Source organism: Curtobacterium sp. Curtsp57 (genome assembly GCF_047324335.1).
Taxonomy (GTDB): domain Bacteria; phylum Actinomycetota; class Actinomycetes; order Actinomycetales; family Microbacteriaceae; genus Curtobacterium.
The window spans coordinates 403150-629660 of the sequence record NZ_CP168511.1 but is presented as its reverse complement, the minus strand read 5'-3'; the positions used below and the strand labels follow the sequence as shown (position 1 = coordinate 629660).

221 protein-coding genes, 5 tRNA genes and 1 pseudogene (2 of these 227 only partly in view) are annotated in these 226511 nt (G+C 70.7%); 139 read left to right on the top strand and 88 right to left on the bottom strand.

Annotated elements, in window-relative coordinates:
* The 3 genes in view from ACEN9V_RS02920 to ACEN9V_RS02910 are tightly spaced (each overlapping or abutting the next) and all read left to right on the top strand, a layout consistent with a single transcriptional unit that may run on beyond the window.
* On the top strand, positions 1-1107 hold the 3' portion of the coding sequence (locus ACEN9V_RS02920) for a glycosyltransferase family 2 protein (RefSeq protein WP_413602065.1). It extends 528 nt beyond the left edge of the window; 1107 of the gene's 1635 nt are visible here — the last part of the coding sequence; its start codon lies beyond the left edge, outside the window; the stop codon is at positions 1105-1107.
* Complete coding sequence (locus ACEN9V_RS02915) at positions 1100-2620, top strand: glycosyl hydrolase (RefSeq protein ID WP_413602064.1); 1521 nt, start codon at positions 1100-1102, stop codon at positions 2618-2620. The genes ACEN9V_RS02920 and ACEN9V_RS02915 overlap by 8 nt, the downstream gene beginning before the upstream one ends.
* Positions 2617-4044, top strand: a complete 1428-nt coding sequence (locus tag ACEN9V_RS02910; RefSeq protein WP_413602063.1) for a UDP-glucose dehydrogenase family protein — start codon at positions 2617-2619, stop codon at positions 4042-4044. Before ACEN9V_RS02915 ends, ACEN9V_RS02910 begins: the two co-directional genes overlap by 4 nt.
* 323 nt (positions 4045-4367) lie before the next feature.
* Here the strand turns inward: ACEN9V_RS02910 and glnA are convergent, their stop codons facing one another.
* Positions 4368-5792: a type I glutamate--ammonia ligase gene (gene glnA, locus ACEN9V_RS02905; RefSeq protein WP_413602062.1), complete on the bottom strand. Its 1425-nt coding sequence runs from the start codon at positions 5790-5792 to the stop codon at positions 4368-4370.
* Between the two features lie 141 nt (positions 5793-5933).
* On the opposite strand from glnA, the gene ACEN9V_RS02900 reads away from it, so the two are divergent.
* A complete protein-coding gene (locus tag ACEN9V_RS02900) occupies positions 5934-6371 on the top strand; it encodes an RDD family protein (RefSeq protein ID WP_413602061.1) in 438 nt (145 codons plus the stop codon).
* Between the two features lie 386 nt (positions 6372-6757).
* On the opposite strand, the gene ACEN9V_RS02895 is transcribed toward ACEN9V_RS02900, so the two are convergent.
* Complete coding sequence (locus tag ACEN9V_RS02895; RefSeq protein ID WP_281264379.1) at positions 6758-7471, bottom strand: DUF4191 domain-containing protein; 714 nt, start codon at positions 7469-7471, stop codon at positions 6758-6760.
* Between the two features lie 127 nt (positions 7472-7598).
* Between ACEN9V_RS02895 and ACEN9V_RS02890 the strand changes: the two genes are divergently transcribed.
* Positions 7599-8381 carry a hypothetical protein gene (locus ACEN9V_RS02890; RefSeq protein WP_413602060.1) on the top strand — a complete coding sequence of 261 codons (783 nt, stop codon included), beginning with the start codon at positions 7599-7601 and terminating at the stop codon, positions 8379-8381.
* Between the two features lie 92 nt (positions 8382-8473).
* Here the strand turns inward: ACEN9V_RS02890 and sucB are convergent, their stop codons facing one another.
* The 3 genes from sucB to ACEN9V_RS02875 form a co-directional block, all read right to left on the bottom strand.
* Positions 8474-9976 (bottom strand): 2-oxoglutarate dehydrogenase, E2 component, dihydrolipoamide succinyltransferase, encoded by a 1503-nt coding sequence (gene sucB, locus ACEN9V_RS02885; protein WP_413602059.1) that lies wholly within the window; start codon positions 9974-9976, stop codon positions 8474-8476.
* A 64-nt stretch (positions 9977-10040) separates the two neighbouring features.
* Positions 10041-11414 carry a dihydrolipoyl dehydrogenase gene (lpdA, locus tag ACEN9V_RS02880; RefSeq protein ID WP_281264381.1) on the bottom strand — a complete coding sequence of 458 codons (1374 nt, stop codon included), beginning with the start codon at positions 11412-11414 and terminating at the stop codon, positions 10041-10043.
* Between the two features lie 173 nt (positions 11415-11587).
* Entirely contained in the window at positions 11588-13066 is a 1479-nt protein-coding gene (locus ACEN9V_RS02875; protein ID WP_413602058.1) for a leucyl aminopeptidase, read from the bottom strand.
* A gap of 75 nt (positions 13067-13141) precedes the next feature.
* Here ACEN9V_RS02875 and ACEN9V_RS02870 point away from each other — a divergent pair, with 75 nt between their 5' ends.
* From ACEN9V_RS02870 to ACEN9V_RS02845, 6 genes are all read left to right on the top strand, one after another.
* Positions 13142-14074 (top strand): proteasome assembly chaperone family protein, encoded by a 933-nt coding sequence (locus tag ACEN9V_RS02870; RefSeq protein ID WP_281264383.1) that lies wholly within the window; start codon positions 13142-13144, stop codon positions 14072-14074.
* 146 nt (positions 14075-14220) lie between these two features.
* Positions 14221-15540, top strand: a complete 1320-nt coding sequence (locus tag ACEN9V_RS02865; RefSeq protein ID WP_281264384.1) for an MFS transporter — start codon at positions 14221-14223, stop codon at positions 15538-15540.
* 210 nt (positions 15541-15750) lie between these two features.
* Positions 15751-17025, top strand: coding sequence for an RNA polymerase sigma factor (locus ACEN9V_RS02860; RefSeq protein ID WP_413602057.1), 1275 nt, complete (start codon positions 15751-15753; stop codon positions 17023-17025).
* Positions 17026-17033: 8 nt separating this feature from the next.
* Positions 17034-18293, top strand: coding sequence for a MurT ligase domain-containing protein (locus tag ACEN9V_RS02855; RefSeq protein WP_413602056.1), 1260 nt, complete (start codon positions 17034-17036; stop codon positions 18291-18293).
* Positions 18290-19063 (top strand): type 1 glutamine amidotransferase, encoded by a 774-nt coding sequence (locus ACEN9V_RS02850; RefSeq protein WP_413602055.1) that lies wholly within the window; start codon positions 18290-18292, stop codon positions 19061-19063. Before ACEN9V_RS02855 ends, ACEN9V_RS02850 begins: the two co-directional genes overlap by 4 nt.
* Positions 19064-19203: 140 nt before the next feature.
* A complete protein-coding gene (locus ACEN9V_RS02845; RefSeq protein WP_413602054.1) occupies positions 19204-19653 on the top strand; it encodes a hypothetical protein in 450 nt (149 codons plus the stop codon).
* Positions 19654-19734: 81 nt separating this feature from the next.
* Here ACEN9V_RS02845 and ACEN9V_RS02840 read toward each other — a convergent pair whose 3' ends face one another.
* Complete coding sequence (locus ACEN9V_RS02840; protein ID WP_281264389.1) at positions 19735-19959, bottom strand: hypothetical protein; 225 nt, start codon at positions 19957-19959, stop codon at positions 19735-19737.
* 169 nt (positions 19960-20128) lie between these two features.
* Here ACEN9V_RS02840 and ACEN9V_RS02835 point away from each other — a divergent pair, with 169 nt between their 5' ends.
* On the top strand, positions 20129-22255 hold the full coding sequence (locus ACEN9V_RS02835; protein ID WP_413602053.1) for a DNA gyrase/topoisomerase IV subunit B: 2127 nt from the start codon (positions 20129-20131) through the stop codon (positions 22253-22255).
* Positions 22256-22418: 163 nt separating this feature from the next.
* Here ACEN9V_RS02835 and ACEN9V_RS02830 read toward each other — a convergent pair whose 3' ends face one another.
* On the bottom strand, positions 22419-24905 hold the full coding sequence (locus ACEN9V_RS02830; RefSeq protein WP_413602052.1) for a DNA gyrase/topoisomerase IV subunit A: 2487 nt from the start codon (positions 24903-24905) through the stop codon (positions 22419-22421).
* 25 nt (positions 24906-24930) lie between these two features.
* Between ACEN9V_RS02830 and ACEN9V_RS02825 the strand changes: the two genes are divergently transcribed.
* On the top strand, positions 24931-26082 hold the full coding sequence (locus tag ACEN9V_RS02825; RefSeq protein WP_413602051.1) for an alkaline phosphatase family protein: 1152 nt from the start codon (positions 24931-24933) through the stop codon (positions 26080-26082).
* A 17-nt stretch (positions 26083-26099) separates the two neighbouring features.
* Here the strand turns inward: ACEN9V_RS02825 and sepH are convergent, their stop codons facing one another.
* Entirely contained in the window at positions 26100-27119 is a 1020-nt protein-coding gene (gene sepH / locus ACEN9V_RS02820) for a septation protein SepH (RefSeq protein WP_413602050.1), read from the bottom strand.
* 275 nt (positions 27120-27394) lie between these two features.
* Here sepH and ACEN9V_RS02815 point away from each other — a divergent pair, with 275 nt between their 5' ends.
* A complete protein-coding gene (locus ACEN9V_RS02815; RefSeq protein ID WP_031263038.1) occupies positions 27395-27694 on the top strand; it encodes a DUF4193 domain-containing protein in 300 nt (99 codons plus the stop codon).
* 298 nt (positions 27695-27992) lie between these two features.
* Here ACEN9V_RS02815 and ACEN9V_RS02810 read toward each other — a convergent pair whose 3' ends face one another.
* A complete protein-coding gene (locus ACEN9V_RS02810) occupies positions 27993-28424 on the bottom strand; it encodes a DUF3093 domain-containing protein (RefSeq protein ID WP_413602049.1) in 432 nt (143 codons plus the stop codon).
* Between the two features lie 65 nt (positions 28425-28489).
* Here ACEN9V_RS02810 and dut point away from each other — a divergent pair, with 65 nt between their 5' ends.
* The 5 genes from dut (at position 28490) to dxs (ending at position 35454) form a co-directional block, all read left to right on the top strand.
* On the top strand, positions 28490-28954 hold the full coding sequence (dut, locus tag ACEN9V_RS02805; RefSeq protein WP_413602048.1) for a dUTP diphosphatase: 465 nt from the start codon (positions 28490-28492) through the stop codon (positions 28952-28954).
* Positions 28951-29673, top strand: a complete 723-nt coding sequence (locus ACEN9V_RS02800; RefSeq protein ID WP_413602047.1) for a DUF3710 domain-containing protein — start codon at positions 28951-28953, stop codon at positions 29671-29673. Before dut ends, ACEN9V_RS02800 begins: the two co-directional genes overlap by 4 nt.
* A gap of 12 nt (positions 29674-29685) precedes the next feature.
* The gene (locus tag ACEN9V_RS02795) at positions 29686-30447 is read left to right on the top strand and encodes a DUF3159 domain-containing protein (RefSeq protein ID WP_413602046.1); all 762 of its coding nucleotides are present in this window, start codon (positions 29686-29688) and stop codon (positions 30445-30447) included.
* A gap of 128 nt (positions 30448-30575) precedes the next feature.
* The gene (acnA, locus tag ACEN9V_RS02790) at positions 30576-33392 is read left to right on the top strand and encodes an aconitate hydratase AcnA (protein ID WP_413602045.1); all 2817 of its coding nucleotides are present in this window, start codon (positions 30576-30578) and stop codon (positions 33390-33392) included.
* Between the two features lie 133 nt (positions 33393-33525).
* Positions 33526-35454 carry a 1-deoxy-D-xylulose-5-phosphate synthase gene (gene dxs, locus ACEN9V_RS02785; RefSeq protein WP_413602044.1) on the top strand — a complete coding sequence of 643 codons (1929 nt, stop codon included), beginning with the start codon at positions 33526-33528 and terminating at the stop codon, positions 35452-35454.
* 146 nt (positions 35455-35600) lie between these two features.
* Here dxs and ACEN9V_RS02780 read toward each other — a convergent pair whose 3' ends face one another.
* From ACEN9V_RS02780 to ACEN9V_RS02765, 4 genes are all read right to left on the bottom strand, one after another.
* Positions 35601-37745 carry a 3-hydroxyacyl-CoA dehydrogenase NAD-binding domain-containing protein gene (locus ACEN9V_RS02780; RefSeq protein ID WP_413602043.1) on the bottom strand — a complete coding sequence of 715 codons (2145 nt, stop codon included), beginning with the start codon at positions 37743-37745 and terminating at the stop codon, positions 35601-35603.
* Positions 37742-38977 (bottom strand): thiolase family protein, encoded by a 1236-nt coding sequence (locus ACEN9V_RS02775; RefSeq protein ID WP_402728604.1) that lies wholly within the window; start codon positions 38975-38977, stop codon positions 37742-37744. Before ACEN9V_RS02775 ends, ACEN9V_RS02780 begins: the two co-directional genes overlap by 4 nt.
* Positions 38978-39085: 108 nt before the next feature.
* The gene (locus ACEN9V_RS02770; protein ID WP_413602042.1) at positions 39086-40333 is read right to left on the bottom strand and encodes an HRDC domain-containing protein; all 1248 of its coding nucleotides are present in this window, start codon (positions 40331-40333) and stop codon (positions 39086-39088) included.
* Positions 40330-40926: a DUF3000 domain-containing protein gene (locus ACEN9V_RS02765; protein WP_402728606.1), complete on the bottom strand. Its 597-nt coding sequence runs from the start codon at positions 40924-40926 to the stop codon at positions 40330-40332. The genes ACEN9V_RS02770 and ACEN9V_RS02765 overlap by 4 nt, the downstream gene beginning before the upstream one ends.
* Before the next feature lie 23 nt (positions 40927-40949).
* On the opposite strand from ACEN9V_RS02765, the gene ACEN9V_RS02760 reads away from it, so the two are divergent.
* Positions 40950-42173, top strand: coding sequence for an alpha/beta fold hydrolase (locus ACEN9V_RS02760; RefSeq protein WP_413602041.1), 1224 nt, complete (start codon positions 40950-40952; stop codon positions 42171-42173).
* A 68-nt stretch (positions 42174-42241) separates the two neighbouring features.
* Here the strand turns inward: ACEN9V_RS02760 and ACEN9V_RS02755 are convergent, their stop codons facing one another.
* Together ACEN9V_RS02755 and ACEN9V_RS02750 are read right to left on the bottom strand one after the other, a co-directional pair.
* Positions 42242-42709: a SufE family protein gene (locus ACEN9V_RS02755; protein WP_413602040.1), complete on the bottom strand. Its 468-nt coding sequence runs from the start codon at positions 42707-42709 to the stop codon at positions 42242-42244.
* Complete coding sequence (locus tag ACEN9V_RS02750) at positions 42706-43611, bottom strand: sulfurtransferase (RefSeq protein WP_413602039.1); 906 nt, start codon at positions 43609-43611, stop codon at positions 42706-42708. Before ACEN9V_RS02750 ends, ACEN9V_RS02755 begins: the two co-directional genes overlap by 4 nt.
* Before the next feature lie 130 nt (positions 43612-43741).
* On the opposite strand from ACEN9V_RS02750, the gene zapE reads away from it, so the two are divergent.
* The 3 genes from zapE to ACEN9V_RS02735 all read left to right on the top strand — a co-directional run bounded on the left by zapE (position 43742) and on the right by ACEN9V_RS02735 (position 47298).
* Positions 43742-44749 (top strand): cell division protein ZapE, encoded by a 1008-nt coding sequence (gene zapE / locus ACEN9V_RS02745; RefSeq protein WP_413602038.1) that lies wholly within the window; start codon positions 43742-43744, stop codon positions 44747-44749.
* A 306-nt stretch (positions 44750-45055) separates the two neighbouring features.
* Positions 45056-46330: an ammonium transporter gene (locus ACEN9V_RS02740; protein ID WP_402728611.1), complete on the top strand. Its 1275-nt coding sequence runs from the start codon at positions 45056-45058 to the stop codon at positions 46328-46330.
* Positions 46331-46647: 317 nt separating this feature from the next.
* Positions 46648-47298 carry a tyrosine-protein phosphatase gene (locus ACEN9V_RS02735; protein WP_413602037.1) on the top strand — a complete coding sequence of 217 codons (651 nt, stop codon included), beginning with the start codon at positions 46648-46650 and terminating at the stop codon, positions 47296-47298.
* Between the two features lie 68 nt (positions 47299-47366).
* Here the strand turns inward: ACEN9V_RS02735 and ACEN9V_RS02730 are convergent, their stop codons facing one another.
* Positions 47367-48338 (bottom strand): aldo/keto reductase, encoded by a 972-nt coding sequence (locus tag ACEN9V_RS02730; RefSeq protein ID WP_413602036.1) that lies wholly within the window; start codon positions 48336-48338, stop codon positions 47367-47369.
* A 133-nt stretch (positions 48339-48471) separates the two neighbouring features.
* On the opposite strand from ACEN9V_RS02730, the gene ACEN9V_RS02725 reads away from it, so the two are divergent.
* A complete protein-coding gene (locus ACEN9V_RS02725) occupies positions 48472-49443 on the top strand; it encodes a beta-ketoacyl-ACP synthase III (RefSeq protein WP_413602035.1) in 972 nt (323 codons plus the stop codon).
* A 76-nt stretch (positions 49444-49519) separates the two neighbouring features.
* Here the strand turns inward: ACEN9V_RS02725 and ACEN9V_RS02720 are convergent, their stop codons facing one another.
* A complete protein-coding gene (locus ACEN9V_RS02720; RefSeq protein ID WP_413602034.1) occupies positions 49520-50401 on the bottom strand; it encodes a hypothetical protein in 882 nt (293 codons plus the stop codon).
* Between the two features lie 39 nt (positions 50402-50440).
* Here ACEN9V_RS02720 and ACEN9V_RS02715 point away from each other — a divergent pair, with 39 nt between their 5' ends.
* Positions 50441-51184 (top strand): hypothetical protein, encoded by a 744-nt coding sequence (locus ACEN9V_RS02715; protein WP_413602033.1) that lies wholly within the window; start codon positions 50441-50443, stop codon positions 51182-51184.
* Here the strand turns inward: ACEN9V_RS02715 and ACEN9V_RS02710 are convergent.
* Positions 51151-52593, bottom strand: coding sequence for a helix-turn-helix domain-containing protein (locus tag ACEN9V_RS02710; RefSeq protein ID WP_413602032.1), 1443 nt, complete (start codon positions 52591-52593; stop codon positions 51151-51153). The genes ACEN9V_RS02715 and ACEN9V_RS02710 overlap by 34 nt on opposite strands.
* A 156-nt stretch (positions 52594-52749) precedes the next feature.
* Between ACEN9V_RS02710 and ppsA the strand changes: the two genes are divergently transcribed.
* The gene (ppsA, locus tag ACEN9V_RS02705; protein ID WP_413602031.1) at positions 52750-55173 is read left to right on the top strand and encodes a phosphoenolpyruvate synthase; all 2424 of its coding nucleotides are present in this window, start codon (positions 52750-52752) and stop codon (positions 55171-55173) included.
* Here the strand turns inward: ppsA and ACEN9V_RS02700 are convergent.
* The 5 genes from ACEN9V_RS02700 to ACEN9V_RS02680 all read right to left on the bottom strand — a co-directional run bounded on the left by ACEN9V_RS02700 (position 55145) and on the right by ACEN9V_RS02680 (position 59601).
* Complete coding sequence (locus ACEN9V_RS02700) at positions 55145-56074, bottom strand: hypothetical protein (RefSeq protein ID WP_413602030.1); 930 nt, start codon at positions 56072-56074, stop codon at positions 55145-55147. The two genes, ppsA and ACEN9V_RS02700, sit on opposite strands and share 29 nt — an antisense overlap.
* A gap of 304 nt (positions 56075-56378) precedes the next feature.
* Complete coding sequence (gene fliW / locus ACEN9V_RS02695; RefSeq protein ID WP_402728620.1) at positions 56379-56771, bottom strand: flagellar assembly protein FliW; 393 nt, start codon at positions 56769-56771, stop codon at positions 56379-56381.
* Positions 56768-57649: a flagellar hook-associated protein FlgL gene (gene flgL, locus ACEN9V_RS02690; RefSeq protein ID WP_413602029.1), complete on the bottom strand. Its 882-nt coding sequence runs from the start codon at positions 57647-57649 to the stop codon at positions 56768-56770. Before flgL ends, fliW begins: the two co-directional genes overlap by 4 nt.
* Positions 57650-57651: 2 nt before the next feature.
* Positions 57652-59073: a flagellar hook-associated protein FlgK gene (flgK, locus tag ACEN9V_RS02685; RefSeq protein WP_413602028.1), complete on the bottom strand. Its 1422-nt coding sequence runs from the start codon at positions 59071-59073 to the stop codon at positions 57652-57654.
* Between the two features lie 3 nt (positions 59074-59076).
* Positions 59077-59601, bottom strand: a complete 525-nt coding sequence (locus ACEN9V_RS02680; RefSeq protein ID WP_413602027.1) for a flagellar protein FlgN — start codon at positions 59599-59601, stop codon at positions 59077-59079.
* Between the two features lie 425 nt (positions 59602-60026).
* On the opposite strand from ACEN9V_RS02680, the gene ACEN9V_RS02675 reads away from it, so the two are divergent.
* From ACEN9V_RS02675 to ACEN9V_RS02595, 17 genes are all read left to right on the top strand, one after another.
* Complete coding sequence (locus tag ACEN9V_RS02675) at positions 60027-60845, top strand: sigma-70 family RNA polymerase sigma factor (RefSeq protein ID WP_413602026.1); 819 nt, start codon at positions 60027-60029, stop codon at positions 60843-60845.
* Between the two features lie 125 nt (positions 60846-60970).
* On the top strand, positions 60971-61858 hold the full coding sequence (locus tag ACEN9V_RS02670) for a flagellin (protein WP_413602025.1): 888 nt from the start codon (positions 60971-60973) through the stop codon (positions 61856-61858).
* A gap of 95 nt (positions 61859-61953) precedes the next feature.
* A complete protein-coding gene (fliD, locus tag ACEN9V_RS02665) occupies positions 61954-63354 on the top strand; it encodes a flagellar filament capping protein FliD (RefSeq protein ID WP_413602024.1) in 1401 nt (466 codons plus the stop codon).
* A gap of 13 nt (positions 63355-63367) precedes the next feature.
* Positions 63368-63802 (top strand): flagellar export chaperone FliS, encoded by a 435-nt coding sequence (gene fliS, locus ACEN9V_RS02660; RefSeq protein ID WP_413602023.1) that lies wholly within the window; start codon positions 63368-63370, stop codon positions 63800-63802.
* Positions 63792-64106 (top strand): hypothetical protein, encoded by a 315-nt coding sequence (locus ACEN9V_RS02655; protein ID WP_413602022.1) that lies wholly within the window; start codon positions 63792-63794, stop codon positions 64104-64106. The genes fliS and ACEN9V_RS02655 overlap by 11 nt, the downstream gene beginning before the upstream one ends.
* Before the next feature lie 151 nt (positions 64107-64257).
* Positions 64258-64602: a flagellar basal body protein gene (locus ACEN9V_RS02650; RefSeq protein WP_402728628.1), complete on the top strand. Its 345-nt coding sequence runs from the start codon at positions 64258-64260 to the stop codon at positions 64600-64602.
* A complete protein-coding gene (locus tag ACEN9V_RS02645) occupies positions 64599-64994 on the top strand; it encodes a flagellar basal body rod protein FlgC (RefSeq protein WP_194625857.1) in 396 nt (131 codons plus the stop codon). The genes ACEN9V_RS02650 and ACEN9V_RS02645 overlap by 4 nt, the downstream gene beginning before the upstream one ends.
* The gene (gene fliE / locus ACEN9V_RS02640) at positions 64994-65323 is read left to right on the top strand and encodes a flagellar hook-basal body complex protein FliE (protein ID WP_413602021.1); all 330 of its coding nucleotides are present in this window, start codon (positions 64994-64996) and stop codon (positions 65321-65323) included. The genes ACEN9V_RS02645 and fliE overlap by 1 nt, the downstream gene beginning before the upstream one ends.
* Positions 65323-66993 (top strand): flagellar basal-body MS-ring/collar protein FliF, encoded by a 1671-nt coding sequence (fliF, locus tag ACEN9V_RS02635; RefSeq protein ID WP_413602020.1) that lies wholly within the window; start codon positions 65323-65325, stop codon positions 66991-66993. Before fliE ends, fliF begins: the two co-directional genes overlap by 1 nt.
* Entirely contained in the window at positions 66990-68024 is a 1035-nt protein-coding gene (gene fliG / locus ACEN9V_RS02630; protein WP_402728630.1) for a flagellar motor switch protein FliG, read from the top strand. The genes fliF and fliG overlap by 4 nt, the downstream gene beginning before the upstream one ends.
* Positions 68017-68634: a hypothetical protein gene (locus ACEN9V_RS02625; RefSeq protein WP_413602019.1), complete on the top strand. Its 618-nt coding sequence runs from the start codon at positions 68017-68019 to the stop codon at positions 68632-68634. Before fliG ends, ACEN9V_RS02625 begins: the two co-directional genes overlap by 8 nt.
* Complete coding sequence (locus tag ACEN9V_RS02620; protein ID WP_413602018.1) at positions 68631-69959, top strand: FliI/YscN family ATPase; 1329 nt, start codon at positions 68631-68633, stop codon at positions 69957-69959. The genes ACEN9V_RS02625 and ACEN9V_RS02620 overlap by 4 nt, the downstream gene beginning before the upstream one ends.
* Positions 69959-70399 carry a flagellar export protein FliJ gene (locus ACEN9V_RS02615; RefSeq protein WP_402728633.1) on the top strand — a complete coding sequence of 147 codons (441 nt, stop codon included), beginning with the start codon at positions 69959-69961 and terminating at the stop codon, positions 70397-70399. Before ACEN9V_RS02620 ends, ACEN9V_RS02615 begins: the two co-directional genes overlap by 1 nt.
* The gene (locus ACEN9V_RS02610) at positions 70396-71103 is read left to right on the top strand and encodes a C40 family peptidase (RefSeq protein ID WP_402728634.1); all 708 of its coding nucleotides are present in this window, start codon (positions 70396-70398) and stop codon (positions 71101-71103) included. The genes ACEN9V_RS02615 and ACEN9V_RS02610 overlap by 4 nt, the downstream gene beginning before the upstream one ends.
* The gene (locus tag ACEN9V_RS02605) at positions 71100-72557 is read left to right on the top strand and encodes a flagellar hook-length control protein FliK (protein WP_413602017.1); all 1458 of its coding nucleotides are present in this window, start codon (positions 71100-71102) and stop codon (positions 72555-72557) included. The genes ACEN9V_RS02610 and ACEN9V_RS02605 overlap by 4 nt, the downstream gene beginning before the upstream one ends.
* Positions 72558-72581: 24 nt before the next feature.
* A complete protein-coding gene (locus tag ACEN9V_RS02600) occupies positions 72582-73013 on the top strand; it encodes a flagellar hook assembly protein FlgD (protein WP_281264435.1) in 432 nt (143 codons plus the stop codon).
* Between the two features lie 48 nt (positions 73014-73061).
* Positions 73062-74237, top strand: coding sequence for a flagellar hook protein FlgE (locus ACEN9V_RS02595; protein WP_413602016.1), 1176 nt, complete (start codon positions 73062-73064; stop codon positions 74235-74237).
* 207 nt (positions 74238-74444) lie between these two features.
* Here the strand turns inward: ACEN9V_RS02595 and ACEN9V_RS02590 are convergent, their stop codons facing one another.
* Positions 74445-74900, bottom strand: a complete 456-nt coding sequence (locus ACEN9V_RS02590) for a hypothetical protein (RefSeq protein WP_413602015.1) — start codon at positions 74898-74900, stop codon at positions 74445-74447.
* A gap of 123 nt (positions 74901-75023) precedes the next feature.
* On the opposite strand from ACEN9V_RS02590, the gene ACEN9V_RS02585 reads away from it, so the two are divergent.
* The 3 genes from ACEN9V_RS02585 to ACEN9V_RS02575 all read left to right on the top strand — a co-directional run bounded on the left by ACEN9V_RS02585 (position 75024) and on the right by ACEN9V_RS02575 (position 77661).
* Entirely contained in the window at positions 75024-75662 is a 639-nt protein-coding gene (locus ACEN9V_RS02585) for a hypothetical protein (RefSeq protein WP_413602014.1), read from the top strand.
* A gap of 277 nt (positions 75663-75939) precedes the next feature.
* A complete protein-coding gene (locus ACEN9V_RS02580; RefSeq protein WP_413602013.1) occupies positions 75940-76902 on the top strand; it encodes a family 16 glycosylhydrolase in 963 nt (320 codons plus the stop codon).
* Between the two features lie 117 nt (positions 76903-77019).
* Positions 77020-77661 carry a hypothetical protein gene (locus tag ACEN9V_RS02575; RefSeq protein WP_413602012.1) on the top strand — a complete coding sequence of 214 codons (642 nt, stop codon included), beginning with the start codon at positions 77020-77022 and terminating at the stop codon, positions 77659-77661.
* On the opposite strand, the gene ACEN9V_RS02570 is transcribed toward ACEN9V_RS02575, so the two are convergent.
* Entirely contained in the window at positions 77662-78228 is a 567-nt protein-coding gene (locus ACEN9V_RS02570) for a GrpB family protein (protein ID WP_413602011.1), read from the bottom strand. It lies immediately after the preceding gene.
* Positions 78225-78914: a DUF402 domain-containing protein gene (locus ACEN9V_RS02565; RefSeq protein WP_413602010.1), complete on the bottom strand. Its 690-nt coding sequence runs from the start codon at positions 78912-78914 to the stop codon at positions 78225-78227. The genes ACEN9V_RS02570 and ACEN9V_RS02565 overlap by 4 nt, the downstream gene beginning before the upstream one ends.
* A 26-nt stretch (positions 78915-78940) precedes the next feature.
* On the opposite strand from ACEN9V_RS02565, the gene ACEN9V_RS02560 reads away from it, so the two are divergent.
* The 5 genes from ACEN9V_RS02560 (at position 78941) to ACEN9V_RS02540 (ending at position 83851) form a co-directional block, all read left to right on the top strand.
* Positions 78941-79468, top strand: a complete 528-nt coding sequence (locus tag ACEN9V_RS02560) for a hypothetical protein (protein ID WP_413602009.1) — start codon at positions 78941-78943, stop codon at positions 79466-79468.
* Between the two features lie 55 nt (positions 79469-79523).
* A complete protein-coding gene (locus ACEN9V_RS02555) occupies positions 79524-80135 on the top strand; it encodes a TetR/AcrR family transcriptional regulator (protein WP_413602008.1) in 612 nt (203 codons plus the stop codon).
* 33 nt (positions 80136-80168) lie between these two features.
* Positions 80169-81965 carry a sulfatase gene (locus tag ACEN9V_RS02550; RefSeq protein WP_413602007.1) on the top strand — a complete coding sequence of 599 codons (1797 nt, stop codon included), beginning with the start codon at positions 80169-80171 and terminating at the stop codon, positions 81963-81965.
* Positions 81966-82041: 76 nt separating this feature from the next.
* Positions 82042-83397: an MFS transporter gene (locus tag ACEN9V_RS02545; RefSeq protein WP_413602006.1), complete on the top strand. Its 1356-nt coding sequence runs from the start codon at positions 82042-82044 to the stop codon at positions 83395-83397.
* Between the two features lie 73 nt (positions 83398-83470).
* Positions 83471-83851 carry a DUF402 domain-containing protein gene (locus ACEN9V_RS02540; RefSeq protein ID WP_413602005.1) on the top strand — a complete coding sequence of 127 codons (381 nt, stop codon included), beginning with the start codon at positions 83471-83473 and terminating at the stop codon, positions 83849-83851.
* On the opposite strand, the gene ACEN9V_RS02535 is transcribed toward ACEN9V_RS02540, so the two are convergent.
* On the bottom strand, positions 83843-84256 hold the full coding sequence (locus tag ACEN9V_RS02535) for an NUDIX hydrolase (protein ID WP_413602004.1): 414 nt from the start codon (positions 84254-84256) through the stop codon (positions 83843-83845). The genes ACEN9V_RS02540 and ACEN9V_RS02535 overlap by 9 nt on opposite strands.
* A 45-nt stretch (positions 84257-84301) precedes the next feature.
* Between ACEN9V_RS02535 and ACEN9V_RS02530 the strand changes: the two genes are divergently transcribed.
* On the top strand, positions 84302-84997 hold the full coding sequence (locus tag ACEN9V_RS02530) for an alpha/beta fold hydrolase (RefSeq protein ID WP_413602003.1): 696 nt from the start codon (positions 84302-84304) through the stop codon (positions 84995-84997).
* Between the two features lie 9 nt (positions 84998-85006).
* Positions 85007-85516 (top strand): tetratricopeptide repeat protein, encoded by a 510-nt coding sequence (locus ACEN9V_RS02525; RefSeq protein ID WP_413602002.1) that lies wholly within the window; start codon positions 85007-85009, stop codon positions 85514-85516.
* Between the two features lie 92 nt (positions 85517-85608).
* Here the strand turns inward: ACEN9V_RS02525 and ACEN9V_RS02520 are convergent, their stop codons facing one another.
* The gene (locus ACEN9V_RS02520; RefSeq protein ID WP_413602001.1) at positions 85609-86085 is read right to left on the bottom strand and encodes a MarR family winged helix-turn-helix transcriptional regulator; all 477 of its coding nucleotides are present in this window, start codon (positions 86083-86085) and stop codon (positions 85609-85611) included.
* A gap of 45 nt (positions 86086-86130) precedes the next feature.
* Here ACEN9V_RS02520 and ACEN9V_RS02515 point away from each other — a divergent pair, with 45 nt between their 5' ends.
* The 3 genes from ACEN9V_RS02515 (at position 86131) to ACEN9V_RS02505 (ending at position 89286) form a co-directional block, all read left to right on the top strand.
* Complete coding sequence (locus ACEN9V_RS02515; RefSeq protein WP_413602000.1) at positions 86131-86952, top strand: SDR family NAD(P)-dependent oxidoreductase; 822 nt, start codon at positions 86131-86133, stop codon at positions 86950-86952.
* A gap of 15 nt (positions 86953-86967) precedes the next feature.
* Positions 86968-87630, top strand: a complete 663-nt coding sequence (locus ACEN9V_RS02510; RefSeq protein WP_413601999.1) for a dihydrofolate reductase family protein — start codon at positions 86968-86970, stop codon at positions 87628-87630.
* A gap of 66 nt (positions 87631-87696) precedes the next feature.
* Entirely contained in the window at positions 87697-89286 is a 1590-nt protein-coding gene (locus ACEN9V_RS02505) for a Na+/H+ antiporter (RefSeq protein ID WP_413601998.1), read from the top strand.
* A 7-nt stretch (positions 89287-89293) separates the two neighbouring features.
* On the opposite strand, the gene ACEN9V_RS02500 is transcribed toward ACEN9V_RS02505, so the two are convergent.
* The gene (locus ACEN9V_RS02500) at positions 89294-90493 is read right to left on the bottom strand and encodes an MFS transporter (RefSeq protein ID WP_413601997.1); all 1200 of its coding nucleotides are present in this window, start codon (positions 90491-90493) and stop codon (positions 89294-89296) included.
* Positions 90490-91605, bottom strand: coding sequence for a DUF475 domain-containing protein (locus ACEN9V_RS02495; protein ID WP_413601996.1), 1116 nt, complete (start codon positions 91603-91605; stop codon positions 90490-90492). The genes ACEN9V_RS02500 and ACEN9V_RS02495 overlap by 4 nt, the downstream gene beginning before the upstream one ends.
* Positions 91606-91840: 235 nt before the next feature.
* Here ACEN9V_RS02495 and ACEN9V_RS02490 point away from each other — a divergent pair, with 235 nt between their 5' ends.
* The 13 genes from ACEN9V_RS02490 (at position 91841) to csrA (ending at position 102481) form a co-directional block, all read left to right on the top strand.
* Positions 91841-92140, top strand: a complete 300-nt coding sequence (locus ACEN9V_RS02490; RefSeq protein WP_413601995.1) for a flagellar FlbD family protein — start codon at positions 91841-91843, stop codon at positions 92138-92140.
* A gap of 1 nt (position 92141) precedes the next feature.
* The gene (locus ACEN9V_RS02485) at positions 92142-92969 is read left to right on the top strand and encodes a motility protein A (protein ID WP_413601994.1); all 828 of its coding nucleotides are present in this window, start codon (positions 92142-92144) and stop codon (positions 92967-92969) included.
* A 2-nt stretch (positions 92970-92971) separates the two neighbouring features.
* The gene (locus ACEN9V_RS02480; RefSeq protein WP_413601993.1) at positions 92972-93913 is read left to right on the top strand and encodes a flagellar motor protein MotB; all 942 of its coding nucleotides are present in this window, start codon (positions 92972-92974) and stop codon (positions 93911-93913) included.
* A 68-nt stretch (positions 93914-93981) separates the two neighbouring features.
* Positions 93982-94860, top strand: coding sequence for a flagellar motor switch protein FliM (locus tag ACEN9V_RS02475; RefSeq protein ID WP_413601992.1), 879 nt, complete (start codon positions 93982-93984; stop codon positions 94858-94860).
* The gene (gene fliN / locus ACEN9V_RS02470; RefSeq protein WP_281264469.1) at positions 94857-95567 is read left to right on the top strand and encodes a flagellar motor switch protein FliN; all 711 of its coding nucleotides are present in this window, start codon (positions 94857-94859) and stop codon (positions 95565-95567) included. The genes ACEN9V_RS02475 and fliN overlap by 4 nt, the downstream gene beginning before the upstream one ends.
* Positions 95568-95573: 6 nt before the next feature.
* Positions 95574-96140 (top strand): FliO/MopB family protein, encoded by a 567-nt coding sequence (locus ACEN9V_RS02465; RefSeq protein WP_413601991.1) that lies wholly within the window; start codon positions 95574-95576, stop codon positions 96138-96140.
* A 110-nt stretch (positions 96141-96250) separates the two neighbouring features.
* Entirely contained in the window at positions 96251-97027 is a 777-nt protein-coding gene (gene fliP, locus ACEN9V_RS02460; RefSeq protein WP_413603029.1) for a flagellar type III secretion system pore protein FliP, read from the top strand.
* The gene (gene fliQ, locus ACEN9V_RS02455) at positions 97027-97302 is read left to right on the top strand and encodes a flagellar biosynthesis protein FliQ (protein WP_402728668.1); all 276 of its coding nucleotides are present in this window, start codon (positions 97027-97029) and stop codon (positions 97300-97302) included. Before fliP ends, fliQ begins: the two co-directional genes overlap by 1 nt.
* Positions 97302-98063 (top strand): flagellar biosynthetic protein FliR, encoded by a 762-nt coding sequence (locus ACEN9V_RS02450; protein ID WP_413601990.1) that lies wholly within the window; start codon positions 97302-97304, stop codon positions 98061-98063. The genes fliQ and ACEN9V_RS02450 overlap by 1 nt, the downstream gene beginning before the upstream one ends.
* 2 nt (positions 98064-98065) lie before the next feature.
* Positions 98066-99256 (top strand): flagellar biosynthesis protein FlhB, encoded by a 1191-nt coding sequence (locus tag ACEN9V_RS02445; RefSeq protein ID WP_413601989.1) that lies wholly within the window; start codon positions 98066-98068, stop codon positions 99254-99256.
* Complete coding sequence (locus ACEN9V_RS02440) at positions 99253-101307, top strand: flagellar biosynthesis protein FlhA (RefSeq protein ID WP_413601988.1); 2055 nt, start codon at positions 99253-99255, stop codon at positions 101305-101307. The genes ACEN9V_RS02445 and ACEN9V_RS02440 overlap by 4 nt, the downstream gene beginning before the upstream one ends.
* Positions 101282-102187: a hypothetical protein gene (locus ACEN9V_RS02435; protein ID WP_413601987.1), complete on the top strand. Its 906-nt coding sequence runs from the start codon at positions 101282-101284 to the stop codon at positions 102185-102187. Before ACEN9V_RS02440 ends, ACEN9V_RS02435 begins: the two co-directional genes overlap by 26 nt.
* Before the next feature lie 33 nt (positions 102188-102220).
* Complete coding sequence (gene csrA / locus ACEN9V_RS02430) at positions 102221-102481, top strand: carbon storage regulator CsrA (protein WP_402728673.1); 261 nt, start codon at positions 102221-102223, stop codon at positions 102479-102481.
* Between the two features lie 54 nt (positions 102482-102535).
* On the opposite strand, the gene ACEN9V_RS02425 is transcribed toward csrA, so the two are convergent.
* From ACEN9V_RS02425 to ACEN9V_RS02415, 3 genes are all read right to left on the bottom strand, one after another.
* A complete protein-coding gene (locus tag ACEN9V_RS02425) occupies positions 102536-103129 on the bottom strand; it encodes a hypothetical protein (RefSeq protein ID WP_413601986.1) in 594 nt (197 codons plus the stop codon).
* Complete coding sequence (locus ACEN9V_RS02420; protein WP_413601985.1) at positions 103126-103725, bottom strand: DNA-binding protein; 600 nt, start codon at positions 103723-103725, stop codon at positions 103126-103128. Before ACEN9V_RS02420 ends, ACEN9V_RS02425 begins: the two co-directional genes overlap by 4 nt.
* 61 nt (positions 103726-103786) lie before the next feature.
* The gene (locus tag ACEN9V_RS02415; protein WP_413601984.1) at positions 103787-105895 is read right to left on the bottom strand and encodes an acyl-CoA dehydrogenase; all 2109 of its coding nucleotides are present in this window, start codon (positions 105893-105895) and stop codon (positions 103787-103789) included.
* A 222-nt stretch (positions 105896-106117) separates the two neighbouring features.
* On the opposite strand from ACEN9V_RS02415, the gene ACEN9V_RS02410 reads away from it, so the two are divergent.
* A complete protein-coding gene (locus ACEN9V_RS02410) occupies positions 106118-107587 on the top strand; it encodes a peptide MFS transporter (protein WP_413601983.1) in 1470 nt (489 codons plus the stop codon).
* A 162-nt stretch (positions 107588-107749) separates the two neighbouring features.
* Here ACEN9V_RS02410 and ACEN9V_RS02405 read toward each other — a convergent pair whose 3' ends face one another.
* The 5 genes from ACEN9V_RS02405 to ACEN9V_RS02385 form a co-directional block, all read right to left on the bottom strand.
* Entirely contained in the window at positions 107750-108067 is a 318-nt protein-coding gene (locus tag ACEN9V_RS02405; RefSeq protein WP_413601982.1) for a hypothetical protein, read from the bottom strand.
* 203 nt (positions 108068-108270) lie between these two features.
* Complete coding sequence (locus tag ACEN9V_RS02400; RefSeq protein ID WP_413601981.1) at positions 108271-111648, bottom strand: ATP-binding protein; 3378 nt, start codon at positions 111646-111648, stop codon at positions 108271-108273.
* Positions 111645-112400: a DUF4194 domain-containing protein gene (locus ACEN9V_RS02395; RefSeq protein WP_413601980.1), complete on the bottom strand. Its 756-nt coding sequence runs from the start codon at positions 112398-112400 to the stop codon at positions 111645-111647. The genes ACEN9V_RS02400 and ACEN9V_RS02395 overlap by 4 nt, the downstream gene beginning before the upstream one ends.
* Positions 112397-113911: a DUF3375 family protein gene (locus tag ACEN9V_RS02390; RefSeq protein ID WP_413601979.1), complete on the bottom strand. Its 1515-nt coding sequence runs from the start codon at positions 113909-113911 to the stop codon at positions 112397-112399. Before ACEN9V_RS02390 ends, ACEN9V_RS02395 begins: the two co-directional genes overlap by 4 nt.
* 106 nt (positions 113912-114017) lie before the next feature.
* A tRNA-Val gene (locus ACEN9V_RS02385) sits at positions 114018-114090 on the bottom strand.
* A gap of 211 nt (positions 114091-114301) precedes the next feature.
* Here ACEN9V_RS02385 and ACEN9V_RS02380 point away from each other — a divergent pair.
* The 3 genes from ACEN9V_RS02380 (at position 114302) to ACEN9V_RS02370 (ending at position 114620) form a co-directional block, all read left to right on the top strand.
* Positions 114302-114373 (top strand) — tRNA-Gly (locus ACEN9V_RS02380).
* A gap of 82 nt (positions 114374-114455) precedes the next feature.
* Positions 114456-114529, top strand: a tRNA-Cys gene (locus tag ACEN9V_RS02375).
* A 16-nt stretch (positions 114530-114545) separates the two neighbouring features.
* Positions 114546-114620 (top strand) — tRNA-Val (locus ACEN9V_RS02370).
* 41 nt (positions 114621-114661) lie between these two features.
* Here ACEN9V_RS02370 and ACEN9V_RS02365 read toward each other — a convergent pair.
* Together ACEN9V_RS02365 and ACEN9V_RS02360 are read right to left on the bottom strand one after the other, a co-directional pair.
* The gene (locus tag ACEN9V_RS02365) at positions 114662-115075 is read right to left on the bottom strand and encodes a hypothetical protein (RefSeq protein ID WP_413601978.1); all 414 of its coding nucleotides are present in this window, start codon (positions 115073-115075) and stop codon (positions 114662-114664) included.
* Between the two features lie 113 nt (positions 115076-115188).
* The gene (locus ACEN9V_RS02360) at positions 115189-115647 is read right to left on the bottom strand and encodes an anthrone oxygenase family protein (protein ID WP_413601977.1); all 459 of its coding nucleotides are present in this window, start codon (positions 115645-115647) and stop codon (positions 115189-115191) included.
* Positions 115648-115807: 160 nt separating this feature from the next.
* Between ACEN9V_RS02360 and ACEN9V_RS02355 the strand changes: the two genes are divergently transcribed.
* The 7 genes from ACEN9V_RS02355 (at position 115808) to ACEN9V_RS02325 (ending at position 122621) form a co-directional block, all read left to right on the top strand.
* Positions 115808-116377, top strand: a complete 570-nt coding sequence (locus ACEN9V_RS02355; RefSeq protein ID WP_413601976.1) for a helix-turn-helix domain-containing protein — start codon at positions 115808-115810, stop codon at positions 116375-116377.
* Positions 116374-117627: an MFS transporter gene (locus tag ACEN9V_RS02350; RefSeq protein WP_413601975.1), complete on the top strand. Its 1254-nt coding sequence runs from the start codon at positions 116374-116376 to the stop codon at positions 117625-117627. The genes ACEN9V_RS02355 and ACEN9V_RS02350 overlap by 4 nt, the downstream gene beginning before the upstream one ends.
* A gap of 164 nt (positions 117628-117791) precedes the next feature.
* Positions 117792-118472 carry a response regulator transcription factor gene (locus ACEN9V_RS02345; RefSeq protein ID WP_281264489.1) on the top strand — a complete coding sequence of 227 codons (681 nt, stop codon included), beginning with the start codon at positions 117792-117794 and terminating at the stop codon, positions 118470-118472.
* Positions 118472-119869 (top strand): ATP-binding protein, encoded by a 1398-nt coding sequence (locus ACEN9V_RS02340; RefSeq protein ID WP_413601974.1) that lies wholly within the window; start codon positions 118472-118474, stop codon positions 119867-119869. The genes ACEN9V_RS02345 and ACEN9V_RS02340 overlap by 1 nt, the downstream gene beginning before the upstream one ends.
* 105 nt (positions 119870-119974) lie before the next feature.
* On the top strand, positions 119975-121411 hold the full coding sequence (locus tag ACEN9V_RS02335) for a ferric reductase-like transmembrane domain-containing protein (RefSeq protein WP_413601973.1): 1437 nt from the start codon (positions 119975-119977) through the stop codon (positions 121409-121411).
* On the top strand, positions 121408-121878 hold the full coding sequence (locus ACEN9V_RS02330; RefSeq protein ID WP_413601972.1) for an FMN-binding protein: 471 nt from the start codon (positions 121408-121410) through the stop codon (positions 121876-121878). The genes ACEN9V_RS02335 and ACEN9V_RS02330 overlap by 4 nt, the downstream gene beginning before the upstream one ends.
* Positions 121875-122621, top strand: a complete 747-nt coding sequence (locus ACEN9V_RS02325) for an FAD:protein FMN transferase (protein WP_413601971.1) — start codon at positions 121875-121877, stop codon at positions 122619-122621. The genes ACEN9V_RS02330 and ACEN9V_RS02325 overlap by 4 nt, the downstream gene beginning before the upstream one ends.
* A gap of 61 nt (positions 122622-122682) precedes the next feature.
* Here the strand turns inward: ACEN9V_RS02325 and ACEN9V_RS02320 are convergent, their stop codons facing one another.
* The gene (locus ACEN9V_RS02320; RefSeq protein ID WP_413601970.1) at positions 122683-123249 is read right to left on the bottom strand and encodes a hypothetical protein; all 567 of its coding nucleotides are present in this window, start codon (positions 123247-123249) and stop codon (positions 122683-122685) included.
* Between the two features lie 152 nt (positions 123250-123401).
* On the opposite strand from ACEN9V_RS02320, the gene ACEN9V_RS02315 reads away from it, so the two are divergent.
* From ACEN9V_RS02315 to ACEN9V_RS02300, 4 genes are read left to right on the top strand one after another with little or no spacing between them, the layout of a single operon-like run.
* Positions 123402-124079, top strand: a complete 678-nt coding sequence (locus tag ACEN9V_RS02315) for a response regulator (RefSeq protein WP_281264495.1) — start codon at positions 123402-123404, stop codon at positions 124077-124079.
* Positions 124076-125611, top strand: coding sequence for a sensor histidine kinase (locus ACEN9V_RS02310; protein ID WP_413601969.1), 1536 nt, complete (start codon positions 124076-124078; stop codon positions 125609-125611). The genes ACEN9V_RS02315 and ACEN9V_RS02310 overlap by 4 nt, the downstream gene beginning before the upstream one ends.
* 51 nt (positions 125612-125662) lie before the next feature.
* Positions 125663-126349, top strand: a complete 687-nt coding sequence (locus tag ACEN9V_RS02305; protein WP_413601968.1) for a hypothetical protein — start codon at positions 125663-125665, stop codon at positions 126347-126349.
* Complete coding sequence (locus tag ACEN9V_RS02300) at positions 126346-127143, top strand: hypothetical protein (RefSeq protein WP_413601967.1); 798 nt, start codon at positions 126346-126348, stop codon at positions 127141-127143. Before ACEN9V_RS02305 ends, ACEN9V_RS02300 begins: the two co-directional genes overlap by 4 nt.
* Positions 127144-127173: 30 nt before the next feature.
* Here ACEN9V_RS02300 and ACEN9V_RS02295 read toward each other — a convergent pair whose 3' ends face one another.
* Both ACEN9V_RS02295 and ACEN9V_RS02290 read right to left on the bottom strand, forming a co-directional pair.
* Entirely contained in the window at positions 127174-127389 is a 216-nt protein-coding gene (locus tag ACEN9V_RS02295; protein WP_402728693.1) for a hypothetical protein, read from the bottom strand.
* Positions 127390-127425: 36 nt separating this feature from the next.
* Positions 127426-128778, bottom strand: coding sequence for a hypothetical protein (locus ACEN9V_RS02290; protein ID WP_413601966.1), 1353 nt, complete (start codon positions 128776-128778; stop codon positions 127426-127428).
* A gap of 120 nt (positions 128779-128898) precedes the next feature.
* On the opposite strand from ACEN9V_RS02290, the gene ACEN9V_RS02285 reads away from it, so the two are divergent.
* Positions 128899-128970, top strand: a tRNA-Gly gene (locus tag ACEN9V_RS02285).
* Positions 128971-129114: 144 nt separating this feature from the next.
* On the opposite strand, the gene ACEN9V_RS02280 is transcribed toward ACEN9V_RS02285, so the two are convergent.
* The 3 genes from ACEN9V_RS02280 to ACEN9V_RS02270 are packed head-to-tail and all read right to left on the bottom strand — an operon-like array spanning position 129115 to position 130732.
* Positions 129115-129363 (bottom strand): DUF6510 family protein, encoded by a 249-nt coding sequence (locus tag ACEN9V_RS02280; RefSeq protein WP_413601965.1) that lies wholly within the window; start codon positions 129361-129363, stop codon positions 129115-129117.
* The gene (locus ACEN9V_RS02275; RefSeq protein WP_413601964.1) at positions 129360-130145 is read right to left on the bottom strand and encodes an FAD-binding oxidoreductase; all 786 of its coding nucleotides are present in this window, start codon (positions 130143-130145) and stop codon (positions 129360-129362) included. The genes ACEN9V_RS02280 and ACEN9V_RS02275 overlap by 4 nt, the downstream gene beginning before the upstream one ends.
* Positions 130142-130732, bottom strand: a complete 591-nt coding sequence (locus tag ACEN9V_RS02270; protein ID WP_413601963.1) for a molybdopterin-dependent oxidoreductase — start codon at positions 130730-130732, stop codon at positions 130142-130144. Before ACEN9V_RS02270 ends, ACEN9V_RS02275 begins: the two co-directional genes overlap by 4 nt.
* A gap of 215 nt (positions 130733-130947) precedes the next feature.
* On the opposite strand from ACEN9V_RS02270, the gene ACEN9V_RS02265 reads away from it, so the two are divergent.
* The 9 genes from ACEN9V_RS02265 (at position 130948) to phoA (ending at position 141829) form a co-directional block, all read left to right on the top strand.
* The gene (locus tag ACEN9V_RS02265; RefSeq protein ID WP_413601962.1) at positions 130948-132561 is read left to right on the top strand and encodes an ABC transporter substrate-binding protein; all 1614 of its coding nucleotides are present in this window, start codon (positions 130948-130950) and stop codon (positions 132559-132561) included.
* Positions 132558-133589 carry an ABC transporter permease gene (locus ACEN9V_RS02260; RefSeq protein WP_413601961.1) on the top strand — a complete coding sequence of 344 codons (1032 nt, stop codon included), beginning with the start codon at positions 132558-132560 and terminating at the stop codon, positions 133587-133589. Before ACEN9V_RS02265 ends, ACEN9V_RS02260 begins: the two co-directional genes overlap by 4 nt.
* On the top strand, positions 133586-134467 hold the full coding sequence (locus ACEN9V_RS02255; protein WP_413601960.1) for an ABC transporter permease: 882 nt from the start codon (positions 133586-133588) through the stop codon (positions 134465-134467). Before ACEN9V_RS02260 ends, ACEN9V_RS02255 begins: the two co-directional genes overlap by 4 nt.
* Positions 134464-136215: a dipeptide ABC transporter ATP-binding protein gene (locus ACEN9V_RS02250; protein WP_413601959.1), complete on the top strand. Its 1752-nt coding sequence runs from the start codon at positions 134464-134466 to the stop codon at positions 136213-136215. Before ACEN9V_RS02255 ends, ACEN9V_RS02250 begins: the two co-directional genes overlap by 4 nt.
* Entirely contained in the window at positions 136212-138260 is a 2049-nt protein-coding gene (locus tag ACEN9V_RS02245; RefSeq protein ID WP_413601958.1) for a CocE/NonD family hydrolase, read from the top strand. The genes ACEN9V_RS02250 and ACEN9V_RS02245 overlap by 4 nt, the downstream gene beginning before the upstream one ends.
* Positions 138257-138913, top strand: a complete 657-nt coding sequence (locus tag ACEN9V_RS02240) for a TetR/AcrR family transcriptional regulator (RefSeq protein ID WP_413601957.1) — start codon at positions 138257-138259, stop codon at positions 138911-138913. The genes ACEN9V_RS02245 and ACEN9V_RS02240 overlap by 4 nt, the downstream gene beginning before the upstream one ends.
* A 22-nt stretch (positions 138914-138935) precedes the next feature.
* The gene (locus ACEN9V_RS02235) at positions 138936-139358 is read left to right on the top strand and encodes an SIP domain-containing protein (protein WP_413601956.1); all 423 of its coding nucleotides are present in this window, start codon (positions 138936-138938) and stop codon (positions 139356-139358) included.
* A gap of 110 nt (positions 139359-139468) precedes the next feature.
* On the top strand, positions 139469-139966 hold the full coding sequence (locus tag ACEN9V_RS02230; protein ID WP_281264520.1) for a Dps family protein: 498 nt from the start codon (positions 139469-139471) through the stop codon (positions 139964-139966).
* Between the two features lie 171 nt (positions 139967-140137).
* The gene (gene phoA / locus ACEN9V_RS02225) at positions 140138-141829 is read left to right on the top strand and encodes an alkaline phosphatase (protein ID WP_413601955.1); all 1692 of its coding nucleotides are present in this window, start codon (positions 140138-140140) and stop codon (positions 141827-141829) included.
* Here phoA and rfaE2 read toward each other — a convergent pair whose 3' ends face one another.
* Both rfaE2 and ACEN9V_RS02215 read right to left on the bottom strand, forming a co-directional pair.
* On the bottom strand, positions 141830-143362 hold the full coding sequence (rfaE2, locus tag ACEN9V_RS02220) for a D-glycero-beta-D-manno-heptose 1-phosphate adenylyltransferase (RefSeq protein WP_413601954.1): 1533 nt from the start codon (positions 143360-143362) through the stop codon (positions 141830-141832). It abuts the gene before it with no gap.
* Complete coding sequence (locus tag ACEN9V_RS02215) at positions 143359-144834, bottom strand: aldehyde dehydrogenase family protein (protein ID WP_413601953.1); 1476 nt, start codon at positions 144832-144834, stop codon at positions 143359-143361. The genes rfaE2 and ACEN9V_RS02215 overlap by 4 nt, the downstream gene beginning before the upstream one ends.
* 200 nt (positions 144835-145034) lie before the next feature.
* Between ACEN9V_RS02215 and ACEN9V_RS02210 the strand changes: the two genes are divergently transcribed.
* Positions 145035-146135 carry a glycosyltransferase family 9 protein gene (locus ACEN9V_RS02210; RefSeq protein ID WP_413601952.1) on the top strand — a complete coding sequence of 367 codons (1101 nt, stop codon included), beginning with the start codon at positions 145035-145037 and terminating at the stop codon, positions 146133-146135.
* 66 nt (positions 146136-146201) lie between these two features.
* Here ACEN9V_RS02210 and ACEN9V_RS02205 read toward each other — a convergent pair whose 3' ends face one another.
* From ACEN9V_RS02205 to ACEN9V_RS02175, 7 genes are all read right to left on the bottom strand, one after another.
* A complete protein-coding gene (locus ACEN9V_RS02205) occupies positions 146202-146906 on the bottom strand; it encodes an SDR family oxidoreductase (RefSeq protein ID WP_413601951.1) in 705 nt (234 codons plus the stop codon).
* Positions 146907-146931: 25 nt separating this feature from the next.
* Positions 146932-148347, bottom strand: a complete 1416-nt coding sequence (locus ACEN9V_RS02200; RefSeq protein ID WP_413601950.1) for a PfkB family carbohydrate kinase — start codon at positions 148345-148347, stop codon at positions 146932-146934.
* The gene (locus ACEN9V_RS02195; protein ID WP_413601949.1) at positions 148344-148967 is read right to left on the bottom strand and encodes an SIS domain-containing protein; all 624 of its coding nucleotides are present in this window, start codon (positions 148965-148967) and stop codon (positions 148344-148346) included. The genes ACEN9V_RS02200 and ACEN9V_RS02195 overlap by 4 nt, the downstream gene beginning before the upstream one ends.
* Positions 148964-150256 carry a glycosyltransferase gene (locus ACEN9V_RS02190; RefSeq protein ID WP_413601948.1) on the bottom strand — a complete coding sequence of 431 codons (1293 nt, stop codon included), beginning with the start codon at positions 150254-150256 and terminating at the stop codon, positions 148964-148966. Before ACEN9V_RS02190 ends, ACEN9V_RS02195 begins: the two co-directional genes overlap by 4 nt.
* Positions 150253-151251: a glycosyltransferase gene (locus tag ACEN9V_RS02185; RefSeq protein WP_413601947.1), complete on the bottom strand. Its 999-nt coding sequence runs from the start codon at positions 151249-151251 to the stop codon at positions 150253-150255. Before ACEN9V_RS02185 ends, ACEN9V_RS02190 begins: the two co-directional genes overlap by 4 nt.
* A gap of 154 nt (positions 151252-151405) precedes the next feature.
* Positions 151406-152482: a glycosyltransferase family 9 protein gene (locus ACEN9V_RS02180; RefSeq protein ID WP_413601946.1), complete on the bottom strand. Its 1077-nt coding sequence runs from the start codon at positions 152480-152482 to the stop codon at positions 151406-151408.
* Positions 152479-153030: an HAD-IIIA family hydrolase gene (locus tag ACEN9V_RS02175; protein WP_413601945.1), complete on the bottom strand. Its 552-nt coding sequence runs from the start codon at positions 153028-153030 to the stop codon at positions 152479-152481. The genes ACEN9V_RS02180 and ACEN9V_RS02175 overlap by 4 nt, the downstream gene beginning before the upstream one ends.
* 99 nt (positions 153031-153129) lie before the next feature.
* Between ACEN9V_RS02175 and ACEN9V_RS02170 the strand changes: the two genes are divergently transcribed.
* The 3 genes from ACEN9V_RS02170 to ACEN9V_RS02160 all read left to right on the top strand — a co-directional run bounded on the left by ACEN9V_RS02170 (position 153130) and on the right by ACEN9V_RS02160 (position 155626).
* Positions 153130-154110, top strand: a complete 981-nt coding sequence (locus ACEN9V_RS02170; RefSeq protein WP_413601944.1) for a glycosyltransferase family 9 protein — start codon at positions 153130-153132, stop codon at positions 154108-154110.
* Between the two features lie 47 nt (positions 154111-154157).
* Positions 154158-154514 (top strand): PRC-barrel domain-containing protein, encoded by a 357-nt coding sequence (locus tag ACEN9V_RS02165; RefSeq protein ID WP_413601943.1) that lies wholly within the window; start codon positions 154158-154160, stop codon positions 154512-154514.
* A 110-nt stretch (positions 154515-154624) separates the two neighbouring features.
* Positions 154625-155626 carry an SGNH/GDSL hydrolase family protein gene (locus ACEN9V_RS02160; RefSeq protein ID WP_413601942.1) on the top strand — a complete coding sequence of 334 codons (1002 nt, stop codon included), beginning with the start codon at positions 154625-154627 and terminating at the stop codon, positions 155624-155626.
* A 4-nt stretch (positions 155627-155630) separates the two neighbouring features.
* Here the strand turns inward: ACEN9V_RS02160 and ACEN9V_RS02155 are convergent, their stop codons facing one another.
* Both ACEN9V_RS02155 and ACEN9V_RS02150 read right to left on the bottom strand, forming a co-directional pair.
* The gene (locus ACEN9V_RS02155) at positions 155631-156491 is read right to left on the bottom strand and encodes a universal stress protein (RefSeq protein ID WP_413601941.1); all 861 of its coding nucleotides are present in this window, start codon (positions 156489-156491) and stop codon (positions 155631-155633) included.
* A 61-nt stretch (positions 156492-156552) separates the two neighbouring features.
* Complete coding sequence (locus ACEN9V_RS02150) at positions 156553-157419, bottom strand: alpha/beta fold hydrolase (protein WP_413601940.1); 867 nt, start codon at positions 157417-157419, stop codon at positions 156553-156555.
* A 22-nt stretch (positions 157420-157441) separates the two neighbouring features.
* Between ACEN9V_RS02150 and ACEN9V_RS02145 the strand changes: the two genes are divergently transcribed.
* A complete protein-coding gene (locus ACEN9V_RS02145) occupies positions 157442-157906 on the top strand; it encodes an NUDIX domain-containing protein (protein ID WP_413601939.1) in 465 nt (154 codons plus the stop codon).
* 104 nt (positions 157907-158010) lie between these two features.
* Positions 158011-160044: a carboxypeptidase regulatory-like domain-containing protein gene (locus tag ACEN9V_RS02140; RefSeq protein ID WP_413601938.1), complete on the top strand. Its 2034-nt coding sequence runs from the start codon at positions 158011-158013 to the stop codon at positions 160042-160044.
* A gap of 151 nt (positions 160045-160195) precedes the next feature.
* Here ACEN9V_RS02140 and ACEN9V_RS02135 read toward each other — a convergent pair whose 3' ends face one another.
* On the bottom strand, positions 160196-161560 hold the full coding sequence (locus ACEN9V_RS02135; protein WP_413601937.1) for an MFS transporter: 1365 nt from the start codon (positions 161558-161560) through the stop codon (positions 160196-160198).
* Positions 161561-161787: 227 nt separating this feature from the next.
* Complete coding sequence (locus ACEN9V_RS02130; protein ID WP_413601936.1) at positions 161788-162657, bottom strand: hypothetical protein; 870 nt, start codon at positions 162655-162657, stop codon at positions 161788-161790.
* 93 nt (positions 162658-162750) lie between these two features.
* Here ACEN9V_RS02130 and ACEN9V_RS02125 point away from each other — a divergent pair, with 93 nt between their 5' ends.
* From ACEN9V_RS02125 to ACEN9V_RS02040, 18 genes and pseudogenes are all read left to right on the top strand, one after another.
* Positions 162751-162945, top strand: coding sequence for a hypothetical protein (locus tag ACEN9V_RS02125; protein WP_413601935.1), 195 nt, complete (start codon positions 162751-162753; stop codon positions 162943-162945).
* Between the two features lie 85 nt (positions 162946-163030).
* Positions 163031-163516 carry a Cys-tRNA(Pro) deacylase gene (gene ybaK / locus ACEN9V_RS02120; RefSeq protein ID WP_413601934.1) on the top strand — a complete coding sequence of 162 codons (486 nt, stop codon included), beginning with the start codon at positions 163031-163033 and terminating at the stop codon, positions 163514-163516.
* A 107-nt stretch (positions 163517-163623) separates the two neighbouring features.
* Complete coding sequence (locus tag ACEN9V_RS02115; protein ID WP_413601933.1) at positions 163624-166227, top strand: ATP-dependent Clp protease ATP-binding subunit; 2604 nt, start codon at positions 163624-163626, stop codon at positions 166225-166227.
* A gap of 602 nt (positions 166228-166829) precedes the next feature.
* Complete coding sequence (locus tag ACEN9V_RS02110; RefSeq protein ID WP_413601932.1) at positions 166830-167063, top strand: hypothetical protein; 234 nt, start codon at positions 166830-166832, stop codon at positions 167061-167063.
* A gap of 60 nt (positions 167064-167123) precedes the next feature.
* Positions 167124-167666 carry an adenine phosphoribosyltransferase gene (locus tag ACEN9V_RS02105; RefSeq protein ID WP_281264548.1) on the top strand — a complete coding sequence of 181 codons (543 nt, stop codon included), beginning with the start codon at positions 167124-167126 and terminating at the stop codon, positions 167664-167666.
* 154 nt (positions 167667-167820) lie between these two features.
* A complete protein-coding gene (gene thrS / locus ACEN9V_RS02100; RefSeq protein WP_413603028.1) occupies positions 167821-169743 on the top strand; it encodes a threonine--tRNA ligase in 1923 nt (640 codons plus the stop codon).
* Entirely contained in the window at positions 169743-170315 is a 573-nt protein-coding gene (locus ACEN9V_RS02095; RefSeq protein ID WP_413601931.1) for an HIT family protein, read from the top strand. Before thrS ends, ACEN9V_RS02095 begins: the two co-directional genes overlap by 1 nt.
* A gap of 13 nt (positions 170316-170328) precedes the next feature.
* On the top strand, positions 170329-171255 hold the full coding sequence (pdxS, locus tag ACEN9V_RS02090; RefSeq protein ID WP_413601930.1) for a pyridoxal 5'-phosphate synthase lyase subunit PdxS: 927 nt from the start codon (positions 170329-170331) through the stop codon (positions 171253-171255).
* Positions 171245-171856 (top strand): pyridoxal 5'-phosphate synthase glutaminase subunit PdxT, encoded by a 612-nt coding sequence (gene pdxT / locus ACEN9V_RS02085; protein WP_413601929.1) that lies wholly within the window; start codon positions 171245-171247, stop codon positions 171854-171856. Before pdxS ends, pdxT begins: the two co-directional genes overlap by 11 nt.
* 114 nt (positions 171857-171970) lie before the next feature.
* Positions 171971-172741, top strand: coding sequence for a YebC/PmpR family DNA-binding transcriptional regulator (locus ACEN9V_RS02080; protein ID WP_402728728.1), 771 nt, complete (start codon positions 171971-171973; stop codon positions 172739-172741).
* A gap of 20 nt (positions 172742-172761) precedes the next feature.
* Positions 172762-173376: pseudogene (ruvC, locus tag ACEN9V_RS02075) on the top strand (crossover junction endodeoxyribonuclease RuvC); the annotation flags it as partial.
* 113 nt (positions 173377-173489) lie between these two features.
* On the top strand, positions 173490-174113 hold the full coding sequence (gene ruvA, locus ACEN9V_RS02070) for a Holliday junction branch migration protein RuvA (RefSeq protein WP_413601928.1): 624 nt from the start codon (positions 173490-173492) through the stop codon (positions 174111-174113).
* Positions 174110-175147: a Holliday junction branch migration DNA helicase RuvB gene (gene ruvB, locus ACEN9V_RS02065; protein ID WP_413601927.1), complete on the top strand. Its 1038-nt coding sequence runs from the start codon at positions 174110-174112 to the stop codon at positions 175145-175147. Before ruvA ends, ruvB begins: the two co-directional genes overlap by 4 nt.
* Before the next feature lie 82 nt (positions 175148-175229).
* The gene (locus ACEN9V_RS02060; protein ID WP_281264555.1) at positions 175230-175616 is read left to right on the top strand and encodes a preprotein translocase subunit YajC; all 387 of its coding nucleotides are present in this window, start codon (positions 175230-175232) and stop codon (positions 175614-175616) included.
* Between the two features lie 96 nt (positions 175617-175712).
* The gene (gene secD, locus ACEN9V_RS02055; RefSeq protein ID WP_413601926.1) at positions 175713-177467 is read left to right on the top strand and encodes a protein translocase subunit SecD; all 1755 of its coding nucleotides are present in this window, start codon (positions 175713-175715) and stop codon (positions 177465-177467) included.
* Positions 177467-178465, top strand: a complete 999-nt coding sequence (gene secF / locus ACEN9V_RS02050; protein WP_413601925.1) for a protein translocase subunit SecF — start codon at positions 177467-177469, stop codon at positions 178463-178465. The genes secD and secF overlap by 1 nt, the downstream gene beginning before the upstream one ends.
* A gap of 5 nt (positions 178466-178470) precedes the next feature.
* Positions 178471-178809, top strand: a complete 339-nt coding sequence (locus ACEN9V_RS02045) for a rhodanese-like domain-containing protein (RefSeq protein ID WP_413601924.1) — start codon at positions 178471-178473, stop codon at positions 178807-178809.
* Positions 178810-178869: 60 nt separating this feature from the next.
* Positions 178870-181203, top strand: a complete 2334-nt coding sequence (locus ACEN9V_RS02040; RefSeq protein ID WP_413601923.1) for a RelA/SpoT family protein — start codon at positions 178870-178872, stop codon at positions 181201-181203.
* Between the two features lie 10 nt (positions 181204-181213).
* On the opposite strand, the gene ACEN9V_RS02035 is transcribed toward ACEN9V_RS02040, so the two are convergent.
* The 3 genes from ACEN9V_RS02035 to deoC form a co-directional block, all read right to left on the bottom strand.
* A complete protein-coding gene (locus ACEN9V_RS02035) occupies positions 181214-181753 on the bottom strand; it encodes a hypothetical protein (RefSeq protein ID WP_281264560.1) in 540 nt (179 codons plus the stop codon).
* An 84-nt stretch (positions 181754-181837) separates the two neighbouring features.
* Positions 181838-182800: an ROK family protein gene (locus ACEN9V_RS02030; protein WP_413601922.1), complete on the bottom strand. Its 963-nt coding sequence runs from the start codon at positions 182798-182800 to the stop codon at positions 181838-181840.
* A 110-nt stretch (positions 182801-182910) separates the two neighbouring features.
* Positions 182911-183642: a deoxyribose-phosphate aldolase gene (gene deoC, locus ACEN9V_RS02025; protein WP_413601921.1), complete on the bottom strand. Its 732-nt coding sequence runs from the start codon at positions 183640-183642 to the stop codon at positions 182911-182913.
* 42 nt (positions 183643-183684) lie between these two features.
* Between deoC and ACEN9V_RS02020 the strand changes: the two genes are divergently transcribed.
* The 4 genes from ACEN9V_RS02020 to ACEN9V_RS02005 are packed head-to-tail and all read left to right on the top strand — an operon-like array spanning position 183685 to position 187839.
* Positions 183685-185217 carry an SDR family oxidoreductase gene (locus ACEN9V_RS02020; protein WP_413601920.1) on the top strand — a complete coding sequence of 511 codons (1533 nt, stop codon included), beginning with the start codon at positions 183685-183687 and terminating at the stop codon, positions 185215-185217.
* Complete coding sequence (locus tag ACEN9V_RS02015) at positions 185214-185801, top strand: GDSL-type esterase/lipase family protein (protein ID WP_413601919.1); 588 nt, start codon at positions 185214-185216, stop codon at positions 185799-185801. The genes ACEN9V_RS02020 and ACEN9V_RS02015 overlap by 4 nt, the downstream gene beginning before the upstream one ends.
* The gene (locus tag ACEN9V_RS02010; protein ID WP_413601918.1) at positions 185801-186235 is read left to right on the top strand and encodes a DUF6804 family protein; all 435 of its coding nucleotides are present in this window, start codon (positions 185801-185803) and stop codon (positions 186233-186235) included. The genes ACEN9V_RS02015 and ACEN9V_RS02010 overlap by 1 nt, the downstream gene beginning before the upstream one ends.
* Before the next feature lie 50 nt (positions 186236-186285).
* On the top strand, positions 186286-187839 hold the full coding sequence (locus ACEN9V_RS02005) for a stealth conserved region 3 domain-containing protein (protein WP_413601917.1): 1554 nt from the start codon (positions 186286-186288) through the stop codon (positions 187837-187839).
* A 320-nt stretch (positions 187840-188159) separates the two neighbouring features.
* Here ACEN9V_RS02005 and ACEN9V_RS02000 read toward each other — a convergent pair whose 3' ends face one another.
* The 7 genes from ACEN9V_RS02000 to ACEN9V_RS01970 form a co-directional block, all read right to left on the bottom strand.
* Entirely contained in the window at positions 188160-189119 is a 960-nt protein-coding gene (locus ACEN9V_RS02000; RefSeq protein ID WP_413601916.1) for a phosphodiesterase, read from the bottom strand.
* Positions 189120-189253: 134 nt separating this feature from the next.
* Positions 189254-189988: a hypothetical protein gene (locus ACEN9V_RS01995; protein ID WP_413601915.1), complete on the bottom strand. Its 735-nt coding sequence runs from the start codon at positions 189986-189988 to the stop codon at positions 189254-189256.
* A gap of 23 nt (positions 189989-190011) precedes the next feature.
* Positions 190012-190455, bottom strand: coding sequence for a hypothetical protein (locus ACEN9V_RS01990; protein ID WP_413601914.1), 444 nt, complete (start codon positions 190453-190455; stop codon positions 190012-190014).
* Positions 190456-190631: 176 nt separating this feature from the next.
* On the bottom strand, positions 190632-192323 hold the full coding sequence (locus tag ACEN9V_RS01985) for a cytochrome b (RefSeq protein WP_281264570.1): 1692 nt from the start codon (positions 192321-192323) through the stop codon (positions 190632-190634).
* Positions 192323-193390, bottom strand: a complete 1068-nt coding sequence (locus tag ACEN9V_RS01980) for a Rieske 2Fe-2S domain-containing protein (RefSeq protein ID WP_402728741.1) — start codon at positions 193388-193390, stop codon at positions 192323-192325. Before ACEN9V_RS01980 ends, ACEN9V_RS01985 begins: the two co-directional genes overlap by 1 nt.
* A 33-nt stretch (positions 193391-193423) precedes the next feature.
* Positions 193424-194233, bottom strand: a complete 810-nt coding sequence (locus ACEN9V_RS01975) for a c-type cytochrome (protein ID WP_402728742.1) — start codon at positions 194231-194233, stop codon at positions 193424-193426.
* 21 nt (positions 194234-194254) lie between these two features.
* Positions 194255-194893 carry a heme-copper oxidase subunit III gene (locus ACEN9V_RS01970; protein ID WP_402728743.1) on the bottom strand — a complete coding sequence of 213 codons (639 nt, stop codon included), beginning with the start codon at positions 194891-194893 and terminating at the stop codon, positions 194255-194257.
* A gap of 71 nt (positions 194894-194964) precedes the next feature.
* On the opposite strand from ACEN9V_RS01970, the gene trpD reads away from it, so the two are divergent.
* Entirely contained in the window at positions 194965-196020 is a 1056-nt protein-coding gene (trpD, locus tag ACEN9V_RS01965; RefSeq protein WP_402728744.1) for an anthranilate phosphoribosyltransferase, read from the top strand.
* Positions 196021-196109: 89 nt separating this feature from the next.
* Here the strand turns inward: trpD and glpK are convergent, their stop codons facing one another.
* Both glpK and ACEN9V_RS01955 read right to left on the bottom strand, forming a co-directional pair.
* Positions 196110-197621: a glycerol kinase GlpK gene (glpK, locus tag ACEN9V_RS01960; protein ID WP_281264575.1), complete on the bottom strand. Its 1512-nt coding sequence runs from the start codon at positions 197619-197621 to the stop codon at positions 196110-196112.
* 30 nt (positions 197622-197651) lie between these two features.
* Positions 197652-198374: an MIP/aquaporin family protein gene (locus ACEN9V_RS01955; RefSeq protein WP_281264576.1), complete on the bottom strand. Its 723-nt coding sequence runs from the start codon at positions 198372-198374 to the stop codon at positions 197652-197654.
* Between the two features lie 307 nt (positions 198375-198681).
* Between ACEN9V_RS01955 and dhaK the strand changes: the two genes are divergently transcribed.
* The 3 genes from dhaK to dhaM are packed head-to-tail and all read left to right on the top strand — an operon-like array spanning position 198682 to position 201123.
* On the top strand, positions 198682-199683 hold the full coding sequence (dhaK, locus tag ACEN9V_RS01950; protein WP_413601913.1) for a dihydroxyacetone kinase subunit DhaK: 1002 nt from the start codon (positions 198682-198684) through the stop codon (positions 199681-199683).
* Between the two features lie 31 nt (positions 199684-199714).
* Entirely contained in the window at positions 199715-200341 is a 627-nt protein-coding gene (gene dhaL / locus ACEN9V_RS01945) for a dihydroxyacetone kinase subunit DhaL (protein WP_402728746.1), read from the top strand.
* Positions 200338-201123 (top strand): dihydroxyacetone kinase phosphoryl donor subunit DhaM, encoded by a 786-nt coding sequence (gene dhaM, locus ACEN9V_RS01940; protein WP_413601912.1) that lies wholly within the window; start codon positions 200338-200340, stop codon positions 201121-201123. Before dhaL ends, dhaM begins: the two co-directional genes overlap by 4 nt.
* Positions 201124-201129: 6 nt before the next feature.
* Here the strand turns inward: dhaM and ACEN9V_RS01935 are convergent, their stop codons facing one another.
* Positions 201130-201693 carry a TetR/AcrR family transcriptional regulator C-terminal domain-containing protein gene (locus ACEN9V_RS01935; protein ID WP_413601911.1) on the bottom strand — a complete coding sequence of 188 codons (564 nt, stop codon included), beginning with the start codon at positions 201691-201693 and terminating at the stop codon, positions 201130-201132.
* A 30-nt stretch (positions 201694-201723) separates the two neighbouring features.
* On the opposite strand from ACEN9V_RS01935, the gene ACEN9V_RS01930 reads away from it, so the two are divergent.
* Entirely contained in the window at positions 201724-202968 is a 1245-nt protein-coding gene (locus ACEN9V_RS01930; protein ID WP_413601910.1) for a beta-ketoacyl-[acyl-carrier-protein] synthase family protein, read from the top strand.
* Between the two features lie 15 nt (positions 202969-202983).
* On the opposite strand, the gene ACEN9V_RS01925 is transcribed toward ACEN9V_RS01930, so the two are convergent.
* On the bottom strand, positions 202984-203817 hold the full coding sequence (locus ACEN9V_RS01925; RefSeq protein WP_413601909.1) for a helix-turn-helix domain-containing protein: 834 nt from the start codon (positions 203815-203817) through the stop codon (positions 202984-202986).
* Between the two features lie 101 nt (positions 203818-203918).
* Between ACEN9V_RS01925 and ACEN9V_RS01920 the strand changes: the two genes are divergently transcribed.
* Positions 203919-204599: an SDR family NAD(P)-dependent oxidoreductase gene (locus ACEN9V_RS01920; protein ID WP_413601908.1), complete on the top strand. Its 681-nt coding sequence runs from the start codon at positions 203919-203921 to the stop codon at positions 204597-204599.
* An 18-nt stretch (positions 204600-204617) separates the two neighbouring features.
* Here the strand turns inward: ACEN9V_RS01920 and ACEN9V_RS01915 are convergent, their stop codons facing one another.
* The 3 genes from ACEN9V_RS01915 to ACEN9V_RS01905 form a co-directional block, all read right to left on the bottom strand.
* Positions 204618-205205 (bottom strand): copper resistance protein CopC, encoded by a 588-nt coding sequence (locus tag ACEN9V_RS01915; protein WP_413601907.1) that lies wholly within the window; start codon positions 205203-205205, stop codon positions 204618-204620.
* Positions 205206-205231: 26 nt separating this feature from the next.
* Complete coding sequence (locus tag ACEN9V_RS01910; protein ID WP_413601906.1) at positions 205232-205672, bottom strand: GNAT family N-acetyltransferase; 441 nt, start codon at positions 205670-205672, stop codon at positions 205232-205234.
* Positions 205673-205835: 163 nt separating this feature from the next.
* A complete protein-coding gene (locus ACEN9V_RS01905) occupies positions 205836-207290 on the bottom strand; it encodes an MFS transporter (RefSeq protein WP_413601905.1) in 1455 nt (484 codons plus the stop codon).
* Between the two features lie 52 nt (positions 207291-207342).
* Here ACEN9V_RS01905 and ACEN9V_RS01900 point away from each other — a divergent pair, with 52 nt between their 5' ends.
* Together ACEN9V_RS01900 and ACEN9V_RS01895 are read left to right on the top strand one after the other, a co-directional pair.
* The gene (locus ACEN9V_RS01900) at positions 207343-207954 is read left to right on the top strand and encodes a TetR/AcrR family transcriptional regulator (RefSeq protein ID WP_413601904.1); all 612 of its coding nucleotides are present in this window, start codon (positions 207343-207345) and stop codon (positions 207952-207954) included.
* 60 nt (positions 207955-208014) lie between these two features.
* A complete protein-coding gene (locus tag ACEN9V_RS01895) occupies positions 208015-210123 on the top strand; it encodes a transglycosylase domain-containing protein (RefSeq protein ID WP_413601903.1) in 2109 nt (702 codons plus the stop codon).
* Positions 210124-210155: 32 nt separating this feature from the next.
* Here ACEN9V_RS01895 and ACEN9V_RS01890 read toward each other — a convergent pair whose 3' ends face one another.
* Positions 210156-210728, bottom strand: a complete 573-nt coding sequence (locus ACEN9V_RS01890) for a dihydrofolate reductase family protein (RefSeq protein ID WP_413601902.1) — start codon at positions 210726-210728, stop codon at positions 210156-210158.
* A 51-nt stretch (positions 210729-210779) separates the two neighbouring features.
* Between ACEN9V_RS01890 and ACEN9V_RS01885 the strand changes: the two genes are divergently transcribed.
* Positions 210780-211811, top strand: a complete 1032-nt coding sequence (locus ACEN9V_RS01885; protein WP_413601901.1) for an alcohol dehydrogenase catalytic domain-containing protein — start codon at positions 210780-210782, stop codon at positions 211809-211811.
* A gap of 143 nt (positions 211812-211954) precedes the next feature.
* Here ACEN9V_RS01885 and ACEN9V_RS01880 read toward each other — a convergent pair whose 3' ends face one another.
* The gene (locus ACEN9V_RS01880) at positions 211955-212101 is read right to left on the bottom strand and encodes a hypothetical protein (RefSeq protein WP_413601900.1); all 147 of its coding nucleotides are present in this window, start codon (positions 212099-212101) and stop codon (positions 211955-211957) included.
* A gap of 416 nt (positions 212102-212517) precedes the next feature.
* Here ACEN9V_RS01880 and ACEN9V_RS01875 point away from each other — a divergent pair, with 416 nt between their 5' ends.
* Entirely contained in the window at positions 212518-212670 is a 153-nt protein-coding gene (locus ACEN9V_RS01875) for a hypothetical protein (RefSeq protein ID WP_413601899.1), read from the top strand.
* Positions 212671-212751: 81 nt separating this feature from the next.
* Here ACEN9V_RS01875 and ACEN9V_RS01870 read toward each other — a convergent pair whose 3' ends face one another.
* The 3 genes from ACEN9V_RS01870 to ACEN9V_RS01860 all read right to left on the bottom strand — a co-directional run bounded on the left by ACEN9V_RS01870 (position 212752) and on the right by ACEN9V_RS01860 (position 214513).
* On the bottom strand, positions 212752-213507 hold the full coding sequence (locus ACEN9V_RS01870; protein WP_413601898.1) for a DUF5677 domain-containing protein: 756 nt from the start codon (positions 213505-213507) through the stop codon (positions 212752-212754).
* Between the two features lie 3 nt (positions 213508-213510).
* Positions 213511-214113, bottom strand: coding sequence for a hypothetical protein (locus ACEN9V_RS01865; protein WP_413601897.1), 603 nt, complete (start codon positions 214111-214113; stop codon positions 213511-213513).
* A 274-nt stretch (positions 214114-214387) separates the two neighbouring features.
* Positions 214388-214513 carry a hypothetical protein gene (locus ACEN9V_RS01860; protein ID WP_413601896.1) on the bottom strand — a complete coding sequence of 42 codons (126 nt, stop codon included), beginning with the start codon at positions 214511-214513 and terminating at the stop codon, positions 214388-214390.
* A 273-nt stretch (positions 214514-214786) separates the two neighbouring features.
* Between ACEN9V_RS01860 and ACEN9V_RS01855 the strand changes: the two genes are divergently transcribed.
* The 4 genes from ACEN9V_RS01855 to ACEN9V_RS01840 all read left to right on the top strand — a co-directional run bounded on the left by ACEN9V_RS01855 (position 214787) and on the right by ACEN9V_RS01840 (position 217973).
* Positions 214787-216481, top strand: a complete 1695-nt coding sequence (locus tag ACEN9V_RS01855; RefSeq protein ID WP_413601895.1) for an ATP-dependent nuclease — start codon at positions 214787-214789, stop codon at positions 216479-216481.
* 126 nt (positions 216482-216607) lie between these two features.
* On the top strand, positions 216608-216754 hold the full coding sequence (locus tag ACEN9V_RS01850; protein WP_413601894.1) for a hypothetical protein: 147 nt from the start codon (positions 216608-216610) through the stop codon (positions 216752-216754).
* Between the two features lie 434 nt (positions 216755-217188).
* Positions 217189-217458: a hypothetical protein gene (locus ACEN9V_RS01845; protein ID WP_413601893.1), complete on the top strand. Its 270-nt coding sequence runs from the start codon at positions 217189-217191 to the stop codon at positions 217456-217458.
* Entirely contained in the window at positions 217455-217973 is a 519-nt protein-coding gene (locus ACEN9V_RS01840; RefSeq protein ID WP_413601892.1) for a hypothetical protein, read from the top strand. The genes ACEN9V_RS01845 and ACEN9V_RS01840 overlap by 4 nt, the downstream gene beginning before the upstream one ends.
* Here the strand turns inward: ACEN9V_RS01840 and ACEN9V_RS01835 are convergent.
* The 3 genes from ACEN9V_RS01835 to ACEN9V_RS01825 all read right to left on the bottom strand — a co-directional run bounded on the left by ACEN9V_RS01835 (position 217970) and on the right by ACEN9V_RS01825 (position 221500).
* Positions 217970-218317 (bottom strand): hypothetical protein, encoded by a 348-nt coding sequence (locus ACEN9V_RS01835; protein WP_413601891.1) that lies wholly within the window; start codon positions 218315-218317, stop codon positions 217970-217972. The genes ACEN9V_RS01840 and ACEN9V_RS01835 overlap by 4 nt on opposite strands.
* A gap of 433 nt (positions 218318-218750) precedes the next feature.
* Positions 218751-218912: a hypothetical protein gene (locus tag ACEN9V_RS01830; RefSeq protein WP_281264593.1), complete on the bottom strand. Its 162-nt coding sequence runs from the start codon at positions 218910-218912 to the stop codon at positions 218751-218753.
* Between the two features lie 221 nt (positions 218913-219133).
* Positions 219134-221500, bottom strand: a complete 2367-nt coding sequence (locus ACEN9V_RS01825) for an ATP-binding cassette domain-containing protein (RefSeq protein WP_413601890.1) — start codon at positions 221498-221500, stop codon at positions 219134-219136.
* 72 nt (positions 221501-221572) lie between these two features.
* On the opposite strand from ACEN9V_RS01825, the gene ACEN9V_RS01820 reads away from it, so the two are divergent.
* Positions 221573-221965, top strand: a complete 393-nt coding sequence (locus ACEN9V_RS01820; RefSeq protein ID WP_413601889.1) for a VOC family protein — start codon at positions 221573-221575, stop codon at positions 221963-221965.
* Here the strand turns inward: ACEN9V_RS01820 and ACEN9V_RS01815 are convergent.
* Both ACEN9V_RS01815 and ACEN9V_RS01810 read right to left on the bottom strand, forming a co-directional pair.
* On the bottom strand, positions 221949-222407 hold the full coding sequence (locus ACEN9V_RS01815) for an NUDIX hydrolase (RefSeq protein ID WP_413601888.1): 459 nt from the start codon (positions 222405-222407) through the stop codon (positions 221949-221951). The genes ACEN9V_RS01820 and ACEN9V_RS01815 overlap by 17 nt on opposite strands.
* 23 nt (positions 222408-222430) lie before the next feature.
* Positions 222431-223192: an SDR family oxidoreductase gene (locus ACEN9V_RS01810; RefSeq protein ID WP_413601887.1), complete on the bottom strand. Its 762-nt coding sequence runs from the start codon at positions 223190-223192 to the stop codon at positions 222431-222433.
* 150 nt (positions 223193-223342) lie between these two features.
* Here ACEN9V_RS01810 and ACEN9V_RS01805 point away from each other — a divergent pair, with 150 nt between their 5' ends.
* Complete coding sequence (locus tag ACEN9V_RS01805; RefSeq protein WP_402728764.1) at positions 223343-223816, top strand: NfeD family protein; 474 nt, start codon at positions 223343-223345, stop codon at positions 223814-223816.
* Positions 223813-224973: an SPFH domain-containing protein gene (locus ACEN9V_RS01800; RefSeq protein WP_413601886.1), complete on the top strand. Its 1161-nt coding sequence runs from the start codon at positions 223813-223815 to the stop codon at positions 224971-224973. The genes ACEN9V_RS01805 and ACEN9V_RS01800 overlap by 4 nt, the downstream gene beginning before the upstream one ends.
* Positions 224974-225032: 59 nt before the next feature.
* On the opposite strand, the gene ACEN9V_RS01795 is transcribed toward ACEN9V_RS01800, so the two are convergent.
* Together ACEN9V_RS01795 and lnt are read right to left on the bottom strand one after the other, a co-directional pair.
* Complete coding sequence (locus ACEN9V_RS01795; RefSeq protein WP_281264600.1) at positions 225033-225383, bottom strand: RNA polymerase-binding protein RbpA; 351 nt, start codon at positions 225381-225383, stop codon at positions 225033-225035.
* Between the two features lie 113 nt (positions 225384-225496).
* Positions 225497-226511: the 3' portion of an apolipoprotein N-acyltransferase gene (gene lnt, locus ACEN9V_RS01790; RefSeq protein WP_413601885.1), read on the bottom strand. It continues 530 nt past the right edge of the window; only the last 1015 of its 1545 coding nucleotides appear in the window; its start codon lies off the right edge, out of view — the gene reads right to left on this strand; its stop codon occupies positions 225497-225499.

Genomic DNA, 226511 nt, shown 5'->3' with positions numbered 1-226511 from the left:
TGGGCGGACTGGCTCGAGAACTCGCGTGCGCTCTACTCGATGCCCGCACAGAGCGTCCTCGGACAGATCGGCTGCCTGCCCGGCCGCACGATCGCGTTCCGCCGGAACATCCTGATGCGCGTCATGGACCGGTTCATGCACGAGAAGTTCATGGGCGTCTTCCTCGAGGTCTCGGACGACCGCACGCTGACGAACCTCACCCTCAAGGAGGGCTACCGGACCGTCTACCAGTACACGTCGCTCGTGTACACGGACGCTCCGCTGCAGGTGAAGAAGCTCTTCAAGCAGCAGCTCCGCTGGGCCCGTGGCTCGCAGTACAACACGCTGCGCATGATGCCGTGGATGCTCGGTCACGCACCCGTGCTGGCGCTGTTCTTCATCACCGACATCATCCTGCCGTTCATGCTCTTCGGCGTGATCGCCGGCTGGATCTACCGCGCGCTCACCGGTCAGGGAGAGAACCTCTACCAGGGGATCCTGCACCAGTACGGGTTCTCGACTGGCTTCATCTACGTCGCGGCACTCATGGTCGTGTCCAGCGTCCTGAGCATGGCGATCCGGCAGATGCGGCACCTCGCCGAGAAGCCGAGCGACTTCTTCCGGCTGCCGATGTTCATCATCGTGTCGACGTTCTTCCTCATGCCGATCCGCCTCATCGGCTTCTTCCGGCTCGCCCACGCCAGCGGCTGGGGGACCCGTGCCGGGGCCTACGCCGGTGGTCCGATGGAGACCGAACCGGCACAGCCGCAGGCCGTCGCCACCCAGACGCCGGTCAGCCCGATCGACCGTGCTGCCGGGTACACGACGGCGGACGCCGGGGCGCATGCCGCGCTGACCGACGACCAGCTGGCGGCGGACCGGGCCTTCGACGACCTCTTCGGGCCGAACGCCCGTGGGCTCGACGGCCTCGACGTCACCACCAACTCGACCTCGACGGTCCTGGCGACCCGGCGCTCGGCGGCAGCCGCGGCAGCGCCGGCGGCAGCGCCTGCGGCTCCGGCCGCAGCGGCGAAGCCCACCAAGGTCCGTCGGTACAACCCCTACGCGGCGATCCCGTACTGCATCGGGATCGCGATCTTCGCCCTGGAGGCTCTCACCATTGTCTGACCTCTTCCGTTCCACCAGTTCGTGGTGGGCACCATCGAGCAAGCACGCCAAGCGCACGGCCGTGGGGACGACCGCGATCGTGGTGGCGCTCGGCCTCATCACGTGGTCGGTGTGGATCTCGCCGTCCAGCCCGGTCTCGACGGCGGTGCACCACGCCCTCGGCGTCAAGACCTCCCAGGAGAAGGCCGTCGACGCCGAGGCGCTGCAGGCCAAGCTGACCGCGGCCCAGAAGCAGATCTGGAAGCTCGAGGGGCAGCTCAAGTCCTCGACCGCCCAGTCCGGCTCCCGCGGTGACCAGGTCGCGCAGCTCAAGGCCCAGATCGCCTCGCTGCAGTCCGAGCTCGGGTCCGCGAAGGCACAGGCGGCAGCCGGGTCGAAGTCCGGTTCCGGGTCGACCGGGTCCGGCTCGTCCGGTTCCGGCTCCTCGGGCTCCTCCGGGTCCGGCACGCACAACGCCTCGACCGGCCACGGCGTCACGAACCCGAACACCGGTCCCTCGAAGGACCCGAACCCGACGACCCCGGTCGCGGTCCCGTCCAAGGCGGACATCCTGAACCAGCCCACGCGCTGGTACGGCCTCTACACCGCGCAGTCGCCCTTTAACTGGTCCGAGTACGACCAGGTGTCCCAGCAGGTCGGCAAGGCCACGAACATGGTCGGGTTCTTCCAGGGCTTCGACCAGGACTTCAACGCCAACGCCGTCCAGCGTTCGTGGGCCAACGGTCGCCTGCCGATGATGACGTGGGAGTCCGCCCCCGCGCAGACCGGGAACGACGAGAAGTACGTCGCCGGCTACACCAACCAGGACATCATCTCGGGCAAGTTCGACGCCTACCTGACCAAGTACGCCCAGGCGCTCAAGGCGAACGGGCAGCCGATGGTCATCCGTCTCGACCACGAGATGAACGGCTCTTGGTACAACTGGTCCGAGGGCGATGCCCAGCAGAACGCCGCCGGTTCCTACGTGAAGATGTGGCAGCACGTGCACGACGTGTTCCAGGCCAACGGCGCGAACGACTACGTGGTGTGGAACTGGGCGCCGAGCCGCATCGACAAGCTCGGCAACGCCAAGTACCAGACGCTCGACTACATGAAGAACTACTACCCGGGCGCTGACTACGTCGACTGGGTGGGCATGTCCGGCTACTACCGCTCAGCCTCGGAGACCCCGTCCTTCGCGAACACCTTCGGTGCGACCATCGGGCAGCTCCGTCAGGTGGCACCCGGGAAGAAGATCCTCCTCAGTGAGATCGGCGCCACCGAGACCGGCACGACCGTGTCCAACGGGCAGAAGTCGAAGTGGATCACATCCCTGTTCGACGCGCTGGCCGATCCCGCGAACGACGACATCATCGGGTTCTCGTACTTCAGCGAGACCGCCACGACCGTCGTCGACGGTGTCCGCTCGACCAATGACTGGCGACTCAACTCGCGCTCCGACAGCCTCCAGGCATTCGTGGACGGCATCAAGCGCACCGACATCAACTTCGACCTGCAGGAGGTCACCAAGTGAGTGCTCCGAAGAAGTCCCCGTCCACCGCCGACGTCCGTCCGGCACCCGTGATCAGCGTGATCGGCACCGGCTACCTCGGCGCCACCCACGCGGCCGCCATGGCCGAGATGGGCTTCGAGACCATCGGCGTGGACGTCGACCCCGCCAAGCTCGCGGCGCTGTCCGCCGGCGAGGTCCCGTTCTACGAGCCCGGGCTGCCCGAGCTCATCACGAAGCACGTCGCGAGCGGCAAGCTCCGGTTCACGGCGGACATCGCCGAGGCAGTGGCAGCCGCCGACGTCCACTTCGTGTGCGTCGGCACCCCGCAGAAGGCCGGCTCGCACGCCGCGAACCTCGCCTACGTCGAGAGCGCCACGCGTGGCGTCGCGGAGAACCTCACCCACCCCGGCCTGATCGTCGGCAAGTCGACCGTCCCCGTCGGCACCGCCGCGCGGCTCCGTGGCATCGTCCGCGAGTTCACGCCGAGCGGGATCACCGCCGAACTCATCTGGAACCCCGAGTTCCTCCGCGAGGGCAAGGCCGTCGAGGACACGCTCCACCCGGACCGCCTGGTCTGGGGCGGCGCGTCCGCTGCGGCCGACGCCGTCATCCGCGAGGTCTACGCCGCACCGATCAGCGAGGGCACCCCGGTCATCACGACGGACCTCGCCACCGCCGAGCTCGTCAAGGTCAGCGCGAACGCGTTCCTGGCCACGAAGATCTCGTTCATCAACGCGATCTCCGAGATGTGCGCCATCACCGGTGCCGACGTCACGACGCTCGCGGACGCCCTCGGGCACGACGCGCGCATCGGTCGCAAGTTCCTGAACGCCGGGCTCGGCTTCGGGGGCGGCTGCCTGCCGAAGGACATCCGTGCGCTCATGTACCGCGCGAACGAGATCGGTGCCGGGCAGGTCGTCGGCCTCATGCAGCAGGTCGACGAGATCAACATGGGCCAGCGGCAGCGGGTCATCGACATGGCGATCGACTCCGCCGGCGGCTCGGTCCTGAACCGTCGCATCGCGGTCATCGGTGCGGCGTTCAAGCCCCTCACCGACGACGTGCGGGACTCGCCGGCGCTCAACGTCGCCGCCGCGCTGCACCTCCGTGGCGCCCAGGTCACGCTGTGGGACCCCGAGGCGATGGACACGGCCAAGCGGTCGTTCCCGACGCTCAGCTACACCGCCTCGATGCCCGAGGCCCTCGAGGGTGCTGACATCGTGCTCGTGCTCACCGAGTGGGACGACATCATCGGTGCAGACCCCGCGGTGCTCGGCGAGCTCGTCGGACGCAAGGTCGTCATCGATGCGCGCAACTGCCTCCCGGTCGAGAACTGGGTCAAGGCGGGCTGGACCGTCCGTTCCCTGGGACGGCCCACTCCGATCGCGGGTGCACCCGTGAGCGTCGCCGCGGGGACGAACGACACGTTGGCCACGAGCCGCTAGTCGCCGCAGCAGACGGGGTCCGTGCCGGGGCGGCACGGGCCCCGTTTCGCGCGTAGGAGGTCGAAGCGCGCGTAGGAGGCCAGAACTCCGGGCCACCTACGCGCGTTTCCGCTTTCCAGTGCGGCCGCCATGGGTGGAAACGCGACAGCCTGGAGGCCCGGTGCCGGTCCGGCGGGCCGGCACCGGGCCTCCAGGCTGGATGCGTCCACGGCGCCTGCGAGGCTCGGACACCACGCGGAAGGGCCCCGCACCTGACGGTGCGGGGCCCTTGTGCGGCAGGTCAGACGCACGTGCGCACAGCGCGAGTGCCTGACGAGCAGAACTCAGACGCCGAAGTACAGCTCGTACTCGAACGGGTGCGGACGCTGCGCGAGCGGGAGGATCTCGTTCTCGCGCTTGTAGTCGATCCAGGTCTGGATGAGGTCCTCGGTGAAGACGTTGCCCTTCGTGAGGAACTCGTGGTCGGCCTCGAGTGCGTCGAGCGCCTCGTCGAGCGAGCCGGGGACCTGGGGGATGCCCTTGGCCTCCTCCGGGGGGAGCTCGTAGAGGTCCTTGTCGACCGGCTCGTGCGGCTCGATGCGGTTCTGGATGCCGTCGAGGCCCGCCATGAGCTGCGCCGCGAAGGCGAGGTACGGGTTGCCGGAGGCGTCGGGCGCGCGGAACTCGATGCGCTTGGCCTTCGGGTTGGTGCCCGTGATCGGGATGCGGATCGCCGCCGAGCGGTTGCCGGCCGAGTAGACCAGGTTGACCGGCGCCTCGAAGCCCTTCACCAGACGGTGGTAGGAGTTGATCGACGGGTTCGTGAAGGCGAGCAGCGCCGAGGCGTGCTTCAGGATGCCGCCGATGTACCAGCGCGCCACGTCGGAGAGACCGCCGTAGCCGTTCTCGTCGTAGAACAGCGGCTTGCCGTCGTTCCAGAGCGACTGGTGGGTGTGCATGCCGGACCCGTTGTCACCGAAGAGCGGCTTCGGCATGAACGTGGCGACCTTGCCCCACTGGTCGGCCGTGTTCTTGACGATGTACTTGAACTTCAGGATGTCGTCCGCGGCGTGGACCATCGTGTCGAACTTGTAGTTGATCTCCTGCTGGCCGCCGGTGCCCACCTCGTGGTGCGAGCGCTCGAGCTCGAAGCCCGCCTCGATCAGCTTGAGGGTGATGTCGTCGCGGAGGTCAGCGGTCTTGTCGACCGGGGACACCGGGAAGTAGCCGCCCTTGTACGGGGTCTTGTTGGCGAGGTTGCCGCCCTCTTCCTCGCGGCCGGTGTTCCAGGCGCCCTCTTCGGAGTCGACCGAGTAGAAGGACTTGTTCTGGGTGACCGAGTAGCGGACGTCGTCGAAGATGTAGAACTCGGCCTCGGGGGCGAAGAACGCGGTGTCCGCGATGCCCGTCGACGCGAGGTACTTCTCCGCCTTCTTGGCGACCTGGCGCGGGTCGCGGCCGTAGATCTCGCCGTTCCGCGGGTTGTAGATGTCGAAGATCATGATCAGCGTGCGCTCGGCGCGGAACTGGTCGATGTACGCCGTCGTCACATCAGGGATGAGCTGCATGTCGGACTCGTGGATCGACGCGAAGCCGCGGATCGAGGAGCCGTCGAAGAGCTGACCGACCGAGAAGAAGTCCTCGTCGACCGTGGAAGCCGGGATGTTGAAGTGCTGCTGCACGCCGGGCAGGTCGGTGAATCGGATGTCGAGGAACTTGACGTCCGTGTCCTTGATGAAGGCCAGGACCTCGGAGGAATCGCTGAACATGTGTGTCGATCTCCTGGGGGTTTGGGTGATGTGGAGGTGCAGCGGGTGCACTCTCCGACGAGGCTATTGACACGGGGTTTCCCGGACGTGACTGCGTTGTTTCCGGCGTGTTACGCGCCTGCTGTCGCCTACCCTTGGAGCATGGCCCGTTCCACTCCGTCCTCGTCAGCCGCCGCAGCACACGGTGCGGGCGACTGGCCGGGCAAGGTCCTGGGCCTGCCGGAATCCGGGCCCCGCTCGATGGGCGGGTTCGGTCGGCGGCTCGGTGGGCTCGCGATCGACTGGGCGCTCGCATCGGTCATCTCGCTCGCGATCGGGACGTACGGCGCGGCGGGCAACTTCGTGACGCTCGGGATCTTCGCGGTGCTGCAGGTCCTGTTCATCGCGCTGCTGTCCGGCTCGTTCGGGCACGTGTGCGTCGGGCTCCGGGTCGTCCCGATCCGTGGGGGCTACGTCGGGGCCTGGCGCCCGGTGGTCCGCACGGTGCTGCTGTGCGTCGTGATCCCGGTCCTCATCCACGCGAAGGACGGTCGACCCCTGCACGACGCCGCGGCCGGCACGGTGCTCGTCCGGCGCTGACTCGCGCAGACCGGAGCGCCGCGGTGCGCCGTGCCGCGCCGCGTCGCGCTGCGTTGCGCTGCGCCGCGCTGCGGTCTGCCCCGTCGCGTCCTGCCGTGGTCGAAGGGTCACGACATGCCGCCGGTTCGACGTCGATCGGTCACAAGCCGTCGGCCCGGGTACGCGCGACCAACCACTCGCGACCGATCGACGAACGTGAGCGGGGTGTTCTGACCGATCGCCGGGTGCCGGAGCGGGTGCCGGTGCGCGTGTGGCACCGCGCCGAGGACGGATGGTGGGCGACACCGCGCTGACGAAGAGCGGTCCGTGATCGCGCTGCACGCCTCCACACGCAGAACGCCCCCGGCCGCAGCGGCCGGGGGCGTTCGTGGTGCGCGGGGTGCGACTCAGCGCGGGCGACCGGCGCGGACCCGAGTCGGGTCGATGCCCTTCGGGATCGCGGACGCCGGGTTCTGCGTGAGCGAGTCGAGACGGTTCGCGACCGCGAGGACCTCGTTGCGGTTGAGCGACTTCTTGAACTTGTTCATCGCGCGGGGGAGCTTGTGCAGGGTCACGGCGTCCTTGCCGTCGCCGACGTGGACGACGTGGATCGGGACGTTCGGCACGATGCGCTGGACCTTGCGACGCTCTTCGTCGACCTGGCGCGTCAGGTTGCCGAGCTGGCCCTCGGTGATGAGCACGACGCCAGGGGTACCGACGGCACGGTAGACGGCGGCCTGCGAACGGCCGTGGACCGCGACGGGCATCTCGCTGGAGCGCCACTGGCGACGGAGGGAGTTCGAGAGCACGGCGCCGACAGCACCCGGCTGCCCGTCGATCTGCGAGTACGCGGCGCGTTCCGCCAGACGCCCGAGGACGATGAGGAACAGCAGCACGCCGAGGAGCACCCCGGCGACGATCCACAGGACGACCGCGAGCCAGTTCTGCCCAGGCAACAGGAGTGCGAGCAGCACACCGAGCACGACGGGCACGACGAACGCCGCTGCGAACCACCAGATCGACGTCGGGTCTGCCCGACGCGTCATCTGGAAGACCTGGAACATCTGCTTGAGACGCCCCGGCTCCTTCGCCTTCGTGTCCGTCGAACTGCTGCGTGCCATGCTCCCAGGATACGGCCTGACGGGCTTCCCGTGGACCGCCCGTGATCAGGCTGTGGGCGAACGGGGTTCTCCACAGACGCCCGGACCCGGCCTGGAGGACCGTCCCGCCTCCGCGACGCTGGTCACCATGGACGCGATCACGCTGGAACACTGGTGGACCGGACCCGACTCCGGTCCCTTCGCGACGTGGGTCGCCGACCGCTCCGCGGCCGACCCGGTCCACTGTGTCCGCGTCACCGAGGTCGGTCGTGGTGCGGACGGGCGGCTCGTCGTGCGCACCGGGCCCGTCCGCGGGGCTCCGCTGCCCGATGCGCTGGATCGGATCGGGCAGCCGACCGTGGGTGTCGCGGTGACGCTCACGGTGCCGTTGCTCGACCTCGTCGTGGACGCCGTCGCCGGGGCCATCGTGCTCGGGGTCGCGCGCGCGGACGACGTCCTCGTGGACGACGCCGGTGCCACCGTGCTCGTCGACCATCCGCCGGACGCCGTGGACCTGATCGGCAGTGGGATCGTCCGATCCTCGGAGACCGCGGGCGCGACCGCGCTCCTGCACGCGGCGCGGACGGTCTGGGAGCGGGTCGACCCGCGCGCACCGTGTCGTGTGGTCCTCGACGCCGCGATGGCGGAGGCGATCGGCGGGGGTGTCGCAGAAGCCCGGGAGCTGTTGCGCGTCGTCAGGAGCACGGCGGCGCCCCGACCGGTGCGATGGGACCCGCCCCGTGACGACTTCGACTTCGTCGAGCCCACCCCGCCGCCGGGTGACGACGTGGTCGCGCGTCTCCGCGGGTGGATCGTCGACGGCGTCCCGGTACCAGGCGGCGGGAAGCTCCCGGTGCGGCGGGTGGTCGTCGGACTCGTGGTCGCGACCGGTCTCGCCGTGGCAGGTGTGTTCGCGGTCTCGAACCCGTGAGCGGACAGCGCGCGAGGCGACCGCACACGAACGCCGACGGCCCCGGCTCCCACGAGGGGAGACGGGGCCGTCGTTCGGGCCGGAGCCGCGGGTCAGTACCCGAGGTTCGGACCGAAGTTGCCCTCTTCGAGACGGTTCTTCACCGCGACGAGGTACCGCGAGGCGTCCGCACCGTCGATGATCCGGTGGTCGTACGACAGCGCCAGGTACACGAACGAACGGATCGCGATGGCCTCTTGCCCGTCGACCTTCACGACCGCCGGGCGCTTCGTGACGATGCCGGTGCCGAGGATGGCCGACTGCGGGAGGAACACGACCGGGGTGTCGAACAGCGCGCCGCGCGAACCGGTGTTGGTCAGCGTGAACGTGCCGCCGGCGAGCTCGTCGGGCTTGAGCTGGTTGTTCCGCGTGCGCTCGGCGAGGTCCGCGATCGACTGCGAGAACTGCGCCAGGTTCAGCGACGCAGCGTCCTTGATCACGGGGGTGAGCAGACCGCGCTCGGTGTCGACCGCGATCGACACGTTCTCGGTCTCCGGGTAGACGATCTCCTCGCCCTCCACCGTGGAGTTGATCTTCGGGTGCGCCTTCAGCGCCTCGGACGCCGCCAGGGCGAAGAACGGCATGAAGGAGAGCTTCGAACCCGTCTTCTCGAGGAACTGCGCCTTGTTGGCGTCCCGGAACTGGGCCACCTTCGTGACGTCCACCTCGACGACGCTGGTGAGCTGCGCGGTCGAGGTCATCGACTGCACGGCGCGCTCGGCAACGACCTTGCGGAGGCGGGTCATCTTCTCGCGGGTGCCACGCAGCGGCGAGACCTCTGCGACGAACGGGCCGGACGCGGCAGCGGGTGTTCCCGAGCCACCGGCTGCCGGAGCGGCCGAGACGGCGGCGAGCACGTCCTCCTTGCGGATGCGACCGCCGACACCGGTGCCGGTGACGGTGGACAGGTCGACGCCCTGCTCGTTCGCGAGCTTGCGGACGAGCGGCGTGACGTAGCCGGAGGCGGCACCCGTCTGCGTCGGGTTGGGGACCGCAGCGGAGGCGGTGGGCGCGCTGGCGACCGCGGCGGCCGGAGCCGGGACGGCTGCAGGCGGGGCCGGAGCTGCCGCGGGCGGCGGGACCGGAGCGGCCTGGGGGACCGGGGCTGCTGCGGGCGGCGCTGCCGGGGCCGCCGGAGCGGCGGGCTGCGTCTGACCGGCGGGGGCCGGCTCGGGCTCGGTCGGCTGCGGAGCGGGCGTCTCGGACTCCTGCTCGGTGCTCGGGGCGGCCTCGGGCTCGGCCTCCTCGGCGGCTTCCTCGTTCGACTCGGACGAGCCCGCGTCGGACGAGCCGGCGTCGGACGAACCGGCGTCGGACGAGCCGTCGCCGATCTTCACCAGCGCGGTGCCGACCTCGACGGTCTCGTCTTCCTGGACGAGGATCTCCTCGACGACGCCGGCGATCGGCGACGGGATCTCGGTGTCGACCTTGTCGGTCGAGACCTCGAGCAGCGGCTCGTCGACCTCGACCCGGTCACCGACGTTCTTCAGCCATCGGGTCACCGTGCCCTCGGTGACGCTCTCGCCGAGCGCCGGGAGGTTGACGGATTCGCTCATCGGTGGGACTCCTCTTCGCAGGGGTGGTTCGTGGTGGTTGGTGTCGTTGTCACGGTGCGCGCGCTCACAGTGCGTGGAGCGGCTTGCCCGCGAGGTGCAGGAACGCCTCGCCGAGCGCTTCGTTCTGCGTCGGGTGCGCGTGGATGAGCGGGGCGACGTCCTCGGGGTGCGCCTCCCAGTTCACGGCGAGCTGTGCCTCACCGATGAGCTCGCCGACTCGGGCGCCGATCATGCTGACGCCGACGACGGGACCGTCGACGACGCGGACGACCTTGATCGAGCCGGAGGTGCCGATGATGTGGCTCTTGCCGTTGCCCGCGAGGTTGTACTCGTACGAGTCCACCTTGTCGGCGCCGTACTCGGCCTCGGCCTTGGCCTGCGAGAGTCCGACGGACGCGACCTCGGGGTCGGAGTACGTGATCTTCGGGATGTTCTTGTCCTCGATGATGACCGGGTTCAGGCCGGCGATCTCCTCGGCGACGAAGATGCCCTGCTGGAACCCGCGATGGGCGAGCTGCAGGCCGGGGACGATGTCACCCACGGCGTAGACGTTCGGCAGGTTGGTCGCGAGGCGCTCGTTCGTGGTGACGAAGCCACGGTCCATCGTGACGCCGACCTCGTCGAAGCCGACGTTCTGCGTGACGGGGCCACGGCCGACGGCGACCAGAAGCACGTCACCGTCGAAGGTCTTGCCGTCCTCGAGAGTGACGACGACACCGTTCTCGTGCTGCTCGACACCCTGGAAGCGGACACCGAGCGAGAACTCGATGCCGCGCTTGCGGAAGGCCCGCTCGAGCTGCTTCGACATCGACTCGTCCTCGGCCGGGATGAGGTGGGGGAGCGCCTCGACGATGGTGACCTCGGCGCCGAAGGACTTCCAGACGCTCGCGAACTCGACGCCGATCACGCCGCCGCCGAGGATGACGACCTTGTTCGGAACGTAGTCCATGCGGAGCGCGGTCTCGGAGGTGATCACGCGGCCGCCGATCTCGAGCCCGGGGAGGGACTTCGAGTAGGAGCCGGTCGCGAGGACGACGTTCTTGCCCGTGATGGTCTGGTCGCCGACCTGCACGGTGTTCTGCGAGGTGAGCTTGCCCCAGCCCTCGACCACGGTGATGCCGCGGGCCTTGATGAGGCCCTGCAGACCCTTGTACTTCGAGTTGATGACGCCCTGCTGGTACTCGATGACCTTCGGGACCTCGACACCGGCGAACTCGGCGATGACGCCGTACTTCTCGGCCTCACGGGTGCCGTCGGCGATCTCGGCCGCGTGCAGGAGGGCCTTCGTCGGGATGCAGCCGCGGTGCAGGCACGTCCCTCCGAGCTTGTCCCCCTCGATGAGCGCGACGCTCATGCCGAGCTCGGCCGACCGCAGCGCTGCGGCGTACCCGCCGCTGCCGCCACCGAGGACCACGACGTCGTAAGTCTGTTCCGTCACCTGGTGCAACTCCCTCGTGCGTGTGAGCCCGGGCCCGGTTCTGGTGGGTTCGAGCCCGTGCATGGACACCGCGGCGGCGGTGCCCGACGGTCGGACCGCATGGTTCCGGTCCCGTCCCGTCCGTTCCGACGGGGGACGCGCAGAACACGCCCGCCCCGCCGGAACCAAACCTACTACTTGGACTGGAGCTCTTCTGCGAGTGCGATGAGTGTCCGGACCATGACGCCGGTGGCGCCCTTGCCGAGCCACCCGTAGCCGCCGCCCTTGTTCTCGGACGGGCCGGCGATGTCGAGGTGCGCCCACGGCACGTCGCCCTCGACGAACCGCTCGAGGAACTTGCCGGCGAGGAGCATGCCGCCCGCCGGGTTGCCGACCGTGGCGTTCACCATGTCGGCGACCTCGCTGGCGAGTCGCGCGTCGAGTTCCTCGGGGAGCGGCATCGGCCAGATCGGCTCCGCGACGGACGCCGCGACCGCCTGCAGCTGCGCGACGAGCGCGTCGGTGCCCATCAGGCCGGTGGTCCGGTCGCCGAGTGCGACGACCTGCGCGCCGGTGAGCGTGGCGATGTCGACGACGGCGTCCGGCTGCTCGAGCGTGGCGGCGACGAGACCGTCACCGAGGACGAGGCGGCCCTCGGCGTCGGTGTTGGTCACCTCGACCGTCTTGCCGTTCTTGAGCGTGAGCACGTCACCGGGGCGGGTGGCCGAACCGGACGGCATGTTCTCGGCGAGGCAGAGCCAGGCCGTCACCTTGACGTCGAGGCCCAGGCGCGCGGCCGCGACGGTGGTGGCGAGCACGGTGGCGGCACCGGTCATGTCGGTCTTCATGCCGAGCATCGAGGCTGCGGGCTTCAGGGAGAGGCCGCCGGAGTCGAACGTGATGCCCTTGCCGACGAGCGCGAGGTGCTTCGACGCGGTCGACGGCGCGTACCGGACGACGACGAGTCGCGGCGGACGGACGGACCCCGCGCCGACGCCGAGGATGCCGCCGAAGCCCTGCTCGGCCAGCGCGGTCTCGTCGAGGACCTCGACGGTGAGCGGCAGGTCCTCGGCGAACGACGCAGCGACGTCTGCCACCTCGGACGGGCCGAGATCGCCTGCCGTGGTGTTGACGAGGTCGCGGACCAGCGCGGCCGCGTCGGCGACGATCGCCGGACGGACGGCGGCATCGGCCGGTGCCGACGTGGCCAGCACGGTGATCGACTGGTCGCCACGCTGCGGTCCGGTCGTCCCCGTACCTTTGTGCCGGGTGAAGGAGTACGCGCCGAGCGCAGCGCCCTCCAACGCGGCGGCGACGAGCTCGTCGGTGTCGGTCGGCAGCGCGAGCACGATCGACGACGCATGGGGGAGCTGGCGGACGGCGCTGCCCGCTGCGGCGCGGACGGCCGCGGCGTCGGTGCCGGAACCGAGACCGACGAGCGCGATGCTCGACGCCTCGACACCGGTCGCGGGGATGCGGACGAGCTGGTCCTTGGAACCCGTCGCGCCGATCGCGGCGAGGTCGAGCCCGTCGAGTGCGGCGACCGCACCCGTGGTGGGCGACACGACGGTCGCCGGAGCGCCGTCGGTGCCCGGACGGACGCCGACGACGAGCACGTCGGCGGCGATCGAGGAGGGGGATGAACTGTCGGTGGAGAGCGTCGGTCGGACCATGCTCCAACCCTATCCACGCGGTGTTCGCTGTCGGCGTGGGTTGCACGGCAGGTGTGGACGAACCGCCCGCCTAGCATGGGGACGGTGAACCACCCCGAGGACCTCTACACGTTCGACGAGTCCGCCCCGACGGTGCCAGCAGGCCTGCACCTCGTCGCCGGGCTCACCGGGTTCGCGGACGCCGGTTCGGCCGTCGCCCAGGTGACGACGTCGATCCTCGAGCGGCTGGACACCCGCCTGGTCGCGGAGTTCGACCCAGACGTCCTGCTCGACTGGCGCGCGCGTCGGCCGGTCATCACCTTCGAACACGACCACATCAGCGACGTGGAACCGCCGCGCCTCGCCCTGCACCTCGTGCGTGACGAGCTCGGCCAGCCCTTCCTCTTCCTCTCCGGGTACGAGCCGGACTTCCAGTGGAACCGGTTCGTGCGCGCGGTCACCGAACTCGCCGCCGAGCTCCGGGTCGTCGACACCACGTGGGTGCAGTCGATCCCGATGCCGGTGCCGCACACCCGGCCGATCAGCCTGACGGTGTCCGGCACGCGGGCGGACCTCATCGAGTCGATGAGCGTCTGGAAGCCGCAGACGCAGGCGCCGGCGAACGTGCTGCACCTCGTCGAGCACCGGCTGACCGAGCTCGACCAGCAGGTCACCGGCCTCGTCCTCCTCGTCCCGCACTACCTGTCCGACACCGAGTTCCCGGACGCGGCCGTCGCGGCGCTGTCCGGCATCTCCGCGTCGACGGGGCTGATCTTCCCGACGGACGCCCTCCGCGAGGAAGGGCGCGAGTTCATCGCGCGGGTGGACGAGCAGGTGGCGGGCAACGCGGAGTTGCAGCGCCTGGTCAGTGCGCTCGAGGAGCGTCACGACACCTACATGGAGGGCAACTCCGTCTCGTCGCCGCTGACCAACGTCGACGGCGAGGTGCCGACGGCGGACTCGATCGCGGCAGAGCTCGAACGCTTCCTGGCGGACCGTCGCGTCGACGGCGACGCGAGCGAGGACTGAGACCGGACCACCTGCGGTCCGCGACGGACGTCGCGATCGCGCACCGGTCCTCCCGTCCGGCCTGGAGGCCGTGCACCCGTCGGGCGCGCATCGCGCGTTCTCCACAGCCCGTCCTGGCGGCGGGGCCGCGCCGATAGCCTGGTCGGGTGAACTCCCGCCGTGCCTTCGTCGTCTGGGGCGTCGCGGTGCTCGCGTACGTCCTGGCGGTCGTCCAGCGGTCCTCGCTGGGTGTGTCCGGCGTCGACGCGCAGGACCGCTTCGCGGTCTCCGCCGCGGTCCTCTCCACGCTCGCGGTCGTCCAGATCGCCGTCTACGCGGGGCTGCAGATCCCCGTCGGGATCGCGCTCGACCGCATCGGCCCGCGCCGACTCGTCCTGCTCGGGGCGCTGCTCCTCGTCGTGGGGCAGGCGATCGTGGCGGTCTCACCGACGATCGGGCCGGCGATCGTCGGCAGGGTGTTCGTCGGTGCGGGGGACGCGATGACCTTCATCTCGGTGATCCGACTGCTCCCGATGTGGTTCAGCGGGCGCATCCTGCCGCAGATCTCGCAGTGGACGGGCAACCTCGGGCAGGTCGGGCAGATCGCCTCCGCGTTCCCGTTCGCCCTGCTCCTGCACACCGCCGGGTGGTCGATCGCGTTCGGTGTCGCCGCGGCCGCCAGCGCCGTCGGGCTGGTCCTGGCGTTCGTCTTCGTCCGGAACGGACCCGTGCCGGTGCGCACCGACACGATCCCGCTGCCGCACTCGTGGGGCGGCGCGTTCCGGACGTTCGGGCACGCGCTCCGTCGACCGGGTACGCAGCTCGGCTTCTGGTCGCACTACGTCACGCAGTCCTCCGGCACCGTCTTCAGCCTGCTCTGGGGCGTCCCGATGCTCCGGGGACTCGGCTACTCCGCGACGGAGGCCGCTGCGTTCCTGACCGTCATCGTCGTCGTGGGGTTCGTCGTCGGTCCGATCCTCGGCGTGCTGTGTGCCCGGTTCCCGTTCCGCAGGTCGAACCTGGTGCTCGGCGTGGTCGTCGTGCTCGGTGTGGTGTGGACCGCGGTGCTGCTCTGGCCTGACCACCCGCCGACGTGGCTGCTCGTCCTGCTCGTCGTGGCGATGGGCATCGGTGGGCCAGGGTCCCTGATCGGCTTCGACTTCGCGCGGTCGTTCAACCCGATGGGCTCACTGGGTTCGGCGAACGGCGTCGTGAACGTCGGTGGCTTCCTGGCGGCCTTCGTGATGATGTTCCTGATCGGCACCCTGCTCGACGCCGTCTCGCGGGTGACGGGCGACACGGTCTTCGCGTGGTCGAACTTCCGGATCGCCCTCACCGTGCAGTACGTCGTGGTCGGGATCGGCGTGGGGATGCTGTTGCACGCCCGTCGACGGACCCGCGCGGTGATGCACGCCGAGGACGGAATACGGGTGGCCCCGCTGTGGGTTGCACTGGTTGCACGCCTGCGGAAGCGGACCGTGCAATAATGAACCCGGACCCGTTCGGGTCCCCCGTGTACAGGTGCTCTTCCGGAGCGCCGGATTCGCTGGGGGACTTGACATGGGTCCTAGTGCTGCCCGGAGAGGCAGTGCCGCCAGGAACGACTGAGCCGGCGACGCGGGGGACTGCGGCGCAAGCCCTGAGCGGCGAGGGGCGCCACGACCCCAGGAACGTGGCACGAGGAGAGAGGTGATCGCATGGCTGCCCGGAGCACGACGATCGATCCCACGAAGGACAACGCCGACACGGTGGACCAGGCTGCGGCCGAGGACACCGACGGAACCGCCGCGCCCAAGAAGGCCGCGGCGAAGAGGGCCCCCGCCAAGAAGGCGCCCGCGAAGAAGGCGGCGGCCAAGAAGCCGGCGACCAAGAAGGCCGCTGACGACGACGTCGAGGACGAGGAGACCGTCGAACCGGTCGACGTGGACGAGACCGAGGACGACGCCGAGGAGAAGCCGGCGACCGCCGCGGCCGAAGCCGCCAATGCGGTCGCAGCCGGGGCGCTCGTCATCTCGCAGTCCGACGACGACGAAGCGCCGGTCTACTCGACCACGATCACGGGTGCGACCGCCGACCCGGTCAAGGACTACCTGAAGCAGATCGGCAAGGTCGCGCTCCTCAACGCGGAGCAGGAGGTCGAGCTCGCGATGCGCATCGAGGCCGGCCTGTTCGCCGAGGACAAGCTGCAGCACTCGACGGGCCTGTCGAAGCCGGAAGAGCGTGAGCTCCGCTGGGTCGCTCGTGACGGTCAGCGCGCGAAGTCGCACCTGCTCGGTGCGAACCTGCGCCTCGTCGTGTCCCTCGCCAAGCGCTACACCGGTCGTGGCATGCAGTTCCTCGACCTGATCCAGGAAGGCAACCTCGGCCTCATCCGTGCGGTCGAGAAGTTCGACTACACCAAGGGCTTCAAGTTCTCGACCTACGCGACGTGGTGGATCCGCCAGGCGATCACCCGCGCCATGGCCGACCAGGCCCGCACCATCCGCATCCCGGTGCACATGGTCGAGGTCATCAACAAGCTCGCGCGCGTCCAGCGGCAGATGCTGCAGGACCTGGGTCGCGAACCCACTCCGGAAGAACTCGCCCGCGAGCTCGACATGACCCCGGAGAAGGTCGTCGAGGTCCAGAAGTACGGCCGCGAGCCGATCTCGCTGCACACCCCGCTGGGTGAAGACGGCGACTCGGAGTTCGGTGACCTCATCGAGGACACCGAGGCGGTCGTCCCGGCCGACGCGGTGGGCTTCACGATGCTGCAGAAGCAGCTCGAGAGCCTCCTCGACTCCCTGTCGGAGCGCGAAGCCGGTGTCATCCGGATGCGCTTCGGTCTCGGTGACGGCCAGCCGAAGACGCTCGACCAGATCGGTGACACGTTCGGCGTGACGCGCGAGCGCATCCGCCAGATCGAGTCCAAGACGATGGCGAAGCTCCGCCACCCGTCGCGGTCGCAGTCGCTGCGCGACTACCTCGAGTAGGCCGTCCGGTGCGTTTCTTCATCCCGATCCTCATCGGGCGGATCCTCCGTGCCCTCGCTCGTGCGCGGGGCGGGGGATCCGCGTACCCCGGGTTCATCGTCCTGAAGCTCGTCCCGGACTTCCTGCAGCACGTCACGAAGCAGTTCCCGAACGGGGTCGTCTTCGTGCTCGGGTCGAACGGCAAGTCCACGACGACGCACATGATCTCCGAGATCGTGCGCGCCCACGGCCTTCGCGTCTTCACGAACCCCTCCGGCGCGAACCTGCCGCAGGGGATCGCGTCGGCGCTGCTGTCCGAGGTGTCGCTGACCGGCCGGCTCAAGGCGGACATCGGCATCCTCGAGGTCGACGAGGCCTTCGCCGTCGAGCTCGCCGGGATCCTGTCGCCGTCGACCGTCACGATGCTCAACGTCCAGGTCGACCAGCTGTACCGGTTCTTCGAGACCGAGCGCGTCGCGACGATGATGCTCGACACCGCGGCGCTGTCCTCCGCGAACGTCATCACGAACCACGACGACCAGTTCCTCGACGCCTACGCGGGCGTCGACGGGCAGCGTGTGCTCCGCTTCGGCGCGAGCGCCGAGGTCGTCGCGGCTGCGCCGAACGGCCTGCAGAACGCCGACGACTTCGCGTCCGCCGACCGTGCGGCGACCTCGGCCGACGCCGAGGTGGTCGAGAACCGCGGCGACGCGGCGACCATCGCGTTCGAGGGGGCGACGATCCCGGTCCGGCTCCCGGCACGCGGCCTGCACTACGCGGTCGACGCCGCTGCCGCCACCGCGACGGCCAGCGCCGCGCTCGGGACGCAGTTCCGCGCGGACGCCGTCACGAAGGCCTTCACGACGATGAAGCCGGCGTACGGCCGCGGCGAACGACTCCCCATCGCAGGCGAGTCGGCCGAGTTCACCATGTTCAAGAACGCGGCCAGTCTCCAGTTGAACCTCGACGCGCTGCCGGACCACCCCGAGCAGGTGCTCATGGCGATCGACGAGGGCACGCCGGACATCTCCTGGATCTACGACATCGACTTCTCGAAGCTCGACCACGTGGACGTCGTCTCCGGTGACAAGGCGTGGCAGATCGCCATCGCGCTCGAGCACGCCGGTGTCCGCATCGGCACCGTCGAGCCCGACGTCGAAGCGGCGATCGCGCTCATGCAGGGCCTCGGTGCGACGACCAGCGGCACGAAGAACTTCATCGTCAACTACGAGATCATGATGATCGCCCGGAAGGCCCTCGGCCACCCGGACATGGAGAAGACCGCATGACGGCCGATCGCCTGACCATCCTGCACGTCTACCCGCGCCAGATGGGGGTGTCGGGGGACCGCGGCAACGTCGTGGCACTGACCCGCCGTGCGGACGCCGCTGACGTCCCCACCGAGGTCCTCGAGTACGCGCCCGGTGACGCCCTGCCGACCGCGGCCGACGTCGTGGTGATCGGCAACGGCCCGCTCAGTGCGATGCGCTCCCTCGGCGACGACGTGGCGCGCATCGGTGCCCCGCTCCGCGAGTTCGCGGCTGCTGGTGTGCCGGTCGTGGCCGTCGGTGGCGGGTTCGACCTGGCGACGAACGAGATCGTCCCGACCGACGGCTCGCCGCTCGCGGGCTTCGGCGTGTTCGACGCCCGGGCGGTCCGTGGTGCCGAGCGTCGGGTCAACTACTTCGTGCTCGAGACGCGCTACCCGCTCCTGCCCGGTGCCGCGAAACGGCTCGCCGGGTTCGAGGACCACGCCACCCGGATCGAGATCGGCGCCGGTGTCACTCCGTTCGCCGACGTCGTCTCCGGCGGTGGCAACCAGGCGGGTTCCGCGGTGGAGGGCGCGAGCGCCGGAGCATCGTTCGGGACGCACACGCAGGGACCGCTCCTGCCGCTCAACCCGGACCTGACGGATGCCGTCCTCGCTGCGGCGACCGCACGTGTCGGGCGGGAGTACGCCCCCGACCCGGAGCGCACCGCGACGATCGACCGCTACGCGCGCGAAGCGCGCGCGACCGTCGACCGCTACGTCGACAAGGCGTTCAAGCGCATCGCGTGACGATGGTGCGTCATCGGAGGTGACGACGGAAGGCCGGGCCGATCGGGCTCGGCCTTCCGTCGTTCTCGATGGCAACGGTTGGCAACCCATCTGCTGATCCACAGGATGTGACATGTTGGAAGCTGAACAGGGAGGTTTCCATGCACCACACCAAGCACGCCCTCGTCCTGGTCGGCGCACTCGTCGTGACCCTGACCACCGCGGGGGCAGTCATCCAGCCAGCGCCCGCCGAAGCCGCGACGACCCGGATCGCCGACCCCTGCGGATCGGTCCCGACGACCACGACCGAGTTCGACGGCGTCCCGGGCACGATCTTCTACAAGCGCCTGCAGTGTCTCGGCAGCATGGCGGGCTACTCAGGAGAGATCGATGGCAAGATGCGGTCCGACGCCTGGTTCTTCGTCGCGAAGCGCCTGGCGGTCGGCGGCTACTACCAATCGGGCTCGTTCTACGGATCCGAGCATCCCCTGACCATCGCTGCGCTCCAGCGGTGGGCGGCTGCGCACGGCCAGTACAGCGGTCCGGTCGACGGCACCTGGGGCCCGAACAGCTACCGCGGCGTTGCCTGGGCGCTGAACCGCGAGTTCTGACGCGGCCATGCGACGAACGGGAGGCCCGGTACCAACTGGTACCGGGCCTCCCGTTCGCTGTGCGGTCGCGTCGGCCGCGACCTACTTCGACTCGTAGAGTCGGCTGCTCTCGTCGTGCCACTCGATCGCGGTCGCGGCGAGCTTGTCCTTGAACTCGGCGCCGTGGTGGGCGCAGAAGAACAGTTCACCGCTGGCCATGGTGGCTCGGATGTAGGCCTGCGCCCCGCAGCTGTCGCAGCGGTCGGCAGCCGTGAGCTGGTGGCTGCTGAGTTCGTCGATGGAGGGGTCCTGCACGGTCTGGGTCATTGCTGTGCTCCTCACGGATCGCAGGTGGTGCCTTGATGGTCCACCCATTTCAACACGTGCTGCCTGGATACGTCGCATTGCGGACCCCCCATTTCGCTCAGCGCGGATCGACTGTCCCCAGTCCGAGTGTCCGGACGGCGTTGTCCGGGGTGCTCGGTAGGCTCAGGAGGTGAGCTCCGACTACTCCGCACGCCATCTCTCCGTCCTCGAAGGGCTCGAGGCAGTACGGAAGCGTCCCGGCATGTACATCGGGTCGACCGACTCCCGCGGGCTGATGCACTGCCTGTGGGAGATCATCGACAACTCCGTCGACGAAGCCCTCGCCGGGCACGGTGACGAGATCGGTGTCCGGCTGTTCCCGGACGGATCCGTGCAGGTTTCGGACACCGCTCGTGGCATCCCGGTCGACGTCGAACCGAAGACGGGCCTGACGGGTGTCGAGGTCGTCTTCACCAAGCTGCACGCCGGCGGCAAGTTCGGTTCGGGGTCGTACGCGGCCTCCGGCGGGCTGCACGGCGTCGGTGCCTCGGTGGTGAACGCGCTGTCGGAGCGCCTCGACGTCGAGGTCGACCGCGACGGCAAGACCTACGCGATGTCGTTCCACCGTGGTGAGCCCGGGGTGTTCGACGACGCCGCCGGGATCGGGCCGGACGCGCCGTTCACCCCGTTCACCTCCGGCAGTGAGCTGAAGGTCGTCGGCAAGGTCAAGAAGAACGTGACCGGGTCGCGCATCCGCTACTGGGCCGACCGCCAGATCTTCACCAAGGACGCCGCGTTCAGCATGTCCGACCTGGTAAACCGGGCGCGCCAGACGGCGTTCCTGGTCCCCGGGCTCGGGCTGACGATCACCGACGAACGCCCAGCCGCGATCGAGGCCGCAGCGGCGCGCGCGTCGGCCACCGGTGTCGAGGTAACGGCCGGTCCCGTGGTCGAGCGCTTCCGGTACGAGGGCGGCATCAGCGAGTTCGTCGAGCACCTCGCGCCGGACTCCGCGATCACCGACGTCTGGCGCGTGCAGGGCACCGGCACCTTCACCGAGACCGTCCCGATGCTCGACGACAAGGGCCACATGGTCTCCACGGACGTCGAACGCTCGTGCGAGGTCGACCTCGCACTCCGCTGGGGCGGCGGCTACGAGACGGTGTTCCGCAGCTTCGTCAACATCATCGCAACCCCGAAGGGCGGCACCCACCAGGCCGGCTTCGAGAGCGGCGTGATGAAGGCCGTCCGGGCCCAGGTCGAGGCGAACGCCCGCAAGCTCAAGGTCGGCCAGGACAAGCTCGACAAGGACGACGTGCTCGCCGGCATGACCGCGGTGCTCACCGTCCGGCTGCCGGAACCGCAGTTCGAAGGACAGACGAAGGAGGTCCTCGGTACCCCGGCGGTCCGCAAGATCGTCGACCAAGTGGTGTCGAAGCGCATGACGGAGATCCTCACGTCGACACAGCGCACCGAGAAGGCCCAGGCGGCGACGCTGCTCGAGAAGGTCGTCTCGGAGATGAAGTCCCGCATCTCCGCTCGCGCCCACAAGGAGACCCAGCGCCGGAAGAACGCGCTCGAGAACTCGTCGCTGCCGACGAAGCTCGCCGACTGCCGCTCGAACGACGTCGCCGGTACCGAGCTCTTCATCGTGGAGGGCGACTCCGCGCTCGGTACCGCCAAGCTCGCGCGCAACAGCGAGTACCAGGCGCTGCTGCCGATCCGCGGCAAGATCCTCAACGTCCAGAAGGCGTCCGTCTCCGACATGCTCTCGAACGCCGAGTGCGCGTCGATCATCCAGGTGATCGGCGCCGGCTCCGGCCGGACGTTCGAGCTCGACCAGGCCCGGTACGGCAAGGTCATCATCATGTCCGACGCCGATGTCGACGGCGCGCACATCCGCACGCTGCTGCTCACGCTCTTCTTCCGCTACATGCGACCGATGATCGAGCAGGGGCGCGTCTTCGCCGCCGTCCCGCCGCTGCACCGGGTCGTCGTGGTGAACCGCGGCAAGCCGAACGACACGTTGTACACCTACTCCGAGCAGGAGCTCCAGTCGGTACTGAAGAAGCTCGAGAAGTCGGGCAAGAAGTACCAGGAGCCGATCCAGCGCTACAAGGGGCTGGGCGAGATGGACGCGGACCAGCTGGCGGAGACGACCATGGACCGTGCGCACCGGACGCTCCGACGGGTGAACGTGTCCGATGCCGAGGGTGCTGCGAAGGTGTTCGAGCTGCTGATGGGCAACGACGTCGCCCCGCGCAAGGAGTTCATCCTGGCGGGCGAGGGCCTCGACCACGACCGCATCGACGCGTAGCGGCCCGGGGCTGTCCAGCGCGCGCCGCGAAAGCGACAGTGCCCCGCGTTCTTTCGGCGACACCCTGTCGGTCCCGCGGCACAATCCGCGCAGCCTGACGGGACAGCGTCGCCTTGCCGGCACCAACCGGCCCGCGGCGCCGGGCGCGCGCCGCCCCGGGCGCCTACGCCTCGCCGCGCGTGCCGTCGAGCGTCGCCGCGCTACCGCCGATGGAGCCGATGACGGCCTCGAGCGGGCTCCCGGACCCGTCCCGCTTCGACAGCCAGTCCGGCAGGGTCCGCGCAGCGCCGTCCGACCCCACGGCGTGCGGGGGAGCGATGCCCGCCCACGCGACGCTGAGCCCGTCCTCGCCCTTCAGGAACGCATGTGCCCGGACGCCCTGGGTCGCGCGGCCCTTGGACGGGAACTCCGACAGCGACGACACCTTGGCGCGCCCGGTGTCGGTGCCGGGCAGCGCCGACGACGACGTGGACACCGTGGCGACGACGGCGTCCTCGGACGGGGCGACGGCGCCGAACCAGATGACCCGGGCGTCGGCGGCGAGGGAGACCCCCGCGACACCGCCCGCCGGGAGACCCTGCGCACGGACGACGGACGCACCGAAGCGCAGCAGCTGGGCGTTCGAGGTGATGAAGACCAGGTCGTCGGACTCCGGCGACTGGGCGGCACCGACCACGGCGTCCCCTGGTTTCAGGCCGATGGCGACGAACTCGGGCTTGTCCGGCCAGGCTCCCGGGACGACACGCTTCACGACGCCCTGCGCGGTCCCGATCGCGAGCGAGTGCTCGGTGGCGCCGGAGAGGTCGACGATCGCGACCACGGCCTCGGACCGGGGGATGCCGAGGTAGTCGTTCACCCGGACACCCGCGTCGAGTCGTACCGCTGCCGGGGGGACGGCCGGGACGTCGACGGGGGAGAACCGCACGATGCGTCCGGTCGAGGTCAGTGCGCCGACCTGTCCGCGCACCGTGCTGACCACGGTGGCGAGGACGGCGTCGTGCTTGGACCGCTTCGGGACCCGCACGATGCCGAGCTCCGACGTCGGGATGTCGACCCGGATGAGCCGGCCGGTCGTGGACAGCAGCACGCGGCACGGGGAGTCCGCGACCTGCAGGTCCTCGGGGTTCACCACCGCCTTCTTGCCACCGCGGACCGGAGCGTCCGCTTCGGTCAGGAGCGTCCGCCGCGGCGTCGCGAACTTGTCCGACACCTCGGTGAGCTCGAGCGCGACCTGGGCGCGGAGTCGTTCGTCGGATGCCAACAGTTCCTCGAGCGCTGCGATCTCGCTGAGGAGCTGGTCGCGCTCGCCCTCGAGCTCGAGGCGCGAGAACTTCGTCAGGCGGCGGAGGCGGAGCTCGAGGATGTACTCGGCCTGCACCTCGGACAGGTCGAAGACGTCCTGCAGGCGGGAGCGCGCGGCTTCGGAGTCGTCCGAGGACCGGATGACCTCGATGACCTCGTCGATGTCGAGGATCGCGACGAGGAGGCCCTCGACGAGGTGCAGTCGCTCCCGTCGCCGCGCGAGTCGGTACTCCGAGCGCCGCGTGACGACCGCCAGCCGGTGCTGCACGTACACATCGAGGAGCTCGCGCAGCCCGAGCGTGCGCGGCGACCCGCCGACGAGCGCGACGTTGTTGATGCCGAAACCCTCTTCGAGCGGGGTGTGCTTGTACAGCTGCTCGAGCACGGCGGCGGCGTTGAACCCGGACTTGATGCCGATGACGAGCCGGAGCCCGTGGTTGCGGTCGGTGAGGTCGTTGACGTCGGAGATGCCGACGAGCTTCTTCGACTGGACGCCGTCCTTGATCTTCTCGATCACGCGTTCCGGGCCGACGAGGTACGGCAGCTCGGTGACGACGAGGCCGGTCTTCCGCGGGGTGAGGTTCTCGACGGCGACCTTGGCGCGCGTCCGGAACGTCCCGCGCCCCGTGGCGTAGGCATCGCGCACGCCGGTGAGCCCCACGATCGTGCCGCCGGAGGGGAGATCCGGGCCCGGCACGAACTCCATCAGCTCTTCGAGCGTGGCCTGCGGGTTCATGAGCAGGTGCTTGGCGGCCTCGACCACCTCGCCCAGGTTGTGCGGCGCCATGTTGGTGGCCATGCCGACCGCGATGCCCGATGCGCCGTTCACGAGCAGGTTCGGGAACGCGGCCGGGAGCACGCCCGGCTGCATGATCTGGTTGTCGTAGTTCGGGACGAAGTCGACGACGTCTTCCCCGAGGCCCTCGGTCATCGCCATCGACGGCTCCGCCAGGCGCGCCTCGGTGTACCGGGCAGCGGCCGGGCCGTCGTCGAGCGACCCGAAGTTGCCGTGCCCGTCCACCAGCGGCACACGCATCGTGAACGGCTGCGCCATCCGCACCAGGGCGTCGTAGATCGCGCCGTCGCCGTGCGGGTGCAGCTTGCCCATCACCTCGCCGGTGACGCGGGCGCTCTTCACGTGGCCGCGGTCCGGCCGGAGGCCCATCTCGGCCATCTGGTACAGGATCCGGCGCTGCACCGGCTTCAGTCCGTCGCGGGCGTCCGGGAGCGCGCGCGAGTAGATGACGGAGTACGCGTACTCGAGGAAGGAGCCCTGCATCTCCTCGGAGACGTCGACGTCCTCGATGCGCTCACCGTCGGGCAGACCGACTGCGTCCGTGCGTGCCATGGGACCTTTCTGGGAGGATCGGGGGGTGCCCCAAAGCCTACCGACGGCCCCCGACGACACCGCGAACCTCGCCGACGTGCTCCCGAGTTGCCTGGTGGCGCTCGGTGCGGTCGACGACGCATGGGTGCGTGAGAACGGACTGGAGGCCCGGATCACCCTCCGTCCCGCCCGTTCCGCGGTCGTCGTCCTGGTGGACGGCCTGGGGGCCGGTGCGCTCGGCGCGCGTGCCGGGCACGCCCGGTTCCTGGCGGCCTCCCGGAAGCGCCTGCGGAGCGGGTTCCCCACGACGACCGCAGCCGCGCTGTCGACCCTGACGACCGGTCGGTCTCCCGGCACGCACGGCGTCGTCGGGTACAGCGGGTGGAACCCGGACACCGAGGTGGTCATGAACATGCTCGGCGGATGGGACGACGAGGTCCCGGCCGGCTGGCTCCGTTCGGCGACCCTCTTCACCGCGGCGTCCGAGGTCGGCGTGGACCCCGTCGTGGTCGGCCCAGCCCGCTACCGGTCGTCCGGGATGACGGCGAACGTGCTCGGCGGCGCGCGCTACGTCCCCGCCGACACGATCGCCCAGCGCGTCGACGCCGCGATCGCGGAGACCCTCGTCGGCAGGTCGCTCGTGTACCTCTACGTCCCGGAGCTCGACTCCATCGCCCACAAGCACGGGTGGCAGTCCGATCGATGGACCGCGTCGCTCGAGGCACTCGACGGGCAACTCGCACGACTGGGCGCACGCGTCGCGGCAGACGTCGGCATCGTCGTCACCGCGGACCACGGCATCCTCGACGTGCCGGAGGACTCGAACATCGCGATCGACCCCGACCTGCTCGTGGACGTCATCGGCGTCGCAGGGGACCCCCGCTGCCGGCAGCTCACCGTGGTGCCCGGCACCGACGTGTCGGCCCTCGTCGAGGCCTGGCGCACGAAGTACGGCAAGCGGGCGTACGTGGCCAGCAAGGACGAGGCGATCGCGGCGAACTGGTTCGGCGCCGTCGCCGACGAGGTCCGTCCGCGGATCGGCGACGTGGTCGTCGTCGCGCGCGGCTCGTGGGCGTTCAACGACGACCGCGAGCTCGACCCGCGGAAGGACCCGAAGCGGATGATCGGCCAGCACGGCGCGCTCACCGATGACGAGGTCGGCGTACCCCTGCGCCTCGCAGGGGCCTTCGCCGGATAGTCCGCTGGGGGAGGGGGCTAGTCCTCTTCCGGGCGGGTGCCGAACACGATCTCGTCCCAGCTGGGCATCGATCGGCGGTTGCGCTTCTTGCGCTCCTGCCGTCCCTCCGACTCCGGTGCCGATGACGGACGCTGGTCCGACTGCGGTGCGGTGTCCGACTGGTCCTCGAAGCCCTGCAGCGGGATGTCGACGACGCTGATCGACCCGCGCGACTCGTCCTGCTGCTGGTCGGCGAGCGACACCGACTCGCGCTCTCCGCGGCGACGGCGGAGCGCCTCGAGCAGGTCGGCGGTCTCGTTACCAGGTGCGCGTTCCTCGATCTGAGCCGCACCGATGCGGGGGAGGGGCGCCCGGAGCGGGGCACGCTCGGCGACCTCCGGGTTCGTGACGTCCTCGTCCGGCTCGTCGACACGGAACGCACCGGAGTCGAACCGGGTGCCGTCGGTGTCCTGCTGGTCGAACTCGACGGCGCGGAGCCGCGGTGCGAGCCCCTCGTCCTCGGTGTGCGACAGCCGATGCGCGTCGCCGTTGTCCGGCGTCAGCACGGAGGTCTTCGGGTCGAAGTGCCACTGGGCGTCGTGCTCGACCTCGGCGGCGGTGTAGCGGACCTGCACCTGCCAGCCGTTCTCCGCGTGCTTCCAGCTCGACCACGCGACCCCGGCGGCGTCGCCCGACTCGAGCCTGGCGGAGATCGCCTCGCCGAAGGTGTCCGGGGTCGTGTCGTCGACGGGCGTGACCGGGACGCGGTGCGCGGCGTCGAGGATGAACGCGCGCTCCGCGAGGACGGGGCCCTCGAAGCGGCGGACGTACTCGACGTCGACGTCGAGCGCCGCGGCGACCTCTGCTGCGTCGGCACCACCGCGGATGCGGGCCTGGACGTCCTTCGGGGACACGCGCTTCTGCGGCGTGCCGTCCGGGTTCGCCTGCCGGACCTGTCCCGCCAACGACGAGGTGACGGGCAACCGGAACTCGCTGCCGCCGTCGGTCGCGAGCAGGAGTGCCCCGGATTCCACCCCGATGACTCTCACGTCTTGCATGGTTCCGCCTTCCCAGCGTCGCGTACGGTCGTGCCTCGTACCCGGGAAGTATGCAGCGCGTCGGACCGGATTCCGGGGAGGCGCGCGCCGCGCGCCGTCATCGGATCGCGGATGTCGCCGAGCGTTTCGTGGCCAACGGGAATGGATCGGGCCAACGCCTGGTTGCACGGGCACGACGAGCCACCCGACGTTCAGTTTGCATCAGGGCGGCGCGTGTTGGATACTGTCGCCGCCGATCTCCGGCGACGACCTCTCGATACGAGAAATGGATGGGCATGGCCACCGATTACGACGCCCCCCGGAAGACCGACGACAACTCCGACTCGGAGTCGATCGAGGCCCTCAAGGAGCGCGTGCCCGACAAGATGTCGGGGGTCGTCGATGATGATTCCGACAACCCGGGCAGCTTCGAGCTGGCCGGTCAGGACCTCAGCGACGTCGACCTCGACGTCGTCGTGCTCCCCCCGCAGGTCGACGAGTTCACGTGCGTGGAGTGCTTCCTCGTGAAGCACCGTTCGCAGCTCGACCACGAGTCGAAGCTCGGCCCGGTCTGTGCGGAGTGCGCGGCGCTCTAGGCACACGCAGATGAGGACGGCCCGCATCCCCGATGGGATGCGGGCCGTTCGACGTTCGTGGGGCGGCCTCGCCCCGCGAGAGCGCAGATGCGGCGATGCCCGGCGGGGCCAGAGCGGCACTTCAGCGCACTCGATCGCGCGACAGGCCGCCGGACGTGCGGGCAGTCGGACGGGAGGCCCGTGGTGGCCTGGCACCGTGCCTCCAGTCCGGTGGCGGCGGCAGGACGAGTGCGCAGATATGGTGACGCGAGGTGGGAACGGAGGCCCGTTTCTGCGCACTCGATCTGGCGGGCGCGCCTCAGGACCGCAGTGCGGCGGCGACCTTCTGCGGGTTCCGCACGCTGACGAGCCAGTACGGCGTGGGGTCGGCGTCGTCCAGGACCTCGACCTTGACGACGCCCTTCACGTAGCCGCGGAAGAGCGTCCAGGCGCGCGCGTCGAGCTTCGGGCCGCGCTGCGTCGTCGCCTCGGCACCGGTGTAGCCGGCGACCTCGCCGACGAGCGGGCGGGGCAGGTGGGCGCGTCCTGCACGGAACTCGGTCTCCGTCACCTCGATCACGGGTGCGAGGACCCACAGGAGCACCAGGACGGCGACCTCCATGCACGCGGCGACGATGATGCCCGTCGCGATGTTGATCGGCAGGAAGACGAGCAGGTCCGCCGGGATGACGAGCGCCGTCGCCAGGTACAGGGTCGGTGGCGCCCAGAGGCGCTCGCGGTACAGGGTCACGACCCCATTCGATCACGACTCGGGGCAGGTCACGGAACGGTCACGGTCTGCACTACCCTCGACACGTGACCGAACCAGTCGACGTGCTCTGGACCGGGGAGAACACTCCCGGCCACGCCCACCCCGGTGATGCCGGTGCCGACCTCGTCTCGACCGAGGCGTTCGTGCTCGCGCCGGGCGAGCGACGCCTCGTGCCGACGGGGCTCTCGATCGCACTGCCCGAGGGGTACGCGGCGTTCGTCGTCCCGCGCAGTGGTCTCGCGGCGAAGCACGGCATCACGATCGTGAACTCACCGGGGACCGTCGACTCGGGCTACCGCGGCGAGATCAAGGTCTCACTGCTCAACACCGACGTCGCCGAGCCCTACGAGGTGCACGTCGGCGACCGCATCGCCCAGATGATCGTGATGCCCGTGCCGCGCGTGACGTTCTCGCGAGTGGACGAGCTCCCGGACAGCGTCCGTGGCCAGGGCGGCTTCGGCTCGTCGGGCTACGGTGTCACGAACCAGCAGGAAGGAACGCGAGCATGAGGATCGGCCGACGCAAGCGCGACGAGGTCGAGGTGGCCGCAGAGGTCGCCGCCGACGTCGAGGTCGCTGAGACGACACCCGAGGTCGAGCTCGCCGACGAGGCGGACTCGGGACTCGACGAGGTCGTGGAGTTCGCCCCGACGGGCAAGTCCGCTCCCGACGACCGCGAGGAAGCGGGTCCGCTCGACGAGACCGAGGCGAACCCGGTCCGGCCGTACGTGGACCTCGGCGGCGTGAAGATCCTGCCGCGCGAGGGCCTGCACCTCCGGCTCGAGGTCGAGGAGGGCTCGCAGCGCGTCGTCGCCGTCGGGCTCGACTACGACGAGTCCACGCTCCAGGTCCAGCCGTTCGCCGCGCCGCGGTCGACCGGTCTCTGGCACGAGATCCGCGCGCAGATCGCCGAGCAGATCGAGCGCCAGGGCGGCTCCGTGACCGAGGTCGACGGGCCGTTCGGCCCCGAGCTGCGCGCATCGGTGCCCGTCGTGGTGGACGGTGACGGCGGTGCCGCCGGCGCTCGTCCTGCGCGGTTCATCGGCGTCGACGGCCCCCGCTGGTTCCTCCGCGGCGTGATCGCGGGCAAGGCCGCCGAGCAGCCGGACGACGCCGAGGAGATCGAGGACCTGTTCCGCAGCGTCGTGGTGGTCCGCGGCACCACGCCGATGCCGCCGCGCGACCTGATCCCGCTGCACATGCCGAAGTCGACGCAGTCGGCCATCTGATCCGGAGCACCGTTGCCCGAGCAGCACGACGACCGTGACGACCGCTTCGCTGACGAGCGCGAGCAACCCCTGTCGCTGAACGCCCAGCTCCGCGACGCCGTCCGGAACGCCGGCATCGCGAAGGTGGCTCCCGGTGAGGCACCGTCCGGCAGGGCACTGATCGGCGCCGTCGGCGGTGCCAGGGGGCTCGCGGAATCGGTGCTGCCCGGGTTCGCGTTCCTCGTCGTGTACGCGATCACGAAGGAACTCGTCCCGAGCGTCGTGATCCCGGTGGTCGTCGGGCTCGTGTTCGTCGTCCTCCGACTGCTGCAGCGGCAGTCCCTCGCGATGTCGTTCGCCGGCATCCTCGGCGTCGCCGTCTCCGCCGGGCTCGCGCTCATCACGGGCAAGGCCGAGAGCAACTTCATCCCCGGCATCATCATCAACCTGGTCTGCCTGCTGGTGCTCCTCGTGACGCTGGCGATCCGGCGTCCGCTCATCGGGCTGATCGTCGGGCTGCTCGCCCAGGGCGAGGACGGCGGTCCGATGGACTGGCGTGCCGACCCCGCCAAGCGCCGGGTGCTCACCGTCGCCACGTGGATGTGGGTGGGGCTCTTCGCGCTCCGACTGGTCGTCGAGATCCCGCTGTACCTCGCCGCGCAGGTGGAACTCCTCGCGGCGATCAAGCTCATCACCGGTGTCCCGCTCTACGCCGCACTGCTCTGGGTGACCTGGCTGCTCGTCCGGACGGTCTTCCGGCACGACCAGCACGACGACGACGCGGCCACGGTGTAGAGTTATCTCGACATCGAGATAGTTTCCCCCGGGGCACCGCAGCGTCGGGGGTTTAGGTTTGCCTTGCTGGTGGGACGGTCCACGGCCCGCGAGGATGAGGGCAAACCGATCAGTAGGGAGGCGGCACGGTGGCTGCAGTCAATAGCTTCGGCTCGAAGGACACACTGTCGGTTGGGGGTGTCGACTACGCGATCCACCGGATCGACTCGGTCCCCGGTCACGAGAAGCTCCCGTACAGCCTGAAGGTGCTGCTCGAGAACCTCCTCCGCACCGAGGACGGCAAGAACGTCACGGCGGACCAGATCCGCTCGCTCGGCAACTGGCGCCCGGAGGCCGACCCGGACACCGAGATCCAGTTCTCGCCGGCGCGCGTCGTCATGCAGGACTTCACGGGCGTGCCGTGCATCGTCGACCTCGCCACCATGCGCGAGGCGATGGCCACGATCGGCGGCGACCCGAACAAGATCAACCCGCTGTCGCCGGCCGAGATGGTCATCGACCACTCCGTCATCGCCGACCTCTTCGGCCGCGAGGACGCACTCCAGCGCAACACCGACCTCGAGTACGAGCGGAACGGCGAGCGCTACCAGTTCCTCCGCTGGGGCCAGACCGCGTTCGAGGACTTCAAGGTCGTCCCGCCGGGAACCGGCATCGTCCACCAGGTCAACATCGAGTACCTGGCGAAGGTCACCTACACGCGTGACTTCGACGGCGAGACCTACGCCTACCCCGACACGCTCGTCGGTACCGACTCGCACACCACGATGGTCAACGGCCTGGGTGTGCTCGGCTGGGGCGTCGGCGGGATCGAGGCGGAAGCAGCGATGCTCGGCCAGCCCGTGTCGATGCTCATCCCGAAGGTCGTCGGCTTCAAGCTCTCGGGTGAGATCCCCGCGGGCGTGACCGCGACCGACGTGGTGCTGACCATCACGCAGGAGCTCCGCAAGCACGGTGTCGTCGGCAAGTTCGTCGAGTTCTACGGCGAGGGCGTCAGCGCCGTGCCGCTCGCGAACCGCGCCACGATCGGCAACATGTCGCCGGAGTTCGGCTCGACGGCGGCGATCTTCCCGGTCGACGACGTCACGCTCGACTACCTCCGTCTGACCGGCCGCGACGAGGCGCAGATCGCCCTCGTCGAGGCGTACTCCAAGGCGCAGGGCCTCTGGCACGACGCCTCCGTCGAGCCGAACTACTCCGAGTACATGGAGCTCGACCTCTCGACCGTCGTCCCCTCGATCTCCGGCCCGAAGCGCCCGCAGGACCGCATCGAGCTGTCGAAGGCGAAGGACCAGTTCGAGGTCGACCTCGCCACCTACACCGACCCGGCCGTGCAGACCGACCTGGACGACGCCGTCGAGGAGACCTTCCCGGCGTCCGACCCGATCGCCGCCGGATCGACGACGGAGGACACGACGACGCACGAGCACGTCTACGTCTCGAGCGCCCCGTCCACGGCGTCCCAGCCGACCAAGGTCGCGATGGACGGCGCCGACCCGTTCACGATCGACCACGGCGCCGTCGCGATCGCCGCGATCACCTCGTGCACGAACACGTCGAACCCGTCGGTCATGATGGCCGCCGGCATCCTCGCCCGGAACGCCGCGAACAAGGGCCTCACCGCGAAGCCGTGGGTCAAGACCACCCTCGCGCCCGGGTCGAAGGTCGTCACGGACTACTACGAGAAGGCCGGTCTCACGACCTACCTCGAGCAGCTCGGCTTCTACACGGTCGGCTACGGCTGCACCACCTGCATCGGCAACTCGGGCCCGCTGCCCGAGGAGATCTCGCAGGCCGTGCAGGACAACGACCTCGCCGTGACCGCGGTGCTCTCGGGCAACCGCAACTTCGAGGGCCGGATCAACCCCGACGTCAAGATGAACTACCTGGCGTCCCCGCCGCTGGTCATCGCGTACGCCCTCGCCGGGTCGATGCACTTCGACTTCGACAAGGACGCCCTCGGGCAGGACCAGGACGGCAACGACGTCTACCTGGCGGACATCTGGCCCGACACGGCCGAGGTCCAGCAGGTCATCGACGCCTCGATCGACACCGAGATGTTCACCCACGAGTACGGCTCCGTGTTCGAGGGCGACGACCGCTGGAAGAACCTGCCGACCCCGACGGGCGACACGTTCGAGTGGGACACCGAGTCGACCTACGTCCGGAAGCCCCCGTACTTCGAGGGCATGACGATGACGCCGGACGCCGTCTCCGACATCTCCGGCGCCCGCGTCCTCGCGAAGCTCGGCGACTCGGTCACGACCGACCACATCTCGCCAGCCGGTTCGATCAAGGCCGACAGCCCGGCCGGCAAGTACCTCGCCGAGCACGGTGTGGACCGCAAGGACTTCAACTCCTACGGCTCGCGCCGCGGCAACCACGAGGTCATGATCCGCGGCACGTTCGCGAACATCCGCCTGCGCAACCAGCTCCTCGACGGCGTGGAGGGTGGCTACACCCGTGACTTCACCACGCCCGACGGCGAGCAGTCGTTCATCTACGACGCGTCGCAGCACTACCAGGAGCAGGGCATCCCGCTCGTCGTGTTCGGCGGCAAGGAGTACGGCTCCGGCTCGTCGCGCGACTGGGCGGCGAAGGGCACGAACCTGCTCGGCGTCAAGGCCGTCATCACCGAGAGCTTCGAGCGCATCCACCGCTCGAACCTCATCGGCATGGGCGTCGTGCCACTGCAGTTCCCGGTCGGCGAGTCGATCGAGTCCCTCGGGCTCGACGGCACCGAGGTCGTCTCGATCTCGGGCCTCACGGAGCTGAACGAGGGCCGCACGCCGAAGACGGTCCACGTCACCGCGACGCCGAGCGAGCACTCGCCCGCCGGCAAGGAGACCGTGGAGTTCGACGCGGTCGTCCGCATCGACACCCCCGGTGAAGCCGACTACTACCGCAACGGTGGCATCCTGCAGTACGTGCTCCGCTCGCTCGTCTGAGCGAGGTGACCACAGGTCGCTGACGCGACCACACGACGGACTGGAGGCTCGGTGCGCGACCCGCACCGAGCCTCCAGTCCGTCTGCTGGTTGCGCGAATAGCATGGGGCCTTCGCCGCACGAAAGGAGCGCCCGTGAGTCTGCTCGCCAGCATCACGTCGCCGCGCGACCTGAAGCGTCTCTCCGACGCACAGATGACGGAACTGTCCGCCGAGATCCGGCGGTTCCTCGTCGCCGAGGTCGCGAAGACCGGTGGGCACCTCGGGCCGAACCTCGGCGTCGTCGAGCTGACGCTCGCGATGCACCGGGTCTTCGACTCGCCGAACGACCCGTTCGTGTTCGACACCGGCCACCAGTCGTACGTGCACAAGATCGTCACCGGGCGGCAGGACTTCTCGCACCTCCGGGAGCGCGGCGGCATCGCCGGCTACCCGCAGCGGAGCGAGTCGGAGCACGACATCGTGGAGTCCTCGCACGCGTCGTCGTCGCTCTCCTGGGCCGACGGGATCTCCCGGGCCTTCCGGCAGACCGGGCAGCACGACCGGACCGTCGTCGCCGTGGTCGGTGACGGTGCGCTCACCGGCGGGATGACGTGGGAGGCGCTCAACAACATCTCGGACGACAACGACCGCCGCCTGGTGATCGTGGTCAACGACAACGGCCGGTCGTACGCCCCGACGATCGGGGGCATGGCGCGCTACCTGAACTCCGTGCGAACCCGTCGCGAGTACCGCGCCCTGTACGAGAAGACCCAGGCGGCTGCGGCCCGCTTCGGTGCTCCGGGGCGTGCGGTGTACCGCGGGATGCGCGGCGGTCTGCACGGCTTCCTGTCGCGGCTGACGAACAACGAGGCCCTCTACTCGAACCTCGACATCAAGTACATCGGCCCGGTCAACGGACACGACCAGCAGGCCATGGAGAGCGCACTCCGGCAGGCCAAGGAGTACGGCGCCCCGGTCATCGTGCACGCGATCACCGAGAAGGGCCACGGCTTCGAGCCGGCGCTCCGTGACCAGGCGGACCAGTTCCACGCCGTCGGGCACATCGACCCGGAGACGGGGGAGTCGCTCGACACCGCATCGGGTCCGTCGTGGACCTCGGTGTTCGCGTCGTCGCTCGCCGACCTCGGCGACGAGGACCCGCGCATCGTGGCGATCACTGCGGCCATGCTCCGGCCGACCGGGTTGCACCTGTTCCAGCAGCGGCACCCCTCGCGGGTGATCGACGTCGGGATCGCCGAGCAGCACGCCGTCACCAGCGCCGCGGGGCTCGCGTACGGCGGACTGCACCCCGTGGTCGCGCTCTACGCCACGTTCCTCAACCGCGCGTTCGACCAGGTCCTGATGGACGTCGCGCTACACCGCGCCGGAGTGACGTTCGTGCTCGACCGCGCCGGAGTCACCGGTCCGGACGGGCCGTCGCACCACGGGATGTGGGACCTCGCACTGCTGCAGGTCGTCCCGGGGATCCGGATCGCGGCACCGCGTGACGCGGCGACCCTCCGCGAGGAGCTCCGCGAGGCGGTGGCGATCGACGACGCGCCGACGGTGCTCCGCTGGTCGAAGGGGCAGGTCGGGCCGGACATCCCCGCGGTGTCACGGCTGTCGGACGGCGTCGACGTGCTGCACGCCGCTGCTGCGTCGGAGGACGTGCTGATCGTGGCCGTCGGGTCGATGGTGCCCGTCGCGCTCGAAGCCGCCGCGTTGCTCGAGGCGCAGGGCATCGGCGTCACCGTGGTCGATCCCCGGTGGGTCGTGCCGATCCCGGCGTCCCTCATCGACCTCGCGCGCGACCACCGGCTCGTCATCACGATCGAGGACGGCGTCCGAGTCGGCGGTGTCGGGACGCGGCTGCGGCAGGACCTCCGCGCGGCTGGTGTCGACACCGGGGTGAACGAGCTCGGGCTGCCGGACGAGTTCATCGACCACGCCACCCGCACGCAGATCCTCAACGACGCCGGGCTCACGGCGCAGGCGATCGCCCGCGACGTCATCGACCAGGTCGTCGGGACGAAGCTGCCCCAGGCGAAGCCGGCGCGGTCGCGGGAGTCCGCCGAGCGCTGACGGCTCCGGGCGCCCGTCAGCCGGCCGCCTGGCCGCCGCACAACCAAAAGCACGTCGCACCACGGAATCGCGTGGTGCGACGTGCTTTTGGTTGTGCGAACCGCGCGGCCCGCGGGCGGCGCAGGCCGCGGGCGGCGCGGGCGGGGTCAGCGGGAGGCCGGGCCCACGATCAGCGGGTCGTGGAACGTGCCGCCGAAGACGCGCTCGGACGCACCGGAGCGGTCGAGGGACGGGCTGATCCCACCGGCCTGGAACGGGTACCCAGCGCCGAGGATCAGCCCGAGGTCGATCTCCTCGACGTGCTCGACCACACCGTCGGACAGCATGCGGTGCAGCTCGTCGGCGAGGGCGTCCTCGAAGCGCTGCTGCATCGTGCCTGCGTCCACGGCGTTCGCGTCCTTCTTCGCGGGTGCGACGAGCTTCACGGCAGCGGGGTCGTAGCCCGTCGCGTTGCCCTTCTTGTCCCGCGTCAGGATGTGTCCGAACTCGGCGATCCGCTTCAGTCCGTCGCCGGGGTAGAAGCGCTCCGGCCACGCAGCGTGGTGCGAGTCGAGCACGTGCGCACCGACCGGCAGGCCGACGAGCTCGAGCAGCTCGAACGGGGACATCGGCAGCCCGAGCGGTGCAGCACCCTCGGCGACGACCTCGAACGGCGTGCCCTCCTCGACGCCGCGCATGGCCTCGCCGAGGACGCGGGCGAGGACTCGGTTCACGACGAAGCCCGGTTGGTCGGCCGTGACGATCGCCGTCTTCTTGAGCGTCTTCGCGACGGCCAGCGCCGTGGCGACGGCCTCGTCCGAGGTCTGCGACGCGCGGACGACCTCGACCAGGGGCATCACGGCCACCGGGTTGAAGAAGTGGAACCCGACCAGGCGCTCCGGGTGTTCGAGCACGCTCGCCATGGACCCGACGGACAACGACGACGTGTTCGTGGCGAGGATCGCATCGGGGGCGATCACCTTCTCGATGGCGGCGAGCACGTCCTGCTTGACGGACATCTCCTCGAACACGGCCTCGATCACCCAGTCGGCGTCCGCGAACGCGTCGTACGACACCGAACCGCTGACGAGCGCGCTGATCCGGTTGGCGTCGTCCTGCGAGACCCGGCCCTTCGCCAGCAGCTCGTCGACGGAGGAGCGGATACGTGCGACGCCGGCGTCCACGCGCTCCTGCGAGACGTCGGTGATGACCACGGGGACGCCGAGACGGCGGGCGAAGAGCAGCGCGAACTGCGACGCCATGAGCCCGGCGCCGAGGACGCCGACCTTCGTGATCTTCTTCGGTTCGACGTCGGTCGGTGCGCCGACGGGCTTCTTCGCTCGCTTCTGCACGAGGTCGAACGCGTACATCGACGCCGCGAACTGGTCGCCCGAGATGAGGTCGGCGAGGGCGTCGTCCTCGCCGGCGAACCGCTCGTCGAGCGAGCCGGACTTCGCCGCAGCGACCAGGTCGAGCGCGCGGAACGGCGACTTCGGCACCGTGCCGATCTTCGACGCCACCTGGGAGCGGGCGACCTTGACGACCGTGCCCCACGCGGCCTTCTCGAGCACGCCGGGCTCGTTCTTCCTGACGACCTTCGTGGTGCCGGACACGACGCCGTCGATCCACGCCACGGCGGACGGCAGGAACGTCACCGACGGGATGAGCGCGTCGCCGATGCCGAGCTCCACCGCGGCGGGGCCGTCCATCAGCCGGTTGTTCTTCAACGGGTTCTCGACGATGACGCGGAGCGCCTTCTCCGGACCGATCAGGCGGGGGAGCAGCGTCGCGCCGCCCCAGCCGGGGATGATGCCGAGGAACACCTCGGGCAGGCCGATGCCCTGCGCCGCCGAGGAGAACGCGCGGTAGGTGCAGTGCAGTCCGATCTCGAGACCGCCGCCGAGCGCGATGCCGTTGATCAGGGCGAAGGACGGGACGCCGAGGTCGCCGAACTTCCGGAGCGTGGCGTGCCCGAGCGCCGCGAGGTCGTGGGCGACGTCCCGCGACGGCACGGACGCCGCCTGGGAGAGGTCCGCCCCTGCGGCGAAGCAGTACTCCTTGCCCGTGACGGCGACGGCCTGCACGGTGCCGGCGGCCGCCTCGGTCTTGAGCGTGTCGAGCACACCGGAGAGCTCGTGGAGGGTGCGCGGCCCGAGCGTCGACGGACGCTTGTAGTCCTTGCCGTTGTCGAGCGTGATGAGCCCGAGCGTGCCGCCGGACGGCAGCGCGACGTGCTTCAGGTACGAGTGCGTGACGACCTCGTCCTCGGAGAGGGCGAGCAGTCGGTCGTTGTCGACGAGGGTCATGGTCATGCCGCCTTCCGTGCCGCTGACTTGCTGAAGTGCGGGTTCTCCCAGATCACGGTTCCGCCCTGGCCGAGCCCGATGCACATCGTCGTGATGCCGTACTTGACGTCGGGACGCTCGGCGAACTGCGCCGCGAGCTGGGTCATCAGGCGGACGCCGCTCGATGCGAGCGGGTGCCCGACGGCGATCGCGCCGCCCCAGGCGTTCACGTTCGTGGCGTCCTGCGCGATGCCGTAGTTGTCGAGGAAGGCGAGCACCTGCACGGCGAACGCCTCGTTGATCTCGAACAGGCCGATGTCGTCGATCGACAGCCCGGCCTTGGCGAGTGCCTTGTCCGTCGCGGGGACAGGACCCACGCCCATCACCTCGGGGTCGACGCCCGCGAAGGCGAACGACACCATGCGCATCTTCGGCTCCAGCCCGAACTGCTTCGCGCCGGCGTCGGAGGCCAGGAGGCTCATCGTCGCGCCGTCGTTGAGACCCGCGGCGTTCCCTGCGGTGACCCGGCCGTGCGGTCGGAACGGGGTCTTCAGCGCCGCGAGTGCCTCGAGCGTCGTCCCCGGGCGGGGCGGCTCGTCGCTGGAGACGATGTCCCAGCCCTCGCCGGTGTTCACCTCGACGGGCACCAGGTCGGGCTGCAGCTTGCCGGCGGCCCACGCGGCGGCGTACCGCTGCTGGGACTGCACGGCGTAGGCGTCGGTGCGGTCCTTCGTGATCGCCGGGAACCGGTCGTGCAGTCGCTCGGCGGTCTTGCCCATCACCAGTGCGTCGGCGTTCACCATGCGCTCGGCGATGAACCGCGGGTTCGGGTCGGAGTTGAAGCCCATCGGGTGGCGTCCCATGTGCTCGACACCTCCGGCGATGGCGATGTCGGCCGCGCCGAACGCGATCGCGCCGGCGAGGGTCGTGACGCTCGTCATCGCGCCGGCGCACATGCGGTCGATGGCGTAGCCGGGCACGGACTTCGGCAGGCCGGCGAGCATGCCGACGGTGCGTCCGAGGGTGAGGCCCTGGTCGCCCTGCTGCGTCGTCGCAGCGACCGCCACGTCGTCGACGGCCGCGTGGTCGAGTGACGCGTTCCGATCGAGCAAACCCCGCATCGCGTGCACCGCGAGGTCGTCGGCGCGGGTCCGCCAGAACACCCCCTTCTCCCCGGCACGTCCGAACGGTGTCCGCACGCCGTCAACGAAGACGACGTCTGATGCCTTTGGCAAAGCTGGCCTCCAGAAGATCAACATCGATCGAGCCGGACGATCGGGTCGTCCCGCCCTGGTCGGGGCGCACCCCGACGACGCAACCGACGCTATGCCCCACGGCTGGGGAGACGCACCTCGGTTGGTCGGTTCCTACGACGAGGCAGGATCCTCGGTGGACGACTCCTGTCCGGCTGCGACAAAGGCGTCGGCGATCCGCGACGCGGACTCCTCGACCTGCCAGGGCCGTGCGTCGAGCGCGACGAGCGCCGCCGCGACCGCCTCGGCAGTGGCCGGTGTGGGCGGCTCCCACGCGATGGAGCGGAGGGTGTCCGGCGTGAGCAGGTTCTCGAGCGGCAGGTCGAGTTCCTCGGCGCGGGCGGTCATCGCGGCGCGGGCCGCCTTGTACCGGCGGTCGGCCTCCGGGTTGCGATCGGCCCACGCACGCGGCGGCGGGAGGGTCGGTTCCCCCTTGCCCCGGAGTCGCGGGAGGTCGTCGGTCGTCCGCCCGGCGTCGACCGCGGCCCACCAGCGGTCGAGCTCGGAGCGGCTGGCGCGGCCGGTGAACGCCTTCAGCGCGGCGAGGTCCTTGCGGGTCTCCGGAGCGGCCGCGGCAGCGGCGACGATCGCGGAGTCCGGGATCGTGCGACCCGGCGAGACGTCGGTCTCCTGCGCGAAGGCGTCACGGGCTTCCCACAGCGAGCGGGCGATCGCCAGGGCGCGCTGTCCACGGAGGGCGTGCATGCCGGACAGGCGGCGCCACGGCTCGGCACGCGGGGGCTTCGGCGCCCGGTGCAGGACCGCGTCGAATTCTTGCCGGGCGATCTCGGTCTTGCCGGACTCCTCGAGCTTCGCGGCGAGGGCGTCGCGGAGGTCGGGGAGCAGTTCGACGTCGAGCGCGGCGTAGACGAGCCAGGACTGCGGGAGCGGTCGGGTGGACCAGTCGGCCGCGGAGTGGGCCTTCGCGAGCGTGATGCCGAGGAGCTGCTCCACCACGGCGCCGAGGCCGACGCGGGGGAACCCGGCGATGCGGGCGCCGAGCTCGGTGTCGAAGATGCGCGACGGGTCGAGTCCGACCTCGCGGAGGCACGGCAGGTCCTGCGACGCGGCGTGGAAGAGCCACTCCTCGTCGACGATCGCGTCCTGCAGTTCCGGGAAGGAGCCGATCGCGATGGGGTCGAAGAGGAACGCGCCGGCGCCCCGGCGGAAGACCTGGATCAGGTAGGCGCGCTGCGAGTACTTGTAGCCGCTGGCGCGCTCGGCGTCGACGGCGACCGGGCCGTGACCGGACGCGATCGCGGCGACCGCGTCGAGGTAGTCCGCACGCGACTCGATGACCTTGACCGCGTCGTGTCCCTCCTCGAACGAGGGGACGACGGGGTTCGGTACGGGGTCAGTCACTTCGCGAGCCTCCTGGGGCCGAGCAGCGTCACGCCGTCGGACGACGGGGGCAGTCCTGCGAGCATGGCGACGATCTCCTCCCACGCCTCGACGTGCGCGACGAGGTCGGTGCCGTCGACGTCCGTGACGTGCGGGGTCCACGATGCCCGGAGCTCCAGCTGTGCGCCGTCGCCCTGGGCCGCGAGCTCGCCGTAGCCGCGGGAGATGATCTTGGTAGCGGTGCCCGAAGCGTGGTCGTACGCCGCGCCGTGCGCCTCGAGTGCGTCGACGAGCCAGCTCCAGGTGACGTCGGCGACGAACTCGTCGACGCCGATCTCCGGTTCGAGCGGGGCCTGCGCGAACGTCACGATGCGGAACGGCCCGTGCCAGCCCTCCGGTTCTGCGGGGTCGTACAGCGCGATGAACCGCCCGGTGCCGAGGTCGGAGTCGACCCCGTGTGCTGCCCCGGAGACGTCCGCCGCGAGGGCGATCGAGAACGGGGCCATGCGGCTGGGGGACGGGATCTCGGTGACCGTCGTCTCGGTGCGGGTCCCGCCCGATGACACGAACGCGCGGAGCTGCGCGAAGGCCTCGGGCTCTCGGGTTTCGGACACGAATGCAGACTAGGCTCCGGACCATGTCCCGTTCCGCGCGACCCGCCGATGAGCCGGTCCAGGACACCGCCAGGTCGGCCGGACTCCTCGCCCTCGGAGCCGGCATCGCGGCCGCCGCCGTCGGGACCGCGGTGGTCGGTGGCTTCGTCGCCGCGATCGCCCGGATGGTCGTCACCCCCGACCGCAAGCGCACCGAACGGGTGCCCATCGTGGCCGTCGACCCGGTCCGGAAGACCGTGACGCTGGAGCGGACGCCCGACACCGAGCTGCAGGGGCGCTACAGCCTCTGGTTCGGCGGCGGCACCGGGCACATGCGCGTCGGCGACGTCCTCGGGACCACCCCGACCACGGTCACCCGCAGCATCATCGCCGTCGACGCCGGCGACCCCACCAGTGCCCGTCGTGGCCGCTGGGGTGGCTGGTTCTACCTCACCCCAGGCGAGCTCGACGTCCCGGTGGAGGACATCGACGTCCCGACGCCGAACGGTCCGGCGCCTGCGTGGGTCGTCCGTGCCGACGACCCTGCCGCGCCGTGGGCGGTCCTCGTGCACGGTCGCGGCGTCACCCGCGCCGAGACCATCCGTGCCGTCCCGGTGTTCCGCGCCGCCGGCTACTCGGTCCTCCTCGCCTCGTGGCGGAACGACGGCGTCGCCCCGAAGAGCGTCGACGGTCGCTACGGTCTCGGGTCCACCGAGTGGGAGGACATCGACGCCGCGCTCCGCTGGGTCGACGGCCAGGGCGCGACGAGCGTCGTGCTGATGGGCTGGTCGATGGGTGGCGCGGTCGTCCTGCAGACACTGCTGCGGTCGTCGTTCGCGCGGCTCGTCGACGGCGTCGTGCTGGAGTCGGCCGTGGTCGACTGGCACGCGGTCCTCAAGTCGCAGAGCCAGGCGATGCGGCTGCCGCGCGTGGTCCGGAAGGTCGCCCAGCGCGTGCTGCGGACGCCGGTCCTGCACCGGCTCGCCGGCCTGCGGCACCCGGTCGACCTCCGGGAGCTCGACATGGTCGCGCGGGCGGACGAGCTCACCGTCCCGATCCTGCTGCTGCACAGCGACGACGACGGCTTCGTCCCGTCGTCCGCCTCGCACGCCCTCGCGCAGGCGCGGCCGGACCTGGTCCGGCTCGAGGTCGCGCACGTCGCGCGGCACACCAAGCTCTGGAACCACGACGCCGACTGGTTCGACGCCCGCATCCTCGCGTGGCTCACCGAGGTGGTCCGGCCGCAGAACGCGACCACCGCCCGGTAGTCGGCCCGAGACGGACGGGAGGCCCGGTGCCAGCTGGCACCGGGCCTCCCGTCCGCGCTCGCTCGCGTTCAGCGCACCGCCACCAGCGCGCGCACCTGGCGCTGCACCCGGCCGAGCATGCCGACCATGCCGCGGATCCGCAGCGGGCTGACCGCCTCGGACAGGCCCAGCGTCAGCGGGTAGTCGGACGGCACCGCGAGCACCTGCTGGGCCGTCAGGCCGGACAGGCCCTGCGCGAGGATCGAGGCGAACCCGCGGGTCGTCGGCGCCTCGCGCGGTGCGGTCGCGTGCATGCGGACGATGTCAGGTGCGTCGCCGTCCTCACCCACGGTGACCGTGATGAAGACGGGGGACTGGCACTCCTCGACGCGCTCGAGCTCGTCCTCGTGTCCTCGGAGTCGCTCGGGCAGCGCCGGGAGCTCGTTCGAGAACTCGAGGAGCAGCTGCAGCCGGTCGGCCTGGGACAGTTCGAGGAAGTCGTCGCGGATCTCGGCGAGGGCGCGGGGGAGTGTGGGTTCCGGGAGTTCGGTGCTCATCGGTTCGGAAGGGTACCCGGCTCCGCGCCCTGGACGATGGGCACGCGCACCGCGCTGCCCCACTCCGTCCAGGAGCCGTCGTAGTTGCGGACGTTCTCGTGCCCGAGCAGGTACCGCAGCACGAACCAGGTGTGGCTCGACCGCTCGCCGATGCGGCAGTAGGCGATCACCTCGTCGTCGGCGCCGATGCCGGCGCCGTCGCGGTACACGGCGTCGAGGTCGTCACGGCGCTTGAACGTGCCGTCCGGAGCCGCGGCGGTCGCCCACGGGATGTTCACCGCGGTCGGGATGTGCCCGCCGCGCAGGGCGCCCTCCTCCGGGTAGTCGGGTGCGGTCGTCCGCTCGCCGCTGTACTCCGGTGCGCTGCGGACGTCGACGAGCGGCTTGCCGAGGTGGTCGAGGACGTCCTCCTTGAAGGCGCGGACCACGGTGTCGTCGCGCTCGACGACCGGGTACTCGACCGGTGCGACCTCGGTGCGGTCGGTCGTGAGTGCACGGTCCTCGGCGATCCACTTCGCGCGGCCGCCGTCGAGGAGCCGGACGTCCTCGTGGCCGAACAGCTCGAAGACCCAGAGGGCGTACGCGGCCCACCAGTTGTTCTTGTCGCCGTAGACCACGACGGTGGTGTCGCGGCCGATGCCCTTGCCGCCGACGAGCCTGGCGAACGCCTCGCCGTCGATGTAGTCGCGCTGCACCGGGTCGTTGAGGTCGGTGTGCCAGTCGATCTTCACCGCGCCGGGGATGTGCCCCGTCTCGTAGAGCAGCACGTCCTCGTCGGACTCGACGACCACGAGGTCCTGCGTACCGGCGTCGAGCTGTTCCTGCAGCCATGCCGTCGACACGAGTCGTTCGGGGTGGGCGTAGGCGCGGAACTCGGCGGACGGGTCGACCGGTGCGGTCATCGTGGTTACCTCCTGGGTGCGGTGGCGCCGGACTAGGATCGGTGCTCGGCGTCGGGAGCAACGGTACGCGGACGTACCTCGTCCCCGATGCAACGTGACACCGCACGACACGCTTCCCGGAAGGCACTGCATGCCCCAGCACCTGGTCGACCGCGACCCATCGGTCTCCCCACAGCAGATGGCCGCGGCGCTGGTGCCCCCACCCCAGTTCACGGACGCGTCGTTCGCGTCGTACCGCCCCGACCCGGACTACCCGTCGCAGGCAGCGGTCCGCGACGCGGTCGAGTCGTTCGTCGCGACCCGACCGGAGCCGGCGAAGCGTGGGCTGTTCGGACGCCGACGCGCTGCGGCGACGGACACCGCGCCGAAGTCGGGCGTGTACCTCGACGGCGGGTTCGGTGTCGGCAAGACCCACCTGCTCGCCGCCGCCTACCACGCGGAACCCGGCCGGAAGACGTTCGGCACGTTCATCGAGTACACCGCGCTGGTCGGTGCGCTCGGGTTCCAGGGCACGGTCGACCTGCTCCGCGGGACCTCGCTGGTGTGCATCGACGAGTTCGAGCTCGACGACCCTGGTGACACCATGGTCATGACGCGGCTCATCAAGGAGCTGACGGAGTCCGGCACGCGGTTCGCCGCCACGTCGAACACGCCACCGGGGGCCCTCGGCGAGGGGCGCTTCGCCGCACAGGACTTCCTCCGCGAGATCCAGGCGATGTCGGACCGCTTCGAGACGATGCGGATCGACGGCCTCGACTACCGCAGACGCGCGGTCGACGAGTCCGCCGCGGTCGTGTCCGACGTGTCGTCGTCGTTGCCGTCGTCCGGCGAGGTCACGCTCGACGACTTCCGCGCCGTCGTGGCGCACCTGGCGTCCGTGCACCCGTCGAAGTACGTCGCGCTCGTGGACGGGCTCGACGCGGTCGGCCTCACCGACGTCGCGGCGTTCACCGACCAGACCGACGCGCTCCGCTGGGTCGCGCTCGTCGACCGGCTGTACGACGCCCAGGTGCGGATCGTCGCGTCGGGGACGCCGCTCGACGCCGTGTACCCCTCGTCGATGCTCGACGGCGGGTACCGCAAGAAGTACCTGCGTGCCGCGAGCCGCGTGGTGGCCCTGACCCGCGCCGTGGACTGAGCCACCCGCTCACCAGAACGACCGCAACGGGGCCGCGCCGGGCCTCCAGGGCGGGTTGCGCGACGCCTGTCGGGCACCGTCCGGACGGACTGCGCGAACTCCTGGCCCCCGTCCAGGGGGTCGAGAGGCCCCGGTAACACGACGTTTACAAAGCAACCCGTCGCGTTACACCCGCGAAACACATCGTGCTCCCTCGCGAAACGTCACCTCGCCAGACTCTGTCCTACCCGAGGCGGACACGTCGGTGCCCCGATGCACAGCAAGCACCGCCGACGTGGTGACCGCACTGCAATCGAGAGGTGAGACATGCTTGATCAAGGCAACACGACCTTCGTGTTGGTGATGGCAGCGCTGGTGTTGTTCATGACACCCGGCCTGGCGTTCTTCTACGGCGGACTGGTGAAGGCCAAGTCCGTCATCAGCATGATGATGATGTCCTTCGGGGCGATCGCACTGGTGAGCGTCCTCTGGGTCGTCTACGGCTACGCGATCGCCTTCGCCAACCACGGTGACGGTACCGCGGTCTCCGGCGTGGTCGGCTTCTTCAGCATCGACTGGAACCAGATCGGCCTCGGGCAGGCGTTCGAGGAGGCCAAGGCCTCGACGATCCACGCCGCGTACCCCTCGATGGCGTTCGTCGGCTTCCAGGCCACGTTCGCGATCATCACCGTCGCCCTCATCTCCGGCGCGATCGCCGACCGTGCCAAGTTCGGCGCGTGGATGGTCTTCGCCGGCGTCTGGGTCACGGTCGTCTACTTCCCCGTCGCCTCGTGGGTCTTCAACCTCACCTCCGGTTGGGCCGCCACGTGGGGCGTCATCGACTTCGCCGGTGGGACCGCGGTGCACATCAACGCCGGTGCGGCGGGTCTCGCGCTGGCGATCGTCCTCGGCAAGCGTGTCGGGTTCGCCAAGGGCGCGCACAAGCCGCACAACCCGCCCTTCGTCCTCCTCGGTGCCGCGATCCTCTGGTTCGGCTGGTTCGGCTTCAACGCCGGGTCCGAGGGCGCTGCTGACGGCATCGCCGCGATCGCCTGGGTGAACACCCTCGCCGCCCCGGCCGCCGCCATCCTCGGTTGGCTCCTCGTCGAGAAGCTCAAGGACGGCAAGGCCACGTCGATCGGTGCCGCATCGGGCGCCGTCACCGGTCTCGTCGCGATCACCCCGGCATGTGCAGCGCTGACCCCCGGCTGGGGCATCCTGCTCGGCTTCATCGCCGGCATCATCTGCTGCTTTGCGATCGACTGGAAGTACCGTCTCGGCTTCGACGACTCGCTCGACGTCGTCGGTGTGCACCTGGTCGGCGGCATCGTCGGCACGCTGTACCTCGGCTTCTTCGCCAACGACACCGGCCTCATCTACTCGGGCTCGTTCGCGCAGCTCGGCAAGCAGGCCGCTGCCGCCGGAGCGGTCGGTGCGTACTCGTTCGTCCTGGCCTTCATCATCGGTTGGATCATCGAGAAGACGATGGGCTTCCGCGTGAAGACCGAGGACGAGGTCGCCGGCATCGACACGGCCGTCCACGGCGAAGAGGGCTACGTCCTCTACGAGGAGCGCGACGAGACCCCGGTCTCCGTGCGCTAGCTCGACCCTCTCGAACGACGGCCCCGCGTCCGCGCGGGGGCCGTCGTCGTGCGTGGGGGTGCGGGTGGGGTGGGGTGCGGGTGCGGGTGTGCATGGGGGTGCGTGCGGGTGTTTGTCGACTCGGAACGACTTCGTCGCTGTCGTACGACAGCGGCGTTGTCGTCCGTTCACACCCGCGGATGACGGCGTGTGCAAGGAGCGACACGGTCGTCGTCGTACGACAGCGACTTCGTCGTTCCGAGTCGGTCGGCGCGCGGTGCGGGCGGGCGGCGCGCGGTGCGGGCGGGCGCCAGCGCGTGCTGTGGGAGGGTGGCAGCATGACGACGACGTCGATGCTGACCAACCTCCGCGAGGTCGGGGGATCTGGGTTCCAGGACGGCCGCGCGCGCCGGGTGTACCGCGCGAACACCGAGCCGGACCTCCCCGCGAGTGTGTACCCGACCGGGGTCGCCGTGGTGGACCTGCGACGGGACGACGAGATCGCGCGGGTCCCGCATCCCCTCGCGAGCGATCCTGGCTATCGCGGCGTGCCGCTCTTCGACCCGTCCACCGTCGAGTCAGGGGCGGACGCCGTGCAGCTCGAGGAGCAGTACGTCGACTGGCTGACCCGGCACAGCACGGGGATCGCAGACGCACTCCGGGCGATCGCCGACGCCGACGGAGACGTGCTGGTCTGCTGTTCAGCGGGGAAGGACCGCACCGGAGTCATCAGCGCCCTGCTGGCCCGGCTGTGGGGAGCGTCCGTGGACCGCGTCGGCGAGGACTACGCAGCGAGCGCGGACGGCCTCGCGGAGCGGTTCGCCGCCGAACGCGCGGTGAGCACCGACCCCGAGGCGACTGCCGTAGCGCAGCGCTGTGTTCCGGAGGTCATGACGACGGTCATCGGGCACCTGGAGCGGCGCTGGGGCAGCGTCGAGGACTACCTGCGGTGGATCGGGCTGACGGACGACGAGATCCGCGCGCTCTGAACGCGACCACATGACGGGAGGTTCGGTGCGCGTCCGACGTGCACCGAGCCTCCCGTCCGTGGTTCAGCTCACCAGGCGTAGTCCTCCGGCGAGGTCTTGTGCCCCGGGAAGATCTCGTCGAGGCGCGTCAGCGCCGACTCGTCGAGACGGATGTCGACGGCGTTGACGGCCGACTCCCACTGCTCCATCGTGCGCGGTCCCGTGATCGGCGCCGTGATGCCCGGCTGGTGCAGCAGCCACGCGAGTGCGAGCTCGCCGGGGGTGTGGCCGAGGTCCTTCGCGAGCGCTTCGTACGCCGTCAGCTGGTCGCGGTGCCCCTCGACGTACTCGGCGCTCCGGCCACTCAGCCGCCGGGAGCCCTGCTCGGTCTTCTCGATGATGCCGCCGAGGAGACCGCCCTGCAGCGGCGACCACGGAATCACGCCGAGGCCGTAGTGGCGGGCGGCCGGCAGGACCTCGCGCTCGACGTCGCGGACGACGAGGTTGTAGATCGACTGCTCGCTGACGAGTCCGAGGAAGTTGCGGTGCTTCGCGGCCTCCTGCGCCTGCGCGATGTGCCACCCGGCGAAGTTCGACGAGCCGACGTAGAGCACCTTGCCCTGCGCGACCGCGATCTCCATCGCCTGCCAGATCTCGTCCCAGGGGGTGTCACGGTCGACGTGGTGCATCTGGTAGAGGTCGATGTGGTCGGTCTGCAGACGTCGAAGCGACGCGTCGAGGGCCTGGCGGATGTTGTACGCCGACAGCTTCCCGCCGTTCGGCCAGTCGATCATGTCGCCGTAGACCTTGGTGGCGAGGACGGTCTTCTCGCGTCGGCCGCCGCCCTTCGCGAACCAGCGGCCGATGATCTCCTCGGTGGCACCCTTGCCCACCGAGCCGCCGTAGCCGTTGGCCGTGTCGAAGAAGTTGACGCCGAGCTCGTGCGCCCGGTCCATGATGGCGTGCGAGTCGTCCTCGCTGGTCTCCGGTCCGAAGTTCATCGTGCCGAGCACTGCTCGCGACACCGACAACCCTGTCCGTCCGAGGTGTGTGTAGTCCATGGATCGTGTCTACGCCGCCACGGCCGGACCGTGAGAGGCCCTGCGAGTACCGGTCACGGACCCCGTCCCGAGTTCTCCACGTGTATTCCGGCGGGGGAATGCGGGGGTCGCGGGGAGGGGTAACGTGCGGGAGATGATCACCCCTGCACCGCTGCGCGGCAGCCGGATCCTCGGGTTCGGCCACCACCAGCCCTCGCGCGTCCTCACCAACGACGAACTCTCGACGATGGTCGATACGAACGACGAGTGGATCGTGACCCGGACCGGGATCCGCACGCGACACATCGCCGGGCCCGACGACACCGTCACGTCGATGGCGACCGAGGCCGGTCGTGCCGCCCTCGCCGACGCCGGGGTCGAGCCCACCGACGTCGACCTCGTCGTCGTCGCGTCGACCACCCACCGCGACCGTGCGCCGTACACGGCCGGTCGGGTCGCCGCGGCGCTGGGGATGTCGAACGGCCCAGCGCCGATCGACATCAACACCGCGTGCAGTGGCTTCGAGTACGCGATGGCCCTCGCCGACCAGGCGATCCGCACCGGCTCGGCCGACACCGTGCTCGTGATCGGGTCGGAGCTGCTGTCCGGGATCGTCGACTGGACCGACCGGTCGACCTGCGTGCTCGTCGGCGACGGAGCCGGTGCGGCGGTCGTCGGTGTCTCCGACACGCCGTCGATCGGGCCCGTGTCCTGGGGAAGCGTGCCGCACCTGGAGCAGGCGGTGCTCGTGTCCGGGACGCCGGAGCGCTTCTCGCAGGAGGGCCGCTCCATCTACCGCTGGGCCATCACCGAGGCCGAGGGGCACGCCCGCCGTGTCGTCGAGCAGGCTGGGCTGACGATGGACGACATTCAGGTGTTCGCGTTCCACCAGGCGAACCTGCGCATCATCGAGCCGCTCGTCGCAGCACTCGGTGGCGAATCGAAGTTCGTGGTCCGGGACGTCGTCGAGTCGGGGAACACTTCGGCCGCGAGCGTGCCGCTCGGGCTGTCGAAGGCCTGGGCGCGTGGGGACCTCCCCGAGGGCGTCCCGGCGCTGCTGTTCGGCTTCGGCGGCGGGTTCGCCCACGCTGGGCAGGTCGTGATGACGCCGGTCCGCGCCCGCTGACCGGGACTGTGCAGACGGCGGACGGGAGGCTCGTGGCGGGATCGCCACGAGCCTCCCGTCCGCCGTCCGGTCGCGTTCAGAGCGCGGTGTCGGTCCGCTTGCTCTCCTGCGGCGCGTCCGAGCTCCCGCCACGGCGGCGCCACGGCAGCTGACGCTGCTTCGGCTCCTGCTGCTGCAGGACGATCGGGAAGTGCGCCGGCGGCAGACCGAAGCCGGTCCGCGAGGCCTGGATGACCCGACGGCCGAGCGCGTGGTTGCCGAGCCCACCGACGGCAGCGCCGATGCCGAACGGCAGCGCCCGACCGAGCATCGACGTGCCCTGTCGTGCGGCGAACCGCTTGATGAACATGTCCCGGACCTGGCCGCCGATCCCGCTCACGACCTGCTTGGGCATCGACGAGGTGACCATCTCGCCCCAGAACGCCGTGCGTGCCTGGCCACCGGCGGCCTGTCCGGCGAGCTGCTTGATGAGCTGCGTGCCCGGCGTGCCGAGGATCATCGCCATCACCAGGGTGCGTGAGCGCTCGGGGTCGTCGAGGGCGATGCCGTGCACCTCGGTGACCGACTGTGCGAAGAGTGCCGTCGTCTCCAGGAAGCCCATCGTCTCCACGCCGGTCAAGCCGAAGCTCGCGGCGACGCCGATGCCCGGGATCACCGCGCTCGCACCGACGGCGGCGCCACCGGAGGTCACAGCGGTGAGGTAGTGCCGCTCGAGGATCTGGATGACCTCTGCGGGAGAGGCGTCGGGGTGGCGGCGTCGGACACCGTTGACATGGGCGACGACGACGGGGCGCTGCACGTCGAGGAGGCGGTCGAGCCAGCGCTCCCAGCCCTTCGCGGTGGTCGGGAGTTTCGCGCTCGTCGTCGTGGAGACCTCCGCGCTCGCCGTCCGGTCGACCGGGGCCTGGGGGAGCGGGACGATCGCCTGGTCCGACTGGTGGTTCTGCTTCGGGGCCATGGCAGCCACGCTACGCCGGGCATGTGGGAGGCTCGCTGGGTGGACCACCCCGTGCATGCCTCGTCTCCGGAACACGCGCTCGACGAGGTCCGTCGTGCCGCAGGGTTCCTCACCGTGCAGGAGACCGCTGCGCTCGCGCCCCGCGTCATGGTCCTCGATCCCGGGTCGGTGCTCGTCGGCCGCGGCGTGGTGCTCGCCGACGACGTCGTGCTGTACCCCGGCGTGGTGCTCGAGACCCGCGGGTCCGGGTGTGTCGAGGTCGGGGCAGGAGCCCGGCTCGGACCCGGCGCGGTCGGTGTCGTCGCGGACGGCGGCGCGGTGCGCATCGGTGCGCGTGCGCAGATCGGGCCGGGTGCCGTGACGATCACCGCTTCGGACGGTGCCGACGTGGTGGTGGGGGCCGGGGGCCGCGTCCTCGGCGGTGCGCAGGTGGAGGGACCGGCACGGATCGGTGACGGCGCGCAGGTGCTCGGTTCGGTGGCGGTGCGGGACGTCGTGCTCGACGGGGGCGGGACGCACGCGGAGCCCGATCCGGATCGTCGGGGTGCCGTGGTGAAGGGTGCTGGCCGGGTGCACGGTGCGCGACTGGCGGTCGGCGAGGTCGTGGCGGTCGGGGCGGGGCCGTGGGTGGTGGAGCGGCAGCGGGCGTACCACCCGGGTGCGGCTGGCGACGCGGGTGCGGGTGCGGCTGCTGACGCGGGTGCGGCTGCTGACGCGGGCGCCGCTGCGGCTGGTGACGTCGCCGTGTCTCAAGATGCGGCGTGCCGGTCGAGGAACGCGTAGACCTCCCCGTCGTCGACCCCGGGGAAGCGGCCGGACGGTAGCGGCGCGAGGATCTGCGCGTGCAGCCGCGCGCTCGGCCACGCCGAGCCGGCCCATCGGTCCTCGAGCGCTCGTGACGGCCGCCGGCAGCACTGCTCGTCCGGGCAGCGCGAGGTCTCCCGATGCGTCGTCTCCCGCCCGCGGAACCACTTCGCGTCGTCGAACGGCACGCCGAACGTGATCGAGAACCCACCCTCCGGTGTCGATCCGGTCTGCGTCGAGCACCAGAACGTGCCGGTCGGGGTGTCCGTGTACTGGTGGAACTCGGTCGTCCGGTTCGCCCGGTCGCCCGCGCGACGTGCACCCCAGCGACGACAGACGACCTGGCCCTCGACCGCACCGGTGACGTCGACGGGCAGAGGGAGTCCGTCGTTCTCGTACGCCTTGTAGACCGCGCCGTCGTCACCGACGCGGAGGAAGTGCACGCGCATGTCGAAGTGCCGCGTCATGAGGTTCGTCATCCGCAGCGCCGCGGCTTCGTGCGTGACACCGAACGCGTCGCGGAAGTCCTCCACCGCCAGGTCCTTCGCGCGCTTCGCCTGCCCGAGGAACGCCACCGCCTGCGCTTCGGGCATCAGACAGCACGCCGCGAAGTAGTTGATCTCGAGCCGCTGTTGCAGGAAATCGGCGTACGAGTGCGGCGGCCGGTGCCCGAGGATCCGGTGCGCCATCGCCTGCAGCGCCATCGAGCGGAGGCCGTGTCCGCCGGGGATCGACGACGGCGGTAGGTAGATGCGGCCGTTCGCGATGTCCGTGACGCTCCTGGCCGATCGGGGGAGGTCGTCCACGAAGAACAGGTCGAACCCCATGGTCTCTGCCATCCGGCTCACCTCCCGGTGGGTCAGGGCACCGGACGAGTGGCCGACGGAGCGCACGCACTCCTCGGCGATGGCCTCGATCTCCGCGATGTGGTTGTCGCGTTCACGCATCCGGGCACGCTGCTCGGTGTTTCCGCGCCGTGCTGCCTCCGGTGTCGCGATGGCTTCGGACGCGCGCCGTTCGAGCTCGCGATGGAGGCCGACCAGCGCCCGCAAGGCGTCGTCGCCGAGGCTCCGCCCGGGTCGGACGGTCGGGAGGCCGGTGGTCGCGTACACGGGAGCGGCCTGCGCCCGACGGAGTTCCAGTTCCAGCGCAGCACGGTCGTTCGGCGGTTCGTCACGGAGCAGGTCGGTCACGCCGACGCCGAGGGCATCCGCGAACGCCTGGAGCTCGGACACACGGGGTTCGCGCCGTGCGTTCTCGATGAGGGAGAGGCGGCTCGCACTCATGCCGAGCACGGCGCCGAGTGCATCGAGCGTCAGACCCGCCGTCGTCCGGTAGTGGCGGATCCGGGCGCCGAGGAGGCCGGCGCGGTCCAGGTCGTCGTCCATGCGCACACGGTACGCGTGGCTCCACGTTCCGGCAAGAAGCGCCGATCTTGACGGCGTTATCGAGTCTCGCGGGTGCTGTCCGGCCTCGAGACTGCTTCCACAGCGCGGTCTTGACGACCGGGCGGTGCAACGACGACCTGACGAAAGGCGCCACCGATGACCATCACCGAAGCACCCCGAACCAACACCACGACCGTGGACGTCGTGTCGTTCGACGCAGTCGGTCTCGAGGACCTGGCGGCGGTCGGCGGCAAGAACGCGTCGCTCGGCGAGCTCATCCGCTCGCTCTCCTCCGCCGGCATCCGCGTCCCCGACGGCTTCGCGACGACAGCCGCTGCGTTCCGCCGCCACCTGGCGACGTCCGGGCTCGAGCACTGGATCGCACGGCAGCTGGAGGGCCTGGACGTCGAGGACACCCGAGCGCTCGCGCGTGTCGGTCGGGCCGTCCGGGAACGGATCGCGACGACCGATCTCGGCATCGCGTTCGAGCTGTCCGTCCGCGCGGCCTTCGAACGCCTGACTCGAGGCATGCCGGACGGTGTCAGCTTCGCGGTGCGGTCGAGCGCCACCGCCGAGGACCTGCCCGACTCCTCGTTCGCCGGGCAGCAGGAGACGTTCCTCAACGTCCGCGGGGTCGAGTCGGTGCTCGAAGCGATCCGGCAGGTGTTCGCGTCGCTCTACACCGATCGGGCCATCGCCTACCGCGTGCACCGCGGGTTCGTGCACGACGAGGTCGCGATCTCCGTCGGTGTCCAGCGCATGGTGCGGTCCGACCTGGCCGCATCCGGGGTGATGTTCACGCTCGACACCGAGACCGGCTTCGACCGGGCCGTCTTCGTCACGAGCGCGTTCGGACTCGGTGAGGGCGTGGTCCAGGGTGCGGTCAACCCGGACGAGTTCACGGTGTCGAAGACGGCGCTCGCGGCCGGCCGGCCGGCCGTGCTCTCCCGGCTCGTCGGAGCGAAGGCGACACGGATGGTCTTCACCGAGGACACCGCCGTCGGACGGACCACCGCGTTCGTCGACACCGACCCGCTCGACCGTCGACGGTTCTCGCTCACCGACGCCGAGGTCACCGAACTCGCGCGGACGGCCGTGGCGATCGAGCGGCACTACGGTCGCCCGATGGACATCGAGTGGGGCAAGGACGGACTCGACGGACAGCTCTACGTGCTGCAGGCCCGGCCGGAGACGGTGGCGTCGCGATCCCTCGCCGGTGTCGTCGAGCGGCACCGCCTCGCCGCGGCGCCGACGGGGGCACCGTTGCTGGAGGGCCGGGCGATCGGCGCGCGGATCGGTGCCGGTCCGGTGCGAGTGCTCGCATCCCCGCACGAGATGCACGACTTCGAGGAGGGCGAGGTACTGGTCGCCGACATGACCGATCCGGATTGGGAGCCGGTGATGAAGCGAGCATCCGCGATCGTGACGAACCGCGGGGGGCGCACCTGCCACGCCGCCATCATCGCCCGTGAGCTCGGCATCCCCGCCGTCGTCGGCACTGGCTCCGCGACGTCCGTGCTCACGGACGGGGACGCCGTCACGGTGTCCTGCGCGGAGGGGGAGACCGGGCGCGTGTTCCCCGGGTTGCTCGACGTCGTCACCGAGCGGGTCGAGGTCGATGCCCTGCCGGACCTCGGCGTCGACCTGATGCTCAACGTGGGGTCGCCGGAGCAGGCGTTCGGGTTCCAGGCGCTGCCGAACGCGGGCGTCGGGCTCGCGCGGATGGAGTTCGTCGTCAACCGGCAGATCGGTGTGCACCCGAAGGCGCTCCTGCACCTGGCCGATCAGCCGACCGAGTTGCGCGAGCAGATCGAGGACCGCATCGCGGCGTACGGGGCGCCGCGGGACTACTTCGTCCGCCGACTCGCCGAGGGCATCAGCACGCTCGCGGCGGCGTTCGACCCGAAGCCGGTGATCGTGCGGCTGTCGGACTTCAAGTCGAACGAGTACGCGCACCTGCTCGGTGGCGCGGCGTACGAGCCGGACGAGGAGAACCCGATGATCGGGTTCCGCGGCGCCGCCCGGTACCTGTCGGACGACTTCGCCGAAGCGTTCGCGCTGGAGTGCGAGGCGATCCGGACGGTGCGGGACGTGATGTGGTTCACGAACGTGCGGGTGATGATCCCGTTCGTCCGGACGGTCGAGGAGGCGTCCGGCGTCGTCGAGCGCATGGCGTCGAACGGACTGGTCCGTGGACGCAACGGGCTGCAGGTCGTGATGATGTGCGAGATCCCCTCGAACGCACTCGACGCAGACCGGTTCCTGGACCACGTCGACGGCTTCTCGATCGGCTCGAACGACCTGACACAGCTGACCCTCGGCGTCGACCGGGACTCCGGCATCGTCGCGGAGTCGTTCGACGAGCGGAACCCGGCCGTGCTGCGCCTGATCGACATGGCGATCGATGCCTGCCGTGCTCGCGGCGCCTACGTCGGCATCTGCGGGCAGGGGCCGAGCGACCACCCTGACCTCGCCGAGCACCTCATGGCGCGCGGCATCAGCTCGATGTCGCTCAACCCCGACAGCGTCGTCGAGACGTGGCAGCGTCTGGCTACCGGAGTGGAACGCCAGCACGGATGAGCACGGCACGGATCACCTCCGGGTCCATGAGATCGGCCCAGCTGAACCGGATGACCGTTCGAACCTCGGGGAAGGAGCGCACGAAGTCTTCTCGACGCTTCTCGTCCCAGTGCGCTTCGGCGGCGGCAGCCCCGTCCCCGTACTTGGCACGCCCGTCCACCTCGACGACGACGCCCTGCGCCGGGAACCAGAAGTCGACGACGGCGCGCCGAACACCTGGTCGTGCGAAGACGTGCTGCTGGACCGGTTCCGGTGTCCCGAGCTGCCGGAACCGGACCCGTGCGATGGATTCCGCGGGGGAGTCCGACAGTGACGACGCCATCTCGATGGCCACACGCGCACGGTGCACGGCGTTCGGCGGAGCCGCCGCGAGTTCGTCGAGGAGCATCTCCGGGAACACCTGACGAGCAGCCAGTGCCGCGTCGAGCATGGGAACCGACACGAATGCAGGTTCGGTCGCAGCGACGTCGACGAGCGTCCGGACGAGCGCCGTCACGTGCGCGCCGCAGAACTCCGTCGGCATCGTCGGTGGGCTGCCGGCGTACCGGGGAACCGGGCCGGTCCGATCGGCTTCGACGTGCACGCTGGTCAACCGTGTCGCGTCGGCGTGGGTCCGTCGCGGATCCGTGACCTGCACCTTTGCCGGAGGTGGGGAGACGAAGGGCAGATCGTGGACCGCCGCCGCGGACGCGTGCGAGATCGCCCGCGGTGGGCGGATCATCGAGGCGGTGGCGCGGAGGAGCAGCAGGTGCCGCGCTTCCGGTCTGAGGGCGTCGAGGGCGTCGGGTTCGACGAGGACCCCCGGGCGCACCGCGACGAGTTCGCCGCGGCGAGCACGACGCTGGAGCGCGCGGCGTTCGGCGCTGTCGTGGTCTGCGGTGCGGATCAGTGGTGTCTGCATGACGTGATCGTGCATGCGGAAACGATCCCGCTCGTGACCTGCCCACGGGGCGGAGGCGAGTCGATCTGTGGACGACGAGCCGAGCCTCCAGGCTGTGGAGGGTTCGTGCGTGCGCAACCTGCGACAGAGTCGATGTCGTACGACATCGACTCTGTCGCAACCACGCGTGTGCAACGGTTGCGCACGCCGCCCAGCGACAGGATCGCTGTCGTACGACAGCGATCCTGTCGTTCCGAGTCGGCCCCCGGGGGGGGGAGCGGGGTGCGGGGAGCGGGGAGCCGGGAGCCGGGACCAGCCCAGCCCCCTACCGCCGAGCGAGCTCCGCGCGCAACGGCAGGTCCTGGTCCTCGAGGATGAACTGTGCGCCGACCGACGTCCGCGCGTTCACCACGACCGGCGCGAGCAGGTTCACCGTCGTGCCGGCGTCACCCGGGGTCGCCACGACGAGGAGCATCGCGTCCGACGGCGCGGTCAGCCCGATCGTCGCCGCCTGCTCGTCGGACAGCGCCGGCGCGTAGTCGGGCAGGTGCACCGCAGCGTCGAGCAGGAACATCTTCGGCGCGGACACCCCGGACGCCGTGGTCCCCGCCCCGACGAGCGTGAAGAGCCCGTCGGCACCCGAGACCGGCGTCAGTGTGAACGCGACGAGGGGCTCGAGACCGAACGGTGCGACGGCGAAGGTGAGGTCGATGTTCATCGGAGGTAGTCCATCAGGGTCGGCTGCAGGACCTTCGCGGTGACGGCGAGGGCTGCCTGGTAGTTGGTCTGCTGCACCTGCAGGTCGAGGACGGCCTTGGCGAGGTCCTTGTCCTCGATCGACGAGCGGCGTCCCTCGAGCGTCGTCGACGACGACTTCAGGGAGTCCTGCGCGGCGATCGCGGCCGCGTGCCGGACACCGACGTCCGCCTGCACGCCCCGCACGGTCTGGAGGTGCGCGTCCACGTCGTTGATGCGGGGGTTCACGTTCACGCCGTTCTGCAGGTCCCCGACGATCGAGTCGATCATCGAGAACACGGAGGTCGACCCGGAGCCGAACACGGCGGCCCCTGAGGTGTCGACCCGCACCGTGGTCCCGTCGCCGATGCGCCGGTCGACGGTCGCGGTGGACGGCGCCCACCCGGTGGCGGGGTCGTACGCCGTCGACGAGGTCGAGGACCCGGCGAAGACGGACCGGGCACCGTACGTGGCGTTCGCGCTCGCAGCGAGGTCGCCCTTGAGCGCCTGGAACTGGGTGACGAACGCGTCACGGTCGGTGTCGCTCATGGTGCCGGAGTTCGCCGCCTGCACGGCGAGGTCCCGCACCTTCGAGAGGACCGAGTAGACGTCGCCGAGCGCGCTGTCGGTGTTCGCCAGCCACCCGACCGCGTCGTTCGCGTTCCTGGTGTACTGCGCGTTCGCGGCCTGCTCCTTGCGGACCTGCATCGACGATGCGGTACCGACCGGGTCGTCCGACGGCTTCCCGATGTTCTTCAACGTCGTGGCCTGCTCGGTGAGCTGTGCGAGCTTGGCGGCACCGGCCTGCAGCCGGCCCGTGGCCGCTGCCATGGACATCTGGGTGGTCACACGGGTGATCACGGTCATCCCCTCCCGACGAGGCCGACGCGGTTGATGAGGGTGTCGAGCATCTCGTCGACGGCCGTCAGGACACGTGCCGCGCCCTGGTAGGCGTGCTGGTAGCTGAGCAGGTTGACGTTCTCCTCGTCGAGGTCGACGCCGGCGCCCGACTGCTGCTGGGTGCGCGCGTTGGTGAGGGCGAGGCCGGTGAGCGTCGCCTCCGACGTCGCCGAACGGGAGGCCGTGCCCACGCCCGCCACGAACGTCGCCCACGCCTTGTCGGGTGCGTCCACGGCCTTCCCCAGCTCGCCGAGGGCATCGGCCACGGAGCCGTCGTACTCGCCGGCCGCGTTCCGCGTCGCGATGCCGCCGGCGTCGGTGGGGACGACGGTGAGGCCCTGCGCGGCCGGGACGCCGGCGGTGAGTGCGAAGAAGGCGGCACCGGTGGTCCCGTTCGCCGTGGTGCCGGTGGCGTGCACGGCGTTGACCTGTGCGGCGATCGTCGTCGCGATCGTGTCGTACGCGGCGGACGCCTGCGCGAGCGCACCGCCGGTGCCGTTCGCGTTCGCCGGTGCCAGCAGCGACACGTTGCCGGCGATCGATCCGCCGTCGAGGGCGACGGCCGAACCGGAACCCGAGGTCCAGGTGAGGGTGACCGGCGCGCCGTCCGCGAGTCGGGTCCCGCCGCCGAGCGCGACCGAGCGGGCATCCGAGCCCTGCACCAGCGGGTTGCCGCCGATGAGCACGTCGACGGTGCCGTCGGCGTTCGCGCGGGTCGTGCCCCCGGCGAGGGAGGCGATCTGCTCGGTGAGCTGGTCACGCTGGTCGATGAGCTCGTTCGCGTTGCCGCCACCGGCGAGTGCGGTGCGGATGCGGCCGTTGAGGTCGGCGACCTGTTTCGCCGCGTCGTTGAGCTGCGACACCTGTCCGGCGACGGTGCTGCGGACGCTGGTCCACTGTGCGTCGACGGCCTTCGACCCGGCGGCCAGGGTGGACGCGACGGTCTTCGCGGCACCGAGCAGCGCGGTGGCGGCACCCGGGTCGTCGGTGTGCGTGGACACATCGCCCCACGCGGACCAGAAGTCGTCGAGCTTCGCGGAGAGCCCGTCGTCGCCCGGCTCGTTCAGCCCGGTCTCGAGCTGGTCGAGTCCGGCTGCCCTGGCCGTGGCGTACGCGGAGGACCCGGCAGCGGCGCGGACGCCGGCGTCGAGCGTGAGGGAGCCGAGTCGTGCGATGCCGTCGACGGAGACGCCCTGTCCGGCGAGGGCCGCCGTCCCGCGCATGAAGCCGGTCTGCGCCGCGGGGATCGACGTCTGCGTGACGCGCTGGCGGGTGTACCCGGCGGTGCCCGCGTTCGCGATGTTCTGCCCGGTGACGTCGATGCCGGCACGCGCTGCGGCGAGGCCGGAGTAAGCGGTGGCGAGCGAGCCGAATGTGCTGACCATCGTCTACAGGGTCCCGTCGAACAGTCGGGCCTCGCCCGTCGCGTGGCCCGAGGTCCCGGTGGCGTCGTACGTCGCGGTGTCGCCGACCGTGCCGGCGAGGGTCTCCTCGGTGGCCTGTGCAGCGGTCCGGAGGAAGCGGTCGTTCTCGTCCCGCAGGGCCCCGATCTGCGTGGTCAGCTCGACCATCGCGTGGAGGTGCGACGCGAGGATCTCGCCCCACGGGCCACCAGGCGCCGCGGCGACGACCTCGCGCAGGGGAGCGTCGGGGTCCACGCCCCACTCCTCGGCGACGGCGGCGCTCTCGGCGCTCCGTTCGAGTCCGGTGGCGCGGAGACGTTCGAGCACCTGCTCGACCTCGCGGCTGGCGTGCGACACCCAGCGGGAGCGCCCGGCGGCGAGCAGCAGCTGCTCCTCCTCGAGCTTGAAGGTGAGCAGTTCGAGCAGTTCTCGTTCGCGCCAGAGCACGGCGGACAGGTCGTTCACGCTCATCATCTCCTCCCGGTGTCGGTCCGACTGCGTGTCGGTCATCCTGCGGTGTCGGTCATCCTGCGGTGTCGGTCATCCTGCGGACAGCGGGGACTATCGGCAGCCCGGGGTGCCCCGTAAGCGCGACCCCGGCGGTGGCGGGGCACGAGTCGGCACGGTTTCCTCCCGGTGCCTCCACTCCGGGGGACAGCAACGACCGTTCCCGCACTCGGGTCCCCCCAAATGCCGACCGGGAAACAGCCCGTGTCCCCCCGCTTTGGGGACGTGTGAGGGGGTGTTCAGCGGTTTGCCAGCCGATACATTCAGAACGCACCCCCGGGGGACAAACCGGAACGCGTCGCAGGGACGCGGGTGCACCGCCCGGAGGGACCCGGGCGGGTCTTCGGCGTACCGACCGGCCTCCACGCGGCCGGTGATCGCCGCGCCCACGGACGGGTCACACCAGTCGAGACGACCAGGGGATCAGCATGGACCGCACCGAACGCAACGCGATGATCGTCGAGCACCTCCCGCTCGTCGGCTACATCGTGTCCGACGTCCGTGCACGTGCCACCCACCTCGACCGCGACGACCTCGCCGCCGTCGGTTCGCTCGCGCTCGTCGCGGCCGCCGACGCCTTCGACCCCACCCTCGGCGTGCCGTTCGGTGCGTACGCCCGCACCCGCATCACCGGCGCGATCGCCGACGACATGCGCTCGGCGGACTGGGCGAGCCGCGGGACCAGGAAGCGCATCCGCGAGGCCCTCGCGACGCAGGAGGCGCTGTCCTCCCGACTCGGTCGCACGGTGTCCGTGCAGGAGATCGCCGACGCGATGGGTGTCGACCGCCAGACCGCCGCCGACGCGATGAGCGACGCCGGCCGGGTCGTGACGCCGATCGACGAGACCGTGCACGACACCGTCGCCGCCGACCTGCCGCTCCCCGGCGAGGACCTCGTCGAGGCCGAGCGGCGCCGCTACCTCCGTGCTGCCGTCGAGGCGCTGCCCGAGCGGATGCGCTTCGTCGTCGAGGCCGTCTACTTCGGGGACCGTTCGGTCACCGACGTCGCCGCCGAGCTCGGCATCACCCACTCCGCCGTGTCCCAGCAGCGCTCCGAGGCGATGCGGCTGCTCCGCGACGGTCTGGCCACGCACTACGGCGACGGTGGCGAGACCCCGGAGCCCGTGTCCCGCACCACCGCGGCACGTCGCAGCGCGTACCTGGCGAAGGTCGCCGCGAACGCCGCGGTCGGTGTCGCCCGTGCGGTGCAGGACGCCGCGACCGGCCAGCACGTGGTCGCCAGTTGAGCCGTGGGAACCGCTCGGAGAAATCCCGACGGTTTCCCTAACGCCTCCGGCCGCCCGGCCGAGAGGACACCATGTCAGCCCACGGACGGGCTGACGAAGACCCAGATTTCACGGAGGAAACCACCATGGGTATGTCCATCAACACCAACCTCTCGGCACTCAACACGTACCGGAACCTCAACTCGACGCAGAACGACCTGTCGAAGTCCCTCGAGAAGCTCTCGACGGGTCTCCGCATCAACCGTGCTGCCGACGACGCGGCCGGTCTGTCGATCTCCGAGGGACTGAAGTCCCAGGTCGGTGGCCTCACGGTCGCCGCCCGCAACGCGCAGGACGGCATCTCCGTCGTGCAGACCGCTGAAGGTGGCCTCACCGAGACCCACTCGATCCTCCAGCGCATGCGCGACCTGGCCGTCCAGGCCGGCAACGACTCGAACAACGCCGACTCGCGCAAGGCGATCACCACCGAGGTCGGGCAGCTCCAGCAGGAACTGCAGCGCATCTCGGACTCGACCAACTTCAACGGCATCAAGCTGCTCGACGGCAAGGCCGGTAGCGCCGCCGACGGCAAGCTGCAGTTCCAGGTCGGGGCGAACGGTGACACCGCCAGCCAGATCACGGTCGACCTCGCCGGGGCCGACGTCAGCTCGATCGCGGGCAAGCTCACCACGGACACGTACAAGGCGGACGGCACCGTCGACGTGGCCGGGGCGATCAAGTTCGACACGGCGACCGACGCGCAGGCGGCGATCACCACGATCGACGAGCAGATCAAGGCCGTCTCGTCGGCTCGTTCGAACATCGGTGCGATCCAGAACCGCTTCGACCACGCCATCAACGTGACGAACGTGGCCAAGGAGAACCTGACCGCGGCCGGGTCGCGCATCACCGACGTCGACATGGCGGAGGAGATGGTCAAGTACACGCGCGACAACATCCTCAGCCAGGCCGGCACGTCGATGCTCGCGCAGGCGAACCAGAGCACGCAGGGCGTCCTCTCGCTGCTCCGCTAGGGGCGACGGCGCCGCTCACCGGGGACGGTTCGGACCTCCCGGCGAGCGGCGCCTCCCGCACCACCAGTTCACCCGACTGAGGACCAGGAGCCAAGATGTCCACCTCGTCCGTGTCCAGCGGCAACTTCGCCATCGACGGACTCGTGTCCGGGCTCGACACGACGAGCCTCATCAACTCGCTCATGTCGATCGAGTCGGTGCCGCAGACGCTCCTCAAGACCAAGGTCACGACGACCAACTCGTTCATCTCGTCACTGCAGACGATCAACGGGCTCGTCCAGACCCTCGCGACGAAGGCGGCCGACGCTGCGAAGGCCACCTCGCTCGACGTCTTCGGGGTCACCAGCTCGAACGCCGGGGTCACGGCGACGACCGGTGCGAACGCCACGGCCGGGTCGCTGAGCTTCACCGTGGCCTCCACCGCGTCCGCGCAGGTGGGCGTCACGGCGGCGATGCGGACGTGGTCCACGGACGCGCAACCGATCACGATCACCAAGGCCGACGGCACGACGACGACCGTCACCCCGGCATCCGGCTCGATGGACGACGTCGCTTCCGCCATCACGAAGTCGGGAGCGGGCATCACCGCGACGAAGGTGTCCGCCGGCACCGACGCCGACGGCACGAAGCTCTACCGGCTGCAGCTCACGTCCACCGCGACCGGCGCGGCAGGCGCGTTCACGATCCACCGCGGCACGGCCGCCGACGTCGCCGCGGGAACGGCGACCGACGTGCTCACCGAGACCGGCGCCGCTGTCGTCAAGCAGGCATCCGACGCGAGCGTGACGCTCTGGGCGGGGACGGCCGCGGCGCAGACGGTGACGAGTGCGACGAACACCTTCGCGGACATCGTCCCGGGGTTGAACGTGACGGTGTCCCAGGTCACGAGCGACCCGGTCACCGTCTCGATCGCACAGGACACCACCAAGGCACAGGCGGTGGCGTCCGGTCTGGTCGACGCGATGAACGCCATCAGCTCCTACTACGCGTCGAACACCACGCTGACGAGCACGACGAGCGCCACGGCCGGTACCACGACGACGACGGCCGGGGTGCTCCTCGGTGACTCGACGACCCGCGACGCCGTGCAGCGGCTCACGAGCACGATGTCCGCCCCGGTCAACGGGAAGTCCCCATCGTCGATCGGCATCTCGATCACGAAGGACGGCGACTTCACCTTCGACGCCGACGTGTTCCAGAAGGCCCTCGCGACGGACCCGCAGGGGACGCAGGCGATCCTCTCCGGGGTCGCGACGAACGTCGGAGCTGCCGCGACGTCGGCGTCCGACAAGTACACCGGCTCGCTCACCACCGCGATCACCGGCCAACAGGCCGTGGTCAAGGACCTCAACGACCAGATCGACCGTTGGACGGACCGCCTCGCATCGCGCAAGTCGGCGCTGCAGACGCAGTACGCGGCGCTCGAGACCAGCCTCAGCAAGCTCCAGTCGCAGTCGAGCTGGCTCTCCAGCCAGCTGTCCTCGACGTCGAGCTGAACGGGAAGACACCATGTACGACAAGAACACGCTCCGCCGCCGCGCGCAGTACACCAGCGAGGCCGTCCTCTCCGCGACGCCGGCACAGCTCGTCACGATGCTCTACGACCGGCTGCTGCTCGACCTGCACCGTGCAGAGGCCGCGCAGACCACGAACGACTGGGACGCCGCGCGCGAGCAGCTCCTGCACGCCCAGGCGATCGTCGGCGAGTTGTCCGCGACGCTCCGCATCGACGCGTGGGACGGCGGCGAGGGTCTCCTGGCGATCTACAACTACGCGTCCACCTCGCTGATCACGGCGAACGTGCACCGGGACGTCCAGGCGACCCGCGACTGCATCCGGATCCTCGAGCCCCTGCGACAGTCCTGGCACGACGCGGCCGCCGCGATGCCGGCGACGCCAGCACCGGCCCAGCACACGGTCGGCGGAGCGCTCGGTGTCGCCTGAGCAGACCCCGCCAGACGAGCAGACCGGGTCAGACGAGCAGCGGGCCGCTTGGGAGGCCGTGCTCACGTCCCTGGAACAGGCGGCGGCCGCCGACGACCCGGCCCCGTGGCACGAGCCGACCGGGCTGGGCCGGATCCCGCGGGACCTGGTGGGGCGGGCCTCCCGGCTGCTCGCCGCGCAGCGGGACCGCATGCAGGTGCTGGAGCAGGACCGGCGCAGCACGCTCGAGCACCTCGGGGCGCTCCGCGCCGTCGACGCGACGCGCGAGCCGCAGCGCTCGGTGTACCTCGACGCCTCCGCCTGAGCCCCCCGTTCGGGGCAACCGCTAACACCCAGGGACCCGCGCTCCGATAGCGCCCGACGAGCACGGATCGCTCGACCACCCGGCCACGGATCGGCCACCACCGCACGGTGTCGTCGCACAGGACGACGGCACCTTGACGAGGGGACCCTCCGTGTTCGATTCCGTGACGTCGGCGGCGCTGCAGAGCGCGCTCGACGGGCTCTCGATGCGCCAGCGCGTGATCGCGAACAACATCGCGAACATCAACACCACGAACTACCACGCCGAGAAGGTGCAGTTCGAGGACGCCCTCGCCAAGTCCGTCGTCGAGGGCAACGGCAGCACGACGCCGACCATCGCGCGGAGCCTCGAGCCCACGAACACGAACGGCAACAACGTCAACCTCGACGAGGAGACGCTCTCCAACATCGACACGGTGCTCCGGTACCAGTTCGCCACGCAGGCGATGAACTCCGAGCTCACCAGCGTCCGTGCGGCGATGCGGACGAACTCGTGACGACCTTCGACGCGATCGGGATCGCGAGCACCGGCCTCACCGTGCACCGGAAGTGGCTCGACGCCATCTCCGACAACATCGCCAACGTCAACACGGTCAAGTCGATGGACGACACCGCGTTCCAGGCCCGGTACGTCGAGGTGCAGGAGGGCAACGGCGTCTCCGGCGCCTACGTCAAGGGCGCTGCGTTCGGCAGCGCCGCCGGCCGCGTGACCTACGACCCGGACAACCCGCTCGCGAACGCCGAAGGGTACGTCCGCATGCCGGACATCGACCTCGGCACGCAGATGGCGGACCTCATCATGGCCCAGCGCGGCTACCAGGCGAACGCCGCAGTGGTCGACCGCGCGAAGACCGCCTACGAGGCGGCACTGCAGATCGGGAAGAACTGATGCCCATCGACGCCGTGAACGGTGTGACCACGAACGCCCTCTCCGGGGTGTTCGGCACGAACCAGGCCACCACGCCCGCGAACACCGCCGAGCCCACCACGGGCACCGACGGGTCCTTCGCCGCGAGTCTCGGCAACGCCGTCGACGGACTCCAGGAGCTGCAGAGCACGTCGAAGACGCTCGCGCTCAAGGCCGTCACCGGCAACCTCGACGACATCCACGACGCCACCATCGCGTCCACCCGTGCGCAGGTCACGCTCGAGCTCGTCGCCGCCGTGCGCAACAAGGGCGTCGACGCGTTCAACGAGATCATGAGGATGCAGGCCTGATGCCCGCCGCACTGCAGAACGTCTTCGGTCGCCTCGGCGCCTACGTCAAGGGCTTCTCCGCCGCCCAGCGCACCATCGCGATCCTCGGCGTCGCGGCGCTCGTCCTCGGCGGCATCGCGCTCGCGTCCTGGCTCGGCAAGCCGTCGTACGCGCCGCTCTTCACCGGGCTGGCCGCTGCTGACGCGAGCTCGGTCACGGACCAGCTCACCACCGACGGCGTGCCGTTCCAGCTCACCGACGGCGGGGCGACCATCCTCGTGCCGCAGTCCGCGGTGTACACCGAGCGGCTCAAGGCGGCGTCGAACGGCCTGCCGTCGTCGAACGAAGGCGGCTACTCGCTGCTCGACAAGATGGGCGTGACGAGCTCCGAGTTCCAGCAGGACGTCACCTACAAGCGCGCGATCGAGGGCGAACTCGCGAAGACGATCTCGGCGATGGACGGCGTGCAGACCGCCACCGTGCAGCTCGCGATCCCGGAGAAGTCCGTGTTCGTGTCCGAGGAGAAGGACCCGACGGCGTCGGTGTTCATCGCCACGAAGAACGGCGTCCAGCTCACCACCGACCAGGTGCAGTCGATCGTGCACCTGACGAGCGCCGCGGTCGAGGGCATGCAGCCCACCGACGTGTCCGTCGTCGACGCGAAGGGCCAGACCCTGTCGGCCGTCGGCACCGGCGCGACCGGATCGGGTGCCGACCAGGCAGCGGACTACGACGCGTCGACGTCGAAGAAGATCCAGGACCTGCTCGACACGACCCTCGGAGCCGGCAACGCCAGCGTCGTCGTGTCCGCGACGATGAACCAGAACACCGGGACGCGCACGTCGGAGTCCTACACGACGCCGACGTCAGGACCGGTCGCGCTCAACGAGTCGTCCACGAAGGAGCAGTACGGGTCCGGCGCCGGAGCCTCCAGCGGCGCGACGGGCGTCCTCGGCCCGGACAACATCGCCGTCCCGAACGGCACCGCGACGAGCGGCACCGGTGACGGCGGGTACACGAACGAGTCTGCGACGAAGAACAACGCCGTCGACCACACCACCGAGACGACGCAGATCCCGTCGGGCGGCGTGCAGCGCCAGACCGTGTCGGTCGCGCTGAACAGCAAGGCGACGTCCGTGCAGAACGCGAACCTGCAGAGCATCAACGACCTCGTGTCCGCCGCTGCTGGAGCCGACACCGCCCGCGGGGACCAGGTGAAGGTCGCGATGATGGACTTCGACACGAGCACCGCCGACGAGGCCGCGAAGGCGCTCAAGGCACAGCAGGAGGCCGACCAGCAGGAGGCGATGTGGTCGGCGATCCGCACCGCCGGCATTGTCATCGGCATCGCTCTGGCCCTCATCGCGCTGATCATCGTGCTGGTCAAGCGCGGTCGGCGGCAGGAGCGCGAGAGCGTCGACGTCGGCGAGCTCGACGCCTTCGGGAGCGCGTTCGAACTGCCGCTGGCGGTCGACGCAGCCGAGCAGCGCGCCGGGCTCTCGTCCGCCGGCGACGCCCCGACCGTCGCGCTGCCGACGCTGCCGCACGACGACGCCCCGACCGAGGTCCTCACGACCGACGAGATCACCGCCGAGCGCCGCCGTCAGGACATCTCCGCCCTCGCCGAGCGCGACCCGAAGCGCACGGCCGAGCTCCTCCGCGGGCTCCTCGACGACCGGACCACGGTGTGAACGCCGCCGCCCCAGCGTCCGGCGACCGCGCGTTGACCGGTGCGCAGAAGGTCGCGCTCATCCTCATGCAGATGGAGACCGAGCGTGCCGCCGAGGTGATGAAGCAGTTCTCCGAGCTCGAGGCCGAGGAGATCTCCGCCGAGATCGTCCGGATGCGCCGGGTCGAGGACACCGTCGTCGACAAGACGCTGACCGAGTTCCACCGGATGACGCTGACCGGGCGCACGCAGCGTCGAGGCGGCAAGGAGACCGCGCTCGGGCTCCTCGAGGCGTCCTTCGGTGCCGAGCGCGCCGCGGGCGTCATGGACCGCCTGGCCTCGAACCTCGCCGGGCAGTCCTTCGACTTCCTCGACGACGCCGAACCAGGGCAGATCATCACCCTCCTCGAGGGCGAGCTCCCGCAGACCATCGCCCTCGTGCTGGCACACCTCAAGCCCGCCCAGGCGAGCGCCGTGCTCGCCGGGGTCGACGAACGTGCCCGCACGGACGTCGCGCAGGCGTTCGCCACGATGGGCTCGGCGACCCCCGAGGCGGTCGGCATCGTCGCGGGCGTCCTCCGGCAGCGCGCCGGCGCCGTCGTGTCGCCGCGCGAGAGCATCGAGGTCGTCGGGGGCATCCAGCCGCTCGTGGACATCATCAACCGATCGGACGTCGCGACCGAGAAGGCCGTGCTCGACGGGCTCGAGGCGCGCGACCCCGAGCTCGCCGAGGACATCCGTTCGCGGATGCTCACCTTCGAGGACATCGTCAAGCTCGAGGCGCGGGACATCCAGCAGGTGCTCCGCGGCATCGACTCGAAGATCCTCGCCACCGCGATGAAGGGCGCTGCCGGACCGGTCGTCGAGACCATCCGCGCCAACGTCTCCGAGCGCAACCGCGAACTGCTCGACGACGAACTGCAGGCGATGGGCCCCGTCCGCGTCTCGCAGGTCGAGGAGGCGCGTGCCGAGGTGGTCCGCTCCGTCCGCGAACTCGAGGCGCAGGGCGTCATCACCGTCCACCGCGCGGAGGAGGACGAGCTCGTTGAGTGACACCACCTTCGAACGGGTCGCGTTCCCCGTCGTCGCCGATGCCGGGCTCCGCGACCGCGTCGCCAGCGCCGAGGTCCGCGGGCACGCCGCCGGGTACGCAGCAGGGCTCAGGGCCGCGCAGGCCGAGACGGACGCACTGCGCGCCGAGCTCGCGGCAGCGCACGACCACCGCGCCGCGCAGCTCGAGGCCGAGGCGGCCAGGCGGGTCGCCGTGCTCGGCGCGATGACCGACGCGCTCGTCGCGCGCACGGTGCCGGTGCTGGAGTCGGCGGAGCGATCCGTCGTGGAAGCCGCCGTCGAACTGGCCGACGCCGCCGTCGGGTACGCGATCCGGTCCTCCCGTCCGGTCCTGGAGGCCCGGGTCGACTCCGGTGCGGAGGCGACGGTCCGCCGTGCGCTCGCGTCCGTCGACCACACGGTCGCGATCGACGTGCGGCTCAGCCCGGCCGACGCCGCGGCGGTCGCCGGACTGGACCTGCCGGTCCCGGTGCGCGCGGACGCGACCCTCGCCGACGGCGACGCGGTCGTCGACCTGCCGGACGGCATCCTCGATGCCCGCATCGGTGTCGCACTCGCCCGCGCCAAGGACGCGCTGGGGGTGACCGCGTGACCGCGACGCTCCTCCGTCCGCGCGGCCTCGACGCCGCCGTCGCCCTCGCCGCACCGCAGCGCGTCGGCGTCGTCACGAGCGCCGTCGGCCTCGGGCTGACGATCGCCGGACTCGAGGCGCGCATCGGCGAGGTCGTCCTCGTCGGGCACGACGACGGACCGCAGACCGCCGTCGAGGTCGTCGCCACCGACGCGACGGGCGTCCGCTGCATGCCGCTCGGGCGACTCACCGGGATCACCGCGGGGACGCCGGCTCGGCCCACCGGGCGACCGGTGCTCGTGCCGACCGGACACGGCCTGTTCGGACGCGTGCTCGACGGCCTCGGCCGCCCGATCGACGACCGTGGCCCGCTCGACGCCGCCGACTGGGTGGAACTCGACCACGCGACGCCGAACGCGATGGCGCGCACGCGCATCGACACGCCGATGCAGCTCGGGGTCCGGGTGCTCGACACCCTGACGACCGTCGGGCGCGGGCAGCGCATGGGCCTGTTCGCGGGGTCCGGCGTGGGCAAGTCGTCGCTGCTGTCGATGATCGCCAGGGGGAGTGACGCGGCCGTCAACGTCATCGCACTGGTCGGGGAGCGCGGCCGCGAGGTCCGGGAGTTCCTGGAGGACGACCTCGGTGCCGAGGGCCTCGCACGCTCGATCGTCGTCGTGTCCACCTCGGACGAACCAGCACTCATGCGTCTGCGTGCCGCGTTCGTCGCCACCCGCATCGCGGAGTCGTTCCGCGACGCCGGGCAGGACGTCGTGCTGATGATGGACTCGCTCACCCGTGTCGCGATGGCGCAGCGCGAGATCGGGCTCTCGGTGGGGGAGCCGCCAGCCACCAGGGGCTACCCGCCGTCGACGTTCTCGGTCCTCGCCGGCCTGCTCGAACGCGCCGGCACCGACCGCGCCGGGAGCATCACCGGGCTCTACACGGTGCTCGTCGACGGTGACGACCACAACGAGCCGATCGCCGACTCCGCGCGGAGCATCCTCGACGGGCACGTCGTCCTCGACCGCAAGCTCGCCGTGACGGGGCACTTCCCGTCCGTGGACGCCCTCGGGTCGATCTCCCGCGTGGCGTCGAAGGTCACCACCGACCACCAGCGCGCCGCTGCGACGGGCCTGCGGAAGGTGATGGCCGCACGGAAGGCCGCGCAGGACCTGCTCGACGTCGGGGCGTACCAGCGTGGGACGAACCCGCTCGTGGACGCGGCCGTCGACCACCAGGACGCGATCGACGCGTTCCTCCGCCAGGGCATGGACGAGCGTGCGACCGCGGACTCGTCGTGGGATCGCCTCGGAGCACTCGTCCAGCAGCTCGGGGGTGTCTGATGGCGCGCCGCTTCCCGCTCGCCGGGCTCCTCCGACTCCGGCACGCGGAACAGGACCAGGCCGCAGCGGTCCTCGCCGCCGCGAACGAACGCGTCCGTGACGCCGCCGACGCCCGGATCGCCGCGCGCCGGAACCTGAGCGACCAAGAGGCCGCGATGCCGATCGAGGACGCCGCGACCCTCAGCGCGGTCGCCGCAGCCCGTGCCGCGACCCGCGGGATGCTCGAGGAGCTCGACGCCGTGGTGCAGCACCGTCGCGCCGACGCCGATGCCGCGCAGGGGTCGTACAACGCCGCCCGTCGCGCGGCGCTCGGGCTCGAGAAGCTCGAGACGCAGCACGACTCCCGTGTCGCGGCGGAGGACCTGCGCACCGAACAGACCACCCTCGACGAGATCGCGGCACGGAGCCCGCGCGACCTCGGGAACGGAGACGGCCGATGAGCCTCGACACCGTGCTGAGCCGGATCTCCGAGATCCGTTCCCAGATCGACACGCTGCAGAGCGGGACCGCCACGTCGACGGCCGCGACGTCGACGTCCTCGGCCGACTCGGCGGCGTCGTCGACCGCCTTCGCATCGGCACTCGCCGAGGCCTCGGGCACCGCCGCACCGACGACCGCCCCGGCCACGTCGGTCGACGCGGGCAAGGGGACCGTCGCCACCGGCAGCGGTGCGACCGGGGACGACGTGGTCGCCGACGCGAAGAAGTACCTCGGCGTGCCGTACGTGTTCGGTGGGACGACGACCTCGGGCATGGACTGCTCAGGACTCGTGCAGACCGTCTTCAAGGACCTCGGCGTCACGATGCCGCGCGTCGTGCCCGACCAGGCGAAGATGGGCGTCGCGGTGCCGTCGCTCGCGCAGGCACAGCCGGGCGACCTGATCATCCCGAAGGGCGAGGGCCACGTCGTCATCTACGTCGGCGACGGCAAGGTGCTGCACGCGCCCCGCCCCGGCAAGGACGTCCGCATCGTCGACAACTGGTACAAGGACTCGGACATCGCGACCATCCGGCGCATCGTGCCGTCGGCCCAGGACGCCGCCGCGACGAAGGCCGCCTCCGCCGCCGGGGCCGGTTCGTCCGGGACCGACCTGCAGACCGCTGCCCTGATGTCCCTACTGCAGTCCGGGAGCGCCGCCGCATGACCATGACGATGCCCACCGCCCAGGGCGCCCCCACCGCCGCGGCTCCCGCCCGTGCCGGCTCGTCCGCGAAGGACGCCCCCGCAGCGGGCACCGGGTTCGCCGCCGCGCTGACCGCCGCGGACGCCGCAGCGCCTGCCGCCGGGCGTGGTCCGGCAAGGGGCCAGGACGGACGTCTGACGGCGAGCACGACCACTGCCGAGTCCGGTGCTGCCGCCGACGTCACCACGACGGCGCCCACGGCGGGCCAGCCGGTGCCGTCGCAGGCCGTGCCGGCGCAGCCCGTGCCGGCGCAGCCCGTGCCCGGGCAACCCGCACCCGCGGATGCCGGCGCCCTCGCCGCACTCCTCGGTCTCCCGGTCGCCGCGCCCGCCGCTTCCGCGGCTTCCGCCGCGGTGTCGTCGGCCGACGCCGCCCCGACTCTCGCGGCCGCCGCCCCGAGCCTCGCGGTGGGCGACGGCTCTCGGGCTCCGGAGCGCGAGAACGGTCGCGTGGCCCGAGACTCGGCCGCGGCGCTGGCGGGTGCGGCGCGGCCGGCGTCCGGGCGCGCCGCGCAGCCGAGTCTCGTGGAGGGCGACACTCCTCTGGCCGCGCAGGCCGAGAACGGTCGCGCAGCCCGAGTCTCGCCCGGCGGTGCGGGTGCGGTCGTCGGCGCGGGTGCGGCCGGCACGGCGCCGAGCAGCCCGGCGCCGGTTGCCGCTGGCGGACTCCCGGCCACTCCGGCCACCGGCGCGCCGAGTCTCGAGCTGAGCGACACTCCTCGGGCCGCGCAGGCCGAGAACGGTCGCGCAGCCCGAGTCTCGCCCACGGTCACCGCACCGACCGCACCGACCGCACCCGCCGTACCGAGTCCCGCGGCCGCGGCGACGACCGCGCCGCAGCACGAGGCGGACGCGATCGTCCGCACCCAGGGCGAGCCGAGCCTCCAGGCCGGCCCCACCGGACGGACGCCGGAGGCGACCTTCGCGCTCCCGGCCCCGACGACCACCGCGCCGACGACCGCAGCAGCGACCGCCGCGCCCGCTGCCCAGCCGGCACCCCTCGCACAGCAGCTCGCGCGGCCCGTGTTCACGCTCGCGCAGGCCGGCCACGGTGACCACGTGGTGACCGTGCAGGTCGTGCCGGACACGCTCGGCCCGGTCACCGTCCGCGCGCACGTCACGGCGCAGGGGATGCACGTCGAGCTGTTCGCCGCATCCGATGCCGGGCGCGACGCCGTGCGGCAGGTGCTGCCCGACCTCCGGCGCGACGCTGCCACCACCGGCGTGGCGACGACGCTCGACCTGTCGTCGCAGAACCACCCGGACCGCCAGGCGGGCGAATCCGCCGGTCGCGACGGGCGGCCGGCCGCCGGTCCGCCGGTCGGCGACGACCTGGAGGCCCGACCCGCCTCCGCCAGGACCCTCCGGTCCGTCCCCTCCACCGTCCGCACCGCGGGACTCGACGTCCTCGCCTGAGCCGCTCCACGACAAGGAAGAACCATGCCGATCGACTCGATCACCGGCAGCGTGGACCAAGCCACGCAGGCCGCAGCCCTCGCCGCGAACGCCGCCTCGAAGAAGTCACAGACGATGGACTCCGAGGTGTTCATGAAGCTGCTCGTCACGCAGCTGCAGAACCAGGACCCGTCCTCGCCGATGGACACGAACCAGATGATCAGCCAGCAGACGCAGCTCGCGATGATGGAGCAGATCACCAACCAGACCACGACGGGGAACGAGAACTTCTCGTTGCAGATGCGCATCGCCGCGGCGAACCTCGTCGGCAAGCAGGTCACCTACACGGACGCGTCCTCCGGTGCATCCGTCACCGGGACCGCGAGCGCCGTGTCGTACGCGAACAGCGTGCCGACCGTGACCGTGAACGGGAAGGAGGTCGATCTCGACGTGATCTCCGGTATCAAGACCGCCTGACCCGCTCCCTCCTCTTCTCCCTCCGTCTCGTTCTGAAAGGAACACACCATGCTCCGCTCGCTCTACTCCGGTATCTCCGGACTCCGCTCCCACCAGGAGATGCTCGACGTCACGGGCAACAACATCGCCAACGTCAACACCGTCGGGTTCAAGGCCTCGTCAACGGTCTTCCAGGACACCCTGTCGCAGATGACCCAGGGCGCCGGCGGGCCGCAGACCGGCATCGGCGGCACCAACCCGGCGCAGATCGGACTCGGCGTGCAGGTCGCCGGCGTCTCCACCAACTTCGCCCAGGGGTCGGCGCAGGCCACCGGCAAGGCAACAGACCTGATGATCTCGGGCGACGGCTTCTTCGTCACGCGGCTCGGCAACGACACGATCTACAGCCGTGCGGGCGCGTTCGACTTCGACGCGAACGGCCGACTCGTCAGCGCGGACGGCAAGATCGTCCAGGGGTACTCCGCGACGAACGGCGTGGTCAACGACGGTGGGCAGCTCACCGACATCGTCCTGCCGCTCGACGCCGCCGCACCGGCGACCGCGACCTCCTCGGCCACCGTCACCGGCAACCTGCCGTCCGACACCGCCGTGGGTGAGACACTCAACCGCGACGCCACCGTGTTCGACCAGAACGGCAGCAAGCACACGCTCTCCCTGGCGTACACACGGACCACGACCGGGTGGAGCGTCGCGGCGTCGAACGGGCAGGGAACATCGGCGACCGGCGCGATCACCTTCGCCGCAGACGGTTCCGTCGCGTCCGGTGGCACGCTCGCGGTCGGCGGCATCACCGTCGACATGACCCAGCTCTCCGGCTTCGCGGCGCTCAACACCGCGTCGATCTCGTCGCAGAACGGGCACGAGGCCGGGTCGCTGCAGGGCTACTCGATCTCGAAGGACGGCACCGTCGTCGGCACGTTCTCGAACGGGTCCTCGCTCGCCATCGGCCGCATCGCGCTCGCGACGTTCGCGAACCCGGCTGGCCTCGAGAAGACCGGTGCGTCCGGCTACCGCGCGACGGCGAACTCGGGCCAGGCCACGGTCGGCGCGCCCGGCTCCGCCGGTGTGGGGTCGCTGGCGTCCGGCACGCTCGAGATGTCCAACGTCGACCTGTCGCAGGAGTTCACGAACCTCATCGTGGCGCAGCGCGGGTTCCAGGCGAACGCGCGCATCATCACCACCTCGGACGAGGTCCTGCAGGAGCTGACGAACCTGAAGCGCTGAGCCGTTCGGCGGCGCCGGTCCGTCGGGCGCCGGTCCGTCGGGCGCCGACGTTCGACCAACCGGGAGCAGTCCGCACCACGATTCGCCGTGGTGCGGACTGCTTCCGGTTGTGCGGTGGGACGAAGATCCCGCGCACGTTGTGTCGGCGCCGGTCCGGTGTCACGCTCGACGGCACCACCCCGACGTGAGCAGGCCGCGCGGTGCGTCTCAGCCCTGGCCCTGGTCCCAGAGCCGCCAGCCGCCCGAGGTGTGCACCCAGCACCAGTTCCACTGCAGTTCGCCGGGCTCGGCTCCGGTCATCCAACGCTGGTCGATCGTCGATGCCACGCACTCCTGGCTGCGGCCACCGACCTCGGCGGAGACGTGTTCCGGCGCGCGGAGGTCGCGGAAGGACCGGAGATCGGGCCAGCCGTCCGAGAGCGCGTCCGGCGCCGCGCCGCACCACGAGAACGTGTTCGAGGTCGTCAGCAGGCTGGTGAGCGCGCAGTCGTGCCGTTCCGCCGCCCGCAGGTACGCCCGGGTCACCGTCTCGACGGAGGCATCAGCGGCCGGGGCCTCCTGCTGCGCGACGATGCGGTCGTGGACGTGCTGGATCGCGAAACCCCCTCCTGTGAGCGCACAGGCACCCAGGATCGAGAGCGCGACGACGGTCCGGATGCGCATCTCGCCAGGGTGGCCGTACGGCGTGGACGACGCAAGGTCCACGACCGGGGGACGCGCGACGGCCACCGTGCCCCCCACTGGGGCGCGCGACCCGGACTCGGCTGCGGGATGATGACGACTGCCATGGACACCACGACGACTCCTCCGCGTCACCGTGACGGCTCGGTGCCGCCTGCCGGAGGGGCGCAACGCCCGACGCCGTGGCTCAGGGCGGCGCGGTGGGCCGGACGGTTGCTGCTCGTCGTCACCGTCCTGGCGGTCGTCCTCACCCGGGCGACGCGCGCGGAGTGGACCGCGCAGGGCTTCGAGGCCGACGGGTTCCCGGTGAGCTGGGTGCCGAACACGACGCTCCTGCTCGTGCTCGTCGTCGGGATCGCCTGGCAGTGGGTCTGCGGACTGGCCGCTTCTCCTGACGCATGCTGGCGGGACGGGGACACACTCGTCGCGCCGACGGTGTTCAGCGACCGGCGGATCCTGGTGCCCGGCGCCCTCGTGCTCCCGTTCCGCCTGCTCGATCAGACGGGCGTCGTCCACGGTGGGCTGGTGATCGATCGGCGTCTACATGTCGTCGCGCTCGTTCCTGCGCTGTGGTCAGGAGGTCGTGGACGTCTCGACCGTCTGACCGGCCGTCGTGCTGACGGGACGTTCCTCCGTGCCGTGGGCGAGTACGCGCTCGGGTTCGTCTGGCTGTTGTCTGTGGTCGTGGTCGTCCTCGGGCTGATGGCCCTCGTCGACGTGCTCACCGGGGCGATGGGGCGCTGACCGTCGACCGAGCACCTCTCGGGGTACACGAGTGGCCGCTCCGCGCTCCGAGCGGGGAATTCGGGGGACGATCTCGCGGTGACCCCCAAACGGGGCACAGGATGATGCAGGATGTTCGCGGACACGTCACCGATTCCCCTCGGGACGTGCGTCCGCCCCTGACGACTCCCCAACCCGAAGCCCTCGAGGAGCACGACATCCACACCCGAAGCACGTGCACGCCCATGCGCGGCACGACCCCCACGTCCAGTACGCCCACCATCGATGGGCACCAGCGGTGAAGCGCGGGCGCATCGTCCTCGCGGCGGCCACCGCCTCCGTCCTGTTGGTCGGGATCCCGACCGCTGCCTCCGCACACGCGTGGGGCTGGGGCGGCCGGTGGCACCACGCACCGCCCGTCGTGTCGCCCGCCCCGTCGGACGAGCCGACGAGCACACCGAGCGACGAGCCGTCGGACGATCCGACGAGCACACCGAGCGACGATCAGACGAGCACACCGAGCGACGAGCCGTCGGACGATCCGACGGACACCGCGACGGCCGAGCCGACCGACGCTCCGAGTCCTGACCCCGCAGGCGCCCCCGAGCAGGCCGCGCCGGAGCCCGTCGCGGACGACGCAGCCGTCGCACCCGACTCGTCGTTCGTCGAGGACTTCAGCACGTCCGCGGTCACCGGCCTCGTCCAGTCCCTGTACCCGCAGTCGTGGCAGCCCTACCCCGACGGCACGTCCGGCATCTACGAGCCGAGCAAGACGGTCTCCGTCCACGACGGCGTGATGGACGTCCAGCTCGGCGGTGCGGGCGCTGCCGGCACCTTCGGGTCCGAGGACGGCGCATGGGACCACATCGGCGGCTCGTTCTCCGTCCGGGCCAAGGCCACGGGCGGCGACGGCAACGGTGCGGCGTTCATGCTCTGGCCGAGCTCGAACGTCTGGTCCGACGGCGAGATCGACTTCCCCGAGGGCAACTTCGAGTCGAGCCCGTCCGCGTTCCAGCACTCGATGACCCCTGGGCAGGAGAACGAGCGCGTCCAGATCGGCAGCGGCGTCTCGTGGCGTGACTGGCACACGTACACGATCGACTGGGTCCCCGGCGAGTCGGTCACGTACAGCGTCGACGGCCAGGTCCTCCAGACCCTGACCGAGGACGTGCCGACGACCGCGCACCGCTTCATGTTCCAGACCGGCAACTGGGGCGACGATGGCAACCTCCTCATCGACTGGGTCTCCACGACCGAGTGATGCAGTCCCGGACACGGGCCGGACGGGAGGCTCGGTGCCAGCTGGCACCGAGCCTCCCGTCCGTCGTCTGGTCGCCGTTGCGGTGGTGGGGGCTCCGTGGTTCGCTGGACCGGACAGATGGGGGACTCAGTGATCTCGACGACGCCGGACCCGGGGAACCCGTGGCCGCGCGACATGCTCCTCACGATCGAGAACGGCGCGCAGACGCTGCTCGATCTGCTCTGGGTCCGAGAGGCGTGGGCGCTCGACCCGGACGGTGAGGATCTCCCGCCGGTGCTCGTCGACACGCCGGATCGGGAGACTGGCGGATCCGGAGCCGATCGCGCGAGGTGGTCGGTGGCGTGGCCCGCGCTGTGGGGCGCATGCCTCGCCCATGCCGGTTCGCAGCCTGATCCGCGAGCGATCGAACGGTTGCACGATCCGTCGATCCCGCAGTCCGAGCGTGGTGCGCTGCTGGAACTGGTGTCAGGGCCGTCGTGGCGGGACGAGTTCGGTGATGCCGCGTTCACCGGGCGGTACGACGAGTGGACATCCGCACGGTTCAACGAGATCACTTCGCCGGAGGTCTTGCGACGGTCACCGGAACGCGAGCGTCTCGAGCAGCTCGTCCCAGCGTGGCGAGCGGGGTTGACGACGATCGTCGAGATCCCGTGCCGGGGGACGTTCACCCGACGGGTGGGACCACACGGTCTCCTCGTGACCGCCGAGACCAGGAGCGATCCTGACGGCTACGCGGCAGCGCTCAGCTCGTTCGCGTGATCACCGGCCGCGGGCTGCCCGGGCTCGCGCCTTGATCGCGGTGATCACCTCGGTCTTGGCATCGGCGTAGTCGTTCATGTCGTCCCACTGCCGGTCGAGCAGCGCGCGCTTCGTCTCGGCGTAGAGCTCCCGGTCTCCAGCGTCGTCGCGCAGGTGGTCGCGCAGGAGTCGGTACTCGTCGACCGCGGGCGCACCGTGCTCGTAGACGTGCACATGGGCATCCCGAGCCGGCGTGCGCACGAGCCGATGCCCGGGTTCACGGACGCGGAGCTCGTAGCCGGCGGCCAGGAGCTGGTCGAGGTAGTCCTCCTCGGCGGTGATGTCCTCGACCGTGACCAGCACGTCGATGATGGGCTTCGCCGCGAGGCCTGGCACCGCAGTGGAACCGATGTGTTCGATCCCCGTCTCCGGCCCGGGCAGGACCTGTCGGATGCGCCGCTCGTGCTCGCGGTAGCGGTCGGCCCAAGCGGGGTCTGCGTCGTGGAGGGAGACCTCGATCGCCTCCGGCCCGCCGACGATCTCGACGGTCGTCACGTCCGGTCGGCGTCGAGCTCGTCGGGCGGTCACGCCACCCGCTCCCAACCCGTCGGGAGGGCGACCGGGGTGCTGTCCCTCGGCAACCAGGCCTCCCACTCGGCGTCGAACGGCCACGACCGTATGGACGCTGCATCGCGGGCAGCCTCGCCCGCCGCCCGGATGCTCGTGGCGCGCTCCGCGGACCAGAACCCCGACGACTCCAGGAACGCGAGTTCGTCGACGTCCTTGAACGAGACCTGCCAGCCGTCGGTCGCCTGCCGCGCGACGACGTCCAGCGTCCAGTCCTGCGTGTCGAACCCGACGTCCGACCGGACCCACGGCGTCTCGAGGTTCACGTACCAGTCCGGCTCCCACTGCACGCCGTCGTGCCAGCGCCACACGGACCACGGCACGTCTCGCTGGTGCACCCGGACCACGGTGGATCCGAACCACGTCGCTTCCCGGTACGAACCGTTCCAGTCGTCGGGCAGCACGAGTCGTCCGTTCGGGCCGCTGCCGACCCCTGCGCGGTTGCGGACCTCGGAGTCGGGTGTCGTGGCGACGACTGAGAACTCGTCCGAGTCCACGACGACGGTTCCGGCGACGGTGAACCCGACGGCGCGGCCGTGGTGCCCGTACCCGTTGATGCTCCTGAGGGCGACCGGTGTCCCTGGTTCGAATCGACCCGCGTCGTCGCGGGGTGCTCGTGCGGTGTCCATCGCGTTCGAGCATGCCATGTCGACAGGCTCGGTACCCTGACGCGATGACGACGACGTCCGAGGTCCTGGTGCTGTCGGGAGCGGCCGGCGCCGGAAAGTCCACAGCGTGCGTGGCCATCGCCGGACGGGTCCCCGGTGCGTGCGCCATCGACGGCGACACGCTCTCGTCGGCTCGGCGCGCGTGGGACTACGACGAGTACTGGGCCTTCACGATGCGCGTCTGCGCTGATGTGCTCCGGAACGGGCTCGTCCCCGTCATCTGCGGGATCGGGATGCCGGGGCAGGTCTTCCCCGCCGCCGACGCCGCCGGGCTCCGCGTGGACATGCTCGCGCTCGTGTGCCACCCGGACACGATCCGCCACCGTGTCGCCGAGCGCGGGTACGGCGGCGCGTGGCAGCACCCCGAGAAGCACGTCGCCGTCGATCGCGAGCTCCGCGACGCCGCGGCACGGGCGCCGCACCGGTTCGCGACCTTCGACACGTCGCTTCACGGCATCGACGAGACGGCGGACGCGACGGTCGAGTGGGTGTCCGCCGCTGTCGTTCGCCGCGCCGCGGCCGCAGTCCGCTGATCCGGGAGCCCCGGCCCACGAGAGCGGGCCGGTACCGACTGGCTAGGGTGGTCGGGTGAACGCTCAGGGCCGACCGACTCGACCACGAGGCGACGAACGCCGCCGTCAGATCCTCGACGTCGCGCTGCGGTTGTTCGCCGAGCGGGGCTTCACCGACGTGAGCGTCGCCGACGTCGCGGGAGAGGTCGGCATCACGACGGCCGGGCTCCTGCACCACTTCGGGACGAAGAACGCCCTGCTCATCGCGGTGCTGCAGGAACGCGAGACCCGCAACGGACAGGTGGACGAGTCCCTGCGGGCCGAGGGCAAGGACTGGCTCGAGACGTTCGTCGGGCGGCTCGAACAGAACGAGGACCACCCGGCGCTCGTGCAGCTGTTCGCGCTGCTGTCCGCGGAGAGCATCACGCGCGACCACCCAGGTCACGACTGGTTCGTCGAGCGCTACCGCGTGCTGGCCGAGACGTCGTCGCACGAGATGGACCGGCTCCTCGACCCGGCGAAGCTGCCGCAGGGGGTGACAGCGACGACCGTCAGTCAGTGGCTCGTCGGACTGGCGGACGGACTCCGGCTGCAGCAACTCCTCAACCCCGGCTCGGTCGACCGGATTGAGTCGGTGCGCGCCTTCGTCGGCATGCTCGAGCAGTACCGGCGGGACGACCCCGCTTGACTTACTAAGTACTTAGTAGGTTAGAGTCACGGCATGCGAGCCGTGATGGTGCTGTTCGACAGCCTGAACCGCAAGTTCCTCCCGCCCTACGGGGCTGACTGGGTGCACGCCCCCAACTTCGAGCGTCTGGCACGCCAGACGGTGCGGTTCGACAACTGCTACGCGGGCAGCATGCCGTGCATGCCCGCCCGGCGCGAGCTGCACACCGGCCGCCCGAACTTCCTGCACCGGTCTTGGGGGCCGCTGGAGCCGTTCGACGACTCCGTGCCCGCGATGCTCTCTGACGCCGGTGTGTACACGCACCTCGTCACGGACCACCCGCACTACTGGGAGGACGGGGGAGCGACGTACCACAACCGCTTCGACACGTTCGAGTTCTTCCGCGGGCAGGAGGGGGACGCGTGGAAGGGGCACGTCGCCGAACCCGAGGTCCCGGCGAGCACCCGACGCGTCCGTCACGCGCTCTGGCGGCAGGACCTGGTGAACCGGCAGTACCTGCAGGACGAGGCCGACCATCCCCAGACACTCACCGTCGACGCCGGCCTGGAGTTCATGGCGACGAACCGTGACGAGGACTCGTGGATGGTGCAGATCGAGTGCTTCGACCCGCACGAGCCGTACTTCTCGTACCGCGAGTACCGCCGTCACTACGGCTCGCTCGACGAACCCGGCTCCGCGACGGTCGACTGGCCCGACTACAAGCGCGCGGACGAGACACCCGAGGTGATCGAGCGGACCCGGGAGGAGTACGCGGCGCTGTTGTCGATGTGCGACGCGTCCCTCGGCCGGGTGCTCGACCGCTTCGACGAGGAAGGTCTCTGGGAGGACACCTTGCTCATGGTGTGCACCGACCACGGCTTCCTGCTCGGTGAGCACGGCTGGTGGGGCAAGAACATCCAGCCCTGGTACGACGAGAACATCCACACGCCGTTGTTCCTCTGGGACCCGGTGTCCCGCGCCGCCGGGACCGCCACTGATGCCCTCGTCCAGACGATCGACCTCGGCCCGACGCTGCTCGACCTCTTCGGCGTCGACCGGACCGAGCGCATGCAGGGCCGCTCCATCCTGCCGATCGTCCGCGCGAGCGCAGACCGCGCGGATGCCGACCGAGTCGATTCAGTCCGCACCACCGCGATGTTCGGCTCGTTCGGCGGCCACGTGAACATCACCGACGGCCGGTACGTCTACATGCGTGCCGCCGCCGCCGAGAACGCTCCGCTCCACGAACACACCCTCATGCCGACCCACATGAACTCGCGCTTCACCCCGGCCGAGCTGCGCGACGCCGAACTCGTCCCGCCGTTCGACTTCACCCGGGGTGTGCCGGTCCTCCGTGTCCCCGGCTCGGCGTTCGGCGACCCGTCGTCCTTCGGGACCGTCCTGTTCGACCTCGCGACCGACCCGGAGCAGGAGCACCCCGTCATCGACGACGCGCTCGAGCTCCGCATGGTCGGGTTGCTGCTCGACGCCATGCGCGCCAACGACGCCCCGCCGTCGCAGTACGAACGCCTCGGCCTGCCGCAGGCGGGCCCTGCCGACGGTTCGCACCTGCTCGCCCGCGCCCAGCTCGACCGGTACCGTGCCGCACTCGAGCCGATCCCGGCGGCTGGCGAGTTCCCGACGGACCGGCCGAGTGTGCGCACCCCGATCACGAGCCTCCTGTCCGTCCCGCAGGCACGTGCCGTCCTGGAGGACGCGCTCGGCCCGGTCGTCGGCCAGCTCGCCGCACAGACCGGCTCGTCGACCCTGCTCGACCTCGCCCCGTTCACCCCGGTGCTCCGCGCCGCCGCGATCCGGCGCATCGACGCGCGCCTCGCGGCGATCTCCTGACCGGCAGCCGAACCACCCCGGGCCCCGGCCCGACACCACCCGACCCCAGCACCAGGTATCTCGACGAGGAGTTCCGATGGCACAGCAGGCACCACACGCCGCCACCCCGACCGACGCACCAGCGACACCGTCGTCCGTCATCGTCCCGAGGCGGTGGCGACGACTCGCTGCCGTCGTCGCCCCGCTCTGGGCCGACAACAACGAGGGCAGCATCCTCAGCACCCTCGCGCCGGTCATCATCGCGGCGATCTCGCTGCCGCTCGCCGCCGTCGGCGTCCTGACCTCGATCGCGAAGTTCATCAGCATCCTCTTCGGCCCGTTCTGGGCGTTCGTTGCCCGGAAGACGAACCGGAAGGCGACCTTCGTCATCACGACCGCCATCACCGGTGTGCTCACGGCGCTGACCGGCCTGGCGCAGAACTACGCGCACATCATCCTGTTCTACGGCCTGTCCGCGGTGTTCATCGCGGCCGCGCTGCCGATCGTGAGTGAGATCACGACCGACCTCTTCGACGAGAAGAGCCGCGGCCGTGCCTCCGGCTACACCTGGGGAGCGATCTCGCTGCTCGGCTCGATCGCCGGTCCGCTCATCGGCCAGCTCGCGAACGTGCACGACGGCTGGCGCTACGGCTTCTTCATCTGGGGCGGCCTGACCATCGTCGCTTCGCTCGTGCTCCTGTTCTGCTTCACGGACCCCGGCCTCGGCGCGAGCGAGCCGACGACGGCGATGATGACCGTCGAGCAGCGCGCCGAGAACGAGCGCATCTCGTGGGCGAAGGTGCGACGGATGTTCGGGATCCCGACGTTCACGCTCATGCTCGTCCAGCGCCTCATCTCCGGGCACCTGCTGATCGGGTCGTTCGGCATCCTCTTCCTCGTGCAGACGTACGGCTTCAGCACGGCCGTCGCGGCGGTCGTCACCCTGCCGTTCGGTCTCGGCTACCTCGTCGGGACGTTCGGCGGCGGCATCGTGACGGACGCCCTCCAACGGCGGTTCCCGCGTGCGGGCCGGATCGCCGTGCTGCAGTTCGCGCAGCTCGGGTTCGCGGTCGCCTCGCTGATCGCGACGCAGTTCGACTGGGGCACCATCTGGGTGTTCGCCGGCCTGTGGTCGGTGATGGGGTTCATGCAGGGCTTGAACCCCGGTGTGAACCGGCCGATCGTCGCGTCCGTCGTGCCGCCGGAGCTCCGCGGTGCCGCGTTCGCGCTCATGCTCTCCGTGTTCGAGGGGCTGGCCTACGCGCTCTTCAACCTCTCGGCGGGGTTCCTGGCCGAGGCGATCGGCCTGAAGGCGGTCATGTTCTGGATCCCCGGCGTCTTGATGCTGGTCAACGCGGCGTTCGTGACGCTGCTCTACCGGACCTACCCGCGGGACGTGGACCGGCTCGACGCGCTCCTGCAGGCGCGCACCGGTTCGGTGGCGACCCACTAGCGGACCGGAGGCTCGGTGCCAGCCGACACCGAGCCTCCCGTCCGGCTCCTGGGCCGGCGGGAGCGTGCTCCGGGTGATCCCGTGGGGCGAGCACTGGCAGGTGCTCCACTTCTGGGACGAACACGGGGTGTTCTCGGGGTGGTACGTGAACCTCGAGTCCGAGAAGCAGCGCGACCACCTCGGTGTGACGTCGGTGGACTGGCACCTCGACCTGCTCGTCTCGCCGGAGTACGCGGTGAGCTGGAAGGACGAGGACGAAGCGGAGGCCGCCGTGCGGACCGAGTACCTCCGGGAGCGGGACCTCGAGGCCGCACGGGAGACCGGACAGGCGATCGCTCGGGACCCCGAGGGCTTCGTCGACGCGATCGGGCACTGGGGGGACTTCCGGCCCGCGCCCGGACTCGATCGCCCGCTCGCGCTGCCGGACGGGTGGGACGCCCCGGCGTCAGGCTGAGCGGAGGAGGTCGAGCACACCCTCGGGGTAGACCTGGTCGCTCGTGTCGAGGGGCACCCACTGCACGGGACTGCCCTCGTCGAGCACGACGAGTGAGGCGTCGAGCGGCACGGAGTCGAGACCGGGCGAGCCGACCGCGAAGACGTGCACGAACTCGTGCCCCGGGTGCCCCTCGAACGCGAAGATGTTCTCCAGCACACCGAGCGGCTCGACCGTGTCCAGGTCGACGTCGAGCTCTTCGCGGAACTCCCGGCGGAGTGCCTCCTCCGCGGTCTCCCCGAACTCGATCCCGCCCCCGACCGGCCGGTGGAACCGGAGGTCTCGGACGCGGTCGTGGTTCTCGGACAGCAGCACGTGGCCGTCACGAACCGGGAGTCCGACGGCGATGTTCCGGATGGACGACATCGTCCCACCCTGTCAGCGCATCCGCGGTCTCGCTAGGGTCGTGCCATGGCGAAGACCGGCGCGTTCGTGTTCCTGCACGCCTCGAACCGCACGGTCGACCGGGCGTGGCCGGTCGCGTCCGGGCTGCCGGACGAGCGGTTCGCGCGGATGCCCGGCTACGACTCCGAGTCGGCCGCGGCCGTACCGTTCGACCAGGACGCATGGGAGTCACGGCTGCTCCGGGCCTGCCCCGACGACGCCGTGGTCGTCGCGCACTCGTTCGGTGGGCCGGTCGCGATGCGCGCGGCCGCCCGGCGTCCCGATCTGGTGCGGGCGCTCGTGCTGTTCGAACCGGCGGCGTACGCACTCGCACGGGGGACCCCCGCGGTGGAGGACCACGTCCGACGGGTGCAGCCCGTGCTCGACCGTGCCGGATCGCTCGACGCTGCGAGCTTCGCGGTGGCCTTCGGGAACGCGGTGTCGGGCCGGTCCGACGCGTCTGCGCCGACCACGCCCGAGGGCCTGCTCGCGGCCGAACGGCAGCGCATGCTGCCCGGCCCGTGGACGCTCGACACCCCGGACCGCACGGGAGTCCCGACGCTCGTCGTCACCGGTGGGTGGAACGACGAGTACGAGACGATCGCCGCGCACGTCGACGGGGCGGTGCACCGGGTCCTCGCCGGCCACGGACACCGCCCGCAGGATCACCAGGACGCGACGCGGGTCGTGCTCGACTTCGTGCGATCGGTTTCGCCTCGGTAGCCTGGCGCGATGCCGATCATCCCCGATGCCGTGCCCGCCGACGTCGAGTGGGAGACCCTGGTCGACGCGCTCTGGGCCGACGAAGCCGTCGATCCCGAGTCCCGCCTCGCCCTGATGCGCGAGCTCGCCGGCTCCGCACCGCACCCCGCGCTCGGCGCGTTCGAGCTCGGCGGCGCCTACGACTCCTCCGGGCACGAGGCCGAGGCGGCCGAGCACTACGCCGCCGCGGCCGACGCCGGCCTGTCGGAGGTCGATCCACTCCGTGCGGCGCGGATGACCGTCCAGTACGCGTCGACGCTCCGCAACCTCGGTCGACTCGACGAGGCCATCGCGATGCTGCGGGACGCTCCCGAGCACGAATCGACCGGCACCGCACCGCGCGTGTTCCTGGCGCTCGCGCTGCACAGCGCCGGCCGCCACGACGAGGCCCTCCGCGTCGTGATCGAGGCCATCGAGCCGACGCTCCCGCGCTACAACCGTTCCGTCCGCGCGTACGCGGCGGCCCTGACGGACCACTAGTCGACGGACCACTAGTCGACGGACCACTAGTCGACGGACGGGAGGCTCGGTGCGGGCCGGTGGGGAGCCTCCAGTCCGTCATCGCGACCGGTTCAGGGCCGTTGGTCACCCTGTTCTGGTGGGGTCCAGACGGGCTCCGGGCCGACGGCCGCCGCGATGCGGCGGCTGATCACACCGAGCTGCCGGACCTGCGCGCTGGTGAGGGCGCCGAAGACGACCTCGTCGACGAGCGCGCGGTGGCCGGGAGTGGCCTGCGCGACGGCGGCGTGCCCGTCGTCCGTGAGCACGGCCAAGGTGAACCGGCCGTCGCCCGGGTCGGGTCGCCGGCGCACCCAGCCCTTGCCCTCGAGCCGGGTGACGGCGCGGGACAGCCGTGACAGCGTGCTGCTGGCGTACCCGGCGAGGATGCTCATCCGGAGGGTCCGGTCGGGGGCGGTGTCGAGGGCGTACAGCACGCCGTACTCGAAGTGCGTGAGCCCGCTGTCCCGTTGCAGCTGCGCGTCGAGCGCGCTGGGGAGGCGTTCGAGGACGGTGGCGAACGCCGCCCACGCGGCCTGGTCATGGTCCATGGCTCGATACTACTTGCTCAGGCAAGTCAACCTCGCTACGGTGACTTGCCTGAGCAAGTCATCGACGGGAGTGACATGGACATGCAGCTGCACGGCAGGACGGCCTTCGTGAGCGGATCGACGGGCGGGATCGGGTTCGCCGTGGCGTCCGCGTTGAGCGCCGAGGGCGTCCGGGTCATCGTGAACGGCCGGTCTGCGACGCGCGTCGATGCGGCGGTCGACCGTCTGCGTGCCGCGTGGCCGGACTCGTCGCCCCGCGGGATCGTCGCGGACTTCGGGGACCCGGCGTCGGTGCAGCGACTGCTCGCGGAACTCGACGAGGTCGACGTGCTCGTGAACAACGTCGGCCTGTTCGGGCTCACGGCGTTCCCGGACATCGACGACGACGAGTGGCAGCGGTACTTCGACGTGAACGTGATGAGCGGCGTGCGGCTGTCCCGGCACCTGCTCCCCGGCATGCTCGCGCGGGGCCGGGGTCGCATCGTGTTCATCAGCAGCGAGTCCGGTGTCGCCGTGCCGGCCGACATGGTCCACTACGGCACCACGAAGGCAGCGATGATCGCGCTCGCGAACGGCTTGGCGAAGACCACGCGGGGGACCGGGGTGACCGTGAACACCGTGCTCGGCGGCCCGACCTACTCGGACGGCGTCGCGAGCGCGGTCGAGGGGATCGCTTCGTCACAAGGGGCCGCGGTCGACGAGGTGAAGGCCGCCGTCATCGCGCAGAACCGCACCACGCTGCTCGAGCGGTTCATCGAGCCGTCCGAGATCGCCGACATGGTCACCTACCTGGCGAGCCCGCGGTCGTCGGCGACGAACGGCGCAGCACTCCGGGTCGACGGTGGGGTGCTCACCACGACCCTCTAGTCGTATGGTTGCCGCGTGTCGATCGTCAGGGTGCACAACTTCGCAATCTCGCTGGACGGCTACGGCGCGGGCGCCGACCAGTCGCTCGAGCAGCCGTTCGGCCACGCCGACGGACGGCTCATGCAGTGGTTCTTCGGGACGCAGACGTTCCGCGCGATGCAGGGGGCGTCGGGCGGGAGCACCGACCTCGACGATCGGTTCGCGCGCACGTGGGGCGATGGCATCGGTGTCGAGATCATGGGCCGGAACAAGTTCGGGCCTGTCCGCGGGCCCTGGCCGGACGAGTCGTGGACGGGCTGGTGGGGCGAGGACCCGCCGTTCCACACCCCGGTCTTCGTGCTGACGCACCACCCCCGGGAGCCGCTGTCGATGGCGGGCGGGACGACGTTCCACTTCATCGACGCGAGCCCGGCCGAGGCACTCGCACAGGCACGCGCTGCGGCGCCAGGGCTGGACGTGCGGATCGGGGGCGGCGTCGAGACGGTCCGAGCGTTCCTCGCAGCGGACCTCATCGACCGCATGCACGTCGTGCTCGTCCCGATCGTGCTCGGACGGGGCGAGCGCCTCTGGGACGGTCTCGAGGGACTCGAGGACGGGTTCACGATCGAGGCGACCCCGTCGCCGTCCGGTGTCGTCCACCTGACCTTCGAGCGCCGGGAGATCACCCCCGCCGGGTGAGGGCCCGCCGGCGGACAGCCTTGCTGCGAGCCGCGCACAGGCACCGCCTGCCATGCTCTGAGGCCCATGGAACTCATCGCACCCGAACTCGTCGTCGTGCTCGCCACGGCGATCGCGGTCGCCACCGCCGTCTCCGGGCGCATCCGGATCGCACCGCCCGTGCTGCTGCTCGTCTTCGGCGCCGGGATCGCCTTCATCCCGGTGTTCGGCCGCCTGGAGCTCCCGGCGGACGCGGTGCTGCTCCTGTTCCTGCCCGCGCTCCTGTACTGGGAGAGCCTGACCATCTCGCTGCGGGAGATCCGCGCGAACCTGCGGGGCATCGTCCTGATGGGCACGCTCCTCGTCGTGGTCACCGCGGGCGGGGTGGCGACGCTCCTGCACCTGCTCGGCATGGCATGGGGCCCCGCATGGGTGCTCGGTGCCGCGGTGGCTCCGACGGACGCGACGGCCGTCGGCGCGCTGACCCGGTCCCTCCCACGCCGGAACACGACGGTGCTCCGCGCGGAGAGCCTGGTGAACGACGGGACGACGCTCGTCGTCTACGGGATCGCGGTGGCGGTGACGGCGGGCGAGCAGACCCTGACGGCGTGGAACGTCAGCTGGATGCTGCTGCTGTCCTACGTCGGCGGTATCGCCGCCGGTCTCGTGGTGTCCTGGCTCGGCATGCAGGTCCTCCGGCGAGTGCACGCCGTCGTGCTGGAGAACCTGCTCACGCTGCTCGTCCCGTTCGTGGCGTTCCTGGCCGCTGAAGCGATCGGTGCGTCCGGCGTCCTCGCCGTCGTCGTGGCCGGGCTCGTCGTCAGTCAGGTCGCGCCGAAGCTCGACCGTGCCGAGACCCGCCAGCAGGTGCGGTCGTTCTGGTCGTTCGCGACGTTCCTGCTCAACGGCGCGCTGTTCGTGCTCGTCGGCATCGAGGCGACCATCGCGGTCCGCGCGCTCGGCGTCCGGGAACTGTGGCTCGGCCTCGGCCTGATCGGACTGGTCTCGGTGACGGTCGTGGTGCTCCGCTTCGCCTTCCTCAACGCGTCGTGGGGCGCCGTCAAGCTCGTCACGCTCCGCACCGGCGGCACGCCACGAGAGGGACATCGCGACCGGGTGGTCAGCGGATTCACCGGGTTCCGTGGGGCGGTGTCGCTGGCGATGGCCGTCGCGGTGCCCCGCATGGTCGAGAGCGGTGCGGCGTTCCCGGACCGCGACCTCATCGTGTTCGTCACGGCAGGCGTCGTCGTGGTCACGATCGTCGGGCAGTCGCTCGTCCTCCCCGCCGTCGTCAGGTGGGCGGACTTCGGCGGTCGCGACGAGGTGGCCGACGAGCGTCGGGACGCCGAGCGGACCGCGATCGAGGAGGCGCTCGACGCCCTGCCGCGCCTGGCCAAGCGGCTCGGCGCCGACGACGAGGTGGTCGAGCGCATCCGCGGCGACTACGAGGGGCACCTGGCGCTCGTCCGGGCGGAGCAGAGCGACGAGTCCGACCACCCGTTGCTCGCGAAGCGCGGCGACGCGGTCGAGCTCGAACTCGAGCTCGTCCGGCACAAGTCGGCGACCGTGCTCAGGATGCGCGACGACGGCGACATCGACGACCTGGTGCTGCGGCAGGTCCGGGCGGAGTACGACGCCGAGGAGACCCGGCTGCTCCGCCAGGGCGAGCGCGACTGACCCGCGGCTACCCGGCCGAGCGCGCCACGGTCCGCTGCACCCCGGCTGCCGGCGCGATGACGACCGCGATGACGAGCAGCGCAGCCGGCACGAGCATGGTGAGTTGCAGCCCGAGGTGCTCCCCGAGGAAGCCGAGCGCCGGCGGCCCGACGAGGAACGCGATGTAGCCGGCTGCGGCGACGACGGACACGCGGCGGTCGCCGTCGGTGGGGTGGTCACCCGCCGCGGAGACCGCGAGCGGGAAACCGAGCGCGATGCCGAGGCCCCAGACCACCGCCGCGATGGCGGTGAGGAGCGGGTTCGGCGCCAGGACGACACCGAGCACCCCGATCGCACCGACGGTCGCGCACACCCGGATGACGGTGCCGCGTCCGAAGCGGGTGACGAGCGGCGTCCCGGCGGACCGACCGATGAACATCGCGAGCGCGAAACCGGTGAACACGAGGGAGCCGAGGACCTCCGGAGCGTCGTGCTCGTTCGTCATGAGGAGCGGCAGCCAGTCGCTCGCGGAACCCTCGGCGAACGCCATCGCGAGTGTGATCACCGCGATGAGGAGTAGCTGCACGGTGACGACGCCACGGCGACGAACGGGTCGGGTGTCGTCAGCGGCGGGGACCTCGGCCCGGGGTAGCGGCCGGAGGTTCGCCGCGGCGAAGACCGCGAGCGCGGCCATCACGGCCGTGGCGATGGTCAGGTGCACGACGACGGGGGTCTGCGCGGCGGTCATCGCGATCCCGACGACTCCGCCCGCGACGGTGCCGAGACTGAAGCACGCGTGCAGCATCGGCACGACCGGGCGGCCGGTCGCACGCTCCTGCGCAGCGGCCTCGACGTTCAGGCCGATCTCGGCGACGCCGGCGCCGAAGCCGATGAGGAACAGTCCGCCCCAGACCCCGACGGCGAACTGCGCCGGTGCCAGGACCCCGACGAGCAGCATGCCGAGCACCGGCAGCGCTGCGCCGACGAGCACGAGCGGGCGGGTCCCGAGGACGCGGACGAGCGCTCCAGCGCCGAGGATGCCGATCATCGACCCGATCGACAGACCGAACAGGACGATGCCCATCGCCTCGATCGACGCGCCGAGGTCGGACCGGACGGCCGGGGTGCGCGTGACCCACGACGCGATGCCGAACCCCGTCATGGTGGACACCGCGAAGAGCGCCAGCCGGTGGAGTCGGGTGGGTGTCGGCGCCGTCGCTGTGCTCACGCGCCAACTCTCGCACGGCGGACCCACGCCCGCCACGGCAGTGACGTCGCGAGCGCCAGTCCGATGACCACCGAGCCGAACCAGCCGACGACGGTGCCGGGGATCGGCACGAGCAGGCTCGTCCACAGCAGCACCGACAGCACGCCGAGCACGTACGCGGCCCCGGCCTTCAGGTACCGGAGCCGCTGCAGCCCGGCCGCCTGGTCCAGGTGCGAGGTCAGGCGTGCGAGGAACACCGCCCCGACCGCGATCGCCGCACCCGCGACGGCTGCCTGTTCGAGCGCACCGATCCCGTCGGACCCGAGCGGTCCCGATCCGGACAGCGAGTACGCCCCGTCCAGGATCTCGAACAGCATGAACACCACGAGTCCGCGCTCGAACACGACGGTCGACGCGTAGGCGTGGATCCGCCAGGCGTCCCGCCCGGTCCCGATCGAGGACGTGTCCGTGGTCCCGACGGGGGAGCGGAGCGCCCACTTCGCCACGGCCTTCGACCCGAAGTAGCCGACGGTGCCGGCGATGCCACCGAGGGCCACCGGCACCACCGAGGCCGGCTCCCACGAGGAGGCGGACCCGACGAGCACGGACGTCAGCACCACACCGGTCCCAGCGGTGACCAGCGACCAGACGCGCGGCCGTGCGACGGCGGCGAGCCGGGCCTCCAGTCCGCCCAGCCAGGACCTGCGGGACGCGCGGTCCGTGTTGAACAGGTACTCGGCGAAGACGAGCCAGATGAACGACGCTCCGAAGGCGGCGAGTGCGGGACGCACGTCCTGCAGGTGCGCTGCGAAGGCGCCCGGTGCGAACACGGCCTCGGACACGGCCGACGCCGGGTCCGAGGCGTCGCCGACGGCGACGGCTGCGGGCGGCAGCAGCAGCCGCATCGCGAGGACGCCGGCGACGATCCCGAGCGACAGGAAGAGCCGTCTCGCGGGGGAGTGCAGCCGGCCGGCGATGCCGGCCATCGGGACGGACGAGTCGGCCGCCATCGCGATCTCGAGCAGGGCGAGTGCGATGAACGCGAGTGCCGCGGCCGGGCCGAGCGTGAACCAGGCGAGTGCGGCGACGGCGGTCGTGGTGAGCAGGGGGACGGTCAGCAGGGATCTGGCCATCACCCCATGGAGCGCTCCGAACCTGCGCTGGTCGTGCACTCGGCCTGGGCAGGGCCTGGAGGCTCGGCGTGCGTTCCCGAGATCGGGTGACGGCCGGTCCCCACTTGCGCGGACGCCCGCGCTCCTAACGCGCGCCGCCGTGCGGCCGATAGACACCGCTGACCACCCACGGAAGGGCGGTCGCACACCCTGCCCCACGGACGGCGGCGGGGACGAGACACACCAAGGACGGGTCATGATCGTCGTCACACGACTCAACGGCAGCGGGTTCGCTGTCAACCCCGATCTCGTGGAGCGCATCCAGGAGACGCCGGACACGACGCTCATCATGGTCGACGGCGCGAAGTACATCGTGCGCGAGTCCATGGCAGAGGTGATCGACCGGATCGCCGCGTACCGCGCCCGCATCGTCACGATGGCGTACGGCACCGAGCCGCGCGGTGCCTCCGAACTGCGCGGTGCCTCCGAACCGCGCGGTGCCACGGGCCCGCAGCCGGTCCTCGCGCCGGTCGCACCGCTGCACGGGGAGCGCTGACGTGGACATCGCAACGATCGTCGGGATCCTGCTCGCCTTCGGAGCACTGTTCGGCATGGTCGAGATGGAGCACGTCGAGCTCGCCGGCCTGTTCCTCCCCGCACCGATGCTGCTCGTGTTCGGCGCCACCATCGGCTGCGGCATCGCGAGCACCACGCTGAAGGACGCCATCGCGTCGTTCAAGTCGGTGCCGAAGGCGTTCACCGGCAAGGTCACCCCGCCGGCGTCGGTCATCGACGACGTCGTGAGCCTCGCCGAGGTCGCCCGCGCCAACGGCCTGCTCGCGCTCGAGCAGGAGGCCGACAAGCACGCCGACCCGTTCATGAAGAAGGCGCTGCAGAACATCGCGGACGGCACCGACGGCGACGAGCTCCGGATCCTGCTCGAGGACGAGATCGAGTCGAACGCCGCGCCGGTCCGCAGTGCGAGCTCGTTCTTCATGGGCCTCGGCGGCTTCGCCCCGACCGTCGGCATCATCGGCACCGTGGTGTCGCTGACCCACGTGCTCGCGAACCTCGGCAAGCCGGACGAGCTCGGCCCGCTGATCGCGAGCGCCTTCGTCGCGACGCTGTGGGGCCTCCTCACCGCGAACTTCCTCTGGCTGCCGATCGGCGGGAAGCTCCGCAAGCTCGCGCAGCTCGAGTCCGACCGTCAGACGCTCCTGATGGAGGGACTCCTCGCGGTGCAGGCCGGCAGCCAGCCGCGGCTGCTCGGCGAACGCCTCAAGGCGATGGTCCCGCCGGCTGCCAGGGGCGACGCCGCCGCGGCGAAGGGCAAGGGCAAGTCCGGCAAGGGCGAGTCCGTCGACGACCAGCAGCTGGCGGCCTGACGATGAGCGCGAACCCCCGTGGACGCGGTCGTGGACGGTCGAAGAGGGGCGGTCACGACGAGGCCGAGCACCCCGACGAGCGCTGGATGGCGTCCTACATGGACATGATCACCGTCCTGATGTGCATGTTCCTCGTGCTCTTCGCGATGTCGACGGTCGACCAGCAGAAGTACATCGCGCTGAAGACCTCGCTCGCCACCGGGTTCGGCGAGGTCAAGACGGACAAGATCGACACCGCGAGCGGCACCGTCGTGAAGAAGAACGAGGTCACCGACGGCAAGGGGTACTCGGTCGACAACGCGAAGGCCGACCACTCCACTGCGGCGTCCGGCAGCAAGGACACCAACACGGACCCGGCGTCGAGTGCCGTCCCGGCCGTCCCGGCGAGCGCGACCAAGCAGGACGTCGCCGCCGCGAAGCAGGAGCTCGACGACCTGCAGGCGATCGAGGCGGCGATCAAGGCCAACCTCGACAAGGCCGGGCAGACCACCAACGTGCAGTTCACCGTCGACGCCCGCGGGCTCACGGTGCGGCTGGTGGGCAGTGAGACGTACTTCGGCACGAACAGCGCCGACCTGTCCGACCAGGCGAAGGCGATCATGGACGCGATCGCCCCGGTCCTGAAGACGGCGGACCACGACGTCAGCGTCGAGGGCCACGCCGACCAGCGGAACTCGACCGCCCCGTACGCGACGAACTGGGAGCTCAGCGCCGCCCGCGCCACCGGGGTCCTCCGCGACCTGGTCGAACGCGGTGGGATGCCGGCCGACCGCATCCAGAGCGTCGGCTTCGGGTCGAGCCGGCCGCTCGCCAAGGGGAGCACCGACCAAGACCTCGCGCTGAACCGACGCGTCGACATCGTGGTGCTGTCGAACGCCGACCAGGACGTCAGCGCACTCATGCCGGCGCTGGCGAAGGCGCAGGACGGGGCGCGATCCGGCTGACACCCTCCGGCCCCCAGAAGTGGGCACAGCACTGACGGGTGGGACGGGTCCACCCGATAGACCCACCCGTGACCGAGACCCTGCCAGCGCCCGAGGTGTACGACTTCGCGCGCCCGTCGACGCTCGCCCGCGAGCACGCACGGGTCCTCGAGCTCGCCTTCGAGACCTTCGCCAGGCAGTGGGGCACCCAGTTGACCGCCAAGGTCCGCGTGGTCAGCCAGGTCACGTGCGAGCAGGTCCAGATGATGACGTACGACGAGTACGCCGCGTCCCTGCCGGCGCTGACGGGCATGGCGCTGCTGCCGATCGCCGACACGACCCCGAAGGGCGTGCTGCAGGTCCCGCTCGACGCCGCCCTGACGTGGGTGTCGCACGCGCTCGGCGCCTCGAAGCCGTTGCCCACGCCCGACCGCACCTTCACACCGATCGAGCAGGCCCTCGTCCGGAAGATCATCGAGGACGCCCTCGACGACCTCCGCTACTCGTTCGGCGGGCTCCTCACGCACGACGTCGCCGTCGGCGGCTTCCAGTACAACTCGCAGTTCGCCCAGGCCGCGCAGAAGGGCGACCTGATGATCGTGGCGTCCTTCGAGATCCGCGTCGGCGACCGCATCGCTCCCGGCACCCTCGCCCTGCCGGCCGAGGCCGTGCTCCCGCAGCTCGGCGAGGCCGCGACCACCGTGTCGTCCGCCGACGCCCGTGTGCTCCTCGACGCCCAGCTCGCGAGCGTCCCCGTCGGCGTCTCGCTGCGCTTCGCTCCGGCCGCCGTCCTGCCGTCACAGGTCCTGCGCCTCGCCGTCGGCGACCTGCTGCCGCTGCCGCACCCGCAGCACCGTCCCCTCACCATCGCGGTCGACGGCGAGCCCGTCGGCACCGCCGCCGTCGGCGCGAACGGCTCGCGCCTCGCCGGCATCGTCGTCACCACCACATCGGAGCTCCCCGCATGACCGCCACCACCACCCTCCACACCGGTGCCGCCGAGGCACTCGTCGCGCAGCTCCCGACGGCGGCGCCCCTCCGCGCGCTGGCCATGCCGGGAGGCTCGACCGCCGCCGTCCTGGAGGCTGCGGTCGACGGTGTGGTCGCGTCCTTCGTCGGCGGGCTGTCCGCAGACCTCGCGGTGGTCCTCACCGACCTGGACCAGATCGCCGCTGCCGGCGGCACCGACCACGGCCTCGTGGCGGTCACCGACGTGCTCCGTCCGTCGCTCGAGGCCGCGGTGTCGGCGCTCGGTGTCGGTGTCCTCGGCGAGGCCCGTCGTGAGTCCGCCGCGTCGCTGTTCGCCGACCCGGACACGGTGGTGTTCGAGCTCACCGCCGGCGGGCTCCCCGGCGGCTGGTTCGGCATCCGCATCCGCGAGAACGGCACCGTCGGCGCCGCGCCGGTGCAGCACGTGTCGATCCCCGCCGGGAACCTCGGCCGGATCAACAACGTCGAGATGACGCTGACCGTCGAGATCGGTCGCACCCGGATGTCCGTCCGCGACGTGCTCGGCATGGAGCCGGGCGCCGTCGTCGAGCTCGACCGTTCCGCCGGTGCCCCCGCCGATGTCCTGCTGAACGGTCGGCTCATCGCGCACGGCGAGGTCGTCGTCGTCGACCAGGACTACGCCGTGCGCATCACGAAGATCCTCGACGTCGCCGAAAGCCTCTGACCCGACGTGGACACGCTCGTCATCACCCTCCGCGTCGCGCTCTCGCTCGGCGTCGTGCTCGCCCTGATGTGGGTGCTGCACCGCCGCGTGTCGAAGGGCCAGTTCGGCGCGGGGAAGAAGCCGCGCGGACGTCGTTCCGCCGCGGTGGAGGTCGTCGCCCGACAGGGCATCGGCGGCAAGGCGAGCGTCGTCGTCGTGGACGTCGAGGGGGAGCGCCTCGTGCTCGGCGTGACCGAGCACGGCGTCAGCCTGCTCACGAGCGGTGCGGCACCCGCACCGGATCTGACGATCGTGACCGGTCCGGTCGCGCTGCCGAGCGTGCCGCGCGCCGCTCGGACCGAGCCTGTGGAGCCGGCGGTGGGGGCTGACGCGTTCCGTGCGGAACTGGCCAGGCACGACCAGGCCGCCGCGAGCCTCCCGTCCGAAGCGGCGGAGCCGCCGCCCATGCGCCCGCGCAACCGTCGCGCCCAGCGCACGGTCGTTCCCACGTCCGCGCAGCTGCAGGGCTCGATCCTGTCCGCGGACACCTGGCGGCAGGCCGCCGCCGCCCTCCGTTCCCGGCGGGCCGGGTGACGGCCGCGCGCACCGTGGGCCCCGCTCGCCGGTTCCGGGCCGACGCGCCAGCGGCGGACCGGCCGAGCCGAGTGGGACGACTCGTCCTGCTGGTCCTGCTCGGGTTGGCGATGGTCGCCGGGTTCCTCATGCTCACCGCGACCGGCGCGCACGCGACCGGGGTCGTCCAGCCCACCGCTCCGGCCACGCCGTCCGCGCCGGCGTCGCCGTCCAGCGGCGGATTCTCCGTCAGCGTGAACGGGCCGGACGGGCAGCCGTCCTCTGCCGTCGTGACGCTCATCGGGATCACGCTGCTGAGCGTCGCCCCGGCGCTGATGCTGATGATGACGTCGTTCACGAAGATCTTCGTCGTCCTCGCGATGACCAGGAACGCGCTCGCGCTGCAGTCGATCCCGCCGAACCAGGTGCTCGCGGGCCTGGCGCTGTTCCTGTCGCTGTTCGTGATGGCGCCGGTGATCGGGCACATCAACGACGACGCGCTCCAGCCCTACCTGGCGGGGCACATCGACTTCCAGCAGGCCGTCGACATCGGCACGAAGCCGCTCCGGACGTTCATGCTGCACCAGACGCGCGAGGAGGACGTCGCGCTCATCACCCGCGCTGCCGGCCAGGACAACCCGAAGACGATGGCCGACGTGCCGATGACCACGGTGATCCCGGCGTTCATCATCTCCGAGCTCCGCAGCGCGTTCATCATCGGGTTCGTCATCTTCATCCCGTTCCTCGTCATCGACCTCGTCGTCTCCGCAGCGCTGATGTCGATGGGCATGATGATGCTCCCGCCGGTGATGATCTCGCTGCCGTTCAAGATCCTGCTCTTCGTGCTGGTCGACGGGTGGGGGCTCATCATCAAGTCGCTCATCGAGAGCTACCAGGTGGTGCACTAGTGGACCAGCAAGCCGTCATCGACCTCGTCCTGCAGGCCCTCATGGTCGCGGGCAAGCTCGCCGCACCCGTCCTCGTGACGTCGCTCGTCGTGGGCTTCGCGATCTCGCTGTTCCAGTCGGTCACCCAGATCCAGGAGGTCACGCTCTCGTTCGTCCCGAAGGCCCTGGCCGTCGCCGTCGCGCTCGTCGTCTGCGGCAACTGGATGATCTCGGAGATGGTCGCGTTCACGCACTTCGCGTTCGACCAGATCCCGAAGCTCCTCGGGGTGGGCTGATGGAACTCGCCATCGACTTCGACTCGCTCGAGGGCACCATGCTCGCGGGCGTCCGGATGATCGCGTTCTTCGTGATCGCGCCGCCGTTCTCGTACAAGGCGTTCCCCGCGACGGTCAAGGTGATCCTCGCGCTCGGCCTCGCCGTCGGCGTCGCGCCACGGGTCACCGCCGGGTACGAGTCGCTCGACACCGGGGCGTTCGTCATCGCCCTCGTGACGCAGCTCGTCGTCGGCCTGGTGCTCGGCTTCCTGGTGTACCTCGTGTTCGCGGCCGTGCAGTCCGCCGGCGCACTCATCGACCTGTTCGGCGGGTTCACGCTCGCGCAGGCGTACGACCCGCAGTCGCAGGTGAACGGCGCGCAGTTCACCCGGCTGTTCCAGATGGCCGCGCTCGCGCTGCTCTTCGCATCGGGCGGGTACCAGCTCATCGTCGCCGGACTCGTCCGGTCGTTCGACGCGGTGCCGCTCGTGGACGGATCCTTCGCGCTCGGCGGGGTGGCGTCCGTGCTCGTCAGCGCGCTGTCGCAGATGTTCCTCGCGACGCTGCAGATCGCCGGGCCGCTCGTGGTCGTCCTGTTCCTCGCCGACGTCGGCCTCGGGCTCCTGACCCGTGTGGCACCGGCGCTCAACGCCTTCCAGATGGGCTTCCCGATCAAGATCGGCCTGACGGTGATCTTCGCCGGTGCGCTCTTCATGGCGCTGCCGTCGATCGTCTCGTCGCTGACCGGTGACGCCGTGCAGGCGATCACGGGGAGGGGGTGAGCATGTCCGACTCCGGTGAGAAGTCCGAGAAGGCCACCGCCAAGCGGATGAAGGAGGTCCACAAGAAGGGCCAGCTCGGCCGTTCCCAGGACCTCGGCGCGTGGATCGGCATCGCCGTCGCCGCGCTCATGGTGCCGGCGACCATCGGCAAGGCGGCCGCAGCGGGGCAGGCGCAGCTGGACGCCGTGCGCGTCGTCATCGCCGACCCGACGATCGGCACGATGCGCGGGGTGTTCGACGAGGCGATGGGCTCGCTCGGGGCGACGCTCGGCCCGATGCTCCTGGTGGTGCTCGTCGGCGTCACAGCGGCCGCCGTCGCACAGGGCGGCGTGCACTTCCGTTCCCTGGCCCCGACGCCGGAGCACTTCGATCCCGTGCAGGGCATCAAGCGGGTGTTCGGGACCCAGGCGCTCTGGAACGGTGTGAAGGCCCTCGTGAAGACCGCGGTCGTCGGCCTCGTGCTCTGGTTCGCCGTCCAGGGGCTCGTTCCCGTGCTCATGACGAGCGGCTCGCTGCCCCTGTCCGCCGTGCTCTCCGCCGCCGGCGAGGGTGCGGGGACCCTCTTGCGCGCCGCCATCGCCGCCGGGCTGGTGCTCGCGGCGCTCGACGTGTTCGTCGTGATCCGCCGGAACCGCAAGCGCACCATGATGACCAAGCGCGAGGTCAAGGACGAGAACAAGACCGCAGAGGGCGACCCGCTCGTCAAGGGCCAGCGGCGCTCCCGGCAGCTCGCGATGAGCCGGAACCGGATGATCCAGTCCATCGGCACCGCGGACGTGGTGATGACGAACCCGACGCACTACGCCGTCGCGCTCAGGTACGAGCCTGGCAAGTCCGCGCCGCGCGTCGTCGCGAAGGGCGCGGGTCCCGTCGCGTCGCTCATCCGCGACCGAGCGCTGGAGGCGCGGGTGCCGATCGTCCGCGACGTCCCGCTGACCCGTGCCCTGCACGCGGCGTGCGAGCTCGGGCAGGAGGTCCCCGTCGACCTCTACACGCCGGTCGCCCGGGTGCTCTCCTTCGTGATGGCGCTCAAGGCCAAGGGCGCCGCGGCCGGGACGCACGCACCACCGCGGCCGACCACGCCGGACGAGGTCGCCACCGTCCTCGACCCGGCGACCCTGACCGGGGACCTCCGCCCCCGCAAGCTCCGCACGCCACGCACGAATCCGTCTCCCGAAGAGGTGCCAGCATGAACCGCAAGGACCTGCCGAAGCTCGCCGTCCCGGTCTTCATCGTCGGCATCATCCTGCTGCTGATCCTGCCGGTGCCGTCCTTCCTGCTGGACTTCCTGATCATCTGCAACATCCTGCTGGCGCTGGTGATCCTGCTCACGACGCTGTTCGTGAAGAAGCCGCTCGACTTCTCGGTGTTCCCGTCGCTGCTCCTCGTCGCCACGCTGTTCCGGCTCGGGCTCAACGTCGCGTCGACCAGGCTCGTGCTCGGCGAGGGGTTCGCCGGCGACGTGATCCAGGCGTTCGGTCACGTGGCGGTCTCCGGCTCGATCATCATCGGCGCGGTGATCTTCCTGATCCTCGTCGTCATCCAGTTCGTCGTCGTGACGAAGGGTGCAGAGCGCGTCGCCGAGGTCGGGGCACGCTTCACCCTCGACGCGATGCCCGGCAAGCAGATGGCGATCGACGCCGACCTGAACGCCGGCCTCATCACCGACGTGCAGGCGAAGGAGCGCCGCGCCGCGGTCTCCGCCGAGGCCGACTTCTACGGCGCGATGGACGGTGCGTCGAAGTTCGTCAAGGGCGACGCGATCGCCGGCATCCTCATCATCATCATCAACCTGATCGGCGGCATCGCGATCGGGATGCTGCAGAACGGCCTCTCGATCACGGACGCGCTGTCGAAGTACGGCATCCTGACGATCGGCGACGGGCTCGTCACGCAGATCCCCGCGCTCCTGATGGCCGTCTCGACCGGCATGATCGTGACCCGATCCGGTGCGGAGTCCGAGATGGGCTCATCGGCTGCGACGCAGCTCGGACAGTCCAGGAACGCGCTCATGATCGCCGGTGTGGCAGCGATCGCGATGGGGTTCATCCCCGGCATGCCGATCCTGCCGTTCCTGCTCGTCGGCGCGACGCTCCTCTTCACGGGCTGGCGCATCGGGCGGAACGCCGCCCGCGCCGAACAGCAGGCGGAGCAGCAGCAGGCACTCGAAGCCGCTGCACCCACCGGCGACTCCCCGGAGGACCTCGTCGAGCAGATGCGCGTGCACGCCCTCGAGATCCTGCTGGCGCCCGACCTCGTCGACATGGTGTCCGGCGCGTCGGACGACCTGCTCGGCCGGGTCCGGGCACTCCGCCGGAAGATCGCGATGGACATGGGCGTCGTGGTGCCGCCGGTCCGCACCCGGGACAGCATCGACCTGCCGCCGTCGACCTACGCGATCCGGATCGCCGGCGTCGAGGCCGGTCGTGGCACGGCTCCGGCACGCAGCGTCCTGGCGCTCGGCGACCAGCTCGACGGGCTCCCGGGAGACGCCACCGTCGAGCCGGTGTTCGGGCTCGCCGGCAAATGGGTCCCCGCCGAGCTCCGGCACGCCGCGGAGATGACCGGCGCCACCGTGATCGACCGTGTCTCCGTCCTCGTCACCCACCTGCAGGCGGTCATCGGCGACAACGCCGCGCGCCTGCTCACCCGCGAGGACGTCAAGGTCCTCACGGAGGGCGTCAAGCAGGTCAACCCCGCCGCGGTCGAGGAACTCGTGCCGGGCATGCTCTCGATGGCCGAGCTCCAGCGCGTCCTGCAGGGGCTGCTCGTCGAGCGCGTCCCGATCAACGACCTCGGCCGGATCTGCGAGGCGCTGACCCTCCGCGCGAAGGTCTCGACCGACCCGGAGGGGCTCGTCGAGGCCGCACGCGCAGCGCTCGGCCCGGCGCTGCCCGCGCGCCACCTCGAGGAGGGCGTGCTCCGCGTCATCATGATCGACCCCCTGCTCGAGCAGTCGATGCTCGAGGGGCTCCGGCCGTCCGAGCAGGGGACCCAGATCGTCCTCGACGCGCACCGCATCGAGCAGGTCCTGGGCTCCGTGCGCGACGCCGTCCGGAACGTCGAGGAGCAGGGCCTCTCCGCCGTGCTCGTCTGCGCACCGCAGCTCCGTCCGGCCGTGCACCGGATGGTGTCCGCGCAGTCGAACGGCCTGCCCGTGCTCTCCTACCAGGAGGCCACGGCAGCGGGATCCACCATCGAGACCGTTGGAGTGGTCCGTGCCGCCGACCCGATTGCAGCGTAGCGCCGCGACGCTCGACGACGTCCGCGACGCCGTCCGTGCCGAGTTCGGCCCCGCAGCCAGGATCGTCTCGGCCGAGAAGGTCACGAGCGGCGGGATCGGCGGGCTGTTCCGCCGTGCGCACGTCGAGGCGACCGTCGAGGTGCTCGACACCACCGACGTGCCGACGGCGCGGGTCGCGATCGCCGACGGTCCTGCGGTGCGCGTCGGGATCGCCGCCCTGCTGGCCGACGCCGACGAGGCCGAAGCCCGCATCGCCGCCGCCGACGGGACGTCGTCGACGCGTGCCGACGCGTTCGCGTCGGTACTCGACGGCTTCGTCGCCGACGGGATCGCACCCGGCCCCGCGGCGGGCGCAGGTCGTCCCGAGGGTGGCGATCCGAGCCTCCCGTCCGGTGCTGCGGTGATGCCGGGAGGCCCGTCCACCGTCAGCGACGTCGACGCGGCCGCGTCGCGACGCGTGCTGGCCGCGGGGCGGCCGTCGGTGCCGGCCGTGCTGTCGGCCGACGGTGACCTCGTCGTGCTCGTCGGCCGCGCCGGGGACGTCGACGCCGCCGCCGGGCTGTTCGCGGCGCGGCACGACCTGCGTGCGACCGATGCCAGCGATCGCCGGGGCGGGATCCTCGCCAGGGCCGACGGCGTCCGCGCGGGGTACGCGCTGCTCGGTGTCGCGACGTGGGACGACCGCCGCACGCTCGACGGTCTCGTGCCCGACCAGGTGTGGATCGTCGTGGATGCCGGGCGGAAGACCGAGGACAGCCGCGCCATGGTGTCGGCGGTGGCGTCCGTGGTGACCGTGGCCGGTGTGCTGTCGATCGGGGCGTCCGAGACCGCGACGCCGGACTCCGTGCACGAACTCGGCCTGCCGGTCCGCGTGCTCTGACGGATTGCTTCCGGCGGTCGCTAGGCTGTCCGGGTGCTGGTACTCACGCGGAAGGTCGGCGAGCGGATCCTCATCGGGGACGACATCGTCATCACGGTGCTCGACTCCCGCGGCGACGGCGTGCGCATCGGGATCGATGCGCCCCGCGGTGTCAAGATCCAGCGTGAAGAGGTCGTCCGTGCCGTGGCCGAGGCCAACGTCGAGGCGACGCGGACCGCGTCCGACGATGCCGAGGCGCGACTGCGCGAGGCACTCGGCGGCGGAGCCGGTCCGTCGTCTCCGTCCTCGGACTGAGGGCCACCTCGGACTGAGGGCCACCTCGGACTGAGGGCCACCTCGGGCTGAAGGTCAGCGGAGCAGGACCGCTGCCGCTGCCGCGCCGGCCCAGAGCATGCTCGTCAGGGTGCCGACGATGAAGCGCTCACGCGCCTCGGCACTGTCGAGCTCGGAGAACCTGCCGAGCCCCTTGATCGCGATCACCGCCGCGATGAGCTCCAGGTGACCGATCGCGGCCGCGCCGATCACGGCGAAGCGCTCGAGGTCCCCGATGGCGGCACCACCGCGGAGGACCTCCTTCGTCGTCGGCGTCGCTCCCGTCGCGGTGGCACCGCGCGCGGCGGGACCGCTCGACGCGACCACGAGGATGCCGCCGTGCGTCCCAGCGGGGATCGTGGTCCGCGTCGAGAGCCGGAGCGCGGCGTTCGTGACGGCGCTGCCCGCGACGATGCCGAGGAGCGCGACGCTCAGCGCCGCGAGGGTGCCGAGCACGGTGGACGGCGGCTCCGGCCGGACGTCGAACGCCGTGAGGACGAGTGCGCCGAGCACGATGACCGCGGCGGGTACCGCGCGGACCACGGGGCCGAGCCGGGGGAGCACGGAGAACACGGCGGCCGCGAGGGTGACGACCACGAAGCCGACCCAGGCTGCTTCCACGCCGATCATGCCCGCTCGTCCGCGTCCGCGAGCAGCCGGACCAGGGCCGCGTGCAGGACGTCCTCGTCGCGCAGGTCTGCGGCGGCGAACCGCTTCGCGACCGCCTGGGGAGTGATGCCGAGCTCCTCGGCGGCATCGGGACGCGAGACCCCCTTCGCGAGCAGGTCGGCCAGCTGCCAGCCCTCCGGGGATCGTCGGGCACGGAGCCGCACGGTCTGTCGGAGGATCGGCTCCACGTCGTTCCCCCGCAACCGCCGATCAGGGTCGATCTCGACCGCGAGGTGCTCGGGGTTGCGCTTCGCCCGCTCCACGGCGTCGCGGGCGCGGATGAACGCGGAACCAGAGGCGGCGCGGGTGGAGGCGGGCAATGGCTCGTCCACGTCGCCGATGCCGATCCCGATGCTCCACCCGCCGGTTCGGGTCAGGCGCAGCAGTGCGTCGAGGGTGGTCTCCGGCGAGCTCGTCAGCAGCTGGAACTCGTCACCTGCGGTGCGTTCGGGTGCGAGCACGACGTCGTCGAGCGCGCCGAGGAGTTCGCGCATGGTCCCCTCGACGCGGTCGTCGCCGTTCCGACTGTCGACCTGATCGACGGTGAGTGCGTACATGGCCACCTCCGCGATCAACCATACAAGGTTGATAATGACGAAATCAACCCGCTGAGGTTGATCACGGACGCGGCTTCTTCTCCTGCTCCGGCAGCCGTCCCGCGGCGCGCTCTGCGGCGAACCACGCACGGGCCTCGTCCTGGCGCCGCTGCTCCGCGCCGAGGGCGATCGGCGCCCGGACGTGCTCCGGCTCGTAGCCGAACGACTCGATGAGCTGGGGGACCAGCGGACGGATCCGGGCGATGAGCCGGTCGATGGACGCCGACACCGCACGGGCACGCTGTGCGGACAGCCGTCCGTGCAGCAGGTACCACTCGAGGTGCTGTACGAGCAGCCCGAGCGCGAACAGGTCGCGGAGCCAGACCAGCGCGCGGCGGGTGTCGCCGACCGGCACCTCCTCGATGGCGTCGGTGAACGCCTCCCACTGCATGAGTTCCGCGTGCGCCTTGGACGCCTCGATGAGCTCGTGCTGCGACCGGTTGAGGAGCAGGGCCTGCCGTGCGCGGTCCTTGCCCGCGGTGTTCAGGCGCATACCGATCTCGGCGACCATCGTGTCCACGCGACCGCTGAGCAGGTCGCGCTGCGTCGCGGGGTCACGGAGATCGGCCACGCTCGCGGCGAGCGACCCGCGGTCCTTCGCGGTCTGCCCGAGGCGACGGATGCCGCTCGCGTCGGCGAGTTTCGTGCCGACCTGGGCGGCGACGAACTTCGCGGTCGAGGCGGCGTCGCGGGGCGCCTGCTTGCGGAACTCGGTGAGGAGCCGCTTGCCGACGAGCTGGAGGAGCACGGTGTTGTCGCCCTCGAACGTCACGTAGACGTCGAGGTCGGCGCGGAGGCTCGTGAGCCGGTTCTCGGCGAGGAAGCCGGCACCGCCGCACGCCTCGCGGCACTCCTGCAGGGTGTCGAGCGCGTACCAGGTCGACATCGACTTGAACGCGGCCGCCTCGGTCTCCAGGTCCTCGCGGCGCTCCGGGGTGTCCAGTCGGCCGCTGAAGACGTCGTCGAACGTCCGCAGGAGCTTCTCGTGCGCGAACGACTGCGCGAACACCGTCGCGAGTCGCGGGATGAGTCGGCGCTGGTGGCGTCCGTAGTCGAGCAGGACGCCCTCCTCACCGCCGCCGGTGGGGAACTGCCGGCGCTGCATCGCGTAGGTCAGGGCGATCTGCAGGCCGATCTTCTGCGCCACCACCGCTGCGCCGTCGAGCGAGACACGGCCCTGCACCAGGGTGCCGAGCATCGTGAAGAACCGACGACCGGGGGACTCGATCGGCGACGAGTACGTGCCGTCCTCGGCGACGTCGCCGTAGCGGTTCAGCAGGTTCGTGCGGGGGATCCGGACGTGGTCGAAGTGCAGTCGGCCGTTGTCGATGCCGTTCAGACCGCCCTTGACGCCGTCGTCCTCGCCGCCGACACCGGGCAGGAACTCGCCGTCGTCGTCGCGGAGCGGCACGTAGAAGGCGTGCACGCCGTGGTCGACGCCCTGGGTGACGAGCTTCGCGAACACGACGGCGGCCTTGCCGTGCAGCGCGGCGTTGCCTATGTAGTCCTTCCACGCACCGCGGAACGGCGTGTGCACGACGAACTCCTGCGTGTCCGCGTCGTACGTCGCCGTCGTCGCGATGTTCTGCACGTCGGAGCCGTGGCCGGTCTCCGTCATGGCGAAGCACCCGGGCACGTCGAACCCGATGATGCCGGGGAGGAACTCGCGGTGGTTCCGCTCGGTGCCGAGGTGGTGGACCGCGGAGCCGAACAACCCCCACTGCACGCCGGCCTTGATCTGGAGCGACGGGTCCGCGGTCGTCAGCTCCTCGAAGGCCGCGAGGTTGCCGCCGTGGTTGTCCTGGCCGCCGAGCTCCGGCGGGTAGGGGCGCTGGATGGCGCCGTTCTCCTGCAGGATGCGGAGCTGGTCGAAGGCGCGGGCACGGTGTTCGGCGATCGTGAGCCCCTCGACCTTGTGCAGGGCGGGGTCGCGGACCAGACGGCGCGAGATGCGGCGGTCCTCGGCCCAGCGCCCGAGCAGGTGCTCCGCGAGCAGGTCGACGTCGATGCGCACGTCCGTGTCGGTCCCGGTCTTCGGGGTACCGGCTGCCGGGTCTCCGGCGGCGTCGGCCTTCGGGGTCCCTGCGCTGCCGGTGCTGCCGGTGTTCGTGACGGGTGCGGTGTCGACCATCGTGCGCTCTCCTGAACTGCTCTGTCCTCGTGCTGCCGGTGTTGCCGTTCCAACCTAGGCACCCACGCCGAGTGCCGCACGAGAGCCGTGCGCGGCCGACAACGCGGCGCGCGTGACGGAGCGGAGGGGTGGTGGGAACCCTCCAATCGCATCGCTCCCGCGTGCTCTGAGGACCACTCGACGATTGGGCGCGCCCCCCGGATGCGGGGCAGACTGGCCGCCATGTCAGGCACCTCCGCCCCCGGGCACGACACGCAGCAGCGCGAACGGACGTTCTTCGGTCAGCCCTTCGAACTGTCCACACCGTTCGCGGTCGAACTCTGGGAGCGGTTCTCGTTCTACGGGATGCAGGGCATCGTCCTCATCTACATGTACTACACCGTCTCGCGGGGCGGCCTGGGCATCGACGAGCACGTCGCGGCCGGGATCATGGGGGCCTACGGCGGCGCCGTGTACCTCTTCACCATCATCGGGGCGTGGATCGCCGACCGCTTGATCGGAGCGGACCGGACGCTGTTCGCCAGCGCGATCGTCGTGATGTGCGGACACATCGCCCTGGCCGTGCTGCCAGGCGTCACCGGCGTGGGCGTCGGTCTGGTGCTCATCGCGCTCGGGTCCGGCGGACTCAAGGCCACGGCGACCACCATCGTCGGCGGGCTGTACTCGAAGGAGGACCCGCGTCGCGACGCCGGGTTCTCGCTGTACTACCTCGGCGTCAACATCGGCGCGTTCTTCGGTCCGATCCTCACCGGCCTGCTGCAGTCGTCGCTCGGGTTCCACTTCGGATTCGGTCTGGCCGCCGTCGGCATGGCAGCCGGCCTGATCCAGTACGGCATCCGCCGCGGCAAGCTGCCCGACAGCGTCCGGCACGTCACGAACCCACTCGAGAAGCGCCGCTACCCGATGGTCGGGGTGCTCGTGCTCGTCGGCCTCGCGATCGTCGTCGTGGCCGTCCTGACGGGGCTGCTCAACGTCGACAACCTGCCGCTCGTCGTGGTCGGGATCGTCATCGCCGCCACGATCGTCTACTTCGTCGTGATCCTGTCGAGCGGGCTGACGAAGGACGAGCGCTCCCGCGTGTTCGCCTTCATCCCGCTGTTCATCGGCAGCGCCGTGTTCTGGTCGCTCTACCAGCAGCAGTTCACCGTCGTGACGATCTACTCCGACCAGCGCCTCGACCGGAGCATCTTCGGGTGGGAGATGCCGGTGTCGTGGGTGCAGTCGATCAACCCGATCATGATCATCGTCCTGTCCGGCGTCTTCGCGGCGATGTGGACCAAGCTCGGCGACCGCCAGCCGTCCACCCCGACGAAGTTCGCGCTCGGCACCGGGATCATGGGCATCGCGTTCCTCCTCTTCCTGCCCTTCGTCGGTACCGGGCGGAACGGCACGCCCGTGCTCGTGCTCGTCGGCATCCTGCTCGTCTTCACGATCGCCGAGCTCCTGCTGTCGCCGATCGGGCAGTCCGTCGCGACGAAGCTCGCACCCCCGAAGTTCCAGACGCAGATGGTCGCGCTGTTCTTCCTGTCCGTGTCCCTCGGCACGGCCGTCACCGGTGTGCTGTCGAAGTACTACAGCCCGAAGCACGAGGCGCCGTACTTCGCGATCCTCGGCCTCGTCGCCGTCGTGGTCGGTGTGCTGCTCCTCGTGTCCGCCCGCCCGGTGCTCCGCCTGATGCGCGGGATCCGATAGCCTGGACGTGGCCACAGCGACGCGCTGGACAACGGCCCCCTGAACGAGGAGAGATCACATGCTGGAGCTCGTCGGAGCAGTCGTCATCGGCATCGGCGTCGTCGGTGGTGTGTTCACGTGCATGGCCATCAGCGCCATGATGAAGAGCGGTTCCGAGGAGTACTAGGCCTCCACCGGCACCAGCTGACGACTCAGGACGGTCGCGCGCTCGAAGGGGCCGCGGCCGTCCTTCGTGTACACGGGCTCGTCGAACGCGACGGTCCACGACAGGGGCTCGCCGACACCGGGGTACCCGACGATCTGGTTGCCGCCCGGCGCGACGATGAGCCCGATCGGTTCCGGGCTGCCGTCCGCCTCGACCCACTGCTCGCCGCCCTCGGTGGTGTACACCACGCGGACGAGTGCCCCGATCCCGAGCCCGGCCCCGCGGGCGCCGTCGGAGTCGCCGTCGCTCGGTCGCCGCTTCCGGTTCCACATCACGCGGTCACCGTACCGCGCCACCCCCGGACGGCACCTGCAGGAGTGCGCTGCCCGTATCCGCCGGAGTGGCCACAACACCCCGCGCGCTGTACGCCGAGTGGTCACGAAGTGTTGCCCGCGACGCTTCGTTCCGACGGGATGCGACCGCTCGGCAGCGGTGAGCGGGGTGTCGTGACCGGTCGACGCAGCTGGGCGCGAGGGACTCAGGACGCAGACGGGACGCGCACGATCTCGGTGATGGACGAGTGGCCGGTCTCCGGGTGCTTGCGCATCGACAGCAGCCGCTCCATCGAGGGCTCGAGCGCCGTGACCTTGTCGAGCGGGGCACTGACCACGAGCTGGAACCCGAGCCGGAGCCACGCCGTCACGGCACGACCGGCGAACTCCGAGTCGGCCTTGATGAACGCCTCGTCGAGGAACACCGGCGCGAACCGGGGTCGGGGACGGGTCTCGTCGCCGAGCTGGTACCGGAGCGCAGCCCCCACGATGAACGCGACGAGCTCCTGCGTCTCGCCACCGGACTTGTCGCCCAGCGACGAGTACACGCCGAGGTCGTTGCCGTCGGTGTCGTACCGCACGGCCGTGATCTCCATGTGCCGACGGACGTCGAGCACGGCATCGCGCTGGGTCGTCCGTCCTCGCGGCGCATCCGCGTCGACCCGGATGACCGCCATGAAGCGCCGGAGCCGCCGGAAGCGGGTCTCGAGCACGTCGTCGGTGAGCTCCGCGTCGACCGAGGCCGACAGTGCACGGAGCTCGCGACGGAACTGCGAGACGTCCTCGCGCGTGACCCGGCGGATGACGATCTTCAGGCGGTCCCGGTTCGCACCGAACGGCAGGTCGCGGAGGATCTCGTTGACCGGCTCCAACCGCTCCTCGATCTCGACGACCGCACGGTCGAACGCCCCGGCGAGCGGGACCAGGTCCTCGCCACTCCACTGCGACAGGCGGCGACGCCACTCGCTGCGCCGTGCGTGCAGCCCCGTCGCCACGATCTGGTCGAGGATCGCGCGGTAGTCGGGGTACGACGCGACGCCGGTGCCGAGGTTCGGGTCGTGCCACGCGTCCTGGTAGCGCTGGAAGGTCAGCGTCATGGCGTTGGACGCCGACGCCGCCCCGTCGAGAGCCTGCGAGAGTCGTTCCTCGAGTCGTCGGCGCAGTCGCTTCGTCGCGTCGTCGAACCCGTCGACGGTGTCCGGTGCGCCGACCTCCTCGAACGTCTCCTCGAGGAGGTGTGCCTGTTCCTCGTCCGGCACCGCGGTCGGCGTGGACTCGAACCGCTCGAGGATCTCGGCGGCGGCGTCCTGCCCGTCGACGAGCACCGCGTGGCGCTCCTCGAGCCGTGTGACCGTGAGCCGCGCGGCCGATCGACGGTCGGAGGCCTCGTCGAGGGCCGCACGCAGCTTCGCGACCGACGCCCGGAGCGTCCGCAGCCCGTCGTCGGCGGCGAGCACGGCCTCCCGTTCCTCGCCCAGGCGCGTCAGCGACGCGTCGACGCCGGCGACGTCGATGCTCTCCCACGTCGTGTCGACCCGGTGCTGGTGGGCGGCGCGGAGGGCCTCGAGTGCCGCGATGTCCTGCGCGACGTCGGTCCGGCGGGCCTCGAGTGTGGTGAGGTCCTCGGCGATGGAGGCGAGTTCGGTCTCGACGGCGACGACGCGGGCCTCGTTCGTGAAGCCGATGACGTTCGCCTGGCGGCGGTCGCCGTGCGCGCCACGTCGGCCGTCGCGGAGCTGCCCTGATTCGGTCACACGGCGGCCGCCATCACCCAGCTCGGCGGCGGAGGAAACGCAGCGGGCGTCGATCCGGTCGGACTCGATGCGCGAGCGGACCCACGTGCTGAAGGGGGAGTCCTTGATCGCGAGCTTGCCGGACACCATGGACCGGTCGCCGTCGAGGTCCAGGTGCGGACCGGACGGGACGCCCTCGAACTGCACCCGCACCCCGATGCGCAGCGAGTCGATCGCGGCACTGAAGGAGTCGAGCTGGTCCTGGTCGACGAGCAGCGTGCGGGCGACGGGCGCGAGCACCGACTCGATCGCCGTGCGCCATCGTTCCTCACCGGGGAGGACGTCGAGCAGCTCGGCGACGAACGGCAGGGACGACGGGTCGATGCCGGCGGCGTTCGCCATCGCCACCCGTGCCTCGTGCATCGGCAGCGGCATCGCACCCTGCCGGTGTTCGAGCGACTGGCGCTCCTGACGCAGCGACCGCTCACGGTCGAGGAGGGGGTACTCCTCCCGCGTCAGGGCGTCCCGACGCTCGTCGAGCGCGGCGCGGGTGGCACCGAACGTGCCGAGGAACTCGTGCGAGTCCCGCTGGGCCGTGCCGAAGGCGGTCTCGGTCGTCGGCACCTCCCCGAGCAGCGCCGTCCGCGACTCGAAGGCCTCGCGCGCGCGGAGCACGACCTCGCGCTCACGCGTGCCGCGGTCGATGCGGTCCTCGAGCTGGGCGAGCGCGTTGCCCCCGGAGTCCCGGAGTCGAGCCTCGGCCTCCCGCAGCTCGATCTCGACCGCGGCGTGGCGAGCGGAAGCTGCCTCGACCTCGGCTCGTGCGACGGTCCGGGCGCGCGAGTTGCGCGAGACCTCGTCGTCGAGCAGCGCACGCTTCCTGGTGGCCGTCCAGTGCGCGAACGGTGACACCTCGGACCCGGTGGCGATGCCGTCGAGGGTCTCGGCGGCGGCGCGGGACCGTTCGATCTCCAGGTGCAGCTCGGTGATGGGGGAGAGGATCGCGACCTTGCGCTCCTCGGTGTCCATCGCCTCGTACGCCTCGTCGAGCGCGGCGAAGTGGGCGAGCGCCCGGTCGGCGGCCTCGTACGTGCCGGGGGTCTCGAGCACGAGCGACTTGTACAGCGAGTCGACCGTCGGCATGTGCTGCCCGGCCTGGATGCGGGCGAGCAGGCGCATCGCCCGGTTCCCGCCGCCGGAGTCGCCGATCCCGAGCCGCGTCTGCAGCGTGTACGCGAGCTCCTGGTAGGTGTCGCGGATGACGAGCCCCGGCACGCGTCCGGTGAGCTCGAGGTGGCTGAACCGGGACGGCACGAAGTCCTCGAGCCGGCGCAGGTCGAAGTCGTCGTCCACGGTCGCCATGGTCATCTGGATGTCGCCGACACCACGGGCACGCTTCGGCACGATGTACGCGCGCAGCACCGTGAACTGTCGCTCGTCGTCGTTCCGGAACGTGACGGCGACCGCACCCCACGTCGCCGTCTCGTCACCGCGGAGGTTCACGTCGCGGAGCGCCCCGGACTCCGGGTCGCGCCGGGAGTCGACCTTGCCGCGCAGGTACGTCAGCAGGTTGCGCTGGTCCGCACTCCGCGCCCGCCCGGTGGTCGCGTCGTTCGAGGCGCCGTTGAACGGCACGTCGGACGGCATCATCACGGCGAGGTACGCGTCCATGAGGGTCGACTTGCCGGTTCCGGATGCGCCGGAGATGAGCGTCGCCGCACCGGAGAGCTCGACCCGGCGGTGGCCGTGGAAGCCGCCCCAGTTGACGACCTGCATGGACTCGGCGCGCCACTGCGCGACGGTGTCGAAGAGCGCCGGCATGCCGGCGGTGTCCATCCGGAAGTCGGTCACGACTCGTCCTCGTCTTCCGTTTCGTCGGTGTCGGTCTGGAGGCTCGGCTCGGCTTCGTCAGGCTCGGAGCCCCCGCCGGTGGTCACGTTGGCCAGCCACTGATCGAGTTCCAGGAGCCGCTCCAGCGGGAGCAGGACCTCGACGACGCTCGCGATGCGGAAGCGGTCGGGGTCGCTCGTCTTGAGGAGCACCCGCGCGGTCACGAGTCGGTCGATGGCCTTCGCGACCCGGCCCTCGTCGCGCGTCTTGTCGGTCGCGGTGGCGGGCCGGAACCCGGCGACGTGCCCGAGGATCTCCGACCGGTCGACGACGACCTGGTCCGGCCCCGGTCGGGCGTCGGCGCGGAGTCGCATGCGGAGGTAGACGAGGACGATCGTCTCCTCGCGCGTGTACGGGACGTCCCGGAGGAGCGTCGGGAACGCGCGGCGCTGGCTCTCGGACCGGGCCTGACGCTTCCACGCGACCTCGCGGTCCCGGTCGACGTGCAGTTCGAGGAACAGGTCGTTCAGCCGGGACCGGAGCTGGTACTCGGCGTCGAGGACCGCGCGCCACTCGTCCGCGTGCGTGCGCGCGCTGATGTACGAGTGCCGGAGCAGCGCGACGAAGGCGCGACGCTGGAGCTCGTCGAGCCGGCCCTCGTCGCCTTCGAAGAGGGCGAAGCTGGACTCGTCACGCTCGTCGTCCTGCTCCACGGGAGTGGGGTCGTCGTACTCGTCCGTCTCGTCGACGGGAGCTGACGTCGTGTCGGTCACCGAGCCTCCAGGGTGTCGTCGTCGTCTGCGAACGGATCCCGCGGGGTCAACGCGGCCGTCGGCATGGTGAAGGCGACCGCCGTGCCGTCCGGGCGCACGGTCTCGTGCGCGACGGCTGCGGCCGCGGCCTCGAAGTCGTCCCGACCGGTCAGCAGGTGCGCCAGACCGAACAGCTCGACGGGACGCCGCTGCTCAGGGGGGAGCTCGTGGAACGCGCCGTCGCTGGTGGCCGCGGTGCTGAACCGCAGTGCCGCGCGGAGTTCGGTCAGGAGCGGGCCGCCGTGACGTCGGAGGGAGTCGACGTCGATCTCGTCGAAGACGTCGTCGTCCGGCTCCTCGATGGGCGGCGGGACGGCCTCGGTGTCCGGGTCGTAGAAGCGCTCGCGCAGGGTGCCGATCTCGGCGACCGGCGGCAGGAGCTCGAGCGGGAGGGTGCCGCGGGTGCTGCCGTCGCCCATCAGCGTCGCGAGCCGGCGGTTCACGCTCCGCAGCACCGCGTCGAGCTCGCGGTCACGGACGACGTCGTGCGCGACGATCTGGTCGCGGAGCGTCCCGGTGAGCAGGCGACGCTGGGCGAGGACGTCCTCGATGCCCTGCCGCAGGATGCTCACGGTGTTGCGGAAGGCCCGGCGCTCCGCGGCGTTGAGGGACTCGGCGAACGGGTGCTCGAGGATCGTCGCGATGTCGTCGCGGAGGCGCAGGAGCAGTGCGTCGTCGCGGAGGAGCTCGAAGGCGCCCTCGAACGCCCGGCCCTCCGGCGTGGCCTCCATGAGCGTGTCCGTGCGTGCGAGGTAGTCGTCGAGGATCTCGCCGATCGGACGGACCTCGTTCCGGAAGTCCTCGACGATCTCGCGGTGCATCGACGCGACGGCTTCCTCGACGCGCTTGAAGTCGCTCGGGAGCTGGCGGATGAGGTCGGTGATGTTCGTGTAGCCGTCGCGCATCCGGTCGTCGTCGACGGTGGTCGGGGCGTCACCCGTCGCCAGCCGGTCGCGCTCTGCCTGGAGTTCGGCGATCTGTGCGTCGATGCGGCGGATCTGCACGTCGGGGTCCGGCTCCGCCCTGGCGGCCCACCGGTGCACCGCGTCGACGATCATCGCCAGGCGGCTCTCGCTGATCAGGGCCCGGTCGGCGGACAGGGCGTCGACGAGGCTCAGTGCTTCGAGGGCGTGGCTCGTGAGGGAGTACTGCTCGTCACCGTCGGGGGAGTTCGACCGCACGAGCCACTGCGCCGCGACCCATTCACGGCAGAGCGCTCGGCCGTTCGGGCGCTTGTCGTCGTCCTGCGGGTTCTCGCTCGCCGGGACCCTGGCGCCGGTCGCCTGCAGCCGTGCGACGTGCTCCTCGACCTGCAGGTGCATCCGGTCGGCGGGGACGTACTGCACGTCGCGGTCGAACACCGTGCGGAACACCGCGAGCACGACGGCGCTCGTCGGGCGGGACATGAGGCGCAGCGTCGGGCGGTCGAGCACCGCGCGCACGCGTGCGTACTCGAGGTCGACGTCGGTCATGCTGCCCTTGCTCTGGTGATCGGTCGTGTCCGGTTGGGGGACGAAAAGAGCCCGACGCGGTTGCGTCGGGCTCTCTTGGTTGTTCTTCAGGCCCTGAATGGGCACGTGGGCGATACCAGACTCGAACTGATGACCTCTTCGGTGTGAACGAAGCGCGCTACCAACTGCGCCAATCGCCCCTGCACTTGCGTGCGGATCGATAGTAGCGGATGTCGGGCGGTGTGCCGAACACGGCGGTGCCCCCGCGCGCGTCGGGGTGCTTCGTGCCGCGCTGGATGCGCCTCGATCCGCATGAACTCGGGGGACACGCCCGGTGAACACCCAGGATTTTGGAGAAACGCGTCGGAGTCGGATACAGTTTACGAGTCGCCGCGAGAGCGGGTCAGACATGCGGATGTGGCGCAGTGGTAGCGCATCACCTTGCCAAGGTGAGGGTCGCGAGTTCGAATCTCGTCATCCGCTCGAGTACTGGTTCCCTCGGGATCCGGTTTCTCACCAGAGGGTATCCCACCGTTCGGGTACTCACGGAGACGTGAACCTCGATGGTGGGGTGGCCGAGAGGCTAGGCAGCGGCCTGCAAAGCCGTCCACGCGGGTTCGAATCCCGTCCCCACCTCCAGAATTCAACTCTCTCTGGGCGATTGGCGCAGCGGTAGCGCGCTTCCCTGACACGGAAGAGGTCACTGGTTCGATCCCAGTATCGCCCACCATCTGAAACCCCCGGCCTCGGCCGGGGGTTTCGTCGTTCCTGCTACCGGGTCGGCGACGTCGCCGCGTACGGATCCGTGGCCACGTTTCCGTACACGTCGGTTCGCCGGCGTCGGTCCCGCACCACGCAGATGCCGCGTGCCACGGCGAGGGCGATCATGACCGTGGCGATGCCCGCGAAGAGCCAGCGCCACGAAGCGTCGTCCTCGATGAGCAGCCGCACCGCGAACAAGGCGAGCGGCGCGACGACGAGCAGGCGGCGCCACTCGGGCCACGTCGGCCGCCACAGCACCGTCATGCCCTTCTTCCACCGGCCGACCAGTACGTACGTCAGCAGCAGGACGAACGGCAGCAGCCCGAGCCAGTGCACGAGCGCGTCGGCGGCGTCCTCGTAGAACGGGTGCACGATCTCACGGGCGACTCCACCAGCCGCAGCGGCGGTGAGCACCACCCACATGCGGGCCTCCCACCGGCGAGGATGCCACCACGGTGTGCGCCACCAGGCCACCCGGGTCACGACCGCGCGCCGGCGATCGTCCGCGCGACGGGGAAGGCGGCGGTTCGCGGGCATCACGTGCTCGAGGCCTGGACGACGGCGATGGCGGACGCCACGAACGCGATCACCGCGGCGCTCGACCGCAGGACGTCGATGCGCTCCCAGCGGGTCACGATCCGTTTCCAGTCCGCCGGGGGATCGGCAGGGTCCCAGTCGTTCACGCCGATGTTGATCGGGACGGTCCCGAGGAACGACGCCAGGACGAACACCGTCAGGGCGGCGACCGCGGCGATCCGCCACACGAGCCCGTCGCCTGTTCCACCGACGACGAGGACGGCGATGGATGCCAGGACCGCAGGGATCATCAGGATCGGCACGACGACCTTGAGGGACTTGACCAGTGCGATGCGCGTGCGGACGTGCGCGTCGTCGGGCAGGGCGGCCATCGCCGGCTGGACACCCCACCGGACGATCAGCTCCTCGCCGGCGAGCAACCCGACGAGGACCAGCTGGGCCACGAGGAGGGCGTTCACGTGCGGTCCTCGGCATGATCGGCGCCGACGGTGGGGATGGTGTCCACGATGTTCCCTTCGTCCAGGAACGATCATCGCCCACGCTGCACCTGAAAGACATTTGCAGATCGCGACAACCGGACGTACGATCTGAAAATCCACTTCAGATCGAGGAGTCCCCGTGCAGGAGAACCGTCCCAATCTCGCCGATCCCGGCGTCCTCGACGCACTGTCGCACCCGGTACGGCTCGACGTCCTGGGGTACCTGGCGGCGTCGGGCCCCGCGACGGCGTCACAATGCGCCCGGGCGGTGGGCGACACGCCGTCGAACTGCAGTTACCACCTCAGGGTGCTCGCGTCCCACGGACTGGTCGAACCGGACCCGTCGGGCGACGGTCGGTCCAGGCCGTGGCGGACGAGCATCACCGGCTTCACCACCGACGACGTCGATCCGGCGGACGTGGCGGGACTGGACCGGATGTTGGCGGCGTCGGTCGAGCTCGACCACCACCTCCTGCGCGAGTACCTCCGCGGTCGGGACGCGGTCCCGGGGGCTTGGCGGGCAGCGGACGTCCACGCCAGCTACGGGCTCGCGCTGACACCGACCGAACTCGCCGAGGTCGTCGCGCGGCTCGATGCCGTCGTCCGGCCGTACATCCAGGCCACGCGGGCGAACACCCCCGGTGACGCCGAACACGTCCACCTCTCACTCAGCGCGTTCCCGCGACTCGGGTTCGGCCCCGACCGATGACGAGCACGCCGCCGACCACGCGCCGTGGCCTCGCAGGCTCGGCGATGGCGGTACCGGCGTTCCGACGGCTCTGGCTCGCGGGGCTCGTGTCGGACACCGGCGACTGGCTGATGTTCATCGCGTTGCCGCTCGTCGTCCTCCGGCTCACCGGATCGGCCGTCGGGACGTCGTTCGCGTTCCTCCTCGAACTCGCCCCGCCCGTGCTGCTCGCCCCGGTCGTCGCGCGGGTCACCGACCGGCTGCCACACCGGCGCGTGATGGTCGTCGCGATGCTCGGTCAGGCCCTCACCCTCCTGCCGCTGCTCCTCGTGCACGACCGGTCGGAGCTGCCGCTCGTCTACGCCGTCATCGTCGCGCAGGCGTCGTTCGGCGCGTTCTTCCTGCCGGCCAAGAACGCGCTCCTCCCGACGCTCGTCGGGCTCGATCGGGCGAACTCGGCGAATGCCCTCGTCGGGCTGAACAACGACCTCGGCCGGATCATCGGTGGCCCGCTCGGCGGCGTGCTGCTCGCGGTCGGGTCCATCGGCACGGTGGCGCTCGTCGACGTGGCCTCGTACGTCGTCGCCGCTGCCCTCGTCCTCAGCGTGCCGCACGGGCGACGCGTCGATCCGGCTCCGCCTGCTTCCCCCATCCCGATCGGACCGAACACCGGCGGCGTCCTCCGTGCCCTCGGCGACCGTGCAACGCGGCACCTGGTCCTGGTGAGCACGGTCGCGTCGATCGCGCAGGGGCTCTTCCTCGTCCTGTTCGTCTTCTTCGTGACCGACGTCATCCGTGGCGACGCGGCAGACGTCGGCCTGCTGCGCGGAGTACAGGCGATCGGGGCGATCGGCGCCGGCCTCGCACTGGGGGTCCTCGGCGCGAGGATCGACGCGCTCCGGCTCGCCCTCATCGGTGCGAGCACGTTCACGGTGATCACCGTCCTCGTGTGGAACGCGTCGTTCGTCACCCACGCCGTGCCGGTCTACGCCGTGCTCTTCGCGACGATCGGTGTGCCGGCGGTGTTCATGGGCGCCGGACTCACGAGTCTGCTGCAGCGGGCGGTCGACGGCGCAGTCCGTGGGACGGCGTTCGCTGCGCTCGGGCTCGGGCAAGCGGTCGGTCAGGCGATCGGGATCACCGTCGCCGGTCTCCTCCAGGAACCGCTCGGCACCCTGCCGCTGCTGGAGGTCCAAGCCGCCGCCTACGCGATCACCGCGGTGCTGGCGTTCGTCCTGCTCCCACGGCGGTTCCGCACCCCTCCCGGCTGACGACCAGCATCGCGGTGGCCGACCGGCGCGGCCATCCGCCGGACGGGAGGCTCGGTGCCGGCCCGCACCGTGGCTCCCGTCGGGCGGATGCGGGCCTACGATCGCTGGTATGCGTGTGGCGATCACCGGAGGGACGGGCGTCGAGCGGGACGCTCGGGTGTGACGTGGCGAACATCCTGGTGGTCGAGGACGACCCGGAGATGCGGTCGCTCGTCGAGCGAGGGCTGACCGGCGAGGGGCACACGGTCACCGTCGTGGGCGACGGGATCGCCGCGCTCGTCGCCGCGCGCGCACAGTCGTTCGACGCGGCAGCGATCGACGTGATGCTGCCCGAGATGACCGGGTTCGAGGTCTGCCGACGACTCCGAGAGCTCGGGGAGGACTTCCCGGTGGTGCTCGTCACCGCACGTGACGCCGTGGACGACCGGGTCTTCGGGCTCGACTCCGGTGCCGACGACTACCTGACGAAGCCCTTCGCGATCGCCGAACTCAACGCCCGTATCCGCGCCCACCTCCGGCGGCGCGCTGCCGGGACCGCGACGATCGTGGAGGCGGGGACGGTCCGGCTGGACACCGTCGCGGTCCGGGCGTCGGTCCGCGGCCGCGACATGCCCCTGAGCGTCAAGGAGTTCTCGCTGCTCCGGTTCCTCGTCCAGGGGTCGCCGTCGCCGCGGACGCGAGCGGACGTGCTGCGGGAGGTGTGGGGGAGCGCCGAGCACTTCGACCCCACGATCGTCGACCAGTACGTCAGCTACGTGCGCAAGAAGCTGCACGCAGCAGGGGCCGACGTCGCGATCCGCACGGTCCGCGGCGTCGGGTACGCGCTCGAGGTCGTCGCGTCCTGATGAACGTCTTCCGTCGACTGTCCATCCGCGCCCGTATCACGCTCGGGAGCCTCGTCGTCGGGGCCGTCGTACTGTGCGGCGTCGCCGTGGTGCTGCACGTGCAGATCGAGCGCGCGTCGCTGGCGTCGGACGCGTCGCTCGCGTCCGGCGACGCCGCCCCGTTCGTGTCGGACCTCCTCCACAACCCGGACGAGCCACCGGACCGGCCCGCCGAGGGTGTCCTCGTCGGCATCCGTTCCGCATCGGGACGGTGGGTGGTCGACTCGCTCCCCGCTGACGTGCGGTCCGTGCTGCCCACGGACGTCCCCGAAGGCGGAGTGACGCTCCGCACGGAAGCCGGGCACCGGGTGATGACCGTGGTGGGCACCCCGGTGGTGAACGACGACGGGGCCTTCGTGGTCTGGGCGGCGCACGACGGTCGCGCCGGCGAGGAGACGGTCGCGCGCGTCGACCGGTCGCTCGCGGTCGGTACGGTCCTCGCGCTGCTCGCGTTCGGCGCGGCCGCGTGGCTCCTGTCGACCCTCGCACTCCGACCCGTCGGGCGGATGCGCCGCACCGCCGAGGACCTCAGCGCCGGCAGGACGAGCGGGCACCTGCCGGTCGGGACGTCCGACGACGAACTCGCGGCGCTCGCGCGGACGCTGAACGCCTTCATCGACCGGCAGCGGGAGAACGCCGAGCGGGAGCGTCGGATGGTCTCGGACGCGAGCCACGAACTCCGGACCCCGCTGGCCGCGCTCACCGCCCGGCTGGAGTTGGCGCACCGGTCGGCAGGCGACGCGGACGCGCTCGCCCGGGAGCTGCAGGCCGCTGAGGACGACGCCGCGCGGCTGGTGGCCCTCGCGAACACGATGCTCGAGCTGAGCCGGCTCGACGAGGCGGAGCCGGCGCCGCCGACCGCCGCCGCCGACCTCGTCACCGAGCTCATGGGCTCGATCGACCGGGCGCGGGCGGCACACGGCGCGGGAGACCGCGACATCGACTTCTCGGTCGCCGTCGACGCTCCGGACGAGCGGTACGGGGTCGAACCGGCAGCGTTCGCGCGGGTCGTCGACAACCTCGTCGCCAACGCCGTCGCCGCGGGGGACGCCCGCGGCGTGGTCCGGGTGCAGCTCGAACAGGATGCGACGCGCCGGCTCGTGCTGCGCGTGGTGGACGACGGCCACGGGATCCCGGAGGGCTTCCTGCCGAAGGCCTTCGAGCGGTTCGCCCGAGCCGACAGTTCACGTCGGACGGCGCCGAGCGGGAACGGTACCGGGAGCGGTCTCGGGCTCGCGCTCGTCCGTGGGATCGCCGAACGGGCCGGCGGGACCGCGTCGCTCCGGAACGGCGAGGAGCGCGGCGCGGTCGCGACGGTCGTGCTGCCCCGCACCGACGCTGCCCCACGGCGAGCCTGATCACTCGAAGTCTCGAACGAAGTCCACGTCCCGTTCCGGGTTCCTCCCAAGGGCCGGTGTCGATGCTGAGCGTCACCCGATCACATGCTGGAGAGGAACGAGCCGATGATCGACACCGCTCGGCCCACGGCCCACCCGCTCGCAGCGGCCCCGGCCACCGAACCCCTCGCCGTCGCCGCGCGTCGTCGCGACCGGTCCCGACGTCGTCGCAGTGCGACGACCGACCTGCTCGGGATCCTCGCCTGGATCTCCGCCGCGGTCGCCGTCGCGTTGTGGCTCGCGTCACCCGGATCGCACTCGGTCGTCGGCATCGGTGGGTGGCTCACCGATGCCGGCATCGTCGCCGGCCTGATCGCGACCGACCTCGTCCTCGTGATGCTGGTGCTCGCCGCCCGGGTGCCGCTCATCGACCGCACCTTCGGGCAGGACACGGCGATCGCGGTCCACCGATCGCTCGGCAAGCCGGTGCTGTACCTGCTGCTGGCGCACGGAGCGCTCCTGACACTCGGTTACGGCGCGTCGGCGGGCACCGGGCCGATCGTCGAGACGATCGCGCTCTTCTCGACGCCGGACATGCCGCTGGCGTACCTCGGGCTCGGCCTGTTCGTCGCCGTCGTGGTGTCCTCGCTCGTCGCCGTGCGTCGGCGCCTGCCGTACGAGGCCTGGCACGTCATCCACCTGCTCAGCTACGCGGCGGTGCTCGTCGCGCTGCCGCACATGCTGAGCGCGGGCAGCGTGCTCGCGGCAGGGACGTGGCAGCGGGCGTACTGGATCGCGCTGTACGTCCTCGCGCTCGGCCTCATCGCCGTGTACCGGTTCGCGGTGCCGTTCGTCGTGACCGTCCGGCACCGGATCCGCGTCGTCGGCGTGGAACCCATCGCCCCCGGTGTCGTGTCGATCCACCTCGCCGGGCGCGACCTCGACCGACTCGGCGCGCGCGGCGGACAGTACGGCGTCTGGCGGTTCTGGACGGCGACGACCTGGTGGCACGCCCACCCGGTGTCGTTCTCGGCGGTGCCCGGACGTGACCGGGCCCGCATCACCGTCCGGGACCTCGGCGCGGGGTCGTCGCGACTGGGTCGGATCCGGCCGGGGGCGTTCGTCTCGCTCGAGGGTCCGTACGGCCTCTTCACGAGCCGCGCCCGGACGGCACCGTACCTGGCGCTCGTGGCCTCGGGGATCGGGATCACGCCCGTCCGCGCGTTGCTGGAGGACACCGACCTCCGACCGGGCGAAGCGACGGTGCTCCTGCGTGGGAGCGATGCGCAGCAGCAGTACCTCTGGCGGGAGACCGCCGACCTGGCGGCGACCACGGGCAGCCGGCTCTTCGCGATGGTCGGACACCGTGCTCGGTCCCGAGCGACCTGGATGCCCGAGGAGGACCTCCGTCGCGGCGTCACCCTGCTGTCGGTCTTCCCGCGGCTGCTCGAGTCGGACCTGTACGTCTGCGGGCCCCGCGCCTGGTCGGACCTCGTCGTCCGCGAGGCCCGGCTCGCAGGGGTCCCCGAACACCAGATCCACCAGGAACGGTTCGAGTCATGAGGGCGCGCGCCGTCGTCGGGGGGATCGTGTCGTCGATCGCGGTCCTCGTCATCGGCTGGCAGCTCGGCGGCGAGCCTGCCGTCACCGCGCCGTCGCAGAGCACGACGTCCGGCAGCTCCGCGTCGGGGAGCGGATCATCGGGGAGCGGGTCGTCCGGCAGCACGGCGTCGGGCACCGGCGGGGTGTCCGTCTCGGGCACGTTCACCGGTGATGCCACCCAGACCCGGTACGGCCCCGTGCAGGTCCGGATCACCGTCGCGGGTGGCAAGATCACCGACGTCACCGCCCTGCAGCTCACCGACCACGACGGCCGATCCGTGCAGATCAGCCAGCAAGCGGCACCGATCCTCCGGCAGGAGGCCCTCGCCGCACAGTCCGCGTCGATCCAGGCCGTGAGTGGCGCGACCTTCACCAGCGAGGGGTACACGACTTCGCTGCAGTCCGCGATCGACAAGGCGGGACTGTGAACGACGTCCTGACCTTCGAGACGATGGGGACCGTCGTCAGTCTCCGCGGAGCGACCGCGGCGGCTGCGTCCGAGGTCCGCGCCGTGTTCGCGGGCTACGACCACCGGTACAGCCTCTACGACCCGTCATCGGTCCTCAGTCGGGTGGCCGACGGCACGATCCGGCTCCCCGACACACCGGAGCAGGTCCGCGACGTGTACGCACTTGCTCTGGACTGGCGGGAGCGGACCGGCGGCGCGTTCACCCCGCACCGCCCCGACGGCGTGGTCGACCTCTCCGGCGTCGTGAAGGCACTCGCCATCCGCGACGCGGGAGCGGTGCTGGACGAGGCGGGTGCCGACTGGATGATCAGCGCCGGCGGCGACGTGCTCGTCCGTGGGATGCACCGCGGTGTCGAGCCGTGGAGCGTCGGGGTGGTCGACCCGGCGCACCGCGACACGGTCGTCGGCGTCGTCCGTCTCGACGCGCCCCGCCGTGCGGTCGCGACCTCCGGGACCGCCGAACGCGGCGAGCACATCTGGCGAAGCACGACTCCGACGTTCGTGCAGGCGACCGTGGTCGCGGACGACGTCGTCACCGCCGACGTGCTCGCCACCGCGATCGTCGCCGGCGACGAGGAGGACCTCGGTCGGTTCACGAGCGACGTCGACGTCGACGTCCTGGCCTTCGGGGCGGACGGGAGGGTGTGGGCGACGCCCGGTGCGTCCTCCTGGGTCACCACCGGAGCGGCACCGGTGCCCTGATCGGCCCGCGGAGCCGACGGCAGCCCCGTCGGACCGTCGTCCGGCGGGGGCTGCCGACCGGTCAGGAACCGCTGGTCGGCGATGTGCTCGGCGCATCCGTGGACTGCTTCGGGGCGTCCTTCGGCGGCTTCGGGGCATCGGTCGGGTTCGGAGCGGCAGCGGCCCCGTCCGGTGCGGGCCCGTCCTTCGGCGGGGTGGGTGCTGCAGCTGCCGGTCCTCCGCCGGCACCCGGAGCGCAGGTACCGCCCGGTCCGCTCGCAGCACCCGGTCCCGCCGCGTCGGGTCCTGCTGCACCCGGCGTCGGTGCGCCGGTCGGCGCGCCCGTCGGAGCGCCCGACGGCTTGCCCGAGGGCGCGCCGGACGGGGCTGCCACCGGCGTGCTCCCGCCGTCGCCACCGGCCGCCACCGCCGCGGTCACACCGACGCCGCCGATCAGCACGGCGACGATCGCCGCGCCGATCCCGATCCGCCGCCCGAGACGACGGGGTCGGTCGGTGGCGGACGCCGGAGCCGGGGCCTCGGCGGCGGCGAACTGCTCGGTCGGCTGCGCGCCCTGGCCGAAGCCGCCGCGCGGGTACTCCCGTGTCGGTTCGTCGTGCTGGTTCTCGTTCTCGTTCTCGTTCGCCATGGTGTCTCCACTTCGTCGTCCGGCGGTGCCGGGTCGGCTGTGCTGCCGACGTGGACCACGGTCGAAGTCGAATCTGAAGCATGACTGAAGCACAGGTGCTCCCCAGGTCGTTCCAGGCTTCGTGATCGAATCGCGGACGTACGGTGTCCGCCGTGCCCAGTCCAGCCCGCGTCCTGCTCATCGACGACGACGAGACCATCCGTGTCTCCGTCGCACGCTCCCTGCGCGACGAGGGCCTCGTCGTGCTCGACGCCCCCGACGGCTCCGGGCTCCACCGGGACCTCGCGGCGTTCGTCCCGGACCTCGTGGTCCTGGACTGGATGCTCCCCGGTGCGAGCGGGATCCAGCTCGCCGGGAGCGTTCGCACCTCGTCTGACGCGGCCATCGTGATGCTGACCGCCCGGGACGACGTCGAGGACCGGCTCAGGGGGTTCGCCGAGGGCGCTGACGACTACGTCGTGAAGCCGTTCGCGATCGCGGAACTCGTCGCCAGGGTCACCGCGGTCCTCCGCCGCCGTGGTCGGGTGCCGGCCGTGATCGAGGTCGGCGACCTGGTCCTCGACCCCGACGCCGCGGTCGCGCGTCGCGCCGGTGTCGTGCTCGAGCTCACCGCGACCGAGTTCCGACTGCTCGCCTTCCTCGCCGAGAGCCGCGGCCGGACCCTGTCGAAGGGGCAGATCCTGACGCAGGTGTGGGGGTACGACAGCGTCGACCCGAACCTCGTCGAGGTCCACCTCAGCGCGCTCCGGCGGAAGATGGAAGTGCACGGCCCACGACTCGTCCACACGGTGCGCGGTCTCGGGTACCGATTGAGTGCGGTGGCGGCGTGAACGGCGAGGCGCCCAGCGCGTCGGTCCTCCGCACCGGTTCGCTCCGGATGCGGACCGTCGTCGCGGTCCTGGTCCTGCTGGCGGTCCTCCTCGGCGCGCTCGGTGTCGTCGTGCAGGCAACCCTCGGCGACCGGCTCCGCGCCCAGGTCGAGGACCGGTTGCGCGACCGTGCTTCGGCGGCGGCCGCCCTCGTCGGGACGGTCGACGCGGCTGACCTCGCCGACCGGCTGTCGATGCAGGGCCTCTCGGTGACGATCACGGCCGCCGACGGCGGTTCCGTGGAGGCCGGTCCCAGCCCGGACCAGCTGCGGCACGGTCCACCGGACCCCGGGACCCTCCCCGCGCCGGCGGCCGCTCCCGCGCGGGACGCCACGGCGGACCCCTCAACGACCGGGACCGATGCGGCGTCGCACGTGACGATCAGGTCTTCGCGGCTCACCGAGGGCGACCGGATCGTCACGCTCGTGTCGACCCTGAGCGACGGCTCGCGGATCCGGCTCACCGCCGGAACCGGCCCCGTCGACGAGGTCCTCGGCGAACTCCGATGGGTGATGCTCGCCGCGTCCGTCGGGTTCATGCTCGTGGCGGCGGTCGGCCTGGTCATCGTGGTGCGGCGGACGATGCGCCCGCTCGACGTGATGACGAACGCCGCACGCTCGATCGCGCACGGTGACCGCGGGCGGCGCCTCCGTCCGGCCCGCCAGGGAACCGAGATCGGTCGCGTCGCGGTGGCCTTCGACGAGATGCTCGACGCCGTCGAGGGTGCGGAACGACAGGCCGTCTCGGCGGAGGCCCGGATGCGGTCCTTCTTGTCGGACGCCGCACATGAGCTGCGGACGCCGGTGGCCGGGATCACCGCTGCCGCCGACACCCTGGTGCGTGCACGCCCCGACGTGGTGGAGCGTGAAGAGCTCGCCGTGCACGTGGTCCGGCAGGCCGGTCGGGCGGCGCGGCTCGTGGACGACCTGTTGCTGATGGCGCGGGTGGACGGCGGCCTCGCGCTCGAGCCAGCGTCCGTGGACCTCGGCGCCATCGCGAGGAGTGAGGCCGACCGTGCACGGCTCCGCTCGCCGGGCCTCACCGTCCAGGTCTCCGAGACGGATGGCGCAGTCGTCGTGTCCGCGGACGGCGACCGGATCGGCCAGGTCCTCGCCAACCTCCTCGAGAACGCCGCCAGGGCGACCGACGGCGCCGGGCACGTCGTGGTCGAGATCGACCGGCTGGGCGACGTGGGCCGTGTGCGCGTCGCCGACGACGGGCCCGGGATCCCGGCGGTCGACCGTGCGCGTGTGTTCGACCGGCTCGTCCGGCTCGACGCTGCTCGGGCGGCGAGCGGCGGGGGAGCGGGGCTCGGCCTGCCGATCGCACGGGGCATCGCTCGGGCGCACGGCGGCGAGCTCGTCTGCCCGCCGGGAGTCGGCACCGTGTTCGTGCTCACGATCCCGGCAACGACCGACCAGCACACACCGACCAGGCATGGTGGTCTGCAGCCGATCGGCTTGCCGACCGGAGGATGCGGGATCGTGACCTGAGCAATCGTCCAGACTGCCCGTCGAGCGGCGTGCACTCGCTACGGTGTCCGGGTGGGGAACAGCAACGGAACGGGTCGGCGTCGTGGCGGGCTGATCGGCATCGTCGTCGTGGCGGCGTACCTCGTGCTGCGGTTCGGCGTGCTGGCGTGGCGCGAGCACGAGGCTGGCATGTCGACGGGAGCCGTGATCGGGACGCTGTTCCTCTACGCCGCTGCGATCTTCGCGATCATCGAGATCGTCCTGGCGGTGCAGAACGCGTCGACCCGACGACGGGAGGCTGCACTCGCCCTCGCCCATCCCGGTGCGCACCTCGCTCCGGCGCTCTTCACGAAGGACCTCGCGACCGACGTCCGCCGCACCGCCGCGATGCTCGGCGCCGAGCCCGGTCCGGACGTCCCTCGACGTGGACACGCGACGGTCGTCGCCGACCACAACGGCATCGGCATCTACGTGGGCGGCACCACGCCGCGGCTCGTCCTCGGTATTCCGCGCAACCAGGTGCGCGCGGTCTCGACCGGCGAGACGAAGGCCGCCGGCCGGTACACCTTCGGCACCGTCGACGCCCTCCGGGTCATCGTGGACAACGGGCAGTGGACGAGCATCGACGTGCCGCTCTACCGCACCGTGATCGGCTTCGCGAAGCACCTGCACGGTGGGGCGCTCGAGGCCCAGGTGCGCTCGGTCGCGGTGGCCGCCGGGGTGCGACAGGAGACGCCGTTGCCCGGGACGACGCGGTGAACCGCCGAACGGGTGTCGCGGCACTCGGTCTCGCCGCCGTGCTCACGGTGACGGGCTGCGCGACCGCGGGCTCGGCGCACCACGCCGCGACGGACGAACGACCGGCCACGGCGAGTCCGACCGCGTCCGCGACCCCGACGGCTGTTGCGGACCCGGCCGGCCCGGCACCGGCAGCGGGGACCGTCGTCCTCGACACCGACCTGGCCACCGCGGACGGTCGCGCGTCGATCCACCTGCAGGTGGTCGCCACCGGCAACGACGACTACGTCGTGCAGACCTCGGCGTACCGGTCGACCCTCGGCCAGCCGCTCGCGATCTTCTTCCGCCAGTTCGACGAGCGGGTCGGTGACACAATCTCCGACGGGGTCAGCTTCGGCTACGACGCCTGGGGAGCGCCGGGGGAGACGGCGCAGGTCCCCGATCAGCAGTTCCGACTGCAGGAAGCGGGCGACGACCCGAGCTTCCTCAGGACCGCGGTGCTGGTCGACCGGCCGGAGACCTCCCCGTGGACGGTGCTCGGCGTCGCGCGGCTGGACTGGCACGTGCCGGACCGGCACCCGGGTCTCACGGTGCACGACTCCGGTCAGCTGGCCGGCGCGACGGGCACCGTCGAGAGCATCGACGGCGTGCCGAGGTGGTACCACGTCGCCGACGGCGACACCCTCGACGCGATCGAACACCGCTTCGGCGTGACCGTCGCCGACCTCCGGTACCTCAGTGCACGGCAGGCGCTCGGTCTGGCGTACGAGTTGCGAGCCGGCGAGACCCTCAACCTCGACCGGACGAGACGCTGACCTCAGGCGTCAGGCGTCAGGCGTCAGGCGTCAGGCCGGCCGGTAGACGCTGATCGCCGGCGCGTCACCGGCGTCGTGTGTCTCGTCCGTCGCCGCCCACATGCGCCCGTCGTGCTCGATGGTCGGCGGCAGGTCGCCGCGCACCAGGATCCGGACCGCCGGAGCGTCCCCGTCGACCAGGTCGACGCCGTGGGAGTCGGGTTCGGCAGGCGTGCCGTCGGTGGTGTCCTTCACGAAGTCGCTCATGCGCCCAGCCAACACCTCGTCGCCGAATGCTCGTGATCATGATCCGTCGTGGACGATGGCTTTCTGCGCGAGCCAGCGGACGAGTTGAATGTCGTGCCCGAGGAGCCCTTCATCCGGACTGTTCGGGAGAAGGAGACCGATCGCGCTCGGTGTGTCGTGTTGTTTCTTGTGCACGATGCGATTCCGCAGTTTGTAGACGTGCTGAGCGACAGATTCCCAGAGCCGCTCTTCCGATTCGTCTGCCACGATGCTGGGTACTGCTTCTAGGTGTTCCGTCGTGAGTGATGCGTGCCGAGCTTCGTCGCTCGTGATGAAACGACGGAGTTCCGGCGCAGACACACATGTCTGGAGTACCGATCGGAGCTGCACGTGCTCCTTCGTCGATGCCACGAACGAGGACGCGGCGTCCGCAAGGAGGTTGTGGACGGCCTCGGAGTCGGATCGGTCGAACGTCGGATCACGAAGCGTGGACTTCGCCCGCTCGATGGCGAGGCGTTGCGAGAACGAGCCGAAGAAGTGCTCGAGGACCTGGTAGTACGCGACGTACTGGGCCAGGGGGAGTCGGGAGTTCGACGCCGCGTACCAGTACAGCGACTTGGCGTCTGGTCGGTACCGCGCGGAGGGGTATCGCATCTGGAGGTCGTCCGGAGTCGGCGCGGCGGTCACCGCCTGGGTGGGAACGGCCGCCAGCTGCAGTCCCCAACCCGTCCGCATGTCCAGTTCGAAGAGGAAGTCGGATGCGACCCCGCGGAGGAGCGCCGCAGGTGCTTCGTGCACCGCCGCCACGGTCACCTTGAGGGTTGCCAGCGGTTCGTCCAGCTCGACGTCGAAGAACGACGTGAAGGCACGCGAGGGCGCGGACAACTCGATGGTCGCCTCAGGCCCCTGGAACCGGATCATCTGGCCCTCGGGGAACAACAGGCGAAGGTCGCCCTCGCCGTCTTGGAACTGGTAGAAGAGGCTCCGCTCTTCTTCGGCCTTCACTGGGTCAGTTGATGTGTCGGGGGAAGCCCAGATCGGATGTGGCCGGCGGGTCGACATGCGAATGCCCGGGGTGACGGAGGCCTCGACGGTCTGCGTGGCATCGTGCCATATGGCTTCGAACCCATCGACGAAGCGGATCCGCTCGAACTCGATGGCGGCGAATGCGGACCATCGGTCCCACGGCACGTGCAGCTCACGAGACCCGTTGCCCTGCGGGATGTCGATCTTCCAGACGTCGGAGTAGTACTCGTCCTCGAGTCGTCCGGCTTGTTCCGGGTCCGGTTCGATCACCCACGCTCCGTCTTGCAGGCGCCTGATGAGCTCGGCGTGGACGTTCGTGTCCAGCGGCGAGTTCGGCGGATACCTGAAGCGCAGCTGCGGTCGGGTGCGTCGTCGTTCAGCCATGGCCCCATCGTGGCGGAGCGGGTCGGACGCCGAGGACGGACACGCCCGGGTCCTGTCGGGAATCGGGGGGACCCATCGAAGACGGGTATGCTGGCCCTGTTCGACCGTCTGGTCGTGCTTGCGGATGTGGCGCAGTGGTAGCGCATCACCTTGCCAAGGTGAGGGTCGCGAGTTCGAATCTCGTCATCCGCTCGGGAACCGCCGGCTCCACCCGGCCCCCCACGAACCCCGACCTCGGTCGGGGTTCTCTGGTTTCCGGGCCGTCCGGGCCGTCCGGGCCGTCCGGGTCTACCGCGGACGCAGCAGGCGCAGGGCTCCCGCACGGACGAAGACGCCTCAGACCTCGGCGGCCCTGACCCCCGGCATGCCGACCCGGCGACGATCCCCGACGAGCACGACCGTCACGAGCACCCTGCCACATGCTCGACAGCGTGCGACGGACCCCATCGGACTCCGGTGCACGCGGGCCTCGCCGAGGGGACCCGACGAACCACATCCCGCGCAACGGAGCCGCGCCGCCGTCGGGTCGTCCCCGAGGACGTCGGCCAGGTCACCGGCGAGGACGTTGCCGTCGACGACGCTCACGACGTGCCTCCGAACCGCTCGGCGCGGAGGTCCGCGGTGTCGTGCCCGAGCTCGCCGAGCCACCCGAGGACCTGTTCCACGAACGACGTCGAGCCGCACACGTACGTCAGCGCGCCCGCGTCGGGCGGGAACACCGCCTCGGCGAGCGCCGCACGGGTCAGCCGTCCCGCCGGTTCCGCCGCGCCCTCCGGCGCCCGTCGGCTGTACACGACGGTCACCTCGAGCGGGGCGGACGCAGTGCGTGCCGCGTCGATCTCTGGTCGGAAGAAGACGTCGTCCGGTGTCCGCACGGCCGCGAGCAGCCGGAACGGGGCCTGGTCGCCCGCCGCGGCGTGTGCCGAGACCATCGCGACGAGGGGCACGATGCCGGATCCACCCGCGATGAGCTGCACGGGGCGGGGATCGCCCGGCGTCGGGCGCCAGACGAACCACCCGCCGAGGGGACCGTGCACCTCGAGGGCGTCGCCGACCTCGATCGCGTCGACGAGGAACGGGGAGACCTCCCCGTCGTCGACCCGGTCGACGGCGAGGGTCACGCGGGTGCCGGGGCCCTGCGACGCGATGGAGTACGAGCGGGTGGCCTGGTACCCGTCCTCGGCGGTGAGCCGGAGGTCCAGGTGTTGACCGGCGTCGTTGCCCGGCCAGGTCGGGACGTCGAGGACGATCCGGCGCGATGACGGCGTCTCCATGGTGGCGGACGCGACCGTGGCCTGGTGCCAGGCCGGCCGCCGACGGGTCGCGAGTGGCGTGACGGTGGCGACCCCTGCCTCCAGTCCGCTCACCAGTACCGTTCTTCCTTCCACGGGTCGCCGTGCAGGTGGTAGCCCGCGTTCTCCCAGAAGCCGGGCTCGTCGTCGGCCTGCATGACGATCCCGCGCACCCACTTCGCGCTCTTCCAGAAGTACAGGTGCGGGACGAGCAGCCGCGCCGGCCCGCCGTGCTCGGCCTCGAGTGGCGCGCCGTCCGCCTCGAAGGCGATCCAGGCCTGTCCGTCGAGGAGCTCGTCGAGCGGCACGTTGGTCGTGTAGCCGCCGACGCTGTGCACCATGCAGAAGTCCAGGGACGTCTCGACCTGCTCGAACAACCGGTCCAGCGGGACGCCGCGCCACGGCATCGCGAGCTTGGACCAGTGCGTGACGCAGTGGATGTCGACGGTGACGTCCTCGACCCCGAGCGCGTGCACCTCGTCCCACGTCCACTCGTGCAGCGCGGTCTCGGTCCGGATCGAGAAGGTCCAGTCCGTGGGGGAGACCTCTGGGGTGTCCCCGGCGGACAGGACGGGCCAGTCGCGCACCAGGGTCTGACCGGGTGGCAACCGATCGTCTTCGTCACGTCGTCGTCCGCCGAATCCGCGTGTGAAGGTCGCCATCGGTGCTCCTCGTCTCGAGACGATCCTGGCCCTGATCCGGCGGCGCTGTGTAACGGGTTCGTAAACGTTCGGCTGCTCCCCTGACCCGGCTGCATCCGCGGCGCTGCGCGGAAACCCTGGTCGCAGAGGCGGCGGTCGGCGGCATCACGCGGTTGGCGGGGCCGCGGATTCCCTCTATCGTTCACCGGAACGATTACCGGGAGGGGTCACCCCGAATGCCACCCATCGTCCAACCCGAAGACGGCCGCACCCCAGCGGACCGTCGCCCGAGCCGCCGCGCGCTCCTCACCGGCGCCGCCGGTCTCGCCGGCCTCGGTCTGCTCACCCTGACCGGATGCAGCTCCGGTGCGAGCGCCGGAACGGTCAGCATCCCCGAGCAGGCCGCGACCGGCACCGCCCGGCGCGGCGGCCGTCTCCGCATCGCCCGCCCCGCCGCATCCGCCGCCGAGACCCTCGACTCCGCGAGCTCCCTCTCCGCGTACGAGTACCTCGGCGCGCTCTACAACCGGCTCGTGAAGCTCGACGAGTCGGGGGAGACCGTGCCCGACCTCGCGCGGGAGTGGTCCGCGAACGCCGACGGCACCGTGTGGACGTTCCACCTCCGCCAGGGTGTCCGGTTCCACGACGGGTCCCGGTTCGGCGCGGACGACGCGATCGCCAGCATCCGGCACATCCTCGACGAGAAGACCGGGTCCCCGCAGGCCGGCGTGCTCGGCGAGGTGATGGACGCGAACTCGATGCGCGCGGTCGACCGGTACACGCTGCGCTTCGAGCTGACGAAGCCGAACGCCGAGTTCCCGTCGCTCCTGACCGCCTACCAGTGCTACATCGTCCCGGCCTCGGCCGTTGGCACGATCGGCAGCACCGGGATCGGGACCGGGCCCTTCAAGCTGTCCTCGTTCACGCCGGCCGGAGCCGGCAGCGTCGAGGCGTTCGACGACCACTTCGCGGGTCGTCCGGCACTCGACGGGATCGACTTCTTCTCGATCCAGGACACCCCGGCCCGGGTGAACGCACTGCTCGCCGGACAGATCGACCTCATCTCGCAGACGAACCTCGACTTCGCCACCGCCCGGGTGGTCGCGGCATCGGACCGGGCGACGGTCGCGCGCTCCGTGAACGCGCAGTGGTACACGATCCCGATGCTCGCGACGAGCGACGAGTTCCGTGACCCAACGGTGCGCCAGGCGATGAAGCTCGCCTACGACCCGAAGCGGATCGTCGAGACGGCGCTGCAGGGCACGGGTTCGCCCGGCTGGGACAACCCGGTCCCGCCACAGCTCGCCGCGTTCCTCGACGAACCGCGCGAGTACGACCCCGACAAGGCCAGGAGCCTGCTGCAGCGGGCCGACCGGGAGGGACTGCGCGCGTCGATCTACACGTCCAGCTACGAGTCGGTCTTCACGCCCCTCGCGGTCGCGTACCGGGACCAGGTCAAGGACGCCGGCGTCGACCTGACGGTCCGGAACGCCTCGTCGGACTCCTACTACACACAGATCTGGATGCAGAAGCCGCTGATGGTGAGCTACTGGTTCACCGGCCGGCCGATCGACCAGCTGCTCAACCAGATCTTCCGATCGGGCTCGTCCTACAACGAGAGTGCGTGGTCGAACGGGTCGTTCGACAAGCTCCTCGACGAGGCGCGTGCCGAGATGGACGACGCCAAGCGGAAGACCCTGTACCAGGACGCCCAGCGACTCGTCGTGGCCGACGGTGCCGACATGACCCCGATGTTCGGCGACCGCCTGGTGGGGTTGTCCCGCGACGTCGTGAACTACTCGGAGTTCGGCTTCGAGTTCGACTACCTCCGGATCGGACTGCGCCGATGAACGTCCTCCTCCCCGTGCTCCGCCGGGTCGGCATCGCCGTCCTCACGGTGGTCCTCGCCTCGCTGTTCGTGTTCCTCGCCGTGCAGGCGCTCCCGGGTGACGTCGCGCAGCAGCTGCTCGGGCAGAACGCCACGCCCGACGCGGTCAAGCAGCTCCGCGAGTCGCTCGGTCTCGACCAGAACGTGTGGCTCCGCTACGGGCAGTGGCTCGTCGGCGCCGCGCACGGCGACTTCGGCACCTCGCTCGTCAGCGGGGAGCCCGTCGCGCCGACCCTGTTCACGGCGTTCCGGAACAGCATGCTCATCGCGGTCCCGGCGATGCTCGTCGGGGTCACGCTGTCCCTGACGCTCGGGGTCGTCGCCGGCGTGCGCCGCGGCCGCCCGACCGACCGGGTCATCTCGATCGTCAGCCTCGTGGTGATGAGCGTGCCGGAGTTCATGGTCGCGACCGTGCTCGTGCTGCTCTTCGCGATCGGCATCCCGCTCTTCCCGGCCGTCGTCCTGCGCGGCAGCGACGCCACCGTGGCCGAGCTGCTGCCGACGATCTGGCTCCCGATCATCGTGCTCACCCTCGCGATGGCCGCGTACATCGTCCGCACCGCGCGGTCCTCGACGATCGACGTGATGGCGTCCGAGTTCGTCACGACCGCCGAGCTCAAGGGCCTGACGACGCGCCGGGTGGTGTGGAAACACGCGGTCCCGAGCGCGCTGCTGCCGACGCTCAACGTCGTCGCGCTGAACGTGGCGTGGCTCCTCGGCGGCGTGGTCGTCGTGGAGAACGTCTTCAACTACCCGGGCATGGGCAAGCTCATGCTCGAGTCGGTGTTCAACCGGGACCTGCCCACGATCGAGGCGATCGCGCTCCTCAGTGCCCTCATCTACGTCGTCTGCAACCTCGCAGCCGACCTGGTCGCGCTCGCACTCGACCCGAAGCTCCGCACCCGGCAGCGGCGGACGCGGATCCGGCCGACGACCGGGCGCCGCTCGTCCACCGGCGCCGAGCGCACCGAACGGAAGGCCACCGCATGACCGCCATCGCCCCGCGCTCGCGCAGCGTGATCGGTGCCGCCGTCGCGCCGCTCCGCAGCTCCACGGCACTCGCCATCGGCCTCGGGCTGATCGCTCTGCACCTCGTCCTCGCGGTGCTGGCACCCGTCATCGGCGTGCACGACCCCGTCGCGACCGACTCGACGAACGTGCTCGCCGGACCGGAGTGGACGCACTGGCTCGGCACCGACCAGTACGGCCGCGACATCCTGTCCCGCACGCTGAACGGTGGCAGGTACGCCCTGCTGGTCACGTTCCTCGCGACGACGATCGCGGTCGCCGTCGGCACGTTCCTCGGCGCCGTCACCGCGTACGCGGACAACTGGTTCGACGAGGTCGTCATGCGGGTCGTGGACGCGCTGCTCAGCGTGCCGTCGATCCTGGCGCTCCTCGTCGTGGTCACGGTCTTCGACGCCGGTCTCTGGGTGATCGTGCTCGCCGTGACGATCGTCTACGCCCCAGCCGTCACCCGCGTGGTCCGCGGGGCCGCGCGCACCGTGATCACGCAGGACTACGTCACGGCGGCCCGCGCCCGCGGCGAGAAGCCCCTGTCGATCGTGTTCCGCGAGATCCTGCCGAACGTCCTCGACGTGGTGCTCGTCGAGTACGCGATGCGGGCGTCGTGGATCGTGCTCCTCGTGGCGTCGCTGTCCTTCCTCGGGTTCGGAGCGAACCCACCGACACCGGACTGGGGGCTCATGGTGCAGGAGAACCGCACCGCTCTGACCGTCGTGCCGCTCGGCACGCTGGCGCCGATCGTGGCACTGGCGACGCTCGTGATCGGCCTCAACCTCGCTGCGGACGGACTGAGCAAGTCGCTCGGGGTCGACCGTGCCACGCAGGGAGCGACGAGCGCATGACCGTCATCGACACGACCACCACGCAGGCCGTCCGCGTCGACGACCTCGCCATCTCCTACGCCGCCGGTCGTACCTGGGTCCCGGTCGTCCGGGGCGTCTCGTTCACGATCGACGCCGGCCGGACGCTCGGTCTCGTGGGGGAGTCCGGCAGCGGCAAGTCCACCGTCGCCAGGACGCTCCTCGCCCACCTCCGCACCGGATCGACCATCGTCGGCGGGACGGTCACGGTCGCCGAGCAGGACGTCTTCGCCCTGTCGCCCGCCGAGACCAGGGCGCTCCGCGGCGGCACCGCGTCCGTCGTCGCGCAGAACGCGGGCCAGGCGCTGACCCCGTCGATGCGGATCGGGGAGCAGATCCGCGAGGCCCTCCGTGCCCACGGCGAGCAGGACGGCCCGGACCGGGTCGCCGAACTGGTCCGGCTCGTGCGGCTGCCCGACCCGGACACCATCGTCCGTCGGTACCCGCACCAGCTCTCGGGCGGCCAGCAGCAGCGCGTCGCCATCGCCATGGCCGTCGCGGCCAGGCCGCGCGTGCTCGTCCTCGACGAGCCGACCACCGCGCTCGACGTGGTCACGCAGGCGGCGGTCCTCGACCTCGTCGCCGACCTCGGCCGGGAGCTCGGGATGGCCGTCCTCCTCGTCAGCCACGACCTCGGGGTGGTGTCGGCCATGGCCGACGAGATCGCCGTGATGCGGCACGGCGAGATCGTCGAGCACCGCGCGACCGCCGACCTCTTCGCCGACCCGCAGCACGAGTACACGCGTGCCCTGTTGGCCGCGGTACCGAACGGGACACGGTCTGGAGGCGCGGGTCCAGACGGTCTGGAGGCGACCGTCCCGGGGACGGTCGGCTCCACTGCCACGCCCACCGTGCCTCCCGTCCGTCCCGTCGTGACCGCACAGGACCTGGTGGTCAGGTACGGGCGCGGCCTGTCGGCCGCGGTCGACGGCGTCTCCTTCGAGATCGCGGCGCACGAGACCCTCGCCGTCGTCGGCGAGTCCGGGAGCGGCAAGTCGACCCTCGCAACCGCACTGGCCGGGCTGGTGCCCGCCGAGTCCGGCAGCTTCGACTACACCGACGACACGGTGACGGGTGACCTCCGCGAGCCCGTCGCCGCCCGGTCCGCCGCGCTCCGCCGCGCCGTGCAGCTGGTGTTCCAGAACGCCGACACCTCGCTCAACCCGCGTCGGACCGTCGGTGCCGCGATCGCCAGACCGCTCCGGCTCTTCACCGGCTCGTCCTCACGCCAGCGCGTCGCCGAGCTCCTCACGCAGGTCGGCCTCGGACCGGAGTTCGCGAACCGCCTGCCGGCACAGCTGTCCGGCGGCCAGCGGCAGCGCGTGGGCATCGCACGGGCCCTCGCCGCCGGGCCGCGACTCGTGATCGCCGACGAGATCACCACCGCGCTCGACGTGCAGGTCCAGGCCGGCATCCTGTCGCTGCTGGCCGACCTGCAGCGCGAGAACGGCCTGAGCTGCCTGTTCATCAGCCACGACCTCGCCGTCGTGCGGGGTGTCGCCGACCGCGTCGCGGTGATGACCGGCGGCCGCATCGTCGAGATCGGCCCGACCGAGCGGGTGTTCACCGGCCCGAACCACCCCTACACGAGCACGCTGCTCGCGGCCACGCTCGAGCCGGGCGTGACGACGCTGCCCGAGGTCGACGACGGTGTGCAGCGCTGGCGGCACGTCGACGGCTGGACCGACCACGGGGACGGACACCGGATCAGGAACTGGGAGGACGCATGACGGACGGGCTGACGGCGATCGGGGTGCCGACCGGACTACCGGAGGGGGTCACCGTCCGCGACGAGTGGATCCCGATGCCGGACGGCGTGCGGCTGCACACCAGGATCTGGGCCCCAGCGGACGCGTCCGCCGATGCCCGTGTGCCGGTGTTGCTGGAGTACCTGCCCTACCGGCTCGACGACTGGACGGCGCCGCGGGACTCCGAGCGGCACCCCTGGTACGCGGCGCACGGGTACGCCTCGGTGCGCGTCGACATCCGCGGGACCGGGTCGTCGGACGGGTTCTTCGACGACGAGTACAGCGAGCAGGAGCTGCGCGACGGCGAAGCCGTGATCGCGTGGCTCGCCGCGCAGGAGTGGTCGACCGGTGCGGTCGGGATGTTCGGCATCTCGTGGGGCGGGTTCAACGCCCTGCAGCTCGCGGCCAGGGCACCGGCGGCGCTCAAGGCCATCGTCACCGTGTGCTCGACGGACGACCGCTACGACAACGACGTGCACTACGTCGGCGGCGCGGTGCTCGGGATCGACATGGCGGCGTGGGGCGCGACGATGTTCGCGTTCAACTCCCGTCCGCCGCGCCCCGAGGTCGTCGGGTCGTCGTGGGTCGCGCGCTGGAAGGAGCGGCTCGACGCGAACCGGCCGATGACGCCGGTGTGGCTGTCGCACCAGGCCCGTGACGACTACTGGCGGCACGGCAGCGCGGCGGAGGACTACGGGAAGATCGGCGCAGCGGTCCTCGCCGTCGGCGGCTGGGCGGACCCGTACCGGGACGCCGTCCTGCGCCTGGTCGAGCACGTCGACGCCCCGGTCAAGGGGATCGTCGGGCCGTGGTCGCACCAGTACCCGGACCGCGGGCTCGCGCCGGGACCGTCGATCGGGTTCCTGCAGGAGACGCTGCGCTGGTGGGACCGGTGGCTCAAGGGCGTCGACACCGGGGTCGAGGCCGATCCGGCACTGCGCGCGTGGATCAACGACCCGGAACCGCCCGCGACGTACCACGCGTCGCGCACCGGGCGGTGGGTCGGGGCGACGTCGTGGCCATCGACCGCGACCGAGGCCGTGTCGCACACGCTCGACACCCTGCGCGGCGGACGGGACGGCGACGTCGTGGTCTCCTCCCCGCAGGAGACCGGCACGGACGCCGGACGGTTCTTCCCGTTCGGCAACGCGACCGACCTGCCGCCGGACCAGCGCGCCGAGGACGGTCGCTCGGCGTGCTTCGACCTGCTCGTCGACGAGTCGTTCGATCTGCTCGGCAACGTCCTCGTCGACCTCGCCGTCACGAGCGACCTGCCCAGGGCCACGGTCACCGTGCGGCTGTGCGACGTGGCCCCTGATGGCAGCTCGACGCTCGTCACCCGTGGTGTGCTGAACGCCGCCCGCCGGCACGGCATGGACCGGACCGATCCGCTCGAGCCGGGTGCGCCCACCGTGCTGCCCGTCCGACTGGTGTCCACCGGGCACCGCTTCGTCGCCGGACACCGACTCCGGGTCGCCGTGTCGACGTCGTACTGGCCGTGGGTGTGGCCGCACGGGACGGTCGCGACCCTCGTGCTCGATCCGTCGGAGAGCTCGGTGACCCTCCCGGTGTGGACCCGGTCGGACGACGACGACATCCGCTTCGAGGAGCCCGAGCGGTCGACCCCGCTCGCGATCACCCGGGTGGAACCGAGCGACCCGCTCCCGCAGCGCACCGTCACCCACGACGTGGAGACCCGGACGTGGACGCTCGACGTCGACCCCGGGTACGGCGGCGGCCGGGTCTACCCGGACGGACTGGTGTTCAGCGAGGACGCGCGCGAGACCTACCGGATCCGTTCGGACGACCCGACCTCGGCCACCGCGGACTCGCGCTGGGCCATCGGTCTGACGCACACCGACTGGGCCGCGCGCCTGGAGACGACGTCGCACGTGGCGGCGGACGCCGAGTCGTTCCACCTCGTCAACACCGTCCGCGCGTGGGCACGGGACGGAGCAGCCGGGACCGAGGAGCAGCTCGTCGCCGAACACACGTTCCGTGACGAGGTGCCGAGGACGTCTGCGTGAGCGCCGAGCAGCAGGCACCAGACCCGGCGCAGCCGAAGCCACGGGCGCGCCAGCGACCCGAGGTCCGCCGCGCGATGATCGTCCTCGCCGCGCGCAGCGTCATCGTCCGCAACGGTCTCGGCGCGACCGGGCTCCGTGACATCGCGGCGGAGGCAGGTGTCTCCGTCGGGACCGTGACCTACCACTTCGGGAGCGTTGCGGAGATCCTGAACGAGGTCGTCGTGCTCGAGACCGAGCGCTTCTACGGGGCGATCGTCGCCGCCGTCGACGCGGAACCCGATCCGGCGACGGCGCTGCGGATGCTCGTCGAGCCGTTGTTCGACGACAGCGAGGAGGTCCGGCAGCACTGGCGGATCTGGTCCGACTACTGGACCGCGGTCGCACGTCGTCCAGAGGTGGCCGAGGAGTACGCGGAACGCATCCGTGTCTGGGAGGCCTGCTTGGTCCGCGTGATCCGCCGCGGGGTCGACACGGGGACGTTCGACGTGTCCTCGGACGGCATCGACCCCTCGGTCGTCGCGCTCAAGCTCGCCGCCTACAGCGACGGCGTGGCGACGCAGATCGCCCAGAACGCCCCCGGGCTGACCAACGCGGTGGCACTGACCTGGATGTGGGAGTTCCTCGCACAGCACCTCGGGGTTGTACTGAGGTAAGGCTTCCCTTACCGTTGTGTCCATGGCCAGGACCCGTCGACAGCCCAGCGAGCGCATCCTCATCGCGGGGAGCTCCGACGACCTCGTCGAGATCCACCGCCTGTTGCTCGACCTCCCCGAGAACGCGTACGGCCAGGTCTTCGTCGAGGTCGCCCTCGACGAGCAGGTCCGCATCCTCCCGGCGCCCCCGCGCGTGACCGTCACCTGGCTGGTCCGGAGCGCCCGTACGTCCGCTGTCGCCCCGCTCGTCTTCGCCGACCACGGGGAGGCCCTCGCAGCGGCCGTCATCGGCTGGGCGGCCGAGTGGTGCGTCGCCGACTGTGAGCCGCGGACGACGGTCTGGATCGGCTGCGCGGACAGCCCGTGGGTCGAGCAGGCCCGCGCGGCGGTGCAGCTCGAACTGACCGACGCCGGCCAGCAGGTCCAGGTGGAGTACGGCGGGTGAGGTCAGCCTGTGCTTCCTTGCGCCGTTCAAGAAAGCGGAGCATGGTTGTTCCATCGGCGCGACCGGAGCACGAGCTCCGTCCGTGCCCACGAGGTAGGAGGAAGCAGCACATGACCACGAGCACGACCACCCCGAACACCACGTCCCCGTTCTCGACGACGCCGGAGCTCGCAGCCGGTGTCGCACAGTTCCTCGCGCCGGTCGTCATCGACCTCGAGGCGCTCGTCGTCAACGGCAAGCAGGCGCACTGGCACGTGCGCGGCCGGAACTTCGTCGGTGTCCACGAGCTCCTCGACGACATCGTCGCCCACGCGCAGGAGTACGCCGACCTCGCCGCGGAGCGCATCGTCGCCCTCGGCCTGCCGGTCGACTCGCGCATCGCGACCGTCGCCGCGAACACCACGATCCCGGCGCTGTCCGAGGGCTTCCAGAACTCCGATGTCACCATCACCGAGGTGATCGCCGACATCGACGCGGCGCTCGCGCAGGTCCGTCGCGCGGTCGAGGGACTCGACGAGGTCGACCTGAACAGCCAGGACGTCGTCATCGAGATCGAGCGCGGACTGACCAAGGACCGCTGGTTCCTGCAGGCGCACCTCGCGGCCTGAGACCAGCGATCTCCTGGACAGGAGGCTCGGTGCCAGCTGGCACCGGGCCTCCTGTCATGCGTGTGGCCCCGTCCCGTTCACGCACCGGACCCCGCCGGTTCACCCGCCTGTACCCCCGTACAGCCATCCTCGGATGGCACCCGTTCGGGGCACATGACGAGGGGAACCGACATGGAACAGCACACACCGAAGCGCCGTCGGCGCGCGGCACTCGCGATCGGCGCCGTCGTCGTCGCCGGCGCGATCGCGCTTCCCGGCACCGCCGAAGCCGTCAACCAACTGGCACTCAACCAGCACGGCGGCGCGCAACGGGCAGCAGGCGACCAGACGCAGGCCGTCCGGCAGGCGATCAAGAACGCGAACGCGAAGAACGTCATCCTGCTCATCGGCGACGGGATGGGTGACTCCGAGATCACGGTCGCGCGCAACTACGAGTACGGCGCCGCCGGTCGTCTGCCCGGGCTCGACGCGCTCCCGCTGACGGGGTCGTACACGACGTACTCGCTCGTGAAGGACGGCGCGGACAAGGGCAAGCCCGACTACGTGACCGACTCGGCGGCATCCGGGAGCGCCTGGGCGACCGGCACCAAGACCTACGACGGCGCGATCTCGGTCGACATCGACGGCGCACCGCAGCAGACCCTCCTGGAGCTGGCGAAGGCGAACGGCCTGCGGACCGGCAACGTGTCGACGGCGGAGATCCAGGACGCCACCCCTGGCGTGCAGGTCGCCCACGTCGGCGCGCGGAGCTGCTACGGACCGGACACCGCGTCGTGCGGGTCGGACGCGCTGCAGAACGGCGGGCTCGGATCGATCAGCGAGCAGCTGCTGAACGCCCGCCCCGACGTCACGCTCGGCGGTGGCTCGGCGAGCTTCACCCAGACCGCCAAGGCCGGGCAGTACGCGGGGAAGACGCTCTTCGACCAGGCAGGTGCGCGCGGCTACCAGGTCGTCGACGACGCCGCGGGGCTCGCCGCTGTGCGCAAGGCCGACCAGAAGCAGCCGGTGCTCGGCCTCTTCACGCCGGGCAACTTCCCGACCCGGTACGCGCCGACCACGGCCACGGTGGGCGGAGCCGACCAGGCAGCGGTGCGCTGCACGCCGAACCCGGCTCGCCTCGACACCGGCCTCTCGCTGCAGTCACTGACGAACAAGTCGATCGGGCTGCTGAACCGCGGCGCGTCGAACGGCAAGGGCTTCTTCCTGCAGGTCGAGGGCGCGAGCATCGACAAGCAGGACCACGCCGCCGACGCGTGCGGCCAGATCGGCGAGACGATCGACTTCGACGAGGCGGTGCAGGCCGCGCTCGCGTTCGCCCAGAAGGACGGCAACACCCTCGTCATCGCGACGGCGGACCACGCGCACTCGAGCCAGATCGTCGACAACACCCCGCCGGCCTCGCTGTCCACCGCGCTCGTCACGGCCGACGGCACGACGATGAAGGTCTCCTACGGCACGGCGGGCGCCGGTGCGTCGCAGCAGCACACCGGCACGCAGGTCCGGATCGCGGCCTTCGGTCCCGGTGCAGCGAACGTCGTCGGACTCACCGACCAGACGGACACGTTCTTCACGATCTCCGACGGGCTCCGGTTGAACGGCGACCTGGCGGCGCTGAGCCGCGGTGCGCGGATCGACCTCTCCTTCGGTGCGCCACGACCGAACCAGCGGGTCGTGCTGACGGGCAGCCGGTTCGCCGGTGACCGCCAGGTGCGGGTCACCGTCGGGTCGACCGACCTCGGCACGCTCGACGTCATCGACGGCACGGCCTCGGTCCGGTGGAAGGCGACGACGGGCTCGTCGACGATCACCTTCACGGGTGTCCAGTCGGGGAAGCAGGCGTCCAAGCAGGTCCGCGTCCGCTGATCAGCGCTCGTTCGTGTCCGGCCTGGCCGATCCCGTCTCCGCGGGACCGGCCAGGCCGCTCGTCTCGCGGATCCGACGCACCACGGCGCTCGTCGAGTGTTCGGGGACGTAGTCGACCATGACCACCTCGCCGCCGTAGGCCCGGACGACCTCGGTCTCGCGCAGCATCTCGGGGGAGTAGTCGCCGCCCTTCACGTACACGTCGGGACGCACCCGCTCGAGCAGCGGGATCGGGGTGTCCGTCGCGAAGACCGTGACGAGGTCCACGCACGCCAGCGCCGCGAGGACGCCCGCCCGGTCCTCGGCGGTGTTGATCGGCCGCTCGGGTCCCTTCAGCCGACGGACCGAGTCGTCGTCGTTCAGCGCGACGACGAGCAGGTCGCCGAGTTCCTTGGCCTGCCGCAGGTACGTCGTGTGCCCGCGGTGCACGACGTCGAAGCAGCCGTTCGTGAACACCACCCGGCGCCCCTGCTCGTGCGCCGCCTGGACCGCCGCCGCGAGGTCGTCGTGGTCGACGACGGTCTCGGCCGGTGCCTCGACGGACGCCAGGAGCGCCGCGGTGTCGCACGTGGACGTGCCGGCCTCGCGCACCACGACGTCGGCGGCGGCCTGTGCGAAGGTGACGGCGACCCGGGGCGTCGAGCCGACGGCGAGGGCCACGGACGCAGCGGCGCAGAACGTGTCGCCCGCGCCCGATGCCTGCTGCTCGGAGGCCGGGGTCGCACGCGTGCGGTGACCACGGTCGTCTCCGTCCACGCGCCCCTCCTCGACCAGGACGGTCCCGTCGCGGTCGAGCGTCACCACGGCGGCCCTGGCGCCGGTCGCCCGGAGGACCTCGTCGTGCCGTGCGAGCACCGCCTCGGCACGGTCGGGTCCGTGGCCGAGGTCCACGCCGAGGAGTGCCGTCGCCTCGCCCGCGTTCGGGGTGACGAGGTCGGGACGCAGTCCCTTCCAGGCGCCGAGCTCGTGGGCGTCCACGACGACGACGTCCGGCCGGTCACGGTCGAGGACCGGCAGCACCGTCTCCGGCGTCACGCCGAGCCCGTAGTCGCAGACCACCGCGGCGTCCGCGCCACGGAGCGCACGGCTCACCGCAGCGGCGAGCTGGTCGCTCTGCCCGGCGGTGGGCGTCCCGGTGAGTTCGTCGACGCGCACGAGCACGCGGTCGCCGCCGACGATGCGGGACTTGGTGGTGGTCGTCGCGCCGGGGATCGCGACGAGGAACGAGGTGTCGACACCGGCGGTCGCGAGCCGGTCGCGGAGGACCGTGCCGGCTTCGTCGTCCCCGACGAGACCGACCATCCGGACCTGCGCGCCGAGGGCCCGGGCGTTCACGGCGGCGTTCGCGGCACCGCCCGGGACCGCGATCGTCTCGGTGACGCGGACGACGGGTGCCGGCGCCTCTCGCGAGACCCGCTCGGCCTCGCCGATCGTCCACCGGTCGAGGATCGGGTCGCCGATCACGACGACGAGCGGCTCGCGGTCGTCGATCCGTGCGATGACGTCGCGGACGAGGCGGACGTCGGCGGTCATCGGTCGAACCCCTCGGCGTCGGCCGTGCTGGTGTCCGCAAGTGCGTCACCGGGGGTCGCGGTCGCGGTCGGGTCCGCCGCGGCGCGTGCCGGCGCCGCCTCGACGTGCACCACGGTCGTGGTGGTCATCTCGTCGAGCAGGTGCGGGCCGTACCCGAAGCCGGAACCGGAGGCACCACGGGGTTCGGCGCTGCCGCCGGGCGCACCACCGAACACGGCGTTCACCTTCACGGTGCCGACGGGCAAGGTGGCCGCCGCACGGAGCGCTGCAGCGGTGTCGTTCGTCAGGACCGTCGCCGCGAGGCCGTAGCGGTCGGAGGCGGCGAGACGGAGTCCCTCGTCGAACGAGTCGACGACGCGGACCGGTGCGATCGGGCCGAAGGTCTCCTCGGTGAGCGCGAGTGCGTCATCTGGCACGTCGGTCAGCACCGTCGCGGGGTACGCGGTCCCGACGCCGTCCGGCAGGACGCCGCCGGTCCGGATTCGGGCACCGCGGGCGACCGCGTCGTCGACGTGTCCCTGCACGAGGGCCCGGAGGCGCTCGTCGACGAGGGGGCCGTACTCCGCGGCGGGTGCCGCGGTGCGGACGTCCGCTTCGGTGACCAGGGCCTCGACGAAGGCGTCGGCCACAGCACGGTGCACGTAGATGCGCTCGACGCTCGTGCAGATCTGGCCGGTGTTCGCGAACGCGCCGAGCGCGGCCTGCGACGCGGCCCAGTCCGGGTCGACGTCGGCGTCGACGACGAGCGCGTCGTTGCCGCCGTTCTCGCGGATCACGTGGGCCCGCGTGGTCGCTGCCACCTCGGTCAACCGGTCGCCGGTCGCCGTGGACCCGACGTGGGCGTACACGGCGATGCCGTCCTGGGCGAGGAGGGCCTCTCCGGTGCCGGCGTCGCCGTCGACACCCACCAGGACACCCTCCGGCAGGACCTCGGCGACGAGCTCGTTGAGTCGTCGGATGGTCGCGGGGCATCGCTCGCTGCCCTTGTGCACGACGGTGTTGCCGGTGACGACGGCTGCGCCCAGGATGCCGAGCGCCACGGCGACGGGGTCGTTCCAGGGGGTCAGCGCGAGCACCACACCGCGGGGGTGCGGCACGGTCCAATCCGCCGCTCCGTGCTGGCCGCGGAGCGCCTCGCCACGGTGCAGCGGGCCGAGCTCGGCGTACTGCAGCAGCGTCCCGATGCCGGCCTCGACGCCGCCGAGCGCGTCCCCTGGCACCTTGCCGGTCTCGCGCGTGTTCAACTCGGCGAGTTCGGCGGCGTGCTCACGGAGGTGCTCGGCGGCGGTGCGCAGCAGGGCGCCACGGTCGGCCGGAGCGGTCATGGCCCACCCGGGGAAGGCCGTCCGGGCGCGCTCCACCGCGTCCCGGACGACCTCCGCGGTCGCGACCGGCACGGCGGACGCGACCGACCCGGTCACCGGGTCGAGCACGACGATCCGGTCGGTCGTGGTGGGGGCTTCGAGCGTCATGCGGGTCCTTCCGGGGACGGCGGTCACGGGCGAGGTCCGACGCTCCCCCTCCTTCGCTGAGCGCGGTCACGGGAACGCGGTCTGCGGCTGACCGACGGGCGGGACGGCGCGGTCTGCGGCTCGTCGCCCGGGCCACGAGCACGCTCTCGGGCGACGGTCGGTAGACAGGGAGGCTGACGACGAAAGAGGAGACGGCGAGCGTGGTGCGCATCGGCGAAGGTGGCGAACGGTTCGAGGGGGTCCGCGAGGTCGCGGTGCTCCGGGGAGGCGGGCTCGGCGACCTGATGTTCGCGATGCCGGCGATCGAGGCCCTCGCCGCCGCGTACCCGGACGCGCGGGTGACCCTGCTCGGCACTCCGGCGGCCGAGGCACTGCTCTCGGGACGGACCCGTGCCGTCCACGCGTTCGAGGAACTCCCGGTGTCGCCGGGCGTCCGTGACTCCGGCGAGGGTGCACCGTCGGTCGAGGACTTCGAGTCGCGGCTCGCCGGCCGGTTCGACCTCGCGGTCCAGCTGCACGGCGGTGGGCGGAACTCGAACCCGTTCCTGCTGCGACTCGGGGCGCGGCACACCGTCGGCACCGCCACCGAGGACGCCGAGGTCCTCGAACGCTGGGTCCGGTACGTCTACTACCAGCACGAGGTGCTCCGAGCACTCGAGGTCGTCGGTCTCGCGGGCGCCGACCCGGTCACGCTCGACCCCCGGGTCGTGGTCGCCGACGTCGAGCGCGCCGCGGTCCGGGAGCGGCTCGGCGTGGAGCGGACCCTGATCGCGATGCACCCCGGCGCCACCGACCCCCGGCGCCGGTGGAGTCCGGAACGGTTCGCGACGGTCGCCGTCGCACGGCTCGCCGAGGGGGACGACGTCGTGCTGGTCGGCGACGAGTCGGACCGCCCGGCCGCCGACGCCATCGCCCGGGCCGTCCGAGCGGCGGTCGGAGCGGAGGAGGCGGCCCGCCTGCACGACATGGTCGGCGTGCTGCCGCTGCGCGAACTGCCCGCGGTCCTCGGAGCGGCGGACGTCATGGTCGGCGACGACTCCGGGCCCCGGCACCTGGCCGTCGCCGTGGGCACGCGGACGGTGGGCGTGTTCTGGTTCGGCAACGTCGTCAACGCCGGGCCGCTCGACCGCGGCCGACACCGCGTCCACATGTCCTTCGTGACGCGCTGCCCGGTCTGCGGCGTCGACGTCACGCAGGTCGGCTGGACGGCGGAGCGCTGCGAACACGACCCGTCCTACGTCGACGAGGTCGACCCGGCGCTCGTCCTGGCGGACGTCGACGACCTGCTCCGCACCCGCTGACGGACCGGAGGCTCGGTGCCGGACCGGCACCGAGCCTCCCGTCGGTTCTGTGTGTACGTCAGCGCCTCACGGCCAGCTCGGCTCCGTGGCCGGCATGATCGACAGCTCGCGGATCTCGCATCCCGCCGGCTGCGCGAGCGCGAACAGGATCGCGTTGGCGACGTAGGACGGCTCGATGAGCTGCGCGTCGGGGCCCGGCTTGTACTGCTCGGTGCGGTCCGCGAAGAAGTTCGTCCGCATGCCGGCGGGGATGACGTTCGTGACGCCGACCGTGCCGGCGGTCTCGGCTGCGAGCGCCTGGGAGAACCCGCGGACGCCGAACTTGGACGCCGAGTAGGCGGTGCCGTCGCCGACCCCGCGCAGGGCGAGGGACGAGGAGATCGTCACCACCCGGCCGTGGTTCTCCTCGAGCGTCGGGAGCGCCGCACGGACCACGGCCGCGGTGCCGAGCAGGTTCACGCCGACGATCCGCTCCCAGTCCGTGGCGGACAGCCCGCCGATCGGCGCGGGCTTGTCGATGCCCGCGGCGGTGACGACCGCGTCGAGCCCGCCGTGCCGTTCCGCCGCGTCACGGACGGCCCGCTCGGTCGCGGCGGTGTCCGTCACGTCCACGGCGACCGCGTCGATGCCGTCGGCGACACCGTCGACCCGGAGGTCGAGGACGATCGGGGTGCCGCCGGCCTCGGTGACGGCGTCGACGACGGCCGCTCCGAGTCCGCTGGCACCGCCGGTCACGAGGACGCGGCCGATGGGGGTGGTGGGGACGGGCATGTGGTTCCTTTCGTGGTGGGTGTCGTCAGCCGACGTGCGCGAGCGCCGCGGCGAGACGGGTGGTGGATCGTCCGGGGTGGAACGGGACGGTGACGACCCGCCCGCCCCACTCCGCGAGCGTCCGGGACTCCGGGAGTTCGTCGGCGGTGTAGTCGCCGCCCTTCGCCCAGACGTCGGGGCGGAAGCGACGGAGCGCCTCGTCCGGAGTGGTCTCGTCGAACACGACGACGGCGTCGACGCAGTCGAGCGCGAGCAGCAGTTCGACGCGGTCGTCCTGCGTCATGATCGGCCGCTCCGGTCCCTTGAGCTGTCGGACGGAGTCGTCCGAGTTCAGGCAGACGACCAGGCAGTCGCCGAGCGCCCGGGCTGCCGAGAGCGTCCTGGCGTGGCCGGCGTGCAGCAGGTCGAAGCAGCCCCCGGTCGCGACGACGGTGCCGCCGGCGCTCCGCGTGCGGTGCACCACCCGCATGGCGTCGCGGTCCGTACCAGGGACCTCCACGGGAGCGGGATCGGCGTCGGCGAGCAGCGAGGCGACACCGCCTGCGGCGAGGTACGCGGAGGCGTCCGCGACACCGGCGGCGACCGCGTCGGCCACGTCGGCGCCGCTCGCGAGCGCGACGGCGACACCCGCGGCGAGCCGGTCGCCGGCGCCGCACGGGTCGCCGGCCGTCACCGAGGGCGCTGGGAGGAACCGGCTGTCGAGGCCGCGTCCGGTCCGGCGACCGACGAGCGCACCGCGGTCGCCCATCGTGACGGCGACGGCACCGATCTGCCAGGTCTCGAGCAGCGCGTCGGCGGCGTCCGTGGCGAACGTGACACCGTCGCCGGTCAGGTCGGTGAACCGTCGGGCCTCCGCGGCGTTCGGCGTGGCGACCGCGATCCCGGGGACCGGAGCGGCGCCCTTCGGGTGCGGGTCCCACACCACTGGCACGGTCTCGGCTGCACGGGCGATCGCGTCGCGGAGCACGGGCGCGGCGGCGACACCGCGCCCGTAGTCGGCGACGACGACCGCGTCCACATCGCCGAGCACCGCGGTCATGGCGTCGGTGACGTCGGGGATCGGCGGGGTGTCGCAGCCCTCGTCGATGCGGACGAGGGCGTGGTCGCCGACCCGCACCCGGGTCTTGACGGGAGTGGGGGCGCCGGACGGACCGGCGACGACCCGGACGCCGGGGAGGAGGTCCTGGATCTCGGTCGCGTGGCCGTCGTCCGCGAGCACGGTGACGAGCGTGACGTCGTGGCCGTCCTTCGCGAGCATCGTCGCGACCAGGCCGGCGCCCCCGGCCCGCCGCTCGTCGGTGCGGACGTCCACGACGGGCACGGGTGCGTCCGGACTCAGTCGCTCGCTGGAGCCGGACACGTCGACGTCGAGCAGCGTGTCCCCGACGACCGCGATCCGGAGCGGAGCCGGGCTCGGCGGGATCGGTCGGGCCGCGCTCATCGTCGTGCTCCTCGGCGGAGGACCGGTTCCATCGCCGTGCAGAGGGCGTGCACGAGGACGAGCTGGGCCTCCTGCACGTGGGCGGACGGACCCTCGATGCAGATCGCGTCGTCGACGGCGTCGGCGAGGGGGTTCGGCCGCGGGCCGGTCATCGCGAGCGACCGGGCACCGACCGCTCGGGCGGCGGCCGCTGCCGTGAGGAGGTTCGGGCTCTTCCCGCTGGTGCTGAGGAGGACGACGACGTCCCCGGCGCGGGCGTGCGCGCGGACCTGCCTGGCGAACACCTCGTCGTAGCCGTAGTCGTTCCCGATCGCGGTGACGGCCGAGGTCTCCGCGTGCAGGGAGATCGCCGAGTACGCGGGACGATCGCCGTCGAACCGACCGGTGAGCTCCGAGGTCAGGTGCTGCGCCTCGGCCGCGGACCCGCCGTTGCCGGCGGCGAGGAGCCGTCGGCCGGCCACCAGTCGGGCGGCGACGTCGTCGGCCCATGCCGCGATGTGGTCGCGGTGGTCGACGAGCGACGCGATCACGGGCACGGACGCCGCGACGTGGTCGAGCACCGCCCGGGCGCTGTCGCTCATCCGTTCGGTGGTGCCGAGGGCGTGCTGGTCGACGGTCATCGTGCTGTCCTCTCCGTGGCGCGGACGGCTGCGGTGCCGCGCGCGGTGGTCCTCGGTGCGCGGAGTTCGCGCCCGATCAGTCGCTCGTAGACGCGTTCGGTGTCGGCCGCGACCTTCGTCCAGGCGTACCGGGTCTCGACCCGCTCACGTCCGGCACTGCCGTACGCCGCGGCACGGTCCGGGTCGTCGAGGAGCGCTGCGACAGCTGCCGCGACCGCGTCCTCGTCGCGTGGCGGCACATGCAGCCCGGTCGAGTCCTCGACGACGGTGTCGATGAGTCCACCGACGCGGGACGCCACGACGGGCCGTCCGCAGGCCATCGCCTCGAGCGGCACGATGCCGAACGGTTCGTACCAGGGCGCGCAGACGACGACGTCCGCGCTCCGGTACACCGACGGCATGTCGTCCTGCCCCAGCTGCCCGCGGAAGGAGACGTGGTCGCGGACGCCCAGCTGGCGAGCGAGCGTGTCGAGCCGCTGGTACTCGGGGTCGTCCGGCAGGTCGGCGCCCGCGGTGCCGGCTCCGCCGACCACGACGAGTTCGACGTCGCGCCCGTCGGCGACGAGCTGCGCCAGTGCCGCGATCGTCGTCCCGACGCCCTTGCGTCGGACCAGGCGGGAGGCGGTCAGCACCCGGAACGCGCGGCCGCGCTGCTCGACCGGACCGGTCGGGCGGAAGCGCTCGACGTCGACGCCGCACGGGACGACCGAGATCGCGCGGAGCGGCACACCGAGCGCCTTCAGCTCGAACGCCTCGTCCGAGCAGGTCGCGACGACCTGGTCGACCCCGCGCCCGACGGACGGTTCGATCCACTCGCGTTCCACCGGACTCGTGTCCGCCGACCCCTGGTGCCGACGCTTGACGACCCCGAGTGCGTGGAAGGTCTGCACGATCGGGACGCGCACGCCGCCCGTGCGGGCCTGGACCTGCGTCACCGCCTCGAGCGCTGCGTGTCCGGACATCCAGAAGTGCCCGTGGACGATGTCCGGTCGGTCGACGAACCACTCGGCGGCGAGCACCTGGGCGAACGTCGCCATGTACGGGAAGAGGTCGTCCTTCGGCACCGCTCGCGCCGGGCCCGCGTCGACGTGCACGACCTCGACGCCGGTGCGCAGCGGCACACGGGTCGGCAGTTCGGGGTCGTCGCGACGCGTGTAGACCGTCACCTCGTGGCCACGGTCGGCGAGCGCGCCGGACAGCGCGGCGACGTGGACGTTCTGTCCGCCCGCGTCGACGCCGCCGAGGACGGCGAGCGGACTGGCGTGTTCCGAGACCATCGCGATCTTCATCGAGTGCTCCCTTCGAGAGCCGGACGGGTGGTGCGGTTCGCACGGTGGTGTCGGGTGACCGTGTCGTCGAGGAGTTCGTCCCAGTCCCGGAGGAACCGGGCGAGGGAGTGGCGCGCGAGCGCGGCTTCACGGGCGACGGCGCCACGACGGCGCGCCTCGTCCGGGTCGTCGAGGAGCAGCCGGGAGGCTCGGGTCAGCTCCGCCACGTCGGTCGAGATCGCGCCGGCCTCGGCGGGCACCGTGCGCGGAGCGTCGGTCGTCGCGAGGACGAGGACCGGCATGGCCATGTGCATCGCCTCGATGAGCGAGAGGCCGAGCGAGGTCCAGCGGTTCGGGTGCAGGTAGGCCCGGCGCTCGGCCAGGGCAGCGTGCATCGGGTCGGGCTTGACGTCGCCGAGCCCCACCAGGCGGTCGCCGTGCCCGAGCTCCACGAGGTGTTCGGTCCCCATGCCGAAGACGTCCACGGGTGCGACCTCGGCGAAACGGGGGAGCAGGTCCGTGCCGACGACCCGGTTCCGGCGGACGGGCTCGTTGATGACCGCGCCGAACCGTTCGAGGCGTCCGGAGTAGAGCAGGCCCGGGTCGACGACGCCGTGCTCGACGACGGTGGTGCGGGTGGAACCGCAGTCCCACATGAGTGCGTTCCAGTGGGTGACGTGCGCGATCGTCAGGTCGTCACGGTCGCGGAAGGGGTGCACCGAGCCCGGTACGTCGACCCTCGGCGCGTTGTGCTCGACGAAGACCGTCGGCACCTGGCGTCCTCCGAGCATCTCGGTCACGACCCCGGCTTCCTCGGTGCGCTGCAGGACGACGAGGTCGACGTCGGCGGCGGCGAGGTCCTCCGGCGCGATCTCGACGACGTTCGGCCAGTCACGTCCTCCGGTGCCGAGGCCCCAGCCGTCGCGCGCCGGCGTCGTCGGGACGAGGTACTCGTGCGAGCCGCGGACGAAGGCGTCCATCCAGCCACCGTGGACGTGCCAGACGAGGATGCGCATGCTGTCCCTTCGGGAGGTCGGCCGCCGTGGACGGCGGGGAGGAGCGGAGAGGAGGAGCAGTGCCGGACGCTACGCAGCGGCTTCTGGAGCGCTTCGCAGACAGCGTCGCTTCATCCACGGAGCGCACCCGCGGTGCCCGGGGCGGGTCGTGGCGTCAGGTGCGCGGTGCCGTGAGGCGCTCGTGCGCGGCGAGCACGTCGTCGACGGACACGGAGGTGAGGCAGGGGTGCCCCGGGACCGGGCAGTCGCGTGCGCGGGTCAGTCGACAGGCAGCGGACTGGTCGCCCAGCAGCTCGACGTGCTCGGCGGACGGGGCCCACTTGGCGGCGGGGACGACGGGGGAGAACAGGCTGACGATGCGCGCTCCGACGGCGGCGGCCAGGTGCGCCGGGCCGGTGTTCCCCACGACGACGACCTCGGCCCCGGCGAGCACCGCGGCGAGTCCCGCCGGCGTCGTCCGTCCGCCGAGGTCGAGCACCGGTGCCGCACCGGCCACCGCGCCGGCGGCGACCGCGGCGGTGAGCGCCCGCTCGCCGGGGGAGCCGGTCACGACCACCGGGACGCCGCGTTCCGCGTACGCCGTGACGAGCGCACGGTGCTGCGCCGCCGGCCAGGAACGCGCCTCGACGCTGGCTCCGGGATGGACCACCACATAGCGACCCAGCGCGGCCACGTCGTCCGGTGGGGCGCCGGGCGGGAGCACCCCGAGCCTCCCGTCGTCCTCCGGCGGCAGCAGGAACCCGGCGGCGGCGGCGATGCGCAGCGCGCGTTCCGGTTCGGGGATGTCCTCCGGCAGATCCTCCCCGGGCCGGAGACGCACGTCGAGGAGCGAACCGGGGTGGTCGACGGACGCCCCGGAGACCCGGCCGACGCCGGCCAGCCGGAGGAGCACGGCAAGGGGGAGCGGCGATTGGTGGAAGGACGTGAGGACGACCGCTTCGTCGATGCCCTCCTCCTCGACCATCGCGCGGAAGGCCACGAGCGCGGTGTCGTCGAGCGCGCCCGGCGTCTCGGTGACCCACGGCGCTGCCCAGACCCGCACGCGGTCGATCCCGGGCAGGAGCTCGGCGGCCGGGGCCCCATGCGGGCCGCACAGCATCGTGACGTGGGACGCCCCCGCCGCGATCGCGCGCACCGCCGGACCGGCCACGAGGACGTCGCCGAACGAATCGAGCCGTGCGACGAGGACCCGGGGACCCGACCGTCCCTCGTGCGGATCCGTGCTGCTCACGCGTGGGCCGCGGGAACGTGGGCGAGCACCAGTCCGACCGCCTCGTCGAGCGACGCGGCGACGGTCGGCGCGGCGTCGACCTCCGCGGTCCGCGTGCGCGGCGTCGGGACGAGGATCGACTGCGCTCCGGCAGCGGCCGCGGCGCCGACGTCCGCGCCGATGTCACCGATGACGACGAGGTCGGTCGCGGCGATCCCGAGCCGTTCCGAGGCCTGGTCGACGAGTCCGGGACGGGGCTTCCGGCAGACGCACGCGTCCTCCGGACCGTGCGGGCAGACGCACCAGACGTCGAAGGGGCCGACGAGTTCGTCGACCCGGGCGTTCGTCGCGTCGACCTGCGCACGGGTGGCCCCGCCGCGGGCGATCACCGACTGGTTCGTGACGACGCCGACCGCGAGACCCGCCGCTCTCGCCCGTTCGACCGCCCGGCGAGCACCGGGCACGGGGACCACGCGGTGCGGGTCGGCGTTGTACGGCACGTCGATGACGAGGGTGTCGTCCCGATCGAAGAGGAGACCGCGTACGACGCGGTCTGCGGAGAGGGCCATACCCGAGTTGTACCCACCGGTCCCCGGACGGGCGGGCAGGAAGGCCGCTGAGCGCGATCGTGGTGACCGGTGTCGCCTCGCCGGTCTAGCGTCTCCGAGGTGACCGCGCTCGACTCCCTGCCCCCGTCCGACGGCCGACCGGAACTCGTCGTGCTCCGCGCGATCAAGCTCGGCGACCTCCTCGTCGCCGTCCCGGCCCTCCACGCTCTGCGACGCGCGTTCCCCGACCACCGCATCAGCCTCGCGACGACGGCGTGGCTGGCGCCGCTCGTCGAGCTGATCCCGTCCGTCGACGTGCACCTCGCGCAGCAGGGGTTCGACCACCCGATCGGGGTGCCCCCCGGCGTGACCGACGTGGCCGTCAACCTCCACGGCGCCGGTCCGGAGTCCGAGGACCTCGTCGCCGCGCTCGGCGCGCGCCGGGTCATCCACCACGGCGCCGGCGGACCGACGTGGGACACCGGCACCGTCAACGAACGCGAGCGGTGGACCGCACTCCTCCGCGCGTACGACGTCGACGCGGACGCCGACGACGTCGCGATCGACCGCCCGGACGATCCCCCCGTCGTCGACGGGGCGGCCGTGGTGCACGTCGGTGCGTTCCACGGGGCCCGGCACTGGCCGGTCGACCGCTTCGCCGAGGTGGTGCGCGGACTGCGCGAGCGCGGACACGACGTCGTCCTGACGGGAGGCCCGGCTGACGTCGAGCGCGCCACCGCGGTCGCGGAGGGGGCCGGCCTGCCGCCGGGGGCGGTGCTGGCCGGCGTCCTCGACCTCCGTGCGTTCGCCGCGGTGGTCGCCGCGGCACGCGTCGTCGTCACGGTGGACACCGGGGCTGCCCACCTCGCATCGGCGTACGGCATCCCCTCGGTCGTGCTCTTCGGACCGGCACCGCCCGAGAGCTGGGGGCCGCCGGCATCCGGACCGCACGTCGTGCTGACGGACGCGTCGGTCCGTCGCGGCGAGGTGTTCTCCGAGGAACCCGATCCGGCGATCCTCGCCGTGCACGCGGCCGACGTGCTCGCAGCGGTCGACGGGCTCGGCGTCCAGGGCCGGACGGACGCAGCTGCCGACCGGTAGCGTCGAGGAGCGGTGCCGGAGCGACCGGCGACCGCGGAGGGAGCACCGTGTTCGAAGCGGCCAACATCCGGGACTGGATCGGCCTGCCGGTCGTCGACGAGGGCGACGACCGCGTCGGGACGCTCGAGAGCATCTACTACGACACCGCGACCTCGGAACCCGCGTTCGGCGCCGTGCAGACCGGTATCGTCGGCTTCCAGAAGCTCGTCTTCGTCCCGCTCACCGGTGCGACCGTCACCCCGAAGCACCTGCACGTGACGTTCGCGAAGAAGCTCATCAAGGACGCCCCGTCGATCCCCACCGACGGCGAGCTCGACGCGGCGACCGAGCCGGAGCTGTACTCGCACTACGGACTCGAACACCGCACGGGCAGCAACGGCGAACGGCGACTCGGCCGACGCTGAGGACGCCCGGCTAGCCTGGTTCCCTCTGTCCGACCCCGCGCACACCCGAGGGACCCGCCCTGCTCCGTTCCGTCCGTTCGACGCTGGTCGCCGCACTGGCGGTGTCCGTCGTGCTCGCAGCCGGATCGATCGCCGCGCCCTCCGCGTCGGCGGCGCCGCTCTGGCCCGTGCCGCAGCCGTACCGTTCGTCGGCCGAGCCGCCGGAGCGCCTCGCGAACCTGCCGGTCGGCAGCGAGTACGTGGCGCTGGGCGACTCGTACTCGGCGGGCTACGGGCTCGGCGACCCGACCGGGCTGCCGACGACCGCGTGCGGGCAGTCCGCCCAGGACTACCCGCACCGGATCGCCGCCCGGTTCGGCCTCGCGCTGCACGACGTCACGTGCGGCGGTGCCACCAGCGCGGACATCCTCGGCGGGCACCAGTTCCGGGGTGTGCCGCCGCAGATCGAGGCGCTGTCGTCGGACACGCGGCTCGTGACCCTGACCATCGGCGGGAACGACGCCGATCTCTTCGGCACCGCGGCGTCGTGCCTGGCGCTCTCGGCGAAGGGCCCGGTCTTCTCCGGCCGTGACGCCCCGTCCTGCCGGAGCACCCTGGTCCGCGACGGCGTGGACCAGCTCGGCACGAAGATCCAGGCCCGGGTGTCCCTGGGCATCGCGAACACCCTCGCGGCGATCAGGAACGCGGCGCCGAACGCCGAGATCGTGTTCCTCGGGTACCCGGCGATCTTCCCCGACGCCGATCACACCCCGGCGAAGGGGTGCTTCCGGTCGGCGCTCGACATCGGGACGCTCACCGGGTCCTTCCCGACGAACTCGTACCCGTTCACGAACACCGACGTCCGCTACCTGCACGGCGTCCAAGAGGAACTGAACGACGTCGCCAGGTCGGCTGCCGCCGCGGCGGGCGTCCGCTTCGTCGACGTGTTCGCGTCGACGCAGGCGCGCTCGGCCTGCGCCACGAAGCGGCCGTACGTCTCCGGGGTCACGCTCGACTCCACCAACGGGCTCCGGCGGATCGACCTGGAGCCGGGCGCACTGCACCCGAACACGGCGGGCGTCGCGTACCTGGCGCGTCGAGCGGAGGCTGCGATCCGCGACCTGCTCGGCTGAGCGGTCAGCCGATCGCCTCGGCCGCCGCGGCGGTCACCGCTGCGGCCTCGTGCGCCGACGGCGGAACGACGCACACCGGCGACACCGTCCCGTGCAGCACGTCGCGCAGCACCGACCCCGACAGCACCCGGACGTGCCCCCGCCCGAGCACGACCAGTGACGCGTGCCTGGTGTGCGCGGCGATCGCCCGACCCGGCCGACCCTCGACCAGGAGCGACCGCAGCCGGACGTCCGGGTACCGCCCCGCGATCTCCGTCGACGCCCGCGCGAGCAACGCCTTGTTCTGCAGCCGCCAGCGGTCGGGGTCCTCGGCGAAGTCGGTCAGGCCGGTCCTGGTGAGCACGGGCATCTCCCACGCCCGGAGCAGGGTCAGCCGACGGTTCGTGCGGCGGGCCTCGTCGACGGCGATCGCGACGGCGCGTTCGTCGAGCGGATCCTCCACCGCGAGGACGACGTCCCCGTCGATCGGGTGCGGCCCGTCCGGCACGACGACGGTCGGCACCGCCGCGCGTCCGGCGACGCGAGCGGCCTCGCCCCCGACCGTGGACCCGCGCCGGCTCCGGAACGTGCCGATCACGAGCAGGTCCGTCGTGTCCGACTCGGTGAGGAGCGCGGCGGCAGCCGGTCCGGCGTGCCGGACGACCTCGACGTCGACGCCGGGCAACGCGCTCCTGGTCTCGTCCGCGACGTGCTCCGCGACCCGTTTGCCGTCCGGACCGACGCGGCCCTCGAGTGCCGGATCGACACCGACGACCCGGACGTGCCGGATCCCGGTCCCTGCTCGCGCCGCGATCCACCTGACGGCCTCGTCGTGCGGATGTGCCGCATCCGCCGCGAGGGTGACGCTCGTCCACTGCTCGTCCATCCCGATCGACCTCCTCATCGGGGCCAGCGCGGGGCGTCGGTCGGCGCTCCTGGCGCTGAAGCTACTCCCGGCCGGCGCGGAGCAACCAGTCCATCGCCTGAGGGAGTGCCGTGAGGACGGACACGTGCCCGAGGCCCGACCGTTCGTGCAGGGTCGCGTCCGGCAGGCCGGCCGCGAGCATCCGTCCGTGCGCGACCGGGATGACCCGGTCGTCGACGCCCTGTTCCACGAGCGCCGGCACCCGCACGTCGGCGAGGGCGAAGCCCCAGTCCGTCACGAACGCCACGTCGTCGTCGGCACCGCCCTGGAGGCTCGTGGGACCCGCCGCCTGTGCGTCCTGACCCAGCGCGGCCCACTCTCCGTCCAGGGCCGCCCAGTCCGCGTCGGTGAACTGCGCGGGGTCGAACCCGGCCGTCTCCGCCCAGGCGAGCCGAGCCTCCCGTCCGGCCTGCGCGCTGCGCAGACCGCCGTCGTCCGCCATGCCGTCCCACCAGGCCGCGTCGTCGAAGAAGGGGGCTGGTGCGGCGAACGTCGCGACGGCGGTGACGCGGTCCGTGAGCAGCGCGGCTGCGGCGAGGGCGTGCGGGCCGCCACCGGAACCGCCGACGACCGCGACGCGGTCGATGCCGAGCGTGTCGAGCACCTGCGCGAGATCCCGGGCGCCGTCGGCGACCGTCCGGCCCGGCAGCGGGTCGGCGCCGCCGAAGCCGGGGCGGGTGACGGCGACCAGCCGGATGCCGCGGTCCGATGCCGCGCGGCGGACCGGTTCGAGGTGCGCGCCGGTGTGCGGCGTCTCGTGGTGCCAGACGACCGTCGGTGCGTCCGGCAGTGCATCGGTGCCGTCCGCGGTGTCGTCGACCAGGACGGTCCGGTCGTCGTCGAGTCGCACGGGACGCAGGTCGTCTCCTGGACGGGTGCTTCGCTGCATGGCGCGAGCGTAGCCTCACACCGTGGTGCGGAGTGCGGGACTGCTGCTGTACCGGACGGATGCGTCCGGGGTGCTCGAGGTGTTCATCGCGCACATGGGCGGCCCGTTCTGGCGTCGTCGCGAGCGTGCGTGGTCGATCCCGAAAGGCGAGTACGGCGACGACGAGTCGCCGCGCGATGCCGCGCTGCGGGAGTTCGCGGAGGAGATCGGGGTGGGGGCACCGACGGCGGACCTCGTCGACCTCGGCGAGTTCCGACAGGCGTCCGGGAAGCGTGTGACGGTGTTCGCCGGGCACGCCCCGTCGTTCTCCGTGGACGCGGTGCACTCGAACACGGTGCGACTCGAGCTCCCGCGCGGATCGGGTCGCTTCGTCGAGGTGCCCGAGGTCGACGACGCCCGCTGGGTTCCGATCGAGGCCGCTCGCTCCATGCTCGTCGCGGGGCAGGTCGCGGCGCTCTCGGCGCTCGGGGACGTGGTGCGGGAGTGACGGGTGCGGCGTCACGACCGGATCTCGATCTGGCCCGAACGGGGGGTTGCTGGATAGCCTGAGCGGGCATCGAGGTCGGTCGGTGCGCGAACAGGGGAGTACGCATGCGCCGTTGGCGGATGGTGGCAGCCGGGTTGACCGGGATCGTCCTCGCGACGGGGTTGGCCCTCGGGGGTGCGACGAGCGCGTCGGCTACGCCGGCGCAGCACTGGGGGGACTTCACGGTCAGCGGGACCGGCAAGGACTACCACGGCACCATGACGATGCCGGGGTTCCCGGAGACCACGTTCAAGTCGAACGCGTCCCAGGCGACCGTCGTCAGCGGCGCGTCCACGTGGCAGTCCGCCGCGACCGGGCCCGGTCAGCTGTACGGCTCGAGCAAGGGGCACACCTACATCAACCAGCGGCCGAACGCGAACAACGCGGGCAGCCCGTCCGTGACGACCTACACCTTCGACGGGAGCACCCCGGTCGGCAGCTGGTCCTTCGTCCTGGGTGACATCGACGCCGACCAGGCGACGATCTCCGCCACCGTCGCGGGCGGTGGGACCGTCACGCCGGCGGAGCTCGGGTACCAGGGCTCGTACAACTCGTGCTCGGTGTCCTCGCCGGGCGGGTGGTCCTGCACGCCGGACCCCGATGGCTCGACCGGGCAGGACAAGCCGACCTGGAACGAGACGACGGGAACGCTCACGGGCAACGCCGCGGCGAACGACACCGCCGGCGCGACCGCCTGGTTCACCCCGACGGTCCCGCTCCTCAGCCTGACGGTCAGCTATCAGTGGCGCAGCGGCTTCCCCGTGTACCAGACGTGGTTCGCGTCGCGGACGGCGGCGCTGAACGGCGTCGCCACCCTCGACACGACTCCGATCCCGGGCGCGACCGTCACCGTGACGGCTCCCAGGGGGACGATCTACACCACCACGACGGGCACCGACGGCTCCTACTCGTTCCCGGACCTGCCGCAGATCGGCGGGTACACGGTCGAGGTCACGCCCCCGAGCGGCGCCGAACCGCTCGATCAGAGCAGCACCGTGAGTCTCGTCGGGACCGACGGCAGGGCAGATCGTGCGTTCACGGCTCCGGACGGCACCGCATCCGTGATCGGGACCGTCACCGGCGAGGACGGTACGACCCCCGCGGCGAACGTGCCGGTCGTCATCATCGACCCGGCGGACGGCTCCACGCTCGTGACCACGGAGACCAACAGCGAGGGCGTCTACACGGGCTCCGGTCTGCCCCCAGAGACCGACCTGGCGGTGTCGGTGGGCGGTGCCGACCCGGCGCCGATCAGGACCGGGGAAGCCGGCGCGCCGCCGGAGCCGCTGGACCCCATCGCCGCTCCGCCGACTGCCGTCTCGACGATCTCCGGCACTGTCACGCTCGACACGATCGCGGTTCCCGCGGGAGTCGTCGTCGACCTGCTCGACGCCGACGGCAACGTGCTGGCGTCCACGACGACCGGTGCAGGTGGCGGGTACGAGTTCACGACCGTCCCCGGCGCCTACACGGTGCGCTCCGCGCTCCCGGCCGAGGGCGCCGAGGGAGCCTCGACCCTGGCGGTGGACACGACCGGCGGCCTGGACGTCGCGAACGCGGACTTCGCCTTCACCACACCGGAACCGGCCGCGCCGCAGGTCGTCGAGCAGCCGGGCACCGTCACCGACACGAACGGCGACCCCGTCGCAGGTGTCCAGGTCGTGGCGACGCCCGCCGAACCGGACGCGGGGGAGCCGGTGAGCACGACGACTGGTCGAGACGGCTCGTTCGTGCTGCCGGGGCTCAACCCCACCTCGGAGTACGAGGTCGTCGTCGGCACCGGGGAGGATCCTGGTCAGCGGAAGACGATCACCACCCCTGAGACGGGGTCGGGCGATCCGATCGCGTTCGTCGTCCCGGCAGCGGTGACGCCGACGCCGACCCCCACCCCGACGACTCCGCCGGTGTCCGGTGGTGGCAGCGGCACGACGCCGGTGTCCTCGACGGGTGGCTCGTCGTCCACCGGTGCCCTCGCCTACACGGGAGCCGACCTCACCCCGGGGCTGATCGCGGCCGGCGTGCTCGTGCTCCTCGGTGCCGGGCTGCTCACCTTCCGAGCCGCTCGCAACCGACGTCGCGCGGAGCACCTGCAGGACTGACCCGGCGCCGCTCGCGGTCGCCGCCGATGGTGCGGCACTCCGCACAACCGCAAGCGATCCGCGCCACGACTTCTCGTGGCGCGGATCGCTTTTGGTTGTGTGAGAGCGAACCGCACCACGCCGGTCTACCCGCCCGCCGCGGCCCGCCGCGTCAGCGCGAGCGCTGCGTCCGCGTCGTCCCGGTGATCGTCGCGACGGATCCCGTCATGGTCTGGATCGCCCGGCTGATGGTCGGCATCGACGTGGTGACGACCCCGAGCGACGACGTGATCGCCTCGATCGACGAGGTCGACAGGTGCTCCTGGTGCGTCGTCCGCAGCGGGAAGCCCCGACGGGCAGCGACGACGACCCCGAGCGACCCGAGCAGCACGACGGCTCCGGCGAACGGCATCGTCTGCATGCCCGTGAGCCCGAGCACCTGCCCGCCGATGGCCGCACCGGCGGCGATGCCGATGTTCGATGCCCCGTTGACGAGCGCCCCCGCGATGTCGGGGGAGACGCCCCCTGTGCGGATCGCAGCCGCCATGAACAGCGTCCCCGTCGTGCCGTTCGCAGCCATCCAGACGCCGGCGACGATCATCGTGCCGATGAGCGAACCGTGCACGAACGGCAGTGCGACGAAGGCGGCTGCCATCGTGGCCACCGCGGCGATGAGCGTCTGCCGGGGTGCCTTGTCGACGAACATGCCGGCGAGCCAGAGCCCGATCACCCCGGTGCCGCCGAGGACCAGCAGCGCCCCGCTCACGAGGCCCGAGGCGAGCCCGGCGTCGATCGCGTACGGCCCGATGTACGTGTAGACGATGTAGTGCCCCGCGAAGAGCAGCAGGTCGGCCACGACGACGGCGAGCAGCCCGCTGCGCGCCCATGCCTTCGGCGACCCGATGTGCGGCGAGGACGTGCCGCGGACACCGGGCAGGAACGCCAGTGCCACGACGGCCAGGATCGCCGCGCAGACCGCGACGGCACCGACCGCCGGGCGCCACCCGATCGACTCGCCGACCCCGGTTGCCAAGGGCACGCCGATGACGAAGCCCAGCGAGCTGCCGGAGTAGACGAACGCGATGGCACGGCCGGCGAGCCGCGGTGGCACGATGCGCGTGGCGTACGCCGACGCGACCGAGAAGAACAGCGCGTGCGCGATGCCACCGACGACGCGGCCGGCACAGACGATCGCGAACGACGGCGCGAGCGCGATCATCAGGTTGGACACGGTGTACCCGACGAGCGTCGACACGAGCACGGTCTTCCTCGGCATCCGTGCGGTGAGCGACGTCAGGGGAAGCGCGAGCAGTGCCACCGCGGTGGCGTAGACGGTGATGACGATGCCCATGGTGGACTCGGTGACACCGAGGTCCGTGCTCATGGTGCCGAGCAGCCCGACGGGCATCAGCTCGGTCGTGATCGCGAAGAAGGTCGCGAGGCCGAGGACGGCGATGCCGACGACGGCCTTCGAGGTCAGGACGGACGTCGAGACCGTGGACGTGGTCGTGCTGATGGACGCTGTGCTGGTGGACACGGTGCTGACCTCCTCAAGGCGTGGCGGAGCGCGCGACGGGGATGTCACGTCGGCGACACCACGACCGGGTCGGTCGGGCAGTGCGCGCTCGCGGGTTGGTGTGTGGTTGATCACTCCACGGCGAGTGCGGTCCATCCAGTGTTGCACGATGTCCCGAGCCTGGCGAGAGGCACCGCCGTGAATCTTCTAGGAGCGCTCCAACGCAGCAGCGGTGCGGACATTCCCGATCAGTACTCGTTCGTCACGAGCCCCTGGACGCCGCCACCCGAGAGGTTGACCGTGAGCGTCCCGCTGAGCGACGACGCCGAGAGCGACACCGACCCGTGCAGCGCGTCCTCCCTCGGGTAGCACGCGGTCGTGGCCTGCAGCCGGTCCGCCGTCGCCACCAGGCAGATCGTGGACCGGTCGGAGCCGACGCCCGCCCAGACGTTCCACGGTGTCGCCGAGTCGTCGCCGCTCAGCGACCGGTTCGTGAACACGAGTCGGGTCGTGTGCAGGCTCACCGGCACCTCGAACGAGCCCGGCAGCTGGTCCGCGTACGTCTGCGGCGCATCGAGGAGCTGCTCGAGGGTCACCGTTCCAGCGGTCGGGGTCACCGACGGCGACGCGGGTGTGTCCGGACGTGCGGTCCCGACGACGAGTCCGGTGCCGAACGCGACGACGACGGCCGCGGCGACGCCGCCGGCGATCCACGGTCGCGCACGCCGCTCGCCGAGCACCCGCCGCACGCGCGCCCAGACCGACGATGGTTGCGTCACGGACTCGTCGTCCGCACCGGACCGGCGGTCCGGCTCGGTCGATCGGTCGACCTCGGCCTGGAGGCCCGGCTCACCCTGGCCGGTCGACCGCTCGTCCGGCACGGGGTCGGGTCGCAGCGCCGTGGCCGGCTCGGGTACCGGCGCTGCGGCAGGTCCGTGGACGGTCTCCGCTGCCGTGGGCTCGCGGCGGACGGTGCTCGAGCGTCGCTGCGCCCGTCGATCGAGGTCCGCGAGCGCGATGCGCGCCTTCGCGGCCTCCGCCTCGGTCGACCCCGCACCCCACGCCACGCGTTCCAGGCGCGCTCGGGCGTCCGTGGTGTCGTCGCCGTCGTCGGCCATGCGTGCTCCCGGATTCCGGCCGCTGCTCTCCCGCTCATCGTGGCACTCCGCCGCGCGCCGTGCTCGCCCAGTTCGGGGGAGTAGGCCTGGCGCATGACCTCACCCCGCGAACCCGACCCCGAGATCGTCGAACCCGTCAGCCACGACACGCAGTCCGGCGAGGCCGACTACGTCGCCACGAACCCCGGTGGCAGCGGCACCGAGCGGCACGTCCCGCTCCCAGAGGAGGAGCAGGGCCGCGGTACCGAGTACGACCCGGTCGACCAGGGCCCGCAGCACGAGGGCTGATCGGGACCTCCCGGCGCGACCACCGGTTCGGCGCAACCCCGCGTGCCTCGGATGGCATGCACCATCGCCGGGGGAGGATCACGGCATGAGCGTTGGATCCCCGAGCACCCCTGCGACGCTCGCGCTGGAGCGGGCAGGCGTCCCGTTCACCCCGCACGTGTACGAGCACCACGAGACCGCGACGAACTTCGGCGAAGAGGCGGCGGCCGCGCTCGGCCTCCGCGAGGAACAGGTCTTCAAGACGCTGATCGTCTCCGTCGACGGGACCCTGGCGGTCGCGATCGTCCCGGTCGCGAACCGTCTCGACCTCAAGGCCATCGCGGCGGCGGTCGGGGGCAAGAAGGCCACGCTCGCCGACCCCGCCCTCGCCGAGAAGCGCACCGGCTACGTCGTCGGCGGGATCAGCCCCGTCGGCCAGCGCTCCCGGATCCGTACCGTGCTCGACGAGTCGGCGACCGAGTACGCGACGATCTTCGTGTCCGGCGGCCGTCGGGGCTTCGACATCGAGATCGCCCCGAGCGACCTGCTCGCGGTCACCGAAGCCACGACCGCTGCGATCGCCCGCACCTGATCCTGGACCTGAGTCGGTTCGCCGCAAGTTTCTCGCACGACCGGGAATGACCCGGCGCCTCCTGCGTTGCATTGAGTCAAAGGCACTCAAGTTCCCAGGAGGTCCCGTTGCCAGAGACGTTCGGCCCGACCGGCGGCAGTGACTCGTTCGACGAGTTCCTCGCCCGCCTGCTCGCGGCGCAGACCGACGGTGACACCCAGCGCTACCGTTCGCTGGGGCGCCCCGTCGACATCACGCGACTGCTCAGCCGTCGCACCCACGAGCTGCTCCAGCACACCGCCGAGTTCGCGGTGGCGCAGGGGCAGCGCGAGATCGACGCACTGCACATCCTGCACGTGCTCGTCCGCACCCAGCCCTTCGACGCCGTGATCCGCTCCGGTGGCGTCGACCCCGAGCGCCTGGCCGAGGAGATCGAGCAGCGACTCCCCGCCCCGTCCGACGTCCGCGTCGACGGGCGCCCGGCGCTGACCCCGTCCGCGCAGCGCATCCTCGTGGAGGCGACGCAGGCCGCGCGCGGGTTCGGCAGCACCTACACCGACCCCGAGCACGTCTTCTTCGCGCTCGTGATGGACCAGGAGACCGTCACCGGCCAGCTCCTCGCGAGCGCCGGCGTGACGCCCCAGGTCATGCAGTCCTACGCACAACAGGCCGCAGAGGCGGCTCGAGAGGGGCGTCCCATGCCGGGAACGACCGAGGCGGACCAGCAGGAGCAGTCGGGCACCCCGACGCTCGACCAGTTCGGCACCGACCTGACCGAGCGCGCTCGTGACGGCCGCATCGACCCCGTGGTCGGGCGTGCGGAGGAGATCGAGCAGACCGTCGAGATCCTGCTCCGTCGCACCAAGAACAACCCCGTGTTGATCGGCGAGCCCGGCGTCGGCAAGACCGCCATCGTCGAGGGACTCGCACAGCGCATCGCCGACGGTGACGTCCCCGCCCTGCTCCACGGCAAGCGCGTCGTCTCCCTCGATCTCGCCGGCATGCTCTCCGGCACCCGCTACCGCGGTGACTTCGAGGAGCGCCTCACGAAGGCGATGGACGAGATCGCGGCGCACGCCGACGAGCTCATCGTCTTCGTGGACGAGCTCCACACCGTCGTCGGTGCCGGTGGTGGCGGCGAGGGCGGCTCGATGGACGCCGGCAACATCCTCAAGCCCCGGCTCGCGCGCGGTGACCTGCACATGGTCGGCGCGACGACGTTGAACGAGTACCGACGGATCGAGAAGGACGCGGCACTCGAGCGTCGCTTCCAGCCCGTCACGGTGGGGGAGCCGAGCGTCGAGGACGCCGTCGCGATCCTGACCGGCCTCGCCCCGCGCTACGCCGAGCACCACGGTGTCACGTACACCGACGACGCCCTCCGCGCCGCGGTCGAGCTGTCGCACCGCTACGTCACCGACCGGCACCTGCCGGACAAGGCCATCGACCTCATCGACCAGGCCGGCGCACGCCGTCGGCTCGCCCGTTCGGGCGAGGTCGACGTCGAGGCGCTCCGCGACCAGCTCGCCGAACTGCTGGCGGACAAGGACCGCGCAGTCGCCGAGGAGCTCTACGAGGAGGCGTCGCGCCTGCGCGACCAGACGGTCGAACTGGAGGCCCGGATCACCGCCGCCTCGTCGGCGGACGTCAGCCGTGCCTCCAGTCCGGCAACCGCTGAACAGGACCGGGTGACCGGCGAGATCACGGAAGCGGACATCGCTGCCGTGGTGAGCCGCGCCACCGGGATCCCCGCCACCCGGCTGACGCAGGGCGACCGGACGCGGCTCGCCGCGCTCGAGTCCGAGCTGCACGAACGCGTGGTCGGCCAGGACGACGCGGTCCGCGCGATCGCCACGGCGGTCCGGCGCAACCGGACCGGCATGGGCGACCCGCGCCGACCGGTGGGCAGCTTCCTGTTCCTCGGGCCGACCGGCGTCGGCAAGACCGAGCTGGCGAAGTCGCTCGCGGCGTCGCTGTTCGGCGACGAGTCGGCGATGCTCCGCTTCGACATGAGCGAATTCGGCGAGCGGCACACCGTCTCCCGACTGGTCGGCGCCCCTCCCGGGTACGTCGGCTACGACGAGGCCGGTCAGCTCACCGAGCGCGTCCGTCGCAACCCCTACTCGGTGGTCCTGCTGGACGAGGTCGAGAAGGCGCACCCCGACGTGTTCAACCTGCTCCTGCAGGTGCTCGACGACGGTCGCCTGACCGACGGACAGGGGCGGACGGTCGACTTCCGGAACACGGTGGTCATCATGACGTCGAACATCGGGTCCGAGTTCCTGGCGTCGCGCTCCGGTGCGCTCGGGTTCTCGGCGTCGGCGGACGGCGGCTACTCGGACGACGACCTGCGGAACCGGGTGATGGGCAAGCTCCGCGAGGCCATGCGCCCCGAGTTCATCAACCGCATCGACGACATCGTGCTGTTCCGCAAGCTCGACCGTGCGCAGCTGCACGCGATCGTCTCCCTGCTCGTCTCGGAGACCGCGATGCGACTCATCGCGCAGGACATGGTGCTGTCGGTGTCCGACGAGGCGGTCGACTGGCTCGCCGAGCACGGGTACGAGCCGGAGTACGGCGCCCGCCCACTGCGCCGGCTGATCCAGCGCGAGGTCGACGACCGCATCGCGACCCTCGTGGTCGACGGTGCCGTGCAGGCCGGTGACACGGTCCGCGTGACCGTCGGCGAGGACGGCCTGGTCGTGCGCGCGCAGGCAGCGGTCGGCGTTTAGTCCAGCTCGATCCCGAACGCCCCGGAACCGCATCGGTTCCGGGGCGTTCGTCGTGTTCGGGAATGCAATTCTCTTTTCTTCCGATTTCTGCTTGCGCTCCTGCCGGGAATGTGGATAGTGTTCTCACGCCGCGAACGATCTGGTTGCGGCACCCAGACCTCGTGCCGAAAGGGGGCCGACATGTTCACCAACACCATCACCACGCAGACGCCGTTCCGTGCAGTCCGTGGGATCACCGGCGCCCCGCTCGCCGGGTCCCGCTGACGCGGAACGTCCGCCACACGCCCGATCTCCGCACCCCTTCGGTGTGCGCGCTGAGCACCGCTCGCGCAGGGATCGTTCGGGGCTGACCGGCCGTCGTCGGTGCTCGCCGGACCGCCGCATCGCGGTCATGGTCCGGCGCACGACGACGACCGGGAATGCCGTCGGGAATGTCGGTGGTGGCTGCGACGATTTCCGTGTCACGACGTTCTCCTGACCGATTCCGGGTCATTCGGTGCGAATGCATCGATTCCGGGTCCGGTCCATTCCCCACGCCCGGCATGGGGTGATTCACCATGCCCTCTTCTTGTTCAACATTCCTTCATCGAACGGTGACCACGATGTCAACGAAGTCCGTCCTCCGTCCCCCCGAAGCGCTCGACGCGCCCCGCACGGTCTCCCTGACCGACCGGGTCGCGCTGCGCATCGGGATGGCACTCATCATCTGGAGCCGCCGCACCCGTCGTGTCCGGCCCTCGATCGACCCCGCTCTGCGCGTGCAGCTCGATCGCGAACGCGCCGAGCGTGAAGCCCAGTGGCTGATGCTCGGTGCCGGCATGCGCGTGTGGCGCTGACGACGGACGCCCGGCACCCGGTGTGCCGGGCGTTCGTCGTCGAACCCGTACCGTTGTCGGGTGACCGAAACCGCTGCTGCCCTCGTCGAACGACTCACCGCCATCGTCCCGGACTTCCCGAAGCCGGGGATCCTGTTCCGTGACGTGACGCCGGTGTTCTCCGACGCCGTGGCGTTCGGCCGGGTCTGCGAAGCCCTCGCAGCCCCGTTCGCGATCGGCGCCGGGTTCGACGCCGTCGCGGGCATCGAAGCACGCGGGTTCGCACTCGCCGGCGGGATCGCCGCGCAGCACCAAGTCGGCGTGCTGACGATCCGGAAGGCGGGCAAGCTCCCCGGCGAGGTCCTCAGTGAGCAGTACGCGCTCGAGTACGGCGAGGCCGAGCTCGAGCTCCGTCCGGGTCAGCTCCCGGCGGGTACGCGCGTGCTCGTGGTGGACGACGTCCTCGCGACCGGCGGGACCGCGGACGCCACGATCACGCTGCTGGAACGCGCCGGATACCAGGCCATCGGGTTCGCGGCGCTGCTCGAACTCGACGGGCTCGCGGGCCGGGAGCGCATCGAACCGCGCCTGCCCGTGACGACGCTCGGGATGGTCCCGGCGTGACCGCCCTCGCGCACTAGTCTTGATCCACCCCATCCAACCGAGGAGTCCCATCATCGTGACCGAGTCAGTCGCACCCGAGCCCGCAGAGCTTCCCCAGGCACCCGAGCCCCGGACCGCGACGACGACCACGACGGGCACCGAGCTCTTCGACGGCGTGCGCGGGATCGTCGCGATCCGCGTCGCCGGCGTCCTCAAGGACCTCGCCGCGGACGTGCAGGCGGGGGAGACCGCCGAGCCGGTCACCCTCGACGAGCAGGACGGCCTCGACATCCTGCGCCACTCCGCCGCGCACGTCCTCGCGCAGGCGGTGCAGCAGATCAACCCCGACGCCAAGCTCGGCATCGGCCCGCCCGTCACCGACGGCTTCTACTACGACTTCGACGTCGCCGAGCCGTTCACGCCCGAGGACCTCAAGGCCATCGAGAAGGGCATGGACCGCATCATCAAGCAGGCCCAGCGCTTCCGTCGCCGGGTCGTGACCGACGACGAAGCCCGCGAGCTGATGGCCGGGGAGCCCTACAAGCAGGAGCTCATCGGCCTGAAGGGCGCCGCGGCCGACGGCGACTCCGGCGAGAGCGTCGAGGTCGGCGCCGGTGAACTCACCGTCTACGAGAACGTCGACCCGAAGTCCGGGGACGTCGTCTGGCAGGACCTCTGCCGCGGCCCGCACGTCCCGCACACCCGGTGGATCGGCAACGCGGCCAAGCTGATGCGCGTCGCCGCCGCCTACTGGCGCGGCTCCGAGAAGAACCCGCAGCTGCAGCGCATCTACGGCACCGCATGGCCGGACAAGGACCAGCTCAAGGGGTACCTCGTGCGTCTGGAGGAAGCGGCCAAGCGCGACCACCGCAAGCTCGGTGCCGAGCTCGACCTGTTCTCGTTCCCGGACGAGATCGGCTCGGGCCTGGCGATCTTCCACCCGAAGGGCGGGATCATCCGCCGCGAGATGGAGGACTACTCGCGTCGTCGGCACGAGGAGAACGGCTACTCGTTCGTCTACACACCGCACATCACCAAGGGCGACCTGTTCGAGCAGTCGGGGCACCTGGGCTGGTACAAGGACGGCATGTTCCCGCCCATGCACATGGACCAGGCGGTGGACGAGGACGGCAACGTCACCCGGCAGGGCGCCGACTACTACCTCAAGCCGATGAACTGCCCGATGCACATCCTGGCGTACCGCTCGCAGGCACGGTCCTACCGCGACCTGCCCCTGCGGATGTTCGAGTTCGGCACGGTCTACCGCAACGAGAAGTCCGGCGTCATCCACGGCCTCACCCGGGTCCGCGGCATGACCCAGGACGACGCCCACATCTTCACCACCAAGGAGAAGATGAAGGAGGAGCTGACCACGACGCTCCAGTTCGTCCTCTCGCTGCTGCGCGACTACGGCCTCGACGACTTCTACCTCGAGCTCTCCACGAAGGACCCGGAGAAGTACGTCGGCGACGACGACGTCTGGGAAGAGGCGACGAACACCCTGCGCGAGGTCGCCGAGGAGTCCGGGCTCGAACTCGTGCCGGACCCCGCCGGCGCCGCGTTCTACGGCCCGAAGATCTCCGTCCAGGCCCGCGACGCCATCGGTCGCACGTGGCAGATGTCGACCGTGCAGCTCGACTTCAACCTGCCCGAGCGCTTCGGCATCGAGTACGCGGCAGCCGACGGCACCCGTCAGCGTCCCGTGATGATCCACCGCGCCCTGTTCGGCTCGATCGAGCGGTTCTTCGGCGTGCTGACCGAGCACTACGCCGGCGCGTTCCCGGCGTGGCTGTCCCCGGTGCAGGTCGTGGGCATCCCCGTCGCCGAGGAGTACGCCGACTACCTCGACGAGGTGATCGCGAAGCTCCGTGCGCACGGCGTCCGCGCCGAGGTCGACCACTCGGACGACCGCATGCAGAAGAAGATCCGCACGCACACCAAGGCGAAGGTGCCGTTCCAGCTCATCGCGGGCGGGGACGACCGCGACGCCGGTGCGGTGTCGTTCCGCTTCCGCGACGGTCGCCAGGACAACGGCGTGCCGGTGGACGAGGCGGTCGACCGCATCCTCACCGCGATCCGCGAGCGCGCTCAGGTCTGATGTCGGCAGAGCAGGACGAGCCGCTGGTCATCCGGGACGCCGCCACTCAGGCGGCCGTCCCGGATGCCTTCCAGCGCCTCTGGAACCCGCACCGGATGGCGTACATCGACGCCGGTCGCGAGGGCGAGGGCCGCGGGCACAAAGACGACTGCCCGTTCTGCGAAGCACCGCGAAAGTCCGACGAGGACGCGCTCATCGTCGCGCGGGGCGAGCACGCCTACGTCCTGCTGAACCTGTACCCGTACAACAACGGGCACCTGCTCGTCTGCCCCTACCGCCACACGCCCCTCTACGACGAGGCGACCCCAGAAGAACTCCGGGAGATCGGCGAGCTGACGCAGACCGCGATGCGGGTCCTCCGGCAGGTCTCCCACTGCGACGGCTTCAACATCGGCATGAACCAGGGCGAGGTCGCCGGGGCGGGCGTCGCCGGGCACCTGCACCAGCACATCGTCCCGCGGTGGGAGTCCGACTCGAACTTCTTCCCGATCATCGCCCGCACCAAGTCGATGTCCCAGATGCTCGGGGACACCCGCCGGCTCGTCGCGGAAGCGTGGCCCGCGCAGCACTAGACTGGTCGCCATCATGAGCGACAGCACCAGTACCCCCGGCCAGGACCCCATCGGCACGTCCATCACCGGCTCCTCGCGCGTCAAGCGCGGCCTCGCGGAGATGCTCAAGGGCGGCGTCATCATGGACGTCGTCGACGCCGAACAGGCCCGCATCGCGGAAGAAGCCGGCGCGACCGCGGTCATGGCCCTCGAGCGCGTCCCCGCCGACATCCGTGCGCAGGGCGGCGTCGCCCGCATGTCCGACCCGTCGATGATCGAGGAGATCATCGCAGCGGTGTCGATCCCGGTCATGGCGAAGGCGCGCATCGGTCACTTCGTCGAGGCGCAGGTGCTGCAGGAGCTCGGCGTCGACTACATCGACGAGTCCGAGGTGCTGTCGCCCGCTGACTACGTCAACCACATCGACAAGTGGAAGTTCACCACTCCGTTCGTCTGCGGTGCCACCAACCTCGGCGAGGCGCTCCGCCGCATCACCGAGGGCGCGGCGATGATCCGCTCCAAGGGCGAAGCCGGCACCGGTGATGTCTCCGAGGCGACCAAGCACATCCGCACCATCTCGAAGGAGATCGCGGCGCTCCGGAACCTCCGCCCCGACGAGCTGTACGTCGCGGCGAAGGAACTGCAGGCCCCGATCGACGTCGTGCAGGAAGTCGCCGAGACCGGCAAGCTCCCCGTCGTCCTCTTCACCGCAGGTGGCGTCGCGACCCCGGCGGACGCCGCGATGATGATGCAGCTCGGCGCCGACGGCGTCTTCGTCGGCTCCGGCATCTTCAAGTCCGGCGACCCGGCCGCCCGTGCTGCCGCGATCGTCAAGGCGACCACCTTCCACGACGACCGCAAGGTCATCGCCGAGGTGTCCCGCGGTCTCGGTGAGGCGATGGTCGGCATCAACGTCGCCGACGTCCCCGCGCCGCACCGCCTCGCCGAGCGTGGCTGGTAGCCCCATCGGTGGTGCAGCGCCCCGCATCGGGGTGCTCGCACTGCAGGGCGACTTCCGCGAGCACATCGTCTCGCTGACCGAGCTCGGCGCCGACGTGGTGTCGCTGCGCCGCCCGGAGGAGATCGACGGCCTGCACGGCGTCGTGATCCCCGGCGGCGAATCCGGGGTGATGGACAAGCTCTCGCGGGTCTTCGGTCTCGCCGAGCCGCTGACCGCTGCGATCCGGAACGGCCTGCCGACCTACGGCACGTGCGCGGGCATGATCATGCTGAGCGCCCGGATCACGAACGCGACCACCGGGCAGCGGACGCTCGACGTGCTCGACACGACGGTGCGGCGGAACGCCTTCGGCAACCAGAACGACTCGTTCGAGATCGACATCCCGATGCCCGACCTCGGCGAGGCACCGGTGCACGCGGTGTTCATCCGTGCACCGGTCGTGGAGCAGCACGGTGCCGGAGTCCAGGTCCTCGGAGCGCTGCCGGACGGCCGCGCGGTCGCCGTGCAGCAGGGCAACGTCCTCGCGAGCGCCTTCCACCCGGAGGTCACGGGCGAGGACCGCTTCCACCGACGCTTCCTGGACCTCGTCCGCTCCGCCTGACCCGCTCGGAACCGCCGCCTGACCCGCTCGGAACCGCGGCCTGCGCGCCGAGACCGCACCGAGCCTCCAGATCGCTACACTGATCTGGACTTTCCGCAAGACGCAAGGAGAACCGTGTCCGGGCATTCCAAGTGGGCAACGACGAAGCACAAGAAGGCCGTCATCGACCAGCGACGTGCCAAGTCGTTCGCGAAGCTCATCAAGAACATCGAGGTCGCCGCGAAGATGGGCGGCGCCGACATGTCGGGCAACCCGACCCTGGTCGACGCCGTGCAGAAGGCGAAGAAGACCTCGGTCCCCAACGACAACATCGACCGCGCGATCAAGCGCGGTGCCGGGCTCACGGGTGAGTCCATCGAGTACACGACGATCATGTACGAGGGCTACGCCCCGAACGGCGTCGCGATGCTCATCGAGTGCCTCACGGACAACAAGAACCGTGCAGCGGCCGAGGTCCGGACCGCGATGTCCCGCAACGGCGGCACCATGGCCGACCCGGGCAGCGTCGCGTACAACTTCTCCCGCAAGGGCGTCATCTCCGTCTCGAAGGTGGACGGCCTGTCGGAGGACGACGTGATGACCGCGGTGCTCGACGCCGGTGTCGAGGACGTCATCGACCAGGGCGGCGGCTTCGAGGTCTACACCTCGGCGACCGACCTCGTCGCGGCCCGCACCGCGCTGCAGGACGCCGGCATCGACTACGACTCCGCCGACGCCGAGTTCGTGCCCGGCCTGAAGGTCCCGGTCGACGCCGAGACGGCCCGCAAGGTGTTCCGCCTCATCGACGCACTCGAAGACTCCGACGACGTCCAGAACGTCTACGCGAACTTCGACATCCCCGCCGACGTCCAGGCCGAGCTCGACCAGGACGAGGACGAGGACTGACCTTGTCGCGCCCCGGGCCCGTGCTCCGCGTGCTCGGGGTCGACCCCGGGCTCACGCGGTGCGGCGTCGGCGTCGTCGAGGTCACCCCTGACCGTCGCGCCCGCATGGTCGCGGTCACCGTGGTCCGCACCCCGTCAGACATGGCGCTCGAGCAGCGGCTGGTCCTGATCGCCGCGGGGATCGCGGAGCAGATCGAGGAACACCACCCAGACGCCGTCGCGGTCGAGCGGGTGTTCGCCCAGGCGAACGTCCGCACCGTGATGGGCACGGCACAGGCGTCCGGCCTGGCACTGCACGCCGCTGCGGTGCGCGGCATCCCGGTCGGGCTGCACACGCCGTCCGAGGTCAAGGCAGCCGTCACCGGGTACGGCAACGCCGACAAGAAGCAGGTGCAGGCGATGATCGCGCGTGTGCTCGGTCTCGCCGAAGCCCCGAAGCCGGCGGACGCCGCCGACGCGCTCGCCCTGGCGGTCTGTCATGCCTGGAGGCTCGGTGCACCCGACCAGGTCGGTGTGCAGTCCGGCAGTCTGACGCCGGCGCAGCGCGCATGGCGCGACGCGCAGGCCGGGACCGGTGGGCGCACGGCGTCCTCGCCACTCGCACGCGCGGCGGCGGCCGCCGCGTCCGCTGGGCGCTCGGGGACGGGGGTACAGCGCGCCGCGTCGGGGACGTCGGCGGCTGCACCCGTCGACGCTGCGTCGCAGCGTGGCTCGTCCGTCGCGTCGGCGGCTGGACGTAGGCTCGGGGCATGATCGCGAGTCTCCGGGGCACCTGCATCGACGTCGCCGGATCCGCCGTCGTGATCGAGGTCGGGGGAGTCGGCTACGCCGTCACGGTGACACCGGCACACGCACTCACCATGCGCCACGGCGCCGAGGTGTTCGTGCGCACGGCGATGATCGTGCGTGAAGACGAGCACCTGCTCTTCGGGTTCGAGTCGACCGACGCGCTGCGCGTCTTCGACCTGCTCCGCAGCGTGTCCGGGGTCGGCCCGAAGTCGGCGCTCGGTGTCCTCGGCGCGATGGACCCTGGACAGATCGCGAACGCCGTGGCGAACGACGACGACGCCGCGTTCCGGAAGGTGTCCGGCATCGGGCCGAAGACCGCCAAGCTCATCATCGTCGCGCTGTCCGGCAAGCTCACCGCCTTCGAGACCTCGTCCGCCGCAGCTGCTGCCGGTCATGGCGCCACGGCGCACCCCGCGTCGGAAGACGTCGTCATCGCGCTCGTCGGGCTCGGCTGGCGCGAAGATGCAGCACGTTCCGCGGTCGACGACACGATCGCGAACGAACCCGGTGTCGCGGCCATGGGGACCCAGGCACTCCTCCGTGCCGCGCTCGGAGCCCTCCGCCCGACCGGGGCCGGCCGATGAGCGGCGGGATCACCGCGGCGGACGCCCAGTCACCGGAAGAACTCGCGTTCGAAGGCGCGCTCCGTCCGAAGTCGCTCGCCGAGTTCGTCGGGCAGCGCAAGGTCCGCGGGCAGCTCGACCTGCTCCTCAAGGCCGCAGCGATGCAGGACCGCACGCCCGACCACATCCTGATGGCCGGTCCGCCCGGGCTCGGGAAGACCACGCTCGCGATGATCGTGGCGCACGAGTCCGGTCGCCCCTTGCGCATGTCGAGCGGTCCGGCGATCCAGCACGCCGGCGACCTCGCCGCGGTCCTGTCGTCGCTGATGCCCGGTGAGGTCCTGTTCATCGACGAGATCCACCGGATGGCCCGCTCGGCCGAAGAGATGCTGTACCTGGCGATGGAGGACTTCCGCATCGACGTGATGGTGGGCAAGGGTGCGGGGGCGACGAGCATCCCGCTCGACCTCGCGCCGTTCACCCTCGTCGGGGCGACCACCAGGGCGGGCCTCCTGCCGAACCCGCTGCGAGACCGCTTCGGGTTCACGGCGCACCTCGAGTTCTACGAACGGGACGAACTCGAACAGGTCCTCATCCGCGCCGCACACCTGCTCGAACTCGACTTCGACCGCTTCGCGCTCCGCGAGATCGCCGGTCGGTCACGGGGCACGCCGCGCATCGCGAACCGTCTGCTCCGCCGCGTCCGGGACTACGCCCTCGTGCACGGCACCCGGGACGGCATGGCCGCGGTGCAGGGCGCCCTCGAGCTCTACGACGTCGACGAGTACGGGCTGGACCGACTCGACCGCGCGGTGCTCGAGACGATGCTCACCCGGTTCGACGGGGGACCGGTCGGCCTGAACACGCTCGCGGTCTCCGTCGGGGAAGAATCCGAGACCATCGAGTCGGTGGTCGAGCCGTTCCTGGTCCGCATCGGGCTCGTCACCCGCACTCCTCGGGGTCGGATCGCCACGCCGGCGGCCTGGCGACACTTCGGGCTCACGCCCGGTCAGCCGGCCGGTTCCTCCCAACCGGGGCTGTTCGACGACGAGTAGACCCGTCTGCGGCATCCGCCACAGCCACGTGCCCTAGACTGCTACGGCCCGAAACCGAAATACCAGAGAAGGCATCGCAATCATGGGTCAAGAAGTCATCCTCATCGTCATCGTCGTGGCGTTCGCGGCCTTCATGTTCTACAACAGCCGCAAGCGCAAGAAGCAGCAGTCGGAGCTCGCGACCAAGATGGTTCCTGGAGCCCGCGTCATGCTGTCCTTCGGTCTCTACGGCACGCTCCTGTCGGTCGACGACGAGAAGGTCACCGCCGACGTCGAGATCGCGCCGGGGACCATCGTCACCGTCCACCGTCAGACCCTCTCGCGTGTCGTCGACGACACCGCGTCGGACATCGAGACGACCGCCACCCCGGAAGACGAGCCGAAGCCCGTCGCCGAGTTGAACGGCGAGCCGGTCTACGGCGAGCGTGCGGACGACGCCGAACAGGCGAAGCGCAAGTCCGAGGACTGATCCGCTCACCCGCCCGGACACAACCGTGACCGGGCGGTGACACCCCCTGCCGTCGGCGTGCGCGCCGTCGGTCCTGACAGAAAGACGAGACGACCGGTGGCACGATCGACACCCGTCAAGAAGGCGTTGCGCTCGCTCACCTGGTTGGTGATCCTCATGGCGGTCCTCGCTGGCCTGAACACGGCCGCGTCGATCCTGGCCAGCACCAGCAAGGACGACACGGGCAAGTGGTTCGAGGGAGCGAGCTGGGTCCCCGAGCTCGCCCTCGACCTGCAGGGCGGCACGCAGCTGACCCTGGCGGCGCAGAGCACCGACGGCTCGGCGGCCACGGCCGACCAGCTCAAGCAGGCCGTGGACATCATCCGCCAGCGTGTCAACGCCACCGGCGTCTCGGAGACCGAGATCAACCGCCAGGGTGCGAACAACATCGTGGTGTCGATCCCTGGCAAGCCGGACCAGCAGACCATCAACCGCATCGAGGCGGCGGCGAAGCTGACGTTCCGCCCGGTCCTCTACACCGAGGCCGCGACGAACTCGTCGGTCGGCGGCGGCTCGTCGTCGAGCGCCTCCCCGACGCCGTACACGCCACCGGCATCGCTCCCGGCGACGCCCAGCGCGAAGCCGACGAACGCCAGCGACCTGAACTGGGCGTCGCCGAAGCTGCAGGACCTGTACACCAACTACAACTGCAACGCCCCGGACGACGTCACCGCCGCCCCGGACGACCAGCCGCTCGTGACGTGTGACGTGTCCGGCACCTCGAAGTACATCCTGGGCCCGGTCGAGGTGGACGGCGCCAGCATCTCGAACGCCACCTCGGGGCTGGCGTCAAACTCGCAGGGCACGACGACCGGCGAGTGGGCGGTGACCCTCGACTTCAACAGCACCGGCACGAAGGAGTTCCGGGCCGTCACGAACCGCCTGGTGTCCCTGCAGTCGCCGCAGAACCAGTTCGCGATCGTCCTCGACGGATCCGTCATCGAGGCCCCGCAGACCAACAGCGCGATCACGAACGGCAAGGCCCAGATCACCGGCTCGTTCACCGCGGAGTCGGCGAAGACCCTTGCGGACCAGCTGAAGTACGGCGCCCTGCCGATCAACTTCAAGGTGCAGTCGAACGAGAACATCTCGGCCACGCTCGGCAGCGCGCAGCTCATCGGCGGCCTCATCGCCGGCCTGATCGGTCTGATCCTGGTCATCATCTACTCGGTGATCCAGTACCGGGCCCTCGCGTTCGTCACGGTGCTCTCGCTCGGTGTCGCCGCGACCCTGACGTACCTGGTGATCGCGATCATGTCCTGGCGCGTCGACTACCGACTGTCGTTGGCCGGCGTCGCGGGGTTGATCGTGGCGATCGGCATCACGGCGGACTCGTTCATCGTCTACTTCGAGCGCATCCGTGACGAACTCCGTGACGGCCGCGCGCTCGAGGGAGCCGTCGAGTCCGGCTGGAAGCGTGCGCTCCGCACGATCCTGGCGTCCGACTCGATCAATTTCCTCGCCGCCATCGTGCTGTACATCCTCGCGGTGAGCGACGTGAAGGGCTTCGCGTTCACGCTGCTCCTCACCACCCTGATCGACGTCGTGGTCGTGATCCTCTTCACGCACCCGATGCTGCAGCTCATCTCGCGTCGCCGTTTCTTCAACGAGGGACACCGGTTCAGCGGCCTCGACCCGACAGCCCTCGGCGCGGTCTACCGCGGTCGTGCGCAGTTCCGTGCGCCCGTCGTGGACGGCAAGCGCCAGCGGGCCGCCGGCGAGGCACAGCGCCGCCAGACGATCGCTGAGCGGAAGGCCGGCAACGGCGACACCACCGACAACGGCGGCAAGCCGAACGGGAAGGACAGCTGATGGCGAGCTTCAGCCAGTTCGGCAACGACCTCTACACGGGCAAGCGCTCGTACGACATCGTCGGACGCCGTCGCACGTGGTACATCATCGCGATCGCCGCGATCGTGGTCTCCCTTGCGGTGCCGTGGCTCCGCGGCGGGTACCAGCTCGGCATCGAGTTCACCGGCGGGTCCGAGTTCACGATCTCCGACGCCAAGACCGTCGACCAGAACCTCGCGACGAACACCGTCGAGAAGATCGTCCCCGATGAGATCCCGCGCGTCTCCCAGCTCGGGACGCACGGCATCCGCGTGCAGACCGGGCAGCTCACCGATGCCGAGACGACGCAGATCCAGACCGCGCTGGCCGACGCGTACAAGGTCGACAGGGACCAGGTCGCGTCGACGTTCATCGGTGCGACCTGGGGCGCCGACGTGCTCGCACAGGCGATCCGTGGTCTGATCATCTTCCTCGCCCTCGCCGCGGTGTTCATGGCGCTGTACTTCCGCACGTGGAAGATGTCGCTGTCGGCGATGGTGGCGCTGCTCCACGACCTCCTGATCACCGCAGGTGTGTACGGCATCGTCGGGCTGGAGGTCACGCCGGCCGCGGTGATCGGCTTCCTGACGATCCTCGGGTACTCGCTGTACGACACCGTCGTGGTGTTCGACAAGGTGCGCGAGAACACCGCGCAGGAATCGCACCGGACGTTCGTCCAGTCGGTCAACCTCGCGGTGAACCAGACGCTGGTCCGCTCGATCAACACGTCCGTCGTGGCGCTGCTGCCCGTCGCGGCGATCCTCTTCATCGGGTCGTACGTGCTCGGCGCCGGCACCCTGCGCGACATCTCGCTCGCCCTGTTCATCGGCATCATCGTCGGGACGTACTCGACGATCTTCATCGCGTCGCCGATGTACGCGCACCTGCGTGAGAACGAACCGAAGATCAAGCAGGCCGACGCGAAGAAGGCCGCCGCCGCGCGCAAGCGTGCGGAGACCGCCGCGCCGGTCGAGGCCTGAGCCGCATGGACGAGATCACCGTCGACGAGGCCCTCCGTCGCATCGAGAACGGCGCGCGTCTGTACGACGTGCGCGAGCCGGGGGAGTGGGACGAGGTCCACGCGCCCCAGGCCACCCTCGTGCCGATGTCCGAGTTCCAGACCCGGTGGACCGAGATCCAACCGACCGACGACCCGGCGATCATCGTGTGCCACTCCGGCATGCGGTCCGCCCGGGTCGTCGCGGCCCTCGAGCAGTCCGGCGTCCCTGCGGTGAACCTCGCCGGCGGCATGGTGGCGTGGGAAGCCGCCGGTGCGCCGGTGGAGCGCGCCGACGCCCAGCGCGAACGTGGTCACGAGCACTGACGACACGCGCGTAGTCTGGTCGGATCGAGTTCGGCCGGTTCGAGTTCTGGGAGACGCAGCATGACGGACATCCGTGAGACGTCGGCGCAGGACGACTCCGCCGCGAGCCGCCCCGGTCCGTCCCCGCTGCCGTCCAGCCCGCCCGTGGGCCCGAACACCACGGGTAACCTCGGCTCCCTCCGGTCCCTGCTGCCGCGCCTGTTCTCCCGCGCCCAGCCGGCCGGTGCCGTCGACACGCTCATCCGGACCGTGCGCTCGCACCACCCGAAGGCGGACGTCACGCTGATCGAGCGTGCGTACTCGGTCGCGGAACGCGCGCACGACGGCCAGAAGCGCAAGTCCGGCGAGCCCTACATCACGCACCCGGTCGCGGTCGCGCAGATCCTCGCGGACCTCGGCATCGGGCCCATCACGATCGCGGCTGCGCTGCTGCACGACACGGTCGAGGACACCGACTACCAGCTCGACCAGCTGCGCCACGACTTCGGCGACGAGATCGCGATGCTCGTCGACGGTGTCACGAAGCTCGACAAGGTCAAGTACGGCGACAGCGCCCAGGCCGAGACCGTCCGCAAGATGGTCATCGCGATGTCGAAGGACATCCGCGTCCTGGTGATCAAGCTCGCGGACCGCCTGCACAACGCCAGGACGTGGGGCTTCGTCGAGTCCACCTCGGCCACGCGCAAGGCCAAGGAGACCCTCGAGATCTACGCGCCGCTCGCGCACCGTCTGGGCATCCAGATGATCAAGCTCGAGCTCGAGGACCTGTCGTTCGCGGTGCTGCACCCGAAGCTCTACGTCGAGATCGACAGCCTGGTCAAGGAACGGCAGCCGAAGCGCGAGCAGTTCGTCCAGAACGTCATCGGGACGCTGAAGAAGGACCTCAAGGCCGCCAAGGTGCGCGGCGAGGTCATGGGCCGGCCGAAGCAGTACTACTCGATCTACCAGAAGATGATCGTCCGGGGCCGCGAGTTCGACGAGATCTACGACCTCGTCGGCATCCGGGTGCTCGTCCCCACGGTCCGCGACTGCTACGCCATGCTCGGCTCCGTGCACGCGCGCTGGACCCCGCTGCCCGGACGTTTCAAGGACTACATCGCGACCCCGAAGTTCAACCTGTACCAGTCGCTGCACACCACGGTCCTCGGGCCGCAGGGGCGTCCGGTCGAGATCCAGATCCGCACGCACGAGATGCACCAGCGCGCCGAGTTCGGTGTCGCCGCGCACTGGAAGTACAAGCAGCGTGCCGCCGGTCGCGACGTGGACAGCTCGAGCGCGAACGACGACATGGCGTGGCTCGCGCACATCACCGACTGGCAGGCCGAGACCAGCGACCCCGGCGAGTTCCTCGACTCCCTCCGCTACGAGATCGGCGCGAAGGAGACCTACGTCTTCACGCCGCAGGGCAAGGTCATCGGGCTCCCCGCCGGTGCGACCCCGGTCGACTTCGCGTACGCGGTGCACACCGAGATCGGACACCGCACGATGGGCGCGAAGGTGAACGGTCGCCTGGTGCCCCTCGAGAGCTCGCTGTCGAGCGGTGACGTCGTCGAGATCTTCACGTCGAAGAACCCCGACTCCGGGCCGAGCCAGGACTGGCTGACCTTCGTCCGCAGCCCCCGCGCGCGGAACAAGATCAAGCAGTGGTTCACCAAGGAGCGCCGCGAAGAGGCGATCGAGCAGGGCCGCGACGCCATCGCCCGTGCGATGCGCAAGCAGAACCTGCCGCTCCAGCGGATCATGAGCCAGGACTCCATCTCGGAGGTCGCATCCGCGATGCGGTACGACGACGTCTCCGCGCTCTACGCCGCGATCGGCGAGGGACACGTCTCGACGCAGTCGGTGATCGAGAAGGTGCTCGCGGGCGTCCAGACCGAGACCGAGACGGACGAACCGGAGCTCGCCTTCCCGCGGCAGGTCACGAGCCGGCAGCTCCGCAACAGCGACAGTGGCGTGCTCGTCCGCGGGGCGCCCGACATCCTCGTCAAGCTCGCGAAGTGCTGCACCCCGGTTCCCGGCGACCAGATCGTCGGGTTCATCACCCGCGGGCAGGGTGTGTCCGTGCACCAGGCATCGTGCACCAACGTGAAGTCGCTGATGAACGAACCCGACCGCATGATCGAGGTCGAGTGGGCGCCGTCGTCGAAGTCGGTGTTCCTGGTCCAGATCCAGATCGAAGCGCTCGATCGGTCGGGACTGCTGAGCGACGTCACCCGGGTGCTGACCGACCATCACGTGAACATCCTGTCGGCCACCGTGTCGACGTCGTCGGACCGTCTCGCGCTGTCCCGGTTCGTGTTCGAGATGGGTGACACGACGCACCTGGACCGCGTCCTCAACGCGGTGCGACGCATCGACGCCGTGTACGACGTCTACCGCGTCAGCGCAGGCTGACCAGGAGCGGTCACACCAGCTCGGCGAGCCGCCGTTCCGCCTGCCGCACCATCGGCACCGTCCCGAGCTGCCGGAGGCGGAGCCGGAGCGTCGACGGCGCGGTGTCGGTCGCCGCGAGCAGTCCCAGGACGGTAGGGGCGCGGACCGCCCAGTCCGCCGGTCCGGCGATCCGCAGCAGGTCGAGCGCGGTCCTGACCGGGGTCGTCACCCGGACGCCGGCGACGACCGCGACGTCGGATGGTTCGACGCGGACCTCGCGGACGCGTCCACCGCCCCGCTGGCGCACGCGCTGCCCGTCGTCGATGCAGGCGTCGTGGGGGAGCGGCGGCCGCGAGCACCCGCCCCAGATCCACGCGGCGCTGCGGTCCGATGCGATGATCCGCTCGTCCCCCACGCTCCAGCGGAACGACGCAGCACGCAGCCCCGGGTCCGTCGGTTCCGCGACGGACGCCCAGCACTCGCCGATCGCGACCAGGTCGCCGGCGAGCACCGCTGCGCGGAGTTCGGCTTCCGGCCAGTCGTCGGTGGTGACGAGTCGGGAGGAGCGCACCCGGTCATCCTGCCGCACCGCACCGACGCGATGGAGCCGACTGTGGACAGCAGCGCAGCTCGACAGCGGCTGGTGCGGGCCGGCTCAGCGCAGGACGTGGGAGCGGTGCACGAGCGCCGCGGCGCCGATGAGCGGCCCGTCCTGGGACAGCCCGGTCGGGACGATCCGCACCTTGGTCACGAAGCCGAACTCCACGCGTTCGGCGACGGCCTGCCTGGCGTACTCGAACAGGTCCGGCGTGACGTGCGAGAACCCGCCGCCGATCGCCACCACCTCGAGGTCCACGAGCGACGTGGCGGCGGCGATGGCCTGCCCGAGGGCGCGACCACTGCGCTTGATCGCCGCGACGGCGATCTCGTCCCCGGCGGCGTACGCGGCCGACAGCTCCTCGCCGGTCTCCCCGGTGAACCCCTGCCGCCTTGCCCACGCGACGGTCTTCGGCCCGCTCGCCACGGCCTCCAGGCAGCCGGTGCCGCCGCAGGCGCACGGGTCGTCGTACCCACCGCACTCGACGTGACCGATGTGCCCGGCGTTGCCGGTCGGACCGCTCACGGTGCGGCCGTGCAGGATGAGCCCACCGCCGACGCCCGTGGAGACGATCATGCCCATCACGTGGTCGGAGCCCTGCGCCGCACCGAGCCAGTGCTCGGCGAGCGTGATCGCGAGGCCGTCCATCCGCAGCGTCACCGGCGTCCCGGCCGGGACGAGCGCCGCGACGCGGTCGCGGAGCGGGTAGCCGCGCCAGACCGGCATGTTGAGCGGCGAGACGAGCCCGTGCTCCTCGTCGACGGGGCCGGCCGAGCCGATGCCGACACCGGCGAGCGTCGCGTCGGTCGGCAGCGCCGCGAGGGCGCTCGTGACCACCTCGTCGACGGCTGCCTGCAGCGCTTCGGAGCTGCGCTGCGGGCCGGTGGGGCTCCGGAACCGGGTCCCGGGCAGGACGACGCCCTGGTCGGTGACCAGGGCCGCCTCGACCTTGGTGCCGCCGAGGTCCACGGCGAGGGCGAGCGACCCGGGGTGGTCGGTGATGGGGTCGGTGTTCGACATGCGCGCTCCGATGCGACGGTCTGGAGGCTCGGAGCGGCTCCCGACGCGGCGTCGCGTCGGTCACGCACCGGCTCGGTGCTGGTGGTCGGGTCGGCCTGGTCGGCCGGAGGTCAGTAGGAGGTGGTGTCGTCGCCGACACCGGAGGCGACGCCGGTCGCGACGCGGTGTGCGACCTCGTCGAGGATGCGGGCCGAGGCGCTCGTGCCGATGCGGTCCGCACCTGCCTGGACCATCGCGACGAGGGTGTCGAGCCCTCGGACGCCGCCGGATGCCTTCACGCCGGTGTCCGGGCCGACCGTCTCGCGCATCAGGGCGATGTGCTCGGTCGTGGCGCCACCGCCGGCGAACCCGGTCGAGGTCTTCACGAAGTCCGCGCCGCCCGCGACGGCCGCGCGACTGGCGGCGACGATCTCGTCGTCGGTGAGGAACGCCGTCTCGAGGATGACCTTGACCACGGTGTCGCCCGCAGCGTCGACGACGGCACGCACGTCCTGCTGGACGCGGTTCCAATCGCCGGACTTCGCCGCGCCGATGTTCTGGACCATGTCGAGCTCGAAGGCTCCGTCGGCGAGTGCCTGCAGCGACTCGGCGACCTTGGCCTCGGTCGAGGTGGTGCCGTGCGGGAAGCCGATGACGGTCCCGACGCCCACGCCGGTGCCCTGGAGGCGCTCCACGGCGTGCCGGACGTCGCTCGGGCGGACGCACACGCTGAACACGCGGTGGGTCGCGGCTTCGTCGAGCTGCGCATCGACGTCGGAGCGGGTCAGCTCCGGCTTCAGGATCGCGTGGTCGATGAGTCGACGCACGGCGTCGGCGGTGACGGGGAAGGCTGCGTTGTCCACTCGACAAGCGTACCCGGAGGGGCGCGGCGTACCGTTCCCGGCATGCGCGTCCTCGTCACCGGGGCCACCGGCTACATCGGCGGTCGTCTCGTCCCACGTCTCCTCGAAGCCGGGCACGCCGTCCGCGTGCTCGTCCGTACCCCGCAGAAGCTCGACGACGTCCCCTGGCGGGAGTCGATCGACGTCGTCCAGGGTGACCTGCAGGACGGCTCGGCGGTGGCCACCGCGGTCGACGGGATCGAAGCGGTCTACTACCTCGCCCACGCGATGGGTGCCGACGGGGACTTCGAGGAGTCCGAGCGGGACGCCACCCAGACGATGGCCACCGCGGCGCACGACGCCGGTGTCCGGCGCTTCGTGTACCTGGGCGGCCTGCACCCCGACGGGGAGCTGTCGAAGCACCTCCGCAGTCGGAAGGAGGTCGGCGACATCCTGCTCGGGTCGGGTGTGCCGACGATCGCGTACCAGGCCGGTGTCGTCATCGGCTCCGGGAGCACGTCGTTCGAGATGATCCGGCACGTCACGGACGTCCTGCCGTGGATGCCGGCGCCGCGGTGGGTCCGCAACAAGATCCAGCCGATCGCCGTCCGCGACGTCCTCTACTACCTCGTCGAGGCGCTCGACATCCCGGCGGACGTGAACCGGACGTTCGACATCGGCGGGCCGGACGTCCTCCGGTACGGGCAGATGCTGAACGGGTACGCGGTCGAGGCAAAGCTCCCGCAGCGGCCGATCACCGCGCTGCCGGTGATGACCCCCGGGCTCGCCGCACACTGGTTCAACATGGTGACGCCGATCCCGCGCAAGCTCGCGACGCCGATCATCGAGTCGCTGCAGTTCGAGTGCGTCCAGCGTGAGCACGACATCGACGACGTCGTGCCGCGGCCGGAGGGCGGGCTGACGTCGTACCGCAGGGCCGTGCGGCTCGCACTCACGAAGATGCGCACCGCCGAGGTCGAGACGAGCTGGCGGAGCGCGACGCTGTCGAGCACCCCGGCCGACCCGCTGCCGAGCGACCCGGACTGGGCCGGGCACACGGTGTACTCCGACGACCGGACCCGGCACACGTCCGCGCCGCCGGAAGCGGTCTGGAGCGTCGTCGAGTCGATCGGCGGCGAGAACGGCTGGTACTCGTTCCCGCTCGCATGGGTCGCCAGGGGGTGGATGGACAAGATCGCCGGGGGAGTCGGCCTCAACCGTGGTCGACGGGACCCGAAGCGCCTCGAACAGGGCGACGCGCTCGACTGGTGGCGCGTCGAACGACTCGACCGCGGGCACTACCTCCGGCTCCGGGCCGAGTTCAAGTCCCCTGGTCGGGCCTGGCTCGAGATGACCGTCACGCCGACGGACGACGGCGGCTGCGACTACCACCAGCGGGCGCTGTACTTCCCGCAGGGCCTCGCCGGGCGCCTCTACTGGTACTCCATCCTGCCGTTCCACGGGGTGATCTTCCCGGGCATGGTCGAGCGCATCACGGCCCGCGCCGAACGCGAGGCCCACCGCACCGACTCGACGCAGGCCAACAGCACGCAGCAGAATGGGTCTCGCGCGCCAGCGCACGAGGAGGCAGCATGAGCGACGACGACCGCGGACTGGTCCTGTTCCTGGGGGACAGCATCACCGCAGGAGGCACGTGGGACGGACGCTTTCCCGACGAGCGCACCCTGAACCTCGGCATCAGCGGGGACACCACGGACGGTGTGCTGGAGCGACTCGACGAGGTCGTGCAGGCCGCTCCCGACGCGATCGTCCTGCTCATCGGCACGAACGACTTCGGCAACCACCGCAAGAGCGCCGAGCACGTCGTGCGGAACGTGGAGACGATCCTCGTGACGCTCCGCCGCGAGCTCCCCGGCGTCCGCCTCCTCCTGGTGTCGATCCTGCCGCGCCAGGCCGAGTTCACCCCGCGGATCGAGGAGGCGAACCTACACCTGCGCCAGTTCGTCGCCACCTGCCACGCGCAGTACCTCGACGCGTGGCCCGCCCTCGCGGACGGCGACCACCTCGCCGAGCAGTACACCGAGGACGGCCTGCACTTGACCGACGACGGCTACCGCGCGTACGTCGCAGAGCTCGGTCCGGCGCTCGAGCGGCTCCGCGGCCTGCCGCCGATGTCCCGCCCGATCACGGCCATCGAACTCGACGAGGCATCTGCCTGATGGCCGCACGCAAGGGACGACCAGCAGTCGGGTCGTCGCTCCACTCCGCCGCGCCCGGTGCCCGCCCCGCAGCCGCCGCGTCGTCGGGCACTTCGGGGACGCCGGCGTTCACGCGCCCGGCCCTGGCGCCTGGGCTCGTCGCGGCCATCGTGCTGCTCGCGTGCATCGCGTTCCTCGACGCGCCGGCGTTCGTGTTCGTCCGGTGGGGGGTCACGGTCCTGGCCCTCATCGTGCTCGTCTTCGCGACCAGGGGCCGTGCTTGGTGGGCGGCCGTCCTGATGGCAGCGGTCGCGGTCTGCTGGAACCCGCTGGTGACGATCCCGATCCCCGGACAGCTCTGGGCAGCACTGCAGATCGTCGCAGCGGCGCTGTTCATCGTCGTCGGGATCGTCGTGAAGGTGCCCAGAACGACGGAGGAGCCGCCTGCCCGGTAGGATCGGATCGGTCGGGTGCAGCGCCCGACCACCTGATCAGAAGGGCATGGATGAGCAACGAGACCGAGCCGGAGACCGAGAGTCCTCTGCTGAACCCTCGACCGTCCTCCGGCGGTCTCGACCGCCCCGACATCGTGCTCCGGAAGGGCCGCTTCACCCTGCTGAACGGCCACCTGACGCCGCAGCAGTCGATGATCGAGGACCTCCTCTTCCTCGACGACGCGCTCACCGCGGCCGACGTCGACCACCTGCTCATCCGCGGGAACGACCAGCGCCCCGTCATCGCCGTCGACGAGCGAGACCGTCAGCGCGCCGAGTCGGCCGTGATGGACGCCGCCGTCGGCGAGCCGTTCTACGCCAAGCCGCCGGGAGAGCCGGCCGTCCTCGTCGTCGATGACGGCCTCGGTCCCGTCGACCAACCAGTGCTCCGGGTGTTCCGCCCGCGCCTGGAGCCGCTCGGACGGCTCCGGTACGGTGCCGAGACCAGTGTCCAGCTCGAGTTCTGGCGGGTGACGGACACCGAAGTCCTCGCACCGGTCGAGAACGCCCTGATGCGCAGGAGCCTGCCCGTCGACGAGTTCGTGCTCACCGACATCGAGCGGTACGGTCGCACGTGGCGCACCGTCGAGCACATGTTCGACGACCACGTCTCGGACATCCGCTTCCCGATCGACATCGTGTTCTCGTGGGTCGACGGCAACGCGATCGAGTACCAGCGCGCGCGGCAGGCCGCGCAGTCCTCGGCTGTCCTGGGGGAGGGCGACGACGCGCCCGCCCGGTTCCGGCAGATCAACGAGCTGAAGTACGCGCTGCGTTCGGTGTACACGTACGCCCCGTGGATCCGGACGATCTACATCGCCACGGACTCGCCGGCGCCGGCATGGCTCGCGGACCACCCTCGTGTTCGGATCGTCCGGAGCGAGGAGTTCTTCGCCGACCCGTCGGTGCTGCCCACGCACAACTCGCAGGCCGTCGAGTCGCAGTTGCACCACATCCCGGGCATCAGCGAGCACTTCATCTACTCGAACGACGACATGTTCTTCGGTCGGCAGGTCGACCCCTCGGTGTTCTTCAGCCCGGGCTCCGTGTCGAAGTTCATCCTGGCGACGACCCGGATCGGCCTCGGCTCGAACAACCCGCGCCGGAGCGGATTCGAGAACTCCGCGCGGGTGAACCGACGTCTGCTCCAGCAGCGGTTCGGTGCCGTCACCACGCGCCACCTCGAACACGCACCGACCCCGCTCCGGGCCAGCATCATGACCGAGATGGAGCACGAGTTCGCGGACGAGTTCCGCGCGACGGCGGCGTCACGGTTCCGGGCGGCGGAGAACATCTCGGTGACGAACTCCCTGTACCACTACTACGCGCTGCTCACCGGGCGGGCGATCGTGCAGGAGAACGCGCCGGTCCGGTACGTGGACACGACGATGCAGTCCGGGCTCCGGGCACTCGACGACCTGCTCAAGAAGCGGAACGTCGACTTCTTCTGCCTGAACGACGGCAGCTTCCCCGAGGTCTCCGACGAGGAACGCACGACCCGCGTCACCGAGTTCCTCGACCGCTACTTCCCGTTCCCGGCCCCGTGGGAGCAGCCCGAGGAGTAGCCCGCGCGGTGCCCGCCGCCCAGGCGGTGCCCGCCCGGTGCCCCCCGCCTGTGGCCCTCAGCCCCACCGGTCACAACACCCCGCTCAGGTCCGCCGAGCGGTCACGAACCGTCGGCTGGACGCGGTGCCGGCGACGAGTTCCGACCGCTCGGCGCAACCCAAACGGGGAGTCGTGACCGGTCGGGGCGAGCCCCGACGACTGCTGACCGGTCGCAACACACCGCTCAGCTCCGCCGAGTGGCCTCGTGCCGTCGCCGAATCAGATCGAGAACGACGTGTTCTGACCGCCCGGTGGAACGCACGCGGTGAGTCGTGACCGGTCAGCGGTGGACGGGGGAGAGCGGCACCGAATCGAGGGTGAAGACCGGGATGCTCGACGTGACGGGTGCCGGCTCGACGGCCGGCGGGATGACGACCCCGGCAGCGGCGAGTCGTGCGTCGGTCTCCGCGGCGGAGACCGGCTCGCCCACGGTGGCGTACTGGCCGATCGGCACCACGGAGTGGACGACGTCGTGGCCGTACACGTGCACCAGGTTGAACGACTGCGCACCGTCCTGGCCACGGGTCCCACCGCGGAACTCGTTGAGGTCCTGGGTGTAGCACGTCGCACTCGCCACCGACACCGGGATGCCCGCGAACACGGCGCTGGTCGAGTAGTGCAGGTGTCCCGCGATGATCGTCAGGACGTCGCTGCCCTCGACGACCTCGGCAAGGGCGCGCTGGTCACGCAGTTCGACGAGGACGGCGAGGTCCTGCACGCTCGGTACCGGCGGATGGTGCATCGCGAGGACCGTGCCGTGCGGAGCGGGCTCGGAGAGCACCTCTGCGAGCCAGTCCAGCTGCTCCGGCGTGACGGTGCCGTAGTGCTCGCCGGGGACACTGGTGTCGAGCGTGATGACCCGGAGCCCGTTGACGTCGTAGACGAAGTCCACAGGCCGCTCGGTGGGCTGGAGTCCGAAGAGCTCCTGACGGAACGCTCCGCGCTCGTCGTGGTTTCCCATCGCCCAGATGACCTGGGCGCCGATGCGCTCGGCGGCCGGCTCGACGATGCGACGCACGCGGGCGTAGGCCCCCGGTTCGCCCTTGTCGGCGACGTCGCCGGTGACGACGATCGCCTCGGGACGGGTGCCGGATGCCTCGATCTCCTCGACGATCTGTGACAGCCGTGCCGCCGAGTCGACGTCACCGTACAGATCACCGTCCGAGGCGATGAGGTGCGTGTCGCTGAGGTGGAGCAGGAAGTGGTTCGGCCTGGGGTGCTCGGCCGTCCGGGGTTCCATCGGGTTCTCATTCCGTTGGCGGGCTCCGCGAGGGCCACCCGTTCCAGATGCGTGGTGCAACACGTTGCCACACCGTCCTGGAAGAGTCCAGCACGTGTTGGTGAACCGCCCGTGAACTGGGGACGGCGTGTCGGTCACGCTGCCGGAGACGCCTGGCCGGGTTCGGCGCCGCTCTCTGGCGGGACGTCTCGGCAGAACCGCTTGAACGGGCCGGCGAGATCGCCCAGACGCGCGGCGAACTGAGTGTCGGGCGCCTGTTCGAGCGCCTCGAGGTGCTCCGCGGTGAGGGCCTCGTCGAGCACCGTCTTCGTTCCCGGGTAGAGCGCGTCCAGCTTGGGGAGCTCCGAACGGAACCGCTCCGGTGCGCGGACACGGTCTTGCGCCGCCCCGCTCAAGAACCGGACGCAGGTCGTCCGAGCCTCTGCGCGCGCGGTGAGCGGTTCTGCGTCGGGAACCCGCACGGACGGAGCGGCCACCGACTCTGCGGACGACACGGGAGCGATGGTCTCCTCCGGGCCGATGACGAACCAGTCAAACCCGCGGATCAGGGCGCGATGCGCTCCGAAGGTGCCCTTCCAGTCCTGGAGGACCTGTGCAGCGGAGTCGTCGTGCGCGTACACGCGGACGAAGACCGGTTGGCCGTCCGGAGTGGTGCAGTCGACACCCCGCATCGAGTCCCAGAAGTACGGATCGTCCGCCCACGAGACGTCCCCGTCGCACGCCAGGTGCGCACGCAGTCGTTCGACCTGCTTCTCGAGCGCAGTGGCCGAGGCGGCCGTCGGCGCCGGCCGTTCCGGTTCCGATGCGGCACAGCCCGTCGCGCCGACGGCGACGGCCATGGCCACGATCGCGGTCGCGATCCCGGTCATGGTCCGTCGCCGTGGCGTCATCGTCACTCCCAGTTGATCGTGGAGCCGGTGGCGACGGCGAGCGACTTCACCTTCACCTGCTTGGCGCCGGCGACGTTGCCCCACAGGATCGTGGTGCTCCCGCCGTCGCCACAGCCGGCGCTCTGCCAGACGGGAGCAGTCAGGGCATTGAAGCCCTTGCCCTGGACGCACGACTCGGTGTCGGACGTCTTGGTCCACACGTACGTCACCGTCGTGTTCTTCGTCGTGCCGATGTAGTTGCACCCCGTGGATGCCCCCGACCAGCCCCCGCCGATCGGACCGACGGCGTTGCGCCACTTGCAGTCTCCGCTGAGCGGCGTGACTGCCGATGACGTGGCCGCGGACTGCCCGGTCGAGGCGTTCGCGGCAACGGGTCCCGCGAGAGCGAGGCCGGCGCCGAGGCCGAGTGCAGCGATGGTGCCGATGACACGAGACGTCTTCTTCATGGTGATCCCCTCATTCCGTTCCTCGCTCGTGCGAGGCGTAGAACCAACGTACTACCCCTGAACAGGTGTCAGGTTGCAGATAACAATTTCGATATGTGCGCGCGTTCCGGGTACACGAAACGACGAACGCCCCGACCTGTCAGGTCGGGGCGTTCGTCGTGTTGCGGGTCGTGTGATCAGTGCTGGGGGGTACCGGCACCCACCTGCGGGGCCTCGTGCGAACCCTCCACGCCGTGTCCATGGTGCGCGGCGTGCGCGGCGTCGAGCTCGGCCTTCGAGACCGGCGCGATGCGGTCCTCGAAGAAGAAGCGCGAGGCGCTCGCACGCATCTTCTGCAGGGGCGTAATCTGTCCCTTGGCGTTCGGACGGATCATCAACGGCTTGTAGTCGTTGAACTGCAGCAGACGCCAGCGCTCGTACTCGTCGAGCTGCTCGTGGACCTCGATGTACTCACCGTGCGGGAGACGGACGATGCGGCCCGACTCGTACCCGTGGAGGACGATCTCGCGGTCCTTCTTCTGCAGCGCGAGGCAGACGCGCTTCGTGATCCAGAAGGCCACGAACGGACCGAGGACCGTCGTCGCCTGGATGACGTGGATCACCGAGTCGACGGACACCAGGAAGTGCGTCGCGATGATGTCCGAGCTCGCCGCCGCCCAGAGGCTGGCGTAGAGCGTGACGCCGGCGGCCCCGAAGGCCGTGCGGGTCGGCGCGTTGCGCGGGCGGTCGGCGATGTGGTGCTCACGCTTGTCGCCCGTGACCCACGCCTCGATGAACGGGTAGATGAAGATCGCGAGGATGAGCCCCACGAGCACCGCGATCGGAACGAGGATGTTGAACGACACCGTGTAGCCGAACCACACGACCTCCCAGTGCGGCGGCACCAGACGGAGCGCACCGTCCGCGAAGCCGATGTACCAGTCGGGCTGGGTACCGGCGGACACGGGGGACGGGTCGTACGGGCCGTAGTTCCAGATCGGGTTGATCGTGAACAGCGACGCGATGAGGGCGAGGATGCCGGCGACGATGAAGAAGAAGCCACCGGCCTTCGCGGCGAACGCCGGGAGGATCGGGACACCCACGACGTTGTCGTTGGTCTTGCCGGGGCCCGCGTACTGCGTGTGCTTGTTGATCACCACGAGGACGAGGTGGACACCGAGCACCGCGACGAGGATCGCCGGCAGCAACAGGATGTGCAACGTGTACAGACGGCCGACGATCGCGGTCCCGGGGAACTCGCCGCCGAACAGGATGTACCCGATCCACACGCCGATGACGGGAACGCCCTCGATCATGCCGACGATGATGCGGAGACCGTTGCCGGAGAGCAGGTCGTCGGGGAGCGAGTAGCCCGTGAAGCCCTCGGCCATGGCCAGGACCCAGAGGACGAAGCCGAAGACCCAGTTGAGCTCACGCGGCTTCCGGAACGCGCCGGTGAAGAACACGCGGGCCATGTGCAGCATCACCGAAGCGACGAACAGCAGGGCCGCCCAGTGGTGGATCTGCCGGACGAAGAGCCCGCCACGGATGTCGAACGAGATGTTCAGCGTCGACTGCAGCGCCGTCGACATCTCGACGCCCTTGAGCGGGATGTACGAGCCGTCGTAGACGACCTCTGCCATGGACGCCTGGAAGAAGAACGTCAGGAAGGTGCCCGAGAGCAGGATCACGACGAAGCTGTAGAGGGCGACCTCACCGAGCATGAAGCTCCAGTGGTCGGGGAAGATCTTGCGACCGACCTCCTTCACCAGCCCGGAGATGCTCGTTCGCTCGTCGATGTAGTTGGAGAGCCCGCCGATGATGCGGGATCCGCGGTCCGGAGCCGGCTTGGTGCCGGTTGCGGGCTGCTGTGTCGTGGTGGTGGTCATCAGCGTGCACGCTCCCAGAAGGACGGGCCGACCGGTTCGTGGAAGTCGCTCTGCGCTACCAGGTACCCGTCGTCGTCGATCGCGATCGGAAGTTGGGGGAGGGGACGAGCCGCCGGTCCGAAGATGACCTCGCAGTTGTTCGAGACATCGAAGGTCGACTGGTGGCAGGGGCACAGCAGGTGGTGCGTCTGCTGCTCGTAGAGCGCAACCGGGCATCCGACGTGGGTGCAGATCTTGGAGTAGGCAACGATACCGTCGTAGCCCCAGTTCTCGTGGCCCTTGGCCGGATTGAGGTCCTTCGGGTCGAGGCGCATCAGGAGCACGGCTGCCTTGGCCTTCTCCTCGAGCATGTCCTCCTTGTCGAGCAGCCCGTCGGGGATGACGTGGAAGACCGAGCCGATCGTGACGTCGGACGCCTTGATCGGGAGACCGGTCGGGTCCTTCGTCAGGCGGGTGCCCTTCGCCCACATGGTGTGGCGGAGGAGCTCGTTCGGGTCGGCGGCGGGTGCGAGGTCACGCACGAGCACGATGCCCGGGAGCGGGAACGCAGCGAGGGCCCCGATCATCGAGTTGCGGATCAGCTTGCGACGGCTGAACCCGGACTCCTTGTCCGCCAGCTGGAAGGCCTCGACGGCCTTCGCACGGGTCGCGTCGGAGCCACGCGTGGGGTGGCGGTCCTCGGAGATCTCGCGGTCGCTGACGAGCGACTTGGACCAGTAGACCGCGCCGAGGCCCAGGCTGAGCAGCGCGAGCGCGATGGCCAGGCCGAGGAAGAGGTTCCCGGTGCGGACCGTGCTGAAGTCGTCGGCCTTGATCGGGAAGGCGACGTACGCCGCGATCGACAGGACGCTCGCGACGATCGACACGTAGAAGAACGTGGCGACCTGGCGCTCGGCCAGACGCTGCTTCTTCGGGTCGACGTCGGTGCGGCGTGCGCGGTGCGGCGGCTCACCCGGGTTCTCGAACGGCTCGGCGGGCAGGACCGCGGTACCGGGCGACGTCGTGCTCGTGCCGTGCTTCTCGACAGCCGAGGACGAGTTCAGTGCCTCGTCGTCGTGCTCTGCCATGGTGTTCCCTTCAGTGTCGTGCGACACGGACGATCAGTTGGACTTCGCGGTCAGCCAGACGGTCATCGCGACGACCGCCCCGAGTCCGAAGATCCAGATGAACAGACCCTCTGCCACCGGGCCGAGGGCGCCGAGGCCGAAACCACCGGGCGAGGAGTTGTCCTGCACGTACTTGAGGTACGTGATGATGTCGGCCTTCTGCTGCGGCGTGATGTTCAGGTCGTTGAAGACCGGCATGTTCTGCGGGCCCGTGACCATGGCCTCGTAGATGTGCTTGCCGCTGACGTCCGTCAGCTTCGGGGCGTACTTGCCCTCGGTCAGCGCGCCACCGGCGCCGGCCACGTTGTGGCACATGGCGCAGTTGATGCGGAAGAGTTCCGCACCGGCAGCGGCGTCGCCGTCCTGACCGTTGGTGAGCGACTCGGACGGGACCGACGGGCCTGGGCCGAGCGACGCGACGTACGCGGACAGGGCGTCGATCTGCTCGTCCGAGAACTGCGACGGCTTCTCCTCGGCCTGCGGGCCCTGGGCAGCCATCGGCATGCGGCCGGTGCCGACCTGGAAGTCGACCGACGCGGCGCCGACACCGATGAGGGACGGGCCCTCGCTGGTGCCCTGCGCGGAGAGGCCGTGGCAGGTGGCGCAGTTGGACGCGAAGAGCTTCTGGCCCTCGTTCACCTGCGACTGGCTCGATGCGGCGACCGTGCTGACGTTGTCGTCCGCGTTCGCCGTGGAGCTGAACAGTGCGTAGGCACCGCCGGTGGTCATCAGCGCGACGGCGATGAGCGACACGGTCGCCAGCGGGGAGCGGCGGCCCTTCTTGGACTTGGTTCTGTTGAACATGCGGTGGGTGCTGTCCGATTCCTACTTGAGAAGGTAAATGACTGCGAAGAGGCCGATCCAGACCACGTCGACGAAGTGCCAGTAGTACGACACGACGATGGCCGTGGTGGCCTCCTTGTGGCCGAAGTTCTTGGCGGCGAAGCCACGGCCGAGCGTCAGGAGGAAGGCGAGCAGGCCACCGGTGACGTGGAGGCCGTGGAAGCCGGTGGTGATGTAGAACGCCGAGCCGTACGCGCTCGAGGAGAGCGTGACGCCCTCGTGCCAGAGGTTGGCGTACTCGAAGATCTGGCCGCAGACGAAGACCGCACCCATGCAGTACGTGACGAAGAACCACTCCGTCATGCCCCAGTCGCGCGGGTTCCAGCTGGTGCGGTGCACCTGGAAGCGTTCGGCGGCGAAGACGGCGAACTGGCACGCGAAGCTGGACAGCACCAGGACGATGGTGTTCACGGAGGCGAACGGCACCTCGAGCTTGGCGGTCTCGGTCGCCCAGAGCTCGGGGGAGGTGCTGCGCAGCGTGAAGTAGATCGCGAACAGGCCGGCGAAGAACATGACCTCGCTGCCCAGCCACACGATCGTCCCCACGGCAACGGGGTTCGGCCTGTTGAGGACCGTACCGCTGGCTGGTCTGGAGAGAGGGGTGCTTGTCACAGTGTCCATTATGGCCGAAACCTCGGACAGTGTTTTGCCAGGCAACTGGCGGGTCGTTCGAAAACAGTACGATCCTGGGTATGTCTGACGTTCTCTCCTGGCCTGCAGTGATCAGCGCGCTCATGGCGCGCGAGGACCTCACGATCAGGCAGTCCACATGGGCGATGGAGGAGATCGTGCACGGCCGGGCCACCGATGCGCAGATCGCGGCGTTCGCCGTCGCCCTCCGCGCGAAGGGCGAGACCGTCGACGAGGTGGTCGGGTTCCGCGACGCGATCCTCGACGCGGCGGTCCCGCTGGACGTCGACCCGATGGCGCTCGACATCGTCGGGACCGGGGGCGACGTCGTCGGCACGGTGAACGTGTCGACCATGGCTGCGATCGTCATCGCGGCCGCGGGCGTCCCCGTCGTGAAGCACGGCAACCGCGCGAGCTCGTCGAAGTCCGGGTCGAGCGACGTCCTCGCCGCACTCGGTCTCGACCTGTCGATGGACGCCGAGCACGTCGCCGAGACGTTCCGGCGTGTCGGCCTGACCTTCGCGTTCGCGAGCGCCTTCCACCCCGGCTTCGCGCACGCCGCCCCGGTCCGCCGGGAGATCGGCGTGCCCACGGTGTTCAACTTCCTCGGCCCGCTCGTCAACCCTGCTCGGTGTGAGGCGAACGCCGTCGGGGTCGCACAGCTCGACCTCGTGCCGATCATCACGGGCGTGTTCCAGACCCGTGGCGCGACGGCGCTCGTGTTCCGCGGCGACGACGGCCTCGACGAGCTCACCACGACCGGTCACAGCCACATCTGGGAGGTCACCGGCGGCCGGGTCACGGAGCACGACCTCGACCCGCGGGACCTCGGCATCCCCCGGGCACGGATTGAGGACCTGCTCGGCGGCGAGCCCGACGTCAACGCCGCGATCGTCCGGCGCGTCCTGGCGGGGGAGACCGGTCCGGTCCGCGACATCGTGCTCCTCAACGCGGCCGCCGGCCTGGTGTCCTTCCGGCTCGCGCAGGACCCAACCGAGTGGGACCGTCCGATCCTGCACCGCTTCCGCGAGCAGCTCCTCGTCGCCGCCGAGGCGATCGACTCCGGCGCCGCCGAGCAGAAGCTCGCCGACTGGGTGACCGCAGCGCCCGTCTGGTAGGCGCGTACGGACCAGACCGAAGACGGGAGGCCCGGTGCCGGTTCATGGAACCGGCACCGGGCCTCCCGTCGGTGGAGTGGACTGCAGGACTACTGGACGTCCTCGTCGACCCAGTCGAAGGTCTTCGTGACGGCCTTCTTCCAGAGGCGCAGCGTGCGGTCACGCTCCGCCGGGTCGAGCTTCGGCTCCCAGCGCTGGTCCTCCTGCCAGTTCGCACGGAGCTCGTCGAGGTTCGCCCAGAACCCGACCGCGAGGCCTGCGGCGTAGGCGGCGCCGAGCGCCGTCGTCTCCGCGACGACCGGTCGGACGACCGGCACGTCGAGGATGTCCGCCTGGAACTGCATGAGCTCGTTGTTGGCGGTCATGCCGCCGTCGACCTTGAGCTCGGTCAGGTCCACACCGGAGTCGGCGTTGACCGCGTCGAGGACCTCGCGGGTCTGCAGCGCCGTCGCCTCGAGGGCCGCACGCGCGATGTGCCCCTTGTTGACGTAGCGGGTGAGGCCGACGATCGCACCACGGGCATCAGGACGCCAGTACGGCGCGAACAGGCCGGAGAACGCCGGGACGAAGTACACGCCGCCGTTGTCGTCGACGGTCTTCGCGAGCGCCTCGACCTCCGGTGCGCTCTGGATCAGTCCGAGGTTGTCGCGGAGCCACTGGATGAGCGAGCCCGTGACGGCGATCGAGCCCTCGAGCGCGTAGTGCGTCTCCTGGTCGCCGAGCTTGTAGCCGACGGTCGTCAGCAGCCCGTTCTCGGAGCGGACGATGTCCGTGCCGGTGTTGAAGATCAGGAAGTTGCCGGTGCCGTACGTGTTCTTCGACTCGCCCTTGTCGAACGCGGCCTGGCCGAAGGTCGCGGCCTGCTGGTCGCCGAGGATGCCGGCGATCGGGACCTCGCGGAGCAGACTGGACGACTCGACGTGGCCGTAGACCTCGGAGGAGCTGACGATCTCGGGGAGCATCGACTTCGGCACACCGAAGTCGGCGAGGATGTCGTCGCGCCACTGCAGCGTCTCGAGGTCCATGAACAGCGTGCGGGACGCGTTCGTGACGTCGGTCTTGTGGACGCCGCCGTCGACGCCACCGGTCAGGTTCCAGAGGACCCAGGTGTCGGTGGTGCCGAAGAGCAGGTCGCCCGCCTCGGCCTTCTCACGGGCGCCCTCGACGTTCTCGAGGATCCACATGATCTTGGTGCCGGCGAAGTAGGTCGCGAGCGGGAGGCCCACGATCGACTTGTACCGGTCCGTGTCGCCGTCCGCGAGCTTGTCGACGATCGACTGCGTGCGGGTGTCCTGCCAGACGATGGCGTTGTAGACCGGCTTGCCGGTGGTCTTGTCCCAGACCACCGCGGTCTCGCGCTGGTTCGTGATGCCGACCGCCGCGACGTCGTGGCGGGTGATGTCGGCGCGGGACAGTGCCTGGCCGATGACCTCACGGGTGTTGTCCCAGATCTCGGCGGGGTCGTGCTCGACCCAGCCGGCGCGCGGGAAGATCTGCTCGTGCTCCTTCTGTCCGGTCGAGACGATCGACCCGGAGTGGTCGAAGACGATCGCTCGGGTGCTGGTCGTGCCCTGGTCGATGGCGACGATGTAGTCGGCCATTGGTGCTCCTTACGGGTTCGTTCGGTGGGTTCAGGCGAGGGGGAGGAGCGCGTAGGACAGGCCCGCCGCGATCGCTCCACCGAGGAGGGGGCCGACGACCGGCACCCAGGCGTAGGCCCAGTCGCTCGAGCCCTTGCCCTTGATGGGCAGGAAGGCGTGCGCGATGCGCGGGCCGAGGTCACGGGCGGGGTTGATGGCGTACCCGGTCGGGCCACCGAGGCTGACACCGATCGCGATCACGAGGAAGGCGACGGGGATGGCTCCGAGCTCAGCGGGGGTCTTGCCGTTCGTGAAGGCGATCACGACGAAGACGAGCACGAAGGTGCCGATGATCTCGGTGACGAGGTTCCAGCCGTACGAGCGGATCGCCGGGCCGGTCGAGAAGACGCCGAGCTTCGCAGCCGGGTCCGGCTCTTCGTCGAAGTGCTGCTTGTAGGCGAGCCAGACGATGACGGCGCCGATCACGGCGCCGATCATCTGGGCGAGCCAGAAGAGGAACATCTCGCCGATGGTGATGTTGCCGAGGATGGCCTGGGCGAGGCTGACCGCGGGGTTGAGCTGGCCGCCCGACTTGTAGGAGACGGTGACACCGGCGAAGACCGCGAAGCCCCAACCGATCGTGACCATGAGGAAGCCCGCGCCGAAGCCCTTGGACTTCTTGAGGGACACTGCGGCGACGACACCGCCACCCAGGATGATGAGCATCGCGGTGCCGACGAGCTCAGACAGGAACTTGACTCCGATGCCGTCCATCGGTGACCTCCATTGCGCTGTGGTTTGGGGGTCCCGGGCTGCACCGACACTCCCCATCGAGTGATTGTGGCGAGCATACTGCTGGGTTTTCGCGGCGCGCGATGGACACGTGAGCGATCTGCGCGAAAGTGCACGAACGTGCATCCGGGATGTGCGTCCGCCAGCCCCGGGGGCTGCCCGCGACGACCCTGCCGTGCACGAACGTGCAGATCGGACGAACGCCCGCCCGTTGTATGTTGGGCGCACTCCGGACGACGTCGGCGGTGTGCAGGCCTCGTCTCGGCGTCGACACCCGTGGAGGCCACACATGAAGAAGCTCATCAACGACCCGCAGGACGTGGTCATCGAGTCCGTCCGCGGGTTCGCCCAGGCACACGCCGGGCACGTCGTCCTGGTGGAGGACCCGATCCACCTGCACCGCACTGATGCGCCGAAGCAGGGCAAGGTCGGCCTGGTCAGCGGCGGCGGCAGCGGGCACGAGCCCCTGCACGCCGGGTTCGTCGGACACGGGATGCTCGACGCCGCCGTTCCCGGCCCGGTCTTCACGAGCCCCACGCCGGACCCCATCGTCGCTGCGACGAAGGCCGTCGACGGTGGCGCCGGCGTCCTGCACATCGTGAAGAACTACACCGGGGACGTCCTCAACTTCGAGACGGCGGCGGAGCTCGCCGGCATGGACGACATCCGCGTCGAGTCCGTCGTGGTCGACGACGACGTCGCCGTGCAGGACTCCCTCTACACAGCCGGCCGCCGCGGTGTCGCCGGCACCGTCGTCGTGGAGAAGTGTGCAGGCGCCGCCGCCGAACGCGGCGACGACCTGGACGCGGTCGCCGCCGTCGCCCGGCACGTCAACGACGTCACGCGGTCGATGGGCCTCGCGATCGCGCCGGGCACCGTGCCGCACGCCGGGGAGCCGTCGTTCACCCTGGCCGACGACGAGGCCGAGCTCGGCATCGGGATCCACGGCGAGCCCGGCCGTGAGCGGATCGCGATGGCGCCGGTCGACGCGCTCGTCGACCGGGTCCTCGAACCGATCCTGACCGACCTCGCCGCACCGGCGGCCGCACGCCTGCTCCTGTTCGTGAACGGCATGGGCGGGACCCCGCTGTCGGAGCTGTACATCGCCTACCGACGCGCCGCAGAAGTCCTGTCCGACCGCGGCTACGAGGTCACGCGTAGTTTGGTCGGCGACTACGTCACGTCCCTCGAGATGCAGGGGTTCTCGATCACCGTCACGGTGCTCGACGACGAACTGACCACGCTCTGGGATGCACCGGTGGAGACCCCAGCACTGCGCTGGGGCCGTTGACACCGCACCGACCGCAGGAAGGGAACGAGAATTGGCGCTCGACACCGCATGGGCCATCGACTGGGTACGCCGCACCGCCGCGACGATCGACGAACACCGGGCGGAGCTCGTGACGCTCGACCGGGAGATCGGTGACGGCGACCACGGCGAGAACCTCGACCGGGGCTTCCGCGCCGTGCTCGAAGCCGTCGACGGCGGTTCGTTCGACACACCGGGCGCCGTGTTCAAGACCGTCGCCACGAAGCTGATCTCCACGGTCGGCGGTGCGGCGGGTCCGCTGTTCGGCACCGCGTACCTCAAGGCGGCCCAGGCAGCGGGTGACGCATCCGAACTCGACGCGGACGCGCTCGTCGCGGTCCTCACGGCAGCCAGGGACGGCGTCGTCTCCCGCGGCAAGGCCGCGGTCGGCGACAAGACGATGATCGACGCGTGGACCCCGGCGGTCGACGCCGCGGCCACGGCGGCACAGGCCGGCGAGTCCCCGGAGCGGGTGCTCGAGGCGGCAGCGGACGCGGCCGTCACCGGCGCCGAGTCGACCGAGCCGCTCGTCGCCCACAAGGGCCGCGCGAGCTACCTCGGCGAGCGGGCGGTCGGGCACCGCGACCCGGGTGCCCAGTCGACCGCCTACATCCTCCGCGCAGCAGTGGACGCGGCGTGACCGTCGGGATCCTGGTCGTGTCGCACAGCGCGGCGGTCGCGACCGGGACCGTCGAGCTCGCCCGACAGATGGCTGCCGACGTGCAGCTCGTCGCCGCCGGCGGCACCGAGGACGGCGGCATCGGCACCTCGTTCGAGGCGATCACGGCCGGCATCGAGGAGCTCGCCGATGCCGATGCGGTCGTCGTCCTGTGCGACCTCGGGTCCGCGTACCTGACGACGGACACCGCGCTCGACTTCCTGGACGACGAGGTGCGCGCGCGGGTGCACGTGTCCGATGCCCCGATCGTCGAGGGGACGGTCGCCGCCGCCGTCGCGGCCCAGACGGGTGGCGACGTCGACGCCGTGCTCGCCGCCGCGGCGTCCGCCGCAGCCTCCGGGTCGGACGCGAGCACTGCCTCCCGTCCGGTGGACGGTGACCAGTCTGGGCCCACGTCGCCGGTTCCGGATCGACGCGCCAGCGGCGAGACGGCCGTGCCGATGGGGAGAGGCTCGGTGCCGGAAGACCAGGCCGGCCCCGATGGCGACGTGGCCGCGTCCACGACCGTGGAACTGGTCAACGAGACCGGCCTGCACGCCCGCCCCGCTGCGGACTTCGTGAAGACCGCCGCGAAGTACGACGCGGCCGTCCGCGTGAACGGTGTGGACGCGAAGAGCCTGCTCGGCATCATGGCGCTCGCCCTGCCCAAGGGCGCCACGGTGACCATCGAGGCTTCTGGCGACGACGCGCAGGACGCCGTGGACGCGCTCGAGGCGCTCGTCCGGTCCGGCTTCGGGGAGTAGTCGCCGTCAGTCGGTGATGCTGATCGTCGCGGCGACGTCGACGTCGGAGGGCCCGCCGACGGCGCCAGCCGTGGCGAACAGCACGGCACCGAACACCGCACTCCAGAACGTCCGGGCATCACGCACCACGCCACGCTCGCTGTGCCAGCCGTGGTCAGCGGTGATGCGGTCGAGGTAGCGCTCGGACTGTCGGAAGAGCACCGCGAGCAGCGTGCTCGTGCGATCGCGGAGGCGGGCGTCGTCCTGCGCGGTGCCGAGCGCCGTCACCAGGAGGGCCGTCGACGGCATCGCGAGCGCGGTCCGCGCCAGCACCGACCGGAGTGCCTCAGGGGTCGTCGCACGACGCCCGGCAGCCTGGAGTCGCGTGGTGTCACGGAGGAACCGGGCGAACGCCGCGTCGACGACGAGACGGTCCTTCGATCCGAAGTGGTGCGTGATCTGGTTCGGGTAGACCTCGGCGGCCCGAGCGACGTCGCTGACGGTGAGCGCACGAGGACTGCGGTCGCCGAGGAGGTCGGCCGCCGCGTCGAGGATCCGTGCCCGTGTCGCCGAGCCGTGTGTGCTTGCCATGCCCTAATTGTACGTGGTACAACTCCAATTGTGCAGCATACAAGTACTGATCTCCACGACGTCGTCATCACCGGGTCCGGCGCGGTCTCGCCGTTCGGGCACGGCGTCGCCCCGCTCTGGGACGCGCTCGTCGCCGGTCGGTCGGGCGTCCGGACGCTCGACCGCCAGGGCGACCTCTGGGCGCAGGTGCCGATCCGCATCGGCGCCGATGCCGCGCTCGACGCCGATGGTGCGCTCGGGCGGGTCCGCGCGCAGCGTCTCGACCGCAGCCAGCAGCTCGCGCTCGTCGCCGCTGCCGAGGCGTGGGCGGACGCCGGCGCGCCGGACGTCGACCCCGACCGACTCGCCGTCGTGGTGGGCACGGGCATCGGCGGCATCGAGACGCTCCTCGGCGCGCACGACGAACTCGGTCGGAACGGTGCCAGGCGCGTGTCCCCGCGGACGGTGCCGATGCTCATGGCGAACGGCGCTGCCGCACAGATCAGCATCGAACTCGATGCTCGGGCCGGCGCGTACACGACCGTCTCCGCCTGCGCGTCGGGAGCCGAGGCGATCGCGCTCGGTGCCCGTCTGATCCGCTCGGGGGAGGCGGACGTGGTCGTCGCCGGGGGAGCGGAGGCTGCGGTGACCCCGGTGACGATGGCGTCGTTCGCCCAGTCGCAGGCGCTCGCGAAGCCGGACGGCGACGACCCGACCACCCTGTCGCGACCCTTCGACGCCGACCGGCGCGGGTTCGTGCTCGGGGAGGGGTCGGGGCTCGTCGTCCTCGAGCGTGCCGACCACGCCGCCGCCCGCCGTGCACGGGTGCGTGCGCGGCTCGCGGGTTGGGGCATCACCTCCGACGCCTTCCACATCACCGCACCGCGGTCGGACGGTTCCGGACAGGAACGGGCGATGCTCCAGGCACTCCGGATGGCCGGACTGCAGGGGACCGACGTCGACCACGTGAACGCACACGCCACCGGGACGTCGGTCGGCGACACGAGCGAGGCTGCCGCGATCACCAGGGTCGTCGGTGCGGATGCGGTGGTGACGGCGCCGAAGAGCGCGATCGGCCACATGTTCGGCGCCGCAGGTGCCGTGGAGACGATCCTGACGATCCGCGCCCTGGAGACCGGCATCGTGCCGCCGACGCTGAACCTGGAGCGGCTGGACCCGGAGATCGACCTCGACGTCGTGTCCGGCGTCGCACGGCAGGCGCCGATGCGGGCCGCACTGAACAACTCGTTCGGCTTCGGTGGCCAGAACGCGTCGCTGCTCCTGACGGCCGCGTGAGTCGGTCGTGGTCGGTCAGCGGGGCGCCAGGTCCTGCAGCCCGGTGACCCGGAGCAGGTCGAGCTTGTCGGCGTCGTCCGATCCGGGGACCGCCGTGTAGACCACGATCCGCAGGTCCCCGCCCGGCACGCTGAGCACGTCGCAGTCCACTGTGATCGGACCGACGGCGGTGTGGAGGGTCTTCCGGCTCGCTCGGTGCTCCGCGACCCGCGCGACCGCCCACCGGCGCTCGAACTCCGGCGACTCCCGTCGGAGCCGGGCCACCAGCTCGGCGAGTGCCCGGTCGCCGGGGTACTTCCCGACGGCGACGCGCAGGTCTGCCACGAGGTCGCTGGAGAACTCCTCCTGGTGGTCGTCGTCGTACTCGATGCCGTCGTGGCCGAGCATGAAGTGCCGCCAGACCAGGTTCCGCTCGATGCCGAGGAGGCGTTCCGGGTCACCGGTGAGCGCCGCCCAGAGGTCGTTCCAGAGCAGCGTGTCGTGCGCCGCCGTGAACACCGCGAGTGGGACGTCGCCGAGACGGTCCACCATGCGCTGGACCCCCGGCGTGACGTGGCGGGGGACGACGCTTCGTGACGGCGGAGCGGCGTCGGCGACGCGGAACAGGTGGTCCCGCTCCTCGGTCGTCAGTCGGAGCGCGGTCGCGAGGGAGCCGAGCAGCTGCGGCGACGGGTTCACCGAGCGCCCCTGCTCGAGCCGGACCACGTAGTCGACGCTCACTCCGGCGAGCGCGGCGAGTTCCTCGCGGCGGAGCCCTGGTGTCCGTCGCCCGGGGCCGGCTGGGAGGCCGACCTCCTCGGGCCGGACCCGATCACGCCAGGACCGCAGCACACTCGCGAACTCGCTCATGGCCCCATCATCGCCCCGATCGGCCGGGTCGGCCTGGTACTCCGGGTCCCACCGTCGACCGGCACCTGGGAGGCCCACCGCGTGCGGTCCAGGCTGGGTGCATGACCACCACACTCATCACCGGAGCCAACCGGAGCCTCGGGCTCGAGACCGCACGACGACTGATCGACGCCGGCCACACCGTGTACGCCGGCATGCGCGATCCCGCGACCGGCGACGCCGCACGCGACCTCGGCGCGCACGTCCTCCGGCTCGACGTCACCGACCAGGCGAGCATCGACGCGGCGATCGCGACGCTGCCGGAACTCGACGTCCTCGTGAACAACGCCGGGGTCCTCGGGACGTCCTTCGGCGTCGACGATCTCGATGCCGACGCGATGACGCACGTCCTCGACACCAACGTCACCGGCATCGTGCGGGTGACGCAGGCGGCGCTGCCCCGTCTCCGGCAGTCGGCGAACCCGGTGATCGTCAACGTGGCGTCCGGCGTCGGGTTCGCGCGCTGGCTGACCACCCCCGGCCGGGACGAGTACCCGGTGCCGTCGATACCCTACGCGGCGTCGAAGGCAGCGGTGATCGCGCTGACCGTGCAGTACGCGAAGAACCTGCCAGACTTCCGCGTCAACGTCAGCGACCCCGGGTACACGGCAACGGAGTTCAACGGGTTCGGCGGCCACCAGACCGTCACCGAGGGCACCGACGCCACGGTCGCCCTGGCGACGCTCGACCAGAGCGGCCCGACGGGCGAGTTCCACGACCGCGACGGACGCATCGCGTACTGACACTCAGTCCTCGGCCGCTCATTCCTCGTCCGCGGTCCGGCGTCCGCGGGTGGTGGCGACGAGCACGAGGGCCACGGCGAGCAGCAGCGCGCCGCCACCGATCCACGGCGCCGGTCCCGCGTACCAGGGGGATCCGCCGTCGGCCCCGGAGACGGGCGGGGCGGTCGCCGACCGCGTCACGTCGAGCGAGGACGACGACGGGCTCGGTACCGCCGTCGGCGTCGATGCGGCAGGCTGCGCGACCGTGAAGCCGAGCTCGCCGGTGATCGGGTGCCCGTCGGGGGAGACGTACCGCCAGAGCACCGAGTACGCGCCGTCCTCGACACGGACCCCGGTGGACATCGTCGTCCCGTCGACGAGCACCTCGCCGTTCGACACGTCGGTTCCGGCTGCATCGCGGACCTCGATCCGAAGGCCGGCGTCGAGTCCGGCGAGCGGCGCCTGCGAGAACGTCAGCTCGACCCGCTCCAGCGGCGTCGTCACGGTCGCGCCGTCGGCGGGGTTGCTCGCGGTCAGCGCCGAGTGCGCGCTGGCCGGTTCCGTCGCGACGAGCGTGGCCAGGACGAGGACCGCTGCGGCGACCGAGGACTGGAGGATGCGACGCATGCGTCCATTCTCCGGGAGGATGGTGGTCAGTCGTGCACGTCGTGGCCGAACCCCGGGCCGGGCAGGACCATCCAGTTCGCCGGATCCGGCACCGGTCGGAAGCCGGACTTCTCGTAGAGGCCGTGTGCGTCCGCGGTGTACAGCACGATCCGCTTGAGTCCGAGCGGCGCCAACGACGTCGTGATGCCCTCGACGAGGGCGATGCCGACGCCGCGACCACGGGCGTCGGGGTCGACGAAGACGTCGGCGAGCCAGCCGAACGTCGCGCCGTCGGTGATCACCCGGGCGTACCCGAGCTGCACCCCGCTCGCGCCGTCGAACACGCCGAAGACCCGCGAGCCCGCCATCGCGGCGCGCTGCTGCTCGCGGGTCCGGCCGCGCGCCCAGTAGGACTGCTCGCTCAGCCAGCGGTGCACCCGCTCGAAGTCGAGATCAGCTGGGTCGTCGGAGAACCGCAGGTCGCTCATCCGACCACCCAAGCAGGCGCGGCGCGACAACGGCCGATCTCCGCGGAGTGGCCCGGTGGTCCACTCGACCAGGGCCGGACGGGAGGCTCGTGGCGGCGGTGCGCAGAGCCTCCCGTCTGCCTCGTGACCGGGCCGTCCGTCGGCTGGGCCGACCGGTGACGGGTCAGTCCGTCGGCTGCGCCGCACCGCGGCGCGTCCGCATCGTCGCCCACAGGACGAGCGCCGCGGCGACCGCCGTCAGGGCCACGCTGCCGACCGTGACCGCCTCGTCGAACCCGGCGGCCTGCGCTGCGGTCCAGTGCGCGGACGCGATCGAGCCGGTGACGAGCGCGGCGAGGATCGTGCCGACGACCGCGAGGCCGACGCCGGAGGAGACCTCGGAGGCGGTGTCGACGAGTGCGGCGCCGATGGTGGTGCGGTCCTCGGGGAGGCCGCGGAGGACGTTGACGCCGGCGACGACACCGACCACGCGCATGCCGGCGGCGACGAGCACGAGCGCGATGGCGACAGCGACGTAACCGGTGCGACCGAACAGCGCGAACACCGCGAGCCCGATGACCACGGAGGTGGCGCTCATCCACGCCGCACGCCCCAGACCGACGCGCTGCACGAACGGTCCGACGAACCGGCCGCCCGCGATCAGGACGACGACCTGCGGCAGCATGCCGACGGCGGCGAGCGCGGGGGACCAGCCCCAGGCGAGCTGGAGCTGCAGGGTGACGAGGTACCCCATGCCCGCGACCGCGATGCCCGTCGCGGCCTTGTACGCGAGACCGGCGGACACCAGCGGACGAGCGACCAGGGCGAGGTCGAGGAGCGGGTGTCGGGCCGTGCGCTCGCGCACGACGAAGAGCACGACCGCGAGGACCGCAGCGGTCGTCGCGATCCACGGTCCGACGGCGCCGACCCCGTCCTGCACGAAGAGCGTGGGAGCCACGAGCGCACAGACGATCGCCGCCGTCCCGAGGACGGCCCCGAGCACGTCGACAGGGTCGCGGTGGAGTTCCGTCGGGTCGTCGCGGGCGATGCCGGTGCGGATCCCCGCGAAGGCGAGTGCGGCGATCGGCACGTTGACGAGCAGCAGCACCTGCCAGGGTGCGACCGCGAGGACGAGCCCGCCGGCCGTGGGACCGATCGCGAGTCCGACGAGGCCGACCGTCGAGATCACCGTGGTGGCGCGGACCCGCAGGTCGTCCTCGCGGAAGAGCCGGAAGGCCAGCGCCATCGACCCCGGTGTCGTCATCGCGGCGGCGATGCCCATCACGATCCGGACGGCGACGAGCTGCTCGACCGTCGTCACGAACACCGTCGTCAGGCTGGCGAGCCCCAGGAGCACGAGTCCGAGGAGCATCACGCGGCGGCGGCCGAACCGGTCGGCGACGGCGCCGAACCCGAGCATCAGACCGCCGAACACCACGGAGTAGGAGCCGGTCACCCACTGCAGGGCGGTCGTGCTCGCGTGGAGTTCGCGCCCGATCGTCGGGAGCGCCACGGTGAGGATCGAGTTGTCGAGCATCTCGAAGAGGAACACCGCCGACAGACCGGCGAGTGCGACCCACGCATCACGGAGCAAGGCGCGAGACTGCGGGATGATGACGTCGGACTGGTTGGTGGACATGTCGTTAGGTTAACCGACTAAAGTTAGTGACACAATGCACGGAGGAGTCAGCATGCCCAGGACCGCGACCCGCGGGGGACCGCAGACGCGCGAGAAGATCGCGTCGACGGCGGCGGAGCTGTTCCTCGAGCACGGGTTCGACGCGGTGACGGTCGCGCAGATCGCCCGGGCAGCAGGGGTCTCGAGCGTCACGGTCTTCAACCACTTCCCACGCAAGGAGGACCTGTTCCTCGATCGTTCCGACGAGGCCCGCGAACTGCTCGTCGGAGCCGTCACGGAGCGCGCGGACGGTGTCGGGGTGGGGGAGGCCCTGTCCGGCCTGTTCCACCGACTCGCCGACGAGCGCCATCCACTGTCCGGGCTCGATCCACGGTCCGTGCCCTTCTTCCGGACGATCGCCGGGTCGCCGGCGCTGCTGGCGCACGCGCGTGCGATCGCCAGCGAACTCCAGGCTGCGCTCCGCGACGCGCTGTCGTCGGACCCGGCGTTCCCGGCGGACGCGGGACTGGCAGCGGCGTACGTGGTCGCCGGGTACGCCTCGGTGCTCGTCGAGACCGCCGGCCACGTGCTCGCGGGGGAGTCCGGTGATGACGTCGCAGCCGGACACCGCGTCCGCGTCGACCGTCTCCTCGACACGCTCCGTCACGGCGTTCTGCCAGCCTGACCCCGGACATCCACACCGATCACCCAGTGCACGTCATGTCGCATGCAGGACAGTGTGCGCATGGCAACACAGGAGAACCGCTCGGGGGTCGGAGCGTTCATCGGGTTCATCGGGTTCAGCACGCTCGCCGGACTGCTCGTGACCGTCGGTGTCACCCCCGCGATCGCCGTGCTCGGCGTCACCACGACCTCGACGATCGACGTCTTCGACTCGCTGCCGGAGTACATCGAGATCGGTGACCTGCCGCAGCGCAACGAGGTGCTCGCGTACCAGGGTGGGCAGCCCGTGCACCTGGCGACCGTGTACGCCCAGAACCGCGAAGAGCTGCAGCTCGACGAGATCAGCGAGTACCTCCGGTACGCGGCCGTCGACGGCGAGGACAAGCGGTTCTGGGACCACGGCGGCGTCGACGCGTCGTCGGTCGTCCGTGCCGCCGTCGGCAGCCTGGCCAGCGGGGGACTCGGCGGGTCAGGTGGTGCGTCGACGCTGACGATGCAGCTCGTCCGCAACATCAAGATGCAGCAGGCGCTCGAGCTCCCGACGCAGGAGGAGGTCGACGCCGCGTACCGCGAAGCCATCGAGCCGTCGGCGTCCCGGAAGCTCGCGGAGATGAAGCTCGCGATCGGTCTCGAGAAGAAGTACTCCAAGAAGGAGATCCTCGCCGCGTACCTCAACATCGCCTACTTCGGCGATCAGACCTACGGTGTACAGGCCGCGGCGCAGCGATACTTCGGCAAGGACGCGACGAACCTCACACCAACCGAGGCTGCTTCGATCCTGGCGATCGTGCAGTGGCCGGAGAAGCGCGACCTCTCCGAACCGTCGCACTACCCGGCCAACACCGAGCGCCGAGACGTCATCCTCGGTTCGATGCACGCGCAGGGGCACCTCACCAGGGCCCAGTACGACGAGGCCATCGCGGCGCAGCCGGACCAGTACGTCCACCTGACCGCGCCGTCGCAGGGGTGCGTGGCCGCCGCAGGGGTCGGATCCCAGTTCTTCTGCGACTACGCCGTTCGGGTCGTGAAGACGATGACGCAACTCGGCACGACCCAGGAGCAACGGGACGTCGCCTGGCGGAACGGTGGCTACACGATCCAGACGAGTCTCGACCTCGACCTGAACGGCCAGCAGAAGGGCCTGCTCGACACGTACGACCCGAACACCGAGGCCAGGATCGCGCTCGGATCGACGCTCGACACCGTCGAGGCGTCCACCGGTCGCGTGCTGACGATGGCGCAGAACCGCAACTACAACCAGCTCCCGTCCTGCGCGGCGGTCGACTCGGACCAGGGCGCATGCGCACCCGCGACGGACACCAGCATCAACTACAGCGTCGACCAGGACCGCGGCGGCGGGATCGGCTTCCAGCCGGGGTCCACGTACAAGCTGTTCACCCTGCTCGCGTGGCTCGAAGCCGGTCGGAGCGTGAACGCCGTCGTGAACGGGACACCACACACGACGAGCCGCTGGACGCAGTGCGGTGAGACCATCACCGCGGCGTGGAGCCCGAAGAACGACTCCCCAGGGCAGCGCGGCAACTACACCGTTGCTGCCGCGACCGCCGGATCCGTGAACGCGGCCTACGCGTCGATGGCGGCGAAGCTCGACCTCTGCGACATCCGCGACGTCGCCGCCGAGCTCGGCGTGCACCTCGCAGCGGGTGGCGACCTGCCGGCGAACCCGGCGTCGATCCTCGGCACCTCGAACATCGCCCCGCTGACCATGGCGTCCGCCTACGCGGCGGTCGCGAACGGCGGCGTGTACTGCGCCCCGACCGTGATCGACGCCGTCACCGACCGGAGTGGGAAGTCGCTCGGGGGGCAGCAGCGCTCCTGCACGCAGGCACTGTCGCCGGCGGTCGCGGACACCGCGTTCCGGACGATGCAGGGGACCGTCGCCCGGGGCACGGCCGTCGGCGCGCAGACCCCGGACGGCACGCCGCTGTTCGCGAAGACCGGCACCACCGACGACGCCGACCAGATCTGGCTCGTCGGTGGGAGCAAGCAGGCCGTCACCGCGTACTGGCAGGGGCTCACCGACGGGAAGAAGACGAACCTCCGGCACTACGGCAGCGGAGCGGGCGGCACGTACGCGAGCATGCGGTCGAACGTCTGGAAGCAGGCGCAGACCCCGGTGAACCAGGCGATGCGGGCGGCGGCCGGCTGAGGTCAGGGGCGCGGCAGGCCGGTTGCCTGGTGTCAGCGCCGGGGTCGGTAGACGTTCGCCATGGCGCCGCCCGCGAACGTCGTCGAGCTGACGAGCTCGAGGTCCAGCTCGCGGGGGAGTCCGGCGAAGAGGGCGTCCCCGCCTCCGAGCGCGACCGGCAGCACCACGAGCCGGTACTCGTCGACCAGGTCGGCGTGCACGAGGCTCCGGCAGAACGCGGTGCCGCCCTGCGCGAGCACGACTCCGTCGTGCTCGGCCTTGAGGCGGGTGACCTCGGAGGCGAGGTCCCCGTCCGCGACCCGCGCGTCCCGCCACACCGCGGCGGCGTCGAGTGCGCGAGGGTCGAAGCCGGCCCGGGTGAACACGACCTTCTGGACGCTGTTCATCGCGTCCGCGACGGGCATCGTCGCGGTCGACCAGAACCCGGCGATGGACTCGAACGTCCGGCGACCGAAGACGTGGACCGCGGCGCTCGCGACCGTGTCGGCCACCCAAGCCGCCGAGTCCGGGGTGCTCGCGCGGAACATCCAGTCGGAGCCGTCCGCGCCGCTCGTGAACCCGTCCAGTGACATCGACATCTTCAGGACCAGCGCACCCACGGTCACCACCCACCCTCGTTCGCTCGTTCTGGCTGCTGTCCCTGCCATGATGATCCGGTGCGCGCAGTCATGTACCAGGAGTTCGGTGCCACCCCGACGATCGTCGACGTGGATCGGGAACCGTGCCCGCCGCACGGCGTCGTGGTGCGGGTCGCGGCGACCGGCGTCTGCCGGAGCGACTGGCACGCCTGGCGCGGCCACGACGACTCGGTCACGCTGCCGCACGTCCCCGGACACGAGTTCGCGGGCGTCGTCGTCGAGGCCGGACCCGAGGTCCGCGACCACCGGGTGGGGGACCGTGTCACCGCGCCGTTCGTCTTCGCCTGTGGGACCTGCCCCGAGTGCCTGGACGGCGCCACCCAGGTCTGCACGCGGCAGGAGCAGCCGGGCTTCACCCTGCCCGGGTCGTTCGCCGAGGAACTCGTCGTCCCGCAGGCCGACCTGAACCTCGTGGCGTTGCCCGACGCCGTCGGGTTCGCCGAGGCCGCCGGACTCGGGTGTCGCTTCGGGACGGCGTACCACGCGCTGCACGCCCGCGCCCGCTTGCGTGCGGGGGAGCACGTCGCGGTGTTCGGGTGCGGCGGTGTCGGACTGTCGGCCGTGATCGTCGCGATCGCAGCAGGTGCACACGTCGTCGCCGTGGACGTCTCGCCCGGTGCGCTCGCACGTGCAGAGGCCCTCGGAGCGACGACCGTGCCGTCGGGGGAGCTGGCCGTGGAGCGGGTCCGGGAGCTGACCGACGGCGGAGCGCACGTCTCGGTCGACGCCTACGGCAGTCGCGCGACCTCGGTCGCTGCCGTCGCGTCACTCCGCGCGCGGGGTCGGCACGTGCAGGTCGGGTTGCTCCTCGACGACGAGGCCGCGCCGGCGATCCCGATGGGCCGGGTGATCGGCGAGGAACTCGAGCTGCTCGGCAGCCACGGCATCTCCGTCGGTGAGTACGCCGCGATGCTCGACGACGTGGTCACCGGACGACTGCGCCCGGACGAGTCCATCGGACGGACGATCGACTTCTCGGAGCTGCCCGCCGCGCTCCAGGCCATGGACGGACCGAGCTCGTCGGTGGGGATGACCGTGGCCGTCTTCTGAGCCCACGCTCGGGACTCCACACAGGTCGAGCGCCCCGTCACACGCATGTGACAGGGCGCTCCGTCGTGTCAGTCGCGCTCTTCGAGGGTCAGCGCGACGCCGAGCGCCATGAACGTCGGCGCCCAGTGGCCGACGAAGATGCCCTATCGGTCGGACTGTGCCTTGTCGTGGTGCTTGTTGCCGCGGGAGAACAGCCAGCTGACCAGCGAGAGGGCGATCGAGATGAACGCTCCGAGGTAGGCGTAGTCACTGCGGAAACCGATGCTGCTGAGGTACTTGACGGGGTGCATGAGGTGTCTTTCGTCGGCGAGGACCGTCGAACGACGGCATCGCAACCGACCCAACTCGTCGCCGTCGGCGACCACGTCCACTTTCAGCACCCCGGAGCCGTTCCTGGTAGACCGGGACGGGCAACGGACCACCAGGGGAGTACTGATGACATCGGAGCAGATCGATGTCCACGCGGAGGCGTTGATCACCTCGTTCGTGGAACCGGGCCGGCGCTCCCGGCTCGCCGGCCTCCGCGGCTCGGTGTCCGCCAGACGGAAGTTCGCGATCGAGGTCGCACTCCGGCAGCCGTTCCGAACCGACCGGCGCTTGCCGGTCCTGTCGGGAACGGGTCCGGCTCCCGAAGCGGTGTTGCGACAGCTCGAAGCGCTCGGCGCGACGGAGGACACACCGTGTGTGGTGTTCACGGTCGACGGCAATGAGTTCGTCCAGGGTCCGGTCAGCCCTGGACGACCACGCCGGACTTGCTGCAGGCGTCGTGGTCTCGATCACGCCCGGCGCGCTGGCGTACACGGAGTCCGAATGGGGAGACCGGTTCGTCCTGCGCGATGTCCCGGAACGGGCGAGCTGACATCATCTATATTATCGGCTACACGGGCAGCGTGCGAATCATCGACAGATTCAGCCAAAGCGCTTGTGGGAGGGCTGGTCGTCAGCCGTTCCCCCGTAGTCGCCACTCGTTGTCGACGCCGAGCTCCGTAGCGATCGCGCGAAGAGCGCTTTCGTGAGGGCGCCCTACTTGCGTCACATCCCAGGCGGTGAGAGCCTGCGTTAATGATGTGGCTGCTGCCTGAATGAGGTTCGCCGCCATGCTGTGTTTGGCGAAGCGTCGATATGAGACCCCGAGCTCGGAGCGGCGACTCTCGCTGGTGTAGAGCTCGACGGTCTCTGCGCCAGCATGCGTGAGAGCGCTGAGGTAGCGGTAGAGCATGTACATGTTGCCGGTTCCCTCGAGCGCGTTGAGGCGCTGCTCGAACTGCTTGTACCCAGCTGGGATTGAACCCAGCTTCCTTGCCTGGGCCTCGTACTCCTGACGCCGGGCTTCCGCGGTCGAGTCTGCACCCACGGCGTCGGCTTCAATCGCTTCTCGCAAGATGCGAGCCCGCGCTTTACTGCCCTCGCTGAGTACCGCCTTCCACCCGTCTGGGACGACGAGGACCCATCCAGCGGTGACAGAGTCTTCCATGAGCGATCGGATCAGCGGCACGGCCGCGATCGGCTGGCCAGCCTCATAGAGGGTGAGAACGCCACGCGCGCAGTCGGCAGCGTGCGCGGCAAGCCCGCGCACGAGGACGGACACCTGGAGTTCCAGGTCGGACCGGAGTTCGACCTCCTTCCGATCCTCTTCCGTCGCCCATATGGCGAGGAGATGCCGGATCACCGCGCGGTGGTCGGTCCGAGTGGGCATGCGTCAGTCAGCCTGAATCTGGTTGAAGGCACGGTCGCCAACTTCTTCTTCCTTTGTCGCTTCGTCGCGGAGCGTGGCGTACTGGTCCTCCTCGTCACGAAGATAGGACCCGAGAATGCGGCGCATCAGCAGCAGGAGGTCGCGCTCTCGACGCAGGGTGAGGTCCCACTGTTCGGGATCGTCGTACTCGCGAATCAACATCGAGACGTACCCCGCGGTCCCGACGGCGTTCACGGTGGAGCGGACCGCTCCACGGATCTCTTCGCTGTCGATGAGCTCGGCGAGGTCGTCGATGATGCGCATGTCGTCCCAGCCGTTATGGCCGATGAAGCTATCCCCATTGTTTGGGCCATCCCTGTTGACGGTGGTGGTGAAGAATTTGGATGTGGTTGCCAGGGCGTCGCGAGCGGCGGTGCGGCCCTGGTCGAGTCGTCGCGCTACGCGTTCTTGTTTGCGTTCATCGGCGCGATCGGTCCGATCTTCGCCACGATCGGCCTTGCGAGCGGCGCGATCGCTCCTGGCGGTGATGAGCGTCGTCGCCACGGCGCCGCCGGCGCCGACGAGACCACCGACCGCCCCTGCGAACAGGTTGGCCCAGTCCGTCACGAGATGGCCTGCGTTGCGTCCGCAAGGGCGCGAGACACGGAAGCCCCGCTGACGGTGATCGTTCCGCCGATGTCGTCGACAAGGACGTCTGCGAGCTCACGCGAGGTCTTCACGACTTGCACCATACGGTCCCGTACTGACACTGATAGGAAAACCCCTCGATCGAGGCCCGACTTAGTGGATGGTGCGGGCGTACTGGGCTTGCCAGCCTTCGGGCACCGAGTTCCGGAATGCCCGCGTTGCGGCGTCGCGATCGGGTCCGGTCGCTTCGTGGTCACGGGTCTCGATGGTGCGGGCGATCGCGCGGATCGTGATCGGTGGTGCCGGCCTGGATGAGCTCGTAGCCGGCCATGTCGATGCCAGCGATCGCGGCAGCGCGTGCAGACGCGTTGTCGGGCACGGTCGCTTCCGCTTCTCGGGTCTCGGGTCTCGGCCGATCGCAGGATTCCACGCACCGTCGTGACGACACCAGCCATCCTCTGACGCTCTGAGGCGCTCGAGCTCGGAGTTCCGGAACTGGCAGGACAGCCTGCTGGTGGGCTGTCCTGAATCACCCCCGCCGGCTCCGCCGATGGATGTCTGCTTCAAGGTGCGCTGTCGATTGCCAATCGATGTGGTTGGTCGACGGCGTGTGCCAGAGGTCGAATGATCGTCACAGCCGGATGATGACTGAGTGGACTTCCTCGACGGCTTCACCTTCCGCGGCTACCGCAGCTTCCCGAGCGACAGGACCGCTGAGCTGTACCCGCTGAGCAAGATCAACCTCATTGCTGGGCAGAACAACGCTGGGAAGTCCAACATTCTGCGCGTGGTCGCATCGACCTTCGCTGCTGCGCGAGCTGAACGATCGACTTGGGACCGGCCGGTCGGAGACGCCGAGCACCAGTACGAGCGATCCATCTACTACTCGGTAGACACGATTCTCTCCTGGCGATCGCCTATGGACTCGGACCTCGAGGCCCGGCTCCGCAGTCTGCTCGATCTCGTATGCGCCGTTGCGGGAACGCCCAATGGGATCTACTTGCCCGTCAGCGGCCTTGGGAAGTATGAATCCGATCGCATGCGCCCTGTCGCCGTGGAGGTCGGCCCATTGAGACTTGCAAGGGACCTGTCGACCGACCTGACTAGACGATCTGGAGGGTCAACTGGCGAAGACACCCTGCGCGTGATCGACTCGCTGATCGCGAAGCGGCCTGAACTTCCTCAAGCGGTCGTGATCAGCGGGAACCGTTCCATCTCGGACGAGAACACGGAAGCACCGGATCTCAACGGTCGCAGCATCAAGAGCCGGCTGCAGCAGCTGCAGAGTCCCGCCACGGAGCGGCTTGCGGACCGCGAAACGTTCGAGCAGTTCCAGCAGTTTGTACGGACCGTGCTCGAAGACCCGACCCTGACGATCGACATCCCGTACGACCTCTCGACGATCCACGTCACCCAGAACGGCCGGACACTGCCCGTCGAGAACATGGGCACTGGCGTGCACGAAGTCGTCATCATCGCCGCGGCCGCCACCGTCACGTCTGACTCGATCGTGTGCATCGAGGAGCCCGAGGTGCACCTGCATCCGATCCTCCAGCGGAAGCTGCTGCGCTACCTGGCGAACGCCACCACTAACCAGTACTTCATCGCCACCCACTCCGCCCACATGCTCGACTCCCAGCTCGGGTCGATTTTTCACGTCACCCACGACGGGACGATGTCGAGCGTGCGATATGCCGGCTCGGCACGAGACCGGGCAGCCATCTGCGCCGACCTCGGCTACCGCCCATCCGACCTCGTTCAGACCAACGCGGTCATCTGGGTGGAAGGACCTTCCGACCGGATCTACCTGCAGCGGTGGATGGAGCAGCTTGCGCCGGGGCGATTCGTCGAAGGCGCCCACTACTCGATCATGTTCTACGGCGGCTCGCTACTCAGGGACCTGTCGCCGCTCGACGCCGAAGAGGTCGACGACTTCATCTCCCTTCGCGCACTCAACCGCTACATGGTCGTGGTCATCGACTCCGACCGTGAGAAACCGCGTGCCGCTCTCAACCACAGCAAGCGTCGCGTCATCGACGACCTAAAATCAGACCCCGCAACCGGGCTGGCGTGGGTGACCGCCGGGTACACGATCGAGAACTACGTGCCCGAGGAGACGCTCACGGCGGCCATTCACGCGGCGCATCCGAAGAGCAAGGCGACGATGACGACGCAAGAGAGGTACGGGAACCCGCTGGCGGCGAGCCGCATTGGAACTCGAAGTCCGAGCAAGGTAGCGATCGCCAAGCGAGCTACGAATGTCCCGATCGAGCAGTGGCCGTACAACCTCAAGCAGCAGGTGCAGGCGGTCGTCGACCTCATCGAACGAGCGAACCAGCATCTCTGATCAACATCGTACGCGTCGCCCCACCCGTGCAGAGCCCCTCGAGCGCCTGTAGCTGCGGGAGGCAAGGTGCTGTTCCAGTCATACACACCTTTCGGATATGAGCCCTACTTCGGCACCAACGGGACCATGAAGGCAGACGAGGGACCCTTCAGAGCAATCGTCATCGGCCGTGATTCACGGTTCCCGATCGACACTCGCGTGACGGCCATCCTGCAAGATCACCGCGACGCGGTCGAGAAGCTGGCTGCGTCGCAGGCGTTCGAACGCGCTTGACGTCGGCGATGTATTGGTGGGGTGCGGTCACGATCCGGCTGATCGGCGTCGGGAAGTTCTCGACGGTGTCGTTCATGCGGGACTCCACGCGGCCCTGCGCCGTGAGCACTATCTTGTCGAACCGATCCGCTAGTCCGTCGAAGCCGGTTTGCCATGCATCCTGACCGATGTCGTCGGACCCGTTCACGACGAGGTCGCTGGCGGCCTAGGTAGCTTCACCGAAGCCGTGGCACGCCGCTTCATTCGCGTCGGCCTAAGCCTTCGTTGTGGAGGGGGATAGGCGCGGACAAGTGGGTCGCGCATTCAGCTAGAGCGAGCGGGATGAGCACGAGCGCGATGAGGGTCGTCTTCTTCACGAAATGAGCCCTACGAGTTCACGACGATCGCTCAAACCCCGCGACAGCGCGGTCGAAACCGTTGAGTATGCTTCGACGGTGGAGTTCATCGATGTGTACGGCAGCCTGACCGGCCTAGGTATCGCAACCCTGTTGATTGGAGGCGCCTTCGCCATCCTCAACGCCTGGGCGCTCATCGTCGTCATCGTCGCGGGGCACCGGTACCTCGACCGGACGCGCGGCACCAGCCCGCGGGATCAGCTGGAAAAGTACGAGCAGGGGCTCGAGCGGAAGCGGCGTGCAGCCAACGAGGAGCGCCTGAACCAGAGCCCGGGGGAGCGACGGGCGGCGCGGCCCGTCGACCGATGATCTGGGGTGTCTCGATCGTCGCCCTCATCGGACTTCTGCTGTCGATCTACAACTTCGTTGCAGGGATCGTTAAGAAGGTGCGCGAACGGGCGCGGATCGTTGTCGTCCTCTCGCACGTGCTATTCACGCCGTCGGCGAAGCCGCGGGTGTTCAACGTGCTCTTCACCGTCACCGTGCAGAACCTCGGCAATAAGCCGCTCACCGTCTGGGACGTGGGGCTCGAACGCGCTGATGGCAAGCAGGTATCGCTTCGATTCGGTCGGGATATCGTCCGGAACCTCTTGCACAGCAATCCCGCTGGCATCGACCCGAAGACATTCGACTACTCGGACGGGCCAGGTCTTCCGTGCTCCATCCCCGTCGGCGGAGTCATTGACTGGGTCTTCGAAAACGTGACGACCTCCAACGACCCGGATACGACGGTCTGGCGGGGGTACGCCACGCGACTCAAGGGCGTCAAGCAGCGCACCGACCGCTCGAAGCAGCGCTTCGAGCGGTCGGGCAAGTTGGTCTAGCGGGGACTAGGCGAGATTCTCGAGGGCCCCGTCGGGTAGGTCGGAAGGATGACGCCACTGGTGGCGTACTTGCGGTTCGGCAGGTGTCGCACCTTCTCGAGCTCCATCTCCTTGATGACGAGGTGTCGGATGGAATCTTCGGCGGGCAAGACGGGCTGGAACTCGATATCCAGCCGCCACCAGGTGCGCCAAAGCTCGTCGAAGGAGATGACGTCCGAGACGTAGGCAGCCTTCGCCGCGCGGATGGCCGATGAGCGGTCCCGGGCGAGTTCTTCGTGCTGCTCGCGGTCGAAGGCGATCTGCCGATCCGTGTCGGCGCCGCGGTCGCGTTGCTTCCCGCTCATCCCGCACGTCACCGCCGCTTCGGCTCAGTCGACCAGGGCGCTGCAGAAGGATAGCCCCTGCGAAGTTAAAGCTGACATAATATGCATTATCGGCGCTTGGAGGGACACCCGGCCCGGGAGCCCGGCCGCCCAGATGAGGTTGCTCGCATGGTCCGTTGCATGCGAGTAGGACGATGTGTCCGACAACGCCGCTGCTACCGGAGCTCTTGGCGGCGCCTCTCATCCGAACGGCCAGGCTCGATGAGTCCGACGGTCACGACAGGGATCCCCATCGCCTCAGCTTGTGCCTGTTCGTGGCCGTCCGTGAGCTGACATAACGAGGGCGCGGCTGGCGACCGCCTCGACAGGTCCGAGACGACGACGGGCAGCATCAACTTCTCAGGAGATGCTGCCCGTCGCGATCAAGCGTGCCGTGTCCGTCTGACGACGTGCCCTACGACTTCTCCCCGTCCTCGGTAGGGACATCGTCGGCGTCGATCTCGAGCGCCGCGCTCTCCTCCCCCGACTCCTCGAGCACCTCGGGCTCGGTGTCGGGCTGCTCGGGCGCTCCGCCTTGTGTGGTCTCTTCTGCCGGATCCGGCTGGCTGTAGCTCATGGTCGCGACCGTACGCGCGCCACGCTGGAACGGCCGTCAGCCGCCGCATTCCGGACTGGAGGCTCGGCTCGCTCCCGGCACCCGAGCCTCCCGTCCGCCCGTGGTCGGCCTGGCCCTCCGCGCGAATGCGCAGAAAGCTCGACCGGAACACGACTCCGCCCGCAACTTCCGCGCACTCGATGTGGAGCTCACACTCACCGGCAGCACCCGCACCCGGCCGCTCAGCCTCGGACGTAGTCCGCCAGGTGCTGCCCCGTCAGCGTGGACCGCGCGGCGACGAGCTCCGCCGGGGTCCCCTCGAACACGACCCGGCCGCCGTCGTGTCCGGCACCGGGCCCGAGGTCGATCAGGTGGTCGGCGTGCGCCATGACCGCCTGGTGGTGCTCGATGACGACGACGCTCTTGCCGGAGTCGACGAGCCGGTCGAGCAGCCCGAGGAGCTGCTGCACGTCCGCCAGGTGCAGCCCGGTGGTCGGCTCGTCGAGGACGATGATCCCGCCGGGCTCCCCCAGGTGCGTCGCGAGCTTCAGGCGCTGTCGCTCCCCGCCGGACAGCGTGGTGAGCGGCTGCCCGATGGTCAGGTAGCCGAGCCCGACGTCCACGAGCCGTTCGAGGACCGCCCTGGCCGGGGCGACGCGGGTGTCCCCCGCGGCGAAGAAGGCCGCGGCGTCCGCGACCGACATCGCGAGCACCTCGCTGATGTCCTTCCCGCCGAACCGGTACTCGAGCACCGACTGGTCGAAGCGCTTGCCGTCGCACTCCGCGCAGGTGGTGGAGACCCCGGCCATCATCCCGAGGTCGGTGTAGATCACGCCGGCACCGTTGCAGGCCGGGCACGCCCCCTCGGAGTTGGCGCTGAACAACGCCGGCTTCACGCCGTTGGCCTTCGCGAACGCCTTGCGGATCGGCTCGAGCATGCCGGTGTAGGTCGCCGGGTTGCTGCGGCGGGACCCCTTGATGGCACTCTGGTCGATCGCGACGACGTCGTCGAGCGGTGCCAGCGAGCCGTGGATGAGCGTGCTCTTCCCCGACCCGGCGACACCCGTGACGACGGTGAGCACGCCGAGCGGCACGTCGACGTCGACGTCCTGCAGGTTGTGCCGGTCGGCGCCGCGGATCTCGATCGCGCCCGTCGGCTGCCGGACCGACGGCTTCACCGAGACGCGGTCGTCGAGGTGGTTCCCGGTGACGGTGCCGCTCCCCCGGAGTCCGTCGAGCGGTCCCTCGTAGCAGAGCGTCCCGCCGGCGGCGCCTGCGCCGGGCCCGAGGTCGACCACGTGGTCGGCGATCTGGATCACCTCGGGCTTGTGCTCCACCACGAGCACCGTGTTGCCCTTGTCGCGGAGCCGGAGCAGGAGTCCGTTCATCCGTTCGATGTCGTGCGGGTGCAGGCCGGTGCTCGGTTCGTCGAACACGTACGTGACGTCGCTGAGCGAGGACCCGAGGTGCTTCACCATCTTGACGCGCTGGCCCTCGCCGCCGGACAGGGTGCCGGTGGGCCGATCGAGCGACAGGTACCCGAGGCCGATCTCGACGAAGGAGTCGACGGCGTCGCGGAGCCCGTCGAGGAGCGGGCCGACCGACGGTTCGTCGAGCCTGTGCAGCCAGGTCGCGAGGTCGGTGATCTGCATCGCGCAGACGTCGGCGATGCTCTTGCCGGCCACCTTGGACGAGCGCGCGACGTCGTTCAGCCGGGTGCCGCCGCAGTCCGGGCACGTCGTGAACGTCACCGCCCGGTCGACGAACGCCCGGATGTGCGGCTGCATGGCTTCCCGGTCCTTCTGCAGGAACGACCGTCGGACGCGGTGCACGAGCCCCTCGTACGTCATGTTGATGCCGGCGATCTTCTGCTTCGTCGGCTCCCGGTAGAGGAAGTCCTGCCGCTCCTGCTCGGTGAAGTCCCGGATGGGCTTGTCGGCGTCGAAGTACCCCGACTCGGCGTACAGCCGGACGTTCCAGCCCTCGGTCCCGTAGCCGGGTATCGTGAGGGCACCGTCGGACAGCGGCTTGGCGTCGTCGAACAGCTGCGTGAGGTCGATGTCGCTGACGCTCCCCCGCCCCTCGCAGCGGGCGCACATCCCGCCGAGCCGGTTGAAGCTGACCTTCTGGGCCGTGGCGTCGGTGCCCTTCTGGACGGTGATCGCTCCGCCCGCGGACACCGTGGCCAGGTTGAACGAGAACGCGTTGGGCCCGCCGACGTGCGGCTGCCCGAGCCGGCTGAACAGCACGCGCAGCATCGCGTTCGCGTCCGTGACGGTCCCCACCGTCGACCGCGGGTCGGCGCCGATGCGCTCCTGGTCGACGACGATGGCGGTGGTGAGCCCGTCGAGCACGTCCACGTCGGGACGGCCCAGCGTCGGCATGAATCCCTGCACGAAGGCGCTGTACGTCTCGTTGATCATCCGCTGCGACTCGGCGGCGACCGTGCCGAACACGAGTGAGCTCTTGCCGGAACCGGACACACCCGTGAACACCGTCAGGCGACGCTTCGGCAGGTCCACGTCGACATCGCGCAAGTTGTTCTCGCGCGCGCCGCGGACACGGATGCGGTCGTGGCTGTCGGCGATCGACGCGTCGCTGGTGTGCATGCCGATCAGGGTACCGACCGGGTGGTCGACCGCTGGCCGGACGGCGTCGGCGGGCACGGCCATACTGGCGCCATGGCACTCCGCTGGTACTCGATCGTCGTCGACAGCCACGACCCGCACGCCCTCGCGCGGTGGTGGGGTGAGACCCTCGCGTGGCCGGTCGTGTACGAGTCCGACGACGAAGCCGTGATCGCGCCGGAACACGCGCTCGAGCTCCCGGAGGGCACGCCGCGCGAGCACCAGCCGCAGGGGCTCGTCTTCGTGCCGGTGCCGGAGGGCAAGACCGTGAAGAACCGGCTCCACATCGACCTCGCACCCGCGCCGGACGACTCGCACCAGGCAGAGGTCGACGCCCTGGTGGCTCGGGGCGCGACGCTCGCCGACGTCGGTCAGCGCGACGTGCCGTGGGTGGTGCTGGCCGATCCCGAGGGCAACGAGTTCTGCGTGCTCACGCCCCGCGAATGACCCGCCGGACCAGGTCGGGCAGCTCGGCGGGCTCGAACGGCTCGTCCGTGGCGTCGAGCTCGTCGGCCGTCCACCAGCGGGAACCGAGGATGTCGACCCGCTCGTCGTCGGTCCACTCGTCGCTCGACAGCACGAATCCGGCGGTCCGGACGACGTAGAACTCGGAGTGTCCGCGGTCGTGGTCCGCCTGGTCCCACGTGACGTCGAAGTCCCACGACCAGACCGGTTCGCCCGGGTCGGTGATCACGATGCCGGTCTCCTCGCGGAGTTCCCGGATCGCAGCATCGCGGTGCGTCTCGCCCGGGTCGACTCCCCCACCCGGCGTGATCCACCGGTGGAAGCCGTCGGACGACGGGGCGTTGGTGTCCATCAGGAACACGCGGCCGTCGTCGTCGAGCAGCAGGATGCGAGAGGTCAGGCGGAGGCCGGGTGCTGCAGTCACCCGGTCGACGCTACCCCGAGCGCTCAGGCGGTGAAGCCGCTGACGTCGCCGACCAGGCGCGTGTTGTCCGTGGGGATCGGCTCGACCGCGGCGAGGGCGACCTCGGCGGCGAACTCGGACACGCTGTAGAGCTTGCCGACGGCCCCGCGACGTTCCTCGATCGCACCGGGGTTGATGCGGTTCAGGAGCGTCGCGGTGATCGTGCCCTCGATCATGTCGCCGGAGACGACGACGAACTCGATGCCGGCTGCCTCCAGCTGCGGGAGGAGCTCGCGGAGCGCGGTCTCACCGGCGTGCTTGCTCTTGGCGACCGGCAGGTACTCCGGCAGCGTCTCAGCGGTCTCGACGAAGTGGGCCTGGTGGCTCGTGACGAACACGACCCGGGAGCCGGCGGCCATGTGCGGCACGGCGGTCTGGAGCATGTCGACCTGCGCGTCGCGGTTGAGACGGAGCGCGTAGTCCTCGCCCATGCCCGACTCCATCCCGCCCGATGCGTTCAGGACGAGGAGGTCGATCCCGCCCCATGCCTGCACCACGGTGTCGACCATGGCCTGCACCGAGTCGTGGTCGGTCAGGTCGGCGCCGACCGCGAGGGCTTCTCCCCCGGCGGCGACGATGCCCTCGGCGATCTGCTCGGCGCGGCGGGCCTTGTTCCGGTAGTTGACGACCACCTTGGCCCCGGCCTCGGCCAGGTACCCGACGGTGTCGGCGCCGATGCCGCGGGACGAGCCGGTGACGAGGGCGCGCTTGCCGGCGAGGGATCCGGGGGCGAGGGGGCTGCTCACAGTGGTGTTCTCCAGTTCGTGACCGTGCATCGGGACCGGTCGAGCCTACCAATCCGTGCGCCCGGTCAGACGTCGTTTGATATGTTGAACGGACTTGAACCGGCCGTCGCGACGCAGCGCTGCCGCGCGCGACCGAGGGAGGGAGATCGCGTGAACATCTCGGATTGGATCCAGACCATCGTCTGGATCGCTCTGGTGCTGGTGTTGGGGGTGGTCGAGGTGTTCACCCTCGACTTCATCTTCATCATGCTCGCAGCCGGAGCAGCGGGCGGCTTGATCGCCGCGCTCATCGGCGCGGAGTGGTGGCTGTCCGCCATCATCGCCGCGGCCGTCGCGCTCCTGCTCCTCGCGCTCGTCCGGCCCCGGCTCCTCGTCGCGCTCGGCCGGAACGCCGACCCCCACCGCACCGGCGTCGAGGGACTGGTCGGCATGCCGGGCACCGTCGCCGTCGCGTTCACCTCCACCGCCCCCGGCCAGGTCCGCCTGGCGAACGGTGAGACCTGGAGCGCGCGCATCGACGTCGCCGCCCCCGATCGCACCCCGCCGCTCGGCACCCACGTCGTCGTCGAGTCCATCGAGGGCTCGACCGCCGTCGTCCGCATCCAACAGAAGGCTGCTTCATGACCCTCGAACCCGGGACGATCGTGCTCCTCGTACTGATCGTCGTCATCGTCATCTTCGTGATCGTCGTCCTGGCCAAGGCGATCCGCATCGTCCCCCAGGCCACGGCGGGCATCGTCGAGCGGCTCGGCAAGTACCACAAGACCCTCAACCCGGGGTTGAACCTCCTAGTGCCGTTCATCGACCGGCTCCGGCCGCTGCTCGACATGCGCGAGCAGGTCGTGTCGTTCCCGCCGCAGCCGGTGATCACCGAGGACAACCTCGTGGTCTCGATCGACACCGTCGTGTACTTCCAGGTGACCGACGCCCGCGCCGCCACCTACGAGATCGCGAACTACCTCGGCGCCGTCGAGCAGCTGACGACCACCACGCTCCGCAACGTCGTCGGTGGCCTCAACCTCGAAGAGGCACTGACCAGCCGCGACAACATCAACGGCCAGCTCCGCGTGGTGCTCGACGAGGCGACCGGCAAGTGGGGCATCCGCGTCGGACGCGTGGAGCTCAAGGCCATCGAGCCGCCCGTGTCCATCCAGGACGCCATGGAGCAGCAGCTCCGGGCGGAGCGCAGCCGTCGTGCAGCGATCCTGCAGGCCGAGGGCACCAAGCAGTCGCAGATCCTCGAGGCAGAGGGCCAGCGACAGGCGGCGATCCTCGCCGCCGAGGGTGACGCCAAGGCCCAGGTGCTCCGCGCCGAGGGTGAGGCGCAGGCCATCGCGACGGTGTTCGACGCCATCCACACCGGCGACCCGGACGAGAAGCTGCTGTCGTACCAGTACCTGCAGACCCTGCCGAAGATCGCCGAGGGCACCGCGAACAAGCTCTGGATGATCCCGAGCGAGTTCACGGAGGCGCTGTCCGGCATCGCCAAGGGCTTCACCACGAGCCGCTCCGGCGCAGCGCCTGCCGCCGGCGGTGCAGGTGGGAGCGACTTCCTCGCGAAGATCTCCAAGCTCGCCAACGAGAGCCTCGCCAACACGGCGGCGACCGAGCCGGGGGGCGGCGCGGCTGCGGCGAACCCGAACGCGACCGCGGCGGACATCGTGCCGGACGCGGGTCTCGACGAGCGTCTCGCGGAGTCGAACCGCAGCGTCGAGGAGAAGCTCGCCGCCGCGGCCGAGGCCACGCGCGAACAGCTCGGCGACGACCGCACGCAGCAGTAGCCGGGAACCACGAAGGCCCGCTCCCATCGGGGAGCGGGCCTTCGTCGTTCGCCAGTGCCTCAGGCGCCGCGACGGGCGCGCAGGAACTGCAGTCGTTCCTGGAGCAGTTCCTCGAGCTCTTCGCGCGAGCGCCGCTCGAGCAGCATGTCCCAGTGGGTACGTGGTGCCTTGACGTCCTCTGCTGCGACCTCGACGGGGACCCCGTCGTCGCCGAGCAGGCGTCCTTCGCGTCCGCTCCTGGGGTCGGCCCAGCTCTGCGGGACCTCTGCCTCGGCGGAGAACACGACGTCGAACGTCTCGCCCGAGTCGGTCTGGTAGACCGCGCGCTTGCGGTCAGAGAGCTCAACGCCCTCTTCGCTCTGGAGGCTCTGGCTCCCGAGCCGCATGCCGCGGAGACTCCGATCAGCCATGGTGGACTCCTCTCGCTCGTTCCCCCCTTGCAACACTGTCCCACGCGGGTTCGTTCCGGGGCATCCGCATTCACAGTGGGTTCCCAGTGCGGGACCGCGGGACGGGCGGACGCTCAGCGGCGGCGGCGGGGCGTGTGGAACGGGGCGCAGGCGATGAGGACGAGGAGCCCGCCGAGCGAGAGGACGAGCGCGATCAGTCCGGACGCGACGGTGGCCGGCGTCGTGGAGGTGCCGAGGGGGACGTCGGTCACCATCGAGGTCGCGGTGTACTCCGGCACGCGGTCGATCGTCCGCCCGGAGGGGTCGATCACCTGCGAGGCGCCGACGGTCGAGATGTTCACGAGCGACCGGCCGGTCTCGATGGCCCGCATCCGCGCGATCTCGAGCTGCTGCAGGTTCTCGTCGGTGCCGGAGAAGTCGGCGTTGTTCGTCTGCGCGAGGATCACCTGCGCGCCGCCGCGGGCCATGTCCCGCGTCAGCCCGTCGTCGACGATGTCGAAGCAGATCGCGATGCCCGCCTTGATCCCGGCGACGTCGAGCACGTTCGGCTTCGTCCCCGGCGTATAGTCGCGCTGCAGCAGTCCGATGAGCGACGGCGCGAGCTTGGAGAAGAACCACCGGTCCGGGACGTACTCGCCGAAGGGCACCGGGCGCTTCTTGTCGTAGGACGACTGCCACCCGTCGGCGGTCCAGACGAACGACGTGTTGTGGAGCACACCCGCCGGTGTCTGGGTGATCGCGCCGGCGACGATGGGGGCCCCGACGGACTGCACGACGGAGTTCAGCGCGCTCGCGATCACGGGCTGCTGGCGCGGGTCGAACTCGGCGGACGCCTCGGGCCAGACGACCAGGTCGACGCCCTTCGCGGACACGTCGGTCGCGGCGACCTGCGACTCGAGGACCTGTCCGGGGGCCGCCCGGTCGAAGTACCCGGCAGGACCGTTGCCCTGCACGGACTCGATACGGATGGTCCCGTCGGTCGCTGTCGGCCAGGCGGGGACGGCGAGCACCGCCGCCACGAGGAGTCCGGCGACGGCGACGCGCATCCGGAGCTGGATCCCCCCGACGAGCCCCAGGGAGACGACGACGGCGACGCAGTAGACGACGACGAACGACAACCCGAGGACG

Coding starts and splice junctions, on each gene's coding strand:
- glnA (WP_413602062.1), bottom strand. CDS start 5,792: ATGTTCAGCGATTCCTCCGAGGTCCTGGCCTTCATCAAGGACACGGAC.
- ACEN9V_RS02900 (WP_413602061.1), top strand. CDS start 5,934: ATGGCCCGTTCCACTCCGTCCTCGTCAGCCGCCGCAGCACACGGTGCG.
- ACEN9V_RS02895 (WP_281264379.1), bottom strand. CDS start 7,471: ATGGCACGCAGCAGTTCGACGGACACGAAGGCGAAGGAGCCGGGGCGT.
- ACEN9V_RS02890 (WP_413602060.1), top strand. CDS start 7,599: ATGGACGCGATCACGCTGGAACACTGGTGGACCGGACCCGACTCCGGT.
- sucB (WP_413602059.1), bottom strand. CDS start 9,976: ATGAGCGAATCCGTCAACCTCCCGGCGCTCGGCGAGAGCGTCACCGAG.
- ACEN9V_RS02875 (WP_413602058.1), bottom strand. CDS start 13,066: ATGGTCCGACCGACGCTCTCCACCGACAGTTCATCCCCCTCCTCGATC.
- ACEN9V_RS02870 (WP_281264383.1), top strand. CDS start 13,142: ATGGGGACGGTGAACCACCCCGAGGACCTCTACACGTTCGACGAGTCC.
- ACEN9V_RS02860 (WP_413602057.1), top strand. CDS start 15,751: ATGGCTGCCCGGAGCACGACGATCGATCCCACGAAGGACAACGCCGAC.
- ACEN9V_RS02850 (WP_413602055.1), top strand. CDS start 18,290: ATGACGGCCGATCGCCTGACCATCCTGCACGTCTACCCGCGCCAGATG.
- ACEN9V_RS02845 (WP_413602054.1), top strand. CDS start 19,204: ATGCACCACACCAAGCACGCCCTCGTCCTGGTCGGCGCACTCGTCGTG.
- ACEN9V_RS02840 (WP_281264389.1), bottom strand. CDS start 19,959: ATGACCCAGACCGTGCAGGACCCCTCCATCGACGAACTCAGCAGCCAC.
- ACEN9V_RS02830 (WP_413602052.1), bottom strand. CDS start 24,905: ATGGCACGCACGGACGCAGTCGGTCTGCCCGACGGTGAGCGCATCGAG.
- sepH (WP_413602050.1), bottom strand. CDS start 27,119: ATGCAAGACGTGAGAGTCATCGGGGTGGAATCCGGGGCACTCCTGCTC.
- ACEN9V_RS02815 (WP_031263038.1), top strand. CDS start 27,395: ATGGCCACCGATTACGACGCCCCCCGGAAGACCGACGACAACTCCGAC.
- ACEN9V_RS02800 (WP_413602047.1), top strand. CDS start 28,951: ATGAGGATCGGCCGACGCAAGCGCGACGAGGTCGAGGTGGCCGCAGAG.
- ACEN9V_RS02780 (WP_413602043.1), bottom strand. CDS start 37,745: ATGACCATGACCCTCGTCGACAACGACCGACTGCTCGCCCTCTCCGAG.
- ACEN9V_RS02775 (WP_402728604.1), bottom strand. CDS start 38,977: ATGTTGATCTTCTGGAGGCCAGCTTTGCCAAAGGCATCAGACGTCGTC.
- ACEN9V_RS02760 (WP_413602041.1), top strand. CDS start 40,950: ATGTCCCGTTCCGCGCGACCCGCCGATGAGCCGGTCCAGGACACCGCC.
- ACEN9V_RS02755 (WP_413602040.1), bottom strand. CDS start 42,709: ATGAGCACCGAACTCCCGGAACCCACACTCCCCCGCGCCCTCGCCGAG.
- ACEN9V_RS02750 (WP_413602039.1), bottom strand. CDS start 43,611: ATGACCGCACCGGTCGACCCGTCCGCCGAGTTCCGCGCCTACGCCCAC.
- zapE (WP_413602038.1), top strand. CDS start 43,742: ATGCCCCAGCACCTGGTCGACCGCGACCCATCGGTCTCCCCACAGCAG.
- ACEN9V_RS02740 (WP_402728611.1), top strand. CDS start 45,056: ATGCTTGATCAAGGCAACACGACCTTCGTGTTGGTGATGGCAGCGCTG.
- ACEN9V_RS02735 (WP_413602037.1), top strand. CDS start 46,648: ATGACGACGACGTCGATGCTGACCAACCTCCGCGAGGTCGGGGGATCT.
- ACEN9V_RS02730 (WP_413602036.1), bottom strand. CDS start 48,338: ATGGACTACACACACCTCGGACGGACAGGGTTGTCGGTGTCGCGAGCA.
- ACEN9V_RS02725 (WP_413602035.1), top strand. CDS start 48,472: ATGATCACCCCTGCACCGCTGCGCGGCAGCCGGATCCTCGGGTTCGGC.
- ACEN9V_RS02720 (WP_413602034.1), bottom strand. CDS start 50,401: ATGGCCCCGAAGCAGAACCACCAGTCGGACCAGGCGATCGTCCCGCTC.
- ACEN9V_RS02710 (WP_413602032.1), bottom strand. CDS start 52,593: ATGGACGACGACCTGGACCGCGCCGGCCTCCTCGGCGCCCGGATCCGC.
- ppsA (WP_413602031.1), top strand. CDS start 52,750: ATGACCATCACCGAAGCACCCCGAACCAACACCACGACCGTGGACGTC.
- ACEN9V_RS02700 (WP_413602030.1), bottom strand. CDS start 56,074: ATGCAGACACCACTGATCCGCACCGCAGACCACGACAGCGCCGAACGC.
- fliW (WP_402728620.1), bottom strand. CDS start 56,771: ATGAACATCGACCTCACCTTCGCCGTCGCACCGTTCGGTCTCGAGCCC.
- flgK (WP_413602028.1), bottom strand. CDS start 59,073: ATGGTCAGCACATTCGGCTCGCTCGCCACCGCTTACTCCGGCCTCGCC.
- ACEN9V_RS02680 (WP_413602027.1), bottom strand. CDS start 59,601: ATGACCGACACGCAGTCGGACCGACACCGGGAGGAGATGATGAGCGTG.
- ACEN9V_RS02675 (WP_413602026.1), top strand. CDS start 60,027: ATGGACCGCACCGAACGCAACGCGATGATCGTCGAGCACCTCCCGCTC.
- ACEN9V_RS02670 (WP_413602025.1), top strand. CDS start 60,971: ATGGGTATGTCCATCAACACCAACCTCTCGGCACTCAACACGTACCGG.
- fliD (WP_413602024.1), top strand. CDS start 61,954: ATGTCCACCTCGTCCGTGTCCAGCGGCAACTTCGCCATCGACGGACTC.
- fliS (WP_413602023.1), top strand. CDS start 63,368: ATGTACGACAAGAACACGCTCCGCCGCCGCGCGCAGTACACCAGCGAG.
- fliE (WP_413602021.1), top strand. CDS start 64,994: ATGCCCATCGACGCCGTGAACGGTGTGACCACGAACGCCCTCTCCGGG.
- fliF (WP_413602020.1), top strand. CDS start 65,323: ATGCCCGCCGCACTGCAGAACGTCTTCGGTCGCCTCGGCGCCTACGTC.
- ACEN9V_RS02615 (WP_402728633.1), top strand. CDS start 69,959: ATGGCGCGCCGCTTCCCGCTCGCCGGGCTCCTCCGACTCCGGCACGCG.
- ACEN9V_RS02610 (WP_402728634.1), top strand. CDS start 70,396: ATGAGCCTCGACACCGTGCTGAGCCGGATCTCCGAGATCCGTTCCCAG.
- ACEN9V_RS02605 (WP_413602017.1), top strand. CDS start 71,100: ATGACCATGACGATGCCCACCGCCCAGGGCGCCCCCACCGCCGCGGCT.
- ACEN9V_RS02600 (WP_281264435.1), top strand. CDS start 72,582: ATGCCGATCGACTCGATCACCGGCAGCGTGGACCAAGCCACGCAGGCC.
- ACEN9V_RS02595 (WP_413602016.1), top strand. CDS start 73,062: ATGCTCCGCTCGCTCTACTCCGGTATCTCCGGACTCCGCTCCCACCAG.
- ACEN9V_RS02590 (WP_413602015.1), bottom strand. CDS start 74,900: ATGCGCATCCGGACCGTCGTCGCGCTCTCGATCCTGGGTGCCTGTGCG.
- ACEN9V_RS02585 (WP_413602014.1), top strand. CDS start 75,024: ATGGACACCACGACGACTCCTCCGCGTCACCGTGACGGCTCGGTGCCG.
- ACEN9V_RS02575 (WP_413602012.1), top strand. CDS start 77,020: ATGGGGGACTCAGTGATCTCGACGACGCCGGACCCGGGGAACCCGTGG.
- ACEN9V_RS02565 (WP_413602010.1), bottom strand. CDS start 78,914: ATGGCATGCTCGAACGCGATGGACACCGCACGAGCACCCCGCGACGAC.
- ACEN9V_RS02560 (WP_413602009.1), top strand. CDS start 78,941: ATGACGACGACGTCCGAGGTCCTGGTGCTGTCGGGAGCGGCCGGCGCC.
- ACEN9V_RS02550 (WP_413602007.1), top strand. CDS start 80,169: ATGCGAGCCGTGATGGTGCTGTTCGACAGCCTGAACCGCAAGTTCCTC.
- ACEN9V_RS02545 (WP_413602006.1), top strand. CDS start 82,042: ATGGCACAGCAGGCACCACACGCCGCCACCCCGACCGACGCACCAGCG.
- ACEN9V_RS02535 (WP_413602004.1), bottom strand. CDS start 84,256: ATGTCGTCCATCCGGAACATCGCCGTCGGACTCCCGGTTCGTGACGGC.
- ACEN9V_RS02530 (WP_413602003.1), top strand. CDS start 84,302: ATGGCGAAGACCGGCGCGTTCGTGTTCCTGCACGCCTCGAACCGCACG.
- ACEN9V_RS02525 (WP_413602002.1), top strand. CDS start 85,007: ATGCCGATCATCCCCGATGCCGTGCCCGCCGACGTCGAGTGGGAGACC.
- ACEN9V_RS02520 (WP_413602001.1), bottom strand. CDS start 86,085: ATGGACCATGACCAGGCCGCGTGGGCGGCGTTCGCCACCGTCCTCGAA.
- ACEN9V_RS02505 (WP_413601998.1), top strand. CDS start 87,697: ATGGAACTCATCGCACCCGAACTCGTCGTCGTGCTCGCCACGGCGATC.
- ACEN9V_RS02495 (WP_413601996.1), bottom strand. CDS start 91,605: ATGGCCAGATCCCTGCTGACCGTCCCCCTGCTCACCACGACCGCCGTC.
- ACEN9V_RS02490 (WP_413601995.1), top strand. CDS start 91,841: ATGATCGTCGTCACACGACTCAACGGCAGCGGGTTCGCTGTCAACCCC.
- ACEN9V_RS02480 (WP_413601993.1), top strand. CDS start 92,972: ATGAGCGCGAACCCCCGTGGACGCGGTCGTGGACGGTCGAAGAGGGGC.
- fliN (WP_281264469.1), top strand. CDS start 94,857: ATGACCGCCACCACCACCCTCCACACCGGTGCCGCCGAGGCACTCGTC.
- fliP (WP_413603029.1), top strand. CDS start 96,251: ATGGTCGCCGGGTTCCTCATGCTCACCGCGACCGGCGCGCACGCGACC.
- ACEN9V_RS02450 (WP_413601990.1), top strand. CDS start 97,302: ATGGAACTCGCCATCGACTTCGACTCGCTCGAGGGCACCATGCTCGCG.
- ACEN9V_RS02445 (WP_413601989.1), top strand. CDS start 98,066: ATGTCCGACTCCGGTGAGAAGTCCGAGAAGGCCACCGCCAAGCGGATG.
- ACEN9V_RS02440 (WP_413601988.1), top strand. CDS start 99,253: ATGAACCGCAAGGACCTGCCGAAGCTCGCCGTCCCGGTCTTCATCGTC.
- ACEN9V_RS02425 (WP_413601986.1), bottom strand. CDS start 103,129: ATGATCGGCGTGGAAGCAGCCTGGGTCGGCTTCGTGGTCGTCACCCTC.
- ACEN9V_RS02420 (WP_413601985.1), bottom strand. CDS start 103,725: ATGTACGCACTCACCGTCGATCAGGTCGACAGTCGGAACGGCGACGAC.
- ACEN9V_RS02415 (WP_413601984.1), bottom strand. CDS start 105,895: ATGGTCGACACCGCACCCGTCACGAACACCGGCAGCACCGGCAGCGCA.
- ACEN9V_RS02410 (WP_413601983.1), top strand. CDS start 106,118: ATGTCAGGCACCTCCGCCCCCGGGCACGACACGCAGCAGCGCGAACGG.
- ACEN9V_RS02390 (WP_413601979.1), bottom strand. CDS start 113,911: ATGACCGACGTCGACCTCGAGTACGCACGCGTGCGCGCGGTGCTCGAC.
- ACEN9V_RS02365 (WP_413601978.1), bottom strand. CDS start 115,075: ATGTGGGTGGTGCTCACCGCCGCTGCGGCTGGTGGAGTCGCCCGTGAG.
- ACEN9V_RS02350 (WP_413601975.1), top strand. CDS start 116,374: ATGACGAGCACGCCGCCGACCACGCGCCGTGGCCTCGCAGGCTCGGCG.
- ACEN9V_RS02340 (WP_413601974.1), top strand. CDS start 118,472: ATGAACGTCTTCCGTCGACTGTCCATCCGCGCCCGTATCACGCTCGGG.
- ACEN9V_RS02335 (WP_413601973.1), top strand. CDS start 119,975: ATGATCGACACCGCTCGGCCCACGGCCCACCCGCTCGCAGCGGCCCCG.
- ACEN9V_RS02330 (WP_413601972.1), top strand. CDS start 121,408: ATGAGGGCGCGCGCCGTCGTCGGGGGGATCGTGTCGTCGATCGCGGTC.
- ACEN9V_RS02320 (WP_413601970.1), bottom strand. CDS start 123,249: ATGGCGAACGAGAACGAGAACGAGAACCAGCACGACGAACCGACACGG.
- ACEN9V_RS02295 (WP_402728693.1), bottom strand. CDS start 127,389: ATGAGCGACTTCGTGAAGGACACCACCGACGGCACGCCTGCCGAACCC.
- ACEN9V_RS02290 (WP_413601966.1), bottom strand. CDS start 128,778: ATGGCTGAACGACGACGCACCCGACCGCAGCTGCGCTTCAGGTATCCG.
- ACEN9V_RS02270 (WP_413601963.1), bottom strand. CDS start 130,732: ATGGCGACCTTCACACGCGGATTCGGCGGACGACGACGTGACGAAGAC.
- ACEN9V_RS02265 (WP_413601962.1), top strand. CDS start 130,948: ATGCCACCCATCGTCCAACCCGAAGACGGCCGCACCCCAGCGGACCGT.
- ACEN9V_RS02260 (WP_413601961.1), top strand. CDS start 132,558: ATGAACGTCCTCCTCCCCGTGCTCCGCCGGGTCGGCATCGCCGTCCTC.
- ACEN9V_RS02255 (WP_413601960.1), top strand. CDS start 133,586: ATGACCGCCATCGCCCCGCGCTCGCGCAGCGTGATCGGTGCCGCCGTC.
- ACEN9V_RS02250 (WP_413601959.1), top strand. CDS start 134,464: ATGACCGTCATCGACACGACCACCACGCAGGCCGTCCGCGTCGACGAC.
- ACEN9V_RS02245 (WP_413601958.1), top strand. CDS start 136,212: ATGACGGACGGGCTGACGGCGATCGGGGTGCCGACCGGACTACCGGAG.
- ACEN9V_RS02235 (WP_413601956.1), top strand. CDS start 138,936: ATGGCCAGGACCCGTCGACAGCCCAGCGAGCGCATCCTCATCGCGGGG.
- ACEN9V_RS02230 (WP_281264520.1), top strand. CDS start 139,469: ATGACCACGAGCACGACCACCCCGAACACCACGTCCCCGTTCTCGACG.
- phoA (WP_413601955.1), top strand. CDS start 140,138: ATGGAACAGCACACACCGAAGCGCCGTCGGCGCGCGGCACTCGCGATC.
- rfaE2 (WP_413601954.1), bottom strand. CDS start 143,362: ATGACCGCCGACGTCCGCCTCGTCCGCGACGTCATCGCACGGATCGAC.
- ACEN9V_RS02215 (WP_413601953.1), bottom strand. CDS start 144,834: ATGACGCTCGAAGCCCCCACCACGACCGACCGGATCGTCGTGCTCGAC.
- ACEN9V_RS02205 (WP_413601951.1), bottom strand. CDS start 146,906: ATGCCCGTCCCCACCACCCCCATCGGCCGCGTCCTCGTGACCGGCGGT.
- ACEN9V_RS02200 (WP_413601950.1), bottom strand. CDS start 148,347: ATGAGCGCGGCCCGACCGATCCCGCCGAGCCCGGCTCCGCTCCGGATC.
- ACEN9V_RS02195 (WP_413601949.1), bottom strand. CDS start 148,967: ATGACCGTCGACCAGCACGCCCTCGGCACCACCGAACGGATGAGCGAC.
- ACEN9V_RS02190 (WP_413601948.1), bottom strand. CDS start 150,256: ATGAAGATCGCGATGGTCTCGGAACACGCCAGTCCGCTCGCCGTCCTC.
- ACEN9V_RS02185 (WP_413601947.1), bottom strand. CDS start 151,251: ATGCGCATCCTCGTCTGGCACGTCCACGGTGGCTGGATGGACGCCTTC.
- ACEN9V_RS02175 (WP_413601945.1), bottom strand. CDS start 153,030: ATGGCCCTCTCCGCAGACCGCGTCGTACGCGGTCTCCTCTTCGATCGG.
- ACEN9V_RS02155 (WP_413601941.1), bottom strand. CDS start 156,491: ATGGACGAGCAGTGGACGAGCGTCACCCTCGCGGCGGATGCGGCACAT.
- ACEN9V_RS02150 (WP_413601940.1), bottom strand. CDS start 157,419: ATGCAGCGAAGCACCCGTCCAGGAGACGACCTGCGTCCCGTGCGACTC.
- ACEN9V_RS02140 (WP_413601938.1), top strand. CDS start 158,011: ATGCGCCGTTGGCGGATGGTGGCAGCCGGGTTGACCGGGATCGTCCTC.
- ACEN9V_RS02130 (WP_413601936.1), bottom strand. CDS start 162,657: ATGGCCGACGACGGCGACGACACCACGGACGCCCGAGCGCGCCTGGAA.
- ACEN9V_RS02125 (WP_413601935.1), top strand. CDS start 162,751: ATGACCTCACCCCGCGAACCCGACCCCGAGATCGTCGAACCCGTCAGC.
- ybaK (WP_413601934.1), top strand. CDS start 163,031: ATGAGCGTTGGATCCCCGAGCACCCCTGCGACGCTCGCGCTGGAGCGG.
- ACEN9V_RS02110 (WP_413601932.1), top strand. CDS start 166,830: ATGTCAACGAAGTCCGTCCTCCGTCCCCCCGAAGCGCTCGACGCGCCC.
- ACEN9V_RS02095 (WP_413601931.1), top strand. CDS start 169,743: ATGTCGGCAGAGCAGGACGAGCCGCTGGTCATCCGGGACGCCGCCACT.
- pdxS (WP_413601930.1), top strand. CDS start 170,329: ATGAGCGACAGCACCAGTACCCCCGGCCAGGACCCCATCGGCACGTCC.
- ruvA (WP_413601928.1), top strand. CDS start 173,490: ATGATCGCGAGTCTCCGGGGCACCTGCATCGACGTCGCCGGATCCGCC.
- ruvB (WP_413601927.1), top strand. CDS start 174,110: ATGAGCGGCGGGATCACCGCGGCGGACGCCCAGTCACCGGAAGAACTC.
- ACEN9V_RS02060 (WP_281264555.1), top strand. CDS start 175,230: ATGGGTCAAGAAGTCATCCTCATCGTCATCGTCGTGGCGTTCGCGGCC.
- secF (WP_413601925.1), top strand. CDS start 177,467: ATGGCGAGCTTCAGCCAGTTCGGCAACGACCTCTACACGGGCAAGCGC.
- ACEN9V_RS02045 (WP_413601924.1), top strand. CDS start 178,471: ATGGACGAGATCACCGTCGACGAGGCCCTCCGTCGCATCGAGAACGGC.
- ACEN9V_RS02040 (WP_413601923.1), top strand. CDS start 178,870: ATGACGGACATCCGTGAGACGTCGGCGCAGGACGACTCCGCCGCGAGC.
- ACEN9V_RS02030 (WP_413601922.1), bottom strand. CDS start 182,800: ATGTCGAACACCGACCCCATCACCGACCACCCCGGGTCGCTCGCCCTC.
- ACEN9V_RS02020 (WP_413601920.1), top strand. CDS start 183,685: ATGCGCGTCCTCGTCACCGGGGCCACCGGCTACATCGGCGGTCGTCTC.
- ACEN9V_RS02015 (WP_413601919.1), top strand. CDS start 185,214: ATGAGCGACGACGACCGCGGACTGGTCCTGTTCCTGGGGGACAGCATC.
- ACEN9V_RS02010 (WP_413601918.1), top strand. CDS start 185,801: ATGGCCGCACGCAAGGGACGACCAGCAGTCGGGTCGTCGCTCCACTCC.
- ACEN9V_RS02005 (WP_413601917.1), top strand. CDS start 186,286: ATGAGCAACGAGACCGAGCCGGAGACCGAGAGTCCTCTGCTGAACCCT.
- ACEN9V_RS02000 (WP_413601916.1), bottom strand. CDS start 189,119: ATGGAACCCCGGACGGCCGAGCACCCCAGGCCGAACCACTTCCTGCTC.
- ACEN9V_RS01995 (WP_413601915.1), bottom strand. CDS start 189,988: ATGACCGGGATCGCGACCGCGATCGTGGCCATGGCCGTCGCCGTCGGC.
- ACEN9V_RS01990 (WP_413601914.1), bottom strand. CDS start 190,455: ATGAAGAAGACGTCTCGTGTCATCGGCACCATCGCTGCACTCGGCCTC.
- ACEN9V_RS01985 (WP_281264570.1), bottom strand. CDS start 192,323: ATGACCACCACCACGACACAGCAGCCCGCAACCGGCACCAAGCCGGCT.
- ACEN9V_RS01980 (WP_402728741.1), bottom strand. CDS start 193,390: ATGGCAGAGCACGACGACGAGGCACTGAACTCGTCCTCGGCTGTCGAG.
- ACEN9V_RS01975 (WP_402728742.1), bottom strand. CDS start 194,233: ATGTTCAACAGAACCAAGTCCAAGAAGGGCCGCCGCTCCCCGCTGGCG.
- ACEN9V_RS01970 (WP_402728743.1), bottom strand. CDS start 194,893: ATGGACACTGTGACAAGCACCCCTCTCTCCAGACCAGCCAGCGGTACG.
- trpD (WP_402728744.1), top strand. CDS start 194,965: ATGTCTGACGTTCTCTCCTGGCCTGCAGTGATCAGCGCGCTCATGGCG.
- glpK (WP_281264575.1), bottom strand. CDS start 197,621: ATGGCCGACTACATCGTCGCCATCGACCAGGGCACGACCAGCACCCGA.
- ACEN9V_RS01955 (WP_281264576.1), bottom strand. CDS start 198,374: ATGGACGGCATCGGAGTCAAGTTCCTGTCTGAGCTCGTCGGCACCGCG.
- dhaK (WP_413601913.1), top strand. CDS start 198,682: ATGAAGAAGCTCATCAACGACCCGCAGGACGTGGTCATCGAGTCCGTC.
- ACEN9V_RS01935 (WP_413601911.1), bottom strand. CDS start 201,693: ATGGCAAGCACACACGGCTCGGCGACACGGGCACGGATCCTCGACGCG.
- ACEN9V_RS01925 (WP_413601909.1), bottom strand. CDS start 203,817: ATGAGCGAGTTCGCGAGTGTGCTGCGGTCCTGGCGTGATCGGGTCCGG.
- ACEN9V_RS01920 (WP_413601908.1), top strand. CDS start 203,919: ATGACCACCACACTCATCACCGGAGCCAACCGGAGCCTCGGGCTCGAG.
- ACEN9V_RS01915 (WP_413601907.1), bottom strand. CDS start 205,205: ATGCGTCGCATCCTCCAGTCCTCGGTCGCCGCAGCGGTCCTCGTCCTG.
- ACEN9V_RS01910 (WP_413601906.1), bottom strand. CDS start 205,672: ATGAGCGACCTGCGGTTCTCCGACGACCCAGCTGATCTCGACTTCGAG.
- ACEN9V_RS01905 (WP_413601905.1), bottom strand. CDS start 207,290: ATGTCCACCAACCAGTCCGACGTCATCATCCCGCAGTCTCGCGCCTTG.
- ACEN9V_RS01900 (WP_413601904.1), top strand. CDS start 207,343: ATGCCCAGGACCGCGACCCGCGGGGGACCGCAGACGCGCGAGAAGATC.
- ACEN9V_RS01895 (WP_413601903.1), top strand. CDS start 208,015: ATGGCAACACAGGAGAACCGCTCGGGGGTCGGAGCGTTCATCGGGTTC.
- ACEN9V_RS01880 (WP_413601900.1), bottom strand. CDS start 212,101: ATGCACCCCGTCAAGTACCTCAGCAGCATCGGTTTCCGCAGTGACTAC.
- ACEN9V_RS01875 (WP_413601899.1), top strand. CDS start 212,518: ATGAGTTCGTCCAGGGTCCGGTCAGCCCTGGACGACCACGCCGGACTT.
- ACEN9V_RS01870 (WP_413601898.1), bottom strand. CDS start 213,507: ATGCCCACTCGGACCGACCACCGCGCGGTGATCCGGCATCTCCTCGCC.
- ACEN9V_RS01850 (WP_413601894.1), top strand. CDS start 216,608: ATGAAGGCAGACGAGGGACCCTTCAGAGCAATCGTCATCGGCCGTGAT.
- ACEN9V_RS01840 (WP_413601892.1), top strand. CDS start 217,455: ATGATCTGGGGTGTCTCGATCGTCGCCCTCATCGGACTTCTGCTGTCG.
- ACEN9V_RS01835 (WP_413601891.1), bottom strand. CDS start 218,317: ATGAGCGGGAAGCAACGCGACCGCGGCGCCGACACGGATCGGCAGATC.
- ACEN9V_RS01830 (WP_281264593.1), bottom strand. CDS start 218,912: ATGAGCTACAGCCAGCCGGATCCGGCAGAAGAGACCACACAAGGCGGA.
- ACEN9V_RS01825 (WP_413601890.1), bottom strand. CDS start 221,500: ATGCACACCAGCGACGCGTCGATCGCCGACAGCCACGACCGCATCCGT.
- ACEN9V_RS01820 (WP_413601889.1), top strand. CDS start 221,573: ATGGCACTCCGCTGGTACTCGATCGTCGTCGACAGCCACGACCCGCAC.
- ACEN9V_RS01800 (WP_413601886.1), top strand. CDS start 223,813: ATGACCCTCGAACCCGGGACGATCGTGCTCCTCGTACTGATCGTCGTC.
- ACEN9V_RS01795 (WP_281264600.1), bottom strand. CDS start 225,383: ATGGCTGATCGGAGTCTCCGCGGCATGCGGCTCGGGAGCCAGAGCCTC.